Raw genomic sequence first — 230,686 nt, 5'->3', positions numbered from 1 at the left:
TCGTCGTGATCGTCACTCCAAACAATGTCCATTTTGACCCGACAGTCAAGGCTCTCAAAGCTGGATTTCATGTAGCGCTGGACAAGCCTTTGACCCTCAATTACCAAGAAGCCAAAGAGCTTTATCATATTGTCAAAGCGAGCGATCGCCGCTTTTTACTCACCCATACCTACTCCGGCTACCCGATGATCAAGCAGGCCAAGCAAATGATCGAAGAAGGGAAACTCGGAAAAATTCACAAAGTCTATGTAGAATATCCGCAAGGCTGGCTGTACAAGCTCCTCGAGCATGAAGACAACAAGCAGGCCGAGTGGAGAACAGACCCTAAAAGAAATGGCCTTGCAGGTTGCATGGGGGACATTGGCACGCATGCTTTCCATCTGGCAGAGTATGTATCTGGCCTCAAAATGGAAAAGCTCTGCGCTGATCTTTACATCAAAGTAGACGGAAGACCCATCGATGACGACGGAGTGGTACTGATGCGATTTGAGAATGGAGCCTCTGGTGTGTTGATGGCCTCACAGACTGACACTGGACTGGAAAACAACCTCAAAATCAGAGTCTTTGGAGACAAAGGAGGACTGGAATGGCAGCAGGAAGACAACAACAGTCTCATCGTCCGCTACCCGGAGCAACCAGCTCAGATATTTCGTGCAGGCTCTGGCTATTTAGGTTCGTTGGCCAATGAAAACACCCGAACTCCTGCCGGACATCCGGAAGGCTACGTGGAAGCCTTCGCCAATCTGTATAGAAACTTTGCCAGATGCATCTATGCAGAAAGAGCCGGAGAAACTCCCAAAGCTGAATGGGAAGATTATCCAGGCATCGAGGATGGGATTCGAGGCATGGCTTTCATCGACCACGTCCTATCCAGCACTCAATCGGAAGTCAAATGGACTCCATTCGTAGTAGAAAAATAATCTCAAACCAATAAAATAACCATTCAAAAAAATGAAAACGATCAAAGGACCTGCTATTTTCTTAGCTCAATTTGCTGATGACCAAGCCCCCTTCAACAGTCTCAAAAGCATCTGCGAATACATGGCAGACTTGGGATACAAAGGAGTACAGATCCCAAGTTGGGATTCCCGTCTGATTGATTTGCAAAAGGCAGCAGAAAGTAAAACCTACGCTGACGAGATTGCCGGAATAGTCGCGGACACCGGAATGCAAATCACAGAACTCTCCACGCACCTACAAGGACAATTGGTAGCTGTGCACCCAGCATACAACGAACTATTTGATGGATTTGCACCAGCAAACCTCAAAGGAGACCTCAAAGGAAAAACAGAATGGGCTACCCAGCAGCTGAAATATGCAGCAAAAGCTTCAGCCAATTTCGGACTAAAATCCCACGCGACCTTCTCCGGGGCCCTGATGTGGCATACCGTCTATCCTTGGCCACAAAGACCAGCCGGACTAGTGGAGACTGGCTTCACAGAGCTTGCCAAAAGATGGACGCCAATTTTGGATGAGTTTGACACCTACGGCGTCGACGTCTGCTATGAGCTACACCCTGGTGAGGATTTGCATGATGGAGTGACATTTGAAATGTTTCTAGATAAGGTCAACGGACACAAAAGAGCAAACATTCTCTACGATCCGAGTCACTTCGTATTGCAATGCCTTGACTACCTTCAATTCATTGATTTTTACCACGATAGAATCAAAGCATTCCACGTAAAAGATGCTGAGTTCAACCCTACCGGCAAGCAGGGAGTTTATGGCGGATTCCAAGGCTGGGTCGAGCGCGCTGGTCGATTCAGATCTTTGGGAGATGGTCAAGTTGATTTTAGTGGAATTTTTAGCAAACTTTCCCAGTACGATTTTGATGGATGGGCTGTCTTGGAGTGGGAATGTGCCATCAAGCATCCTGAGCAAGGCGCTGCAGAAGGAGCTCCTTTTATCGACTCACACATCATCCGTGTGACAGAGAAAGCATTCGATGATTTCGCAGGCACGGGAGCAGACGAGTCTTTCAACAAAAAAGTACTAGGAATCTAAGAAACCGATTAATCCAACATAGTTCAAATGAAAACTAAAAATCTATTAAACCTGGGCCTTGTAGCCCTCGCAGGCATGGCCTATGCTTGTGGTGGAGGAGAATCTTCTTCCGAAAGTACCAGTGCTAGCCCTGCTGCTGCTTCCCCTGAACCAGCTAAAGAGATCAGCCTGGAAGAGAAGTACAAAGATGACCCCATCTACATCAAAGGCTTAGAAAAAATCAAAGGATCCGATTGCCAAACCTGCCACATGGTAGAGCGGAAAATCGTAGGTCCTGCTTATGCTGATGTGGCAGACAAATACGAATCCACAGAAGAAAATGTGGAAACACTCGCTAAGAAGGTAATTCAAGGAGGAGTAGGTGTTTGGGGCGAAGTAGCCATGACTCCACATCCTGGAGTAAGCGAAGAAGACGCCAAGGACATGGTGAGATATATTTTGCTATTGAAAAAATAAGATGAAAAAGAGTTATTTAATAATGACTATGGCAGCCGGTCTCATGATCGGCTGTTCTGGTCAAAAAACTGAAGAAACCGCAGTAGAAGAAACTCCGACGACCGAGACCCCGGCAGAGGAATGGATCCAGTTGTTTGATGGCAAATCCCTCGCGGGATGGCACAAATACGGCGGCGGAGAAGTAGGCAAAGCCTGGAAAGTAGAAAACGGCGAGCTATACCTAGATGCTGCCAACAAAGATGGCTGGCAGACCGGAGACGGTGGTGACATCGTCAGTGACGAGGAATTTGAAAATTTCCATTTGAAGTATGAATGGAAAATTGCAAAAAATGGCAATAGCGGAGTGATCTTCTATGTGCATGAGTCACCAGAATACCAGTATTGCTGGCAAACAGGCCCTGAGATGCAGGTCTTGGATAACGACGGCCATCCAGATGCCAAAATCATCTCCCATAGAGCCGGAGACCTTTATGATCTCATCGTAAGCAGTGAAGAAACCGTGAAGCCTGTAGGCGAATGGAATCAAGCTGAAATCATCTCAGACAACGGCAACCTCACTCTAGTACTCAATGGAGTCAATGTAGTAGAGACTACCATGTGGACGCCTGAGTGGGAAGCACTGATCGCTGATAGCAAGTTCAAAGACATGAAAGGCTTTGGCACCTATAAAAAGGGGAAAATCGCTCTCCAAGATCACGGAGACGAAGTTCACTTCAGAAATGTGCTAGTCAAAAAGCTCTAATGCAAAAGCCCCTCGATCTGAATCGAGGGGCTTTTTTGATTACAAGCGAGTGATGTGATCTTTTTTGATATACGCTATTTTATTTTTCCACTCTATCTCGTACCAGATATCTTTCCCAGATTTGATCTTGATACGATGACCCGGCTCTACCCGATCGACTAGCTCACCGCCCGCTGAAGGCTTAGAGACAATGAATGTGGGACTGTGCGTGATGAGACCTGTTCTAGGCCCTTGAAGAAAGTTATTTGCAAGAAAAATCAGCAATATCAGCAAAACTGTAGGCCAATAAGAAGCGGACTTATCCATCTTCTTCCCTACCCACCAGTTGGAAATCAGAGAAAGCAGTAAAAACAAAGTCAAGAGTCCCACAATAATTTCTTTGTACTCTACCAGAAAGAGAACAAATCTTCCTCCATCACTTACTTCATACCCATAAAGAGTACTTTGCCCCGTAAGAGTCTTGATCTTGGATATCGTTTGCGTATTGGGATTGAGATCGTAATACTTGCTCAGGTAAAGTGTCGCCTGCTCTTTGTCTCCGGTACCCTCGGCGATGAAGGCCATTTTGAGGAGCATCGAGGGAGAGTAGAGCCCCTTTTGATAGTTTGGAGCATAGATTTCCATGGCTTCTTTGTAGCTTCTTTGGTCAAACAAAGAATCTGCTTTTTTTAGCTCATTTATATTTGCCTGACAATGAATACTTTGTAGAACAAATGAGAAAAATAATAAAAGTTTTGCGAGAAAGATTGATTTGGTGTTTGGCATTTAGAAATCAGAGTCATAAATTTGCAGTCCAATTACGGCAATGATCTGACAAAAAGCAAGGTCAGGGAGTCACTTTGAAAGGATAAAATTTCAGGAAAAGACGTTAAAAAACGTCAATTCCGAGTATCAATGATTCTTTACTTAGTCCGATTACCATCGGGATGTAAAGCATCGACACACCAACAGGAGGTTGGTGATATTAGACATGATTCCGTAGCTCAGCTGGTAGAGCATAACACTTTTAATGTTAGGGTCCTGGGTTCGAGCCCCAGCGGGATCACATAGAATTTAACTTGCAAGGAGTTAAAAAAGAGTACGAGTTTAAAGTCATCGGGGTGTAGCGTAGCCCGGTATCGCGCCACATTTGGGATGTGGAGGTCGTAGGTTCGAATCCTGCCACCCCGACTTTATTTATTCAGGTCCGCTAGCTCAGCTGGATAGAGCAACTGCCTTCTAAGCAGTAGGTCTTAGGTTCGAATCCTAAGCGGATCACTATCAAAGAGCGGAATTCTTTTCCGCTTTTTCTTTGATTCTTTACTCATCTCGATTTGTTCGGGAGCCAGAGTATGAAACTACCGACAGCAGGTTGGTAAAAAACATGATTCCGTAGCTCAGCTGGTAGAGCATAACACTTTTAATGTTAGGGTCCTGGGTTCGAGCCCCAGCGGGATCACAAAAGCAGACTAAAAATGGTCTGCTTTTTTATTTTTACAGGAATCCAAAGCGAAGAGACAACCCTAAACCCTAGACTCAGGCTAATTCCAGCACTTCAAATAGATCCCTTTTATAAGATCTCCCGATCGGTATGGAGTGACTTCCTACTATGATCTGATTGTGCTGGACAGTCTTGATGCGATCCAAAGCAACCAAATAGGATTTATGGACTCTGACCAGCTTTTTATCACCAAGCAAATCACCCGCATTTTTCAGTGAGCCTTTTACGATGATCTGTTCATCGTCGGTGAAAACAATCGAATAATCTTTTAGTCCTTTGACATGGGTAATCGCATCCAAATCCGTCATCACCTGCTTGGTCCCTGTTTTCAAGAATATCCGTCGCTCTTGCTCACCCTGATCCTCAGCATTGTCAGACACCTCCGTTTTCTGACTGGACATGAATCTATCCAAGCCGTATTTGAGAGCAGTACTCAAAGCCAAATACCAAAGTGTGGTGATAAAATTATAGGGAAAAGCGCTCCAAAAATCCCTGCTTTTGACATCTCCGATCACAAAGCCATAGAGGTAGATATCATAGAGATTTTGCAAGCTGACATATACCAGAAGCGAAGCCAGGAGAAAAACCACATATCGGATGATCTTCCCAGTTTTATAAAAATGGGGAATCAGAACATTCAAGTGGAAATAAACCAGAGAGATGAGCAAAAGCATCCTAACCAGCACACAGGCTACAAAGTGCTCAGTCAGCTGAAATTTCAGAATCAGGTATCTCCTGTCATAAATAAAAATCAGAGTGATCACTGTCCAAAACAAAAGATGGAAAACCTTAGTAGAAATTGATTTTTTCACGGAGGAGTTTAGATACATTATTCAAAATGGGTTAGCTCTAATCAATTACGGACAATTAGCATCAACGCATACCAAGAATAGACCAACAGCAGATAATCTAGACCAACGGACACAATCCTGAAATCTTCCGAATGTCTAAAAGCTTTGTTATTGATCTACTAATCCATCCTCCCCTTTTCCTTTTGGATTTCATAGCCGTAAATCTGAGAAAGAATTCTTCGCAGGTCAAACGCGCTTGGCCAAGGCAAAGACGGCAGAAGGATCTCTTACAAGTTAAAAAATACCTAATACAATTTTCACTAAAACAAAAACACCATGAAAACAATGAATGTAAAATCCGCTTTGCAAGGCATCCTATTACTTCTTGTCATAGGATTCTCTACGACAGCATTTGCCCCTGATTATGGGTTGGACAGTTACGAGATTCATTTGAATGAAAAGCTGATCATGAAGCAATTTGTCAATCAGCCCCTGAACCTCAGAACCCTCCAACTGGAAAAAGCCGAAGCCCAAGATATGCTTTGGGTCAAATACACCCACTGCACACTAAAAGGAGCCGGAAGCAACAGAGCCATCGTATTGAAAGATGATCAGGGGCATGAACTCACGCAATGGACCTTTGCTGATTCACGGGATGAAAACAAAGCAATGAAGATCTCTGTCGCTGAGCTCCGCAAATTTGAGGAAGCCCACAAAAATCATCAAGTAAGCCTCTATTACAAATCAAGTGAATTACCCGGAGCAGAACTGCTGGCATACCTCAAGTAAAGTTCTGAAATAAAGTCAAAAAAAATGCAGCCTAAAATGGGCTGCATTTTCCATTCTCCCACCAAACTCATTCATCCAAAAAGCTTTGGTAATTGCATCAAGAATGCTGATTCTTGACACATGAAAAACCTCCTCCTGATTTTCGGCCTTTTACTATTTGTTTTTTCTTGCAAATCACCTGTTGCTGACCAGCATTTTTACGATCCCGGGATTTCTATCGAATTGGCTGATTTCAGGAAAGAACAAATTTCAGACATCCATTATAAATTAGATTTCTCAATTCCCAACAAACTGGAAGATCCGATTTCTTCTTATTTGACTTTGGAGCTTTCTCTTTCTAGGATAGATCAGCCCCTCATTCTGGATTTCAATGAAGAGAGTTCTCACCTACTTTCTTTAAAAGTCAATGGAGAGGCTGCCGATATCCGCCATGAGCAAGAGCATCTGATCATATCGCCTGAGTTTTTGGAAGAAGGACCAAACGAAATCTCAATTGAATTCCTCGCTGGCGAGTTATCACTCAATAGAAACGAGGAGTTCCTTTATACGCTTTTGGTTCCGGACAGAGCCAGCACACTTTTCCCTTGTTTTGACCAGCCAAATTTGAAAGCAAACTATTCCTTGACCATTACCGCTCCAAAAGGCTGGAAAGTCCTGGCAGGAGGCCCTGAAATTGACCAAGAAAACAAAGGAGAATTCACCAAACATACTTTTGGCAAATCGGACCTGATGAGTACTTACCTTTTCTCATTTGTTGCCGGGAAATTTGAAGAAGCTAGCAATACCGAAATACTAGCTCAAAAAGTTCTCTACCGCGAAACAAAGCAAGAAAAAATCGACGCCAGTATTCCCGAGCAGTTCAAGCTACATCAGCAGGCGGTACGTTTTCTAGAATCATATACTGACTACCCATTTCCTTTTCAAAAAATGGACTTCGCCACCATCCCAATCTTCCAATACGGAGGCATGGAGCATGTCGGAGCGATTCAATATAGAGAGAGTGCGCTTTTCTATGACCAAAATGCCACCGAATCAGAACTGCTGAGCCGGGCCAAATTGATCGGTCATGAGACGGCTCACATGTGGTTTGGAGATTTGGTGACCATGAGATGGTTCAATGACGTCTGGATGAAAGAGGTCTTTGCCAATTTTATGGCAGGAAAAATCGTCAACCCTAACTTCCCGTCTATCAACCATGATTTGCTCTTTTTGACTAGTAATTATCCAGCAGCTTATGCCGAGGACAGGACCTGGGGAACCAATCCGATCCGTCAGGATTTGGCCAATCTGAAAAACGCAGGTTCTCTGTACGGAAACATCATATACAGCAAGGCTCCGATCATGATGCGTCAGTTGGAAGCTAACATTGGCGAAAAGGCCTTTCAAAAGGGAATTCAAGAGTATATCCGAGACTTTGCCAACTCCAATGCTGACTGGAATGACTTGGTGACAAGACTGGACAAACAAAGCGAAATAGACCTTAAAAAATGGTCAGAGGTCTGGGTGAACCAATCCAGCAGACCGATTTTCGAAGAAAGTCTGGAAATCGATGAAAATGGCAAAATCAAAGCCTTTTCCATCAGTCAATCCGCTGAGGATGGAAGCGACAAACTCTGGCCGCAGCTATTTGAAATCACCTTCCTTTATTCGGATGGAAATAAACCTTTCGATGTAAATATCCAGGAAAAAAGTCTAGCCATTACAGAAGCGATAGGTTTGGATCAGCCGGATGCAATCTTCTACAACAGTGATGGGATGGGCTATGGGGTATTTCCAATCCAAGAAGAAAGCATGGACCTGCTCACAAAATTCGATGAGGAAGTCGGACGAGCCCAGACCTTTATCAATATTTATGAAAACACCTTAGCGGGTAAATTAAGCCCAAAAATCGCTCTCCATAGCTTTTTGCCAGCATTGGAATCCGAAGAAAATGAAATCCTTTTTCGCTTGGTTTCTGGCTATTCCTCTTCCATTTTTTGGGATTTCCTGAATATTCAGGAAAGAGAAGCAATTCTTCCTGAATTGGAAAAAGCGATTTGGAATCAGCTTCAAAGCACCAGATCTGCAAATATCAAAAAGGGGTTGTATTCACTCTACTCCGGCATTGCGTATAAGTCAACGGGAGTGCAAAAACTCTATCAAATCTGGGATTCTCAATTGACCATTCCCAACTTGAAATTGAATCAGGATGACTTCACCAGTCTAGCAATGAAACTGGCACTTTATGGACATCCAGAGTCAGAAACCATTTTGGAAAAAGAAAGAGCCAGACTGGAAAACCCAGACAAAATCAAGCGATTTGACTTTCTTGTGCCTTCCCTTTCGCAGGATGCGTCCGTTCGTGATTCTCTTTTTGTCTCATTCAAAGATGCCAAAAACCGCGAAAAAGAATCCTGGGTACTTGCAGCATGTGACTTCATCCATCATCCTTTGAGACAGGCCGAAAGCATCAAACACGTGTCACTTGCCTTGGAATTGATTCAGGAGATTCAATTGACCGGAGACATATTTTTCCCTAAAAGATGGGCCGTTTCAACATTTGGTCAATATCAAGATCCGCGAGCTTGGCAGGAAGTTCAGAGCTATTTGGAAAGCCATCCTGAACTGGACAAAAACCTAAAAAATAAAATCCTGCAAGCCAGTGACAACCTGAGAAGAGCTCAAGAAATCACCAAGTAGGCCACTAGGAGCTACAAACAAAAAAGGTCGTCCAGTAAATTGAACGACCCTTTTTATGCTTTAAGAGTGACTTATTTCTTAGCGATGTAAGTCAATAGGTCAACAACTTTGTTGGAATAACCCCACTCGTTGTCATACCAAGAAACAACTTTCACGAAAGTATCGGAAAGCTGGATACCAGCTCCTGCATCAAAGATGGAAGTACGAGCGTCGCCGATGAAATCATTGGAAACAACAGCGTCTTCAGTGTATCCTAAGACTCCTTTCATAGTAGTCTCAGATACTTCTTTCATTTTAGCACAGATTTCTTCGTAAGTAGCAGCTTTTTTCAATCTTACGGTCAAGTCAACTACAGATACATCTGGAGTAGGCACTCGGAACGCCATACCAGTCAATTTACCATTCAATTCAGGAATTACTTTTCCTACTGCCTTCGCAGCACCTGTAGAGGAAGGGATGATGTTTTGACCTGCACCACGTCCACCTCTCCAGTCTTTTGCAGAAGGACCGTCGACAGTCTTCTGAGTAGCGGTAGTAGCGTGAACAGTAGTCATCAATCCTTCTTCGATACCCCAGTTGTCATTCAAGACTTTGGCGATAGGAGCCAGACAGTTGGTAGTACAAGAAGCATTGGAAACAAATACCATATCATCTGTGTAGTTGTCCTCATTGACTCCCATTACAAACATCGGAGTATCATCCTTAGAAGGAGCAGACATGATCACCTTTTTGGCACCGGCGTCGATATGTCCCTGAGCTTTTTCTTTGGTCAAGAAGATCCCGGTAGACTCGATCACGTAGTCAGCACCGATTGCACCCCAGTTGAGGTCGGCTGGATTCTTTTCGGAAGTGACGCGGATTGCATTTCCATTGACTACCAATTGACCGTCTTTTACTTCCACAGTGCCTTTGAAAGGTCCGTGAGTAGAATCATACTTCAGCATGTAGGCCATGTAGTCTACATCGATCAGGTCATTGATTCCTACTACTTGAATATCCTCACGCTCTTGGGCTACTCTGAAAGCCAAGCGTCCGATTCTTCCGAATCCATTGATTCCAACTTTAATCTTGCTCATAATTATTTTGATTATTGTATATAGGTTTGGATCTAAAAACGTCCCCTAAAATCGACCTCATTTGGCCAAAAATCATCGGGCTCGGCTAAGTTATTACAATTTTTCCGCTAGCCAAAGCTCTCCAATGGGCTTTCTTCCATCTTCTGTTTTTCAAACGATTTCGGGAAATAAAAATTTCTAAAAATCCGAAAATCCAGACCATTTGAGCATTGAATGGTTAATTTGACTGAAAATTAAGCACGCATGTTTGTCAAAGCTATTGAGGAAGTTTCCGGCTATACCCGGGCCGTCCACTCTATTTCCAGAAATTTCGGGAACCCACAAATCCAACGAGGTTCGGCCACCTTATTTTTTGTAAACCAAGAAGGCTGGGCTTTGACCTGCAAGCATGTCGCTCAATGGATCACCCATGCAGACAAGGTGAATAAGCAAATGGCTACGTTTCAGCAACAAAGCCAAGGCATGAATGGCAAGCAGCAAAACAACCTTGCAAAATCACTAGGCTTAACTCCGCAAAGCACTGCTGAAATGCGAATCACTTTCGTGGATTGCGTTGATCGAATGAACAATATCAAGTTTATCGCCCATCCAGAATATGATCTTGCTCTGATCCAGTTCAGTGGCTTTGAGAAACTGCTTATCAATTCTATTCCCAGGTTTTTGGATGATGATCAAGCTGTTCAGCCCGGTGCGATGCTTTGCAGGCTTGGATTCCCTTTTCCTGAATTTTCAAATTTCCGGTTCAACCCTGACAAACAAGTACTCGAATGGACTCAGGAAGGAGCAGCTAGATCTCCACGGTTTCCAATAGAAGGCATGGTCACCCGGTTTTTGGGAGGGAAGGGAGGCAAAGTGTATGGAATCGAGATGAGTACTCCCGGCTTGAGAGGTCAAAGCGGAGGACCACTTTTTGATACCGAAGGTCGAATCATCGGCATGCAAAGCCGCACGAAACATCTTCACCTGGGATTTGACATGGAAGACAAGGAAATCATAGCTCATGGAAAAAGTAAAAAGATCAATGACTATGCTTTTATCCACTTGGGAGAATGCATCCATGTCGGCGTGATCAAGGAATTCTTGACTGAGCATGGAGTTGCTTTTGAAAGGGCATAAAAAAACGGATCTTTTATCACCCCGAAAAAGACCCGTTTAAAAAACTAATACTTTATTTGATTACAATCTAAAAGTTCACAAGTATAGAATCTTAAACTTTTAGAATATCTGGAAATAAACAGCTGTGTCAAATTAGTAGATAACTGTAGCAATCTGCCCTCCCAGCGCTATCACTTTTCTATCGATTGCTGCTTTTGCTTTTTGTATGGCAGAACGGAGTAGGTTTAGATCAACCAAATTAGCAGTCAATAGACGAGGATCTTCCAACCACAATTCTGGGCTCTTCTTTCCCTTTGATTGATTGATACTTCGAAGAGTCACCGCGATATTCTCAGGAACATTGACGATCTCTGCGATCTCTAGATCCGAAAACTGATCCTTATACAAAGAATGAACCATCTCTGAGGGATAGATATGATCGTAATCATAAGGGTCCCCTCCCCAGAGCTGTGCTCCGGTATAAGAGTCAAGATAGGAAGCTCTTCCTCCACCTTTTAACACCGCTTGAGCGTGAAGTTCTGCTTTGACTTTTTCGAAGGCTTTGTTGATTTCTCCTCTATGGTAGGGTCTGGACATAATTTTATTTAAAGTGCTGGGGAGTGAAATCCATGGCTATGTCCATTAGGATGATGGGGACATTTCATGGATGTGAGATTGATAAGACTTGGATTTGTGATCCCACAAAATTTACAGGTATAGCTCTGCATCTGGCCTCCTTCATATAGCTTATGCTTCCCTTGATGAGCTCCCCTAGGATGCCGAGGACAAGTCATGCTGGTCAGCATGGTGATGGAAGGCGATGGAGTGCCGCAGTATTCGCAGAGGTGGGTGGGCATATATTTTTTAAAATTGAATTTTGATGTCCAAATCAATGTGTTCTAAAAAAAACACATTCGCATCCAATCCTATGTTAGTTCCAAGATTAAGTTTCTTAACCATAGCATTTAAATGTGCGGCATATGTTATAGCAAAATTTAACTCGGTGCTCAAGCTTGTAGAAATAGTTTGAGATGTTAGTAAACTTGGATTCTCAGGGTTTCGGGAATTGACGAAATCCATCATTTCCTCATCTTTATCTAAGCCTGTCTGACGAGCATAATCAATTGCCTTATTAAAGGCAGGAGTATCGATCTCTGAGTAAGTGTTTTTTAATTTATATTTTTTTTCTCTTTCAAAAGTAAACTCAGCTCCTGCGTTTTCTCCAGCTGAGAATTTAAAGGTTTCTATTTTTGCATTTCCATTAATCTTAAACCCGAATTTCTTGTAAGAGGAAATTTTTGATTGAAATGATTTAGCACCAAGATGTCCAGCTAGTTGACTAAATTTTTGCATTTTCATTCTTTGGATTTTATCTCTATCAAAAGAGATAGGGTAGTAGGAGTTAGGTGAAAAAGGGTGAAGGATATAGGTTTGATTTACTTCTACTCCTCCAGGGAATTTCATTTTTCCCGGCATCCTCTCAATGGATAAAAATTCATTCTTATCATCTCCGGTAAAACTTGGATTGTATTTTAGAGAACGATGGTCTAAATCATTCAATATAATTATTGATTGAGGAGAGTCTTTCAACATTGTTATTTGAAAATTAAGTATGCAGTGATTGCGAGTGCCGAGGTGACGACCATAGTCTTCACGAGAGTGAATCTTTGGATCCCATCCTGTATTTGCAATAAGCTAATAGGATTGATGGTTTTGTTAATCTGAGAGAGACAATGAATTATGTATTTTTCAAACTCATTTTTTGAACCTGAAAAAGAACAGCTAAACATCATTGTCCTACCAATTTCATCTTTTTCATTTAAGCAACCGGTGATGATGAAACTTCCAAAAAGGGTCCTTTTCACCGTTGTTTTCGGGTGCTTTATTTTTTTTAATTTGGCGTTAAAACCACTAGGTGAAAATCTTTCTTTCAAATTAATTGTACTGGCCTTGCTTTTAGAAAGAAGTTCTTCATTTAAAAAAATATAAGACGACCCTGAGAGCTTTTCATGCTGAATAAAAACTATATTCTCCATCATTTAAACAGTTTTTCCACTAATTTTTCAATCTCTTCTTTTTTTGTCAGATCAAGGAAAATAAAAGCATCTGCTTTCAACTCGAAATTCTTATTATTTTCTTTGATGGATTGTTTTAGAAGACCCATTATTTCTTTTTGATTTTGCGCTCTTTTAGGTAGTAGATCTGCATGAGTTCCAACAAAAAACATTCTCTTAGAACTATCGATACTCGGGATTACAATTTTGGTGAAATAGCTAAAAACCTCGTTCCTTGGGTGATCCTTCTCAATCAAAAAATCATTTGCATTAAATAGGCAGAAGACAACGTCTGATTTTTCGATTTCTTCTGTCGTGTAACTACGCAGCATGGCTGGATCGCCTGAAATATCGTTACCCTTTTTTATTGTAATAGAATTCTCTCCTCTTTTTAGAATTACCTCGTCTAACTCATCAGTGGAAATAGTCAGGTATTTTTCAGGGGCAATGTTCCTTATTGCAAGTTGTAGTATTGTTTTTCCGCTACCTCTAAGGCCAAGGGTGGTAATATAAATTGTGTTCTTCTCTTTAAAAAAGTGATACCCTCCGGTTGCTACGCCTATTAAGGCTATTGCTGCTGCTATTAATGGAATCATTCTTTTTATTTAAAAATATGGATTCGAACAGGTTGACTTATGGATGTTTAACAACTGCCTCAAAACTCTGAATAAGCGTCAATTTTTTACCCACAAAAAACAATCACCCGCACTTCACACCCATTAGAACTGGAGTGAATCGTGAGGCTTTTGGGTGAGTAGCCGGGCAGGAGGCTGAGCTTTTCACGAATCATTTGGATGCCTTTGGATTCATGAGCCCTATCCGAATGCCCCATCCCTGTACCATTGTCCTTGACTATACAGAGTAGACGATGGTCGGGCAAGAAATCATACGTGATCGTCAGTTTGGGATCAGGATGCTCGATTGCAAAGGCATGATTGAATACATTCTCCACTAAAGGCTGAATCAGCATGGGCGGTAGTAGGACATCATCTTTCTTATCCAGCGCATTCCCCTGAATTTCCCACCGAACTCGATTATCCATCCGGATATTTTCCACCTCGATGTACTTGGTCAGATAGGCGATTTCCTCCTTCAAAGTTACCTGACTCTTACTACTCTGCTCCAGTGTACTCCGGATCAATCGGCTGAATTTACCCAAGTATTCCAAGGCTTGAGAAGTGTCTTTTTTCAGGATATAATATTGAATGCTATTGATCGCATTGAAAATAAAATGCGGGTTCATCTGGGATTGCAATGCTTCCAGTTTGAGCTCAGTCAATCTTTCCTTAAGCTGAGATCTATTTTTTACCTGCTTCATCCTTATTTGGTAAATCAAGAAAAACAAGCTTACCAAGCCCAATCCCACCAAAATCAAAAACCAGGCTTGCAAAAAATAAGGCCGCGCAATTGAGAAACTGAGCAACTCGGATTTTGAAATTTTCCCAGAAAACAAATCGTGAGTTTCCACCTCCACTTTATATTTTCCGGATGGCAAAAAGGTCAATTCAATGAGCGGCTCATCACCAAACTCTGTCCAATCTGCATCAGGCTTGATACGATAGCGGTAGCGAAGTTTGCTTTCATTCAAGTTTCCTTTCGGCTGAAAACGAAGCGCCAGAGAATTTTCTTGGGCGTCCAGATTCATCGATCCTCCCTGATAGACAAACCAACGAAATTCAGAGGACGAAACAGGTTTCGCGTTGACCTTGAGCTCAGATATTGCCAGTTGAATTGGAGCATATTCCTTTGATATCAGGCCCGGAATATCCAAGACATAAAAACCCTTATCCAGCCCGATGTACAATTTGTCCTCAATCCGCTTAGCATTTTTGTACACCCGGTCAAAATCCCCTCCACCTTGAGACCAAAATCGAATCTCATCTCCCTTCAAAATATGAAGACCGAGTTCGGTTCCGATAAGAAACACATCTTGAAAGGATTCGATAAAAAGAATTGAAGTCCCCAGCAACTCTTCTTTCGGCCATTTTCTCAAGATTTCGAATTCCGGCTCGACTTGAATCTGATAAAGATCTCCAAACTCTGTCCCTACTAGCAGCTTCCCGTCTCCCAAATCATGTAAGGTTTTAAACTTCAATTCATCCCAGATCTCGGCTTTTTTGTAGGACAAAAAATTCTGATGCTCATACTGATACAACCCATGAAAGACGGAGGCTAAAAAAGTCCGATTTTGGGAAGTAATCACCTGCACTATTTGCAAAGGCGTATGAGGATGATCTGGCTGATGATAGCTGTATTCCATCTTGGCAGGATCTGAATAAATCCGAACCCCGGCATAAGGACTTGTCTCCAAGAGTTCGCCTGACGGAGTGAAGCCTATACTATAGGCATGTACGGGGAGATAGTTCTGCAGCTTCCCATCCAGACTCAGCTGAAAAATGCCAATATTCGAATTTGCCCAAAAAGATCCCTCCTGCTTGTGTAGCTCGTAAAACTCAATCTCCTCAGCAGGTATATTCGGGTCCAATTCAAAAAACCCATCACTATGTTGGGGGATTTTGGAAGGATAAAATCGGTAATATTCTGCTTGTTTTTGCTTCAAGTCTACTGCTTTGGCGAAATTCACATCGCCTTTTGCATCACGTATTTCTAGCCCTTCGTTCGTCAAAATCCCGTGTTTCACGCTGTCACCTGCGATCCCCTTCACCTCCAATTGATCCAGTTGCTCATAGATAATCGCATCATCCAGCCTAACCTGATAAAGACCTTTGGTTTGAGAGCCAAGAAAAAGCAACTTCCGATCTCTGTCAATAGCCCCAGCCTGAATAAACTTTGACTCGACACCAAACCAAGCATTGAGGTTTTCCAAAGTTCCATCACGATAGCAAAACACCCCGCCATCTTTGGAAAATGTACTGGCAGCAATCAGAAAACTTTCTCCTTGGAGACCTTCTAGCTCTTGCCATACAATTGACTGCCCGAAGCTTTCAGAAGGCTTTTCTCCATTCAAAAAATCAGAAAGCCGTACTTTTTTGATAGACCCTTTGTCCGCCAAAAATAAATCTTCTCCTTTCTGAAATATCGAATAAATAGGAAGCCATTCATTTACAAGAGAAACTTTGGGACTATCTCCAGAGAGATCCAGCTCATAAGTTCCGCTCCGATATGTGGTAAAAAACAAATGGTCTCCATTTTCAAAAAAGCCAGTGGTATAATTGAGATCATTTTCCTTTTGAGTGGCGGGAATAGGATGAATGTCAAAAGTGTGAATATCCGCAACGCTGACTCCATCTTCGGTACCAATCAGCATTTGGTCCTTATAAGCATAAAATCGCCTGATCCTATTGTCAGTCAATCCATCTTCTTCCGTAAAAACATGAAATTCACTTCCATCAAAAACTGCCCCCCCCCCTCCATAGCTTCCAAACCATAGATTTCCATTCTTGTCTTCGGCTATAGCCCAACAGCTATTAAAACCCAATCCATCTTCCTCATAGAAGTTTTGAAAAACACCGTTTTCAAATTTAGATAGTCCATTTTCAGTACCAATCCACAAAATCCCCCTAGAATCTACCAATAGTGATCTAATAGCATTATTGGGAAGTCCATCGGCCGTGGTAAAATTATGAGATGGAACTTGCTGAGAATGAGCTGAACTCACGAGGACCAAAAAGATCCAAAAAAGAAAAAGCAGCTTCTTAATAAAACCCATCTTTCAGATTTGCACTCTTTCTGACAGAAACAGAGATTTTGTCGCCGTTCTTCAGGATCATCATTCCCTCTTTCTTCTCATAGCGATGCATTTTGGTACAATTCACCAAGATCTTATCATGGACTCGAGTAAAAAGGTTGCTGGATTTTAAGCGCTTTTCATAGTGGAGCAAAAGCTTGGTGACGGTTAGTTTTTCTCCACTTTCCAAATGAAAAACTGTGTAGTTGCCAGAAGCTTCCAGGTAAAGAATCTCATCTAGTGAGACAAAATCATCGTGCGTTTGGGATTTCAGCCTGATCATTTGATTTCCTCGAAGCTGGCTCTCCAATTTGGCTTCGGCATCCTCTTTAGACTTAAGTTTGTTCAGATACCGAGAAACAGTCTTATTCAGCTCGACGATATCGATAGGTTTTAGCAGATAATCAAAGGCCTCATTTTTGATCGCTTCTATTCCATACTCCTGATGAGCTGTAGTGAAAATCACCTCAAACTCCCGAAATGGAAGACTCTCCAGCAAGGAAAATCCATTTTGCTGTGGCATCTGGATATCCAAAAAAACAAGGTCGGGATCAAATTTTTGTATAGCAGGCAAGGCTTGCGCTACAGAACTACACTTGGCAAGAATTTGAAACTTGCCCGGAAAATTCAATTCTAAAAGAATCTCCAATGATTCAAGCGCATGCTTTTCATCATCCACAAGAATTGCTCTGATCATTTCACTTCGTATGGTCTAAAAATTAATATGGAAAAATAAATCCAAAACAGACGCGCAATTACATGAGCGCTGGATTTTGATCTATAAGTGACGAAAATACAGTTCTTCACCAATAAAAAGCAAAAAACCGGGACAATATCCCGGTTTTCATTGCTTATGCTAGTTGAGCTAAAATCTCATTGAGCGTGGCGCTTGGCCTCATCGCTGTAGAAGCCAAGGATTCATCAGGCCTGTAGTAGCCTCCAATGGCTACTGGCACACCTTGCGCCCCATTTAGCTCTGCTTCGATTTGAGCAGCCTTTTCTCCTAAGGCTTGCGCAATCGGAGCAAACTTTGCCTGAAGGGCCGCATCTTTATTTTGAGCAGCCAGCGCCTCAGCCCAGTAAAGAGCCAAATAGAAATGACTACCTCTATTATCCAGTTTGCCTACGACTCTGGCAGGTGATTTATCATTTTCCAACCATTTGCCGGTAGCGGCATCCAATGTTGCCGCCAAAAGCAAGGCTTTTTCATTATGGAAAGTCTGTCCCAAGTGCTCTAAGGAAACAGCCAAGGCTAAAAATTCACCCAAAGAATCCCATCTCAAATGGCCTTCGGAAGTGAACTGCTCCACATGCTTAGGAGCTGATCCACCAGCACCGGTTTCAAACAAACCTCCCCCATTCATCAAAGGAACGATAGATAGCATTTTGGCACTGGTACCCAATTCCAAAATCGGGAACAAGTCAGTCAAATAATCCCTTAATACGTTTCCGGTCACAGAGATGGTATCCATCCCTTCTTTGATTCTGGCCAAAGAGAAATTGGTAGCTTCTATAGGAGACAAAATGTGAATTTCCAATCCATCTGTGTCGTGCTCAGGAAGGTATGCGTTCACTTTTTTGATCAATTCTGCATCGTGTGCACGCTGCGGATCCAACCAGAATACGGCAGGAGTATTGGAAAGTCTTGCACGAGTCACAGCCAATTTTACCCAGTCCTGAATCGGAGCATCCTTGGTCTGGCACATTCTCCAGATATCGCCTTTCTCTACAGAATGACTCAACAAAACTGAACCATCTTCTGCCTTCACCTCAACAGTTCCGTCAAAAGGGATTTCAAAAGTCTTGTCATGAGAGCCATACTCTTCTGCCTTCTGGGCCATCAAGCCTACATTGGGTACTGAACCCATCGTAGAAGGATCGAAAGCCCCATGTCTTTTACAGAAATCAATGGTCGCTTGATAGACGCCTGCATAACTTCTATCTGGAATCACCGCCACAGTATCTTGTAGCTTACCTGCTTTGTTCCACATCTGACCAGAGCTTCTGATCATCGCTGGCATAGATGCATCGATAATCACATCTGATGGCACATGAAGGTTGGTAATTCCTTTGTCAGAATTCACCATCGCCAAGTCCGGACTATCTGCATAGCAAGCGTCGATATCCGCTAGGATTGCTGTTTTTTGATCAGCTGGAAGCTTCTCGATGCTCGCCAACAAATCTCCAAAACCATTATTCACATCCACTCCCGCCGCTTCTAGAGCAGCAGCATGCTTGGCAAACACGGGCTCAAAAAACACTTTCACAGCATGACCGAAGATGATCGGGTCAGATACCTTCATCATGGTTGCTTTCATATGCAAGGAAAAAAGAATACCTGCTGCTTTCGCTTCAGCCTTTACTTTTTTCAAGAATGACTTCAATGCAGCAATGCTCATAGTCGAGGCATCGATCACCTCTCCTTTTTGAAGTTTCAATCCAGATTTAAGGATTACTTTTTGACTATCCGCTCCGGTCAATTCGATTACCACAGAGGTTGCCTCCGCCAAAGTGGTAGACTGCTCACTTCCGTAGAAATCTCCTTCGCTCATGCTCGCTACATGTGATTTGGACTCAGGAGACCATTTCCCCATGGAGTGAGGATGCTTTTTGGCATAAGCTTTTACTGCTTGAGGAGCTCTTCGATCTGAGTTGCCCTCTCTCAACACTGGGTTTACAGCAGATCCTTTGATTTTATCATATTTTGCTTTGACGGTCTTCTCCTCGTCGGTTTTTGGTTCCTCGGGATAGTCTGGCAAAGCATACCCTTTAGCTTGCAATTCTTTGATCGCTGCTTTCAGCTGAGGCACTGAAGCGGAAATATTAGGAAGCTTGACAATGTTTGCTTCTGGAGTTTTGGCGATTTCACCCAACTCAGCCAATGCATCACCGATTTGCTGCTCCGGCTTGAGAAACTCTGGGAAATTGGCAATAATCCTTCCTGAAAGTGAAATATCTCTGGTCTCTACCAATACATCAGCAGATTTGGTAAAAGCCTGCACGATAGGAAGTAAGGAATAAGTGGCTAAGGCGGGAGCCTCATCCGTCAATGTGTAAAGAATTTTTGGGGTCTGATTGCTCATGATTAGAACTATACGAAATAGGTATTAAAATGTCATTTTTCTCTTACTCGTGCTAGATCCGATCGATCCGTAGCCCGAGATTTCAACAGAAAAAGGAGAAAAAGAGCTAGAAAATTGCGGGGCTAAAATACGGAAAATATCCTGGTATCAAATTCCATTAATGGAATACCAAAACCAAAGTCAGTTTCTATTCCTGATCTCAAAATCGTCGGCATCCATCCAGGCAGGAAACTTCTCCCTATAGGCCAAAAGCTCCTCTTTGTGAAGCGTGATGAGGCCGATTGATTCGTCTTCTCCCAAGTGAATAGCGGCATTGCCTTTGAAATCATACACGGCAGAATGACCTACATATGGGATTTGATTGCCGTCTATCCCCACCCGATTGACCCCTATGGCATAAGCGAGATTTTCTACCGCTCTCGCTGGCAACAAAATATCCCACGCCGAAGCTCTTGGTGCGGGCCAGGATGCTATATAAAGCATGAGGTCAAATGCCATCCCCTCATCACTATGCTGATTTCTGGACCAAATGGGAAACCTCAGATCATAACAAACCTGCGGAAGGATCTTCCACCCTTTCCATTCAAAAACAGGTTGGGATTGTCCGGCCGAAAAGTGATCATGCTCCTCAGCCATTCGAAACAAATGACGTTTGTCGTAAAATTGAATTTCGCCAGAAGGCTGCGCCCACAAAAAACGGTTGAAATATTCTCCTCCAGCCACGACGATCGCGCTGCCACATACGACTGCTTTTTTCTGGGAAGCCATTTGCTTCATCCATTTGCAGACAGTCAGATTCATAGGTTCGGCCAGCTCCTCAGCATCCATGCTAAATCCAGTTGGGAACATCTCAGGTAGCACAATCAAATCGACTTCTTCCTCAATTCCCCAGATCTTCTCTTCCAGCATGGCCAGATTGGCCACTTTGTCTTTCCAATAAAGATCCGTTTGGATCATCGCTATGTGTAGCGAGGTATTCATTTACTTGACCGGGTAGACCATTCTGTAATCCGTGGACACTTTCCCTTTGCTCACTTCGATGAGTTTGGACTGCACGAGTCTTTTCTTTAGGCCCTTGAGGTAATCCACGAAAAGAACCCCTTCAAGATGGTCATATTCATGCTGGATCACTCGGGCGGTCATTCCCGAAAACTCCTCTTCTTTCAGGTTCCAGTTTTCGTCAAAATACTCGATCGTCAATGTCTCAGGACGGATAATTTCTGCTCTCACATCCGGAATACTCAAACATCCCTCTTCAAAAGAGAATTTATTGCCATATTCATCCAAAATAATGGGATTGATAAATGCGCGGCGAATGCCTGTCTCTTCGTCTTCCTCATCCAGCATCAAGGTACTGTCGATGACAAAAAGCCTCACTCCCTGATTGATCTGGGGCGCAGCAAGACCTACACCACTGGCATGATCCATGGTGGCATACATGTCCTCGATTAATTTATTCAGGTCTGTTCCTTCTTTTATTTCCTCTGCTTCCCGCTTCAATATCGGGTTTCCGTAAGCTACGATCGGATATATCATTTTCTATCTAAATACGACTGTAAGATGATGGCGGCACTGACCTTGTCCAGATTCCCGGACTTTTCTCGTCGGTCTTTCTTTTTGCTGCCCATGGCAATCATCGACTGCATGGCCATTTTGGAGGTAAAGCGCTCGTCCACCAATTCTATTTTTAAATTTGGAAAAGCCTGAACTAGCGTCTCCTTCATCGCCAACACCTTTGGAGTCATTTCCGTTTCTTCTCCATTCAATTTTCGGGGATACCCTAGCACGATCGCCTCTACCTCTTCCCGCTGGATGTATTTTTTCAAGTAATCCAGCAACGTGGATGTCTCGATCGTTTCCAAGGGATTGGCCAGCATCTGCAATGGATCGGTCACTGCCAATCCTGTGCGTTTGGTCCCCAGATCAATGGCTAAAACTCTGGGCATTAGTTGATTTTTATTTTGTTGGTGATTTTTCTGATGGCTTCCTTTTCCAGCTCTATCGCCTTAGGAAAAAGCAGTTCATCCTCGATTTGGGCATGGATGATCAGCTCTTGTTCAAAATTTTGAAGCTCATGGTACAAGACCCGCATGGTCAGAGGAGCATCTTCTGCGAGTGTGTAGTCCGAAGTCAGCTTCCTGATTCCTTCCATTTCATCATCGTGGATTTCATGCTCATCTGCCAAAGATTTGACAGGATCTCTCTGCAAAATAATCAGGGCATCGTGCAGTGAAAAGTTGCCGTCTTCAATATCCTGAAGCAATTCGATTCTTTTAAAGAGTCGGCTTTCCTCCTCATGGATGTGATGGATGAAGTCTTCTACAAAAAGTGGAAACAAAATCCTCAGGTCATTCATCAATCCCTGAAATTCTTTTTCCGGACTAATACCAGAAATCAAATTGGATAAAAAGGGAAGTTCTTGACGAACAAAGTAATAGTGTTTCTTTTTGAGATAGGCGACCAGCACCTCTATGGGATTCAGATAAAGCTCTTCTGTACTAGGCTCTTTTCGTGCCGCCCAAGCTTCCAGTTCTGAGATCAACTGACCCGGTTTTACCTTATGTTTTTTGCACACCTGCTCCAGCGATTGAGTAGGATATTGGTAAAAGCTGATTCCAAAATAATGCAGCACAGAGGCAAAAACATAGTTTTCGGATACAAGATCCCCCACTAAAACTTTATTGAAATTTTGCTCTGTCCGCATTTCACAAAAATAATTTATTTTAATAGAAAACTGGGGATTTTATCCGACCTTTATCTGATCCCGTCGTATAAACTTTTACCAAGTTTATCACAAACCTCTTTGAAACACTCCTTTTTGGCAGTAGTTTTTGATAAGAAAATAACCAACGAAAGTTTAAAATCGTGAGCGAGACTAAGAATTCAAAAGCGCAAATCAGGCTTCCTATTATTTTGGCTTTGGCTATTTCAGCCGGCATCTGGATCGGAGCCACTTTTGCAGAACCTAAAAGTAATCAAAATGACCTGAGAGCGGCCCTTTACAAGCTCCAGGAAATCATGACTTATATCAATAGGGACTATGTAGACAGTGTCAACACCAATGAACTGGTGGAATTCGGCATCACCAAGATGCTGGAAAACCTAGATCCTCACTCCAGCTATATTCCTGCTAGGGATGCTTCCCTGGCCCAATCCCAACTAGACGGGGAGTTTGACGGAATCGGAGTGGAATTTGGCATCATCCGAGACACGATCTACGTGGTAGCTCCTCTGACTGGTGGACCTTCCGAAGCACTCGGCATCCAATCTGGCGACCAGATCATCAAAGTCGATGGTAAAACTGTAGCCGGTACAGGCGTCACCAACCGGGATGTATTTGATCTCTTGAGAGGCCCAAAGGGTTCGCAAGTCGTAGTCGATATCAAGCGTAAAAATCAACCTGAACTGATCACTTTTGATATCACCCGGGACAAAATCCCTCAATACAGCATCAATGCTTCCTACATGGTCAATAAGGAAATCGGCTATGTCAAAATCACGCGATTTGCTGCGACTACTTATGATGAATTCAAAGAGTCTGTCAATGAGCTGAAAGCGCAGGGCATGCAGAAGTTGATCATTGACCTTCAGGGCAACCCAGGAGGCTATATGGGAGCTGCTATCAATATCGCCGATGAAATCCTAGGCGAAAAAGCACTGATCGTATCACAAGAAGGGAAAGTAGACCAATACAGTCAAAAAGCTTACGCGTTCAGACCCGGCATCTTCGAGCAAGGATCTGTAATCGTGCTAGTGAATGAAGGCTCAGCTTCCGCATCAGAAATTCTTGCCGGCGCTATTCAGGACAATGACCGAGGCTTGATCGTCGGAAGAAGATCATTTGGAAAAGGGCTGGTACAAATGCCAATCGATCTTTCGGATGGTGCGGAACTTCGATTGACAATTGCGCGATACTATACTCCTTCTGGCAGATCTATTCAAAAACCTTATGAAGCCAATCATGAGGAGTATGAAAAAGACTTTATCCAGCGCTATGAGCATGGGGAGTTTTTCTCTGCTGACAGCATCAAGTTCAATGACAGTCTGAAATACGAAACTTCTAAAGGACGGATCGTCTATGGCGGCGGCGGCATCATGCCGGATTATTTCGTTCCTCTTGACACGACCCTTAGCTCTATGTATGTCAATCGTCTATTCAATTCAGACTCTCCGAGAGAATTTGTATTGGAGTACGCCGAGGACAATAAGAGCAAGTTTGCAGATATGAGTGTTCAGGAATATTACAATGAGTTCACATTCTCTGACGCCATGCTTCAAGAAGTCATCAAGGTAGGCGAAAAGAACAAGGTCAAATTTGACGCTGAAGACTACAAAAAGTCCAAGGAATATCTGAGAACTTTGATGAAAGCACACTTGGGCAGACAGCTCTATGATGATGACGCATTCTACATGGTGGTCAATGACATCAATGAAGTCTATCTTCAGGCACTGAAGCTTTTTGACGAAGCAGAAAGAATCGCAATGGCCTCAGACCTGAGCAGTGCTGCAATGCAAGAAGAAGAAGAAGAGTAAATTCTCATTTTATAGAAAAAATCAAGAGGCTGTCCAACGGGCAGCCTTTTTTGTCTAATATTATTTCTCGACTTATAGTTTTTAAATCTATTAGACGGCCAGAAAAAAGTATCGAAGTTCCGTTTAAGCAAACTTCGGTCATCCGTCACCGGTCACCCGGCCATATCAAGTAAAGGAAATTAGGTTTGTGGTGCAAAAGCGGATACACACATTAATTAATCCTTGCCTCAGCTTTTCAAAAACACTTTCTTTAAGACCCTATCCAAAAAAATCAGTCCATGAAAAAATTCCTTTTTACCCTATTCCTCGCAGCTGTAACTCAAGTCTCCATAGCGCAGATCAAAACAAACCACATCGCTGTCCATGTCTCAGACTTGAAAGAAAGCATGGAATTCTACTCCTCAATCCTGAAGCTGCAAGAAATCGAGGAGCCATTCAAAGATGGAATTCATGCCTGGTATGACATCGGTGGTGGAACAGCCCTGCACCTCATAGAGCGCGAGAACACTCCCACAGAAATATCCAAAACCAATCACCTTTGCTTTAGCATGGCTGATATGGATAGCTTCATAGAAAGATTAAGAGAGACCAATTACCCCTTTGAAGACTGGCCGGGAGAAAAAGGAAAGATCACCACTAGAGTAGATGGAATCCGACAGATCTACATTCAAGATCCGGATGGTTATTGGCTTGAGATCAATGATGATTACTGAAACCAATGAATAGCTCCTTTTGCATTATTATTTAGTTTTCTTTGGGTTATTGGCTTGATGACAGATGTCCGCTGCCCGATGTATGTAGCACTCGATCCTCTGTTCATCTTTTTTGCCACCCAAATCATAATTTCGAATCAAAAAAAAACCCGATCACACTGATCGGGTTTTTGATGTTTTAATCCTCATAAACTTTTTGAGGCCAAGAGTCATTGGAAAAGTTGACATCCGGTAGAATCTTATCAGGATCTACAGTCACGGATTTCACCTTTTTCTCAGACTCGATCATATGCGCCCATTCTTTGCCTCGCTGCCAGATTTCGACAGGAAGCATTTTACGCTCTTTGGTACCGTCTTCAAATTCGATCTCCATTAGAACTGGCATCGGAATATCGCCTTCATTGGATAAGACCACTAGAGAGTTGCCCGCATAAGGGAATACTCCTGATACACCCAAATCCACATTTCCATTGCCATAAAACCAGCCACTCCAGAACCAAGAAAGGTTTTCTCCTGCTACATTTTCCATATGATTGAAAAAGTCAGAAGGCTGCGGATGCTTGTAAGCCCAAGTTTTGATATAGGACTTGAAAGCATTGTCAAATCTCTCCTCACCTAAGACATACTCACGCAAGACGATCAATCCGATAGCAGGTTTTCTGTACGCAATCATTCCGAGATTACTGATATCCACTACATCAGGATAAGTATCGATTCCTTCACGTGTTTCGCTTAGGAAATAAGTATTTGATCTTCTCGTCTGATTCAGAGATGAAGGATACTCTCCATTATTGAATGCCAAAGTAGAGTAGTGATTGATAAAGGTATTGAAGCCTTCATCCATCCAAGCATAGCGTCTTTCGTTGTTTCCGACGATCATCGGGAACCAGTTGTGACCAAACTCATGATCCGTCACTCCCCAAAGTCCACGACCCTTGGAGGTATAGCGACAGAAGTTCAAGCCTGGGTATTCCATTCCTCCGATATCAGCAGCGACATTGGTAGCAGTTGCATACGGGAACTCAAACCACATCTCAGAATAATGCTCGATAGAAGCTTTGGAGTATTCCGTAGATCTAGACCAGGCTTCTTCGCCATGAGACTCTTTTGGATAGACAGATTGTGCCAAAATCGTTTTGCCACTTGGCAAGTTGATTTTCGCAGCATCCCAAATAAACGTCTTGGACGTCGCAAATGCGATATCTCTGGAGTTTTCGATCTGAAAATGCCAAGTCACTGTACCATCCTGCTTCGGACGAGTCACTTCCGTATTTTGGATTTCATCCAATCCGATCAGAGTCACTGTCTCATCACTTTCCTGCGCTTGCGCATAGCGATTTTGAAGCTCTTTGGAAAGCACTTCTTTTGGATTCATCAATTTACCGGAGCCCACCACGATGTGATCGTACGGCACGGTCACTTTGTAATCAAAGTTGCCATACTCCAAATAAAACTCGCCAGCACCCAAGTAAGGCTCTACATTCCATCCTTCTATGTCATCATAGACGGCCATTTTAGGATACCATTGCGCAAAGGCATAGATCCATCCATCTTCCACTTCCAGACGCCCCATTCTGTCCATTCCTTTGACAGGTACTTTGAATGAAAAATCCATAGAAATAGTCGCTTCGCCGCCTTTGGCAGGAATCGGCTGATCAAACCAAACTTGCATACGGGTATCCGTAATCAGGTGCTTGCTAGAGACAGACCCTTTGGAGCCCACTTTCGCAGCCACATTGCTGATGTCAAATCCACCATCCGTATCGCCATTGTATCTGTTGCCCTGCACAGGGGTGGTCAGAGTTCCTCTGGAATCGGCAGTGAATCGGTTTTGCTCCAGTTGCAACCATACAAAGTCCAAAGGCTCGGGGCTGTTATTGGTATAAGCAATGCTGATTTTCCCAGACAAAACATGAGCATCTTCATCCAATGCTACCTCGATTTGGTAGTCGGCCTGATTTTGCCAGTAGTTTTCGCTAGGCACTCCAGAAGCAGTACGGGTATAGGTACCCTTCCTGTTCATAAACTCTCCGAAGATAGCCTGATTGTTTTCTTTGCCTTGCTGCGCAAAAGCTACATTGCCCGCCAGCAAACCTGAAAACATCAAGCCTGTGATAATTCTTTTGATCATAGGTATCATTTTTTGCAAAGCCCAAAATTAAGGGCTTCTTCAAATTCACCAAGAACCTTTTTCACAAGCGGTTTGGGGCAGGGATATTTTTGCCCTAGCCTAAAAATTGGATTTTGACTTTTATCAATTCATTTTTGCCCCGCAAAAATTACTATCTATCGAATGAGAAAAATGTTTTATGCGGCTGCTATCTGCCTGATCAGTCTTCAGGCGAACGCCCAAAACGACACCACAGCTCAAAATCTGGAAGAGATTATCATTCAGGAAAATCGGATTCAGATTCCATTTTCCAAGCAGAGCAGAAACATCTCCGTCATCACCAAACCACAGCTGGAAACCACCCCTGCACGCAGTCTTCAGGAAGTACTTTCTTTTGTGCCTGGGGTCGATGTGCGACAGCGGGGAGTGACAGGCGTCCAAGCCGACATCGGCATCCGCGGAGGCTCATTTAATCAGACTCTGATGCTTTTGAACGGCATCAAGCTGACCGATCCGCAGTCTGGACATCACATGATGAATATCCCCGTACCTATGATCAATATCGATCGGGTGGAAGTTTTGAAAGGGCCTGGCTCCAGAATCTTCGGACAAAATGCCTATGCCGGCGCTGTCAATGTGATCACTGAGCTGTCCGATCGCCGAAGCTTACGCCTGCAAGGCTATGCGGGAGATTTTGGGATGAAAGGAATCAATTTTGCCGGTTCTCTGCCTGCCGGAAGCTTCAAGCAAAATTTGGCTATCTCCTATGATGAATCCAATGGACATTGGTACAATTCCGATTACCAAGTGAGCAATATTTTCTATGAAAACGGGATTGACCTGAATGAAAAGCACTCCCTGAGAGGAATGATCGCCTATACAGACCGAGATTTCGGCGCTAATGGGTTTTATGCCAGTACCTATCCCGATCAGTGGGAAAGTATCCAAACGACCGTCGGGGCGCTGAGCCACACCTTTTCGGATGAAAGATTTCACCTCAATACACGGGCTTACTGGAGAAAAAATGCAGACGAATACCTGCTAAGACGAAACGAGCCGGAGTTTTACAGAAACCTCCACACCTCCAATACCTATGCGCTGGAGACCAACGGGACTTACGAAAGTAAATTGGGAACAACGGGACTTGGTCTGGAAATCCGTGAGGAGAAAATCGAAAGCACCAATCTGGGAAATCATGACAGGATGCTCGCAGGCATCTTTTTGGAGCAGTTGGTCAACCTGACTGGAGGCTTTGACATTCGGGCTGGGATTTATAGCAATTATTACAACGACTATGGCTGGAAGCATTTTCCAGGAATGGAACTAGGATTTCAAGCCACCGAAAAACTGAGATTTTATACCGGACTGGGCAAAAGCTTTAGAATCCCTACCTATACCGACTTGTACTATCAGGGACCTACCAACATCGGGAATCCAGATTTGAAACCAGAGCAAGCCCAAAACTTTGAAATCGGAGCCAAATGGAATCAGGCTGGCCTTTTTGCTGAATTGGTCTATTTCAACAGAAACACGGATGATCTGATCGAGTGGACACGTCCAGACGAGGAGACCCCATGGCAGCCTCAAAACTTCAACGAAGTGAAGTTCCACGGAATCGAGGCTTCTCTTGCCTATCGATTTGCCTCTTCACCTGCTTTGATTCGGGTCAAAGAGCTGCAATTTTCCTACAACTACATCGATGCCAATTTGATCAATCAACCGGGGATCGAGACGCGCTATGCCTTGACTGCTTTGAAAAACCAAGTGATCGGCGGAGCACTGATCGGAATCGGCCAAAAGCTGGAATGGAACACCAAAATGCGCTATGTAGAACGAATCAGTCAGGACCCGTATTTCCTTTTGGACATGCGAGTGGATTACAATCGAATCGGAAAAATCGGATTCTTTGCCGAAGCATCCAATATCACTGATACTGACTACATCGAGTCAGGCACGGTACAGATGCCTGGCCGATGGTTTAGAGCAGGATTTATGTTGAATTTGGAGTAGAAACTCAAAGTCAAAAAAGGCCTCGAAGATTTTTTCTTTGAGGCCTTTTTTTTCTCTTAAACAGAAAAGCCCCAGATTTCTCTGAGGCTAATGTGGGAGTTGATCCCGATCGAATATCGCCCCACCGACCCTCCCGATGGTATCGGGATGATCTGAACAAACTGAGCTGACTCTTATTTTCAATTAATTATCCAGATGCCCTCTCAGGATTTGACTTCACACTCTGTTACTATACTTCACTTTGAAAAAAAAGCCAACAATTGGCTTTACCAGTATGACCACAATAATATGTGTTTATGATCTCATTTAAATGAGGCACCAAAGGTCTTCCCAATGAAAAATCCATCAATCTGAAGAGGATAAAATATATAAATGCGAGTAGCTTAAAAACAGAAAAGCCCCAGATTTCTCTGAGGCTAATGTGGGAGTTGAGGGATTCGAACCCCCGACCCTCTGCTTGTAAGGCAGATGCTCTGAACCAACTGAGCTAAACTCCCAAAATGGATTTTCATTGAAAGAATGGAGTGGGAGTTGAGGGATTCGAACCCCCGACCCTCTGCTTGTAAGGCAGATGCTCTGAACCAACTGAGCTAAACTCCCATTCTTTTTACCACTTTCCTTCCGAAAGGGAATGCAAAGGTAGTTTCAATTTTGAATTAGGCAAATACTCACCTAAACAAAAATCATAAACAACTGAAAATGAGGTCAAATATTTTAAACAAAAGGGCCAGTCATTGTTCTAACTAGCCCTTCTATATCAAATATCAAACTTAATCCCCTGCGCCAAAGGCAAAGCAGTGGAATAATTAATTGTATTGGTTTGCCGTCTCATATAGGCCTTCCAGGCGTCAGAGCCAGACTCTCTTCCTCCCCCGGTTTCTTTCTCACCTCCAAAAGCCCCTCCGATTTCAGCACCTGAAGTACCGATATTGACATTGGCGATCCCACAGTCCGAACCAGCCACAGAAAGGAAGGCTTCCGCCTCACGCATATTTGTCGTCATGATCGCAGATGAAAGCCCCTGAGGCACTCCATTCTGAATCGCGATAGCTTCGGCGATGGTTTTATACTTGATCAAATAAAGAATCGGCGCAAAAGTCTCATGCTGCACGATTTCATAATGATTTTCTGCTTCATAGATCGCAGGCTTCACATAGCAGCCAGATTCAAAGCCTTCGCCGGACAAAACCCCTCCTGGCACTACTTCTGTTCCACCCTCGGCTTTCACTTTCTCGATGGCATCTTCATACATTTTCACAGCATCTTGATCGATTACCGGCCCTACATGATTCTTCTCATCCAGAGGATTGCCGATCACCAATTTGGAATAGGCGGAAGCCAGTCTCTTTGCTACCTCATCAAAAACCTCCTCTTGGATAATTAATCGACGCGTAGAGGTACATCTTTGCCCTGCTGTCCCAACAGCTCCAAACAAAGCTCCCCGAATGGCCATGTCCATATCCGCATCCTTTGTGATGATGATGGCGTTATTTCCTCCCAACTCAAGCAAGGACCTCCCCAATCGTTCTCCAACAGCTTTGCCTACTAATTTTCCCATTCGGGTAGATCCAGTAGCTGAAACCAAAGGAACTCTAGTATCATGCGAAAGCATCTCTCCCACTTGATAATCTCCGACAATCAAGGAAGAAATTCCATCTGGCAAATCATGCTTTTTGAAAATCTGACTTACGATATGCTGACAAGCGATACCTGATAAAGGTGCTTTTTCGGAAGGTTTCCATACACAGACATCTCCGCAAACCCAGGCCAAGGCAGTATTCCAAGACCAAACAGCCACAGGGAAATTGAAAGCGGAAATAATTCCGACAATCCCCAGCGGATGCCACTGCTCGTACATTCTATGCCCAGGACGCTCAGAGTGCATCGTGAGACCATACAACTGACGGGAAAGCCCCACTGCGAAATCACAGATATCGATCATCTCCTGCACCTCTCCCAAGCCCTCCTGATAGGATTTGCCCATCTCATAGGAAACCAATTTTCCCAAATCCGCCTTTTTCTCACGAAGTGCATTTCCGATTTCTCGCACGATCTCACCTCTTTGAGGAGCGGGAATCAAGCGCCACTTTTCAAAAGCGATCTGAGCAGACGTCACCACTTGCTCATAGGTCTCCGCATTGGCCACCTGTACTTTTGCGATGAGTTTTCCATCGGCTGGCGAAATAGACGAGATATAGGACTCACCAGAGTCAAACCATTTTTGACCGGTAGATACACCCAAGTTTTCGGCTTGGATTCCAAGATTTTTCAGGGATTCAGCAATTCCAAATCTATCATTCATGCTATTCGTATTTTGGATTAGGATCAAAACTAAAGGAAATGCCCATTCCAGACCAAATCTATAGATCTTTATCTATTAGCCGGACAGGATTCACTTTTCTAAATTTATTTCTAAACTTCTCACTCACATTCAGCTTGTACACGAGGTTGATCCGATAATTACCCGTATTCACAGCCTGCTCAAAGGGACCTCCTCTCACAAGCTCCAAATTCTTGAGAATATAATTGGCATTGACTGAAAAACGACGTGAATTGTAGCCGGCAAAGCCCCTGAGGAAAAAAGTAGGAATCACCCCTACTTTTCTGAAAATCCGGACATCATTTTCCCATTCGGCCAAGCCCAAGCTCAGATTTGCCGAAGCCACGCCAGTCAGAAAAAATCCCTTCCCAAAAATCCATGTACCCGCCAGCCCAGCATTTGGTCCGGCTTGCAGATATCTTGCTTTGATAAAATTAAAATTCGACTGCGCTTCAAAACTTGGAATCACTAAGGAATCCCCTTTCATATTACCACCATAAATCTCAAATCCCAGAAAAGGTGAAAAAGCTGATCGCTTTTGGATCATCGATTGATTAAACGAAGCCTGGAGCGATATTTTCTCTCCAAAAAAGAGGTAATTAAAATTCACTCCATACTGCCGGAGCTTCAAATCTTCCCGCAAATAATCTTCATCGGAGTTTTCCAGCTGATCCGAGCTAAGCGTATACCCCTCATAAAATTGCCCAAAAAGATCAATTATCATCTTTTTGGGATAAATGTGAGACTGCAAATCCAGATAGAAAGGCCAATCTTTTTGCCGTGATTGATTGAGGAATGGAACTGGAAAAGCGACATTCAAAGTGAATTTTTGGTGGGTAAAACCAAGTCCCAGGTTATTGCCAGAGTTGGGTCGATAGACATACTTCCTGTCTTCCTTGGGGACATAGACTACCAAGTCCGTGTACTTTTTAGAAAAATATAAGCGCAAACCCAAAACTTCAGGCTGCTCCTCCACATAAGCTGAGTCAAAGTTGGATTTTTGACTCCAGGCCAAATCACCCCATACCAAAAATATACCTAGCAAGAATAGAAAACGAAGACGGACGGGCATTGAAGAATTTTGATTTGCACTAATTTCTAAAAATAAAACCAAAAAAAAATCCGGGTTGCTCACCCGGATTTCTTAGAAAACTATTAGAGTTCGAAAATTGAGGGTTTAAAACCTCGAGATTTAAAAAGAATAGTTTACAAAAGTTGTTTAATCACCAAAGTAAAATTACGAACAGCATTTAATTTTCCAAATTTTTTATTGGATTTTTCTATAATCTAGAATGATAATAGTTAAGGAATTCAACTTTCAATCTAAAGATCCCATGTCCTTGGAAGTTGGTTCGCTCCGAACTTTAAATTAGCTTGCACCTCATGAACAGCAATTCCCCCCTGGTCTCAATTATCACCCCTTGCTACAATCAAGCTCCTTACCTGAAAGAGACTATTCTTTCTGCCCTACAATCTGAATATTCCAACATTGAACTCATCGTAGTCAATGACGGTTCGACAGACCACAGCCTGCAAATTGCGCTTGATCTTGCCGCTAAAAACAACCAAATCACAGTCATCGACAAGGAGAATGAAGGGGTGACCAAAGCCAGAAATACGGGAATCAAAGCCAGTAACGGCAAATATATCCTTCCTTTGGACGGGGACGACCTGATATCTCCCCGCTATATCTCAGAGGCTGTCAATGCACTTGAGGCAGATGCAAAAGTCAAAGTCGTGTATTGCCAGGCAAAGAAATTTACTGAAGCCGGGGAGAAAGACTGGGATCTAAAAAGCTTTAGTAGAGCTGCTCTTGCCCGTGACAATATGATATTTGTCTCCGCACTCTTTCGCAGATCCGACTGGGAGGAGGTCGGCGGCTTTTCAGAAGACATGACGATGGGGAGAGAGGACTGGGAGTTTTGGATCAAAATGCTAAAAAACGGAGGTGAAGTCATCCGCCTTCCCTTTGTAGGCTTCTACTATCGACTGACTCCATCCAGCAAAAGAAAAAAAACAGGAACAGCTCAAAAGAAACAGGAAAGAATTGATTACCTCAACTCCAAGCATCGAGATTTTTTTGAAAGAGAACTCAATGGCCCCTTGCGCTTCCAAAGATCCTGGAGCAAGCCTTACAATACGTTATTGAAATTATTGGGCAGACTCTGATCAGATTTTATCCAGACCTTTCCAGTATTTTAAGAAATAGTATTTCAGCGGGTTCTTATACTTCATCTGCTTCCAAGGGCGACTTCCATGCGGCCGGTGCCATACCGGAGCATCCATGAGTACATAATTTTCAAATCCGCAATCCAACGCTTTCGTAGAAATAAAAGTGTCATACCAGTCTTTGGCATCATCAAGCCCCGTGAAATCATAGGCTTTCAAAAATTCTTGAGAGAAAAGCGTACAGCAAAAGCTCAGACTTCTCTTTGTATTGATTTCTGACTCTTTCCTTCCTTTGAACTTTAGGTAAGGAAAATTGACAACCCCGGATTCATCCACCGTCACAGAGCCCGTGAGCCCAGAAGACGGATGAGACTGCTGATGAGCCAAAAGTTTACTGATTGTATCTTTCTTCACCACCACATCCGATTCGATTACCAAAAGTGGCAAGCCCAACTCCAAGGCTTTCTTTTGAGAAACCTGAAGGACCAGTTTATAATTCGGCGAAGGATGATCCGTAATATCTTCCAGATGGACCAATTCGTACCCGATTTCAGCTTTCTTCTTTTCCAATTCGGCTTTGGTCTCGGTAGTACTGAAATCATTGAAAATGATATGATGTACTTTCACGTCAGATGCTGCGATTGCTTTGGCAGTATCCAAGGTAGTTTCAATGGAGTTTTTGACAGGGGTGATGACGAGAACTGCTGACATAGTAAAAATTTCTCCAAAAATAAGCCTTTCTGTACGGGCAAAAAAATAACCCCAGTCTTGCGACCGGGGTTTTTATAGGATTAGGCTAGTTCGCCCAATGCTTTTTTGATTCGCTTCAAGGCTTCCACCAATTCCTCTTCTGAGGCTGCATAGCTCAATCTCACACAATTTGGAGCTCCGAAGGCTGCACCAGTCACAAGAGACACATTGGCAATATCCAAGAGATACAGGCAAAGATCATCTGCATCTTTCACAGTATGCCCCTGAGCTGATTTACCAAAGAAAGCAGTCACATCCGGGAAGAAATAAAATGCGCCTTCTGGGATATGAGTCTTGATACCGGGAATATCCTGAAGTAGCTCCAAAACAATCCCTCTTCTTTTGAAATATGCATCCGCCATGTCTTTGGAAGACTGCTGATCACCGGCGATCCCAGCAAGAGCAGCTCTTTGAGCGATCCCTGTACCACCTGAGGTAAACTGTCCCTGAATTTTCTCCACAGCTTTTGCAATCGCCAGAGGAGCGCAGATGTACCCTACCCTCCATCCTGTCATGGCATATCCTTTGGAGAAACCATTCACGGTGATCGTTCTTTCAAACATTCCTGGAAGAGAAGCAATGCTGAAGTTTTTACCAGTATAGTTGATCAACTCATAGATCTCATCAGCGATCACTACCAGGTTTTCTCTCTTTTTCACTACCTCAGCGATAGCTTCCAGCTCAGCTTGGCTGAAAACAGATCCTGTCGGATTACAAGGAGAGGAATAGATTATTGCTTTTGTCTTATCAGTCAAAGCAGCTTCCAATTGGGATGCAGTCGCTTTGAAGTTGTTTTCCAAAGTACCCTCGATCAAAACTGGAACACCTCCAGCTAACTTGATGATCTCAGCATAGCTCACCCAATAAGGAGAAAAAATCACTACCTCATCGCCTTCGTTGATCAGGCACATGAAGGTATTGGCGATGGAGTGCTTGGCACCTGTTGATACGACGATATTCTCCGCTTTCGCTTCAGAGATGTTGTTTTCTTCTCTGAGTTTCTTTGCAATCGCTTCTCTCAGATCCTGATATCCGGCCACAGGAGGATATGAGAAATACTTTTCTTCGTCGATAGCAGCCTTGGCAGCTTCCTGAATATGCTTTGGAGTTTTAAAATCCGGCTCACCCAAACTAAGTCCGATGATGTCGATTCCTTGAGATTTCAGTTCTCTAGCCTTTTTAGCCATAGCCAGAGTAGCTGATTCCTCCATATTCAAGATGCGATCTGATAGAATAGAATTCATTATTTTCTAGTGTTTTTTACAAATTCCCCAAAAATAGACAGAAGATTATAAATTTTAAACAAAGCGAGGCATTTGATGCCGAAATGTTATTTTTGAATAAAATGAACCGAACGGAATTCCGTTTTTTTCTATATGAAGCGAATTTACTTACTCTTTCTTCTCCTATTTTTTTGTAGTCACTTTCTGGCGGCCCAAAATGGGGATACCAGCAGTGATCCGGATTCATCGGGAATCGTCAGCTCGGTGCTCTTGCCTACTACCATGCCTTTGCTGCTATTTGACGAGGAGGCAGAGAAAGAAGCGAAAAAGGAGAAAAAGAAAAAAGCACGCAAAAACATCTGGTTTGGAATCAAAACTCAGCGGGGCTTCATCCGCAATGATATCCGGGGACAAAGCATCTACGAGTATTTCAATTACACAGATGTCGGTAGAAATCCCGACCCCTATATTCGGGATGTATACTGGTTTGACCCCAAAGAAAGAGCCATCCTCTCGGAAGGCTACACCAAAGGGACAGGATACCTGCTCCATGGGCCATATGAAAGAAGAGTCAATGATGTGGTAGTAGAAAGCGGCATGTATTTCTATGGTACCAAGCACAAAACATGGATGCTTTTTGACTCCAAAAATGTCCTTCAGGACAAAAATCACTACGAAGAAGGCTGGCCAAGAGAATCCCGTATCAGCTACTACAATCGCTCCTCCAACACACTGGAAGAGATCACTCCCATTCAATATGGATTGGAAGAAGGAAACTACTTTTACTTCTATGAAGACAAGCAGATCGCAGTGACTGGCGAATTCCAGTATGGTGAGAAAGTTGGGCTTTGGACAGAATATTGGGACACCAACAATACCCGGGCGATACGAAAAAGGGAAATCCAATATTCGGATTCCCCTTTTGAAGATAATTTCAGACCTTATATCCGGGCCGAGTGGGACAAGGATGGCAACCTCATCTATAAAAACCCTAGAGCGGATTAATTATCCCGAAACTTAAACTGCTGTCCGCCGACAGAGGCCTCGTACATCAGCCCTCCTTTGGTCCGGGTGAATACCGCTACTCCATCCACATATTTTGCATTGGCAGATGCTCCAGAGGCTGCGGCTACCGCAGATACCTGAGCCGCCATCTCTACTTTCCCTTCTTTGAATCGGTCCCAGGAATCTTTGTCTTCAAAAAACACAACCTCACTGTAGGACTGCCCGCCTGCCTGAAAACCTATCGTCACCTGGGTCATTCTAGCATAACCTATCATGGATCCTTGCTCAAAAGCGACTCCATTACCGGCAGCTCCACCTACTCCCAAGCCACCTTTGCCCACATTGGGCAGGATGATATAGCCATATGCATCAGCGAAGAACTCACTCATCCCTTCATCATCTTCTAAAAATTTAGCTTTGGCTTCCTGTGCATCTTCCTCGATTCGCTGGTCTTTTTTATCCGACTGGGCATACAGTGCACCCATTAGAAAAAAGGAAAGTAGAAGCAAATTCAATCGTTTCATAAACTGTTTTTTGTTTGGTTTAGTAAAAGGCATCTTCGAAATGCCTGAAATTGATAGTTCCATAGCGGTCTTTGTAAACGCCCACAATGTCAAACCTGATATCCTGATGCCAATCAATCTCGTAGATATAGGCATCCGCAGCTTTGACGAGAAGCTTCTTTTTGGTGGCGTCCACAAACTCCTCTGCATAGCCAAAACCTGTACCAGATCGATATTTGACCTCCACAAAAATCAACAATCCGCGGTATTTCATAATCAGGTCGATTTCCGCGTGCTTGAATCGGTAGTTTTGAGTCAGCAGCTCATAGCCTTTTTCCATGAGCCACTGCGCCGCCAGCATTTCTGCCTGATTGCCTTTGTCATTATGCTCAGCCATTCAAATATTACTTAATTTTGAAAACTCAAAAGAACGAATCGATGAGTTTGGGAGTTAAACTGACACCCACCCATCCCAATGCAGATGAATGAAATTATCAATAAAAAAGTAGAATTCCGAGATCTGGGAAACATGGACTATCAGGAGGCCTGGGACTATCAGGAAGCTCTTTTTGCGGAAATAGTGGCCCTGAAAATCCAGAACCGAAAAAATCCATCCGAAGACCAAACCCCTACTCCCAACTACCTGCTATTTGTCGAGCATCCTCACGTCTACACCTTGGGCAAAAGTGGCAAAGAAGAAAACTTACTGGTAGACGAGCAGGGACTACAAGCTATTCATGCGAGCTACTACAAGATCAACCGTGGCGGAGATATCACCTATCATGGACCAGGACAACTGGTCGGCTACCCGCTGTTGGATCTGGACAATTTTTTCACCGACATCCACAAGTACCTTCGCTTTCTTGAAGAAGCGATCATCTTGACTTTGAAAGACTATGGTATTGAAGCAGGAAGAATAGAAGGACTGACCGGCGTCTGGTTGGATCATATTTCTCAAAAAAATCCGAGAAAAATCTGCGCCATGGGAGTCAAATCATCCCGCTGGGTGACCATGCACGGCTTTGCCTTCAATGTCAACTCCGACCTCACCTATTTCAATCAGATCGTACCTTGCGGGATAGACGACAAAGCTGTCACTTCCCTAGAAAAAGAATTGGGTAGAAAAATGGACTTGGCAGAAGTGAAAGAAAAAGTGAAAAAACATCTCGCCAGCCTATTTGAAATGGAATTAATCGAATCATGAAAAAAGACATCGACTTCTCCCCTGTCACGGGAGTAAAACTGGCGATTGCCAAAGAAGAAACCACTACCGGTATCGAATGGGGAGTATACATCATCAATCTCAACCTGATAGAGCTGCAGACAGTCATGATCACGTCCAAAGGCTATGGAGAAATGGATGGAGAGCAACGAAAGACTTCCACGCTGAGACATATGATCGAAGAGCTAGGCCCGCAAAGCATCGCCAAAGTAGAACCGATTGATCCCGCAGTTTTCAGCTTGACTAATGAGTTTTGGGTGAGCTACTACATCCTTGACCAGATATTTGACAAAAAGTTTATCTTTACTCCAGGCAGTTTTGACCCCTCGCTGCAGCAGATGATTCCCGAATTAGGTCTGGAAGGGGTTTTACACGGATAATCTACCACTATGACTGACTTTTTGGAGCAACTTGGATCTATCTTATTTTTGGACATCGAAACCGCATCCCTGACGGAAAAATTTGATAAACTCCCCCCAAGACTCCAAGAGGAATGGATCAAAAAGGAAAAACTCATCAAAAACGCTGAAGAAGGCAAAGTCGAACCCGGTTCATTGTATTTTGACAGAGCAGGGATCCATGCCGAATTTGGACGGGTCGTATGTGTGGGAGTAGGATTTTTCCAGTGGAAAAAAGACGAAGAAAAACTGATCTTCCGTTCCAAAGTTTTTGCTCAAGAAGATGAAAAGGAACTTTTGAGGGACTTTTCTGATTTACTGGGAAAGAAAAAGTGGATACTATGTGCCCACAATGGCAAAGAGTTTGACTTTCCTTATCTCTGCCGAAGAATGCTCATCCGGAGTATTCCGCTACCCGAGCCATTGCAGCTTTCCGGCAAAAAGCCCTGGGAAGTCCGCCACTTGGACACCATGGAGCTCTGGAAATTTGGAGATTACAAACACTACACCCGCCTAGAGTTGCTCGCCTCCATTTTTGATGTACCGAGTTCCAAAGACGATCTCGACGGCAGTCAAGTCAATCATACTTTTCATCTGGAAGGAGATCTTGACAAAATCAAAAAATACTGCCTGAAAGATGTAGAGGTTACAGCTCGCGTATACCTCGCCATGAATCCCCAACCAGGCATGGAGCAGATGGAAATCGTCCACCTGGATGAATAAGGGGAAATGAAATTTTTATTTAATCACCTAACCACACCCAAATCATGGGAAGAAAACCAAGAAAACACAACCCAAAACATAAAGGAGGCAAAAGCACGGATGCAGCATCTTTAGCGAAGCGCATCTTAAACTTTCTTGACTCCAACTATGGGCAGGAATTCACTGCCAAACAAATCATCAAAAAACTGGAAATCCGAGACTCCCTGACCAAAGGCGGAGTAGAGCCGGTATTATACAAACTGGTCGAAAGCGGCTCGGTCTCCAAAAGTCCCAGAAATTACTTTTCATCGACTCAGGACCCTGACTTTATCATCGGCACGGTTGACTTTGTCAATCCGCGATTTGCCTTTGTCATCCCTGAAGATCCCAGCCACAGCGGTGGAGATATTTTGGTCAAAGAAGCGGACCTCAAGCAGGCGCTTGACGGGGATAAAGTACGCGTGATGGTCTATCCTTTGAAAGGAAAAACAGGACGGATCGAAGGAAAAGTTCTGGAGGTGCTAGAGCGAGAGCGAGATGAATTTGTAGGAAGAGTAGAGATCTCACCACGATTTGCTTTTGTGGTTCCGGATTTCAAAAAGATGCACAAGGACATCTTTGTGCACCGGGGAGACCTCAAAGGAGCTCAGCACAATGAAAAAGTCATTGTCAAACTCACCGAATGGAGGGAAGAAGACAAAAACCCTACAGGCGAGGTCATCCGAGTACTGGGCAAAGCAGGAGTTCACGAAGTGGAAATCCACTCAATAATGGCCGAGTTTGGATTGCCATTTGAGTATCCTCAGGAGCCCGATGCAGAAGCAAATGCCATCTCAGACAAAATCACCGCGAAAGAAATCAAATCGCGAAAAGACTTCCGGGACATCACTACTTTCACGATAGACCCGGTAGATGCCAAAGACTTTGACGATGCCATCTCCTATCGTGTCTTGGACAATGGCAATCTGGAAGTTGGGGTGCATATCGCCGATGTCACACACTATGTCAAGCCTAATACGGCGCTGGAAAAAGAAGCCTATGATCGGGCCACCTCTGTCTACTTGGTGGACCGGACGATCCCGATGCTCCCTGAGAGATTGAGTAACGGACTATGCTCCCTTCGCCCCAATGAAGACAAATTAACCTTTGCCTGTGTCTTTGAAATGGACTCTTCTGCCAAGGTGATCAACCATTGGATCGGTAGAACAGTCATCCACTCGGATCGAAGATTTGCCTACGAGGAGGCTCAAGAAAACATCGACAACCAATCGGGAGACTTTTTCCAAGAGTTGACCACGCTCAATGAGCTGGCCAAAAAAGTCCGCAAAAAACGATTCCAAAACGGAGCTGTCAATTTCGAAACCGTCGAGGTCAAATTCAAATTGGATGAAAAAGGAACTCCTCTTGGCCTGATGGTCAAAGAGCGAAAGGACATTCACAAAATGATTGAGGAGTTTATGCTTTTGGCCAATAAATATGTGGCTGAATTCATTTACAAAAAGCATAACGGTACAGACACTTTTGTGTATCGGACGCACGATTCACCAGATATGGAAAAGCTGGAGACTTTCTCAGGCTTTGCAAAACGATTTGGACACCAAGTCGATTTGGAAGGAGAACGAAAAATCTCCACCGCTCTCAATAAACTGATGGATGAGATTCAAGGGAAACCCGAACAAAATGTGCTGGAGCAGCTTGCCATCCGTAGCATGGCCAAAGCCAAGTACACCACCGAGCCCAAAGGCCATTTTGGACTGGCATTTCCTCATTATTCCCACTTCACCTCTCCTATCCGAAGGTATCCCGACATGATGGTTCATCGTCTGCTGGAGCACTATCTGGATGGAGGAAAGTCTCCCGACCCCGAATCATGGGAGGTCAAGTGCGTGCATTCTTCCGAAAGAGAAAAGCGGGCTGCAGATGCAGAGCGTGCCTCGATCAAATACAAACAAGTCGAGTTTATGGCATTGGCAGAGGAGAAAGACTACGAAGGAATCATCTCCGGCGTGACCGAGTGGGGAGTCTTCGTGGAGATCACCGAAACCAAGTGCGAAGGTATGATTCGCGTTCAAGACATGGAGGATGATTTTTATGAATTTGACCAGAAAAACATGCGTCTCATTGGGACGAGAACAAAAAAAATGATCACTTTGGGTGACAAAGTACTGGTCCGGGTAGTTAATACCGATATAGACAGAAGAACGATCGATTTGGAATTTGCAAACAATGACGAAAGAAAGCCACGCCCACGCGCTTTTAGATAAATTAGAAACCTACCTTCGAAACCAGAAATTCGGAGAGAATCCCCAAGAACTGTACGAACCCATCACCTACATTCTCAGTCTGGGTGGCAAAAGAGTCCGCCCTCTGCTGAGCTTGCTGGCTTATGGCATGTATGAAAAAAGTCCCGAGACTATTCTCAGCCAGGCTTCTGCAGTGGAGGTATTTCACAATTTCACCCTCATGCATGACGACATCATGGACAATGCTCCATTGAGAAGAGGAAAGAAAACTGTGCATGAGCAATGGAATAACAATGTAGCGATCCTTTCAGGGGATGTGATGCTCGTGAGAGCTTATGACTTTCTCTTACCTACGACTCCTACCTTGCTCCCCAAAGTACTCGGCCTTTTCAATGAAACCGCAGCAGGAGTATGTGAGGGACAGCAGATGGACATGAATTTTGAGACAAGAGAGGAAGTGCATGAAGATGAGTACATCACTATGATTCGCCTCAAAACTGCCGTCTTGCTTGGTTATGCATTGCAAATGGGTGGGATTTTAGCGGGAGCTCCTGAGGAGGACTGTCAAAAACTTTATGACTTTGGAGTGAATGTCGGAGTAGGGTTCCAGCTGAAAGATGATCTTTTGGACGTCTATGCTGATCAGGCAAAGTTTGGAAAGCAAGTAGGTGGAGACATCATTTCCAATAAAAAAACGTATCTCCTGATCAAAGCGCTTGAGCTTGCTACAGGAGAAGACCAAAAATCCTTGGAATATTGGGTCAGTCAAGAATCCTTTGACAAAACCGAGAAAGTCCGCGCCGTAAAGGAGATCTACGAAAACTTGGGCATTCGCCAGATGGCTGAAAACAAAATGAACCAGTTTTTTGCAATCGGACTTGAGCAGCTGGACTCTATCCACTACAAAAACGAAAGCTACTTCCAAGAGCTTCGGCAGCTGACCGAAGATTTGATTCATAGAGAAAAATAAAGCATGAACCTTTCTATTACCGTCATTTTGATCATCCTCACGGTGATCAGCAGTTTCTATGGATTCAATAATCTGAGCTTTATTGAGCGATGGATGTTTATCCCTTACAAAATCAAAAACAGAAAGCAGTGGGATAGGTTTATCCTCTCTGGATTCATTCACAAAGACTACATCCATTTACTCTTCAACATGTTCACATTCTACTTCTTTGGTAGAGTGGTCGAGCAGTTCTTGCTGTTTCAATACGGGACTGTAGCGGGAGGAGTGGTCTTTGTGTTGTTTTACCTTTTGGGAATCATCATCGCGGATATCCCGACCTACCTCAAACATCAAAACGATTCGTATTACCGAGCACTAGGAGCATCTGGCGGCACAGCGGCTGCCGTTTTTGCCAGCATCATCATCCTGCCTTTGGCTGATATCTGTCTATTTGGGATTCTTTGCCTTCCAGGATTTATCCTTGGAGCTTTGTTTTTGATCTATTCCTATGTCAAAGGCAAGCAAGACAGTGACGGCATCAATCATGATGCACACCTTTATGGAGCCTTGTTTGGGATTATCTTCATCCTTGTCATTTCGCCGGGCAGTGCTTTGGACTTTGTGGATCAAATCAAAAACTGGAGGATTTTCTAAATCTTCCTTTTCCTATCATATTCACACGCTAAAAAAAATGCCTCTCAGATTTGAGAGGCATTTTTCATTTATTTTTTGATATCGAGTTTTGTTTTCATTTCCTCGATGTTGAGAATCTTCGATATTTCTTCCTGTTCTAGCTTTTTGAATCTCGCCAATTGCACATCAATCTGCTCAGTGAGTTCTGCTCTCACTTCTTCCGATTGATCAGTCGGCGGATAGTCTCCATTTCCAACTACATTGTTGAGATGCGCCAATTTATTATTGAGGCGAATCGGGAAGTTGAGAGGATCTTGGTTACTCTGATTTTTAGTCTGATAGAGTGTTTCCTCGATCTCTTTCATCTGAGATTTGATCTCCTCGATATTCGAGGGCTGAGTTTCCATACTATCCAACTCGGCTCTGTACTGGCGGATCAGTTTGATCGTTTGATGGGTTTCTGTCAGTTTTTGATTGACATTCATCAAAAAGGCAAACTGCTTCTCTAGATCTGCCTGCGTACTTTCGTAGCGAGGATCTGCCAGCACTTTGAAACCCTCCACCTGGCTTTTGCCATCCAAAGTCATTCTCACTTTGTAATCACCCGGCACCACTTTAGGCCCTCTTAAATTGGCTGACCACATAATCAAGCCTTCAAACCCCTCGGCATCTTCCACACGGAGATTCCAATTGTAAGACTGACTTCCTGGCTTCACCTTCAGCGTATCACCATTGATTCCTTTGGTAGAAAGGGTTTTCAAAATAGTGTTATTGGCATCCAAGAACTCTATTTTCAACTCCTCTTTCGGATCTTCTTTCAGGAAATAATAGACCAAAACACCTCCTGCTCTGTTCGTTCCTTCAAAGTTTGATTTGCGAGCAGCTCCATCGATTCGATAAGAATCCTGAGGCTTGAATAGGTGAAGGGCTTCATTTTCCATACCTGGTGCCGCCTGATGCAAGACCGTCAAATCATCAATCATCCAGAAAGCTCTGCCTTGGGTCGCAGCTATCAGACTGTTTTCCTTGATTGTCAAATCCGTGATCGGCACGATAGGAAGGTTCATCTGTAAAGTATGCCAAGAAGCTCCATCATCTTTAGAATAATACATGCCTGTCTCTGTACCGGCATAGAGCATCCCTTTCTTTACTGGGTCAGCTCGAACTACCCGGGTAAAATGTTCAGGGTCGATCCCAGAAGTGATTTTCGTCCAGGTTTTACCGTAGTCTTTTGTCTTATATAAGTAGGGCTCATAGTTTCCGCTCTTGTATCCTGTAGCTGCGAAATAGGCTTCTGCAGGATCATAAGGACTCGCTTCGATACTATTGATCTGAAGCCACTCTGGCATATCCGCAGGAGTCACGTCCGTCCAATTCGCCCCGTTGTCTGTGGTCACATGTACCAATCCATCATCTGAACCAGCCCAGATTATTCCTTTTTTCACAGGAGATTCGGCTCCGGTAAAAATCGTCGCATAGTATTCTACCGAAGTATTATCCTTGGTAATCGGACCACCTGATGAGCCCAGTTTACTTCGGTCATTTCTCGTCAAATCCGGAGAAAAAACTTCCCAACTTTGTCCCTCATTGGTAGATCTGTGAAATCTATTACTGGTCGTGTAGAGCATATTAGGATCATGAGGAGAAAAGAAAATCGGGAAGTTCCACTGAAAACGATACTTCATATCTTCGGCTCCATGTCCCATTGGGTTATCCGGCCATACATTGACAGTGCGGCTGATACCTTTCTCATGATCTTCTCGGGTCAATAGACCGCCATAAGATCCACCATAGACTACGTCGTTGTTTTCAGGATCAGGTGCGATCCACCCAGACTCTCCTCCAGCAGTAGGCTCCCAGTCAGATTCGGAAATCCCTCCACGCCCGTCAATTCTATGACGGATTCTTACCGTTGAGTTATCCTGCTGAGCACCGTAGATTCTATAAGGGAATGAATTATCCGTGGTCACTCTATAAAATTGAGAAGTCGGCTGATTCATGTAAGTGGACCAATCTGTCCCGCCATTTTCTGAAATCTGTGCACCTCCATCATCGGCTATTGCCATTCTTTGATTGTCATCAGCTGCTATCCAAAGATCATGGTGGTCTCCGTGTGGAGCATTGGACCCTTTGAACGTCTTACCTCCATCGGTTGATTTGTGGTAGCTCACATTCAGGACATAGACAGTTTCTTCTTCCTGCGTATCAGCATAGATTCTGGAATAGTACCATGCTCTTTGTCTTAAGCTGCGGTCTTCATTGGTTTTCTCCCAAGTTTCTCCTGCATCTGCGGAAGTAAAGACTCCTCCATTTTCATTTTCGATGATGGCATAGAGCCGATCGGAATTAAGTGGAGAAACTGTGATGCCCATGATTCCGAGTAAACCATCTGGGAAACCTTCCTTGTCAGTCAAGTCTTCCCAAGTTTTGCCACCATCTGTGGATTTAAACATTTTGGAACCTGGCCCTCCACTTTCTAAAGAATAAGGGGTTCTTTTGATTTCCCAAGTAGTCGTGTAGAGTGTTTCTGGATCATTGGGATCGAGGATCAAGTCCACCGCTCCAGCTATGTCGGAGACGTAAAGCACTTTTTCCCAATTGGCTCCGCCGTCTGTGGTTTTATAGACACCGCGGGTTTCGTCTGGCTTGAAAATATCTCCCATCACAGCCGCATAAACTACATCGGGATTTGTCGGGTGAATTCTCAAACGGGCTACAAACCGGCTTTTGTCAAGACCAGCTCTTTCCCAGGTTTTACCGGCATCTTTACTTTTCCAGATTCCGTAGCCAAAAGAAACATTTCCCCGGACGGTTTTCTCACCGCCTCCGGCATAGACCACTGCAGTATCACTAAGCGATACAGCTACGGATCCAATCGAACCTCCGAAGTAGCCATCTGAGACCGACTTCCAGGTAGAACCTGAGTCCACAGTCTTCCAGACTCCCCCTCCAGTAGATCCAAAATAATAAGTATGGTCGGACCCCGCCACACCTGTCACGGCATCGGAGCGTCCGCCTCTGAATGGCCCGACAAGTCTCCACTCCAATGCCTTGTAGACATCCGGATTGGGAACATTCTGAGCCTTGCTGGGACTGATCTGTGAGAAAATACAAATCAGCAATCCCAATAAAATTGATGAGTGCTTTATCTTCATAAGGATTTAATTTGGTGGTTGCCTTGAAGATAAAAATTTAACAAAAGACTTTATTGCCGTCCACAAAAAATAAGCAGGCTCATCCCTTTGGGTATAGACATAAAAAAAGCCCTATCTTCCGACAGGGCTTCATTTTTTTTCCGTAGGTCTTATGCCTCAGCAGGAAGAACACTCACGTAAGACTTACCGTCTGATTTCTTTCTGAAAGAAACTTTTCCGTCAGTCAAAGCAAACAAAGTATGGTCTTTTCCAACACCCACGTTGTTACCTGGATGATGTTTTGTACCTCTTTGTCTTACGATGATGTTACCGGCGATAACTGCTTCGCCGCCAAATTTCTTCACACCCAATCTTTTGGAATGTGACTCTCTACCGTTTTTGGAACTACCTACACCTTTCTTGTGTGCCATGGTTATATACGTTTATGGTTTTCTGAAAAAAGAAAACTTAGAGTGTAATATTTTCAATCAATACTTTGGTGAAGTCTTGTCTGTGACCGTTCTTCTTCTTGTAGCCTTTTCTACGCTTCTTTTTGAAGACGATGACTTTATCACCTTTTACGTGATCTAGCACCTTGCCAGATACCTTAGCGCCCTCAAGTAAAGGAGCACCTACAGACACATTCCCGTCAGCTTCTGCCAACAGTACTTGGTCAAATTCCACGGAAGCGCCAGTTTCTGCGTCTAGCTTAGGAGCGTAGACAAACTGATCTTTTGTTACTTTGAACTGCTTACCAGCGATGTTTACAATTGCGTACATGTCGTTAATTAATGATTCTTTATCGAAATCGGAGTGCAAATATAAGGAAGACTATTTGAACAAAAAAACCAGCCTATAAAATTATTCACCTCTTAACCTCTACCAACTCAAGCCTTTAAACCAACAATGACTGGATAGTCCGAAATATTCCTCTTCCATTTGTCCTGAAATATCCCAAAATTTGGGACTCAATCGGAGTTAAAGTCGACGAAAATGCTCAGCTAAATCGCTCCACTGATCTTTACAAAACAGCCAGGTTAAGTTTCATTTTCGACGCCCGTCACCATTTCAAAGGCTCTTGAATTTTCAAGCTTTCACCTGATTTTCAATTCATTAATCTATTTCCAGACAATCTATAAAAATTGAACTCAGTTCAAAAACACCCTTGAATTGAGGTAAACAATTTTTTTTCAGCAAAGTGAAAAAAACTTTACACCGCCCAAAATGGCTATTTCAGCTAATCAATAGCTTGATATTAAAAGTATTAAGCAGTTAATATATTGTAAGTTAAACAACTTTTGACCATTATTCAAAAAACAGCTTTAAGCGCCTCTTCAGGGGTTTTATTTCTGGATTTTGGTTCACATATTTGTTCATGGGCTGTTCTGAAAAGGCAGCCTTTTCTATCCCCAGCCGCCATTACGAAGGCATTATCCGGCTGATCTTTAAAGAATTAAACCGTTACCAAATAAAACCACAGAGTACGATGCAAGAAGAACCGATATTATTAGAGAACAAGGATCGCTTTGTAATTTTTCCAATCCAGCACAACGACATCTGGCAGTTTTACAAAAAGGCAGAGGCGAGCTTTTGGACCGCAGAAGAAATCGACTTGGGCCAGGACATGAGAGACTGGAAAAACCTGAACGATGGAGAGCGTCACTTTATCTCACATGTATTGGCATTCTTTGCAGCCAGTGACGGTATCGTCAATGAAAATCTGGCAGAGCACTTCGTCTCTGAGGTACAGTATACCGAAGCAAAATTCTTCTATGGCTTTCAGATTGCGATGGAAAACATCCATTCGGAGACCTATAGCTTGCTGATCGATACTTATATCAAAGATGCTGTCGAGCGCGACAGACTACTACATGCCATCGAGCACATCGATTGCGTCAAGAAAAAAGCCGACTGGGCACTTCGCTGGATAGACAATGGTAGCTTTCAAGAGCGACTGATTGCTTTTGCTGCAGTCGAAGGCATTTTCTTCTCAGGATCATTCTGCTCCATCTTCTGGCTGAAGAAAAGAGGCTTGATGCCGGGACTGACTTTCTCCAATGAATTGATCTCCCGTGACGAAGGTTTGCACTGTGACTTTGCCTGCCACTTGTACACCAAGCACGTCGTCAATCCACTTCCAAAAGAAACTGTCAAAGAAATCATCTTGGATGCAGTAGAGATTGAAAAGGAATTTGTCACAGATGCACTTCCTGTAAGACTTATCGGCATGAACGCAGATCTGATGTGCCAATACATCGAGTTTGTCGCAGACAGATTGCTCGTAGAGCTAGGCTGCGAAAAAGTATGGAACAGCACCAATCCATTTGATTTCATGGACATGATTTCCCTTCAAGGCAAAACGAACTTCTTTGAAAAGAGAGTCGGTGACTACCAAAAAGCCGGAGTCATGAAATCTACCGATAATGGCAACGAATCCTCACGCTTCTCCCTTGGAGAGGACTTTTAATATATCCCAATTATCCAACCTTATAATCTCATCGACATATGCTAGTAATAAAAAGAGACGGAAGACGCGAATCGGTTCGCTTTGACAAGATCACTACTCGGATCGAAAATCTTTGCTATGAATTGGATCCCAAATTCATTCAGCCTATTGAAGTTGCCAAGAAGGTAATCGACGGATTGTATGACGGGGTGACTACCTCTGAGCTGGACAATCTAGCTGCAGAAGTCTGTGCATCTTTGACGGTGAAACATCCGGACTATGCTATTCTAGCAGCAAGAATCGCTATCTCCAATCTTCACAAAACTACTAGCCAGTCCTTCTCCAATACGATGAAGAGACTATACACTTACGTCAACCCAATCACAGGTGAGAATGCGGCGTTGATCGACCCAGAGGTGTATGGCATCATCAAGAGAAATGCAGCAAAGCTAGATGCTACTGTAGATTATAAGAGAGATTTTGGATACGACTACTTCGGATATAAAACATTAGAGAGATCCTACTTGATCCGTCTGGACGGCAAAGTGGTAGAAAGACCTCAACACATGTTGATGCGTGTATCCATCGGGATTCACAAAGAGGATATCGAGGCAGCTATTGAGACATACAACCTACTTTCCGAAAAGTGGTTTACACACGCTACTCCTACCCTATTCAATGCAGGGACTCCGAAGCCACAGCTTTCTTCCTGCTTCCTATTGACTATGAAGGACGATAGCATCGACGGGATTTATGATACATTGAAGCAATGTGCTAAAATCTCTCAATCTGCTGGTGGTATCGGACTTTCTATCCATCATGTGAGAGCGAAAGGCTCCTATATCAAAGGTACCAATGGCGTATCCAATGGTATCGTACCGATGTTGAGAAACTTTGACATGACTGCCAGATATGTCGATCAGGGTGGAGGAAAAAGAAAAGGATCCTTTGCCATCTACCTAGAGCCTTGGCATGCAGACATCAAAGACTTCTTGGAACTGAAGAGAAACCACGGAAAAGAAGAGATGAGAGCAAGAGATTTGTTCTATGCGCTTTGGATTCCGGATTTGTTCATGAAGCGTGTCGAGCAAAATGAGACTTGGTCTCTATTCTGCCCGAATGAAGCTCCAGGACTTTCTGACTGCCATGGAGAAGAATTCGAAAGACTTTACGAAAAGTATGAGCGTGAAGGATTGGCAAGAGAAACTGTCAAAGCACAGGAACTATGGTTTGAAGTATTGGAATCCCAAATCGAGACCGGTACTCCTTACATGCTTTACAAGGATGCTGCAAATGGCAAATCCAACCAGAAAAACCTGGGTACAATCAAGTCATCCAACCTATGTACCGAAATCATCGAGTACACCTCTCCGGATGAAGTAGCCGTTTGTAACCTGGCTTCTTTGGCCCTGCCAAAATTTGTAAAAACAGGTCCTGATGGAAAGGCTTATTTCGATCATCAGAAACTCTATGAAATCACCAAGGTGGCTACTCGCAACCTGAACAAAGTAATCGATGTCAACTACTATCCGGTAGAAGAAGCGAAAAGATCCAATTTCCGCCACAGACCGATTGGTTTGGGCGTGCAAGGCTTGGCAGATACATTCATCATGCTGAGAATGCCTTTCGATTCTCCTGAAGCAAAAGGCCTGAATGAGGACATCTTCGAAACTATCTACTTTGCAGCGGTGGAGACTTCCATGGAGCTAGCAAAAGTTCAAGGAACCTACGAAACCTACGAAGGATCTCCAGCTTCCAAAGGTGAGCTTCAGTTTGACATGTGGGGCGTGACTCCAAAGTCAAACAGATGGAACTGGACCGAAGTAAAAGAGCAAGTGAAAAAGCATGGCCTGAGAAACTCTTTGCTAGTAGCTCCTATGCCAACAGCTTCCACTTCTCAAATCTTGGGTAACAACGAATGCTTTGAGCCTTACACTTCAAATATCTACACCCGAAGAACACTGTCCGGTGAGTTTATCGTAGTGAACAAGCATTTGATGAAAGACTTGATCAAGCTTGGTCTCTGGAATGACACCATGAGAAACCGACTGATCGCTACTAACGGATCTGTACAAGACGTGCCGGGGATTCCTCAAAACATCAAGGACATCTATAAAACCGTATGGGAAATCTCCCAAAGGACCATCATTGATATGGCGGCGGACAGAGGCGCTTATATCTGTCAGTCTCAAAGTATGAACGTGTTCTTGCAGGATCCAAACTTCGGGAAGTTGACCTCTATGCACTTCTATGCTTGGAAGAAAGGATTGAAAACTGGCATGTACTACTTGAGATCTCAAGCAGCTGCAGCAGCGATCAAATTCACCCTAGACAAGTCTGCTTTGGTAGACCAAACGGAAGAAAAAGCGCCGGTAGAAGCTGGCAAAACACATAAACAAGAAGCTGTACAATGCTCTCTGGACAATCCGGATGATTGCGAAATGTGCGGCAGTTAAATCATTTTAGAGTTCGTTAATTGGAAAAAGCATCTGGGAATCTCAGATGCTTTTTTTGTATTTTTCCAAAAACAGCTTTTGTGAGTGTCTTCACTCGCATGAATAGAAATCTCTAAATCCTAGGTGGATTTAGAATCCAATGATAGAAGTTCAGGATTGCAAATCCTGAACAACAACACATAACCCCAATTTCCATGACCAGCTCCTTAATCGACTCCAGACTCAAAAAGCTAAAGGAGGATACTCCCGCCAAGTTTGGGATCATGACTCCACAGCACATGGTCGAGCATTTGACCATAACCCTGAAAATCAGTTCGGGAAGAATCAGATTGCCGGAATTTGAACCCAGTGAAAAAGTACTCCATTTCAAAGAGCTATTGCTCCACACCGAAATGGATTTTCCCCAGGGGATCAAAGCTCCCATGAGTCAAGAGGGGCCTCCTCCCCTGAGATTTCCTGACTTGGACATGGCCAAACAGAAACTATTGGAGAGCATAGATGAGTATAAAAAGACCTTTGAACAAAACCCGGATCTTCTCACAGTACACCCGAGATTCAATCTACTGGACAAAAAAGAATGGGATCTGTTTCACCAAAAACATTTCAAGCACCACTTTACCCAATTCGGAATTTGGGAATAAAAAAAGCCGTGAGATCTTCAATCTCACGGCTTTTCAATTATTCCTGATTGGCATTAAGCCATTTCTTCTTCGCTAGCGTATGCATCCACCGGGATACAGCTACACATCAAGTTTCTGTCACCGAAAGCAGAATCAATTCTACGAACAGAAGGCCAGAATTTATTCTCTTTCACATATTCCAAAGGATAAACAGCTTTCTCTCTAGAGTATGGAAGATCCCACTCACCTACCAATACCATTTGAGAGGTGTGAGGAGCATTTTTCAAGACATTGTTTTCCTTGTCCGCTTTGCCCTCTTCGATTTCTTTGATCTCAGCTCTGATAGACACCAAAGCATCACAGAATTTATCCAATTCAGCTTTAGTCTCAGATTCAGTTGGCTCGATCATCAAAGTTCCAGCCACAGGGAAAGAAACTGTAGGAGCGTGGAAACCATAATCCATCAATCGCTTAGCGATATCTTCTACCTCAACTCCAACTTCCTTGAAGCCTCTGCAGTCCACGATCATTTCGTGAGCCGCTCTTCCTTGAGTTCCGGTATAAAGGATTGGGAAATGACCGTCCAATCTTTCTTTGATATAGTTTGCATTCAGGATCGCCATTTTGGTTGCGTTGGTCAGGCCATCACCACCCATCATCGCGATGTATGCATAGGAAATCGGAAGGATACTTGCACTTCCGTAAGGCGCAGCAGAGACAGAAGATACTGCTTTAGTACCACCTGTTTTCACGATTGGGTTACCTGGAAGGAATGGTGCCAAATGTGCTGCCACGCAAATCGGCCCCATGCCTGGTCCACCACCACCGTGAGGGATACAGAAGGTTTTGTGCAAGTTCAAGTGACAAACGTCAGCTCCGATTCTACCTGGAGATGTCAAACCAACTTGAGCATTCATGTTTGCTCCATCCATATACACCTGTCCACCATTGTCATGGATGATTTGACAGATCTCTTGGATACCCACTTCAAATACACCGTGAGTAGATGGATAAGTCACCATCAAGCAAGAAAGATCCTGAGAATGGGCCTGAGCTTTTTCTCTCAAATCTTCGATATCGATATTTCCTTTTTCATCACATTTGACCAAAACCACTTTCATACCTGCCATGACAGCAGATGCAGGGTTGGTTCCGTGAGCGGAAGTAGGAATCAAAGCTACATTTCTATGTCCTTCACCATTATTTTGGTGGAAAGCACGGATGACCATCAATCCAGCATATTCACCTTGAGCACCTGAGTTTGGCTGCAAAGAAGTATCCGCAAAACCAGTGATCTCAGTCAACCAAGTCCTCAAGTTGGTAAACAACTCCTGATAACCCAACGCTTGATCCATAGGAGCAAAAGGGTGAATCTGACCAAATTCTGGCCAAGTCACAGGAATCATCTCAGCAGTTGCATTCAGTTTCATCGTACAAGAACCCAAAGAAATCATGGAGTGAACCAGTGAAAGATCTTTGTTTTCTAGACGCTTGATATAGCGAAGCATTTCATGCTCTGCATGAAAGCTATTGAATACTGGGTGAGTCAAATATTCTGAAGTCCTAGCCAAACCTTCTGGAAGCTCCAGCTCAAGGCCTGCTACCAACTCGTCTAGATTCAAGGTATGCTTGCCTTCTTCAGTAGCAAAGATGGAGACGATTTTCTTCACGTCTTCCAAAGTCTTAGTTTCGTCAAAAGAGATGAAAATAGACCCTTCTTCGTATCGGAAGTTCATTTTAGCTCCCAAAGCAAGGCCTCTTACTCGCTCCATGGCAACCTCATTCATTTTGACCTGAATGGTGTCAAAGAAAGCCTGATCTCCGATTTCCAAACCAACTTGCTGCAATGCCTGAGCGGTCAATTTAGCCAAGCCGTGAGTTCTCAAAGCGATATCTTTCAATCCTTTTGGACCGTGATATACGGCGTAGAAACTTGCCATCACACCCAAAAGAACCTGAGCAGTACAGATATTGGAAGTAGCTTTCTCACGTTTGATATGCTGCTCTCTGGTTTGCAAAGCCATTCTGTAAGCTTTGTTTCCAGCTCTATCTACAGACACCCCGATGATTCGACCTGGGATTTGTCTTTTATAATCTTCTTTGGTCGCAAAAAATCCTGCGTGAGGTCCACCATAGCCCATCGGCACACCGAATCTCTGAGAAGACCCAACTACCACATCAGCTCCCATTTCGCCAGGAGAAGTCAATAGCGTCAAAGCCAACAAGTCTGATGCAAATGCAGTCATGACATTGTTTTCTTTCGCAGCGGCCACGATGGAAGAATAGTCTCTTACAGCTCCCTCAGCATCTGGGTATTGGAACATCACCCCGTACAATTCCGGATCTGTCAGGTCCAAAGAATCAATTGAGCCAAACACCAAATCAATTCCTATTGGCTCCGCTCTCGTTTCCAAAACAGCTTTGGTCTGAGCGAATACCTTTTCGTCAACAAAAAACTTGTTGGCAGTCTTTTTAGCTCTTGGCTTGACAGCATGCAGCATGGTCATCGCTTCGGCAGCCGCAGTTCCTTCATCTAGAAGAGACGCATTCGCCAGCTCCATTCCTGTCAATTCCATCACTACAGTCTGGAAGTTGATCAAGGCTTCTAACCTACCTTGGGCGATCTCAGCTTGATAAGGAGTGTAGGCTGTGTACCATCCCGGATTCTCCAGCACATTTCTCAAGATCACACCTGGAACGATGGTATCATAATAGCCCATACCGATGAAGGACTTGAACACCTTGTTTTTGGAAGCCAGCTTTTTGAAATCTGCCAAAAACTCAGACTCCAATTTGGCCTGAGGCAAATCCAATGGTTTTTGGGACCGGATAGCATCCGGAACAGTCTGGCTGATCAGTTCCTCAAGGGACGAGGCGCCGATTTTCCCCAACATTTCTGCGATTTCGGCCTCAGTAGGGCCATTGTGTCTGCTCTCAAATTTGACAGCATTCGAAAGATTGATCTTCATTTGATTTGTATGGAAGCTGTATAGAATATTTGGGTCAAAAGCCTTTGGCTTTCTGGCCGCAAAGGTACGATTAATTAAAAGATAATCTTCTCTTAACCAAGAGAAATTCAACCTCTCCCTATTCCATTCTTGTAATCCTTTGATGGCTGCCTGAAAAAATTGTCTAGCTTAGGGGCCAAATTCAAAATATCAGCTATGAAAAAACAATTAGCATTGACCGGAGCCTTGGCCTTGGGACTTTCCCTAGGGACCATGGCGCAAAATCCGGTTCAGGTCAAATATGCCAATACCATCACGGCAGAAGACTTGACAGAATACCTGACTTTCTTGGCATCCGATGAGATGAAAGGAAGAGATACAGGTTCACCCGAAGGCCTTATCGCAGCGAATTATCTGGCGGATTTCTACAAGGATCTAGGCCTTACTGGCCCTGTAGACGGAAAATATTTTCAGGCTGTCCCATTGGTTAGCACCAAGTTTGAAAATGTAAGCCTGCAGGTAGGCAAAAACAAACTGGTAGAAAACGAAGATTATGTCTTCATCGGAGATGGCAACCTGAAAAAAGCTGCTAAATCTGAATTGGTTTTCTTAGGATTGGCCAACGACGAAAATCTAGCAAAAGTAGATGTCACTGGCAAACTAGTAGGTATCTGGGCAGTAGGCGAGAGAAGCAACGGTCTTGTGAGCAAAGTGATGGATGCGGGTGCAGCCGGTATCGTCATCGTAAGCATGGAAGGTCAAGCCAACTTTGACCGAATCGCCAACAGATACAAGACGCTATCTGGCAAAGGCCGTATCGGTTTCGAAAAAGAAGTGGAACAAAGACCGATCTTCATGGTCAGCTCTGACAAAATGGGCGAGCTTTTCGAAACTTCCGTCGAGGAATTGAAAGAAGCTGCAAAAAGCAATCCTGAAGCTATCGCTTCTCAAAAAGTAAAATATCAGGTAGAAAAATCCTCTACTCCAGTGGAAGCTTACAATGTGCTGGGCTTTTTGGAAGGTACTGACAAGAAAGAAGAAGTACTCGTGATTTCTTCCCACTATGACCACGTAGGTGTGAGCTCTACCGGTGAAGTTTTCAATGGCGCTGATGATGACGGTTCCGGTACTGTTTCCGTCATGGAAATCGCTCAGGCATTCGCTACGGCTGCCAAAGAAGGTCACAAGCCGAGAAGATCCATTCTTTTCTTGAATGTAACTGGTGAAGAAAAAGGTCTTTTGGGATCTCAGTATTACTCTGAAAACCCAATCTTCCCTATCGCAAACACTGTCAACAATATCAACATCGACATGGTTGGTCGTATCGACTACGAATACCAAGATGCTGAGAACAAGGATTATGTATATGTGATCGGTTCTGAGATGCTATCCACTGATTTGAAAAAAATCAATGAATACAACAACATCACTTATACGGATTTGATCCTGGACTACAGATATGATGCGGAAGATGATCCCAACAGGTTCTACTACAGATCTGATCACTACAACTTCGCCAAATTTGACATCCCTGTGATCTTTTTCTTCAATGGCGTACATGACGACTACCATCAGGTGACTGACACGGTGGACAAAATCGAATTCCCATTGATGACCAAAAGAGCCCAGTTGATTTTCCACACTGCTTGGGACTTGGCAAACAGAGAAAATAGAACTCGCGTTGACGGGACAAATACCAGAGGCGAGAGATAAATAAATATTTCTTATGGATAAAAGACATCCAGTCAACTTCTCCTTGATTCTTTGGACAGGAAGCTGGATGTTGGATGTCCGATGATGTATCAAAACTCATAAAAAAGGCTAGCTCATTGATTTGAGCTAGCCTTTTCTCTATCAAAACATTTTTGGTATTGGAAACTTTCGATTATCAGATTTTTTATAAATCAAATGCTGATATTCCAAATCTGAATAGACTTTTACTTTTTTGTCAAACCCATCGGAAATAAATGCATTAATTAAATCTGAGGTTAATCCCGAAGATTGCAGTCGAGCAAAGGAATGGGCATCATTCAACAGAATCAACGTTCGATTTGGAAAAAACTCCGCCAGAACATCATATGATTTTTGAGACACTAGCAAATCAAATGCTGAGCCGATGATTGTCAACTTACCGCTATAATCCAATCCACTGTCATAATTGATTCCAAACACTGAAAAAGAGCTTCTGTTGTACTCATCCCAAAAAGCCCCGCTCTCTTGTAGCAATGCATTAAAAATAGGCGACTCACTGGTTGAAAATTGAGATTTGATACCAAAACTCAACTCAAATGCCCGTACCTGAAAAGCTAAGTTCAATTCATTTGCTTCTGGAACGGGGTAAAATGGCTTTTTCTTCATGAAATCAAGACATGCTAATTCCATTAACTTTCTGCTCTCTTGACTAGCAAATCCCTCAAAATCATAAGATGAATACCATGCAAAATCGCGAATAAATTTCGAGCTGTATTCCTGATTCAGTTTATCTATTTGATTGGTATAAGTCCAAAAACTCAAATTATTCTGAACCTCGAAAAGTAAAGGACTAAAAACCAAAATTGATCTCACTTGATCCGGAAACATCGTCGCATACCTCAGCATGGTGAGCCCTGAGGCAGAATACCCTAAAAGATGAACCTGCTGATCCCCTACTAGTCTTTTCTTTACCACCTCAATATCCCGCACTACCTGATCTTGGTTCAATAAAGAGTACGCCTCAGCATAATTGACATCTCCATTTCTTCCAAGCCATTTCGACAGTTCTTTCGAAGATTTTCTACCTCTAATAAGTACAAAATTGAAAGATCCAGAGAGCCTGTCAGTAATCTCCACTCCTCTGAAAGCTAGATCAAATGCATCTTCAATTAGAAACACCGTTTCCTTCCTAGCGTCAAAAGAAGTCAAATACTCCACTTCTATCGTAATGCTTTTTGAATCTGAAAGATGATGGTTCAGCGGAACAGAGACTTCATCAAAACTCTCTTGAAGTACCATTCCAGTATAAAGGAAGAAGAAGTATAACAAGGCTAAAGACATTGTACCGCTAGTGAATTCTCCAAAAAAAACTTGAGTTCGAAAAGTATCTTTAAAAGCTAAGACTCTGACAATTTTTCAACTCTTTTAACTAATGAAAAAGGGACTCTAGTCAGAGTCCCTTTTTCATTAAATTCAGTTGCCTTCTATTTTTTCCGATTCTTTGTCTTCAGCTGATTCCGGTTCTTTTTGCTTCCGGACTTTTTGGCTTTGACTTTTTCTCCTTTTCCGATGTTCTTCTTTGGTCTGGCTTTTTTGTCATGAAAAGCTCCCTTGTAGTCAGGATTTTCTTTCTGCTTCAGCTTATCCAATTCACGGGCGTAGATTTGCTTCTCAGCAAAGGGAGTTTCCGTCACTGTGACAGGCTGTGGGATTTGATATTCTGGCACTTCCATCCGGATCAGTCCTTCGATTCTTTCAAAGTGCCAAGCTTCTGCAGGATTGATAAATGTCACTGCCTTCCCTACATTTTCAGCACGTCCCGTCCTGCCTATTCTATGAACATAGTCCTCATAGATCAAAGGTACATCGAAATTGACCACATGGGAAACCATCGATACGTCCAGCCCTCTTGATGCGACATCAGTCGCCACCAAAATCCGGACATCCCCCGCCTTGAAATCATCCATCGAGTTGATCCGGGTATTTTGACCTTTATTGGCATGTATCACACGAACCTCTCCGAACTTGGATCTCGAAAGAAACTGATAGACTTCTTCTGCATTTTTACGACTTCGGGTAAAAATAATCGCCCGAGTGACATCTTCCAGCAACAGCAAATGCTCCAACAGATACAGCTTCGTCCGAATATTTGGAACAAAGTATTTGACCTGAGCAATGGTCTCTGCCGTGGTGGCAGAAGGCGTCACCTCCACCCTCTCTGGAAACTCCAAAAACTCAGCCGCAAGCCCTTCGACACGCGGAGCAAAGGTGGCAGAAAACAAAAGATTTTGCCTTTTCACTGGAATCACTTCCAGAATCGACCGAATCTGAGGCATAAAACCCATATCCATCATTTTATCCGCCTCATCCAACACCATGGTTTTAAGCTCCTTGGTCAGTATGATCCCTTTCTTGTACAAATCCATAAACCGACCAGGAGTAGCGATGATGATGTCCACACCTGCTTCGATCTGTTCAATTTGGGTTTTGGGTCCGATCCCTCCATAGAGACACACCACCCTTAAGCCTGTGTATTTCCCCAAATCGCTGCAGACTTCTTCGATCTGCATCACCAGCTCACGGGTAGGCGCTAGAACCAAGGCTCTAGGCAAAGTCCCCTGCGCATATTTGGTTTTCATTAGGATCGGCAATACATAGGCAGCAGTCTTTCCTGTGCCTGTTTGGGCGATCCCCAGCACATCATGACCTGCCAAAGCCAAAGGAATTGCTTTTTCCTGAATAGCGGTAGGAGCAGTATAGCCTGCCTCCTCGATCGCATTGAGCAATTGCCTATTGAGTTTAAAAGCCTCAAATCCTACTGCCTCATTGGTCATGATTCCTTATTTTTGGGAGAAATTTTAAAACGAAATGATGAAAAGTATTCTGATCAACGGTGCAAATATAGTCAATGAGGGGCGGATCTTTCGTGGAGATGTTTTGGTAGAAGGAGGAAGGATCGTCAAAATCGGAGAAAATCTCGCAGGAACTACTGCTGACAAAACAATCAACGCAGAAGGGAAATACCTCCTTCCTGGAGTCATCGACGATCAAGTACACTTTAGAGAGCCAGGACTGACGCATAAAGGAGAAATCTATACCGAAGCCAAAGCTGGGGTAGCTGGAGGGACGACTTCTTTCATGGAAATGCCCAACACAGTACCTCAAGCCGTGACTATTCCACTTTTGGAAGAAAAATATGCGAGAGCAAAGGAGGTTTCCTTGGCCAATTATTCTTTCTTTTTTGGCGCAACAAATAACAATCTGGAAGAAATCCTCAAAGTAGACCCCAAAAATATCTGTGGCATCAAGGTGTTCCAAGGTTCTTCTACAGGGAATATGTTGGTTGACAATCTGGAAGTCTTGGAAGGGATTTTCAAAGAATGCAAGATGCTGATCGCCATCCATTCGGAAAACGACAACATCATCAAGGCAAATCTGGAATCCTTTCAGGAAATATACGGGGATGACATCCCTGTCAAGTACCACCCGAAAATCAGATCAGAAGAAGCTTGCTACGACGCGTCCAGTAGAGCTGTAGCCATGGCCAAGAAATACGGAACTCGCTTGCATATCCTTCACATCAGCACTGCCAAGGAGCTCGAGCTATTTGACAATACCATTCCACTGGAAGAGAAAAATGTAACTGCGGAAGCCTGCATCCACCACATGTGGTTTTCTGAAAAAGATTACGACACCAAAGGCACCTTGATCAAATGGAATCCAGCTGTCAAAACGGCAGATGATGCCAAAGGGATTTTTGAAGGAGTACTTGCTGACAAAATCGATGTGATCGCTACCGATCATGCACCTCATACACTGGAAGAGAAAGATCAGGTATACACCAAAGCTCCATCGGGAGGACCATTGATTCAGCATAGCTTGGTAGCGATGTTGGATTTTTATCACCAAGGCAAAATCAGTCTTGAAAAAATCGTTGAAAAAATGAGTCACAATGTCGCCAAACTCTTCCGTATCGAAGAGCGTGGTTACATCCGGGAAGGCTATCATGCAGATTTGGTCCTGGTAGATCTCAACGATCCTTGGACAGTCAGCAAAGAAAATATCCTCGCCAAATGCGGCTGGTCGCCGTTTGAAGGGCATACTTTCCAGTCCAAAGTGAGTCACACGATCGTTTCTGGACATTTAGTCTATGAAAACGGCCAGTTTGACGAGAGCAAAAAAGGAGAAAGATTAAATTTTATCATAAAATAAAGCCTCAGTTCTTGCTCCGATAAAGCAAACTATTTACCTTTGCCAACCGATTGAGAAAGGAGTTCTCAAGAGAATTAAAATGGTGATTGTAGCTCAGCTGGTTAGAGCGCTGGTTTGTGGCACCAGAGGTCGCCGGTTCGAACCCGGTCTTTCACCCAAAACCCCTCCTATCGAGGGGTTTTTTGTTTTAATAGGGGTGCGATTGGCACAACATTTGACAAAATTTGCTCAAACTAAACCAACTTGAGATGTTTACTTTGTTTAAATCCTCACCGAAATTCCCGGTAGTCAAACCCGTGGATATCCCAACTGTAAAAAGTTACGTGGTGAAATTCGAAGAATCTCTCCGCAATTTGGATGAGATCCAAAAAGAAGCTGTACACTCTTAATCTGACAAGAGCAAGCAAATAAAGGTTATGGAAACATAACCTTTATTTTTTTGCAATTGATTTTTTCTCTGGATACAAAACTCTATTTTAATGGGCTACAATCTAGGCCCTATGAGTTATATCCATTTTGACAAAACGCAGTTAATTAATCTGAATTACTCTTTAGATAGAGAGACGATTCGGACCAATCGCTCCGGTACTTACACCAGCACTACCATCATCGGGTGCAACACCAGAAAGTACCATGGCCTGCTGGTCGCTCCACAGCCTCAGATAGACTCCCAAAACCACGTATTCCTCTCGACAGTCCACGAAACGGTCATCCAGCACGGCTCCAAATTTAATCTGGGCATTAGCAAATTCCCCGGAAACTACTCCCCTAGAGGCCACAAATACCTGGAAGACTACGACTCAGAACCCATCCCCAAATTGACCTATCGGGTCGGAGGTGTCTTGATTCAAAAAGAATTGATCCTAGACACCAATAGAGATCGCGTGATGATCCGCTACACCTTGCTAGAAGCACACTCTCCTACCAAGTTGCGTATAGCTCCTTTCTTGGCATTCAGAGGCTACCATACACTGTGCAAAGAAAACTCTGATATTCAGAAGGAATTTGAAGTCGTAGACTGTGGAGTCAAATTTCGTCTCTACCCGATCTACGACCCGCTGTACATGCAGCTTTCCAAACCAAACGAGTTCATTTCTGATCCAGCTTGGTATCACAATGTGGAGTATATCCTAGAAAGGGAAAGAGGCTACGACTATCAAGAAGATTTGTTTGTACCGGGCTACTTCGAATTTGACATCGCAAAAGGCGAATCGGTCATTTTTTCAGCCGGACTGACAGATGCAGATCCTCAGACCAGACAGCGAGCCTTCGACAAAGAAATCTCTCGAAGAATCCCCAGAAGCAACTTCGAAAACTGCCTCAAAAACTCTGCAAGCCAATTTATCCGCAAAAGAAATGGTGACACTCGAGTCATCGCCGGCTACCCTTGGTTTGGGTGGTGGGGAAGAGACACCTTTATTGCAGCACCAGGATTGACATTGGCAGTGGGTGATAAGGATACATTTCTGGACATCATGGACACCATGGCCCAAGACCTCCATGGTCCTCTATTCCCAAATGTCGGCAGTGGCACTTTCACCAATATGAACTCAATGGATGCGCCACTATGGTTTTTTTGGGCACTGCAGCAATACATATTTTTCACAGGAGATAGTAATACAGTCAAGAATAGGTATCTTGATAAACTCAAAGGCATCATAGAAGGCTATCAAAACGGAACGGACTTCAACATCCACATGCTCGACAATGGACTGATCTATGGTGGCGAGGAATCAATCGCGCTGACATGGATGGATGCAGTCACCCCAGATGGCCCTGTGACAGCACGAGTTGGCTGTCCAGTAGAGATCCAAGCCTTGTGGTACAATGCACTTTGCTTTTATCACGAGCTCAGCGGGGACGAAAGTGTTCTTGAATTGGCAGAGAAAGTAAACGCCTCCTTTGTCAAAGAATTTTGGAGTAAAGAAAAAGGATATCTGGCAGACGTCGTCGGAGCCGACTTCAAAGACTGGGCTATCCGCCCAAACATGGTGTTTGCGACATCCCTTCCCTACACCATGCTGAATGAATCCCAAAATGACCAGATTTTAGAACTGGCAAAATCCACCCTATTAACCACCCGAGGTCTGCGAACCCTTTCTCCTGAAGACCCAGCTTACAAAGGCTACTATTTCGGAGATCAGATCAGCCGGGATCAAGCATATCACAATGGCACCGTATGGGTATGGCCATTGGGGCATTTTGTAGAAGGATACATCAAGCTTCATGGCAAATCGGCAAAGGGATTTATTGAAAAAATCCTCAAGGGATTTGATGGAGTCATGACTCAATACGGAGTAGGAACAGTCGCTGAAATTTTTGACGGCGATCCACCTCACAGACCCAAGGGAGCCGTTTCCCAAGCATGGAGTATTGCCGAATTGTTGAGAATTATGGAATTGGTCAAAAGAATATAAGAACCACTTTTTTTATGAAGGTATTGATGTTTGGCTGGGAGTTCCCGCCGCATATTTCTGGAGGATTAGGCACAGCCTGCTATGGGCTCGTGAAAGGTCTTGCCCATCACAATCAAGACATCATTTTTGTGGTGCCAAAATTATGGGGAGATGAGGAACCCCTCGCTGACTTTGTCAATGGGAGCGATGTATCGATCGACTATCGCGAAAAACGCTTCAAAAAAATCTGGAAAAACCTTACATATCTGGAAGTGAGCAGTTTCTTGGTCCCATATCTTGGACCGGAAGAATACAAAAAATTCACGGACTACGCCTTGCATGACCGCATGGATCTGGATGACAGTATCTTTTCTACCAAATACCAGTTTAGCGGAAAATATGGCAAAAACCTGATGGAAGAAGTCAGTCGCTACGCTCTCACGGGAGCCCAAATAGCTAGAGACCGCACAGATTTCGACATCATCCATGCTCATGATTGGCTTTCTTTTCCTGCGGGGATTGCCGCCAAAGAAATATCTGGCAAACCACTGGTAGCCCACGTCCATGCGACAGAGTTTGACCGATCTGGACAGTCAGTCAACCAACCCGTCTATGACATCGAACGAGCAGGAATGCATTCCGCCGATCACGTAGTAGCCGTCAGTCAATTGACCAAAAACACCATTATCACCAAATATGGAGTGCCTGCCGAAAAAGTCAGTGTTTTGCACAATGCGGTACTAGATGCCAGCATCATCAAATCCCGATACAATAAGAAGGTGCCTGAAAAAATCGTCACTTTTCTCGGGAGAATCACTTTCCAAAAAGGACCGGAATACTTTGTCGAAGCAGCCAAAAAAGTTTTGGACAGGGATCCAAACGTACGCTTCGTCATGGCCGGCTCAGGTGACCTGCTAAATAGAATGATTGATCGGGTAGCCGAACTCCGAATAGCCAATAAATTTCACTTTACGGGATTTTTGAAAGGAGATGATGTAGACCACATGTATGCGATATCAGACGTCTACGTGATGCCGTCGGTATCGGAGCCTTTTGGAATATCTCCTCTGGAGGCCGTCCGACACAATACCCCCGTCATCATCTCCAAGCAATCTGGCGTCGCAGAAGTCCTGACCAATGCTATCAAAATCGACTTCTGGGATATAGACTCTATGGCCGACTCGATCTTTGCGCTCTTGCATTACCAAGGGATCTCCCGGATGTTCAAAGAAATGGGAAGTCAGGAACTGAAAAAATTAAAATGGGAACATGTCGCTGCCAAACTGGTGACTGTATACGAGAAAACTTTATCCACTAGACCATGAGAAAGATCTGCTTTTATTTTCAGGTTCACCAGCCTTACCGGCTCAAGCCTTTTCGCTTTTTTGACATCGGAGATGACCACTACTATTGGGATGATTTTCTCAATAGAAGCGTTCTCCGCAAAATTGCTTACAAATGCTATCTCCCCATGAACTCCCTTCTGCTCGACCTGATCCAGCAATATCCGGGACAGTTCAAGGTGACTTTTTCTTTCTCTGGCACTTTTATGGATCAGCTGGAAACATATGCCCCAGATGTGCTTGAGAGCTTTCAGAAACTAGTACAAACAGGCAGTGTAGAATTACTTAGCGAAACCTTCAGCCATAGCCTTGCATCACTCAAAAGCAAAGATGAGTTTGGAGCCATAGTCGGGCAGCATCGGGATAAAATTCAGCAGCTATTCGACGGCTATACACCTCAGGTCTTTAGAAATACGGAGCTCATTTATTCAGACAAAATTGGTGAAATGGTCTCCGAAATGGGCTTTAAAGGTATTTTGACCGAAGGAGCCAAGCACGTATTGGGATGGAAAAGCCCTAACTACGTCTATCATAACTCCATCAACCCTGATCTAAAAGTATTGCTAAAAAACTTCAGACTTTCGGACGACATCGCCTTCCGTTTTAGCAATAAAACCTGGGAAGACTACCCTCTGACTGTAGATAAGTTTATCAATTGGATCAATGCCATACCCAAAAACGAACAAGTACTTAATCTATTCATGGATTACGAGACTTTTGGAGAACACCAATGGGCTGAGACAGGCATTTTTGATTTTATGAGAGCACTGCCTGAAGCAGTCTTCAAACAAACCGATTTTGGATTTGCCACTCCTTCAGAAATATTGGAACATGTGCCCGCTATCAGTGCCATCCACGTGCCTACGCCGATCTCCTGGGCTGATGAGGAGCGTGATCTGACTGCATGGCTGGGAAATGACCTCCAGGACGAGGCATTTGACAGACTCTATGAACTCGAGCATTTGGTCAAGAAAACCAATGACCCGGATATCCTCAGAGACTGGAACTACCTACAAACCTCGGATCACTTTTACTATATGTGTACCAAGTTCTTTTCAGACGGAGATATCCATTCCTACTTTAGTCCCTACGACACTCCCTATGATGCATTTATCAACTACATGAATGTGCTGAGTGACTTTGTCCTTCGTGTCAAAGAGAAGTCAAAACAAGAAATGATCGCATAAAAAAAAGGAGCTTCAAGCTCCTTTTTTCTTTAATAACTTTCCGAATCATTGGGAAAATCCTTGCTTTTGACATCTCGAATATAGCCTTTGAAAGCATCCGCCATCACCTGCTGCAAATCGGCATATTGTCTCAAAAATCGCGGTTTAAACTCTTGTGTGATCCCCAATAAATCATGGATCACCAACACCTGCCCGTCGACATGGCCTCCTGCCCCGATACCAATCACCGGAATAGACACAGATTCAGATACTTTCCTCGCAAGTTTTGCAGGTATCTTTTCCAATACTACCGCAAAGCACCCTACTTCTTCCAGCATCTTGGCATCTTCTAGCAGCTTTTCCGCCTCCGCCTCTTCTTTAGCCCGCACGGTATAGGTACCAAACTTATAAATCGACTGAGGAGTCAAACCCAAGTGCCCCATCACAGGCACTCCAGCACTCAATATCCGGATCACCGACTCTTTGATCTCTGCACCACCTTCTACTTTGACTGCATGCGCTCCTGATTCCTTCATTATCCGGATCGCAGATCTCAGCGCTTCCGAGCTATTTCCCTGATAGCTTCCAAATGGAATGTCAACTACCACAAATGAACGCTTGACTGCCCTCACTACCGAGCTCGCATGATAAATCATTTGATCCAAAGTAATCGGCAATGTAGTCTCATGACCTGCCATCACATTGGAAGCGGAATCTCCGACCAAGATGATATCCATCCCCGCCTCATCGACGATTTTGGCCATGGAATAATCATAGGCTGTCAACATGGAGATCTTCTCTCCTCTGTCTTTCATTTCCTGTAGGATATGTGTAGTAATCCTTTTGGCCGACGCTGATTGATGAACTGACATAGTATTTTTTAATGAAGGTGTACCGAATAGTTTTCTCCACTGAAATCCACCTTGATATGTTCATTGAGGGTGGTAGACAGTTCGTAACCTGTATAATCGGGCCTGAAAGGGAACAATCCGTGAGCACGATTGACCAATACTGCCAATTCCATCTTGTTGATATCCTCTTTCAAAAATGGCTTCATTGCAAATGCCAAAGTTCTTCCGGTATTCAGGACATCATCTACCAGCACGAGTGTTTTGCCACTCAGGCTAATCGGGGCCGAGAGTTTCACTTCAGATTTGGAGACATCCTTTTTATCTAAAATCACCTCCACTTCTTCTATTGCAATGCTTGAAATAGCTGTAAGCTCTTTGGCCAATAGATGGGAAAGAGTAGTCCCCATGCCTGTAATCCCAGCTAGGACGACTCCTCCAGAGTAGATGTTTCTTTCGTAGATTTCAAAGGCCATCCGGGTGATTTTTTTCCGGATTTGTTCGTGATTGAGTACTTCGCTCATGGTCTGTTTCAAAGGTGAAAATTAGGCCAAAATAGCCTGCTTTCAAAATATTTCTTAGCGATGGGAATCTTCTTCGTTGAGGATATTCAGATAGCTCTGGTAGCGATATGGGTGAATATAACCCTCTTCCACTTTTTGCACAATCACACAGCCCGGCTCATGGGTATGCTTGCAGTTGTTGTACTTGCACTCTCCCAGGTATGCTCTCATCTCCGGAAAATAATGGGAAAGCTCAGTTTCTTCCACTTCCAGAATCCCAAATTCCTTGATCCCCGGAGTATCGATCAGATCCCCTCCTTCGTTGAGGAAAAACATCTCGGCAAACGTCGTGGTATGCACTCCTTTGCTGCTATACCCAGAAATCTCTTGTGTATCCTGTCTAGCGTCCGGCACGAGCCTATTGAGCAAAGTAGACTTGCCCACCCCGGAGTGACCGGATATCAAACTGGATTTGCCCTGAAGCAGTGCACTCATTTTATCAGAAAGATCTGAGTCGTTCAATGCAGAAACTTCCAACACAGGATAGCCAAGAGGCTCGTAGATCTCATGCAAGTCTTGCAGCCATTCCGCTGCATCTTCTCCTGCTAGAAGGTCCACTTTGTTGACAATCAGTATCGCAGGAAGTCGAAAACTCTCCGTACTCACCAAAAAACGATCTATAAAACCCAGAGAAGTTCGGGGATTCTTCATCGTCACCACCAAAATCGCCTGATCAAGATTGCTGGCAATGATATGAGAAAAATGTTGCTTCCGAGTAGACTTCCGGATCACATAATTTTCTCTGGGAAGAATACTTCTGATTATCGCAGTCTCCTGCCCCGGCTCCATCTCGATCTCCACCCAGTCACCCACCGCTATCGGATTGGTCAGCTTCAGGTTTCCCTGCTTAAATTTCCCCTTCAGTCGGGTCTGGATATAGCGCCCCTCGGACAAGACTGTATACCAACTTCCGGTCGATTTGATCACTCTTCCTTTCATAGTTCAGGATGTTTTTCTTTGACAAAATCAAGAATCCTCTGAGCCGCACCTACTTGCGAATTCACCCATTCATGGGCATGTTTCACTGCATTTTGATGATTCTCCCCCTTCATCAATCTCTCAAACACTTGATTCAACTCCTTCTCATCAGAGACAGAAAAACCACACTGTCGCTGCACAGCTTCATCTGCTTCGGGAAACTTACTTGCTTTTTTTACTTTTCCAAAGATCACTGGCACACCAAAGCCCAAAGGCTCCAGAATATTGTGAAGCCCTTCGCCGAATGCACCACCGACATAGGCAACTTGCGCAAATTGATACAAGGAACTCAACATACCAATATTGTCAATCAACAGCACACGACTATCCTCCAACTGGTCCCATTGGGAATAAAAAATACTTTTTTGAGATAGCTGCTCAGACCACTCACGAAGGTGCGGAGAGCGGATATCATGGGGGGCTATGATCCATTTATAGGCTGCGTGAGACTCGATCAAAGGAATCAACAAATCCATATCTTCCTGCCAGACTGAACCCAGTACAATGACTGGTTCTTGCCCGGCCCAGGTCTGAATTTGAGGAAAAGACTTTCGATGCATTGCATTTTGCTGCACCCTATCAAAGCGGGTATCCCCGGCTAAACTATGAGCGGAATACTGGATCCCCTGTAGCAGATCTCTTGTCTTTTGGTTGGATGTGAAAATTTGATCAAAACGAAAGATCATGTCTCTAAAAAAACCTGGTCTTCGAAAGTAAATCTGATCCGGTCTAAAGGAAGCTGCAATAAGATACAAAGGAATATTTCGCGTTTTGATCTCTTTCAAATAATGATACCACAGGTCGTACTTGACAAAAAAGACGAGCTGAGGAGAAAGAATGTCCAGCATTTTCTTAGCATTGTGAGCACTATCCAACGGCAGATAACAAACATAATCCACGTGCTCTTGGGCCTTTTTCGTGGCGGGAACATAGCCAGATGGACTAAAAAAACTGACAACTATCAAGGAGTCTGGATAGGTACTTTTTAGCAGGGCTATGACAGGCTTAGCTTGCTCATATTCACCTAGTGAAGCGACATGAAACCAAATGAGTTTTCCCGGGTTCTGACTACGAAAATTTAAAAGTCTTTGAAAAAGATCCTTTCGCCCTTCCCAAAAAAGCCTCATTTTTGAAAAAAATATAGCCAGTACCGGTAGCAAAATCTGGATCAGACCTATCCCAAAACTATAAATCCACTTCATAGTCCAAAATTAGGTTTTCCATCAACATTCTCTTTCTTTTTGCTGCCAAATGCAAGGCTATATTCCAGAAATAAAATTCTAAAATTGAATCAACCAAGGTGAATTAACCCTAAAAATTGACTATTTTCAAAGCTATTGTTGATTCCGGCACCTATTTGTAGCGTAATTTTCTAATGATTAAAGTTTTATTTGTCTGTCTAGGTAATATTTGTAGGTCTCCTCTTGCGGAGGCTATTTTTGATCAAAAAATAAAAAACTTGGGGATCAGCACCTATTTGAAGTCAGATAGTGCCGGCACCTCGGATTTTCACATCGGCGAACTCCCCGATGAGAGAACCATCAAATGTGCTCAGGCTCATAGCATCCCTGTCAATCACCGTGGAAGACAGGTAAACAGAACGGACTTTAGGGACTTTGACTACATCATCGCCATGGACGACTCCAATCTGCGAAACCTCAACAATCTCAAAGTTCGCTATGGCTTCCCAGAAAAGGAGATTTTTTTGATGCGAGATTTTGCCATGGGTGAGCAAGGCCTATCTGTTCCTGACCCCTACTATGGCGGAGAAGATGGCTTTTTAGAAATCTACAGAATATTGGATGATGCCATCGATCACTTTCTTAACAAAGTGAAGGAGAATCACCAAATCTATGCATGAACTCCGGGGACTGTATGAGCAAGTACTCCAACAAAACCTTGGCCCTTTTGCCGAATTCAAATCAGCCTCTGTAGTAGCCGCCGGCAATCACAATCAGGGCATCCGCCTAGAAACTAACGAAGGCACTTTTTTCTTAAAATTGAATTTTGAGCATGAAAAGGCCATTTTGCAGCAAGAAGCTTCCGGCCTCCAAAGACTCAGAAAAGCGACCTTCCTAAAAGTACCAGAAGTCTATGGTTGCGGCAGGATAGGAGACTACAACTATTTGCTTTCCGAGTTCATTCATTCCGAACGCTTTCAACTCGACTATTGGGAAAATTTGGGACTAGGACTCGCTCATCTTCACTTGAGTCATCGATCTAGCTTCGGACTTGAAGAGGATAATTTCATCGCCTCGCTCCCACAAAAAAACATGGATTCCAGCTCCTGGCTCGACTTTTTTGTGGAGCAACGCTTGGAACCACTTCTTGGAAAAGCATATTTTGACCGATTGATTCCCTTGGATTTTCTTAAAAAGTTTCAGGAAATCTACCCCAAGCTTCAATCCATTTTCCCCGAGGAGAAACCATCACTCGTGCACGGGGATCTTTGGTCAGGCAATGTCATCAGCACCGTGGAAGGACAACCCTGCCTGATAGATCCTGCTATTTATTTTGGTCATCGGGAAATGGACCTGGCTTTTAGCAGACTTTTCGGAGGTTTTGATGCACGATTTTATGAAAGTTACGAATCCGTATTACCTCTCGAGCCAGACTTTGAATCCCGAATGGGAATCTACAACCTCTATCCCTTATTGGTTCATTTGAATCTTTTTGGTAGCGCCTATCTCCCCGGCATCGAAAAGATCCTGAGAAGATTTCAGTAAGCAGGAATGGATGCTCAAACCGAAATCGCCACTTTACCGCCAGTCTTCACCGCTTCAAAAATCGCATCGATAATCACCATGTCTTTCAAGCCTTCCCTCCCATCAACTGGAATTGGAGGCTCCGCCCCATCCAAAATAATCCCGGCCATTTGATCCATTTGGACAGTCTGATGCATGATATGTGGCTCATCGAGCGCCCCTTGATGAGTCCGCCCTTTGATCGGCCCATATCCTGTAGATGGCTGCATCTCCGCAAAACCCTTCGTGCCATTTAAGAAAAACTTATCCAGATTGTTTTGACTATAAGTAGAGAGGCAAGAAGCTACTACTCCTGAAGGAAATCCAAGCTGAAACGTAATAGTTTCATCTATCCCCTCTTTGAATTTGACCGGGTCGGTTTTGACTTCTTGGGCCGTCACCCAGATAGGCTCCTCTCCGACCATATAGCGGGCACCATTGATCGAATAGATCCCGATGTCCATCATCGCTCCACCTCCAGAAAGAGCCGGATCGAGTCGCCACTGCGTCGGATCTCCGATCATAAAACCACTCAGACCCTGAAAAAACTTAATGTCACCAAAGTCTCCAGCCTTTCTCATATTGACAACCTTGAGCGTATTGGCTTCAAAATGCAAGCGATATCCAATCAACAACTTGACACCGGCTTCTTCACAAGCTGTGACCATTTCCTTGGCTTCCGCGGCATTGATTGCCATCGGCTTTTCACAAATCACATGTTTTCCAGCTTTTGCTACCCGGATGGATTGCTCTTTATGCAAAGCATTGGGAGTGATCACGTAGACAGCATCTATGTCAGGGTTGTCTTTGATGGCATCAAAATTTTCATAATTGTAGCAGTTCTTGTCCGGAATGCCATATTTCTTCTTCCAGTTTTCGACCTTGGAAGGGGTGCCGCTGATGACTCCTACTACCTTAGCTCTTTTTGAACTTTCCATCGCTTGGGCCACACGTGTGCCATAGCTTCCAAGTCCCATGATCGCAACACGCAAGACTCCTTCTTGATCATTGCGGGACGACATGGCTTCGGCAAAATTCGGTAATGAGGGAATAGTCATAGCTAATGCGGATAAACTTGCTTGGTGGAGAAAAATTCTTCTGGAGCTCATTAAGAAATAGGTTAAAATGGTTTGATTCTCAAATTACAGAATTTCAACCATTCTCTGCTTCTTTGACAGGGTTCAAATTTCGGGTCACAATCTGAATGGTATTTCTTGTCCTTTGCTCGAGTAAAATCTCCAATCCATCCGTCAAATGACCCCATCCTCCTTCTTCGTAATTGAGAATCGTCAGCAGGTCCAGGTTTTCATTATAACGGATAGAAAAGACCTTATCTAAAGAAGAAATAAGCTTTTGCAATTTGAAAAGCTGGTGATCTACGATAATAGTGACCCCGACAGGCGAAGTCTGAAGCATATTCACCCGCAAGCTCAGTCCATCTAGCTGACCATAGATCTGGTGGATGTGTCGCTCTTCGATAAATGTAAAATCTGTCACCCGAAATGAAATCATCGCCTGCTTCCGCTTCAAAATAATGGAAGGAAGGGGATTTTTCTGACCAGTGGCATGAATCTTTGTACCTGGAGCATCTGGCTCCAAAAACGATTTAACAAAGAGAGGAATCTTCAGGTTAGCCAAAGGCTTGATTGTTTTGGGATGAATCACAGACGCTCCATAATAGGTCATCTGGGCAGCCTGCAAGTAATCTAACTCCTCATAAAGCTTTGCTCCGCTAAAAACTTTCGGATCCACATGTAGCACACCTGGCACATCTTTCCAAATCGTCACTGCCTTTGCCTTCAGGCTACTAGCAAGAATTGCCGCTGTAAAATCAGACCCTTCCCTTCCCAAAGTCGTCGTCCGGCCTTTGCCATCAGCACCTATAAAACCCTGCGTGACAATAGGAAATTGCTCTAATTTAGGCCGAAGCATTTGCTCACAATTACGCTTAGTTTTCTCCCAATTGACCGCGGCAAAGCGATAATCACTGGATGTCATAATCAGCTCTCGGGCATCCTGCCACAGACAAACCATCCCCTGATCACACAGGTACTCCATGACAATGCGGCTACTGATCAGCTCTCCAAAGGAAACGATCTGATCGTAAGATTCATCATAATTCTGCGGCGTCACATCAGCATCCAACATTTTGTCCAATTGGATGAAATAGTTTTCTACTTGGGAAAATATCCGATGACCTGACTCAAACAATCCTTTACATATCTCGATGTGAAAGGATTTTATAATTGAACTATTTTCAGAAATATCTTGATTTGAAACACGCAGTTCCAAGATTTTCTCCAAAGCATTGGTGGTTTTACCCATCGCAGAAACTACAATTAGCATATTTTTTCGCAATCGATTACGCAAAATAATAGCCATGTTTTTGACTGATTCAGCATCTTTGACAGAAGCTCCCCCAAATTTGTATATTTCTATTTTTGTCATCCGTTTTTATTTCTATTTTCGAAGATAAGAAACTCTATAAATTGTATTTTTCTAAGAAATGAAAATTAACCCCTACCAACCTGATCAATCCGGAATGGCTTACTCTGTAGGTACTACCCTGGACCGATTTATCAAACTCAAGCAAAGTGACTTCCCTTTTGCTTCTGGAGAGCTTTCTCAGCTGCTCCGAGACATCGCTCTGGCTGCCAAAATTGTCAATCGTGAAACCAACCGTGCCGGCCTGGCAAATATCGGAGGTGCTTTTGGACAAACCAATATCCAAGGAGAAGAGCAGCAAAAACTTGACGTCATCGCCAACATCCGATTTATTCGAGCACTCAGCAAAGGAGGCGAAGTCTGTGCCATTGTTTCCGAAGAGGAAGATTCTGTCATCGATTTACAAAATGGCTCCGGCAAATATGTGGTGGCGATCGATCCTCTAGACGGCAGCAGCAACATCGATGTCAACATTAGCATAGGAACTATTTTTTCCATTTACCGCAGAAAAACACCTGTTGGAAGCCCTATCCAGCTGGAAGACATCATGCAGCCAGGTTCAGAGCAGGTAGCAGCGGGGTATGTACTCTACGGCTCTTCTACCATGCTGGTGTACACTACAGGTTTTGGAGTCAATGGATTCACCTATGAAGCATCCCTAGGAGAGTTCTTTCTCTCTCACCCTGATATTCAAGCACCCAAAGACGGGAAAATCTATTCCATCAATGAGGGCTCTGAGCTGGAATGGAGCCAAGAAATCAAAGAATATATTCTCAGCTGCAAACAACAGGGATATTCTGCGAGATACATCGGTTCATTGGTCGCAGATTTCCACAGAAACTTGCTCAAAGGAGGAATCTACCTGTATCCAGCCACCGTCAAAAATCCAAGCGGAAAGCTAAGACTCCTCTATGAAGCTAACGCACTTGCTCTCATTGCAGAGCAAGCTGGGGCTCAGGCCACTGATGGCAATCAGCGCATTTTGGACATCCAGCCAGAATCTCTGCACCAGCGTACTCCTCTGATCATCGGATCATCGAGAATGGTGCAGGAGGCAAGTACTAAAATAAAGTCATCCACTCTTCAAAAATCCTGATAATCTAGAGACGGAGGTTTTTGGTTAGAAGAAAGGACGTATCTTCGAAAATCAATAACTAAGTCTTATGAAATCATCTCATACTATTTTAGGAATAGCTGCTCTCTCTGGAGCCATATTTCTCAACGCCTGTGACACCAAAAACGAGGAAGAAATTATCATCGAGGAACTCATTGATGACACCTATGCAGTCCAAACTGAGAAATTACTCGTCAATATAGACACCCTTCACACAGAACTGGAGCATCCTTGGGGAATGACCTGGTTGAGTGAAAACAAGCTATTGATCACTGAGCGTGAAGGCGATATTTTGATTTTTGAAAACGACAGTTTCACCGGCCAAAAAATAGAAGGTCTTCCCGTAGTGAGATCCTCTGGACAAGGCGGCATGATGGATATCCAAGCACACCCAGCTTATGCTGAAAATGGCTGGATCTACATTTCTATTGCCAAAGACAAGGAGGATGATAAAAGCACCACGGCGATCCTACGGTTCAAACTGGAAGGCAACCAAGCAGTTCAACTAGAGGAGCTTTGGGAAGCGACTCCAGCTTGGAAAGGAGGCAACCATTATGGTTCGAGAATTATTTTCGACAAAGACAATTACATGTTTTTCTCCAGTGGGGACCGCTTTGACACGCCTGAAAACGCCCAGTCAATCACTAATGCTCATGGTAAAATCCACCGTCTTCATGATGACGGAACAGTTCCGACTGACAATCCTTTTGTCAACGAACCAAATGCAGTAACGTCTATTTGGTCTTTTGGCAGCAGAAACCCTCAGGGTTTAGTGTATGATTCTGAAAACAACCGCGTATGGGAATCTGAGCACGGACCACAGGGAGGTGACGAACTCAATCTCATCGAAAAAGGGAAAAACTATGGCTGGCCAGTGATCACTTATGGCATCAATTACGATGGGTCGACGATCACAGAAATCACAGAAAAAGAAGGAATGGAGCAGCCTGCCACCTATTATGTCCCTTCCATTGCGACAGCAGGCATGACACTTGTGACTTCAGACAGATATCCCCAGTGGCAAGGCGACATTCTGATCGGTGCATTGGCTAAAATGCACATCAACCGAGTAGACATGGACGGAACCCAGGCACTTTCTCAAGAGGTGATGTTCCAAGATTTGGGCCGAGTGCGACAAGTATCTCAAAGTCCTGACGGATACCTCTACGCCATTACAGAGGGTACAGGACTTCTGGTCAAGTTGATCCCAGTGAAATAAGAGAAGCAACTCTAACAGCAAACAAAAAGCGAAGCCATCCCGGTCAATTGACTGACGATGGCTTCGCTTCTTTTTAGTACTTTTTATTGCGAGTTAACTCAACTTGCTTAGACAAAGTCCACGTCCACGCTGAAAGGAAATTTCATCAAAAACTGCAAGGCTTCCTCTATCTCAAAGTCCTCAAATAGGACCCGATGAAGATTTTCAGTAATCGGAGCCCTCAGATCAGTCGTTTCCAAAAATGCCTTGATGATTTTCACCGTATTGATCCCTTCCGCTACTTCTTCCATATCTGCAAGGATCTGATCGAGCTTTTCACCTTTAGCCAGACGATATCCAACTGTGAAATTTCTGGAATCCACCGAATTACAAGTGGCCACTAGATCTCCGATTCCAGCCAACCCAATTACCGATTGGACTCCTCCACCCAATGCAGTACTCAAATGAACCATCTCCACCATGCCTCTGGAGATCAATAAGCCTTTGGCATTTTCTCCAAGACCGAGCCCAGCCAGCGCACCTGAAGCTATAGCGATAATATTTTTAAGCACACCACTGAGTTCTACTCCGATAATATCCGAATTGCCATACACCTGAAATCTATCAGACCGAAGCAAGCGCTGTCCTTCAAGAATCACCTCATTGTACTTACTCGCAATGACCGTAGCGGCCGGCTGACCTTTGATGAGCTCTTTAGAAAGATTTGGCCCAGCTAAGCACCCAACTCTCACGGCTACCGTCTCGCGCTGGATCACTTCACTCATGGTCAAGATCTGACTTCGCTTAATCTTCTGGACAGTCTTTAGATCTTGCCCGGCAGGAAGATCCAGACACAATCCTTTGGTCCCATGAATAATCAGATGATATGGATGAAGGTATGGCGCAAAATTCCTGGTAACCTCCTGAAATCCACTGGAAGGAACCATAAAAAATAATATTTCACACTGGGCACAAATCTCCTGCGGATTGTTAGTCGCACGGATGGCGGGATTAAGGTTTCTACCCTGAGTCTGATGAAGCGAGTTAATCTCATCTACCACCTCTGACTTTCGGGCATAGACGATCACAGCGCTTTTTTCGGCTAGCATATTTGCGATGGCTGTGCCAAAGCTCCCAACTCCCACCACGCCTATTTTTTTGACTTTAGAAGAGTTTTTCGAGTCCATAGCCATGCAGTCTATTGTGATAAAAATATAATAAGCTCATATCCTCGGTGACGATAGCGCCAGACTTATCACGGATCAGAGGCCTTTTGGCATGATACATCCCCACATTATCCAAGCCATGCTGGATGATCTCATCCATGGAGCGCTTCATATGAGGAGCGACATTGATCTGCTTTTCTTTTTTCAGTTCCAAAATCCTATCGTATACCTTTTGGCACGCAGCTTTGAAATCGTCGTACGGAATAGAAATCTCCTCCTCTGGAAGACGTATCAAATCAAACAAATCCAACTTTTGATTCTGCTCCTTGATCATCTCAAAGGCTGTAAAAGCCACGAGATGGGAAGAGAAAACACGATTGATTTTGTGAAACTCCTCGACAATTCTTTTCCCCAGCAGAAAGGTGTACTCCTCTTCTCGCTGCTGATCTACCGTGATCTCCCCATTGGAAATAAAATAGTCCTGGGTATCGATTCTTCTTCCATTTTTATCCAGACTCTCCCCATGTTCATCGACATAGTTCCCCAGTACATCCATGGCCTTGCCCACAGACACAGAAATATCGGAACCTTTGGTAAAGAACTTCACTAAGAATTTAGAAATCTTATAAGAAGATGAAAACTCATCATTTTCCTTGTAGTAGCGCTCTTGCCCAGTGATGCTCAGGTATTCCCGAATAAGGCTGGGCGCTTCCAACACAAAATGATAATTGATAGTCACCGGCACGATGAATACCTTGCCTGAAATGTCCTTGAACCCTTTTTGGTAGTTAGTCCTTTGAGCTTCAATCGCGGTACTGAGCAAGCCCAGCTTGAGCTTAGACTCAATCATACCACTGCGGCTACGGGTTCCCCCTGGGAAAAATAGGGAATGACAACCAAACTGAATCGCCTCTTTGGAGTAGGTTTTCAAAGTCTCCAGATACATGAGGTTTTTCTTTCTCCTATCGACCTTGTATGCCCCCAAGGCATCCATGAAATATGCAAAAATTGAAATATTGAAAAGATTGAGACCTGCACCATAGATAAATGGAGGCAAGCCCAAGACCGAAATCGTCCAACCAATCAGGATACTATCCAGGTTGGAAAAATGAGTGGGCACCATGACGACCGTCCCTTTGGTCGCAAGATCTCTCAGCTGATCGGTCTGACCAGTGATTTGAATTTTGTCCTGAAGCGTATACTGATTGCTGAAAATGGAGCGAAAACCTTTGACTCTCGCTGCATTGAGCAACCGGGCAAAGCCATAAGTGACTACACTGCGCGTAAACTTATAATGATGGTGTTTGAAATTACTGGCGATTTCCTCCGAATAACGAGTGGTGATTCGCTGCAAAATCTCGCGATAAGCCTCCAATCGCTGCGACTTGGACAATTTCGTTTCCGAATTGACCTGCAAGAGCGCGTCTTTTACCTTGTTCCAAAAGTCAAGATCATCGTCCGGATCTACCACCCAAGGGTTTTGCTTGATTCTTAGCTTCTCGCGATACAGCGTAGTTTCCAGCTCTTCTTTGAGGATGTCAGGGTTTTGACTGGTTAGCCTCAAAATCCTATCTTGAGACTTTTCTGACACTTTTTTGACAAACTCCTTCCGCTCTCTCGCCAGTTTCACCACCGGCCATTCATCCTTGCTGGGGAGAATGGGTTCGTATCGATGTTTGATGTATTTTTCCTCCAAGTGGATTGCTGGTTTTGCTTCGATGAAAGACCAAAGATAAGGAATATGAATTTCCTGAAGGCTAAAATTACAAGACTGAACTGATTCTTTATTTAGCTTTGGACTTCACAAAAACTGCCACAACCAGAGAGGTCACAATCCCCATGACCAGTGCACCAATGACAGATTGAACCAGATAGCTTTTCAGGTTGAAATACGCCTCAGCATCTTCCTGAGTCATCTGACCAGAAGACACCGCATAGTTGATCACGTTGGGAAAATACTCCGGTGTGATCATCGTAGTGGTGATGTATTGTGCCAATGGACTAAGCACCGTCACAATCACAGTCAAGATCAAGCCAGAAAGAAACGCCTGCTTGTAGGTCATTACTCCGGAGTAGAAATTTTTCTTTTTATCCAGCAGAGCCAATACATAAATGAGGATAGCGGGAATCGCAAAGAAATTGGTATAGGTCGCATGGTCCGCAACTTTCTCATCATGCCATCCCATTGTTTTCTCAAAATACATCCAAGCCAGCATGGCCACGCAAAAGATCAGCGCCCATTTGATTTCAATTTTTATACTTTTCATCAGTTGAAGGTGGGTTTAGGTGAAAATCAACTAAACAAAATACAAAATTTCTGAAACGATAAGAGAATTCCATTGTTTATTGAACAAGCCCTACCAATATTCCTTGCCCATCAAGCAAAGGGTATTATTTTTACGCCAGCAAAGCCTGATGAAACCAGACCTCAAAAAAATACAAGTCCCGATAGAGTCCGAAATGCATGTTTTCGAACAGAAGTTTCGGGATTTTATGAAAAGCAAAGTCAAGCTTCTTGACCATATCACCAATTATATAGTCAAGAGAAAGGGGAAGCAGATGCGCCCCATGTTTGTTTTTTTGAGCGCGGGTATTTTTGGAAAGATCAACGACTCCACCCATCGCGGAGCCGCCCTGATAGAATTGCTCCACACCGCCAGCTTGGTTCACGATGATGTAGTCGATGACGCGAATTATCGTCGCGGCTTTTTCTCTGTCAATGCACTCTGGAAAAACAAAATCGCCGTTTTGGTCGGAGATTATCTATTAGCCAGAGGCCTACTACTCAGTGTGGACCATGGTGATTTTCACCTATTACGGATTGTCTCCAATGCTGTAAAAGAGATGTCAGAAGGGGAACTTCTACAGAGCTATAAAGCCAGAAAATTGGATGTGGATGAGGAAATCTATTACGAGATCATCCGACAAAAAACCGCAAGCCTCATCGCCTCTTGCTGCGCTGTAGGAGCTTCGAGTGTCCAAACCGACGAAGCCATCGTGGAGAGAATGCGGACTTTTGGCGAAAAAGTAGGAATGGCTTTTCAGATCAAAGATGATCTTTTTGACTATGGAGATGAAGAGATCGGCAAACCCGTCGGCATAGACATCAAGGAAAAGAAAATGACTTTACCATTGATCTACGCACTTCGCAATGCAGATTGGCTGGAAAAGAAACAGATCATCCACCTCATCCGTAACAAATCCAACAACAAGAAAGCCGTCAATCAAGTCATTGCTTTTGTGAAGAAAAGCGGCGGACTGGAATACGCCAAGGAAAAGATGAATGAGTTTTACCAAGATGCCTTGGGTATTTTGAAGGAATTCCCGGAGTCCGAGTATAGAAATTCACTTTCAGCTTTAGTGAGTTACTCGATCGAGAGGAAGAAGTAGCACTCTTTTATCAGACTACTTTTGTGGTCATCGCTTTATTTTCCAGTAGGCTTTCGCCATTTTCCGAAATGGAAAACAATAACCCCTACAGAGTCTTAAAGACGACGCGATTTTTAAGTTGCGTACTGCTGGTTTTAGGATTTCAAGCAAGTACTTTTTCTCAGCAATACGAAATCCCCGAACAAACGAAAAAGATTGTTTTTTTAGGAAATAGCATCACTTACCAAGGGAGCTTCATTCATTGTATCGATGCCTTTTTGGAGCTAAAATCTCCCGAGAGCAAGTACGAAATTATCAATCTTGGCCTACCTAGTGAAACTGTTTCCGGCCTATCCGAACCCAATCATGCTAACGGCGAATTCCCAAGACCAGATCTTCATGAGCGGCTTCAGCGAGCGCTTGATCAAACTAAGCCTGACTTGGTCATCGCCAACTATGGGATGAATGACGGGATTTATCTACCCTTTGATGAGGGACGTTTTGGAAAATTCAAAGAAGGCATGATCTGGCTTCACGAATCAGTGGAAAAATCTGGAGCCAAAATCATCCATGTGACGCCTCCAGTTTTTGATGAGAGAAAAGATCCAGCTTATGCCAATGTACTGGACATTTATAGTTCGTGGTTAGTCAGCATGCGATATACACATGATTGGGAGGTGATTGATTTGCATTGGCCGATGAGAAAGGCTCTTGAAGATCATCGCAAAGAAAATCCCGAATTTGCCTTTGCTGAGGATGGGGTCCATCCCAATGCTGATGGTCATTTTCTGATGGCAAAAGAAATTTTGATAGGCTTGGGAATGAATGAAATCGAAGAAAAGGAACATAGTTCCCAACTTTTGAATCATAAAAACGGAGAAGAAATTCTGAATTTAATCAGCCAGCGTCAGACAATCCTGCGAGACGCCTGGCTAAGATCGACTGGCCATAATCGTCCCGGACTGACTACAGGACTTCCAATGGAAGAAGCGCAGAAAAAAGTCAATCAACTCAATCAGGAGATTGAGTTGATGATAAACGAGATTAAAAGCTCTTTAACTGATAGTATCAAATAATACTATCAGGACAGTTTTTCTAAAAACCCCTTAAACTCCTCATATCCTTTTCCCATCGGGATCACATCCTTTTCCCCTTCCAGAAAAGCAGCCAATCTCTCCGGCAATTCCAATTCCTCACCCAAAGCCTCTTCCACCACATCTCGGAACTTACCTGGATGAGCTGTCTCCAAAAAGACACCTACAAAGCCTGGATTTTCATCCATAAAATCCTTCAAGCCCAAATAACCGACCGCCCCATGAGGATCGAGTGTATATCCTTTGGGCTGTACAGTTTGTATTGCATTCACTGTCTCTGTATCATCATAAAAATAACCTTTGACACGCTCTCTGAACAGACTTTCATCGTTTCTATACAAAGCCTGAAGTCTCGGGAAATTACTTGGATTCCCCACATCCATCGAGTTGGAAAGTGTCTGGATGGATGGCTTTGCCATAAACTCCTCGCCTTTCAAATAGTCTGGCACCACTTTATTGACATTGGTTGCAGCTACAAATTGATCGATCGGCAAGCCCATTCTTTGCGCCAAAATCCCAGCTCCAATATTTCCAAAATTCCCACTTGGAACAGAGAAAACCACCTTTTTCCCATTCTTTGGTAAGCGGGAATAGGCATAGAAATAATACAAACACTGTGGTATCCACCTCGCAATATTGATGGAATTGGCTGATGTCAACAATAATTTTTTGTTCAACTCAGGATCCAAGAAAGCCTGCTTCACCAGCGCTTGACAATCGTCAAAAACCCCATCTACTTCTAAAGCAATGATATTTTCACCTAGTGTAGTAAACTGCTTTTCCTGAAGCTGACTCACTTTCCCTTTTGGGAACAGAATAATCACCTCCACACCATCAACACCCAAAAAACCATTGGCGACGGCACTGCCGGTATCTCCGGATGTTGCCACCAAAACTCTCACTGTCTGCTCAGACTTGGTCAGCAGCAAACTCATCAATTTGGAGCAAAACCGAGCTCCAAAATCCTTGAATGCCAATGTCGGCCCATGGAACAACTCCAGACTATACACATTTTCTTCGACCTCCACCAATGGCGCGTCAAAACTCAAGGTATGATCTACCAGCTCCTTGATCTGAGATTCCGAAAGGTCCTCTAAAAACAGCTTCCCAATGACCAAATAGCCAATTTCCCGAAAACTCATGGAAGGAAGATTGTCCACCTCACCCAATGAAAGCAATGGAATACTTCCCGGCATATAGAGCCCATTATCAGGTGCGAGTCCTTTGATCACTGCCTCTGCCAGCGAAACTTCATGATTGGAATTTTGGGTACTGTAATATTTCATGGCTATTTAATCTATCACATAGCCACCGAGAGTATTGATGGCTGAGAAAAACACGTCAACTCCTAAACCTATACTTTGGTACACTTCCTTGGCTGCATCTGCGATTGCCTGAGCTTTCTCTTCTCCTTTGGAGAGACAGAAAAGAGTGGGACCACTACCCGATATGCCCATTCCCAAAGCGCCTGTGGCTTTCACGGCCTCTCTCACTTCATTGAAACCTGGAATCAAAATCGAACGGTATGGCTCTGCAATCACATCCCGAAGAGATCTGGAAATCAAATCGAAGTCCTCCTCATACAATCCTGCAACCAATCCAGCTACATTACCAGATTGAATCGTCGAATGTTTCAAAGGAATAGAATCTCTCAAAACGGACCTGGAATCTGCTGTTTTCAGTTCAAAATGCGGATGCAATAGCGTGCAATACAAACCTTTCGGCACGTGTAATTTGATCACATCCAAGGGATGATAATCACGGATCAAAACAAAACCACCAAGCAAACTCGGCGCAACATTATCCGCATGTCCCGCTCCGCAAGCTGCTTTTTCTGCTGCGATTGCAAAGGGAAGCAACTCTTTCTTTTCAAGTGGATTTCCCAGAAACTCATTGGCTGCAACTAATGCGGCAGCTGCACTTGCCGCACTTGAACCCATGCCCGAGCCTAACGGAAGACCTTTTTCCAAATGGATGGCCATACCGATTTCGACATTCAAGTGATCCAGCATAGCTTGGATGGCTACCGAACAGGTATTTTTCGCTACATCTTTGGGAAGTTTCCCTTCGTCCCCAGTAATAGAAACAACTTCTAAGCCCGGACTATCTTTTTCTTCCAATCGCACCCAGTCCCCCATGCCTTCGATGGCAAATCCTAGGATATCAAACCCACAGGAAACATTGGCGACAGTGGCTGGAGCAAAAGCTTTAACAGAGCGCATTATTCACGGGTATAATTACCGATACGAATCACATCAGCAAATACACCGGCAGCAGTCACATCTGCTCCCGCACCAGGCCCTCTGATGATCATAGGGCGGTCCAAATAACGCTCTGTAGTCAGCAAAATCATATTGTCACTTCCACTCAAACTACTGAATGGATGTGCATTTGGAAGGGAATTCAATCCCACTTTCGCTTTCCCGTTTTCTAGAGTTGCCATGAAGCGCAACTTCTCCCCTTTGGCTTCTGCAGCTTTCAGCAGGTCCGAAAACTCAATATCATGCGCCTTCAGCTTCTGGAAAAATTCATCTACAGTCGCAGCATCCTGACAGTCTTCCGGCACCATGCTTTGGATAGTGATATCATCAAATTCCAATTTCTGCTCGGCTTCTCTTCCCAAAATCAAGATCTTTCTCGCCACGTCCATTCCACTCAAATCATCTCTCGGGTCTGGTTCAGTGAATCCTTTTTCCTTGGCCACTCTAACTACCTCGGAGAATGGATCTCCCTTTTCCAATTCGGAGAAAATAAAGTTCATCGAACCACTCAAAACCGCCTCAATTCGGATCACATTGTCTCCGGAAAGCATCAAATCCTGAAGGGTATTAATCACAGGAAGACCTGCCGCCACATTGGTTTCATACAGAAACTTGACACCACGCTTTTTAGCGAGCTTTCTCAAGTAGCCATATTCTTCCATGGAACCAGAATTCGCTTTCTTATTCGGCGTCACGATCGCGACCTTCGCCTCCAATATACGAGAATAGGCATCTGACACACTCTGGCTGGCAGTACAATCGACAAAAACTGAATTGGAGAAGTTCATCTCTTCCATCGTCTTGATGAATTTTTCTAAATCCATCTTATCGTCAGATTCGCTCAATTCATAAGGGTTTTTCAGGTCAAACCCATCCTCGTGGAAGGCCATGTATCTGCTATTGGCAAGTCCATGTATCTGAATATCCAACTCACTATTATCCCGAAGTTTCACCTGTTGGTTAGCAATCATCTTGATCAGGGCTTTACCTATCAAACCAACACCTACCAAGAACACGTGAAGCACCTTATTTTCTGACAAGAAGAATGCCTCATGCAAGGCGTTCAATGCCTTTTGCAAATCCGCTTGAGGGATCACAGCAGAAATATTCAGTTCGGAACTTCCCTGTGCGATCGCCGCTACGTTGATATTATTTCGACCCAATGCCCGGAACATCCGTCCAGAAGCACCCGGATTTTGCTTCATATTTTCTCCTACCACAGCGATGGTAGCAAATCCATGCATCAGGGAGACTTCATCCATTTCTCCTGATTTGATTTCGTAGAAAAATTCTTTTTCCACTACTTCTTTAGCCAAATAAGCTTCGGCAGTTTTGATGGCAAGACAGATGCTATGCTCAGAGGATGCCTGAGAAATCAAGACGATATTGACTTTGGCTTCCGAAAGTGCTTTGAACACACGGCTTCCCGCAGTACCATCCAACAAAGCCGCTCCTTGTACAGTCACAATAGATATATTGGACATGGAAGAAATCCCTTTGATCAGCGCGCCATTGGTGACCTCACCATTGATCATCGTACCGGGGTTTTCCGGTTCAAAGGTATTCTTGATATAGATCGGAATACTCTTCTTCATCGCCGGCTGCATGGTGGCAGGGAAAATCACTTTGGCACCAAAGTGAGAAAGCTCCATCGCCTCATTGTAGCTCAATTGAGGAATGGTAAATGCGGTATATACCAACTTCGGATCTGAGGTCAAAACCCCAGACACATCGGTCCAAATCTCCAAATCATCCGCTCCCAAGGCTCCTGCCAAAATAGCCGCGGTATAGTCCGAACCAGATCTGCCCAAGGTAGTCGTTTCTCCCTTGACAGTGGATGCGATAAAGCCAGTGATCACTTTGATCCCATCATGTTGCAAGAAATAGTCCTTCACCAATTGATTGGTTACTTCAAAATCCACTCTTGCCTGACCAAATCGATCGTTGGTTCGGATCACATCTCTTGCGTCCAAAAACTGAGTTTTCAATCCTTTGGCAGCTAAAGCTTCTGCCAGGATGAACGTAGAAAGTCTCTCACCGAAGCTAACTACATAATCCAGCGTCCGGGCAGAGTTTTCTTTGATAAGATAAATCCCATGAAAGAGGTCTTCCAATTCGTTGAATCGCACCTTGACAAAGGTCATCACGGTGGATTGATTTTGCACTGCGATCAGCTGGCGCACCATATCCAGGTGCTTTTCCTCCAAGGTCTGCAGCATATCCCTATAGACTTGATCGCCTTCTCTCGCCAGTCTTGCGATCGTCAGCAGGCTTTCCGTGACACCCCCAAAGGCGGAAAATACCACAGCGACTTCCTGCTGCTTCAATTTGTCTTGAATGATTGCAAAAACCTTTCGGATGTTGTCTGGGTTCGCTACGGAAGAACCTCCAAACTTGATAATTTTCATGAGAAACGGGTCTAATGAGTTGATTTAATATGCCTAAATAGGCCAAAGGGCGGGTACTAATGGATTAAAACGGGATTACCCCGTAATGGTGGTCATTCGGGTATACATGGTAAAAAAAGCAGTATTGCCAACACATTGAAAATGTGAGGCCGAGGGGTAAAAAATATGTCTAGCTGCAACAACCATGATCTTGGAATTGACTGCACAATCTTACTGAGGAATTTCCTTTATGCCAAATTATCCCCAGTAGATTTTACAGATTTGCACCAAATGGATAGAGAAAATAAAAATTCGACAATTCGCCAAGATTCCTAATCCAAACTATTATTCCACAAACTAGAAATATTCAGAATTTTATTTCTTAAATTATAAGCAAGATGATCACTAAACCCAATTTCCTATGAAACGACTGAAATTTATTTTGCCAGTACTTTTCTTACTTATTTTCAATAGTTGTGGAAGTGTTTCCTCCATCAATCCATTGAATCTCCTGACTAAAAACCCATGGGTACTCTCATCATTGATGGGCTCCGGGCTCGACCTCAATCAATTTGCCGGAGGTCTTCCTTCTCTCAACTTTCTAGATGGCGGCAAATTGGCAGGCTTTTCTGGTTGTAATGATTTCTCTGGTTCTTTCCTCTTGGAGCAATCTGGCATAGCGCTAGACCCAGGGGCTATCACCAAAAAAGCCTGCCCTGGTAATGGAGAGCAGACTTTTCTCAATGCCCTATCCAAAGTGAGTGATTTGAAAGTAGACAAAGACAAACTCACCCTACTTCAGGGAGCAAATGAAGTGATGACACTGGTTCCAAAAAAGGAATAAGATCCTCAAAGAATGGAATGAATGACTTGAGGCTTTCCTCTGAAAGGGACAGCCTCATCCACCCGTTTGCCGAGCAACAATTGACCTAATGGAGAATTCTTGCTTAAAAGGAAATACTTCTTCCCATCCATTTCCAACTGGCCGAGACTGACCGAAATCAAAAACCAATCCGTCCCCAAATTGACCAACGAACCTTCTTGAATCATTCCAGCGCTGGATTTGATCGCTTGGATACGATAAAGCTCATCCAGGTCCGTCTGATTTTTTTCCAATTGCATCTCAACTTGCTTGAGGTCTTGGGTAAGCATCTCTCTACTGGTCTCAAATTTATCACCAGCACTACTTTTGGTATCCTCCAAAATTCCTTCTGAGATTGCCTTTCTTTCTTCTTTGAGTAGTTGTATTGTTTCTTTCACCTTGGCAATCGCCAACTGAAAGAGCTGTTCTTTGTCCTGCTGCATAAAAACTTAACACCCCACTCGTCTTCGGGTATCGATGATATAGACGATCTTCCAGCCCTCCGGCAGCTTGACCACCTGAAAACTATTCACTCCACAATGACTAAATTGATCATTGACATAAAACTCATAGGGAGTCCAGACAGTCGCCAAATCCCCATCCACATTGATCTGATAGTCCAAAATTTTCTCATCCAAGAGGACACCTTTCTTGGATGCTGCGATGCTTTTTGCAAAATCCGCCACTGAATTGCTTCCGATGCGAGTACCACGCTCATCAGAGATGACAGTTTGCATTCGGGCATCTGGAATAAATGCTGCTTTAATCTGTGTAGAGTCTTTGGCACGCATCCCCTCAAATAATGATTCGATGACTGCTTTTACTTCCTCTTTTGAAATAGACTGAGCGGTCCCAAAGTGACTCATCAAGGTCATAAAAATGACCAAAAGACTAACTTTCTTCATAAATCAAGCTTCCCCGTAAAGTTTGAATGTCATGTTTCTAAGAGCAGAATTATTGACCGCATAGTGCATGGATTCGGCGATTTCTGCAGGAGAAACCCACTTCGTGAAATCCGCATCCGGCATCGCTTCTCTATTTTGAGGAGTATCGATGATACTCGGCACAAAAACATGGGACCGGATGGCCGTCTCCTGCGTTTCGGTAGCGATGACTTCCGCCAAAGAGATGACTAGGTTTTTACTCATCGCATAGGCGAGTGTCCCGGCCGCATCTTCCAACTGTAGTGCCGGTCTTGCTCCCACAAAAAGAAGCGTTCCTTTTTCCTGCTTTTTCAAAAAGGGCAAAAATCCCCTGACTAGGTGATATGCACTGAAAAAATTCAGAGAAAACATTTTTTCCAAGTCCGCCTGAGCAGTCTTTTCTATTCCTCCCATTGCAAAACCACCCACTAAGAGCGCCATCGCATCAAGATCTGTGTATTGGAGTTGATACTCTTTCACGAAATCAGCCACTTGCTTTTCATCCGTAACGTCCACCTCATAGCAATCATCCGCCTCTTCGACTTCCTCATCCGCACCGGGATGCAGCAAAGCGATCACATGATATCCTTCCCTTTTGAACTTTTCTACAACAGCCGAACCTAGATTTCCTGCGGCTCCAGTCACGATGATATTTCTCCTCATATGCTTAAAACACGGTTGATTATTGCTAAAATTAGCCTTTATTTTCCGATAAACTCATGAATCAGTTAAAAACCAGCATTCGAAGCAAAGAGAACAAGAGACGACTCAATTTTGCCATCAAGCTCATTCTCTTGGTTTTACTGGAGTATTTTTCAGAGGCTGACACCTTTCTGAAAACAATTTTGGAAAATCACCCTGTGCTTGCGAATATCGTTCGAGCACTGATTTTTTTACTGAGTGCCAATTTGATCATTTCTCTAGGCAGGATTATCACCTTGAGGCTTTACCTTCAAAAAACTGCAGAAACAAAGGTTTTACCCAATTTTGTCTTGGGCATCGGAAGGATTTCTGTGATCCTCACGGCTTTGGCATTTTTGGTATCCCTGATGCTTGCCTTTGGGATCAAGCCACTAGAATTCCTGACTTCCATCACCATCGTAGCTGCCGCGATAGCGCTCTTGACCAAAGACTATATCACGAGTATCGTCAACGGGCTAATCATCATGTTTTCGGAGCAGCTGGAGATCGGTGACAAAATCACCATCGGCAAACATACTGGATTCATCCGAGACATCACCTTGATCAATACGATCCTCAAGAGCGAAACAGGGGAGATCATCATCATACCCAATGCCATGGTGTTTGCAACTGACGTGGTCAATTATTCCAAAAACAATACGCATCAAGTTGTTTTTGATGCTGAGATGGCTTATTCGACAGACTTGCAATTGAATCACTTAGAGCAAAGCCTAGCCAAAGTATTGGAAGAATTCAAAGAATATATCCTGATCGAAGGAGCTCAACTCAATGTCTTAGAAAGAAAATCTGAAAATGTCCTGATTCGCTATCAATTCCCAATACGTTCTGGGGAAAAACAAGTAGAAGCACAGGTACGCAAAGCTATCAATCAAGCCTTTTTGAACTGGACCAATGAACACCGAAAAGCCTAATTATTTTGACCTTGTCTACCAAGTCGTACGGGAAATCCCTGCTGGAAGAGTATGCTCCTATGGTATCATCGCCAACTACCTAGGTCTCAAAAGTGGAGCTCGAATGGTGGGCTATGCCATGAATGCTGCGCATACACTACCAGACGTTCCCGCCCATCGAGTAGTCAATAGAAAAGGACTTTTGACTGGTAAAAACCACTTCGAAAGTCCTACCAAAATGCAAGAACTCTTGGAATCAGAAGGTGTCCGAGTAGAAAACGACCAGGTTCAGGATTTTGAAAAGCTATTTTGGGATCCAGAAAAGGAATTGGGGATTTAATCTTTCTGCCTAAACAGATAAAGCCCCAAGAACATCAACAACCCATTCAGGATCAAAGCCTCAAAGCCAAACTTATACCCCCAGAGCAATTTTTCGGAATTGGAAGCGATGGTAAAAGTAATCAGTGGCGCAGCGACCGCCACATATGGCACAAACCTGTCCCGAACTTTCATTTTGGTGAACAAGCCAAATGCATACAGCCCCAGCAGCGGCCCATATGTATACCCTGCTATGATGAATACTGAATTGATCACGCTCTGATCGTTGATCCAATGGAAAATCAGTATCGCAAAAAACATGATAGCCGTAAATGCCAAATGGACTTTTTTACGGATCGGAACTCGTTTTTCAGCCGGATATTTTCTTTCAAGCTCCAAGAAATCAATACAAAAAGAGGTAGTCAAAGCCGTCAATGTAGAATCTGCACTAGAGTAAGCCGCTGCCGTGATACCCAGAACAAAGATAATCCCGGCAAAAGCTGAAAAGTGCTCTGTCGCCAGCATAGGAAACAACTCATCCGTTTTGGCAGGAATGCTGATCCCGGTAGTTTCTGCATAGAGATAAAGCATCACTCCTAATCCCAAAAACAAGAGATTGACGATTACCAAAATGATGGTAAACCAAAACATATTCTTTTGAGCCTCACCGATATTTTTGCAGGTGAGATTTTTCTGCATCATATCCTGATCCAGTCCTGTCATCACGATCGTAATAAAAGCACCAGATATAAATTGCTTGAAAAAGTTAGTGCCGGCTTTCCAGTCCCAATTGAAAATACGGGATCGGCTGTCATTAGCTACGGATGAGAAATAGTCACCAATTCCCTCAAAACTTAATTCATCGCCTACTAATTTAATACAAACCACTACCGCAAGTAGCATAAAGAAGGTCTGAAGCGTATCGGTCCAAACGACCGTTTTGATTCCTCCTCGATGAGTATAAAGCCATATCAAGCCTACTGTGATCAAAACAGAAACCCAAAAAGGAATTCCCAGAGAATCAAAAAGGATCAACTGAAGAACTGAAGCGACTAAAAAAACCCTCAGTGAGGAGCCCAGTGTTCTGGATAGGATGAAAAAGAATGCGCCGGTTTTGTAGGACCAAAATCCAAAGCGGTCCTCCAGATAGGAATAAATCGACACCAAATTGAGTCGGTAATATAGTGGCAATAGCACTTTGGCAATGGTAAAATAGCCTAATGTATAGCCAAGAACCACTTGGAAATAGTAGAAATTTGAATTCCCAACTTCTCCAGGCACAGAGATAAATGTGACCCCAGACAGAGAAGCACCGATCATCCCAAATGCCACCAAAAACCATGGAGACTGTCGATCTCCGGTGAAAAACGTGTCAGCGGTGACTTTCCTGGAGGTAAACCAAGAAATCAGGAAAAGCACTAAAAAATAACAGGAGATGACAAAGAGAACGAGTTGGGGATTCATAATCAAAGCTTGGTGTTCGCCAAAATTGTTCAATATTCTTAATTTTGCAAAATGATTGAAATGAGTACACCATTCCCTCAGATAGAAGAAGCAGACATCGCCCTAGAGGAATTGTTGGACCTCGAATCACATGACCTGATCGTATTCAATGACGATGTCAACACTTTTGACCATGTGGCAAACATCTTGGTCAAAGTCTGCAAACACACCAGAGAACAAGCCGAGCAATGTACCTTGATCATTCACTACAAGGGAAAATGTGCTGTAAAAAAAGGCAGTCAAGAAGAGCTTAAACCCATGTGTGAAGCTATATTAGAGGCAGGAATTCAGGCCACCATCGTTTAACATCCCCATTTGTGAATTTCCCTTCCAAACTGATCGAAGATGCGGTCACCGAGATATCCAGGCTACCTGGAATAGGAAAAAAAACAGCACTTCGACTTGCACTTCATCTCCTCAAACAAAACGAAGCTCACACGGAAGCTTTGACATTGGCACTTTCGCGCATGCGGTCTGAGATCAAATATTGTAAAGTTTGTCACAATATCGCAGATGAGGACGAATGCAGCATTTGCAAAAGCCACAGAAGAGACGCTTCTATCATCTGCGTAGTGGAAGACATGAGAGATGTATTGGCCATCGAGAACACCAATCAGTATACCGGAAAATACCATGTGCTGGGAGGAGTGATCTCCCCTATTCAAGGGATCGGACCAGAGGAATTGAAGATTGACTCCCTGCTGGATAGAATCGAAAAAAATCTGGAAAAGGAGCCCGTAAGGGAGATTATTTTAGCCTTGAGTGCCACGATGGAAGGCGATACTACTTCGTTTTATTTGGCGAAGAGATTGAAGGAAAAAGGAGTGGCTGTCAGCACCATTGCCCGAGGCATCCCAGTAGGGGGCGAATTGGAATTTACGGACGAGGTGACGCTGGGACGTAGTATTATGACTCGAATAAATTACAATACCGATTAATTTTTATTTGTTGGTTTGATTTGCTGTTCTATATTTGCACTCCGTTTGGGGGATTAGCTCAGCTGGCTAGAGCGCTACACTGGCAGTGTAGAGGTCATCGGTTCGACTCCGTTATCCTCCACTTCAAAGCTTCACAGAGATGTGGAGCTTTTTTTGTTTCTAGACTTTTAGTAATAACGAAAACTTCTTGCTCAGCCCACTAGAGCGTCCCGACACCTACCGGGAAGGTCATTGGTTCGGCGCTGTTATCATCCACTTCAAAGAGATAATTCCTTCATGTAAAAATACCTCTCACAATTCCCAAAAGATACAAACTAATACCTCTACTTAGTCATAGATTCTAGCTCAGCAATAAATTCTGAAGCTTTTGCAGGCATATCTCCTGTATGATTGACTGACGTGTTTGGCCCAAATTGGCCTCCAAAACCTTCACACTCTATCATCGTATATCCATGACTCTCGCCATTTCCAGAAAGTGATTGTCTATAGAAACCTTCATGTTTAAATTTTTTTGCCCATAAAGTGATCTCTCTGTGGTTGTACGAAAGGTGACCCACGGGGTCAGACGAAAGCACCTCTCCATCTCCAAACTTACTATCTGGATAAGTCCTAAAATCATAATTCGCTTTGTAGATTAAAAAGGCATCTACTTCTTCTCCATTGTTTAAGGACTCCCCAATAGACCTAACTTCAAACTCATGAAATCCTGAACTGACGGGCAATGGTTTGTCAAGCTTTAAGCACATCGCATATTGTCTATCTGGACCTCCATCCATCCATTCCGTCACATAAGTCCTGTTTTTTTCGATCACCTTACTAGTAACTCCACCAAAAGTAAGGGTATCCCCTGCATGGATCTCTACGTCTTTGCTATAAACACTGGATTCATCTTTCACAAGAAGTTTCGCCTTTCCGTCCACAAAAGGTCTAACTCTAAACTGGCAAGCATTTATTACAGCTGTTTTCCCATCTATTACAAATGTAAAGCGTCCAAGATGTAAAATATGGCATACGTTCCCTTCCCCAAAATCATAACTGTAAATTTGATAAATAGTATGCCCAGAGGTGATTGTGAAAATGTTATCTTTCAGATGTCCCCTTACTTGGACACGTGGACTTGCAAATTCCTCTTCCCTTTTAAAGTTTGTTTGGATATTTTCAAATACGGCATAAAGTCCGCCTCCAAAATTCGCTTTAAAATCCATAAATCCAGGGCCGCGATGTTTAATATTTTTACCAATAACATAGTTCCCTGGGACGCTTGAATACAAGAAGCCATATCCAAAGCCAATTTGATTTGCATTCTTATCAGCAGCATCAACTTCGACAGTGGTATCCATATTCACCACTCCAATTTTTGCTTCTTGATCTCGATTTGGAGTCGATCGAAATAGGCTTGAATAAAACAATTGTGCAGATTTGACACGTCTATGTGGAGGGATAAAATTAACATTGACAAATCCAATTTTCACTGAATTCCCACCGAAATCAAAAAGAAAACCAGCTTGTTTAATAGTTTGCTGCTCAGACCAAGAAAAGTAGTCCTCCCATCCAATCTTTAAATTAGCTCCCGTTTGTGAAATCATGAAAAAATCATGAGTCAACTCAACCTTTGAAAACTGGGGTATGACATAAGTTTTCTCACTCTGCAGCTCTAGAGTTCTATGTGGAGATCGCTTAGCTGCCTCGACCGCTGACTGATAAGCAAGAGAATTATCATGAAAAATATAAGCACTTCCACTGGTCTGATTAAATCTGAAATTGACCTTTATTTGCCGTGGTGAGATATATTCTGTGACCAAAGCATACCTACTTCCCACTATTCCCGGGTAATAGTTATCCTTGTCAGGCTGTAGCGGATTTTGATGAGCATAGAGCCCGCAAAAAGATTTACCAACGTCTTGACTTGTAAAAACATCCTTATTTGATTCGATAACATCACCATCAAACCGCAACCCATCGGAGATCAATTTATAGTATCCCTCTCCACCAAACTGCTCCAAAGTCATAAATCTGGATTGAAAGGGAGCATCCACAATTTTCTTATTCTTCTCTCCATCGGAGCCTATTGCTATCGTTGCTGCCACCGCCTCCTTCTCTTCATTATTCGTCTTCTGTAGTTCGAGATCTCTAACAATTCCACTGTCTAAATTTTCCCTCTGCCCATCGATCACACCTGATACTTTAAATCTATCTCCGGGCTTTAATACAATCTCTTCATTAGTTTCCACCTCAAAAAAACCCTCAAACTTAAATCTTAGCTTAGCCATAACAATTTGAATATTAATGAATACCAAAAAAAACAATTTAAATCTACCAATAATGCAGAATTAAAAAAACACTGATTAACCAGTCTTCTTTCCAAAGTGAAATACTTCTAAGTAAAATATACATTTGTCGCATTTAACATCTCAAAATCGTCTCCAGATAAAAACTTGCAGGAAAATGAAACAACATCTTCTCCCTTTATTTTTTCTTACGTTGTTGTCGTGCCAAAATGAAGAACCCTGCAAGACTTTTGAACTGGAGAAGCCTGTTGAGATCGCCTTTCAAGAAACGCTAACACACTGTACTGAGTCTATTTCAGTCTCTTTTCTAGATATCATCCATGACTCTAGGTGTCCAGAGGATGTCGTCTGCATTTGGCAGGGTTTTGTAGAAGTCAAGGTCACTTTCAGCGTAAAAGGCTTGGAAAAAACTGCCTATCTAAGTTCTTCTCCCAGTGCCACTGACTCCCCTTCTGAAATCAGCGTCAATGGATACACCTTGAAAATGATGGATGTCACTCCCTACCCCAACACCTCTGCGAAATTCAGGGAAGAAGACTACCGACTACTCTATCAAGTTGAAAAGACTGCGGACTAATCGTATCTTTCTACAAAAATCCACTAATGCAACGCCCTAAACTCTCTCTTCTGATTTGTTCCGTAGTTTTAATTGCTACAATCAGCTCCTGCTCGTGCAACCCAGAGAAAATCGCTTCTCTAGCCTTGCGGGGAATGGAAACGATGATGGGCGATGGATTTATGCCTTCTGATGAAATCAGGCATTTGGGTGAGTTTCAGCACGTCAGCGTCAATCTTAGCAAATCCACCACTGAAGACTCCGAGTCAGGCACTATTTTTCTAAAACTCCAAGACGGAGACCCGCTGCTGCTCGGAAATCAACCGGAAATATTGGCCAGAAAATGTGCTGAGATTTACGTCAGGGATTTTGAAAACTCTTCAGATTATCAGCAAATTACAGTTCAGTTTATACAAACAGATCCTCAAAACCCAGACAATTTTGCGATGCAAGAATATGAGTTTCAGGTGGAGGATCTGACCACCACTTAAGTCTTAGACCATGAACATGCCCGAGGAATTCCAAAAACCACCCCTCTCCCTTGGAGATTGGGTCATCAATATTATCATCACCAAAATCCCGCTAATCGGCTTCATCATGCTCATCGTATGGGCCGTGGATACCAATACCGAAAAAAACAAAGCCAATTGGGCCAAAGCTGAATTGATCTCCAAATTGATCGGACTTGGGATCGTTCTATTGATTATTTCGATTATAGGTTTTGGCGTATTTGCTAACTTCGCCGATGAAATCGAATGGTCCCAATACGACTGATGAAATACAAAGCTATTTGTTCTGATATAGACGGAACACTCCTCAACTCCGAAAGAGATCTCTCGGTAAGACTTAAAAAATTCATTGCAGAACTTCCGGAGACATTTCCCATCATCCTAGCCAGCTCACGAATGCCAGACGCGATGAGACATCTCCTCGTGGATCTTGGAAGACATTCTGAGCCATTGATTGCCTACAATGGAGGATTTGTCATCGATCAGAATGGACAGGTACTGGATTCGGTAGAGATCCCTCTGGAGCTTGTCCAAAAAATCATTGACCTGACTCAGCAAACAGCCATTCATATCAGTTTGTACCAAGGTGAAAAATGGTTTGAAGAAAAAGAGGACTACTGGTCCAAAAGAGAAATCGCCAACACCAAAGTCAACCCTACTTGGCAAAATCATCAGGACACCATGCATAGCTGGTCCGGCTCGGGATCTGGTGCTCACAAGGTTATGGCAATGGGAGACAGCAATGAAATCAGCTGGCTTTTTGGCGAGCTCCATCTCGCCTACAGCGATCAGTTGCATCTCTACCGTTCCAAAGACACCTATATAGAAATCGCCCCCAAGAAAATCTCTAAGGCTACTGGTTTGCAATTGCTTCTAAATCACCTCTACGATTTCGGAATGGACGATGTTATCGCTTTTGGGGACAATTACAACGACATTGACTTGATCCAATCTGTAGGCTGGGGAGTAGCGGTAGCCAATGCCAGACCTGAAGTCAAATCCGTAGCAAAAGAAATCACCCTACATCACAAAGAAGATGGTGTGGTAGATACACTGGAAAGAATCAAGGCTTTGCATTCACACTAAAGAATATCCCCACCACCTTCGACATCTTCAATTGCCTGAGCCAAAAAGTCATTGAAAGGCTTCATTTTCCGGAACCCTTCCATGGCCAAATTGATGTAATTTCCTGAATCCACATCTCTGTCAGCAATGGGCTTGGTCACCGTAAAACTTTTCAATTTCAGGTATTCGATATAGGGATGATCCGCATCATAATCACGGGGACTGGTTTTGAGCTTTTCCCCACTGATTTCTCCAAATAGCTTCTGAAATTCAGGTTCAGTCTCTATTTTCTCAAGTTCAGCTCCAGAATAATCAATCTCCTTTCTTATTTTTTTCAAAACATCCGAGGCAGGCATCCATATTCCACCACCGAAAAATGAATTGCCAGGCTGGACTTGGACATAATATCCCGGACCATCTGATTTTTTCCCTCCTGGAGAAAAATAGGCTCCAAAATTCAATTTGTATGGCGCCTTATTGGCTGAAAAACGAATATCCCTATTTTGCCGAAACACACATTCTTTAGGCTTGAAAGTCGAGAATTCTGGTTCTAGCTCGGACAATTGTTTCAAAAAAACCTCCACATCTTCTAAGAATTCAGCTCGTGTATCCTGATACCATTTCTTATTGGCATCCATCCATTCTTTGGAGTTTTTCTCGGCTAATTGGGATAAAAATTTCAGGTAAGATCTCATCGAATAGTTTTGTAAGAGTAACTGAGAGTTGATTTGAAAAGTTTATATAAAATCCACCAATCCCTCAAGCTTCATTCCTCGGCTTCCTTTGATCAGTATCAGATAATCTTCCAATTGACTATCCTGCAGCCAGTTTCTGAAAGAGAATGGATCTGGGAAATAAAGGGCTTTCGGGGCCTTTTCCAAAGCCGAAACCACCAACTTCCCAGTAAAGCAGACTTTGTCAATCGGATACTCACTGACGATTTCCCCGAGTCTTCTATGCTCTGCCTCAGCATGCTCTCCCAGCTCAAACATGTCTCCCAGAATGATCATTTTATGCTTTTTGCCAGTCATTTCCCCAAAAGTCCGGATCGCGACTTCCATACTGGATGGGTTGGCATTGTAAGCATCCAAGATGATCAGGTTATTGCGCTTCTCGATCAACTGAGAGCGCATATTGGATGGTTTATATTCGACCACCGCTTTCACAGCATTTTCCATCGGCACATCAAAGAACTTCCCGATAGTCAGAGCATTGGCAATATTGCCAAAATTATAAGCTCCGATCAGCGAAGTCAGATGCTCTCCTTCTACTTCCTCTACCGAAAATTTCACAAATGGATTGGCTTCAATGAAGCTGACTTCGCAAAAATCTCCTTTGGCAGGATATAAAATCGGCTTTTCAAATCGCTTGATCATATTGGCCAAAATCGGGTCCTGGGAATTGATAAAAACAGTACCGTTACTGGCTCGTAAGTGCTGATAAAGTTCTGTTTTAGTTTTGAGCACTCCCTCTGGACCGCCCATTCCTTCCAGATGCGCTCTACCGATATTGGTAATGAAGCCATGCGTTGGTTCGGCGATTTCACAAAGCTCCTGAATATCTCCAGGCTTATTGGCTCCCATTTCCACGATGGCGATCTCCGCATCTTTTGGAATCTCCAAAAGTGTCAAAGGCACCCCGATATGATTATTCAAATTCCCCCTAGTAGCTGAGGTTTTATATTTTGTTTTCAGTACCGCATGCAGCAGCTCTTTGGAAGTAGTTTTTCCATTACTGCCCGTGAGACCTATTATCGGAATATCTAATTGATGGCGATGATGATTGGCCAATTGCTGCAAAGTGCTCAAGACATCCTGACAAATAAAATACCGCTCATCATCCTCCACAAAGTGGCTAATCTCATCGATCACCACAAGTGAAGCCCCCATCTCCAAAGCCTTTGGCGCAAATTCATTTGCATTGAAATTGGGTCCTTTTAGGGCGAAAAAAATATTACCTGGTTCTATTTTCCGGGTATCGGTACTGACGCCTGTACTTTTCAAAAAAAGCTGATATAAGATTGAGATATTCATCAAAGATTCATTTTTCCCCAAAATAAACGAATGATCACATCTTTGGACTGATGATTCCGTATTAATTTTAGAATTCGGAATCCACCCTATCCATGCGAATATTTCTTGTAGGTATTTTATTTTTTGTCTGCTCATCTGCTTTTTCTCAAAAGTCATTCACCCTTGAATCTTCCGCAACTATCCAAATCGAAGGAGTACAACTTCCCTCTCCTTTTTCAGGAGGCATCAATTCCGCTCAGATCCAAACGATAGATTTGAATGGAGACGACCAAGACGAATGGATCATCTGGGACATTAACTCTCGGCAACTGACTGTCTTTGAAAAAATCGAGGAAAACTGGGTCGCCAAACCGGAATGGGCTTATCTATTCCCTACAGATATCAGCGGTTTTTTGGTGCTTGCCGACTACGATGGAGATGGCAAAAAAGATCTATTTACCTCCACCGCCCTTGGGATCAAAGTCTATCAAAACACTTCCGAATCTGGGAATATTTCCTGGGCACTAGTCCATAACTTCCTTCCATTGGATAATGGATCAAACATTCAGGCAAACAATCTGGACACACCTTTGATTCGTGATTTGGATGGGGATGGAGATCTGGATTTGGTCGTTTTCAATTTTGCTTCAGGCGACTATCTGGAATATTACCTCAACACATCCGTAGAAAGAAACGGGACTCCAAGCCTGGACGGATTTGCATTTCCCATCACTCATTGGGGCAATTTTGAGTTTTGTGACTGCAATGACCTCTCTTTTGGCCAAACTTGCTCAGGCCTGGACTTGAGAATAGCTCCAGATCAAAATGACAAAATCCAACATGCCGGAGGACATTCTATTCTCTACCGGGACTTCACAGGAGATGGGATCGCAGACTTGGTCTTGGGAAGAGATGAATGTGACATCTTGTATTTCCTACCCAATGAGGGAAGCGATACAAACCCTATTTTCACTCAATTTTCGAATGAACTTCCTGGCGTAGGCACCTTTCCAAGCTTCCCGATATTTCACAACCCCAACTGGATTGATGAGCAGTTTATCATTTCGGTCAATTCCAATGAAGCAGCCTCCACTTATGGCATTGACTATGAAGCTTCCATTTTCACTTTCGACGGGAGCTTAGCCCCCATTCTACAAAATCAGACTTTGGATTTGGGAGAAAACACACGGCCTTTTTTCTTGGGAAATCGAAATGGTGGCCAGCTCTATGTAACTTCCAATGTCACTCGGGATGGCAGTGTGCTTGGGGAAATTGCCGAGTTTTCTTTCTCACAAAACAACTTCACGCTTATCCAAAGAAATCAAGAGATTAGAAATCTAGCACTTACCGACATCCAATACTTGGCACCGTTGGATAACGATGGCAATCTCTATCCAGTCCTGACTGGGCAAAAATGGTCTCAAGGCATTCCTACTCAGTCATTTTTCTATCAAATCAATGGCGAATGGCAAGAGAGGGAAATCACAGGCTACAGAGCGGCACTTGGAGATTATATCCAGTTTTTCAAGTATCAAAGTCAAGACTACCTCTTGGTAGCAGGACAAAATGGGGCCCTGGATCTGTATGAAATGGATTTTTCTGTTTTGGCAGCCAATCTGGTAGAGGAAGACTTTTTGGGTTTTGTGGACAACCCCGCCAACAGGAATTTAAGCATCGCTGTGATAGAAGGCGAAAACCCAGACCTCTATGCAGTAGACCAAAGAGGAACACTCGTTTTCATCGAAAACTTCATGGAAAATACGCAGAGAGAAGAGGTAAATATTGAAATTGACAATATAGCGTATACTAGTCGGTTAGGAAGAAATACCTGGATAACACCAATCCCCTCTGTTTTGGGAGAAATGCATGATTTAGTCCTGGGAACGCGCGGTGGAGGTTTGCTATACCTCTCAGCGGCTTCTTCAACAACATCTCCTACAGAAGGCCTTCAAATGATACTTTTCCCGAACCCAACCGATGGCCCGATCAAAGTAATTTCCAATCAAAGTGGCATCGGCCGTCTGATTTCCGCCATGGGGCAAGTGATTTTGGACGACATACGAGTCCATGCAGGCGTGGAACTTGAGATCCAAGCGGGATTTCTTTCTCCGGGACTATACATTTTCCAATTGGAAACTCAGGGACAGAGACTTTCCAAAAAAATCTGGATTCGCTAATTTTTGGATGGTTTTGTAGCTATTCTGTAAACTCGTAGCTTTCGATACAGAATCTTGCAAACCATGAAACATCTTTACCTCGTCGCAATTTTAGGAGTTATTCTCCTTTCTTGCTCACCCCAACCTGACAATCCCGCAGACACAGTCTATCTCAACGGGACTATCTATACCGTTGACGATTCCAACCCCAAAGTAGAGGCGATCGCTGTCAAAGACGGCCTCATCCTAGCATTGGGAAATAGCAGCGACATGGACCAGTATATCGGCCAATCTACCCAAGTGGTGGACTTGCTGGGCATGACCATGACCCCTGGACTGATCGAATCACATGCTCACCTGATGGGTATCGGCTACAATAAGCTCGAACTCGACCTCATGTATGTCAAAACCTACGATGAACTGGTAGAAAAAGTAGCTGAAGCGGTAGCCAAAGCCAAGCCGGGCGACTGGATCACCGGAAGAGGCTGGCATCAGGACAAATGGATCGAAAAACCAGAGAAACTAGTCAATGGATTCCAAACCAATGATCAGCTCAATGAAGTCTCTCCAGACAACCCCGTCTATCTCAGCCACGCCTCTGGTCATGCATCTTTTGTCAATGGCAAAGCCCTTGAATTAGCAGGTATTGCCAATCTGAAAGGTGAAAGACCTGTGGAAATAGAGGGAGGAGAAATTATCGTTGATGAATTGGGTAATCCAACAGGAATCCTATCAGAAAGAGCTTCTGGACTGGTTTCGAGACTGATCCCAAATGAAACTCCAGAAAGAGCAGCCGAGGCCTTGACTTTGGCGCTACAAGAGCTGGCGGAGAAAGGAATCACTTCTTTTCATGATGCTGGTTCGGGACAAGATGTAATCGATCTCGTCGATCAATTTAAAAAGGAAGGAAAACTGACCTCCAGAATGTATATCATGCTCACAGGCCGTCAGCCAGAGCTTTTGGAAGAATGGTATAAAAAAGGCCCTATGATCGATGAGGACCACCTTTTGACTGTCCGTTCCATCAAGTTGAATTGCGATGGGGCATTGGGAAATCGTGGTGCTTGGCTCTTGGAGGATTATTCTGACAGACCGGGTCACAGAGGTCATGAGACACTGCCGATGTCAGTGGTCACGGAGGTATCCGAGAAAGCTCTTCCATTGGGTTTTCAGGTTTGCTCGCATGCTATCGGGGATCGAGCCAATCAGGAAGTGCTGGATCGCTACGAAGCTGCATTTGCAAAAAATCCAGAGATAAAAGATCATAGATTCAGGATCGAACATGCCCAGCACATCGACTTAGAGGACATTCCTAGATTTGGAGAAATGGGCGTTATCGCAGCCATGCAGGCGATTCATTTGAGTTCGGATAGGCCATGGGCAATCGACCGATTGGGTGAGCAGAGAATCGTTGATGGCGCTTATGTCTGGCAAAAACTGATGCAAAGCGGCGCTGTGGTGACCAATGGCACCGATGCACCTGTAGAACCAGTAGATCCGATTCCATCTTTTTACGCTTCGGTCACCCGAAAAACCTTAGCAGGAACTCCTACTGAAGGATACGAAGCCACCCAAAAAATGACTCGCGAAGAGGCTTTGAGATCCTATACCCTGGATGGCGCTTTTGCAGAGTTTGAAGAAGAATTCAAAGGTTCCTTAGAAGTAGGCAAAGCTGCCGACTTCACAGTGTTTGACAAAAACATCATGGAAATCCCCGAGGAGGAAATTTTGGATACGAAGGTAGCTATGACCGTGGTGGGTGGGAAAATCGTATTCTCAAAAGAATAGTCGCCCAAACATAGCAATCAAAAAGCACTCAGGCTCCCTGTCAAATAAAACAGGGAGCCTTTCTATTTTTTCCCTATTTTGAATGTCTAAATCAAAAAAACTACAGATGAGAAAAATTTTATCCCTCACGGGTATCTTGATCCTCTTGGTTTTGGGTGTACAGGCACAGGATGCCAAGCCCATCACCTGGCAAGACATCCCCACTTGGAAATATATGCCCGGCTCGGCATTCCGACTTTCCAATGACGGTCAGTGGGTAGCTTATGGTCTGATTGAGCAGGAAGGGGATGGAGAGATCATCCTACAAAAAGTAGGTGTGGACTCCACCAAACAAACCTTCAAAATCGGTTCTACCAACTATCCTTCGATGCAATTCAGCGAAGACGGTAAATGGTTTGTCTATACGGAATACCCTACTTTTTCGGAGAAAAAAGCCAATGATAAGAAAAAAGGAAAGCCACTTAAAAACAAGGCCATCCTGATCAAACTGGGAGAAAAAGAGAAAATAGAATTTGAAAATGTCTCCAGCTACTCTTTCAATAGAGACGCTTCTTCCGTTTTGGCACTCAATCTTTCCAAAGATGGCAACGGGGGCGGCAGAGGATCAGATCTCCTGATCTATCATCTAGCCACAGAGAAAAGCCAAAACCTTGGAAACGTTGCTGACTTTTCCTTCAACAAAGCCGGAAACTACCTTGCCTACACGGTAGATGCAGCCAATCAGTCTGGGAATGGCATATACCTCATGAACGTCGCAGCAAACAGCACCCAAATTTTGGACTCGGACAAAGCCTCTTACAAGTCTCTCAACTGGACAGAAAAAGGGGATGCTTTTGCAGCACTCAAGATGGTAGAGGACAAAAAGTATAAGAAGGACAAAGGACAAGTGATCGGTGTCAAAAACCTGGCATCTCCCCAAGTCACAATCTACAATCCAGAAAAAGATTCGATTCATTTTGACAAAGCCTATACGATCTCAGGTAATAGAAGACCGGGATGGTCAGATGACTTGACAAGACTATTCTATGGCATCCATCCTCAGGAATTGGCCAAGAAAGAAGAAGTCAAAAAGGAATTGGACAAGGACTCAGTGGCTCAGGCAGAATCCGAAGCAATGAAAAGAATCATGGCTGATACCACTATCAAATCTATCTCAGATTTGCAGAAAGCCATATCCAAACTCGACACTACCAAAACCAAAGGCAAAAAAGAAAATGACGCTGACCAGCCAGACATGACCATTTGGCACTGGAACGACGCCCGTCTTCAGTCCCGCCAGCAGGTAATGGAGAATCAGGATAAAAACTTCAGTTTTTGGTCCATGTATGATGTATCAGCAGGCAAGCATATTCAGTTGCAAGACAGCAGTATGAAAGACCTAACCATCCTGGACAAGCAACAGTATGCTTTGGGCTCCGACTATACTGCGTATGAATTAGATGGAAATCTCGATGGCCAAAGCTACCGAGATTACTACATCATAGACTTGAAAACTGGCGCTAAAAAAGAGCTTTTCAACAAGTTTTACTTGCCAAATTATGCATCTTACCCAAGAGAATCTCCTGATGGGACCAAACTGATCTATGCCGAAGATGGACATTTTTACATCTATGACATTGCAGCTGGTCAAAGCACCAATATCACCGAAAACATCCCCACCACCTTTGTCAATACCGAAGACGATCACAATGTGATTAAGCCAATGAACAGTCCATTGGGATGGAGCTCTGACAGCAAATATGTGCTACTACGAGATGGCTGGGACATTTGGCAGGTACCTGTAGGCAATAGCAGAGAAGAAGCTAAGAACCTGACTCTAAATGGCAAAACAGATCAGATCCGTTATCAATACAGATTTAGCTTGGATCCGGAAGAAAAAGGACTGGACCTCAGCAAGCCAGCATACATTCGCACGTATGGGGAATGGACCAAGAAAAGCGGGATTGCTAAGCTTTCTCCTGCCAAAAAAGGAGGCTTGACTCCAGGTGCAGAGGTGCTACTTTGGGAGGATGCTTATGTGGGCAGCTTGGGCAAAGCAAAGAATGCTGACATCTATTATTACTCACAGGGGACTTTCAATGAAGCTCCAGAAATGTACTTGACAGATGCATCTCTTTCCAACCCAACTCAAGTGACTGACGGTACTCCTGATGCTGACAAATACGCCTGGTCTGCTGGCACCAGATTGGTGGACTACACCTCTGACAAAGGAGCAAAACTCCAAGGAACCTTATTCTTGCCAGCTGGCTATGAGGAAGGCAAAAAATACCCAACAGTAGTTTACTATTACGAGAAGCTCTCTCAAACCCGTCACAATTGGTCCAATCCAGGCTATAGCGGCACGGGATGGAATCCGAATGTTTATACTTCCAATGGTTTCGCAGTCTTCATTCCAGATATCGTTTACACCATGGATGATCCAGGAATGTCGGCAGTCTGGTGTGTGATCCCGGCTGTAAAAGAAGCCATCAAAACAGGCGTCATTGATGAAAACAACATCGGTATCCATGGTCACTCCTGGGGCGGCTATCAGACTGCTTTCTTGATCACTCAGACGGATATGTTCAAAGCTGCTGCGGCAGGCGCTCCATTGACCAATATGATCTCTATGTACGACTTAATCTACTGGAATTCGGGTGGTGGAAACATGTCCATCTTTGAAGCTTCCCAAGGAAGATTTACCGGTGGTCCTTGGGAAAACTGGGATTCTTATGAAAGAAATAGCCCAGTTTATCATGTGAAAAATGTCAACACTCCTCTCCTAATGTTGCACAATGACAAAGACGGAGCGGTAGACTTCACGCAGGGGATCGAGTACTATTCTGCCTTGAGAAGACTGAAAAAGCCAGTTGTGCTGGTTCAATACAAGGGCGAAAATCACGGTTTGAGCAAACTTGAAAACAGAAAAGATTATTCTGTCCGTATGATGGAATTTTTCAACCATCACCTCAAAGGTGAAGCCGCTCCTGACTGGTTGGACAAAGGAATCAACAAGCTGGATCTGGAGGAACATCTCAAAGAGAGAGCTTTTTGAAAAAGCTAAAGTCTTAAGTTTGAAATTTGAAAATCCCCTGATAGTTCAATGTATCAGGGGATTTTTTTTTGAATCTCTTTAATATGCTTTTAAGGTTTAGATCAGCCCTTTTGTTTTAAGTTGTTCTTCTAACTTTCTATAGCTTCTCAGTAACATCTCATTGTTGAACGATTCATCAAATTGCACTTCTTTTACCGGAATTGAAGCCTTTCCTTCATTTTCTACCAATTTGATCTTGATTTCTTTGTTGACTTTCTCTCCAAAATATCGATCAACATAATACTCTAACTGTTTATCCTCATCCTTATCATATCCTGAAAACACGAGACTTACTTGCTCTTCATCCTTAGAGTGTCTAATCATAAGACTCAAAGACAATGAATAATTATTAGAATCAATTATCCCAGTGATGATTGATTGATCAATCTCTAAATTTATCCCTTTCATTCTTTATCGATTTAAAAGTGTATAGCCTTGCCCAAAAAGTAAGCATTTTAACCTTAGGCTTATCCATGAATCAATTTAAAAACCGCAAAATCAAGGGCTTAAAAGTTTGATTTCTTTAGCCATCTCCTAAATGCATAGATATACACCATGCTGGTTGGACAAAGGAATCAATAAGTTGGATCTAGACGAGCACCTGAAAGAAAGAGCTTTTTGAGAAAGCTAAAGTCTTATGTTTGAAATCTAAAAATCCCCGGTATGAATCGGGGATTTTTTTTATCAAAAGCAAATTCTGAAAACCATATCCCACTATTCGTCAGGGATTTCGCTCCTTTGATCACTATTTGACTGCATTTTAGATTTTTTCCAAATATCTTACAGGTATGGCTTGAATCACACCAAAGCTCAAACCCAAAAACCTACAACCTAAATGCAACAATTTTTACCAAAATTCAGGCTTGGACTGGCTCTACTCCTTATGTGCTGGAGTCTCACATCCTACTCGCAGCAGTCCACCGCCAAACTCACTGGAACAATCCTTGAAAAATCCTCGACCAACCCGCTTGGGTTTGCCAGTGTCGCTATTTATTCTCCAGCCGACAGTCTGGTAGCCGGTGGCATTTCGGAGGAGAATGGTAAATTTTCTATCGACGTGCCTTTTGGAGAGTTTTATGCACTTATAGAATTTATGGGTTTCGAATCCCATCAAACAGAAATTATCCGCTTTTCTAGAGAAAAAAATCGGGTCGATTTGGGCAATATTTCTTTGGAAAGCAGCGCTGAAAATCTAGACGAAGTGGTCGTTCAAGGAGAAAAAACGCTGATGGAGCTTTCTCTGGATAAAAGAATCTTCAACGTGGGAAAAGACCTAGCCAATGCCGGAGGCACAGCTACCGATATCTTGATGAACCTCCCATCGGTATCGGTAGATCCCGAGGGAAATGTGATGCTGAGAGGCTCATCCAATGTCAGGATCTTGATCGATGGAAAGCCTTCTGGACTGGTGAGCTTCAAAGGATCAGCCGGACTTCGACAGCTACAGGCCAACATGGTCGAACGGGTGGAAGTCATCACCAATCCCTCCGCTCGATATGAGGCAGAAGGCATGGCCGGTGTGATCAATATTGTGCTGAAGAAGGACAATCAACAAGGGCTCAATGGTTCCTTCGAACTGATCGGAGGCACTCCCCTTAATCTAGGAGCATCCGCCAACCTCAACTACCGACACAAAAGAATCAATTGGTTTATCAATTACAGCTATGCAAGAAGACATCAACCTTATGTGAGTGAGCTCTACCAAGAAGTCTATGAAGATGGGGAAACTCAGATCCTCCTCCAAAACAACTCCGGAAAGGTAAAAGGAAACAATAACAATATCCGGGGAGGATTGGATTACTATTTCAACGAGCAAAGCATCCTCACGCTCTCCTATCTTTGGCGCCGAAGTGATGCACATCGCATCACCAATATCCGATACGAGGATTACCTGAATAGCACAGATAATTTCCTGGGATATAGCCTTCGAAAACAAGACGAAACTGAGCAGGAGCCAAATTCTGAAATAGCGGTTAACTACAAAAAAACTTTTGGAGAAAAGGGCCATGAGCTCACCGCTGCCTTCACCTATCTCAACTATTGGGAAAATTCAGATCAGCTTTTTACGGAGCAAAGCTATGATCCAAACGGCACAGCTATCCCAGGTGGCTCTCTGACCCAAACTTCACTCAATGATGAGTACGAAAATCAATACCTCTTCCAACTTGACTTTGTCAGACCATCGGGCAATGATGGAAAGCTGGAAACCGGACTGAGAACTAGTTTTCGGGACATGAAAAATGATTTTATAGTTTCTGAAGCTGACGAGAGTGGACAACTCAGTCCGATCCCCGGCCTGGACAATATCTTCCTCTACAATGAAAACATCTTGGCCGCCTATGGAATCTACGGCAACAAAGCCGGAGCTTGGACCTATCAAGCCGGGCTTCGGGCCGAATACACAGATGTGGAAACTATCTTGGAAGAGACAAACGAAGAGAATCCGCGAGAATACACCAATCTTTTCCCGAGCGCTCATGTCACCTACAATGTTACCGAAGAGAATGCATTTCAGTTGAGCTACTCCAGACGGGTGCAGCGGCCCGTTTACAATGATTTAAGTCCTTACGTCACCTTCTCAGATCAGCGAAATTTCTTCAGCGGAAACCCAGATTTAAACCCAGAATTCACCGATGCTTTTGAATTGGGACATATCAAGTACTTCGAAAAAGGCACACTCTTTAGCACGGCATACTACAGAAATACCACAGACAAAATCGAGCGGATCAGAACAGTCAATGAAGAAGGAAATTCCGTCACTCAACCTTATAATCTGACTGGTGAGCAGTCTTTTGGATTGGAACTCAGTGCGGATTATCGTCCCAAAACCTGGTGGAAGGTAGATCTCAATTTGAATTTTTTCCATGCCGATATCGACGGGAGCAATATCCAGTCCGACTATGAAGCAAAAACCACCTCTTTTTTGGCGAGACAAACTTCCAGGTTTACGCTAGAGGGAGGCTGGGACCTTCAGCTTCGGGCCAACTACGACGCACGCCAAAAAACAGCACAGGGAGTGCGAAAGGGAATTTTCTTCATGGATTTTTCAGCGAGCAAAGTGATTCTGGAAGATCGCGGACGGCTGATCCTTACTGCCAATGACATCCTCAATTCCCGTCGAAACCGATACATCACCGAGGGCTACAATTTCTACACAGAAGGCAACTCCCAGTATATGAGACGGCAGATCAACTTGACATTTAGCTATCGATTGAAACCTTAAGATCCACCCAAAACCTTTTCAAATCCCTATACTTGGAAATAAATCTATCTCATGCGCTCCATCATTGCCCTTCTTGGTATGTTTTTCATATTGGGATCCTCTTCCTACGCCCAAAAAATAAACGCTGCTTACCGCTTACCAATTAAAAAAGCAAGTTCTGAAATCCATATCGATGGAGTTTTGAATGAAAAAGCATGGCAAGAAGCTGATGTTGCTACAGATTTTTTCATGATCACTCCGATGGACACCAGTTTTGCTGAAGTCCAAACAGATGTTCGAATGACTTACGATGATCATAATCTCTACATTATTGTCGTAAATCATCACCTGATCGATGGACCTTACATGGTCGAATCCCTAAGAAGAGATTTCTCCTTTGGGAAAAACGATAACTTCCTGCTTTTCATGGACCCTTTTGATGATCAGACCAATGGCTTTTCCTTTGGTGCCAATGCCGCCGGAGCTCAGTGGGACGGAATCATGTACAATGGTGGAAGCGTAGATTTGAGTTGGGATAATAAGTGGACCTCCAAAGTCAAAAACTACGAAGATAAATGGATCTTCGAAGCCGCGATTCCTTTCAAATCCATACGCTACAAAAAAGGGATTACCGAATGGGGAATCAATTTCTCCAGATTGGATCTCAAGGCTACCGAGAAATCAGGTTGGGCCCCAGTCCCAAGACAGTTCCCATCTGCTTCTTTGGCTTACACCGGTATTTTAGCATGGGACAATCCTCCACCTCAAGCAGGAGCCAATGTCTCTGTGATTCCTTATGCTCTCGGAGGAATTTCCAAGGATTTTGACAATGGAGGGGAAAATGTTTACAGAAAAGAAATAGGTCTGGATGCCAAAATCGGATTGACCTCTTCCTTGAATTTGGACTTGACGGTCAACCCTGATTTCTCCCAAGTAGAAGTCGATCGACAAGTCACCAATCTGGATCGGTTTGAGTTGTTTTTTCCAGAAAGAAGGCAATTCTTCCTAGAAAATGGAGACTTGTTTGCCAACTTTGGCTACACTTCCATCCGGCCATTTTTCTCTCGGAGAATCGGCTTAAATGCACCGATTCAGTTTGGAGCCAGACTGAGCGGTAAGATCAACAAAGATTGGAGGATTGGCGCCATGAATATGCAAACAGGAACAGTGGAGGAGGACGCGCTGCCCTCGCAAAACTTCACTGTGTTGGCACTGCAAAGACAGGTCGGAGCCAGAAGTAATGTTACTGGGATTTTCATCAACAAACAGTCTCTCAATTACAATCCAGATGAAAATTCCGAGCAGCCTATTTACTCTCAGTTCAATCGAAATGTAGGCTTGGAGTATAATTTGGCTTCCTCCAACAATCTGTGGACAGGTAAAGTAATGGCGCTTCAAAGTTTTGGCCCTGACAATGTAGGGAATGGATTTGTCCATGCTGCCAACTTGAAATACACGTCTGGAAACTTGACCTGGAACTGGCAGCATGAGTATGTTTCTGAAAATTATACCGCTGAGGTTGGCTATGTTCCCAGAAGGGGCTATTTCAAAATCGATCCGGAAATCGGCTATCGTTGGTTTCCACAAAGTGAAAAAATCTTGAGTCACGGGCCTGATTTTGGAACCCGCTTTTTCTTCAATAAAGAAGGAGAACAAACTGACAACACTACCTTCCTAGCCTACAACCTAAAGTGGAGAAGCCAAAGCACATTCATGCTCTGGATAGCGAAAGATTTCATCCAGCTCCAAAGACCATTTGACCCGACCAATTACAGTGGTGAAACATTAGATGCTGGCACCGATCATTCCTGGTTTGCTTGGGGTACAGAGTATATTTCAAAGCCCCAGAGCTTGTTTACTTATTCATTTTCCACACGAATGGGAGGCTACTATGCCGATGGAGAAAGATACAATGTGAGTACGGAATTGGGGTATCGATTCCAGCCCTACGTGAGTATCGCTATGACCACAAATTACAATCGGATCAACCTTCCCGAACCATGGGGAGACACGCGATTTTGGCTGGTAGGACCTCGGGTAGATTTGACTCTGACCAACACCTTATTCTTCACGACTTTTGTCCAATACAATGAGCAGGTCGAAAACATTAATTTGAATACCCGATTCCAGTGGAGATTCAAGCCAGCTTCTGATTTGTTTATCGTGTACACAGACAATTACCTTCCGGCACCATTCTACACCAAGAATAGATCTTTGGTCATCAAGTTTACCTACTGGTGGAATGCATAGAGCCTTGGGCTTTTTTAACATGTTGTTTTTGAGAAAATGATAGAATTTTAGTTAATTGAATAAAAACAATAAACTCATGTCTACCAATCAATTACAAAACTAACCAAGTCGTTATATGAAAGCTTCAATACTTTCATTTTTACTAGTTGCTTTCTGCACTATTTATTCATCCAATTTGGTCATGGGCCAGGAGATGGAAAGACCTCCTACAAAGCCAATAGTCAAAGGACAGGTAATTGATGAGCAAGAGAAGGCTATTCCTGGAGCAACTGTCATCGTAAAAGGAACCACAGTAGGAACCGTTTCTGATATCAACGGATTTTTCTCTTTGGATTTGAGCAAATTCAACGAAGATCAAATCTTAGTCATTTCTTATATCAATCGCTCCCAAGAGGAAGTAAAGGTTGAATTGAATAAAATCCCCAAAGATTTTGGGCAAATTCAGTTGAAGCAGTCAGCTAAAAATGATTAGAATACCAAGCCCATGTTCAGAAAACCCCTCCAATTTTACCCCAACGGGTAAAGGAGGTTTCTGTACCTCTTGCCAAAAAGAAGTACTTGACTTCAGAGAAATGAGTAATACAGAAGTCCATGATTTCTTACGAAAGACCTCTGGAAAAACCTGTGGGATTTTTAGACCTAGCCAATTGGAAGTCCAAGAGGTCCCTACCAGAAAAGTCAGTTTTCCGGGATTATGGGCATTTGGATTTTTAGGGTTTTTGGGATTGGCAATTCCTGCTGATGCCCAAAACTCCACTACCATTAAAATGGAGCAAGAGCTATTGCAAACTGGCCAAAACGCTAAACCAGTTAATTCAACTCCTCCCAAGAAATCAATTAGAGGACAAGTAATCAGCTTTTACTTTAATGATAAACAGGACTTACCCGGTGCCCTAGTCCAATTAAAAGGTCAAAAAATTGGAGTCTCCACTGACCTTGACGGATATTTTGAGCTAGAGATTCCTGACTCTTTAATACGTCAAAAAAATTCCTTAATAATCTCCTTTATTGGGTTTAAAGTAAAAGAAGTTACCTTTTATGACACCCAATTACCTCTTCAACTAGGAGAAATTGAATTACAAGAGGATGAAAGTATTCTTTTAGGAGAAGTCATTTATATCAGACCGACTCTTTGGCAAAAAGCCAAAGGCATTTTTAGAAAAAAAGAAAAAGCAAGTTGTGGAGATAAATCTCACCAGCATGGTTAAACCAAAAAAAGCCCTTGAAGAAAACTCTCCAAGGGCTATAATCTATTTCTGATTAGACTTCGATAGAAGCATCTACATTTTTGAAATATACCTGCTTGTCGGCATCCAAATCAACCAATACAGCAGAATCATTTTTGATATATCCCGCCAAGATTTCTTTGGAAAGCTCATTCAGAATCAAACGTTGCATAGTCCGCTTTAAAGGTCTAGCTCCAAACTGTGGATCAAATCCCACCTCAGCCAAGTAATCCAAGACTTCGGTAGTTGCCTCGATCTCAATGTTGGATTCAGACAAACGTTTCTGAATTTCTCTCCATTGGATATCGACGATTTTACGAATGATCTGCTTATTCAAAGGCTCAAACATGATAGTCTCATCGATACGATTGAGAAACTCAGGTCTTACTGACTTTTTCAGCAAGTCAAATACTTCTGCTTTCGTTTTATCAAGCACTTCGTCCTTATTCCACTCTTCCATCTCAGCAAATCGCTCCTGGATCAAGTGAGAGCCGATATTGGTCGTCAAGATGATGATGGTATTCTTGAAGTTGGCAATTCGACCTTTGTTATCAGTCAATCGACCATCGTCCAATACTTGCAATAGGATATTGAACACATCCGGATGGGCTTTTTCAATCTCATCCAACAAAATCACTGAGTAAGGCTTTCTCCTTACCGCCTCAGTCAATTGACCGCCTTCATCATATCCTACATATCCCGGAGGCGCTCCTACCAATCTGCTGACCGCATGTCTTTCTTGGTATTCAGACATATCGATTCGAACCATGGCATTCTCATCATTGAAGAGGTATTCTGCCAAAGCTTTCGCCAATTCAGTCTTACCGACACCTGTAGTACCCATAAAGATAAAGCTACCAATTGGACGTTTTGGATCTTGAAGTCCTGCTCGGCTTCTTCGGACTGCATCAGAAAGAGCCGCAATCGCTTCTTTCTGACCTGCCACTCTTCTACCCAATTCATCCTCCAAGTGGAGTAGTTTCTCTCGCTCCGACTGAATCATTTTATTCATCGGGATTCCTGTCCACTTGGAAACAACAGCTGCGATATCTTCCGCATCTACTTCTTCCTTCAGCAAAGGAGATCCCGCCTGCATTTCGGCCAATTGAGATTTGAAAGATTCCAGTTTTTGCTCAGCCTCGCCGATTTTACCGTATCGGATCTCGGCAACTTTGCCAAAATCTCCGGCTCTTTCAGCTTGCTCTGCTTCCAGCTTGAACTTATCGATATTCTCTTTTTCCCTTCTGATGCCCATGATGACAGCCTTTTCAGACTCCCACTTGGCTTTGACACTGTCTCGCTTCTCAGCCAGTTCGGCCAACTCTTTACTCAGAACGGTTTCTTTGTCTTTATTCTTTTCCCTGCGGATCGCCTCACGCTCGATTTCCAGCTGCATGATCCGACGGTTCAGCTCATCCAATTCCTGAGGCAAAGAATCAATCTCCATCCTCAATTTGGCTGCGGCCTCATCCATCAAGTCAATGGCCTTATCCGGTAGGAATCTATCAGAAATGTAACGTTGAGAAAGCTCTACGGACGCAATGACAGCATCGTCTTTGATCCGAACCCCGTGGTGCAATTCGTATTTATCCTTTATACCTCTGAGGATAGAAATCGCATCAGCAGCATCTGGCTCGTCGACAATCACTGCCTGAAATCTTCGCTCCAATGCTTTATCCTTCTCGATATACTTTTGGTATTCCTTCAAAGTAGTGGCACCAATCGCATGCAACTCCCCTCGAGCCAAAGCTGGTTTCAGCAAGTTTGCAGCATCCATGGCTCCTTCTCCTCCACCTCCGGCACCTATCAAGGTGTGAATCTCATCAATGAAAAGAATGATCTCTCCATCCGAATCCGTCACCTCTTTGATGACCGCTTTCAATCGCTCCTCAAACTCTCCTTTGTATTTCGCACCGGCTACCAGCAAGCCCATATCCAAGGAGATCAAAGTCTTGGATTTTAAGTTTTCGGGCACGTCACCAGACACAATTCTTTGAGCCAATCCTTCTACGATGGCGGTCTTACCCACACCCGGCTCACCTAAAAGAATCGGGTTATTTTTGGTTCTTCTGGCTAAAATTTGAAGCACCCTTCTGATCTCTTCATCTCTACCGATGACGGGATCGATCTTACCTTTTTTGGCAAGATCATTTAGATTTTTGGAGTATTTCTCCAAAGCTCTGTATTTGCTTTCTGCGTTTGGATCGGTCACTTTATTGCCTTTTCTAAGTTCTTTTATTGCTTCGATCAGGGGCTTTTCTGCAAGACCCTGATCTTTCAACAATTGCGCGGTCGCATCAGATCCTGCCAAAATCGCCAAAATCAAATGCTCGATCGCTACATATTCATCCCCAAATGTTTTGAGATAATCTTTTGCCTTAATCAAGGCTTGGTTGGCGGCATTGGATAAATGAGGCTGTTGATTTCCCCCAGATACCTTTGGTTGTTTCGCCAACTGATCTTCCACCTTTTGGGAAACCAATTGCTTGTTGACACCGAGCTTTTTAAATAAAAAGTCAGTGACATTCTCGTCTTCTGAGAAAATCCCCTGTAGCAAATGTGCCGGCTCGATCGCAGGTTGCCCCGCACTCATCGCCAACTCAGCTGCCTTCTGGATAGCCTCCTGAGATTTGATTGTAAATTGTTTGAAATCCATGTATTGTTAGTCGTTTTTTATCTGTGTTTGATAGCAGTTGATCAAAACTACGACCAAGCAAGATTTTCGGTCAAAATGACTGAATTATTGCAAGAAGAATGGATTTATCGGAATTTTTGACAGAAAAACACTTGAAACAGGAAAGCCACGAGCGTAACTTAAGAATTAGTGTCTTAGAAGGAAATTCGCTATTTTAACATTGAATTTTTCATTAGATCCAAAATCAATTTTTCAAAAATATGGACAGCAATAAACCAGAAGAAAATATTCTTCAACTCATCCATAAAATCAGAAATCAAAAGGTTATGGTAGATTCTGATTTGGCTGAAATGTATGGCGTTCAAACTAAAGTTCTGAACCAAGCCGTAAAAAGAAACCTTGACCGCTTCCCTGAGGATTTTATGTTTCAACTGAATGAAGAAGAATGGAAAAACTTGAAGTCACAAAATGTGACCTCAAGATGGGGAGGCAGGAGAACTACACCTTTTGTTTTTACCGAACAGGGTGTTGCCATGCTCTCATCAGTCATCAATAGCCCACAGGCCATTCAGGTCAATATTTCAATCATGAGGACTTTTGTCAAAATCCGCGAATGGGCACTCAGCTACTCAGATCTTCAAGAAAAAATCCACCAACTTCAACAATCCGAGTCCGAGCAAAACCATCACATTTCACGGATTTATCAAATACTAGAAGAACTGCTATCTCCAAGTCCACAAGAGCGGAAAACTATCGGTTTCAAAAAATAAACCCTGACTTTTGAGGCCAGGGTTTTAATAGTTTTTTTTTAGCTCTGACTAGCTGCATAATCCTCCACAGCCTGCCATACTCTAAACACGTTTTTATAGCAGATTTTGGCAATATCCTCTTCCGAGTAGCCTCTCTTCAATAGCTCTGCGATCAGATTCGGAAACATGGAAACGTCCTTCAATCCAGTAGGTAAGGAATCCCCCACACCGTCGAAATCAGACCCGAAACCCACATGGTCAATCCCAACCAAACTCACGACATGGTCGATATGATCAGCCACTCTTTGGACAGTTGGGAAAGGGTTGTTCGCAGCGGTATATTCAGCCGCATACGCTTGAAAAGCCGAATCTCTACGACTAAGGTTGTTTTCTGCCATATAATTCACCAAATGCTCACGAACTTTGGATGAGCCTGCAGCATAGGCAGAATCGATGAAAGTTCCTCCGAAATTGATCATCATCACACCACAGTTTTCCGCCATTGCCTTGATCAGTTCATCACTCATGTTTCTCTCAAATCCAGGGGTAAACTTTCTAGCAGAAGAGTGAGAAGCTATCACCGGAACTTTGGTAATTGCCAAGGCATCTTTGAACGTATCATCCGAAACGTGGCTCAAATCCACCATAATCCCAACACGGTTCATTTCCTTGACGACTTGCTCGCCAAATTCACTCAATCCATTGTATAATCTCACTGTATCGTAACTGGAGTCGCCGATCAGGTTTGCTTTACCATGTGTCAAAGTGATATATCGGATCCCACGATCTGCGAAATATTCTACATTAGACAGGTCATCTTCGATTCCCGCCCCATTTTCCATCCCCATTGGCAATGAGATCAATCCTTTTGCAAAATTAGCTTCTACATCAGACGGACTATAAGCCATGGCGAACTTATCAGGAAAAGTCTCCGCCAAACGCTCCGTCATCATGATCAGAGAATCCGCTAGAGCTTTGGACGCTCCGGGAGTTTGCTGATTACCGGCTGGAATATAGATGGACATAAATGGAGCATCCAAACCACCTTCTTTGGAACGTGGGAAGTCGAAATTACCGTCAGGAGTACGGACAGAAACATCCAAAATCTCTCTCTGCAGGGTAAACCCTCCGACTTTCATTCGATAGGGAAGGTCCACGTGACCATCCACCATGATCGTGTTATGGGCGATTTCTTTTGCTGCTTCCAATCGCTCTGCATCGGACATAGTCGTGTAATCGACTGTTTCTTCAGCAGGTGGCTGACAGGCAAATCCGACAGCAGCCAAGGCTAATAAGTTTAGGTATTTTTTCATAGTACAAGGTTGGTTTCAGTTAGGGAAGTTAAGAGCTTTTGAATCATGCATGAAAAAAAATCCACCAATGGTCACTTTTTCATAAAAATCTAAATTCGAGGGACTGCTGCGCATCACTTTGGGTAATTTTCACTCAGAAATAAGATCTCAAGTCCATATTCTAGAGTATAAACAAAGCATTTCTTTTGGTGGAATCTTTGCAACAACTACAAATAGATGAGTATTGGCAGAATTGCCAATATTCCGATAAATTTATACTCAGTTTTTCAACCTAAATCCACATCATATGAAACTACGCATCCCAACCAGCATTCTCGGATTAGCAACAATTGCTTTTGCGAGCTGTAGCTCAGAGAAGTCAGTCGAAACTGTACAAGAAGAGCCTATCGTCTTGGAAGAAACTAAAACTCCAAGCCTCACCTTATTGTGGGAAACCCCAGCGACGCTGGAAACAGTTGAGTCTGTCCTTTTTGACTCACAGTCCGGCAAAATCTACACTTCCAACATCATCGGGCAAAACCCAACCGAAAAAGACGGCAAAGGCAGTATTTCTATCATTGATACGGAGGGAAATATCGTGACACAGGATTTTGTAACAGGTCTAAATGCGCCCAAAGGAATGGGAATCGCCAATGGTAAGCTTTATGTCACCGATATAGATGAGCTCGTAGAGATAGATCTGGAATCCGGCGAAATCACTCAAAAATACCCTATCGATGGCGGCCAATTTCTCAATGATATTGCTACCGAAGATGACAAAGTCTTTTTCACCGACATGAATACAGGCACCGTCTATATCCTAGCTGATGGCCAAATCCAAAAGGTTTCCGAAGGCAATGAATCTATCAATGGCCTGGAAGTAAGTGCTGACGGAGTTCTTTATGGTCTGGATGCTTCAGGTTTGAAAAAAATCAATGAAGATGGCAGTTCTGAAGTCCTAAATGATGTAGTAACGGGTGGAGATGGACTGATCTCCTTGGGAGATGGCAAATTTGTGGCTTCAAGATGGGCCGGTGAAATCTATTTTGTGGATCAAAATGGAGAAACCCTTCTTCTTGACACCAAAGCCGAGGAATCAAATACAGCTGATATCGGCTACAACCCATCTACCAAAATTGTCTATGTCCCTACGTTTTTCAAAAACAAAGTAGCCGCTTACCAATTGGAATATTGAGTCACAGCTTTTAGACAAAATAGATTCACATCTTAAAATCAGATAACTCCCATCCATGGAAACTGAGATTAGGATTCTGGTTTTCTGACATCTAATCTCCAAGATTGTCCGTACCTTTACATAGTAGGAATCGGACATTGCTTGGAAGGTTCCTTTTAAATACGATGAATATGAGTTCAAAACCGATCAATTACGAGCTGGAAAAGAATATGGAGGTGATTTCTCAGCTAGATGGCCTTGTAGGTCACGCTGTAGATAATGTGCTCGTAGATCCTGACACCTGCTGGCAGCCTTCTGACTTCTTGCCTGACATGTCTAATCCAGAATCCCTGGAAGACATCAAGCTACTCCAAAAAAGAGCTGAAGGAATCCCTGACACAGTTCTGACTTCCTTGGTAGGTAATATGATCACTGAGGAGGCCCTGCCATCCTACCAGACATATTTCAATTTGCTTGAGGGAATCAACGATGAGAGAAGTTTGCTCTCTCCATCAGGCTGGGTGAGATGGTCCAAGGCTTGGACAGCAGAAGAGAATCGTCATGGAGATCTGCTCAATAAATATCTCTACCTCACAGGAAGAGTAGATATGGGTGCGGTAGAAAGGACTATTCATAGGCTTATCAGCAACGGCTTTGATCCAAAGTCAGATTCTGATCCCTATCAGGCGATGATCTATACTTCATTCCAGGAAAGAGCCACCAAAATCTCTCATGTCAATACCGGCAAGTTGGCGGATAAGGCTGGAGATCATGTTCTTTCTCGCATATGCAAAACAATTGCTGGAGATGAAGCCAGGCATGAAAAGGCGTATAAAACCTTTATGTCTGAGATTTTCAAAATCGATCCAAGTGGTGCCATGGTAGCATTTGAAAAGATGATGAGAAAGCAAATCGTGATGCCTGCAGTATTGATGGGTGAGGGAGGCAAAAGAGAGTCTCTTTATAAGGATTTTTCAGAAATCACTCAAAAAGTCGGTATTTATACCGGTTGGGACTATGCTAGAATCATCGAACATTTGGTCAGCTTCTGGAAAATCGAAGCTGTCACTGGTCTCAATGACATCGCTTCCAAGGCTCAAGATTATCTTTCTGGTTTGGCTGATAGATACATGAGATTAGCTGATCGCATGAAAGCTCCAGATGAAGTAAAACTAGCTTGGCTTAAGTAAGCCTCCACAAAGGCTCAATATATCAAGTCCTGTCTCATGGCAGGACTTTTTTTGTTTCTGAGATTAATACCTGTCGATCTCCTTGAAATGAAAACTTACCCCGCCACAGACTCCAAGTGGATTTTCTAATTATCAACGTGCCTGCAGTAAAAAACTAAGTACATACTAAACTTTTTCCTACGAAAAAGCATTTACATGTATATACACGAATTATTATGGGAAAGATCAAAAAAATACACTCCGCAGAATATAGACCCATCGCAGACCTGATCACTTACAGCCCTATGCCGACGAGAAGTCTGCAAATGATTGATCCGTTCCTATTTTTAAATCATCATGGGTTCCAAACCTATCCGGCTCATAATAATGGATTGCCCTTTGGTCCGCATCCACACAGAGGGATGGAAACGGTGACTTTTATTGTAGAAGGGGATATCATGCACAAGGACTCGTCTGGTCATGAATCCGTGATTGGCCCTGGAGGTGTTCAATATATGACTGCCGGAAAAGGACTTATCCATGCAGAAGTGTCCAGCTCTGAATTCAAAAACAAAGGAGGTGATTTGGAGATTCTTCAGCTTTGGCTAAACCTGCCTGCTTCCAAAAAGATGATGGATCCAAATTACGTTGGACTTCAAAAAGATGAAATTCCAGCTTTTGAGCTTGATGAAGGAAACATTCAAGTCCAACAGCTTTTTGGTGAATGGAATGGAGTCAAAGGCGCTTTTGAGGACACGTTCCCGATCACGATGAGCACGGTATATCTGCAAGAAGGCGCTGAGTTTTCCAAAGAAATTCAGCAGGATGAAAATATTTTCTTCTACGTCGTCCGAGGAAAACTGGATGTAAACGATAGTCCAGTTCCTTTCAGAAATCTGGTTGAATTCGAAAATTCAGGCTCAACCGTAACTATCAAAGCATTGGAGGATTCCATCTTGATTTTGGGTCATGCTTTGCCATTCAATGAACCTGTCGTGGCTCAGGGGCCTTTTGTCATGAATACGCAGGAACAGATCTATGAAGCCTACCAAGACTATCAAGAAGGGAAATTCGGCAACTGGAAGGATTAAGAATCGATGATATCCTGTGAAACCAGACGGTAAATTTCTGCCACCTGTTCATTGTAATTGAGAAATCGATAGTGGCCTTCCATCACCTCAAAATCTTCACGAATAGCAGGACCAGTTTGGGCCTTTTTGGCACCGATCTGGAGGCTTTTGGAAATGGTCTCTATGATCAGAGGTTTGATCATCTCAAAATCCAAGCCTTGTCTTCTCATGATTTCTTCAGCTATCCGAATCATGTGATTAGAAAAATTGCTAGCGAAAACTGCCGCGATATGCACGGCCTTTCGATCTTTGGAACGGACAGAATAGACATGATTGGAAAGGCTTTTTGCTAATTTTTTCAATCGTGAAAGCACCTCCTGATCATCTGACTCCAGTAGAAATGGGACATCCGATAGATCCATTTTTTGGCCCATTGTAAAGGATTGCAAGGGATAAAAAATCCCTGTATAACTAGCCGAACTGTAACCTAACACATCCAAAGGGACGGATCCTGAAGTATGAATCAAAATACTTCCTTCCGGCAGAATCACCGAGTCAGCCACTTCCGGAATCGCATCATCTTTCACCGCTATGATAAAAATTCGCGCCTGGCTGTCTGTAAAATCCAATTCGTCTGTGGGCTCAGCTGAATAAACTCGCTCTGTGATTACCGAAGCCCGCCGTATATCTCTGGCATATATTTCTGTGATTTGATGCCCAGCTTCTTCCAAAGCCGGAGCCAGATGCCATGCAACATTCCCTGCTCCGAGGATTGCGATTTTAAAGTTCATACAGGAAATAACAGATTTTTCTTGAAAAAGAAAAAGCCATTTCTCTTTGCTGAGAAATGGCTTTCTGAATTCCTGTTCTATTTATTAAATGTGTAAAGCTCTATTGTCAGTTGCTGCCAAGCAAGCTTCCTTGAAAGCTTCTGTATAAGTAGGGTGCGCATGGGACATTCTCGCAATATCTTCTGCAGAGGCACGATATTCCATCGCTACCACAGCTTCTGCGATCATATCAGCCGTTCTCGGACCGATCATATGAACACCCAGGATCTCGTCAGTTTCAGCATCTGCCAACACTTTCACCAAGCCATCTGTATCCATAGATGCTCTCGCACGGCCAGAAGCCATAAATGGGAATTTACCGGCTTTGTACTTGATGCCTTTTTCTTTCAGTTGCTCTTCGGTATAACCAACTGCAGCAACTTCAGGCCAAGTATAAACAACACCCGGGATCAGATTGTAATTAATATGTGGCTTTTGTCCAACTAAGGCTTCGGCCACAAACACACCTTCTTCCTCCGCTTTGTGGGCAAGCATCGCACCTTTGACCACATCGCCGATTGCGTAGATATTTGGCACATTGGTTTGCAAGTGATCATTCACCTTGATCTGCCCTCTATCTGTCAATTTCACTCCGGCAGCTTCAGCATTCAGCCCATCTGTATAGGGTCTTCTACCTATAGAAACCAACACATAATCTCCTTTGATTTCTACAGTTTCACCTTTTGCATTGTCTGCTTTGACGGTAACTTCTTTGCCTTTTTTCTCAACAGAAGTCACTTTATGCTTCAAAAAGAATTCGAAACCGATCTTCTTCAAAGATTTCTGGAGCTCCTTACCCATGGTTTTGTCCATCGTTGGGATCAAAGAATCCATGAATTCGATCACTGAAACTTTGGCACCCAATCTTGCATAGACTGAGCCTAGTTCCAAACCAATTACTCCACCACCAATCACTACCAAATGCTTTGGAATTTCTTTCAAATTCAAAGCTTCTGTAGAAGTGATCACGCGATCCTTGTCCAACTGGATAAAAGGAAGTGAAGACGGCTTCGAGCCTGTCGCAATGATGATATTTTTCCCTTGAATATCTGATGAAGAACCATCCTCCTTGGTCACTTTGACCGTAGTCTTGTCCACAAAGGAACCTACGCCTTGGTGCACATCGATTTTGTTCTTTTTCATCAGGTAATCTATCCCATCGGTATTTTGCTTGACCACGTCATTTTTACGGGTGATCATCTGCTTGAGGTCTACCTTAAGATTACTTAGGTTGATCCCATGGGTTTTGAAGGTATGCTCAGCATTGTGATAATGCTCCGAGGAGTCCAACAAAGCTTTGGAAGGAATACAGCCCACATTTAGGCAAGTACCTCCAAGGGTAGGATATTTTTCTACTATGGCGGTCTTCATCCCTAGCTGTGCACAGCGAATCGCTGCCACATATCCACCAGGACCAGAACCGATAACTATGACGTCGTACATTTTTTTGTCTTTGTACCAGGTACCAAGTACAAAGTACCAGGTAGCCGGAAATTAAACATTTAGACTCTTTTTCAACTTGGCAATCATATTTTGGATATGCTCAAGCTGTGATTCAATATTTTGATACTCTTGGTTTGAGATAAAATTTAGACGATTTGAAATAATCAATTGCGTATCCAGCTCAAACGAAGATCCTTGGGCGATTCCCAAGAAATTATTAAACTCCTTGCTGGTATTTCTGCCAGCCCCTTCTGCGATGTTGGAAGGAATAGAAACAACACATCTGTTAATTTGACTAATCAAGCCAAAACGCTCCTCTTTTGGAAGCTTTTCAGTGACCTGATAAACATCAACAGCTAAATCAATGGCCTTTTGCCAGACGAGTAATTCTTTAAAACGATTCATGATATTGGAATTTAGATTAAAAACTATCTGAATTTAACCTAAACCCCTGTATATCAAAACACAATATTTCGCTCTTTGTACATTGTACTTGGTACTTTGTACAATTATCAAACGCCGAACAACAACCTAGTCGGATCTTCCAACAACTCCTTCACTCTTACCAAGAAGCTAACAGACTCACGGCCATCGATGATTCTGTGATCATAAGATAGTGCCACATACATCATTGGAAGGATTTTCACCTCACCATTTACAGCCATTGGTCTCTGCACGATATTGTGCATACCCAAAATAGCGGACTGAGGGGCGTTGATAATCGGAGTCGACATCATGGAGCCAAACACACCACCGTTGGTGATAGTGAAAGTACCTCCAGTCATCTCCTCGATAGATAATTTATTGTCTCTGGCTTTGGTCGCCAAACGCACAACTTCTTTCTCTACTCCGTCAAAAGACAAAGCTTCTGCATTTCTGATCACTGGTACTACCAATCCTTTCGGAGCGGATACGGCAATCGAAATATCACAGAAATCATTATAAACGATTTCATTTCCGTCAATTTTGGCATTCACAGCAGGCCATTCCTGAAGAGCGACGCAAACAGCCTTGGTAAAGAAGGACATAAAGCCCAATCCTACTCCATGCTTTTCTTTGAATTGCTCTTTGAATTTAGATCTCAAGTCCATGATTGGCTTCATGTTGACCTCGTTGAAAGTCGTCAACATCGCTGTTTCGTTTTTCACAGCTACCAATCTTCTGGAAACAGTCTTTCTCAATGAAGACATTTTCTCTCTGCGTTCATTTCTGGATCCAGCCACTGGAGCTGGAGCAGATTCCTGAGCTGGCTTGCTTTCAGCCTTCGCAGTAGCAGGAGCCGCTTTTTGAGCTGCTTGAGCATCTTCTTTAGTGATTCTCCCATCTTTACCTGTTCCCTTTACCTCGCTAGAATCAATTCCTTTTTCGGAAAGGATCTTAGCAGCAGCCGGAGAAGCATGCCCAGTAGCATAGCTATCCTTGCTAGGTGCAGACGAAGAGGCTGGGGCAGATGAAGCAGCTGCTGAACTCGCCTCAGCTACAGGCTCACCATCCATCACTTCGATTTTACAGATCATCCCTCCTATTTCCAAGGTATCTCCTTCTTGAGCCACATGTCTCAATATCCCGGTAGCCTCAGCTGGCAGTTCAAAAGTAGCCTTATCAGAATCCACCTCAGCGATAATCTCATCCAGCTTGACAAAATCACCGTCCGCTTTGATCCAATTGGCCAAAGTCACCTCTGTAATAGACTCTCCAACTGTCGGCACAACCATATCCTTGATTTCACCAGTAGTTTTGGCAGAAGTTTCTTTTTCGGCAGGTTTTGATGAGGATTCACCACTTGGGGCAGCTGCTACACCTGAACCCGCTTCTTCTATTTCACAAATTACTGCTCCGATTTCAATCGTATCTCCTTCTTCTGCTTTGATTCTCAATACTCCAGCAGCTTCGGCAGGTAGTTCAAAGGTAGCTTTATCTGATTCCAGTTCGCATAGAACCTCATCCATCTGAACGGTATCTCCGTCCTTCTTAAACCACTGGCCAATGGTCACCTCGGTGATAGATTCTCCTACAGCCGGGACTTTAATTACTTTGCTCATGTGTTTTGTTGTTGGTTTTCACCATGAAATGGCAAAAGGATAAAATGATTATTCTGGATTTTATTAAAATTTCAAAGCTTTGGACACGATGGCTTTTTGCTCTTCCACGTGCACTTTATTATATCCCGTGGCTGGTGAAGCGCTGACTTTTCGTGCGATCACTTCCATTGGTAGTTCTTTATAAAGCAATCTCAAAATATAGGTCCAATATCCCATATTTTCTGGCTCTTCCTGTACCCAAACTACTTCAGCACCTTCGTAGGTTTTCAAAAGTTCCAAAATCTGCTTCTTAGGAAGCGGATGCAACTGCTCGATACGAACGATGGCTACATTCTTGATTTTTTCTTTTTCTCTTGCTTCTTCTAGGTCATAATAAACCTTGCCGGTACAAAGCACCACTCTTTTGACATCTTTTGCCTCCACTGTGGTATCCGGAAGGACCTCTCTAAATCTACCTTGCGTAAACTCCTCTACAGGCGACATGACTTTTGGATGTCTCAATAGAGACTTCGGAGACATGACGATACATGGTTTTCTGAATTCCCAAGCCAACTGTCTTCTCAGCATGTGGAAGAAGTTGGATGGCTCAGTGATATTGGCCACTATGACATTGTACTCTGCAGAAAGCTGCAAGAAACGCTCAGGACGGGCATTGGAGTGCTCAGGTCCCTGACCTTCATAGCCATGAGGGAGTAGCATCACCAAACCGTTTTGTCTCTGCCACTTAGACTCTCCTGAGGTAATAAACTGGTCAATCATCGTCTGCGCGCCGTTGGCAAAATCACCAAACTGTGCTTCCCAAAGTGTCAATGAATGTGGATTTGCCATGCCGTAGCCATACTCAAATCCCAAAACTGCATATTCTGAAAGCAGGGAATTATAGATATGGAATTGGCCTTTTCTGCCTTTCATCTCTTTCAAAGAGTTGTAAGGCTCATTGGTATTGGCATCATGCAATACAGCGTGTCTGTGTGAGAAAGTACCTCTTTGCACATCCTGACCAGTCAAACGCACTGTTTTTCCTTCCAAAAGAATGGATCCGTAAGCAAGCAATTCAGCAGACGCCCAGTTCAAGGACTTGGACTTGAAGAACATGTCCTTCCGTTGCTTCATCTGCACTTCGATCTGCTTGATTGGCTTAAAGCCTTTTGGCAATGTCGTCAATGCTTCAGCCACTTCTTTGATTGCTTCTTCGGAGATGCCTGTTTCTGGAGAAAGATCAAAATCCTCCGGAGAAGATCTTCTCAGGTTTGCCCACTCTCTTTCAAACTTAGTTGCTTGGTAAGGAAGAGGCTTTTCTTTGACCATGTTGAGACGATCCTGAAGCAACTGACGGAATTCTTCGTCCATCTGAGACGCAATTTTGGCATCGATATCTCCACGCTCGGTCAATTTCTTCACATACACCTCTCTTGGGTTTGGATGCTTAGAAATGATATTATAAAGTTCCGGTTGGGTAAATTTAGGCTCGTCAGACTCATTGTGCCCATGACGTCTGTAGCAGACCATGTCCACGAAGATGTCACGACCAAACTTCTGCCTGAATTCTGCCGCCAATTTCGCAGCGAAAACTACCGCTTCTGCATCGTCTCCATTGACGTGGATGACAGGTGCGTCAATGATTTTGGCTACATCGGTACAGTAGATGGAAGATCTCGCATCGTCAAAATCAGTGGTAAAACCTACCTGGTTATTGATCACAAAGTGGATGGTTCCACCTGTATTATATCCTTTCAAAGCAGCCATCTGAGTCACCTCATAGACGATGCCCTGACCTGCTACTGCCGCATCCCCATGAATCAGGATCGGCAAAGCCTTGGTTTTTTCACCTTGATACTCAGAGTCAATTTTGGCACGAAGAAAACCTTCTACCACTGGATTAACCGCTTCTAGGTGAGATGGGTTTGGAGCTAGTTTGAGGTGAACCTTCTTATCTCCAGGAGTGACAATATCAGATGAATAGCCCATGTGATATTTCACATCGCCATCACCCATAGTCAAGTCAGGCTTCGCAGTTCCTTCGAATTCAGAGAAAATCTGCTCGTAGGTTTTACCCATGATATTTGCCAGCACATTGAGACGACCTCTGTGAGCCATCCCGATCATCACTTCTTCTACCCCACCCAAAGCGCCAGTATTGATCACCGCATCTAAAAATGCAATAGTACTTTCCCCTCCTTCTAGGGAGAATCTCTTTTGACCTAAATACTTGGTATGCAGGAAGTTTTCAAAAACTACCGCTTGATTCAGCTTAAACAATATTCTCTTTTTCTCATCTACGGATGGATTGAAAGCCAAAGCTTCTTTTTCTACCTTGGTTTTGAACCAATCCAACATTTCAGGATCTCTAATATAGAGATACTCAAATCCCATGGATCCTTCATAGATGGTCTTCAAAGCTTCTATGATAGAGGATAATTTCGACTTACCGATTCCGATCTCATTGCCAGCTTGGAATTCAGTATTCATATCCTCTTGACCCAATCCAAAATCCTGAGGATCGATCAAGGCTTTTCTATCTCTTCTTTCCCTTACCGGATTGGTGGTAGACCTCAAGTGCGCTCTTGACCGATGTGCATGGATCAATGCTCTGACCTTAATCTCCTTTGGTAACTGCTCCATGTCCATGATAGTGCCTGGAGTAGCCAAAGCGCCATTTTTGGCTGGAGCAGAAGATGAAGTGGTAGATCCAGCTCCATTTTCACCTTCTCCATAGTTGGTCAATGCAAAATCAAAACCGTCGAAAAATTCTTTCCAACTTGGATCTATGGCTTCTGGGTCTTGTTTGTAGGAATTATAAAGCTCATCGATATAGGAAACGTGAGCATTAGCGATGTAGGAAAATTTATCCATGATTTTTTGTTGAGAATGACACAAAGCTAAGGGCAATTGAGAAGATAAAAAAACCGCATATTTGCTTTAGCAAATATATGTTTTTAAAAATAAAAGGACCTTAAAGCCCTTTTCATAAAACGATCTATTCCCATCTGCTATTTTCATTATTTTTATTTGGAAAACCCTCTCTGATTGAGCTCTTTCCCAAACAATCACCTTTTAGTTTCAAGGCGTCCAATCCGCTGGAGGATTTTCTTGAGCACCTACTACTACACGACAATCATCAGCGATTAGGCTCAGCGGCTGACGATATTCCAACTCATCCCCATGAAGGTAAATTCTTCTGTTTGACTCACCGGCAGCCATAAAATATCCCAGCACCACTTCATCTGGATCGTCCAAACTGATCATGTTCCCCCGAATATTAGCTGGAGGTGGATCAAATACCGATCCACTCAACTCGGTCTGCTGCTTAACCAATCTCAAAAACCTGTAAGCTTCCGAAGAAACAGTCAACTGCCTCAAGTCCATGCGGAATGTCGTAATAAACCGCAAGCCATCATCCGGAATAAACATGGCAGGAATACGAGAAGTCAAGCCATTGAAATCATCATCTGTAGCTATAAACATGGATCTATTCCCAATATTCTCTCCCAGATAGCAAACAGCACAGCAATCTTTGGGAGCAGGCTGCCTTGTCTCTCGATCCATATATAGCTCCGGACTTGCATTTAATTCAAACATGACGTTTTCAGTCTTCCAATAGTAGAAGTTGTTTATATTACCAGGATCCTCAACATCCACGACAAATCGAACTCCCGAATCTGGCTCTAACTCACCCTCTACAGGAAAAGTCACAGAATAGTAGTCTATTTCTCCTAGAGGAACAGGTTCTGCCACAACTTCAGGCAAGGAGCTGTACGTTTTCCCATTCTGCAACTGAATCAGCAGGGTGTAAGCCCTCCCTGCTATTGCCGCAAACCCCTCCGGAGTTAGGTAATTCCCCTTCACCTCGGAATCTTCCTCCAAATAAGTCACTTTGCCGGTATCATCTCTCACCACCACAGTAGCGAGGGACACAGGCCTGACCAACCCCTCAAACACAGACCCATAAGTATCAGATCGTGTCAGCTGAATACTATGTCTCCCTGGATCCGTAGTAATCATCCCTTCTACTGTCAAAAGCTGTACGCCATCGCCTACCTCTACTTCGTATGGATCCACACATGCAGACATCAAAGCCACTGCACCTAGTCCCACTATTTTTCGAAAAATTCTACTCATCAAAATTGGATTGAATAACTCAAACTAGGAAGTGGTACGCCCAATACCGCTAATCTAAGGGCTTGAGGGGGTGAGCCTTCTTGATCTACAAAAAAGAGCGAGAAAGGATTTTTACGCCCATAGACATTCAGCACAGAGAAAGTCCAGTCTCCCTCAAAGAATTTGCCTTGACCTTTCAATTTGAAATTCACCGCCAAATCCAAGCGATGAAAATCAGGCAATCGCTGTTCATTCCTTCTGTCAAAATAGGCCAGACTATTTCCCGAATAATCAAATTTGGCCTCAGGGTAAGTCACTGGTCTTCCCGTGCTATAGCCAAATGTAGCAGAAACAGACGTATTGCTGCTCACTTTGTAATTCCCGATTAAAGTCAAATCATGAGGCTTGTCATAGTTGGACGAATACCACTCGCCATCATTGATCATCTCCTCTTCGTATGGAGTGATGACTCTTCGCAAACTTCTGGAGTAGGTATAAGAAACCCAGCCTGTCAGCCTCCCGAGGTTCTTTTTCACATATAATTCAATGCCATAAGCTTGCCCTTCGGCCGGCACCAATTCAGTTTCAAGGTGATTTTGTAGAATCAGATTTGCTCCGTCTTTGTATTCCACCACATTTTGGACATCCTTGTAATAGACCTCTATTGAAGTTTCGAAGATATTCCCCTTGAAATTGTTGTAAAATCCCAAGGAATACTGATCTACAATCTGGGGCTCCAAGAACTGATCACTCAATTTCCACACATCAGTCGGAGCAATCGTAGCCGTATTGGATATCAGATGGATAAACTGGTACATTTTATTGTATCCAGCTTTGATGGAGCTGGCCTTCGAAAGTGAATAGCGTACCGAGGCTCTTGGCCCCAAGCCATCGTAGGAAGTGATTTTCTCACCATCCCCATAGCTTGTCTCCCCGATAGCACTACCGTCAGAAATCGGTTGATTCTCGGCATATTCCCGCACAGTCCTCGGACCAAAATACTGGTACATATCATAGCGAAGACCATAGGAAACACCCAACTTTTCGCCTAGCTCAAACTCATGCTGGAAGTGCACTCCAGACTCACGCCCAAATTCATCCTGGACTTTTTTGGGCAAAATACCGGACTCTTGCTCATTGACTGGGGCTAATTCCCCAGGCTGCAAAGTCACATCTTTGAATTCCCCACCAAAAGTCACCTTATTTGTTTCCGAGAATTGATACATTGCAAATACCTTCGCTCCGAAATCAACTATCCCAGAATTCAGATCAAAATCATTGATGCCGGATCGATTAAAAATCCCGTAATCATACTGGGTATAATATCCCAAGGCGCTAAGACTCAATTTATCATTCAGCGCACTTTTCCACTCTAAAGAGTGAGAATTGTTCTTCCAGGAAATCGTCGTATCAGAGGCAAATGCAAAATCATCATAGGAGGTATAGAAGCTATACGTGAATTCATTTTTCTCCGAAACGGGAGCCGAAATCACCAAATTTCCATCGTAGAAATTAGCACGGGAAGTATTCAGGTCAGGATTGCTCAAAGCCCCCAAAAACCAATTGATATAAGAGCCGCGAAAGCCTCCACGGATAGAAACCTTTTCTTTCACCAAAGGCCCATTAATCCCAACCTTTCCGGAATAATTACTTACCATCAAATCTCCACCCCAGCGATCTACACTTCCTGCCTTTGGCAAGATGTCCAAAATGGAAGATCCTCTGCCCCCGTATCTACTTGGAATCACGGATTTGTAAAGCGTGACATCATTCACCACATCTGCATTGAAAGAGGTAAACAAGCCAAAAAGGTGAGTTGGATTATAGATCGGTGCACCAGCAAACTGAATCAGGTTTTGATCAGCTCCACCTCCGCGGACATTGAGTCCGGCAGCTGCTTCTCCCACTTGTGACACCCCTGGCAAAGTAGCCATAGAGCGAATGATATCAACTTCTCCCAAAAATGGCGGGAGTTCTTTGATCGAATTCATGGAAAGTGTAATCGCTCCCATATCGGTAGACCTGATATTTTTCTCAGGATCTCGGCCAAAGATCACGACATCATCCAATTGAAAATCCTCTTGGAGCATTTTGATAGAAAGCCTTCCATCCCCCACCGCAGTAATCGGCTTGAGAATCGTCTCATAGCCGACATAGCGAAATTCCAAGGTATATTCTGCCCGATCCAAGGTCAACTCAAAAGCGCCATTGGAGTCGGTGATTCGAGTCACATTGATCTCAGGGACAGTCACAGTCGCACCTACCAGAGCTTCCCCTGTGATTTCATCCAAAAGCCGACCTGATATTTTGATATTTTTCAGCTGACCGATATCTCTTCCCACCACTTCTCTTTTGACTTGGGATTGAGCCAGGGAAAAAAGCGGAATCATGAAAACGAATGCAAGTAGTAGTCTTTTCATATTTTCAAATTAAATCCCTTCCGGGTCAAACCTGTATAAATCCATAGGGTAAGTCCCTGGTAAAGTAAACTCCGGAATTCTCATGATATAAAGAACTTCTCCCTTGACAAAATGCCCCACCACAATACTCTGCGGATATCCAGGCATGGGATTTTTTGATTTCCATGACAATGTCTTCATGTCCAACTCCCACATTTCGTTGCTTCGCCGAAACAGGCCTACGTACACCTTATCTCCCACGACTTTTGCCATACCATACCCCTGCCCCATACTGCCGGGATAAACTGAAATCATCTCCCAAGACTCCAATACGGGATCAAAGCGCCAGATCGATTGATCCAAGGCAATCAAATAGATCATCCCTTGATAAGTAAATGATGCAGCTTCAGCATCGAAATCAGCCGGAGGAGAAGACAATTGAGACCAATGACCTGATCCGGGTTCATATTTCCAAAGAGAGGGTCCATCCAATTGTTTACTTCCAAAAACATATAGTGCTTGGTTTATTTCCAATGCCAAAGACTCTCTACTTTCGAAAGGAAGATCAGTCAAGCGCTGAAAACCCGAATCGGTAATTCTCCAAAATGAGTTATTGATGACAATGGGATTGCTTCCCAAAACAGCAGTCCCGCCACCTATATAATTATCTGTAAAAAATGCATAAGACCGAGATGATCCCGGGAAATCAATTTTCGCCCATGTATCGGACTCTACATCATATCGTTGAAAGTAAGTAAGAAATTGCTGCTTATTGGAGGTACCAAGACCAAAATACAAACCGCTTCCCTTTTGAAAAAACACATTATCATACAGCTTTATTTCCTCTGGAAAAGTAGATATTACACTATACCTACCCGCTTGATACTCAAACCTCTGGTCAAACTCATAACTTTCTCCTTCGATCACAATCTTAATCGGGACTATTGCCTGATCAACAGGAGCAGGAATCACGACAGTCAGCCGGCTTTCGAATTCAATACTTTTAACCTGTGCCTCTTGATCACCGAAAAAAACCTGAGTTTCTTCCGTGAAATTACCGCCTACGATTACTAAGTCTGCCCCCCCACTCCCAAAGGATGGGGAATAAGAATCGATGAAAGCTTCCAAGGTTTCCAGCTCCATTACGTCTCCAAAAGACAGCTCTCCTCCTCTTTCAATGAAGGATTTTAAAAAATAGATTTGCCCTGATTCTAGAGAATTTGCCTCCCCCACAAATCTACCAGGACCGCTTTTTTCTCCCAATGAAACCACAATGGGATTCTGAAAACCAGAATCGGTAGCCAAATAAAAGCCATGATCAGTTACAGCAATCTGCTGATTACTGATTATCCTCCCCATCATCCTGATTTGATCTCCGCTTAAATGGAGAATCTCTTCGGTAACAACAAATGTATTTTCAGCTTCATCTTCTGCGCATGACCAGTTTAGGCAGAGTAAGATCAAGACGCAAAGAGCAAGAATTCTACGCATCACTTCAATGAATTAATTAAGAAAAAGGAAGCATGACTCATCTAAAAATCGTCAAACAAAGAGAAAAGGCAGTGCATGGTGCACTGCCTTTTAAAATTATAAAGCAAGATTTATCTTAAGCCGGTCGGCCAAGGCTTACCCTCATTTGCCATCACAGTTACAATACCTGTTTCATCGTAAGTATTGAACCACTGGAAGACTAGATTTTCAGAGTCTGCGCTAATCACAGTCATAGTGTAAGCCCCTCCATATTTATCTGCACCTGACATGGTCAATTTACCGCAAGCATCAGAAATCCTTACGCTACCACTGCCCCAAGAATCACCATAGCAATCGAAGAAACCAAAAGTTCCATCACTCACGGTATATGAAGTAGCTGTGGCCGAAGTCCAAGTAGTAGTACCAGAAATGGTACCATCGCAAGATCCATAAGGAGAATCCATATCAGACTGAGTGAAGTTGTAGGTACCTGCCAAATCAGACGGACATACTACACTCACAAAGTACTGGAAAGGAGAATCATAGAATGGTGCACCAGCAATGTTTCCGGATACGTTTTCTCTATTAAAGGTACGACCGTACTTGTCGTGCAATTCCACACTAAATTCAAACACGTCTCCTCCTTCGATATCAGCCTCTGTCAAACCTACAGCTGCCAAAGCTTCAGCAGCAGTGATCACAAAAGATGTTCTCAGGAATCTAGAATCAGCATTAGGCGCAAAATCAGACGCAGAAATAGTTTTCACGGTCACAGGTCCCGCAGCCGGAGTATATTCCAGCCCGACACCAGTAATCAATCTTCTGTGCTGCACATTGATATCTACTGTTTCTACGGAAGCTCCATCTTCAGAATCGACTGCCTCTAGAGTCAGCGCGAAGGTAGAACTTGCCATATCAAAGTAATTAAAGGTTGTGCTGGTTCTATCGATAGTTCTCAAATATGCTCCTGTATCAAAATCACTATACGGGATATTTGGATCTACGAAGTCTCGACAAGAACTAAGGAACACAAGAGCTCCAAGCATCAAACCAAAGGTATATTTTAACATTTTCATAGTGTCTCTAATTTATTTGGTTTAGTATACCCAAGCGTTACCTGCTGGATTATTGTCCCAGAATACCTGTGCGTCCAACCCTGATTTTTGGGTTGCGTTGGTATTCGTTACCATGTATGTGTTAGGATACAAGAAGGATCTCGGGAAGTTCCCTGGATCTTCTTCCAAACCAGGCTGCATTCTGCTAGGAGTTCCAGTTCTTCGGTACAAGTTGTAAGATTCTACTCCGTTTCCGAAAAGTGCCAACCAGTATTCACGGCCGATAACGTCCATTTTGCTACTAGCTCCATCATATTCAGCACCTACGAAAGCGATATAAGCATCGATATCTTCTTCCAAAGTGGTCGCCTGATCTGCATACCAAGAAGTAATATTACCTGCATCTTGAGAAGCCAAAGCGTAATCAGTCACAAAATCCATGTGCTTCTGGATACCAGAAAGCATATAGGTCTTTGCAGCAGCAGCATCTCCGTCGATTTCCAATGCAGCTTCAGCTAGCATAAAATCTACATTTGAAGCAGTCATGATTGGATAAAGTCCTGCTCCTTGAGCTCCCAAAGAAGGATTATTAGTCGGAGTAGCAGAATCATTGTCAAATCGACCTCCTGCAGGATAAACACCCCACATGGTTCTCTTCAACCCATCTGGTGGAACCCCATCTGGATCTAGGTGATCACGACCCCAATATCCTCTTTCACCTGGAAGACAGTAGATAAATCCACCTGCCAAGTAGTGAGGCGGAGCGATCTGAGATATACACTCGATTTCATCCACATTAGTAGAGTTTACCAATACTTGACGATACCAGTAGAATCTTGCTCGAGGATCATCAAATCCTTTTTCTTCAGTCATATGCCACATGTAATAAGTAGAGTGGTAAGTACCACCACCAGAGGTATAAGAACCTGAGAAGTTAGGGTGTCTTGAATCCGGGTTTGCATTGGAAGTACCAAATCTGAACACAAAATCATCTCCTGCCTTGAGCATATTATCACCAGCTACCAAAGCAGAAATACCTGCATCAGATCCTGCCTCATCAACCAATCTCAAATTGAGAAAATATCTCAATTTCAATGTATTGACAAGTCTAACCCATTTGGTATAGTCTCTTCCATAGAAGTAATCATTAGGAGTACCAGAAGAACCAGTCGCTACAAAATGCGCTGCTGCTTCGTCCAAAAGTCCATATGCAGCATCATAAATAGAAGCTCCTGAATCTACCACTGGGAAGAAATTAGAAGCATCCAATGCTTCAGAGTAAGGCACGTCTCCGTACACATCTACCAAGTTGAAAAGCACCATGGCCTTGATCGTCTTAGCAATACCCAAGTGTCTCTCCAAACCACCTTCCACAGCCAAAGGCTCCAAAAAGGCAATATCGGCTAGGATATTGGCGTACGAATTACTCCACCATCCATTGGTAGATGAAGTAGTGTAGGCACTTTCGTAGTTTGCACTACCTTGATTGACCATTCTAGTCAAGGACATTCCCGTATTGCTAATGCCTTGATAGAAATCTTTATAATCCAATTGGATCTTGTTGAGCAGATAATCCGGCGATGCAGTATCAGCCGTTACAGCATTTGGATCGTCCAGTAGATCGAGATCACAGGAAGAAGCAAATAGCATCGTACTTGCACACAACAAGCTATATAGTAATTTTTTCATAGTAATTCAGTTTTGGGATTAGAATGCAAGTGTTACAGTTCCACCAAATCTTTTAGAGCTAGGACCGGTTACAAAGTCAAAGCCCAATCCGTTGCCAACACCCGTCCCCAATACATCCACATCGAAGTTCATGTTTGGAGGGAAGTTCAGAGCAAGGAACCAAAGGTTCGTTCCGCTCAATGCCACAGAAGCTCTTTTGAATGGAGTTTTTGCCAAAAGGGTAGTTGGCAACTCATAACCCAAGGAGACCTCTCTTAATCTGATCATAGATCCGTCGAATACGTTAGGTGCATCCGTTCTACCTTGATACCCACCAAAGAAGTAATCAGATGCTGAAATCTGAATATCATTCTGGATATAGTTTGGAGTACCATCGGCGTTTGTACCATCTTGTCTTACACCTGGCATAATGAACGTCATCTCTCTGTCAGCTACTGGATCTTTGGTCACACCACGAGCCAAGGTAGCAGTCACAGTATTGGAGAATACCGCACCTTTGTGTCTGTATTCCAACATTGCGTTCAAGGTAAATCCTTTCCATGTGAAAGTATTGATCCATGATCCACTCCATCTTGGGTTTGGATCGCCCAAGATTTTCAATTCCGGATCAGCAGCATAAAGTCCGTCAGAAAGGACAATCGGATTGCCATCATCATCTCTCAAGAAGTCGGTACCTTTGATCACGTTGAATGGCTCACCAGGAATCGCGAAGTTACCCAAGGTAGTGAAGCCTGCTACTACGATCTCATCTAGTCCAGCACCCAACTCAGTAGTCACAGATCTGTACATACTCCAGTTGACAGTAGAGTTCCAAGTAAATCCAGAAGCTGTAGACACAGGAGTTACATTTGCCTGAAGTTCAACACCTCTTGTTCTGATGTTACCGATATTGATCGCCGTGGAAGTAAAACCTGTAGCTGGATCAATTGGAGAATCTGTAATCAAGTCATTCGTGTTTTTCTCAAACATGGAGAGATCCAATCTCAACTTATTGTTGAACATTACCGCTTCGACACCAAACTCCAATTCTTGGATCAATTCTGGCTTCAAATTAGGGTTACCCAAAGCATTGGACACAGAGTGAGTCTGAGTCAAATTACCATCTCTTGAGAATGCAATTGCATTCTGAGATAAGGTATTTCTGGTGCTATATGGACTTGGGAAACCTGCGGAAGTACCATAACCCAATCTCAATTTCAAATCATTGATGGTAGAAGAGTTCCAGTCAAATGCAGTACTAGGTATAAAGGAAACGGAAGCTCCTGGATACAGGATTCTTCTGTTTTCTTCCTCTACTGTAGATGTCCAGTCATTTCTAGCTGACAAGTTGAAGTACAAGTAGTTAGAGTAATCCAAAGTCACATTGGCGTAAACCCCCATTCTTCTTTCTTCCTGGGTTCTATTCAAACCTCCATGAGAAGCTGAAGTGAAGTTAGAATGTCTGAAAAGACCAAAAGCCAATTGACCCTGAGATTCGATACCATCTCTGATGAATGAATCATATCTGGAGTTACCTCCAAGCAAAGCACTCATCCCAAACTTGTCTGAGAATTCCTTTTTCCAGTTCAAGATCAAATCTTGGTTCCAGATAGTATTGACAATATTGGCAGTGGTGTACATCCCAGATTGGATAGCAGCACTACCTGATCCAGCACCTTTATTATATTTCTTTTCTTGCTTCTCAGTATAAGTATCCAAACCGATTCTGTAAGTCACAGAGAAATTGTCGCTGAAGTCATATACTAAGGAAGTAGAATTGAAGAAACGCTGTACGTCAGAGGTATTGGTGTAATATTTTGCCAACCATCTTGGGTTTACAATATCATTACCGCCTCTATAATAGACAGAGCTGTTGTCTACTGGGTTCTCAAATGGCAAACCTGCCAAATCTACAGAACGCGGAGTATACAACACGTGAGCAAATACAGAAGGAACACCACCAGCAGGACCGGATCCATAAGCCGCGTTCACAGGAGGAGACTGAAGATCAGTAATCGCAAAAGTGAAGGATGAATTCACGGAGAACTTATCAGAAATGGCAGAGTTCACTCCCAAACCGAAGTTATACTTTTTCAATTCGTTACCTGGAGTAAATCCTTCATCATCTGTATACCCAAAGCTTGCATTGAAACCAGTTCGGTCAGATCCACCAGAAATCTGAACAGATGTGTTAGTTACGATACCTGTTCTGAAGAAAGCAGTAGAAGGGTCTTCGTAAGCCTTGTACTCATACTGAACAGGAGTACCACCTACGATACCATCCACCCAAAACTCTGGGAATGCCTCTCTTACGGAAGCTACAGAAGAAGTAGCATAAGGGTGATTTACTGTCAGGCCAAGATCCATTCTAGGTCCAAAGTTGGAGAAGAAGAATCCTGGTGCTTGCTGGAAACCGTTACCATAAGTATAACCATAAGTAGGCAAAGAAGCCGCTTTGTTGGAGAATACAGATTGATTTACAGTCACTTCAGCAGCTCTTCTTTTAGAAGCACCTGATTTGGTAGTGATCAAGATCACCCCGTTTCTACCTTGATCTCCATACAATACTGTAGCAGATAGACCTTTCAATACTGACATGGTCTCGATGTTATTTGGATCTATATCCAAGAAACGAGAAGAAGTCGTAGCACCCCCAGTGGTAAATCCATTGGTATTGTTGGTACTAGTGTTGAATGGCACACCATCTACTACGAATAATGGCTGGTTAGATCCGGTAGCGGATGAGTAACCCCTGATGACCATGTTGGTACCAGAACCGGACATCCCGTTGGTAGAAGTGATATTGACACCCGGTACTTTTCCTTGCAAAACGCGGGCAACGTCTTGCTCAGGGCGATTTTCGAGCTGCTCGTCACCCACAGTGGTAACGGCATAGCCCAAGGCTTTCTTTTCCCTTTCGATACCGATCGCTGTGACTACCACTTCGGATAGTTGAGCAGCATCAGTCGTCAAGGTCACATCAATGACGGTCCGATTACCGATCACCTCTTCCTTGGTCTCAAGACCTACGAAAGAATAAATCAGCACATCTGAACCCGCCGGTACGTTAATGGAGTAGTTACCATCCAAATCGGTGGTTGTACCCACTGTCGTACCTTTCACGAGGACGGTTGCACCCGGCAAGCCTAGTCCATCTTCATCGGAAATTACCGTACCGGTAATTACCCGTTGCTGCGCCGACACCTCATAGCTGAGGGTCATGGTGAAAAGCGCAACAACAAAGAGTAAAGCTTTTCTCATAAGGTATTTAGTTTAGTTGATTCGTAAATAAAATTCCTTTCAAGCTAAATTCAAAATACCCACAAACAGGAAAAAATATTGATATATTGCAATTTCAAATTCGTTTTAGACAAAAAAAGAAACAAATATTTTTTATATTATCATATTTATTTGAATAGTTCTAATTACAAGCATTTATCCAAAACCAACGGTGAATATTTTGTATGAGTGGCTCTAAAAAACGATTATTTGGTAAAGCGGCCGATATTAACAATAATTAACAATATGTTCTGATTTTGTTAACTCAAACAGAATTTTATTTCGCTTCGTTGATCCAGTGAAGAAACTTTAAAAAAAATATTTTCTCGATTTTAAACCATTTTCAATAAATAATAATTCTCAAATCAGCATTGATAAAATTTTCAAACTAAAATGAGTGATTTAAAAATCAAATATTTGGACCGTCAATATAAGGAGCTATTTGAGATCTATTTTTTTCAAAAAATTATGATGACTAGGGTCTAATTATCTTATCAAGAGCATCATTTTTTGTCAATATTTCAAAAACAGGTTTAAAAATTTAGCAAATCAACTTTTCTTAAAACGAATATCTCAATGTAAAGGCTGCCTCATCCTCCCAAAGCCTCGTGAATTCAGCAAAATTATATGCGGGTTTCCAGTATCCTCCCAGATAAAAATTGCTTCTGTTGATATTGTACTCTAAACCCACGATCGCATCGACCCCAAAAACATTGTAATCCTGATCTATCTTGTATACCCAAGGCGGCTCACCTTTCCCATCTTTCCACATTCCGAAGTGCCCACCAGCACCTACATACCACTCCAAACCGTAAAATTCACGAATATCCCAATGATGCTCGTACAATAGCGCTCCTACCCAACCTTTCCACCTGTTGTAAACCAACAAATCCACTGCACCTGTCTCACTGACAAATTGCTTGACAGTACCGCCGATGTTGGTACCTCCTACCACACCTACCATTGTATTGTAGCCTCCCATTTGGGCATGAGACAACATGGGCAGAACACCTAGAACTACCGTTAAGAGTATTGCCAAAAGTGATTTTTTCATAGATGAGTGATTACTCTCAAAAAGTAAGAACTTTTATAGGAGTAATGCAAAAGTCTAACGGGATATCGTGCGATTCGGCAGGTAGCCGCCCTTCCGGCTCAAAAAAGCTCATCCCCACCTTGACAGGAAGGTTTTGCAAGGAAGAAAAAAAGCGATCGTAATATCCTTTTCCAAAACCAATTCTCATTCCATAAAGGTCATAAGCCAGCAAAGGCACAAAAATCAACTCTAGTTCTTCAGGATTTTTATTCTCAAATATGGACGGAATCGGAATCCCCCAGGAATCATAGTGAAATGTGACACCGGCAGGAACAGAAACCGTCTTAAGATCCCCCGATGCTGGATCCACCAGAGAAGTAGAGACATCATAGCCATTGGCCCACAGAAAATCTAACAGCGGAAATGTATCAACTTCTCTTTGTGAGGCTATCGGAAGAAAAATATGAATTCGCTTCAGCTCATTCCTATCTTCCAAAAAGGACTTAGCACGCTCACAAACTTGCTGTGACAACCTTGCAGCTTCCTCATCAGAAAGTTGCCTGCGCCTTTTTTTATACTCTTGCCTGATCTGATCTTTGACTGATGTCATGGCTCCAGTACCATCATTCTAAAATCCAGCGGATCAAACAACTCATAGAGCTGCTCCACAAAACTCTGATCTTGAAGATAAAACTGCATCATATTCACTACTCGCTCTTGTGGACTCCCACCTGGAGCGATCCAGTCCTTCACAGCGTCAGCCCTGGCCAGATCGACATGCTGGCGTCGCTCCTCGGCTTTTCGTAGCTTATCACTCATCTGATCCAAAATCTTCAATGCCCTGGTCTTGGCGGACGCAAAAGAATCCTGAAGACTCTTCTCTAGCGCTGCTGCAGACTCACCTCTTTGATCAAATAGCTGGGCCAGCTGTTCCTTTTCTGCTTTCAGCTCAATATCTTCTTGCGCATGCTCTGCTACATGCTCTTTTTTCCATTGTTCGATATCACCAAATAATTCTGCAGGCTCCCATCCGAGTTGTCTCATCTTTTGTTGGGTCAACTTATCTAGAACCAAAGCAAAATTCCTTGGAAGTAAGATTGGAAAAGCTTGGTCAAAATGATCAAAAACTCCCTTCAATTGAAGCCAATAAACAACCTCTGCCGGACCTCCAAAATAAGCCAGATTGGGGAGAATCATTTCTTGATACAAAGGACGCAACACAACATTGGGGCTAAATTTCTCCGGGCTTTGCTCTATCAAAGCTTCCATTTCCGCTTGTGAAAAACTCAACTCAGTATTCAAAACTACAAATCGATCACCCTGTCGTTCTATTCTTTCTCGAATCCCAGCTTCTAAATAGAATAAATTGATTTCCCTTGGGAAAATCTGCCCGCCGTAACCCAAAGACTCCAGCGATTCAGTTTTAAGAGTTGCCTCCTTATGTGGTGTATGCTCAAAAAGATCCTCCCTGATTACGTGCTTGAAAACTGTCTTCAAGGCCGCATCATGTCCATCAACGATAAGCAACCCTTTTTTTCCAAAAAGATCGTGCACATATTTTCGTACAGCTTCCTTGAGGGTTTTGCTACTGGAGTAGGCGGACTTGAATACTTCTGGAATAAAACCAAGAGTTTTCAAATACTCCCTAAACCCTTCATCCAACACAAAATCGCCTACAGCTCCATGTTGATCTGAGTTCCATTGATACTTTTTGCCATCTAGCTTGAAGTAGTTGATCTCATCAAAATCATGATCCTCCGTCGCCATCCAATAGACTGGCACAAATCGATAAGCAGGATAAGCTGCATTTAACTGCTCTGCCAGTCGAATCGTGGAAACTATTTTATAAATAAAGTAAAGTGGTCCGGTAAATAAATTCAGTTGATGCCCGGTGGTGACTGTGAATGTCTTCTCGTCTGAAAGCTGACTCAAACTCGATTTTTCCTCTTCAAAAAGTTCTATCCCCTCGTACTGATTCTGCAAGCTTTGACAGAGAATCTTTCTTGTCTCTGGCGAAAAACTCTTATTCTCAATGGCCTTGGGAAAGCTTTCTAACGCTGGAAGATGACTATAAAAGGGCCGAAGCTCAGCTTTACCAGCTATATAATCCAAAAAAAATGAAGAAAACTGTCCTGTTTCATGGAGATCAATACAATGTTTTTTCATGGATGAGGGGATATGACTATCGTATGCAAACTGGATGAGGGATTCCAAAGTTCGATTTTTCGGCACAAAATACGACTGACTTACAGGAACGGGCTTGATCGCCTGGCTGAAATTTTCAGTTTTTGGAACATTCTCAGGCAATTTAGCTTTTCTTAGATTAATATCAGGTTAATCAAAAAAGATTAGCTTTGCCCCACAAATGATGCTTTCCTACGAACGGTTTTTTCTGGATAACGGACTTGAGGTGATCGTCCACGAAGATCAAAGCAGCAAAATGGCTGTTTTCAATCTACTCTATAAAGTAGGATCTCGAAATGAAATACCTGGCAAAACTGGTCTTGCTCATTTTTTTGAGCATTTGATGTTTGGCAGCTCTGCCAATGTACCGGTTTTTGACAGAGAACTGGAGCGTGTCGGAGGCAACTGTAATGCCTTCACCAGCCCGGACATCACCAACTACTATATGAACCTGCCAGCTGCCAATATAGAAACGGCGTTTTGGCTCGAATCAGACAGGATGCTCCAGCTGACCCTCACGGAAAAAACCATAGAGACACAGCGCAAAGTAGTCTTAGAAGAATACAAGCAGCGCTACCTCAACCAACCCTACGGAGAGGTCTGGCATCACCTCCGAGAGCTTGCCTATGAGACCCACCCCTATCGCTGGCCTACTATAGGTCAAACACCAGCGGACATCGAGGGCTACACCAGAGAAGACGTATGGGACTTTTACAAAAAACACTACGCACCTAACAATGCTATTTTGGTCATTGGTGGCGCAGTGAGTGCGGATCAGGTCAAGAAGCTCGCCGAAAAATGGTTTGGCCCTATCCCTCCCGCAATAAAAGAAACGCAACTAATCCCTATTGAAGGCCGCCAGCAATCCAAAAGAGAAAAAACCGTCAACTATCCAGTACCCACCGACGCGCTCTATAAAGCCTACAAAATGCCAGCGAAAGGCCAAAATGGTTTTATTGAAGCAGATTTGATATCGGATTTTCTTGGCTTCGGCAAATCTTCCATCCTAGAACAAAGGCTTGTTAAAAACGGAAAACTATTCGCCTCCGCTGGAGCCTATATCTTAGGTTCTTTAGATCCAGGATTATTGGTTTTCTCCGGAAAAATGGAAAAAGGTGTCTCTGCTCAAGAGGCAGTTCAGGCTTTGGATGAAGTGATCGCTGACTTCATGATTCAGGAATTGCCAGAGAGAGAGTTTCAAAAAGTAAAAAATCAAGGCAGAGCCATGAAAACCTATGAATCGATTCAATTGATCAATCGGGTGATGAATTTGGCTTTTTATGCCAATCTCGGTCATCCCGACTTATACTGGGATGAATATGAAAAAAAATCGCTGATTGGGCCTGATCATCTGAAATCTTGGTCTACCCAGATTCTGGATGAGTCCCAAGCATCTGTCCTATATTATCAAAGTAAGTAATATGAACGCATTTAGAATCGGATTTGGATACGATGTCCACCAGCTCCAGCCCGACTATGACTTTTGGCTAGGAGGCATCAAACTGGAGCATGAAAAAGGAGCTGTAGGACACTCGGATGCCGATGTGCTCATCCATGTCATCTGTGACGCCTTGCTTGGCGCAGCCAATATGCGAGATATCGGTTATCATTTTTCTGACAAAGACCCCAAATACAAAGGTATAGACAGCAAGCTCTTGCTGGCGGAAGTCATGAAACTCCTCCGGGAAGCTGGCTATGAGATAGGCAATTTGGATACGACCATTTGCCTGCAAAACCCAAAAGTCAATCCCCATATTCCCGCCATGAAATCCTGCTTGGCGGAAGTCATGAATATTCCGGAATCTTCTATTTCTATCAAAGCTACTACGACCGAATGGCTGGGTTTTGTGGGAAGAGAAGAAGGGGTATCTGCCTACTGTGTAGCCCTGATCTATCAAGTATGAGCAAGCCCATCAAAATCATCACCACGGAGGACGGGTCCCACTCCCTTTACCATGAAGAGCTGAAAGAAACTTATCATAGTTTTCACGGAGCCTATCGGGAATCCATTCACGTATTTATGCTCTATGGTCTCGATAGTTGGCTTGCCAAAAACCCCATGAAATATCCAATCCGGGTTTTTGAGGTGGGCTTTGGTACCGGACTCAATGCCTGGCTGACCTTGGTATGGGCGGAGCAAAATCAAATTCCTGTTTTATATCACAGCATAGAGCCTTTTCCACTAAGTGAGGAAATCTATTCACAGCTCAACTACATTGATCAAAACGACGGTATTTGGCACTATCACAAATATTTCGAAGCGCTACACAAACTACCTTGGAATGAAGGTGGGCCAGTTTCGGAATATTTCAATTTCAAAAAAGACCAAACGACGCTCCAGGATGCGCAGCTCTATCCGGCGGACATTGTGTTTTTTGACGCCTTTGCACCGAGCAAACAGCCTGAATTATGGGCTTTTGAGCAATTGAAGAAAGTTTCGGAAGCGATGAAATCCGGAGGACTGTTCACGACTTATTCAGCCTCAGGCCAGCTTAAGCGAGATTTAAAATCTTTGGGATTATTGGTAGAAAATCCTCCCGGCCCTCCCGGCAAAAAGGAAATGACGCAAGGCTGGAAAGAATAAGTTGTATTTGGTACAAGGATTGGAAATAATCCGGCAACCAACCTTTTACAACCGTGAAAACTGCCCTATTCTTTTGGATGCTTTTATTGCCACTTTCGATCAAAGCCAGTGAGGCTTTGGATCAGCTATTAGAGAAAAGACAACGCCTGCATCACGAGCTCAAAAATCAGGCACCTCAAGAGCTCTTTGGAATTCAGCTGGTCAACCAGGCTTCTGAGATCGCGATTCTACATCAGATCATGGATATAGACCATGCCATTATCCAAAAACTGAAGTTGAGAAACTCCATGGAAGATTCGCAGGTTTATTCCGATGCCAAGAAATACAAACAGATCGTGCTCTCTCAAGAAAAAGACATTCAGGCTCTGAAAGCAGCTCTTTCGAGAAAAAACCAGGAATACAACCAAGCGGGATTTGATATCAGAAAATACCAGCATGGCACATGGATATTCTTCCTGGGAATGCTTTTATTTTGCGGGCTCTATCTCAAGGACAAATTACACTTCAAAATAAGAAAAGGGGGAGTTCTTTCGTTGATCCCTTTTGAACCCCGATAAGCCATGACAATCTTAGTATTCCTTTTTTTAAGCTTTTTCTCCCCTCAATCTGACCAGCAAAATTCCGCCAAATTGGAGCATTTGGTCAATGAGAGACAGTCCCTTCACCAGCAATGGCAAGACTCTGAATCCAAAAAATCAGGGATTTTTGGCAACCGAACCAAAAAAGACATGAAGGAGACCAATGATTGGCTGGCGAGAATCATTGCCAAAGACAATCAAATCATCGAAGAACTGAAGCTGAGCGGAAAAATCGAAACCGCGGTGATCGGACAGGAAAAAGACGACTACAAAACCATCACACTCAGCCTGGAGCAAGATGTCCAAGCACTCAAAAGAGCTCTTGCCAAGCGAGACAAAAGCATAGAAACAATGAAGTCCACCCGAAGAACTTTCGAATGGACTACTTTGATTTTTTTCCTTACCACTTTGGGTTTGGGATATGGAATCTATCGGATGAAAAAAGGGGCTAAATAATCCAGCCCCCTAATTTTATCCTTTCAGTCTCGCAATCGGAGTCCTACCTCCTTTGGTCACCTGATCCATACCTACCAAAATCTCTGCATCGAGTGGAAGATACAAATCTACGCGGGACCCGAATTTGATAAACCCAAACTCACCGTTTTGCTCCAATTGATCTCCCTCGCCTACATACCACTTGATTCTCCGTGCCAAAGCTCCGGCAATCTGTCTCACCATGATCTGCGTTCCATTTTTCATCTGTAAAACCATGGAAGTTCGCTCATTTTCTGTACTGGACTTGGGATGCCAAGCCACTAGGTATTTCCCGGGGTGATATTTGAAAAAAGCCACCTTGCCAGCTACTGGAGAGCGATTGACATGGACATTGATGGGAGACATAAAAATAGAAACCTGCTTTCTTTTTTCTTTGAGAAACTCATCCTCCAAGGCCTCCTCAATCACTACCACTTTGCCATCTGCAGGGGCATAGACCAATGAATCGTCTTTGGGAAGCTGAAAGATGGGATTTCTGAAAAACTGAAGAATGATCAAATACAGGCCAATGCTGAGTAGCATACTGACATTCAGCCAAAATCTGGCATCAGGCAGAAAATAGTACAAAGCATAATTGGCTGCTACCAAAATGATCAGCAACCAAAATAATAAAACCCGTCCTTCGCGATGTATGGTCATAGTATAAAGATAAGAGGCGTAGAATTATTCCACGCCTCAAAGATAAGTGATTCTAGTTATTGACAAGAATTAGAAACCGCCACGATAGGTGTATGTTTTGGCCACTTTGTCGATTGCCACGATATAGGCAGCGATTCTCATCGGCACTTCATATTTGATGGATGCCTGATAGACATTTTCAAAAGCATCTTTCATGATTCGATCAGAGCGTCTATTCACCCGATCAGCCGTCCATTTGTATCCCAGTCGGTTTTGTACCCATTCGAAATATGAAACGGTTACCCCTCCTGCATTGGCCAAAATATCAGGCACAGCCATGATTCCTTTTTCATTGATGATGGCATCTGCTTTGGCTGAAGTCGGGCCATTGGCTCCTTCTACGATCAATTTAGCCTTGATGTCATCCACGTTTTTGGCAGTGATCACATCTTCTACTGCAGCTGGCACGAGCACATCTACGTCCAGAGTAAGTAGGTCTGCCGGATCTGTCATTTTATCTCCGCCGGTAAAGCCTTCCAGATGACCGCCATTGCCGTCTCTGAATTCGATTGCTTTGACGATATCTATACCTTTCTCATTGTAAAATGCTCCTGTATGATCAGAGATAGCTACGATTTTTAGACCTCTTTCTTCCAAAAGTCTTGCAGCCCATGAACCTACGTTTCCAAATCCCTGAACAGCACAAGTCGCTTGGAAAGGATTGATTTTCAACTTTTGCATCGCTGCCAAAGCTGAAACCATCACACCACGTCCGGTAGCTTCTGTTCTTCCCAGAGATCCTCCCAAAACGAGAGGCTTCCCAGTGACCACAGAGTTGACAGTCATCCCATGAGCTTTGGAATATTCATCCATGAGCCAGGCCATCTCTCTAGGGCCGGTTCCCATATCAGGAGCTGGAATATCCTTATCTGGGCCAAACACGTCGATCATAGACATGGTATAGGCACGCATCAGACGCTCGATTTCTCCCTTGGACATTTCACGCGGATTGCAGCGCACGCCGCCTTTACCACCTCCATAAGGAATGTCCACTACGGCACATTTCCAGGTCATCCATGCGGCTAGTGCTCGCACTTCGTCGATATGCACATCTGGCGCAAATCGGATACCGCCTTTGGCAGGACCTAGGATATTGGAATGAACCACTCGGATCCCTTCAAATACCTGAATCTTCCCATTGTCCATCGTGATGGGCAGGGAAACAATCACTTGACGGGCCGGGTTTTTCAATACGTTGTAAACCTCATCAGACAATCCCAGCTTTTCTGCTGCGATGTTGAATCGTTCCATCATTGACTCCAAAGGATTCTCTTTATCCTTGATCGGAGCCGGTTCAATGTAAGCCATATTGGGTCTTTATTAGTATGGTGAAATACGTTGCAATATTAAGTAGAATTTCAATTTTGCCTGCCGCTTATTAGAAGATTTTCAAAAAGGCCGTGATAAATGGGGCGGATAATAACAATCCGTCAAAACGGTCCATAAATCCTCCATGTCCTGGCAGCCCTGTTCCTGAGTCTTTGATTTCAATCGAGCGCTTGAAAAGAGACTCAATCAAGTCTCCGTAAGTGCCTGCGATAATGATGATCCCTGCTATCACCAGCCACTTCCAATCCTGAATCGAATGGAAATATCTAGCGATCAAAAAGGATACCGCAATCGCAGAAAAGGCGCCACCCAAAAATCCTTCCCAGGACTTCTTAGGAGATACTCTTTCAAACAATTTGGTCTTCCCAAACTTCGTCCCTGCGAAATAGGCTCCCGTGTCACTGGCCCATAGGATCAGCAGACAGCCTAAGATGATCTCATAATGGTAGACTTTGTCGACAGAAAATACTGCCAAGTTTAGCAGAGAAAACGGAACTGCCACATAAAAGATTCCCAAATAGGTAAATGCTACACCTGTAAAAGGCTTTTTATCTGTTTTCTTATAGAGCTTGATAAAAAAGGTCAACGAAACGATCGGAAAGATCAGCATCATGTATTCATTGGGAAACTGCTCCTTCTCGATCAGGAAGGTCAATGTAAACGTCAGCAAGCCTAAAAATGTCCCAAAGCTTTTCAAAGGAAGCATACCATCCAGGCCACAGAGTTTGTAGAATTCCATTTGAGCAAAACCCAAAATAGCTGCAAAAACAAGGAAATAGGTCCAGTCCGAATAGACGATCGCTGAGATCACCACCACTGCTCCCAAAGCTGCCGTAATGGCTCTTTGTCCCAGGTTACTGTAATTATTGATATTAAAACGTGATCTCATTCTGAATTAGATTGGTAGCCTGCAGGAGGTTTTCGCGGCTCACATGAACTTCATACGTTCCAAATACCTGATAGACCGTCTCCTTTTTGTTCAGCACTACTGCGGGGATATCATTTTCTTCCAAAATACCTTTGACGATCTCGGCACGGACTTGCATCTCACTTTCAAATACCTTAATCCAGTTCTCCATCAGCTAGGGGTTTTGTTTTTTTAAGATAAAAGATTCCAGCCATAAGCACCAAAAACCCGGCAATTGCCAAAGGGTAAGATATCGCATCCGTCGACTCTATGTCAAAATCTATCATGCCTTGATTGGCAAAGTAAACCATCAAAACAGTGAAAGTGTTATTGAAAATATGGGCCAAAATAGGATAAACCAAGCTTCCCGTATAGAAATACATGTAGCCAAACATCGCCCCTAGAAACATCCTCGGGAGAAAGCCATAAAACTGAACGTGTATAGCAGAGAAAATAAATGCGGTGATCCAGATTCCCCAATGCACCGAACCAGTATAGAGGTGCATTTTGGGCTGAAGGACGCCTCTGAAAAACATCTCCTCACCGATACCTGCAAAAACCCCAATGACCAATATCCCTACCAATAGCTCAGGAATAGACTGGAAATCGGTCAGAAACTTGGTCATTTCCATCAGCTGATCCTCCATGGATTTCATCCAGACCTCTATTTCAGACAAGGCCTCTGGCAAAACCAGTTGGGAGTTCCAGTAGACTAGAAGAGAATTGAAAAACATCCCCCCGACTGTCAGCAGAACTACTACCCAGAACTTTTTCCTGTCAAAGCGGGCAAGCTGCACATCCCAGCGCAAATTTGCTTTGTCTATCCAATGGATAATCATCCAGGAGGTCAGCCAGAAGCCAATTCCTGAACCCAATCCTTGAATAAAAAGCATGGCCATACGTCCATTGGGTACCGAAGAATCTCCTGACATCAAGGCCATGATCTCTTCTAAAGTGATGTGAAATAGTGGAACTGCCAAAGCCAAAGCAATCGCCTGCAATAAAATCAGGGCTCCCAATGACACTAAAACAATGACTACCAGCGACAAAAGCCAGCTCTTTCTTTTGGCTATTTCTGTGTGAGTTTCGTAAATCTCCATATTTGGACGTAAATTTACGCCAAATTTAGAATAAGCAGTGGTAAAGATAGGAAACTTAGAGTTGGGAGACTTCCCCTTGTTGCTGGCACCTATGGAGGATGTGAGTGATCCACCCTTCCGGGCAGTGTGCAAGCAAAACGGGGCTGATTTGATGTATACCGAATTTATCAGTTCGGAAGGGCTGATCCGTGATGCTGCCAAAAGCGTGCAAAAACTGGATATTTTCGATTACGAAAAACCTATTGGGATTCAGATTTTTGGCAATGAGATCCAGTCCATGCGGGAGGCAGCGGCCATCGTAGAGGAGGCGCAACCGGATATTTTGGATATCAACTACGGCTGCCCCGTCAACAAAGTCGCCTGCAAAGGGGCCGGAGCCGGAATCCTACTTGACATTGACAAAATGGTCTCCATGACTGCGGAAATCGTCAAAGCTGTCAAAATCCCCGTGACTGTGAAAACCCGTTTGGGATGGGACAATGATACCATTCGGATCGTGGAAGTGGCCGAAAGACTGCAAGACGTAGGCATACAAGCCATCAGTATCCATGCCCGCACCAGAAAGCAGATGTACAAAGGTGAAGCTGACTGGTCTTACCTCAACTTGGTGAAAGACAATCCAAGACTGCATATACCGGTCTTTGGCAATGGCGATATCGACACCCCAGAAAGAGCTGCCGAATACAAGGCCAAATACAATGTAGACGGCATGATGATCGGGAGAGCATCTATCGGTTACCCATGGATATTCAATGAAATCAAGCATTTTTTGGAAACTGGCGAAAAACTGGCACCTCCTACCTTGGATGAGCGGATAGCCGTCGCTAAAAAACACCTAGACTTCTCTGTGGAATGGAAAGGTGAAAAGCTTGGAATCCTGGAAATGAGGAGGCATTACACGAATTATTTCCGAGGGATGCCCAACTTCAAGCAATACCGTACTGAAATGGTCACCACGGAAAGCTATGAGCAAGTCTGTGAAATTCTCGACGAGGTGGCACGCACCTATGCCGATTATGAATTTTCGCTATAAATCAAATGGCCTTGGAAAAATTTCCAAGGCCATCATTTTTTTGGAACATTTCTAATCCGAATTTGCTTCTTTTGCCTAAGACCTAAACTCTTTTGGAATGGCGAATGCAAATTCTGAAAACAGCCTCACTAACTGGACCTACCTCCTCATCCTCGCTTTGATCTGGGGAAGTTCCTTTATTTTGATCAAAAGAGGCTTGGTTATCTTTTCCCCCGGAGAACTTGGCGCCTATCGAATCGTGGCCGCGGCTACCTTCCTTTTGCCGCTTTCCCTTCCCAAGGTCAAAAAACTAACGAGTATTCAAATCCAAAACCTCATTTTGGTGGGATTAGTGGGAAGCTTTATTCCTGCATTTCTTTTTGCAAAAGCTCAAACTCAGCTTTCCAGTTCCTTGACCGGGGTCTTGAATGCACTCACTCCACTATTTGTGGTCTTGGTGGGTTGGATTTTCTTTGGATCAAAGATCACCCGACAAAACGCCTTCGGTTTGGCCATTGCATTTTTGGGAGTCAGCGTTTTGGTTTTGGTCAAAGACGGAGTCAATATCGGCTCTCTACAAGGCTTCAATGCTTATGCTCTTTTTGTGATTTTAGCATGCACCTGCTATGGATTCAACCTCAACCTGATTAAGTATCGATTCGTCGAACTCAAACCGGTGGAAATAACCGCCATTTCCCTCTTGATGGTATTGCCTCTTGCTCTGATCTACTTGATGGCAGGCACTCAGTTTGCCTATAAACTCGCCAATGTGCCCGGCGCTTGGCAAGCCTTTGGCTACGTGAGTCTTTTGGGGATCTTGGGCACTGCCTTGGCATTGATTTTATTCAACATGCTAGTCAAGACAGCCAGTCCGATTTTCGCCAGTTCGGTGACTTATTTGATTCCGATAGTTGCGATTCTCTGGGGTGTTTGGGACGGAGAAGTTCTCCTATGGAGTCATTATTTAGGTTTTGCTGCAGTCATCTTCGGTGTCTGGGTAGGCAATCGTAAAAAACCCACAATAAAATCCTAGGTATTATTTCATCTGATAATCTCCGTTGGCATATGAGGCTACAATACTACTATTCGGTGTTTTGCAATTATCTGGAAAATCATAAAACACAATGCAATCAGGTAGTCCATTTTTAAAAATTACACGAGCCCAACCCTGACTATTTCCCATAAAACCAGAAAACTTATAATCTGCCTGAATAGCTGTAGGTCTTCCCTGATTATCATTTCCCTGAACTCTTACTCCACTTATACTTCCTTTTTCATACCTATTGAATGCCCAAGTTCTAGCTTGATCCGCTACAAGCTCATCCAACAACCTTTTAAAATCCTGGGGGCCCGTAGGCCCGCCATCCTTCTTCATTTGTTGGTATTTGCTGATTGTTTCCAGTCGCTCAGGAGCCCTCCCCGATGCAAAACTTCTCAGATTAGTTGCAAACCTCTCCAAAGCGGAAGCATTACATGGGTTAAGGTTAAAGAAAACATTCATATCCCCTACTAGACCTTTTGCCTGATGCACTTTATCCAGTGAGTTACCGATGGAGTTAGGATTGGTCATTTCCTCCAAGGTGGTTGAAAAAATATTCATCGCATGCTCCTTTTCCATTTGGAGCTGAGTCTGATACATCTCTGGGTCAGCAAATATCCCACTTCCTACAGCCTCATATTCCACACAAACTCTGCTCACTTCCATGCCATTTTCAGTGGTCACTTCTTCCCTCACGCAAATCAGATCCATAATTTCCACCTTATTATCCGGCAAGTTTGTAGGACATGCAGCACCAAATGTCCTAAGGTATTTGGAATAAATCATGAGAAAAATCTGACTATCCTTGGCAAGCTCGACATGTTCAAAGTGCCCACGATAGATGTAATCATAAAATTCAGCAAAGTATAACCCATCGGTATTCAGCTCATCTTCTTTCAGATCTCTCTTAGAAGACACATCCTCACTCGGAGGTTTTGGGGAATCCACAGCCTGCGTACAAAGGAATAGAAAAACACAAGTCGAAAACTTTGAAATCAGTGAAAGCATGATAAATAAAGTTTGAGATTTCAGGATTTAAAAAAAGAACTTGAATTACTGACTAACTGTATCGTCAAGTTTCAAACAAAAGGCTCACTCATCTCCCCCACCGACCACCTAGCTTAAAATCAACAACTTAAACCTAAGACATTGAAAGTTTTAAGTTTCAAAAAAATGTCGTTAACACCAAGGTCTAATCCCTTTATATTTAAAAAATCAGTGGCCGCCCATCCTTTGACGCCAAGCATATGCCAACTTGGGCAGCTGCTGATAGCTGTTGATTCCAGCTTTGACTCCCTGTGTTTTTAAGAAAAGATCATTTGTCTTCCGGCTCAACTCGATCGAAAAAGCCTGATATTTTTCACTTTCTTCCTGAATAGACCGAATATCGTTGAGAACCCCCGGCTCCAAGGTTTTCAGCCAAATCTTGTAGCGATCTGGATCCATCCGGTAATAATCCCGTATCTGATACAATAGCAACCTCAAGTGAGCTGAGTACCGCAGCAATGGGTCTTCGGAATTGGAACAAATCACCCAAGCAATGAAATTCGCCTCTCCCTCATCAGTCACTCCATAACTGTGCGCCATCTCATGCGCCACTGTGAACGGCTGCTCCAGAGGATGAAGAGAGGGATCTATATAACTTTCCCCTGTGTATGGGAAATATATCCCCAAAATCCCCATTCGCCTCATAAAACCCGGTGGCGGAAATTGTTTCGTTCTCGGCTTCCCTGTAAAGTTAAGCCCCAGCATATCCAGGTTTTCGCCCATATTAGATCTCACTACTCTTTCGAGATCTTGATAAGAAATAATCCCAACAATAGCAGACGTATCTTGTGAAATCAAGCTGCGGGACTGAACCAATAAGCGCTGGGTGATCAAAATCTCCGATTCTACCTGCTCTAGATTCAGTGCTACGGGAGTCAGAGACAACTGCTGAAAAATTGGAGTTCGCTGATAATTGAATCCCCACAAAACCAAAAAAAAGAATACTAAGGCTCCGGCAGCATTCAACAAAGACCGTAAGGTAAAAAACAGTTTGGGCTTCCAACCATGTTTTTTTAAAAATCTCCTGATAAAAAGCCCCAATAGCAGCAATACGGACAGGATAAAAATATAAACGCTAGGGAATGGAAGATTCCCTAGCGTCATGTCGATTACATTCCGGATGACCGGAAAGAATTTTCTGGAATAAATCTCATCTGTAGCCTCTGGGTGATCAGACGCAATCCAACGAATACCTAGGACCAACAGCCCTAAAATCGTCCACGACCAGTCCTTTTTACCCATAGAAAATCAAATGCCTTCTGCCTCTACTTCCTTCACTTCAGGAAGCATACGGGTGAGTAGGTTTTGGATTCCGGCCTTCAGAGTGATCGTACTGGATGGGCATCCTGAGCAGGAGCCTTGAAGCAATACTTTCACAATTCCGTCCTTGAATGAATGAAAAACAATTGCCCCTCCGTCTTGCTCAACGGCTGGCCGAATGTACTCATCCAAGATTCCTTTGATTTTTTTGACCGTCTCCGAATCGTTTTCATCAAAAAGAGGATCCTTGTCAAAGCTAGCCTGAACTGGGCTCTTGCCTGCCTCAAGATAGCCTTTGATATGATCTCGGATGACACTTTGTATTTCAGGCCATTCTACCTCTTCCGACTTGGTCACTGTCACAAAGTTAGAAGCGATAAACACCCGCTGAACAGCCGCAAAATTGAACAATTCTTTAGCCAAAGGACTGTTTTCAGTGCTTTTCTCATCTGGATAGTCAAAGCTCAATCCATCCTCGACGAGCATGAAATTGGCTACAAACTTCAGTGAATTGGGATTGGGATTTGCCTCCATGTAGAGGTGAACCGGTTTCGCTTGTGCTTTTAGCATCAGTCTGTACGTTTTTTGAATTAAACCCTAAGCAGGCGTAATAGTTCCTGCAAAGGTAAAATCCTTTTTGGATTAATTCATGGGCTCACCGGTAGCGGCATACCAAATGCCCCCATTCAGATGCTTCATAAAATCAGCATCCTGGAATGCAGACTCCACATGTCCCAGCGCGGTATAGAAGACACGACCACCGTCAAACTCATGGTACCAAGCCATCGGATGGTTTTCTCCATTCCCTTTGGCTGGCTTGTAGGTGCTTTCATCAGCTTTGATCAGCACATTGATATCAGGGTTGATATCTCTGAACTCATACAGCTCATCGTACCACATCCAGTTTTTAGGCAGGTGCCAGGTAGCCGGGTGGTTTTGATCCACTACTTCTAGGCGCAAGGTCTGCTGGGCCGGATGGGTCAGGAAGTATGCTCCGATCATTTTATTGTACCAAGGCCATTCGTATTCCGTATCTGTAGCAGAGTGGATCCCTACCACTCCTTTTCCACTTTGCACAAATCTTTGAAAAGCAGCCTTCTGCTCCTCATTAAGGATCGTCCCAGTAGTAGAGGCCAAAATGACCACATCGTATTTTTCAAGATTTTCGTCGGTAAAAGCCCCAGCATCTTCCGTAGCATAGACACCAAATCCCTGCGCTCTTCCTAGACTTTTGAGTGCAGAAACCATCTCAGGGATGGATTGGTGACGAAATCCCGCAGTCTTGCTGAATACAAGTGCACGAAACTGCTGAGCCGAAGCCATGAAGGTCAAGCTAAAGAACAGGATAAATCCAGAAAGGATAATTTTCAATTTCATAGGTTTTGGGTTAGAACTAGTGAATCCCGAAAATACAAAAACTCAGGAGCTGAGAACCACTTTTTTTATAATCGGATAGTAGGAGGAAATTTATACGGCTGACCGACTCATATTCTGGCTAAAAGCTCCTGAATCACTCGGGCCATTACCGGTTCTGCGACAGCAGATGCTCGGAGCACGTCTGCTATGTCTATTTTCTTGATTTTACCTTCTACTCCCAAGTCAGTGATTGCAGACAGTCCAAAGACTTCCATTCCTGCCTGATTGGCTACAATGACCTCAGGCACTGTGCTCATCCCTACCGCATCTGCTCCAATGATCCGCAAGTACTTGTATTCAGCTTTTGTCTCCAAGTTAGGCCCAGTCACTCCTGCATATACTCCAGTATGTAGCTTTACTCCCATTTGCTCTCCTATCTCAAGCGCCAACTCGATCAATCTGGAAGAATATGCCTCACTCATATCGGGAAACCTCGGCCCAAATTCTTCCGGATGAACGCCTCGAAGGGGATTTTCTGGAAATAAATCAATATGATCTGATATCAGCATCACATCGCCGACTTCCTGAGCAGGATTGAGTCCTCCGCAAGCATTGGAAACAATCAGCCGTTTGGCACCAAGAGCTCGCATGACTCTGACTGGAAATGTCACCTGCTTCATGCTGTAGCCCTCATAATAATGAAAGCGTCCTTTCATGGCGACTACCTTTTTGCCAGACAGCGTACCAAAGATCAATTTGCCGGAGTGACTCTCTACCGTAGAGATAGGGAAATGAGGAATTTCGGCATAGTCGACCTCGAACTCGATCTGAATATGATCTCCCAATTTCCCGAGTCCTGTCCCCAAGATGATGAGGTTTTCAGGACTTCCAGAATAGAGATTTTTCAGAAATTGGGCTGCTTCGGTGATTTGAGTAAGATAATTCATAGAGTAAAAATGCTTTCAAACAAAGATATTAATATTGCTCTATCTTAGAACTTTCGTGTACAGGAAGGGTTCCCTTTCTCCAAAAATATTCAAATGATCAAGATCATCGTCGGCACCAACCGTCCCAATTCCGTCTCCAAAATACTAGCTGAAACCTATCAGGAAATTCTCCTTAGCAAAGGAGCTGAGTCAGAAATATTGGAGTTGGAGGATTTGCCTGGAGACTTTATCCATACGGCGCTTTATGACAACAATGGGAAAAACGAAAGCTACAATGCTTTTCACAAGCGAATTGCCTCCGGAAAAAAGTTTGTCTTCATCGTACCGGAATATAATGGCTCTTTCCCGGGAGTATTGAAAACTTTTATCGACGGGATGACCTACCCCAATACGTTTAAAAATAAAAAGGCCGCACTAGTCGGCCTTTCATCTGGTATCGGCGGAGGTGGCATCGCTTTGAGCCACCTCACCGACATATTCCATTACCTGGGCATGCATGTTCTTGCTCTCAAGCCAAAACTGGCTAAAATAGAGCAGAATATGTCAGATAACCTGCTCACCAACAGGTTGTATTCAGAACTACTACATACCCAAGCAGAGATGTTGCTTGACTTTTAGGACTTAGTCCACATTGTCATGCAAAAATCTGTTGTTTCCTAGGATTTCATTGTCATCACTGACATTGAACTTGCTGATGTTGTTTTCAGAACTATGCGCAGGCTCATTGAGCGTGATGTTTTTTCTCATGTAAGCTGGCACTTCCATCTTTTCTTTCAACTCTTCCGGAGTCGGATTGAATGAACGTGTTCCTTTTAGCTTTTGAAATCTCTCATGAGCTCTCTGAATCGCCTTTTGCTTCATCTGCTCATAGTAGTCATTGGCATAAGCTGGTTTTACCGGCTCCTGCTCTGCTACTGGCTCAGGTGCTTTTTGCTCTTCTGGCTCCTCTTCATATAGGTCATGCACGATCTTCTCCGGCTGTGATGGCTTTACCTCTTGCTTCTTCTCAGCGCGATTGGTAAAATCAAACGTGAACGTTTCCTGTCTTGGCTTTTCTACTTCTTGCTCCGGCTCTTGCTTTGCAGGAGTAGGCTCAGGATTCACCGCTTCAGGCTGTGGAGCAGCTGGCTGAACTGGCGCTTTTGGAGTCGGGGTGCTGAAAACAAATGTTGTTCCATTACTGATCGGCTCTTCTTTCACTTTCTCAGACTTACCTGAGTCCAAGTTGATCACCGTTTTGACTTCCTCTTCGGGAGCTGGAGCAGGCTTCACTGCTTCAACAGGTGCGGCCACGGGCTGAGGTGCTGCTTGCACTTCAGGCTTGGTATTGGCACCCGCCAATTTATCCATTTCAAAACCTGTAGCGATGACAGTTACACGGATCGCAGAGCCTAGTTCCTGATCAATTCCTTGGCCAAAGATCACTTCCGCATTGTCACCCGCTTTCTCTTGGATGTATTCAGTGATCTCGCTCAACTCATCCATAGACAGTTCTTCGTCCTCGCCTGACATGATGGAAAGAAGAATTTTCTGAGCGCCTTTGATATCGACATTGTTTAGCAAAGGAGAAGAAATAGCCGCTCCGGCAGCGCGGATCGCACGTCCTTCGCCTTCTTCTGTAGAAGAGCCCATCACTGCAGCTCCGGCGTCTTTCATGACTGTCTTTACATCCTCAAAATCAACGTTGACATCCTGATGGATTGTGATGATCTCTGCGATTGACTTCGCAGCTGTTGTCAAGATATCATCAGCCTTACCAAAGGCTGTTCTGATGGCCAAGTTGCCATAGATCTCTCTCAACTTGTCATTCAGAATCACCAAGACAGTATCACAGCTTTCACGCAAAGCTTCGATCCCGTTTTGAGCCACGGTCATCTTTTTTCTACCCTCAAACATAAATGGAGCAGTCACGATACCCACGGTCAGGATATTGAGTTCTTTGGCGATTTTGGCGATGATCGGTGCTGCACCGGTACCGGTTCCGCCACCCATTCCAGCTGTGATAAATACCATTTTGGTGTTGTCTGCCAAAAGCTCTCTGATCTCGTCCTGAGACTCAATCGCAGCATTTTTTCCTTGCTCAGGATTGGCTCCTGCACCTAGGCCTTCGGTTAAGTTGGCACCCAACTGAAGTCTAAGTGGTACTGGACTGGATTTCAAAGCTTGAGCGTCGGTATTGACTACCACAAACTCCACGTCTTTGATCCCTTGGCTAAACATGTGGTTGACGGCATTGGAGCCACCACCACCTACGCCAATTACTTTGATAATTGACTTTTGATTCTTCGGAAGGTCGAATCTGTAATCTTTCATGTTATCTGACATATTTATTTATTTGGTGAACTAGTTTTCTGTTTTTGAGTAAAGGGGAAAATCAGGGAAATAAGTAGCAAGGCCAATTATCTCCCCCAATCATAAGCCCTAGTAATTAGTATCGTCTCCTATATCATCGTGGATGATGCTTTTCAGCCGGTCCCCGATATTTCGGAAAATGTCTTTTGGATTAAATTCTTTTCTTGGCTGGCTGATCTGTACTCCAGAGTTGGCCACTCGGTTATTGTAGATGTTATCCCTATCATCCAAAGCTTTGAAGCCTGCCAACACCAAACCTACTGAGGTGGCATACATTGGACTTTTGACTTCTTCGATTACTGATTTGCCCAAGTGCTCATTTGGATAGCCGATGCGGGTATCCAAGCCTGTCATGTATTCGAATAGCTGAGAAATAAATTGCAACTGAGACCCACCACCGGTGATCACAATTCCCCCAGCCAGCTTTTTGTAATGACCGCTTTGCATGATTTCGTTTTGGACGATCTCGATGATCTCCTCCATTCTCGCCTGAATAATTGAAGCAAGATTTCTGATTGAGATTTCTTTCGGAGGTCTATTTCTCAAACCAGGAATAGATACGATTTCGTTAGGGTTAGCTTCTTCAGCGATTGCTTTTCCAAATCTGGTTTTCAGCAATTCAGCTTGGTTTTGCATCACCATACAGCCTTCTTTGATGTCTTTGGTGATGATATTTCCTCCCAAAGGAATCACAGCGGTATGACGGATAATATTTTCGTAGAAAATCGCAATGTCGGTCGTACCGCCACCGATATCCACGAGGCAAACACCTGCTTCTTTTTCTTCATCACTGAGTACGGAAAGCGAACTGGCCAAAGGCTCTAAAATCAACTGCTTGGAAGTCAATTCTGCTCTTCTGACACATCGATTGATGTTATTGATCGCGGTAGTCTGGGCGGTGATGATATGGAAATCAGCTTCCAATCGCTGTCCAGACATGCCTACAGGATCCTTGATTCCACCTTCATAGTCAACGGTGTAGTCCTGAGGCATCACGTGAATGATTCTGTTACCGGGAGGAACCAAGATATTTTCCATCTCTGAGGAAAGCCTTCTCACATCCTCCACCGTGATCTCATCATCGGTAGGAGAGCGCATGATACTTCCACTCTGAATCTTGCTTTGGATATGCTGTCCCGCTATGCCGACGATCACCTCACCAATCTCCACCTCTGCCATATCGGAAGCGTCTTCCACTGCTTTTTGGATCGCATGAACTGTCTTGTCAATGTTGGTCACCACTCCACGGTCTACTCCGTCTGAGACAGCCTTACCCATCCCGAGAACTTCTAGTTTTCCGTATTCATTTTTGCGACCCACAATGGCACAAATCTTTGTAGTCCCGATATCCAGTCCTACGATTAGTTTTTCATTTTCCATATCCAAGCTATTATTCACAAACAATCTGATCCTTAAATTTCACACTCACCCTGCTGTAGGCATCCCATCCTTTGCGGGGTAATATTTCTTTATAAAAGATCTGGATCCGCTCAAACTTGTCTTCCAAGTCCATCGCATTTCCAAATTCTATAATTTGATTTCCCACCTGCTGATACATGTTGATATCATTTGGTGAGTTCACTTCTAATTCTGTAATCTGAGCATTCCAAAACTCATCTTCGGTGATGTATTGGATCAGATTCATTAATTCGGGCATCTCCATCATGACATCCCCTTTCTCCATCAGTTTCTCCGCCTGTCTCCCCTCCAAAATCAACACCCTGCTGGTATAAGACTGGGACGTAGGGATCACCTTGCCTTCCGTGGTGATGTATCCATCGGCAGCCATCGGCCTAGCTATTCTGGCGATCGGCTGATGCTGGGATATTGTCAAGTTCAGGATTCCCTTTTGCCCTATGGTCGCCTCTACAGACTTGACAAATGGATGTCCCGCTATTCTATTTTCGATCTCTTTCAAAGGCACTTCCTCCAAAACCAATCCGGCCTTTAGATTAGGAAAAGCAGCTTTGAGTATTTGCTCGATCTCTTGGTCTTCGACAAAGTAGACTCCAGACACACCATTGATGGCCACTTCCATCCCTTGGTAAGTCTTGTAGGATTTCTGCTTTTCTACAAAGCCGATAAAGCCTACCAGCACCAAGGAAAGCACGACAAAAGCCAAGGTCTTTTTCCAGTTCACCTGCTTCATGCTTCCGTTGGGTTTAAGCGTGAACGAGTCCATTTGGCAATACCCGGCACAAATCGATCTATATCTCCAGCACCCAAGGTCACCAATACCTCCGGCTGATTTTGCTCCAGATAATCCATCAGGCGATCTTTAGAAACCACCTGCTTAGAGCCCGAACCAATATCCTCCAAAAGCATAGCCGAGCTCACTCCCTCAATAGGAAGCTCCCGAGCTGGATAGATATCCAGTAAAACCACCTCATCAGCAAGGGACAAACTTTCGGAAAATCCTGCGGCAAAATCCCGTGTCCGAGTATATAAATGCGGCTGGAACACTACCGTCAATTTTCGGCCTGGAAACATCGCTATGACAGAGCTCAGACATGCCCGGATTTCTTCCGGATGATGTGCGTAGTCGTCGATGAATACCAAATCACCTTCATTGACATGTATTTCAAATCTTCTTTTCACTCCTTTGAAGGACTTGACTCCTGCACGGATTTCATTTTCAGTAAATCGATGATCCAAGCAAACCGCAATGGCAGCAAGCGCATTTTCGACATTGTGAAAACCGGGAATAAACAATTCCAATCCTTTGATTTCCTTATCTCCGTCCACATAGTCAAACTGGAAAGAACCTGGACGAGCTTGAATATTCTCCGCTTTGATTCCTTCGGATCGCAATCCATAGAATCTGGTCTTATCCATTGGCAAAGCCTTTTCTCCTAGCCTATAAGCGGCATTTGTCTGGATGTAGAGTTTGCCTTTTTTACCCAATAGACCGATGAACTCCCGGAAACCTTCCAAAATGGAATCTTCTGTTCCATAGATGTCCAAGTGATCGGGATCAGCACTGGTGACCACCGCCTCATTGGGGTGAAGTCGAAGGAATGACCGATCAAATTCATCCGCCTCCACGACCACTACAGGTTCTCCCTTTTGAGTATTGAGGATCAGATTGCTTTGATAGTTTTGCGTGATGCCACCCAAGAAAGCAGCAACAGGCTTTCCTGCCGATTTAAATAAATGAGCGATCATGGAAGAAGTGGTAGTCTTGCCATGTGTCCCAGCCACAGCGATGCTATGGTGTGAGGATGTCAAAACACCCAGTACTTCAGATCTCTTTTTCATTTCGAATCCGTTTGACTCGAAAAAGTTGAGCAACACAGAGGTTTTGGGAATGGCAGGTGTCCATACAATCAAGACTTTGGATAAGTCCTCCTTGTAAATGGGGGAAACCGACTCCAAATTATCTTCAAAGCTGATTTCAATCCCTTCTTGAGAAAGCTCATCAGTCAGTGGAGATGGGGTCTTATCATATCCAGCCACTGCATATCCCTCATGGTGAAACCATCGGGCCAAGGCACTCATGCCTATGCCGCCGATTCCGAGGAAATACACGCTATTTATCCCTTTGAAACTCATGCAATCAGTTGCTCTATTTCATTCACTATGGCTTCGGCCGCCAGGGGCTTCGCCAATTCTTTTATATTTTTTCCGAGGCTTTCCATCTTTTCAGGATTGTCAAACACCTCATCTGTTTTTTCTTTCAATCTCCCTACAGCTTCCTGATCTCTCAACAGGACAGCAGCCTCGTGAGCGACATAAGCCATGGCATTTTTGGTCTGATGATCTTCGGCCACATTTGGCGAGGGAATGAAAATCACCGGCTTTCCGACCAAGGAAAGTTCGGACACTGACAAGGCTCCGGCTCTGGAAATGATAAGATCAGCTGCTGCATAAGCCAAATCCATTTCCTTGATAAACTCTCGCAAGTGAATATGCTTTAACTGAGCCTTTTGGGTTGCTTCCAGCATATCTTTGAAGTAGAACTTCCCTGACTGCCAAAGCACCTGATACCCATCCCGATCAAAAGCCTTCATATCTTTCAAGACGCCTTGATTGAGCGTTCTCGCTCCCAATGAGCCACCCAAAACCAAAACTGTCTTACGCTCTGGATCCAGTCCAAAGTGCTCGACGGCCTTTTCTCTTTTTCCAGCCAGCTGAAGAATGTCCTTTCTCACTGGATTTCCGGTGTAGGCAATTCTATGCTCAGGGAAGAATTGATGCATATCCGGATAGGCAACACATATTTTCTTGGCCCGTTTAGCCAAAATTTTATTAGTCAATCCCGCATAGGAATTTTGCTCCTGCACGAGAGTTGGAATCTTTTTTCCCTGAGCTGCATAAAGCACTGGCCCGCTTGCATAGCCCCCTACTCCGATCACGACATCAGGTTTGAAATCCTTGACGATCTCAGAAGCTTGAGACAAGCTTTTCATCAGTTTGAAAGGAAATGCCAAATTGGACCAAGTCAATTTTCTCTGAAGTCCTGCGACAGGCAAGCCAACTATTTTGTAGCCAGCCTCCGGCACTTTTTGCATCTCCATTTTGCCCAAAGCCCCTACAAATAGCACCTCGCTATCCGGATGCTTTTCCATCCAGGTATTGGCTATGGCAATCGCCGGATAGATATGCCCGCCGGTACCACCACCACTGATTAAAATGCGATATGTAGCCTGCTGTACTATGATACTGCTGGTTTAAGTTTAGGTCGGTTCATAGCCGAACCTGTTTGAATTTCGTCCTGATGATCTCCACGACTTACACTGAGAATAATCCCCAATGAGATTCCAGTGAAAACCAAAGAAGTTCCTCCCATGCTTAGCAATGGAAGAGGTAAGCCCGTGATCGGTCCCAAGCCAACGGCAACAGACATATTGACTAAGGCCTGTATCACCAAGGCAAAGCTGAGTCCTGCGGATAGCAGGCCCCCGAATGCTTTATTGGAGTTGGCGACAATCCTCATCCCTCTATAAAGCAGTGCCAAATAGAGAAACAACACTGTGACTCCTCCCACCATGCCATATTCCTCAATGATGATCGCATAGATGAAATCAGAATACGGGTGAGGCAATGAGTTTCTTTGTTCAGAATTCCCCGGACCTTTGCCTGTCACTCCTCCCGTGGCTATGGCGATATAAGATTGCTCCGCTTGGAAAGGGATTTCATCTTTATCCATAAAGGATTCGATTCTGGATCTAAAGGTCCCACCTCGTTGTCCCAAGAATACAGCAGAGGTCAGTCCCAAAACACCTACCATCACCACGATCACCAGATATTTCATCGGCACTCGACCGATAAACATGATCAACAGGCAAGTAGAAAGCAGAAGGATAGCCGTAGACATATTGGCCAATGCAATCAATAAGCTGATAATTCCAATGGCGATAATGATCGGCAAAAAGGTGCTCTTAAAATCTTTGATGTTGTTTTGTCGTCTAGCAAGCATGGCTGCCAATGCTGCGATCAAGGCAAGCTTGGCCAAATCAGATGGCTGAAATGCCTGATTGATCACAGGGATGGTCAACCAACGATTCGCTTCATTGATATTGGAGCCAAACAGGTAAGTCACCAACAACAAAGGCATGCTGATATACATCGCCAAACGGGCGTAGAGCGCATAGTTTTTATATGGAACTTTATGTGCCAGCCACATCACGAATAGTGACACAAATACCAAGGAAGCATGACGGATCAAGTAGAGCTCCGTATTTCCTCCGGCATATTTATAGGCCAATGAGCCGGTCGCGGAATACACCACCAGGATACTGAAAAGAGAAAGCAAGATCACGATGCCCCAAATAATCGGGTCACCCTTGAAATGCTCATCGATCCATGTTTTGAACTGACTCATGCGTTTACTTCTAATTTTAATTCCTGAACTGCGGATCTAAATTGATTTCCACGGTCCTCATAGTTTTTGAACAAGTCGAAACTTGCACAGGCCGGCGAAAGCAAAACCGTATCTCCTTCCAGACCCAGATCCAAACCCCAGCGAACAGCCTCTGCGATATTCTGTGTCTCTCTGATCTCCGGAATAGAGCCAGAAAAAGCTTTTTTCAACTTCTCATTTTCTTTACCCAGACAGATCAAGGCCTTTACTTTTCCATTGACCTGAGGCAAAAGGACTGAATAATCATTGCCCTTGTCTACTCCTCCAGCGATCCATATCAAAGGACTCTGAAAGCTCCCCAATGCGTAATAAGTCGCCTCTACATTGGTTCCTTTGCTATCATTGATGAAATTAACCCCATTGATTTCGCCTACTGGCTCCATTCGATGAGGGGCATTTTTGAAAGTCTTCAAACCCTCCACCAGCTGATCTTCTCGGACCCCCGCCAATCCCGCAGTAGTAATGGCAAAAAGAGCATTGAGTACATTATGCTCCCCATGGATCGGAAGTGCTTCCACTGGGATAGTAAAGGACTTGTCTTCCAAAGAGACTTGAAGAGAATCGCCTTCTTGATATGCTCCAGGAAATGGTTTTCCAGATAGAGATATCCCTAGTTTTTTGGACTGGGGGTTTTTAGTTTGAAAACCTTGAAGACTAAGCTTGTCTTCCAGATGATATATAGCAAAGTCCTTTTCCGTCTGGTTTTGGAACAGCCTCATCTTGGAGTCCAAGTAATTTTCAACCTTGTAGTCATAGCGGTCCAAGTGATCCGGTGTCACATTGGTCAGCATACCGATAGTCGGATGAAACTCCTTCATGCCATCAATCTGAAAACTGCTACACTCCAACACCCACCAGAGATGATCTTGCTCGACTAACTGTCCAGCCCAACTTTGACCGACATTGCCTGCTAGGCCCACATCCAAACCTGCTTCCTTCATCAAGTGATAAGTCAGCAAGGTGGTAGTGGTTTTTCCGTTGGTTCCAGTGATGGCGATCACTTTTCCCTGAGCAAACTGAGCCGCAAACTCCAATTCATCAATGATGTTGATTCCCTTTTGGATAGCCGCTTGGATCAAAGGAGCTTTTTCCGGAATCCCAGGGCTTTTGATGATAAAATCAGCCTCAAGGATCTTTTCTTCCGAATGCTTCCCTTCTTCAAATTCAATTCCTTCAGACTCCAGACGGCTCTTTCTAGCCTCTGAAATCATCCCAGCATCTGTTACAAAAACTGCATAGCCTTCCTTCTTTGCGAGCAATGCTGCTCCCAATCCACTTTCTCCAGCTCCTATGATGGCTACGCGCTTCATTTTATCTCAACTTCAGGGTTGCTAGGGTGATGACTGCCAATAGAATTCCCACGATCCAAAAACGAGTGACGATTTTAGCCTCAGGAATATTCTTCTTTTGATAATGATGATGGAGTGGGGACATCAAGAAAATCCTTCTGCCCTCTCCATATTTTTTCTTCGTGTATTTGAAATAGCTGACCTGCAGCACCACGCTTAGATTTTCGATCACGAAAATCCCACACATGATTGGAATCAATAGCTCTTTGCGAAGCGTCAAAGCCAAAACGGCAATCACTCCTCCAAGCATCAATGATCCGGTATCCCCCATGAAAACTTGGGCTGGATAGGCATTGTACCACAAGAAACCGATACAAGCGCCTATGAAAGCGGATGCGAAAATCACCAGCTCTCCAGAGCCAGGGATATACATGATGTTCAGATATTGGGAGAAAATCGCATTACCGCTGAGATAAGCGAAGATCGCTATCGTCAACCCAATAATGGCTGAGGTTCCGGCGGCCAAACCATCGATTCCATCGGTGATATTGGCTCCATTCGAAACTGCAGTGATAATAAAAATCACCACAAAAATGTACAGCACTGGAGTCATGGCTTCTCCCATGAAACCCAAGATGGTCTCATAGTTCAGCTCATTGTTTTTGACAAAAGGAATGGTCGTCTTGGCAACTTTCACATCCTGGTATGCTGGAGTTTCGATGACGCCTTCTTCGATAGAAACAGGATTTTGAAACTCACGAATCACCACATCCTCATGGAAATAAAGAGTCGCCCCTACGATCACACCGATACCGATCTGACCAATGATTTTAAATCGACCAGCTAGGCCTTCTTTGTTTTTTCTGAAAACCTTGATGTAATCATCCAAAAAGCCGATCCCACCCAACCAAACAGTTGTCACTAGCAACAGGATGATGTAAATATTGTCCAGATCTCCAAAAAGGAGCGTCGGAATCAATATCGCAGCAATGATCATCAAACCACCCATGGTCGGAGTGCCTTTCTTTTGAGTCTGGCCTTCCAAACCCAAATCACGGACAGTCTCACCGATCTGCTTGTTTCTGATCCAGGCAATGATTTTGTGCCCGAAAGTGATCGTGATGATCAAGGACAGAACCGCGGCCATCCCAGCTCGGAACGAAATGTATTTGAACACCCCCGCTCCAGGGATATCCAACACTCCGTCTAAGTAGTCAAAAATGGGGTACAACATTCTAGCTTTGGTTCAATTCTGTTAAAAACTCAGTCACTACTTCGGCATCGTCGAAATGATGCTTTACTCCTTTGATTTCTTGATAATCTTCATGGCCCTTGCCAGCGATCAGGATGATGTCTCCAGGCTGGGAAAGCATACATGCTGTTCGTATGGCTTCTTTTCGATCCACAATAGTCAAAGTCTTTCTTCGCTCAGTCGGCCCGACGCCGGCTTGCATATCTTTTAGGATTTCCTCCGGGTCCTCAAATCGAGGATTGTCCGAAGTCAAAATCGCTTTATCGCTTTCCTGCACAGCCATTTTGGCCATGATCGGACGCTTGGTTGTATCTCTATTTCCACCGCATCCTACTACAGTGATCAATTGCTCCCCTCCGGTTCTCACTCCGTTGATGGTTTTCAACACATTGTCCAGCGCATCAGGAGTATGTGCATAATCCACGATAGCGGTAATGCCTCCGATGGAGATTCTGTCAAACCTTCCTTTTGCTCCTCGAATGCTGGAAAGCGTCGTCAACACTTCCTCCTCATCTTCACCCAAAAGAGTGGCTGTTCCCAATACTCCCAAAAGGTTATAAGCATTGAATGCACCGATCAGACGGAACCAAACCAATTTGCCATTGATATCCAGTTCCAATCCTTCCAGCGTATTGGAAATGATTTTTGCTTTGAAATCAGCCGGTGACTTTAAGGCGAAAGTCTGCTGCTTGGCTTTGCAGTTTTGAAGCATCACCATTCCTCTTTTGTCATCTGAGTTCACTAGTGCAAAAGCATCCTTTGGTAGCTCATCAAATAGCTTTTTCTTAGCCTTGATGTATTCATCAAAAGTCTTGTGATAGTCTAGATGATCATGAGAAATATTGGTGAAAACGGCTCCAGCAAGCTTCAACCCCGCAATTCTTTCCTGCACTATCGCATGGGAGCTAGCCTCCATAAAGCAATGCGTGCATCCTCCATCCACCATTTTGCGAAGCAAAGCCTGAACACTTACAGCATCAGGAGTGGTATGGGTCGCTGGAATTACCTCCTCATTGATTTTATTCTCTACCGTAGAAAGCAAGCCCGTGCTATAGCCCATCGCAATGAACAACTGGTGCAAAAGTGTCGCTGTCGTTGTCTTCCCATTGGTACCTGTTATTGCTACAACTTGGATTTCATCAGATGGATTTCCATAATAATTGGAAGCCATGATGCCCAAAGCTTTGGCAGAGTCTCCTACCTGCACCCAGGTGATTCCTTCTGTCAAGTTTTCTGGGAGATCTTCACAGATGATCGCCTTCGCGCCTTTTTCTAAAGCAGCAGCTATATAGTCATGCCCATTTACCTGCGTACCGGCAATGGCCACAAAAGCAGAACCGTCCTCTACTTTGCGGCTATCGAAGACGATGTTTTTCACATCGACTTCCATATCCCCAGAGGTCGAGATCAAGGATACTTTATACAATATGTCCTTCAGCACTTTCATCACCCTAGCACAAGATTTATAGTTGTATTGGAAGAAAGTTTGGTCCCAGGATTAATTGACTGTTCTTTGACCAAACCCTTTCCACGGTAATTCACTTTTATTCCTTTGTTCTCCAAAATGAACAATGCATCTCTCAGCGGAAGACCAGACACATCCGGTACTGTGGGTGGATCCATGTCATTTTCCTTCCAAGTGATTTTGTCTTCACTGGCCAATGCTTTCACCCATTCCTCTGCTTGGGTAGGGTTGGCTTTGACACCCAGCTCTTCCAAGATTTGATGGATTTCTTCAGCTTTACCTGCTTTCACATAAGGCAGCTGGGATTTGGCTGTTTCAGCGCGTAAGATCTGACCTTGACTTGTTGGGTTCAGTTCGATGTCCAAAGCGTAGATTCTATCAGCTATTTCTTTGAACACCGGTGCAGAGACATCTCCTCCGTAAGCAGCATAGCCATTAGGACTATCGATCACGACTATCATCGAATACTTCGGTCTGTCCGCAGGAAAATACCCTGCAAAACTGGTGTAGTACTTCTGCGTATAGCGTCCATTCACAAGCTTTTGAGCCGTGCCGGTTTTTCCTGCTATCTTATAATCTGCATCTGCGATATTTCTTGCCGTACCTTGATCCACTACGCCAACCAAGAGCTCCTGAAGGTTTTTGATTGTCTTATCCGAAGCAATACTTCTTCGAAGCACCTCTGGCTCATAGGATTGCTCTATACTTTTTCCTTTTGCCACCGCCTTGACGATATAAGGCTTCATCATCTGGCCATCATTTGCGACTGCATTGTAAAGCGCCAGAGTATGCAGTGGGTTAAGCTTGATCTCATAACCTATCGAAATCCAAGGCAAAGAAGTCCCATACCATTCTTTGGTCCCGGGCTTTTTGAAATACGGCTTGCCTTCACCTGCCAACTGGAATCCAAAAGGCTCATTCAAACCTACCTTTTCCACATAGGCCATGAATTTGGAAGGACTCGAGCCGAAATTCTCATCAACCAATTTGGAAATGGCCACATTTGAAGATTTTTCGAAGGCTTCACGGATAGTGATCGTTCCAAAACCACCACGCTTGGCATCTCTCATCGTCCTATCATAGAACTTGTGAGAACCAGTACCCGTCTCGATTTTTTGCTCTAGACTGATTTTATTTTCTTCCAAAAGTGCCAGCATGGACAGTAACTTGAAAGTAGATCCAGGCTCAGTATTTCCTTGATCACCGATCGCGAAATTGTAGTTTTCGCCATAGCCACGTCCACTTTTGTTTCGCTGCAAATTGGCGATTGCCTTGATCTGGCCTGTTTTCACCTCCATCACGATTACGGAGCCAAATTCAGCCTCTCTACTTTCCAATTGGTGCAGCAAGGCAGTTTCTGCTACATCTTGGATGTTTACATCTAGCGTAGTCACCACATCATAGCCATCTTCAGGCTTTACGTCCTCAGCATCAAATACTGGTTTCCAGCTTCCTCCAGCTAATCTTTGAAATAATGCTTTTCCATCTTGCCCCTGGAGATATTCATTGAAACTGTATTCAATTCCAGCTCCGTATTCATTTTCGTTCAAAAAGCCTACAGTGCGGCTAGCCAATGAATTGAACGGACGATAGCGTTTTTCCACTTTTTCAAAAAGAACACCTCCACCCAAGCGGCCATCTCTGAAGATGGGCCAGTTGGACATTTGCTGCATGTCCTGATAGCCGATCTGCTTTCTATTCAACACCAAATACCGCTTGCTATCTCGTCTAGCATCGGTAATCATTCTTTTGTAAGCGGTAGCAGATTTATCTTTGTAAAAACCGGAAAGTAAACGAGCCAAAGAATCAATCCCCGCATTGTACTTTTCAGACTTGGCAATCATCGGATCCATCGCTACCCGGTAGAAAGGCAAGCTGGTCGCCAACAAACTTCCATCTCCCGCATAGATATTCCCGCGCGTAGCAGGCACTTCACGGTACTGGAAATTGACGGTCTCAGCTTTTGCGCGCCATTTATCCCCTTCTTCGAATTGGATTTTGGCAATACGAAGCGGTATCGCTGCTGTCGCAAGCGCAATCAGGATAAAAACTATCCTTACTCTCAGCACTATGGAACGCTTGATATTCACTCGTCTATTTCTATTTTAATAGGTGGCTCATTCAATTCAATGATGCCTTGATCTGCTACTTTTTTTGCCAATTCGGACTGCATGGAGCTTAGCATATACTCAGCCTCCAGTGTAGTCACATCCGCTCTCAGGTCTTCTACCTCCTGCTGCGCTTTTTCTATTTTCCGGACCATATTCTCAGCCCGATGATTACTCCATATATATATGAGCCCCAGCAAGACGATAAATCCCACCGGAGGCACGAGCTGCACTGGCACTCCTTCACCCAATACTTTGGTGATATCCAACTTCTCTTCAATCCAAGAAAAAATCGTCTTTCTAGGCCCAGTACTTTTGGACTTGTTGCCCGACTTCAGCTTTTTCTTAAATGTATTCTGACTCATTTCCCTGCTCTCTTTGCCACTCTCAACTTTGCACTTCTTGCTCTCGGATTTGCCGCGATCTCCTCAGCATCTGCCACAATCGCACCACGGCTGACCGGCTCCAAAGGACGAATTGGATTTCCGTAAAAATCCTTCTCCAACTCCCCTTGAAACTTTCCTTTTTGGATCAGGTTTTTCACCAGACGATCCTCCAGACTGTGATAGCTCATCACTACCAATCTGCCCTCAGGCTTCAATAATTCTACAGCTCCCAGAAGCATTTCTTCCAGCGCTGCCATTTCATCATTCACTTCGATTCTCAAAGCCTGAAAGACCTGAGCGAAATATTTAAACTCCTTACCACGAGGAGCATACTTTTTCAGAAAAGCCGTAAATCCTTCCGTCGTCTCAAACTGCTGCACCGCTCTCTCTGAGACTATTGCTTGCGCCAAAGTCTTCGCATTTTTTACCTCGCCATAGATTCCTAAAATCTTATGAAGCTTTCCTTCCTCATAAGTATTCAGTACTTCTTTGGCAGAAACCTCAGCAGATTGATTCATTCTCATATCGAGATCCCCACTGAATCTGGTCGAAAAACCACGAGCCGGCTCATCAATCTGATGGGAAGAAATCCCCAAATCGGCGAGAATACCATCTACTTTTTTGACCCCGTAAAGGCGCAGGTATTTTTTGATATCCCGGAAATTGGCCGCCACGAAAGTGAAATTGGCACTCTCTGGAATATTTGCCTCAGCATCCTGATCCTGATCAAAACCATACAGATGCCCTTGATCCAAATGCTTCAGGATCTCCTTGGAATGACCACCACCACCAAACGTCACATCGACATAGACCCCATTAGGGTCTATAGCCAAGCCGTCAGTGCATTGGGTGAGCATCACTGGGATATGGTAAACAGACTCTGCCATGACTTAAGAGAGATATTTTTCCATGAGAGCAGAAGTATCTTCCGGCTCCAGACTGACATACTTGGAGAAGTTTTCAGGAGTCCAAATTTCCATTCGACCACCATTACCCGACACCACTACTTCCTTATCCAGGCCGGCATAGGCCTGATAGTTTTTGGGAATCAATATTCGCCCAGCACTATCCATTTCTACCTCTACTACCGAATTGAAAAACGCACGCTGTAAAGCACGCTGTTCGGGATTGTGGATATTCAGAGCCTTGATTTTATTCTCCAGCTTCTTGTACTCTACCATCGGATAGATAGCCAGACAGCGATCTTCAGCCATACGCAGCATCAAAGATTCCCCATTCGCCTCCGGTATTGCCCCCTTTAGTTTGGAAGGCAATGCCAGGCGCCCTTTGGGATCTAGCTTGCATGTGTAGTTACTGTTGAACATTTCGTATCGGCTCGATGAAATAGAATATCTAGCAAAAACAAAAGTAATAAAAAGTCTCCCACTTTATGACACTTTTTACCACTTTTCCCCACTTTCTCTTAAAAGTAGACAAAAGAATCAACGAAGCCAATACTTCTTAAATTTTTATAGAAGAATTTTTTACTGAGATTCAAGCAATTACAAGCTCATCAGGATTCCCCACCAAAGCACCCATTTATCTCATTTTTGAGCCACTTTTAGAAGGTTTCAAAGTCCAAAAAATCTCAAAACTCCAAGCTAGCCGACAACGCACAAAATTCATGCTGCGACATCACCGCGATCAAAAAATCCCAATCCATAATCATCAAAACACCAGCCCCAATTCACGCATAAAACCCCACAACAAGCATAAGATTTCGCTTGTCCCCTTTTTCACTTTTCATATATTTGGTATTGCCCCGCTAACAAATGCAAAAATTTTACGCGATTCTTCTGCTTTTTTGCTTTTCCCTGCATCAGCTGGGCTATTTGGCAGCCAATTACCTCATCCCAAAATGGATTGACGCCCATTGGGAACAACAAATCTGGAATTCCGACTTGGGTCACGAAGGCGAATTGATTAGAATTCCTTTTCCCATGCCTTACGGGCAGGATCAAGAGGATTTTCAACCTGTCAACCTTTCTATGGAAGTAGATGGGGAATGGAAACGAGTGATCAGACAGCGGTATTTTCAAGATCACTTGGAAGTGATTGTCATCACCGATTCACTCGAAGAGAAATGGTCCAGCCAATTTCAAAAATGGATATCAACGTATCAGATGGATTCCAATCAAGACGAAATTCCTCCCTTGGAAAAACTGCTTCTCAAGTCATTTTCTAAAAATTTCATCTTCGAAAATCAATCACCCACTATCTCACCCCTCACTCCAACTGACTTTTCCTCAGTGCAGGATCATTACAAACCGCCCCACTCCGAATATCATCCGGACCTCCAATCCCCTCCACCTAAGAATTGAATCTTTTCATTACTCAAAGAGGCTAAACCTCTGATTTCAGATTCAAATCTTACAAAACATGAAACACAAGTTTATTATAATCTTGCTGTGTGGAATGGGTATGTCCTTTGCAAGCCGTGCCCAACAAGACAGCGTCAAAACCATGGATCTTAAAGAGGTCCAAATTAGAAATTTCAGGATTCAAAATCCGATTGACCATTTGCCAAACATCCAAAATCTCCAACTGATTGGAGGCAGAAAGTCTGAGGTTGTTTCCGTCCGGCAATTGGCAGCTAATCTCTCTGAAAAGACAGGAAGGACGATTTTCGCTAAAATTCCATCTGCATTTGTCTATGACATGGACGGCAGTGGTAATCAGATCAATCTATCTGTAAGGGGCCTTGATGGTCATCGGAGCTGGGAATTCAATGTGCGTCAAAATGGCGTCATGATCAATACCGATATCTACGGCTATCCGGCCAGCCATTATTCTATGCCAATGGAAGCCGTAGAACGAATCGAGCTAGTGCGTGGTACCGCCTCCCTGCAGTACGGTCAGCAGTTTGGAGGAATGCTGAATTATGTCTTGAAAAAACCCAGTAATACCCAAAAAATCTCTCTTGAAAACATCAGCACACTAGGCTCTTTTGGACTACTTTCTAATTTCACTTCCATTGGAGGCACAGCCGGCAAATGGAGCTATTATGCATACTATCAAAAGAGAAGTTCCCACGGCTACCGAGATGGCGCTGTATCAGAATCAGATGCGCAGCACGCTGAGATTTCCTATACTTTCTCCCCCACCTTAAAGGCCAAAGCAGAGCTATCCCGAAGTACTTATCTCTACAGCATACCCGGCCAGTTGACCGATGAGCAGTTTGCTGAAGACCCTATGCAAGCAACTAGAACCAGGAATTATTACAGCCCAGAAATCTATATTCCAGCAATAAGCCTACAAGCAAAACTGGGTAAAAACACGGATTTCAGCCTGGTAGGCAGTGGAGTTTTTGGACAAAGAAGCTCAGTGACTTTCGATGGACTGGCCAATGTACCCGACCTGATCAAGCCCGAAACCAATGACTATGCAAATCGGAATGTAGACATCGACAACTACCACACGAGAACAGTCGAAGGCAGAATTCTCCATCACTATACTTGGGGAAGCATCAAAAACAACCTGTCTTTTTCCAGTAGATATTTCAACAACTCATTTGATCGCAGACAACGAGGCCAAGGCACAACAGGCAGCGACTATGACCTCAGCGTTGAAGGTGATTTTCCCCGAGACATGAACCTCAAAAGTCAAAGCATCGCTTTCGCTTTGGAAAATCAATTTCAATTCTCGGACAAATTCTCCCTATCTCCCGGCATCCGAATCCAAAGAGGTAGTTCGGAGATGACTGGAACCATCTCCTACATTGAAGCGTCTCAGGTCCCCAAAGAAATTAACTACGATTTTGTCACGCTGGGCCTCAATGCCAACTATCAAATAGATGTCGACAACAGAATCTATGCTGGCTTTTCACAAGCCAATCGCCCTGTTCTCTTTCAGGACATCATCCCTGGCTCCCCTCTCAACCTGATCAGCTCAGACCTAGAAGATAGTTTTGGATACAATTCTGAAATAGGCTGGGAAAACAACCCCAGCGAGACTTTGCACTTCAACCTTACACTTTTCAACACCTTCTACGGAAATCGCTCGGGCAACCTTCTAGTAGAAAAAGACGGCACCACCTATCTCCAGAAAAGCAACATAGGCGATAGCAGAATGAGCGGCCTCGAGCTGCTCTGGGACTGGGAGTTTTACAGAGGAGAGACATTTTCACTTTCCTTTTACACCTCTTCAAGCTGGATGAATGCGGAATATGTGAAAGGAGAAATATCGAATGGAGAAGAGAATGTATCCATCGTAGGCAATAAAGTCGAAGCCGCTCCGGAGTGGATCAGTAGAAATGGACTCAACTATTCTTCCGGATTACTTCAGCTTTCACTCCAGCATCAGTTTGTAGGTGAAAGCTTTGCAGATGCGCTCAACACCAACATCCCTCCTGCCTCAGGAGCAGTAGGCATGGTCCCTAGCTATCATGTTTTTGACTTGCAAGGAATCTATCATTATCGAAATCTGACATTCCGAGCCAGCCTGCTCAACCTGCTGGACAAATCCTATTTCACCAAGAGACCACAGATGTATCCAGGACCTGGAATATGGCCATCCGATGGCAGAAGTTTGGTCTTCTCCATCGGCTTCCAAATTTAAGACACATAAAAAAGCTCCGGCCAAAGACCGGAGCTTTTTTGAAGGCATCAACACACAATTAATTATTCGTTTGATTCTTATTTTTCTGGAGCTCTGACTCCAGTCTTTGACGAAACTCATCCAGTTTTTGGGAATTTTCTTTCTGCCAAACCTCCATCCTTCGCTGAAACTCCTCTATTCTGGGCTGCTGAGAATCTTGCCATGCTTTCATTTTAGCTTCAAATTCTTTCATCTTTGGCTCCTGCGCTTCTTGCCAAGCCTTCATCTTATCTTCCCACTCTTTCATGCGAGGGCCATTCTCTTTTTCCCAAGCCTTCATCTTATCTTCGAAAGCTTTCATTTTAGGTTCATTGGACTTTTCCCAAGCTTTCATTTGAGCCTCAAATTCCTTCATTCTAGGCTCATTTTGCTTTTCCCATTCCTTCATTTTAGCCTCAAACTCTTTCATTTTCGGCTCGAAGTTTTTCTTCCACTCTTCGGCTCTTTTCTCAATCTCCACCTCTCTCTCCTTCATCTCCTTCTTCCACTTTTCCTTCTCTGCTTTGGTCATCCCCACAGTATCCTTGTGAAACTCACTCCAATCCAAATCACCAAATTCCCAAAAGCCCTCAATTCCTTCAAACTCCATTGGAGGCATTGGCGCCATTACAAATTCCATATCAGGCATCGGGGCCATTTCAAAATCCATCTCGGGCATGGGAGCCATTTCAAACTCCATCTCAGGGGCTTCCATAAAAAAGACCATCTCCGGAGCCTCTGCCAATTCCAAAGTAGGCATGCTACCAAAATCCAAGTCTGGCCCATTTCTAAACACAAAAGCTGACTTTCCTTTGAGTATCACCGTGTCTTTTCCGGAAATCAAAGTATCACCTTTGATCTGGTAAATCATTTTCCCTTTTTGACCACCCTTGATCACAAAGGTCTCCCCATCTTCTGAGGACCAAAATTCCGGCTGACTACCATCGATTCGGATGACCTGTTTTTCTTTCTCTACAGTATCAGAACTGACAAAGGACAGCGGCGATCCGGAGGCGGGAAAAGGCTCAAGATATCCCAGATCGGGATTTTCCAGGTATACATCCGGAATGATAGCAGCTTCTGCGATTGGCGCATCCTGCTGAGCGCTAGCCATCAGACCAGCACTGAATAGAAGTGTAAGTAGCATAGGGATAGAAATAATAGGGTTTTGTGGATATGTCTGGGCAGGCATGCCCATGATTCTTTTGATTCGATTTAATGTTGGGTTTCTCTTTTTACCAGCTGCTAGAGCCAGTTCAGGTGGAGTTTGTTGCGCAAAATTCAACACCTCCGCCAGGCTATAGGCCAGAACTTTAGGCTCTACTCCCGCACTCACCGCAAGATCATCTGCGGCATTTTCACGCAATTCTTTAACGGTCTGATTGATCCACCAAAAACATGGGTGGTAAAAAAACATAACCTCTAAGGAAGACTGAAATAGATTTACCAAATAGTCATTTCGCTTGACATGCGCTAGTTCATGAGCGATAATCGCCTCAAGTTGCGATGCACTGAGATGAAATATCAAACCAGCAGGAATCAGGATAACAGGCTTCAAAAACCCGAATGTGACCGGGGACAATCCTCTATCCGAAACTCGCAAATCCACCGCCTTATCGATTCCTAATTTTTGACTTAGAGATGCTAGCCGGCTGCACAACACACCGTCCTCACAAACTCTACTGGTCGATCTCAGCCCTCTGATTTCGGTCAACGAATTGAAAAGGCGAAACAGGAATAAAACTGCCCCCACAAACCAAAAGTTGACTAAAACCGGCAACTGAACTTCAATCCAAGCAATCAAAGACTCCACGAAACCGAGTGTTTCGGTCGGCCCCTCGGCCAACACCGGAGGACAACAGCCCGCGACCGTAGCGATGACATTTTCGCCATTTGGCAAAATCGCAACCTCATAGACCAGCGTACCGATAGCTGAAAGGAGACTAAGTCCCAGAGCCGAAATAGAAAGATTGTATTTGAAATCCGGGCTTTTTCGAGCAAAAAGCTTTAGGCCAAGCCAAAGCAAAGCCGCTACAATTACTAGCTGCCAAACACTATGCACCAAAGTCCAGCCTAGGGCCTGAAGCAAATTTTCGGGAATCCAATCATTCAAAAGGTTCATGACTGTTTATGTTCTAGTTTGTCTAAAAAAGCACGGATTTCATCCAATTCTTCCTTGGATGGATTGTCTTGTCCCAGAGCCTGCATCACAAGAGACTTGGAAGATCCCCCAAAAGCCGTAGTCATGAGGTTTTTGATCAATGACTTTTGCGTATCATTCTGCTTCACGGCAGGACGATAGATGTGAGTCCTACTCTGCTCATCCCGATCCAGCATTCCTTTGGCATGCATGATCTGCATGATTTTCAAGGTGGTGGTATATCCCGTTTCTTTGGTTTGGGCCAGTTTCTCATGGATCTGGCGCACACTGGCACTTTTCAGCTCCCAGAGTAGGGAAAGTATTTCCAGTTCAGCTTCGGTAGGTTTGCTCATGGCGGATTATACGATTTCTTTCGTACAAAGTTTACGAAGTCTGTCGTACTATCCAAATGATCTACGAAAATAATCGTATTAAAAAGTGTTAAACACCAGATTATGAGGCAGAATATTCAATTCCTGAAATTGATTTTTTGCATTCTTAGTGGTTTGGATATATGGAAAACCAAAAAAACCAATTGATAAACCTTATTGAAAGAAGATGGCGAGACAATCGTCACTCGTCTTCGTAGCCCTGACTTCTTGGCTCTTAGATCTAAAATCTTGGCTCCCACTATGTATATTGAACCCTTTCCATTCAATCCCAGTTATCCCCATCTATGTGTTTGGTAGCATTTTCCTGGAAAAATCACAAGGAGTATCCTTTGGTCATCTCAGCCAATCGGGATGAGTTTTTTGAGCGTCCCACCGCTCCCCTACATCAATGGGACAATGAAATCATCGCGGGCAAAGACCTAAGAGGAGGAGGCACTTGGATGGGTTTCCATCCCAATCGCCGCTGGTCTTTACTGACCAATTTCCGGGATTTCAAAAAGATGGGCCATGGAAAAATATCCAGAGGAAAACTGGTTCAGGATTTTTTGGAAGACTCCATTTCCCCGCTGGATTATTTGAAAGAAATAGAAAAAAATCAAGACTGGTACGAGGGATTCAATCTCTTGGTCTCAGACGGAGAACAGGTTTTTTATTTCAGCAATTTTGGCAAAGGAATAGAAGAAATTCAGCCCGGCATACATGCACTCAGCAACGGCCTGCTCAATGAGCCCTGGCCAAAAACCAGTTTAGCGAAACAACAACTCCAAGAGATTCTCGATCAAGAAATCACTCACTCCAGCCTCCTACAAATTCTCAAGTCCAAGGAAACCTATCCTTTGGAGCAACTCCCAACTACTGGCGTGCCCGAGGAATTGGAAGTGGCTCTTTCGGCACAATTGATCCGCACCAACGGGAACTATGGCACCCGTTCTGCGAGTTCGGTTCTGTGGTACAATGCTGATTTGGTTTCGATCAGAGAAAGAACGTTTGATTGGGACGAACGAATATTTAAAGAAAGCTCAGTAGAAATTCAGACCTATTAATCATATGAACAAAATTTTTGATGTCATCATCGTAGGAGGTGGACCGATAGGCTTGGCCTGCGGAGTAGAAGCCCAAAAGCAAGGCCTAGACTACCTCATTTTAGAAAAGGGCGCCTTGACCAACTCCATTTTCAACTACCCGGTAAATATGAGGTTCTTCTCGACTTCCGAGCGATTGGAGATGGCCGGCATCCCATTTATGTCTGTAGAAAACAAACCTACCCGAACAGAAGCGCTGGAATATTACCGGAGGATTTACTCCCATTTCCAGCTCAAAGTCAATTTGTACGAGGGTGTTCAAACCTTGAAAAAAATCGATGGGCAGTTTGAAATCACCACTACCAAAACCCAGTACCAAACCAAAAAAATCGTATTGGCTACGGGTTTTTATGACTTACCCAATCTGATGAATGTCCCTGGCGAAGAACTGCCCAAAGTCATGCATTATTACAAAGAGCCTTGGCCATTTATTTCCCAAAAAGTACTGGTCGTAGGCGGAGCAAACTCTGCAGTAGATGCTGCTTTGGAAACATGGAGAAAAGGAGCTGAAGTGAGTATGGTGCTGTTAGATGAGGAGGTAGACCAAAACGTCAAATACTGGGTACGCCCTGATATCATGAATCGAATCAAGGAAGGATCCATTCAAGCCTACACCAAATCCAAGATTAAGGAAATTCGAGAAAAAGAGGTCGTGATCAGTACACCGGATGGAGATGTGACGATCGCAAACGACTGGGTGCTCGCTATGACAGGCTACAAACCTAATTTCGCTCTTTTGGATCAACTGGGAGTAGAATTAAGCTTGGATGAAAAACGGCAGCCATGCTACGATCAGGCCAATCAGGAGTCCAATGTACCTGGAGTCTACCTAGCGGGAGTAGTCTGTGGCGGATTAAATACACGTGAATTCTTTATCGAAAACAGCATCGTTCACGCAGACTCTATCATGAAGGATATTCGGGGAAAATTGAATTGAAGGGGAACTACTCCACCTTCAATTCTCCCCAGTAAACCGTAAAATTCTCAGCTTCCTCATCCGGATTTGGCTTTTTCATCCAGTGAATTTCCCCCTCTATGATCTGAAAACTTTGGTAATGCATCTCAGGAAAATCAACGGGAAAAACCTGCCCTGATTCATTGACAAATACAGTTTTCAGCTTCGACTCTGTATTCAGCTTCCTCTTCTGCTCTATGGAAATGTTATTTTCCTTCAGCAAGGAATAGAGATTTTTGCTTGATGGCTTAGAGCTGTAACTAACCAAAAACCCTCCCGACACTTGAGTCAATGCTTGAATTCTTGCCGGAATTGGCTCTACTTTTTGATCACTGATTTGACCCAGTTCCAAACTACCCGACACCCAACTTTCATTCTCTTCAAAATCAGGAAAATTCACCTCCAAACTTTTCAACAGTTCGGGATTGCCCTGATTCCAATCATAGATGTATAAGACAGGTTCATTTTGAAACATTAAATACAACTTGTTTTCTTTTTCACTTAGAAAAAATCTTGGTCTAAAATCCTCAAAAGGATAAATGCCGCCTGCTACAAATTTAGACTCTTGGGGAAATTCAAGAATAAGGCGACTCTCATTGGTTTTGAGGTTTGAAAGAATGAGATTCTTTCTAGCCTTTAAAAAATCAGCATTAAACTCCGTTGCAGATTCGATCAGATCCAAGGAATACAGCAAATATTCTTGCCCATCCAGAGATACTACTTGAGCATCTTGGAAAAGATTGACCCTCCCTCCAAAACTGATTTGCGGCATTACGGGACTTCCAGAATAAACCAACTCCCCATCCTTTTGAAAAACACGCAGGCCAGATAGATAATCCAGCACCACAATTTCACCCTTTTCGGATAAAACCAAAGGCTTGACCATATTTCCAAATGCTCCCGGCACATCACCCTTCTTATCCCATTGGTATTCAATATCCCCTGAATTTTTATTGACCACATATACTTCTGATTCCAAAAAATCTTTGAAGACTACATGCTCTTGATCAGCTGTTTGAAACAAAAATAGTTTAGCCAATACTCCTTTCACCGTCACTGAATCTATCGAGGTGATAGAGACTTTTACACTCTCCTTCTTCACTTCATCTTGCCTCTCAGCTTTTTCACATGACAAAAGCCACAAAAAAGAGCAATAAAAAAGAACCTTTCTCATAGTAATAAAAATTAAAGTCAGGTTCAAAATAACAAGAACTAACAATTGCTCCAACCTCTATAAGGATTAAAAATTCTATCAAGCGCAGAAATTGGCTACCTTTGCAATTCTATGAAAAAGAAGCCATTCAACGTCGTTTACGAGGACAATCACCTATTGATCGTCAATAAAGCTGCAGGAGTCTTGGTGCAGGGTGACAAAACAGGTGATAAAACCTTAACTGATTATTGTAAGGAATACATTGCAAACAAATACAATAAGCCGGGAGCGGTATTCCTTCATCCCATCCACCGATTGGACAGACCTGTCAGTGGCTTGGTGGCTTTTGCCCGCACCAGCAAAGGGCTGGAGCGAATGATGGAGCTTTTTCGCAAAAGAGATATTCATAAAGTCTACTGGGCTATCGTCAAAAAAAGACCGAAGGATGAGCAAGGCAAACTGACCCATTGGCTGACCAAGGACGAACAGAGAAATGTAGTCACCGCACACGAAAGAGAGGTTCCAGGCTCCCAAAAGGCTGAATTGAATTACAAGACGTTAGGAAAGCTGAACGACCACTGGCTGATCGAAGTCCGCCCTATTTCAGGCCGCCCTCATCAGATCCGCGTTCAATTGGCATCTATGGGCTGCCCTATCCGAGGTGATTTGAAATATGGTTTTGTCAAGGCCAATCCTGATGCGAGCATCAACTTACATGCTTTCAATTTGGTGTTTGTACACCCAATCAAAAAGGAAAAAATGTATTTGAGAGCCGCCTTGCCTGAAAGCGAATTCTGGGAGCAATTCTACGAGTTTGAAGAATTAAAGGCTAAAGATCAGCACCTGGACAATAGTTATTCGGGTTAATCTCATGTAGGTTGCTGCTGCTTGACTTTTAAGCCAGCGAGCAACTATCTTGGTTTATTCCTATCTTAGTTTTCCATGAAAAATCTACTTCTCGCCTTTATCGTTTCACTCTTATTCTTTTCTTGCACTGAGAAAGAAAATTCTCGAGTGATCTACATCGTGCGGCATGCAGAAAAAGAAGCCGTGCAAGACCCTGATCCAGAATTAAGCCCAGAAGGAGAAGAAAGAGCTGCTAAACTTGCTCAAATCCTAAAAGAGCAAGACATCCAAGCCATCTACAGCACAGACTATAAACGCACCCAACTGACCGCTCAGCCTACCGCCGCTCAAGTAGGTATTGGGATCGAATCTTACGACCCCAGAAATCATGACGCTCTGGTGGAACTGTTAAAGAAATCTGAAGGTAACTCTCTGGTGGTCGGACACAGCAACACTGTCAGTCGATTAGCCAATTACTTTGTGGGAGAAGGAGAAAACTTTGAAGATCTTCAGGATAGTGAGTATGATTTTATCTATGAAGTTCATCTGCACTCAGAGGGCAATACCGTCCTCAGAAAAGTGTATGCAGACTATTAGACGATCACTAGTTCTATCCCCTTTTCCTCCAGTTTTGCCCGGTAGAGTTCTGGAATCCCTGCATCAGTAATGATCACATCTACATCCTCCAGATCAGAGATTTTTCCGAAACTTTTCTTTCCAAACTTCCTACTATCGGCCAGCACGATAGTCTTCTGAACTGAAGCTATCATACGGGCATTCAGATGAGCTTCCATCATATTGGACGTAGTCAAGCCATGATCCAGACTGACACCATCCACACTTAGAAATAGTTTATTGCAAGCAAAACCCTGCAGCATCTCCTCTGCAAAATGCCCCACAGCAGATCCACTACTTTTTCTCACCACTCCTCCCAGCTGCACCAGCTCCACCTCTTGACAAGCCAATAGCGCCAGCGAGACATTCATAGCAGCAGTCAAGACTGTCAATCGCTTGGATTTTGGAATAGCCTGAGCAAAAGCCAGCACTGTAGTACCCGAACCGATGATGATCGCTTCCTGATCCTCCAAATAATCTAGCGCTTTCAAGGCTATGGCCGTTTTCTCCTCCACTTGCTCCAGCTCTTTTACATGGACCGACCGATCTGACACATAGGGTGAAACAGTAGTCGCGCTTCCATGAGAGCGATACAGCAATCCTTTTTCTTCCAAAAGCCGCAAATCCTTCCTGACAGTCACCATCGTGACGTCAAGCGATTTGGACAGATCTGATACCGTCACAAACCCTGACTTACCCAACTCATCTAAGATATATCGATGTCTTTCCGCTTGCGTCATTTCTTTTTAATTGAATTTAAAATTACGAAAAGAAAGAATAATTCATAACAATAGTTTTCTTTTGTTTCTTTTTATATCCTTTTTCTCTTACTTTTAGAATGAAATGAATAGAAAGGAAAACTTAAAACAAATCTCAGATTCTTCTAAAATTTGGGATATCGCTGTGATCGGAGGCGGATCATCTGGCCTAGGCGTAGCACTGGACGCCATCTCCAGAGGCTTGACAGTCGTCTTGCTGGAGAAGGCAGATTTTGCCAAAGGCACATCAAGCAGAAGCACCAAGTTAGTTCACGGCGGAGTACGATACTTGGCCCAAGGGGACGTCGGGTTGGTCTTAGAAGCCCTGAAGGAGCGTGGAAAACTTCTCCAAAACGCTCCTCATCTAACGCAGAATCAGGCCTTCATCATCCCCGTTTATACCTGGATGGATCGCATCACGTATAGCGCTGGGCTAAAGCTCTATGACTGGATGGCCGGCAAATTGAGCCTGGGAAGTAGCTCATTCATTTCCAAAGAAGAAACAGTGCGTAGAATGCCTACCGTCAAAAAAGATGGACTCAAAGGCGGAATCGTTTACCACGATGGGCAGTTTGACGATGCGCGGCTTGCGCTGGCTATCGCTAAAACTGCCGATGATGCGGGAGCGTGTATCCTCAATTACGCATCTGTCAAAGACCTCATCAAAAGTGATAAAGGCAAACTATTGGGGCTAAAAGTCCGAGATGAATTGAGCGGAGAAAAGTACACCATCCACGCCAATATGGTCGTCAATGCTACCGGAGTATTTGCGGATAAAATCCTACAAATGGATCAGCCGGGATCGGCCAAGATGATTCAGCCCAGCCAAGGAATTCATTTGGTATTAGACAGAAAGTTCTTGGGAGGAAATGACGCCTTGATGATCCCGAAGACACGAGACGGAAGAGTCTTATTCGCGGTACCCTGGCAAGACAAACTGGTAGTCGGCACAACAGATACCCTGAGAGAAAAGCCCAAACTGGAGCCTAGTCCGCTTCAAAGTGAGATTGACTTTATTCTGGAAACAGCGGCCAGTTACTTGACACAAGCGCCTACAAGAGAGGATGTACTTTCAGTTTTTGCGGGCTTAAGGCCCTTGGCCAGACCCAAAGAGGAAGGAGCCAAAACAAAAGAAATTTCCAGATCTCATAAAGTGATCGTATCCCCATCCAATCTGGTCACTCTGACTGGAGGCAAATGGACCACCTTTCGCAAAATGGGCGAGGATACCGTAGAATATTTCACCCAGATCACAAGAGAAATCATCACACCAAGTCAGTCGATGAACATGCTACTTTCAGGCTACACCAAAACGCCCCCCGCTGGTCACTGGTCCGTCTATGGTGCAGAAGCCTCTAAAATCCAACAAATCGCCAGTTCAAATCCTCTTTTAGCAGAAAAAATCCATCCTGCCTACCCGTATATCATGGCTGAAATCTATTGGGCCATCCATCAAGAAATGGCGGTCAAATTGGAAGATGTGCTCGCAAGACGTATCCGCTTGTTGTTTCTCGATGCACAGGCAGCCATTGACTGCTCCGAAAAAGCAGTGAAGCTCATGGCAAAAGAACTCAATAAAGATGAAGCTTGGGCAAGCAAAGAACTCGAAGACTTTCAGAATGTGGCCAAAAAGTATTTAATTAAAGCTTAGTAGTAAACCGACTCTTTCCTTTTTTTATTACAATCAACCCAAAGCAATGACCCAAACCAAAAAATACATCATGGCCCTGGACCAAGGCACGACCAGTTCCAGAGCGATTATTTTTGACAAAAAAGGGCAAATCATATCCGTAGCCCAAAAGGAATTTCAACAGCACTTTCCCGACCACGGCTGGGTGGAGCATGATCCGCACGAGATATGGACATCCCAATCATCCGTGATGATCGAGTCTCTGGTCAATCAGGAGATCGCCGTGGAGGAAATTGCCGCCATAGGCATCACCAACCAACGAGAAACCACCATCGTATGGGACCGAAAATCAGGTCAGCCACTCTACAACGCCATCGTGTGGCAAGATCGACGGACATCCTCCTACTGTGACCAACTCAAAAAACAAGGGCACACCGAGCTGGTAGCCTCGAAAACCGGCCTAATCATCGACTCCTATTTTTCCGCTACGAAGATCCGCTGGATTTTGGAAAATGTAGAAGGAGCTAGAGAAAAAGCAGAGTCTGGAGAATTGGCCTTTGGCACAGTAGACTCTTGGCTCATCTGGAAACTGACCCGAGGTGCAGAGCACATTACCGACATCACCAATGCCAGCAGGTCCATGCTTTTCAACATTCACACCCAAGAATGGGACGAGGAACTGCTGGAGCTTTTTGAAATTCCCAAAGCTATGCTCCCTGAGGTCAAATCCTGTTCTGAAGTATATTGTGAGACAGCTGGAGATGTGTTGCGCAGCAAAATCCCAATTGCAGGTATTGCCGGAGATCAGCAAGCTGCACTTTTTGGTCAACTCTGCATCGAACCGGGCATGGCTAAAACCACCTACGGAACAGGCTGTTTCCTTGTGATGAATACAGGCAAAGACCCCGTCAAATCGCAAAATCAGCTTTTGACAACCGTCGCTTGGAAAATCGGAGATGAAATCAACTATGCCCTAGAAGGATCGGTATTCATTGGCGGTGCGGCAGTGCAGTGGCTTCGAGATGGCATGGAGCTTTTTGACCATGCCAAAGAAACCGAAAAGCTTGCCATGAGCTTGCCAGATAATGAAGGAGTTTATTTCGTGCCGGCTTTGGCGGGTCTTGGAGCTCCTCATTGGGATCAAAATGCAAGAGGCGCTTTTTTTGGAATCACACGAGGCACGACGATCGCCCATTTTAGCCGGGCTACACTGGAGGCTATCGCTTACCAAGTCCACGATGTGATCAAGGCGATGGAAAAAGATGCGGGCGAAAAAACCAAAGAATTGCGCGTGGATGGAGGGGCTACGGCAAACAACTTCCTGATGCAGTTTCAGGCAGACATGCTGGACTGCGAAATCAAAAGACCTCAAATCATCGAGACCACCGCTATCGGTGCAGCCTTTCTGGCAGGTCTGGCTATCGGTTTTTGGACCAAGGAAGAAATCCATGCTCTCTGGAATTCGGATAAAAGCTTCAAGCCCAAAATGGAGGATGCCAAGCGGGAAAATCTGCTTCACTTCTGGAAGAAAGCCGTCGAAAGATCAAAAAACTGGGTAGAATAAAATGAACATTTACATCGCAGAATTTATCGGAACGGCGCTCTTGATCCTATTGGGGTCAGGAGTGGTAGCAAATGTTGTTTTGCCCAAAACCAAAGGAAATGATTCCGGGTGGATCGTCATTACCACCGCTTGGGCTTTGGCGGTCTTTGTAGGAGTTGTGGTCGCTGGCCCCTATAGTGGAGCTCACCTCAATCCTGCCGTCACAGTTGGTTTGGCTTTGGCGGGGAAATTTGACTGGGCACTCGCTCCAGGATATATTTTGGCACAAATTGCCGGCGCTGCAATAGGTGCTTTCCTCTCTTGGCTCGTGCATATAGACCACTTCAAAGCCACCCAAGACCCTGGCGAAATCGCCGCCCCTTTTGCCACGAGTCCTGCAATCCGAAATCTTAAAAACAACTTTATCTCTGAAGTGATCGGGACATTCGTTTTGATTTTTGTCATCCTCTATATCACTGGAGCAGAGATCGCCGATGAAAGCAAAACGCCAATCGGCCTAGGGTCTGTTGGAGCTATTCCTGTCGCATTTTTGGTCTGGGTAATCGGAATGAGCCTAGGAGGCACGACCGGATATGCTATCAATCCAGCGCGTGACCTCGGCCCTCGTATCGTCCACCAACTTCTTCCTATTCGAGGAAAAGGCAGTTCGGATTGGAGCTATGCTTGGGTCCCTATTTTGGGGCCGATTGTAGGAGCAGCTCTGGCAGCAGGACTTTATGCCATGGTGGGTTTTTAAACATGTAAAATGAAAGGCAGCTTCAAAAGTTTTTCGTCCTTCCCTTCCATCACAGTGGATCGGAAGGATGAAAATATTAACTTTTGAAACTGCCTTATTTAAGTCAAACTCTTACTGAAGAGTTTATTTTTTATACATCGTGAACATCCACATTCTTTTCTCAAGATCCGCTACGAATGTAGTGAGCATGTCCTCCGTGGAAATATCCCCAGCTTCTCCGGCCAATTCAGCGGCTTTTCTCTGAGAGCTGATCAACATTCCCAGTCCATTGATCACTTGATCGACAGTCTCTTCCTCACTGCTCACATCCGTCACTTCTTTGTGAATGGTATGAGACAGGTAGTCGGAATATGAATGTAGTGGCTGATAACCAATTGTCACTATTCGCTCCGCCAATTCATCTATATTTTGATAGAGTCTGGTGTAGAGCTCTTCAAATTTTTCGTGAAGAACAAAGAAATCATTGCCTTTTACATTCCAGTGAAAACCTCTCACATTTTGGTAGAAGACATGATAATCCGAAAGGATATCGTTCAATTGTCCATGCAATTTCTTCATTTGCTTCTCATCGAGATTCAAATGATTGGAAAGAGTTGCTCGTTTCATGTTTGTGGTTGACATAGTTTTAATTTTTGGTTAGTTGTATCTTATAGTCCAAAGCCCTCTCCAAACTAGCCCTCAAAAACAAGATTTTAGTCCAAATGTGATTTTCAAAATTTTCATTTGAAAATCGATTGACTTCAAAATAAAAATTCAACCTGTCCTTCTGCCGATCAAAAAAGGGTGTGAAATCATCTCCACACCCTGTAGAACATTCCTCCTCACGCAGCCCTGAATTTAGGATGCCTCATCGGAATGATCCTCTTCCTCTTGCTGTGCCAGTAGCATTTGAGACAGATTCTCTCCTCCTTTGATCCCAAAATCCAACGTACGAATCGGGAAAGGAATCGTAATATCCTGCTCATCAAAGGCATTTTTGATGACTTTTATTGCCTTACTTTTCATAGCAAGATAGCCCGGCTCTCCAGGATATTCGATCCAAAATCTTGTATTGAAATTGATCGAACTACCACCAAATTCCTCGTAGTCAAATATGATCTCGTCCTTTCTGATGATTCCATCCATGCTCCCGATCGCTTTGCGGACGATTTCTTCCACTTGTTCTAAATCCTCAGCATAGGACACCCCTGACTCTATTATAATCTGACGATGAGAGAGGGATGAATAATTGATGATATTTCCCTGCAGCAGCTCCTTGTTTGGAATATACACTTCCTGTCCCTGAAAAGTCTCCAAAACAGTTACGCGTAGATTCGTTCGCAATACTTTCCCCATAATATCATCTACTTCTATTACATCCCCGATCCGATAGGGTTTTCTGAAAGCGAGAATGACACCTGAGACGAAATTGGCCGCGATATCCTGAAATGCAAATCCTAAAGCCAGACCAACTACTCCTATCCCCGCCAGCAACGAGGTAACTGCTTTTTCCAGTCCCAAAATCCCCAAAATGATAAAAATCCCCAAGCCCAAAATCATCCAGTGGACTACAGTGGAAAGAAGATTTTTGAGAGCGACATTGGAAGAAGTTTTTGAAAAAATCCGCACTGCCAGACGTGTACCGTATTTGGCCAAGAGTAAAAAGAAAATAAATACCAATACGGCTACGACCATATTGGGAATCATAGAGATAAAAGCGTCTATCCAGCCTTCAAGCTTGGCGACGACTGTATCTACAGGTTTTTCTATAGCTAATTTCATTTTTTAGATTGTACTTTTTCTACTTTGACATTTTTCACCTCCACTGCTGTGTCCACAGGCTCGATCTTTCCCGAGGTGCGCTTGGTATAGATATAGGTGATTTTTGCTCCAAAAAGGAAAATAAGAGAAGCGTAGTAAGTCCATACCAATAAGACGACTAAGGATCCACTGGCCCCGTACAAACTCGTCAGAGAACTTGCCCCGAGGTATATTCCGATGAGCAATTTGCCCACTACAAAGAGTCCTGTAGTGATAAGTCCTCCGACCCAGACATCCCGCCATTTGAGCTTCGCATCGGGTAGCACCTTATACATCAGGGAAAAAATCAACACAATGATTCCGAAGGAAACGATCTCAGATCCGACTTCCATCACGATTTGCGACAGAAAACTATTGAACTGTCGGAGATAGCCTCTGAAGAGCACCAAAACAGCCTCAATCACCAACGAAACCAACAAAATAAAGCCTATCCCCAACACCATGGCAAAGGACAGTAAGCGGTTGATTGCATATTTGACCAGCCCTTTTTCAGGCTTGGCCTCGATGTTCCAGATTTTATTGATAGCGAGTTGCAATGAAACAAATACTGAGGTGGAACTGAAAATCAATGCTCCAGCCCCAATGATTTTGGCCCAAAAAGTACTGTCCTCATCAATGGCGGCTTTGGACAAGATGATCTCGATCTGCTCGGAGGTATTGTAGCCTATCAGTGAAGATATTTGTGAGATGAGCTCTTCCTGGATTCTATTTTCCCCATAGAGAGTAGCACCCACTGATACGACGATCAGTACTACCGCAGGAAGAGAAAGCATGGTATAAAAAGAAATCGAAGCCGAATAAGTAAATGCATCCTCCTTGAGAAATGTGGAGAAAGCTTCTTTCAGAATATGCCAGATTCGTTTGACCATGATGGGGAGTGAGTTAAGAAAAAAAGCAGGATCGGTAGATACCAACCCTGCTTTTATTGGGTTCTAAGCAACTTATTATTTGTTGTCACCGTCGAAGGTTTCGTCTACTTCAGCTTTGAAGTTTTTCCACTCTTTCTCAATATCTCTGGTGGTTTTATTCACTGAAGTTTTGATGTCTTTCCAGGTGTTTTCTGATGCTTTTTCGATGTCAGCCAAAGCTTTCTCGATTTCTGTTTTCTCTTCTTTAAGCTCTACTTCCATCTCTTCGATTTCAGCTTTCATCTCGGCGTTAGCTTCATTTTTCTTAGCTTCCAATTCATTGATCTTTTGATCAATTTCGGACTCTAGTTCTTGAAGCTCCGCTCTCATTTCTGCTTTTTCTTCTTCGAGATTTACTTTGACTTCCATCAGTTCTTTCTCTTGCTTTTGAGTTTGATTTTCTGAGCAGGACATTGCAGTCAATCCCATTGCTACACATCCTATTGCTAGTGCTACTTTCGTTTTCATGATGTTATTGATTTATTGGTCAGTTTTTTAATTCGTTTTATTAAAGTTTAATTAAAGACTATTGATTTCTTCCTTGATGTCATCAATCGTCTTACCTAGCTTGCGCTGAAGTCTACCTAGTAGCTCCTCTTCTTGACCCTCTTCGTAAAGAAGATCGTCGTCTGTCAATGAAGCATACTTCTGTTTCAACTTCCCTTTGATCTCAGTCCAAGATCCTTCAATTCTCATTTTAGTGTCAGTTTTCATAATTGTGGTTTTTTGGTTGTTTTTCTTATGCCTCAATAGTTTCAATCGAAGTGCCAATGCCAAAAAACACCTCAAAAGGCTGAAAACAGCCATTTCTCACAGATGACATGGGGAATCATTTTCATTTTTGTGTAGAGATTTCCACAAAGAGAGCCAGTGATCAAGCTAAAAATGGCCAAAAACCGATATATGGGCCTTGGCATCTTTTTTTCACTTAGGAGTGAACAAAAGATTTATTCACTAAACACTACTAATATGTTACGTTGGGCCTTAGGATTCTTAATTGTAGCGATAATCGCTGCGATATTCGGATTTGGAGGAATAGCCGCAGGTGCTGCCTCCATTGCAAAAATTTTATTCTTTGTATTTATAGTCATATTTCTCCTTACACTCATCTTCGGAGGAAGGGTATTCGGAAAGTGACAGGATATCTCAGAAAGAATTAAGGCTATTTCAAATTTGAAATAGCCTTTTTTTATTACATCTCAGGAAGGGGAAACTCGATCTCAAACGTAGTCCCTTTTCCGACTTTACTTTTGACCTGAATGCCAGCATTGTGACTGGACAGGATATTAAGCGTCGAGGTGAGCCCGAGTCCCGTGCCGTTGGACTTATTGGTATAGAACGGATCAAAAATCTTTTTCAGGTCTTCTTTTTCGATCCCTGCGCCATTGTCCTGGATAACCACAAAAATAGAATTGTCCTGAATCTTTGTTTCTACCCCCAGCACTCCTTGCTCGTGCAGGATCGCTTCTATCCCATTGATCAGGATATTGACCAGAGCAATGGAAAGCTTTTCTCGATCGACAAAAATTCTAGGAAGTGATTCGGCCAACTTTTGATCGATTTTGATTCCTTTTAGATTTGCCCGGTCTTTCACTAGCTCCAGGACATCTCCCAAAATATCGTTTACGGACACCAGTTCCAGCTGAAGTTCTTTCGGCTTGGAAGAGCTCAACAAATCTCCTATGAGCGTCTCTATCCTATTGGAGCTTCTCTGTATAATCTGGGTGTAGGTGTTTAGACTTTCATTTTCCGGATCTACTTCATCCTTCAAACTATCCAAAGCTAGGTTGAGATTGGTCAATGGATTTCGGATTTCATGCGCAATAGTCCTGGCAAGTTTCCCTGTCATGGATAGCTTTTCGGCTACCATCATATCCAATTCTGCCTTTTTCCAAAGCGTCAGATCTCTGATGATCCCTTGATAACAGCAATAATTATCAGCCTGATCAGCGATGAAAATACAATTGAAAAGACATATTTTGACCTCTTGATCTTTAGTTTTCAAGGTCACTTCAAAATCCTTGACGACTTCTTTCTCACGAAGCTGCTGGATCACATATTCGTAATCTTCCTGATCGGCAAATATCGAACTCAAGGGCAAGTTTTCGACTTCGTCTTCTTGGTACCCAAAAAAATCCAGAAGCGACTGGTTCACCTCTAGAAGGTCAAACTCTTCACTTGCTAAAAAAATCCCATCGAATGATCGCTCAAATAGCGACCTGTAGCGTTTCTCTTTTTCATCCAGTTCGCGGATGATATTCCCTTGCCTGACAGTATATCTGATAGATCTCTCCAGCGTATCGGGAGTCAATTCTCCTTTGACCAAATAGTCAAAAGCACCAGCCCGACTGGCATCGATATCTACCTGAGAGTCATTTCTACCTGTGAGCAAGATCGCCGGAGTGAAGATCCCCTGCTTCTGAATGAAATCTATCAATGCCAAACCAGTCTCCTCGCCCAGATAGAAGTCGATCAAAAACAAGTCATACTCTCCGTGTAAAATTTTTTCTTTCCCGACCTTGGGATTAGGCTCCCAGTCCAGTGAAAAACGAAAATTCTTGATATCTGTAAGATACTCCCTGATCAAGAACGCATCGTCTTCATCATCCTCGATCAGGAGTATTTTGGCATCTTTAAAAGGCATTCAACTTAATTTTCCGGCAGGGATACAGTTCCCAACCAATAATTGCTGATTTCACGTGTCACCTCCACCAGGTCATGAAAATTCACCGGTTTGGAGATAAAGGAATTCACTCCCAAGTCATAGCATTCGAGAATGTCATTGTCTGCTCTGGATGTGGTGAGCACGATGATCGGGATTTTTTTGAGAATTGGATCTGCTTTCAACAGCTTCAAAGCTTGCCGCCCGTCCATTTTTGGCATATTGAGGTCTAGCAAGATGAGGCCAGGATTGATGTGTTCCTTTCCTTCAAATTTTCCTTTTTTGGTTAGAAACTCGATCAACTCCTCACCATTTTCCACGAAAAAGACGGAATTGGGAATGTTGTTTTCGCGAAGAGCCTCCTGCAAAAGAATCTGATCATCCGGATCATCATCCGCCATCAGGATTGTCACTTTACTGTTTATTTTAGCATTCATAGGGTAGTGAGATTGATTAGCTACTTGCTGGTAAGATAACTATAAATTCTGACCCTTTTCCTTCTTTACTTTTCGCGAGTATCTCCCCTCCATGATGAGTGGCGATTTTCTTACATATCGCCAGTCCTATTCCTGTCCCTTCAAATTCATTTTTGCCATGAAGACGCTGAAAAACGTTGAAAATTTGCTCACTGTAGCGTTCATTGAAGCCGATCCCATTATCTGCGACAGTCACTTCGATATACGTCTCATACTTGGGTTTGAAAGCATATTTTTCTGAAACAGCCATTGCATCTAGCTTTTTGCCGGTTATCCGGATCAAAGGCAACTCATCTGGCTTAGAAAATTTAATGGCATTGCTCACCAGATTTTGGAACATACGCTGAATCTGACTTTTCACACCCAAAACGGCAGGGATCTTTTCGACTTCCACTGTAGCCTCTTTGCGAGATATCTGATCAAACAGATCTTCTTGGATTTCATCAAACACCTTGTGCAAATCTACTTTGCCCGGGAGCTCACTACTCCTGGTAATTCTGGAAAATGCCAGCAAATCTTCGATCAAATTCTGCATTCGCTGTGCAGCCACCTGCATCCGGTCGATATAGTTTTGACCCATATCATCGAGATCATCCCGGTACTTGGTCAAAAGCCGATCTCCAAAAGAGCGGATTTTGCGCAAAGGTTCCTGCAAATCATGAGATGCCACATAGGCAAACTGCTCCAAATCCTCATTGGACCGCTTGAGCTCTTGGGTATAATTGGCCAGCTTGATACCGGTTTCCTTTTCCTTGGTGATATCAGAAAATGTCACCACAAATCCGTCCTCAAACTTTGTCGCCAAGACTTTAAACCAAGTCAATTTCCCATCCAAGTCATATTCAATCTCGGACTGAAAATCCCGACCTTTCTGGGTAACTTTCTTATACTCATTGAATAAGAATCCTTTATTGCCAGGAAACACCTCCAACAGCCTTTTGCCGACAAGCTGCTCCGCATCTCTTTTGGTCATGAATGTCGAAGACTCATTGACTAGAATGTATTCAAAATCCTGGATTGCTCCCTGCTCATCCCTGATCGCTTTCAGCGCCATAATACCGTCTCTGGAGCTATCGAGCACATTTCTCAGCAAATTGCTAACCTGCTTGTTTTGCTGTGTCGCCTCTTCCAAATGATCCATGGCTTTAGCGAGATTTTTAGATTTTTTATCCCGCTCTTCCAAGAGCTGTACAGCACGGCTGAACAATAACAAAACCCCTCCAAAAGCGATCAGCGCTATCACCAATAGATTGATAGGTGTCAGTTTTTTGAAACTCCCCTCATCCTGTAGCTCTTCCAATGTCAGCGATCGATCGATCTCAGTAATATCCTCTGCCAGTCTTCTGATCTGGTCCATATTATCCTTCCCCGAGGCCAAAAGGGTCAATTCTTCGGGCTGAAGAATAGGCGTCTCTCTTTTGACAGCACCCAAAATCTGCTCGATGATCTCCATTTGTCCTTCGACCAGATCTCTGAATCGATCTACTTTTTCGGCGATCGCCTCCTGCCCGGAGGTAATACTGTCCAGAAGATTAAGATGTGGTGGGATCTGACTTTTAGCTTCAAAATAAGGCTCCAGATATGACTCCTCATCACTTAGCTGGTAGCCACGATGGCCTGTTTCGGCATCCTTGATCAAAGATAGAATCTCTGTCAGCGTCTGGGTCGTAAGATTGGATTCCCTGACTTTTTCTACAGATTTGACGTAGTTATTGAGGTTCCAGTATGTCCAGATACACAATACAATCAGTCCTCCTATGATCAGGGAAAAAAGGATCCTGAGACTTTTTAAATTCATAATATTCGGATGGCGTAGGATATTAATAATCCTGGATGTTATACTGTTTCAGCTTATTGTAAAGTGTCTTTCGGTCGATCTCCAGCAGTTCCGCTGCTTTGGACTTATTGTAGCGACTGGCTTCCAAAGCATGAAGAATCGCTTCTTTTTCCGCTTCCTCCGACGCTGCTTTCAGAGTCTGATTGCCATCTTTTTCTTCTTGAATAGCCACTGTTTGAGTCAGCCTCGGACGGGTAATTTCGTCCGGCAAGGCACTCTCTTCCACAAAATCTCCTTGAGTAAGCAGGACAGCTCGCTTGACGACGTTATTGAGCTCACGCAGATTGCCGTACCATTGATAATTGAGAAAATGATGTAAAACCTCGTCGGAAAAGCCCTTGACAGATTTTTTCAAAGCTGTATTTGCCAGTTCCAAAAAGTGTTCTGCAAATAGTGTGATGTCGTTTTTGCGCTCACGCAAGGGAAGAAGAGTGATTTTGAATTCATTGATCCGATGATAGAGATCCTCTCTAAATTCCCCATTTTTGATCGCCTCATTCAGGTTTTCATTTGTGGCTGCAATGATCCTCACATCGATGGAAATATCTTTTTGACCGCCGATCCGCTTGATTTTTCTCTCCTGAATGACCCGCAACAGCTTCACCTGATTCTCATAGCTTAGATTTCCTATTTCATCCAAGAAAATCGTTCCTCCATTGGCAAGCTCAAAACTACCCGGCTTATCGGAAATAGCTCCTGTGAAAGAACCTTTCATATGACCAAAGAGCTCCGACCCTGCCAATTCTTTAGGCAAAGCGCCACAATCAATGGCTATAAAGGGCTTACCGGCTCGATCACTTTTGTTGTGGATCGAGTTGGACACAAACTCCTTTCCTGTCCCCGTCTCTCCGATCACCAACACAGACATATCAGTAGGCCCGATGAGATCAATATGCTCCTGTACTGTTTTGGAAGCCTTGCTCGATCCAAAAATAAACTTCTTTGAATCTCCAGTTACGGATTTCTTTTCCGTCTTTGGTGGGGCCTCTCCAGATCTGATGCTGTTTTTCTCCTGATTTTTCTGGATGGTTTCTTTGACTGTCACCAATAATTCATCCGGATAAAGAGGTTTGGTCACATAGTCATTGGCTCCATATCGAAACGTCTCTACAGCAGTCTGTACATCACTATATCCTGTGATAATGATGACTGCGGCCTCTGGGCAGAGCACTTTGATCCGCTGAAGCGCCTCGACACCTGTCATATCCGGCAAGCGATAATCGCACAGAATCAAATCAAAAGATTCGTTTCGAAGCAGCTTGAGGCCATCTTCTGCCTTGTAGACCACCTCTACATCGTAGGAGGATTTTTTTAAAAAGTTAGAAAGAACCTTGCATAGGTCCTGATCATCATCTATTACTAAGATTTTTTGATTCATAGCTGGGGGCTTAATAAGAGTAAGTTAAAGAGCTTGGATGAGCTCTGCTATTTTTTTCTTGCTGAATGGTTTGGGTAAGAAATGGTCGGCTCCATGCTCCAGCACCTTTTTTCGCTCAGAATCATAGGCGCTGATCACAATCACCGTTTGGTTTTTTGGAAAGGTTTTAATGTAATCCAACATTTCAAACCCGCTTCCATCAGTAAGGTTTAAATCAAGGAATATTAATTGGTATGTATTTCCGCTAAATTTCTTCTTGGCATCTTTGATTGTGTTCACAAATTCATTGGGAATCCCCAAAGAGATCAATTGAAATGAAAGCAGCCGGCACAAGTCCTCTTCATCATCTATAATCAGTGCATTCATTAAGTTCGGTCTATTATCGTATTATGCCCATTTATAATGAATTTCATGCCATCCTGATAGCGAGTCAGAAGACCACTTTTTTACCAAAAGTGTAGAAATTAATCCCCGACTTAGTGTGGAAAAATTTCCACACATCTCAATCCCTCAGTCTAAAAATCAGAAGCAAACTCTACAGACTCCAGGTCTTTCCGACGTCTGAAAGTGGAATACAGCCTTGATACGGCCCAGGAATCGGATCGTAGTTCAATACGTTTTCGCCGACCTCTTCTGAACTGAAATATGCCCATAGCACCATCGATTTCATCCCCCGATAAAATCCTACTGGCTCACTGGGCCCTACGGATGTACCCCAGACATTTTTGGGGAATTTTGGTGATGCTGCTTCATGGGCTGCAAAACAGGAAGCTTTGTCCTCTGCACTCAGCTTTGCAAAAACATCTCCATAGTTGGACTTGCACTCCGTATTGAATTTTTCGATTTCCTGTACGACTCCTTTTTGAGCCTCTTCACTATATGTCCTTGCATACATCCGGTCTATAAAAATGTCCGCTTTGACATCCAATCCTCCTGGAGTTTCGGTTTTGGGCAGGAGAAAATCTACAAAAGAAGATATAAAATTAGCCTGCTCCTCATTGAGAAACTCCGGGCTCCATGACAAGCGATCCTCTTGAGCGCATGACTGAAGGATCCCTAGCATCGCTGGTGCTCCTACGGCAGCCCCAAGTCCTAAAACTGATCTTTTAAGTGCTTCTCTTCTATTCATGGCTTAGAGATTTTGTTTTTTAAGTTCGGATACGGCATGATTGGCAGCCCGGGCAGTGAGCGCCATGTATGTCAGGGAAGGGTTGACACAAGAGGACGATGTCATGCAGGCTCCATCTGTCACGAATACATTCTTGCAGGAGTGCACCTGATTGGTCCCATTTAATACCGAGGTCTTAGGATCTTTGCCCATCCTCGCTGTCCCCATTTCATGGATTCCATAGCCCATTTCGTGCTTATTATCAAAGTCTATGATATCCTTCAATCCTGATTTTTCCAGCATCTCTCTAGCGTCGATACGGATTTGTTCGTTAAGAGCAAGTTCATTTGGTCCCCACTCTGCATCGATACTCAAGGTAGGTTGTCCCCATTTGTCCAACACATCATGATTCAGATAGACTTTGTTTTGATGACTTGGGAGACATTCTGCAAATCCAGTGATGAAAAACTCCCAAGCCCCTGGAGTCATCAATCCATCCTTGAAGTCACCACCAAAACCTTCTTGGTTGCTTCCAGCTCCCCATCCATGACGATAGCCTCCTCCTTGAAATCCGTAACCTCTCACAAACTTGTCGCTTTGCGGGCCATCTTTGAGATTGACATAGCGGGGAATGTAGATACCGTTGGGTCTGCGACCTTTGTAGTATTGATCTTCAAATCCCTCTACCGTACCCATCGCACCGATTCGATAGGTATGATCCATTAAGTTGTGTCCCAACTCGCCGGAATCATTACCCAGTCCATCCGGAAATCTATTAGACGTAGAATTGAGCAAAATCTGAGTGGTACTCAATGTAGATGCATTTACAAAGACAATCTTTGCTTTGTACTCAATGTCTTCTCCGGTCTCCGAATCGATGATCCGTAATCCAGAAGCTTTCCCTTTTTGCTCATCATATAGAATGGATTGAACGATAGAATAGGGTCTAATCGTCAAATTTCCGGTGGCATTCGCCGCAGGCAGCGTCACTGCATTGCTTGAAAAATAAGCTCCATAAGGACATCCTCTGTCACATCTATTTCGGGATTGGCACTGTCCACGACCATTCAGCGGCTGCGTCAAATGTGCCACTCTTCCGATGATCATATTTCTGCCCGGAAAATCTTTCTCAATTCGGGACTTCACTTGTTTTTCGACACAATTCAGCTCCATTGGAGGCAAAAAATGTGAGTCTGGCAATTGGGGAAGACCGAGTGCTTCACCACTGATACCGGCAAACTTCTCCACATGTGTATACCACGGCTCAATATCCTGATATCTAATCGGCCAATCGACGCCATGGCCATCTTTTGCATTTGCTTCAAAATCCAAGTCTGACCAGCGATAAGTCTGCTTGCCCCAGAGCAGGGAGCGACCACCCATCTGATGAGCTCTCACCCACATAAAGGGCTTCACTTCCGTGTAGGGATTCTCCAGATCATTGGCATGAAAATGCTCATTAAATGCGCCGATAAAACCTGATCTTCCTCCTTGTGGATGCTTGGCTTTTTGCTCAGGTGTCAATCCCCCCCTCAACTCATGATCCCAGGGGTCCAGATTCATCGTGGGATAATCCACCACATGCTCCACAATTCTGCCCCGCTCAAGCACCAGCGTTTTAAATCCTGCTTCGCAAAGCTCCTTGGCAGCCCATCCTCCGCTGATCCCGGATCCGATCACAATCGCATCATAGGTCAGGTTTTTATCTGCATCAATATTAAAATTGGCCATTTGTAATAGGTTTATTAGAACCTTAATATTAGGGATTTTTCCGAGCATTCAGCCCTCATTCCTCTGAAAGAAACCGAATTAAAGTCTCATCGGATTTTATTTTTTTGAAAGATCCATCTCATTAAATGCTCTTCATCTGCCGAATCAGTGGATGGAGTAAGAACACAAATGCCCCCAGTTCATGCTGCTGAAGATTTATCCCACTTTGACCTTGCCATCAGCCATTTTTTCACCTATTTTCCTTCTATGAAAAAAACCTACCTATTGCTAGTCTTTTCATGGATTTGCAGCGTCTCTTCCGCACAGCAACAGCTCAGCGATACTGAGAAAAAACTCCTGGAACTAGTCGACAAAAACTATCAGGAAACAATCGCTCTTTTAGAAGAAGTGATCAACATCAACTCGGGTTCTCTCAATAAAGAAGGCGTGCGAAAAGTGGGCGACGTTTTTGCTCGGGAATTTCAAAAAATTGGATTTGAGACGGAATGGGTCGATGTACCCGAAGAAGTAAACAGAGCAGGTCATTTAGTCGCCAGTAGAAAAGGAACCCAAGGCAAGAAAATATTCATCATCGGCCATCTGGATACGGTTTTCGAAAAGGACATGCCCTTCACGCCATTCACTTGGCTCAATGACTCCACCGCGACCGGACAAGGTGCTAATGACATGAAAGGTGGAGATGTTTTGGCTTTAGCCAGTCTCAAAGCACTTCATCAATTGGGCCTTTTGGACGATCAAACTATCACCGTTTATTTCAACGGAGACGAGGAAAGCTCCGGTGATGTAGGACTCTCCCGCAAAGACTTCATTGCCCGTGCCAAAACTCATGATATCGCTTTGGCCTACGAAACAGCTCAGGGTTTCAGCACCGTCACCGTAGCAAGAAGAGGAGCGAGTGGCTGGACTTTGAAAACATCAGGCAAGCAGTCTCACTCCAGTGATGTCTTTAGGGAAAATGTAGGTTTTGGAGCTATCTATGAAGCAGCCAGAATTTTGGATGAATTCAGGGAAGAGTTGGCAGGCGAACAATACCTCACTTTCAATCCCGGCCAGTTTATCGGCGGGTCCGATATCTCCTTTGATGAAGTCTCAGGAAAAGGGGAAGCTCTCGGCAAAACCAACATAGTGGCCCGGGAAGCCTTCGTCACTGGGGATCTAAGGTTTTTGGGAGAAGCTCAAAAAGAAAACGCCAGAGCAAAAATGAAAGAAATTGTAGCCAATCACCTCAACCAAACTGAAGCAGAGATCACCTTCAAAGACGGACTCCCATCGATGGAGCCCTCTGAAGGAAACTACGAGTTGGCAAAGATCCTCAACCAAGTCAGTTTAGAAATGGGACTGGGGGAAGTCCAAACTGGAGATCCGGGCAGTAGAGGAGCGGGAGATATTTCTTTTGTAGCCCAATACCTAGACTGCTTGGATGGCCTGGGCGCTTCTGGGTCTGGAGCCCATGCCCCTGGTGAAACGATCAATATGAAGCAATTTCCCGATTTGATCAAAAGAAACACCATTCTGCTATACCGACTCACTCGCTAGAGCCTCATATCCCCCAATACCAACTCTTATTTCATTTAGCATTACAACTCCATGCTGACTACCAAAGCTATCATCTATCAGGTTTTCACCCGACTCTTTGGCAACACAAATACGACCAACAGACCTTGGGGAACCAAAGAAGAAAATGGAGTAGGCAAATTCGCTGACTTTACGGACCTAGCACTTGAGGAAATCCGAAAACTAGGCATCACCCACATCTGGTATACTGGTGTACCTCATCATGGTGTCATCGGGGATTTTCCTGAGATCGAAATTGAATCAGATGATCCCGATGTAATCAAGGGAAGAGCAGGATCTCCCTACGCTGTGCGCGACTATTATCAAGTCAACCCTGATCTGGCTGTCGATGTGACCAAGAGGATGGAAGAGTTTGAAGATTTGATCCAGAGAACTCATCGAAAAGGGATGAAAGTCATCATTGACATAGTGCCCAATCACATCTCCAGACACTACCTTGGCAAAAACAACCCGGAGGGCGTGGAAGATTTTGGAGCTCAGGACGACAAATCTGTAGCTTATTCCAAGCATAATAATTTCTACTATATCCCAGAAGAGGCATTTGAAGTACCAACTCCAAAAAACAACTATCGCCCACTGGGAGGAGAAAAACATGCCCTTTCAGATGGAAAATTCGACGAGTTCCCCGCCAAATGGACCGGAAACGGTTCCCGACTAGCTCGTCCTGACTTCGACGACTGGTTTGAAACTGTAAAAATCAACTATGGCATCCGGCCCGATGGAAGCAAAGATTTTGACGAGCTGCCAGAAACTTCTGATTCCTGGGATTGGAAGACTCATTTGGATTTTTGGCAAGGAAAAGATGTCCCAGACTCGTGGGTGAAATTCCGAGACATCGCTCTCTTTTGGTTGGAAAAACAACTAGACGGCTTCCGCTTCGACATGGTGGAGATGGTCCCAGTAGAGTTTTGGTCCTACCTCAACTCTCATATCAAAAACAAAAAGCCAGATGCTTTTCTGATGGCAGAAGTGTACAAGCCCGCACTTTACAGAGACTATATTTTCAAAGGAAAAATGGATTACCTCTATGACAAGGTAGAGCTTTATGACACGTTGAAATATATCCTCCAAGGTCATGGCTCGACAGATGTACTTCCTTCTCTGCTGGATTCTCAAAGAGACATCGAGCATCATTTGCTTCGTTTTTTGGAAAACCACGACGAGCAACGGATTGCCAGTCCTGATTTTGCTGGGAATCCGTGGAAGGCACTTCCTGCCATGGTGGTTTCGGCGACAGTTTCCACCTCTCCCGTGATGATTTACTTTGGGCAAGAGGTAGCTGAACCTGCGGCTGAAAAGGCCGGATTTGGAGATCCCAGTCGCACTTCGATATTTGACTATATCGGCGTGCCACAACATCAAAAATGGATGAATGAGGGTAAATTTGACGGAGGTAGGCTGTCAGACAATGAGAAGGCACTGCGAAACTACTATTCCGAAATACTCAATTTCACCTTAAACCACGAAGCTTTGATGGGAGAGTATGCTGATCTGCATGCTTTCAACCGAGCTTCCAGCCCTGGCTATAGCCACAGGCAGTTTTCATTTGCCAGATGGACCCAGTCCGAAAAACTCGTCATCTGCACCAATTTCGATGAATATCAGCGCATCAGCACTACCTTGAAGCTTCCTCCAGACTTGCTCGATGCCTGGCATTTACCATTGGGAGAAAGAGAAATCCGCGAGGTCATGTTTGGCAAAAAAAACACCCTATTGAAAGTATGGGAGTCTGGCGCAGAACTGAACCTGGAATTGGGCCCTTGGGAATCTGCAGCATTTCTAATCTCCTGAATAGGCTCCTAGACCGCCTTTTGCTCTGAGAAGTCTACCTTTATGAAAGCTCCGCAAAGAGAGACCAAGGCCGTGATCACGAAAAAGATCATACTGAAAGCCACTGCTGCCGCCTCATCAATACCTGCATAAGTATGGGCGTAAACGAAAACCAACTCCCGAGCACCTACCCCTCCGATCGTCAGAGGAAGAATGGAAACAATCGATGAGAGTAAAAACACCAATTGATAGGCCATGATCTGCTGCTCTATCCCCAGTGCCAAAAGGATAAACCACACGCAAAAAAGCTGTGCGATCTGTCCGGCAAAAGACCATAGCATGGCCGGCCAGAAAGAAGGCATAAAGTCTTTGAACATCAGTTTTTGCATCAGCCAAAAGGCAGGAAAAGTCAAGACGATCCCAGCCACCATGAGTCCATTCCACCAGTTGCTTTCCATCCAAGGAATGGCGATGTCCACCAGCAGAAAAAACCCGAACATCAGAAAAACAATGGAAATCAAGCCTCCTAACCTATCCAATAAGGCTGCCTGAATCAGTTTTTTGACAGGAGTCTGATATTCTTTGTGTAGCAGATACACCTTGTAACCGTCCCCTCCGATCCCTCCAGGAAGAAAGAGATTGTAAAACATACCGATCAGGTACAGCTTCCAGTTTTGCAGCTCAGATATGACCAAGCCGATATTTCTGAAATACAGGTTAAGGCGAAAAGCCGTAGCTACTTTGCTGAAGACAAACAGAAGAATGGCAGGAACAAACCAGATAAAATTGGCTGCTTTAAGCAGCTCAAGCAGTTCTCCTGTATCAATTTTTCGAAATACGAGATACAACGCCAGACCTGTCAAGACCAGCTTGAGTAATGTCTGGATTTTCTTTTTCAAACCGCCTTGCTTTTCAGCCACTACGCTTTCATCAGAGATTCGATATCTACTTTTTCAGGAACCACCGCTGGGTCAAGCGTCCCTGTGAAAACAGACCTCAGGGTATAGGTCTTCTTGTCTTGGGATTCAAAATATGTACGGACAATAATCTCCGCAATGATTCCAGTAGTAATGAGTTGAATCCCTCCGAGCACCAGCATAAACCCTAAAATCAGGATAGGTCTGCCCCAAATATCTTCTCCCATAAGCTTAAGAATCAACAAATAAAAATTAATCAGCACACCTATCAAGAAGGAGATCAAACCGATACCGCCAAAAAGGTGAATCGGTCGCTGAAAATACTTCTGAAAAAACAGCATCAGGATCAAATCGGACATCACCTTGAATGTGCGGCTCAATCCATACTTGGACTCTCCGTGAATCCGAGCGTGATGCTTCACATCCACTTCCGTCATTCTCGCACCTTGCTGCTTGGCCAATACCGGGATAAATCGATGCAACTCCCCGTACAAGCCCATGTTTTGGGCGATCTCGGCTTTATACACTCGGAGCGTACAGCCATAATCATTCAGGTAAACTTTGGTAGAGTTACGGATGATCCAGTTCGCAATTTTGGAAGGGATCTTTCGAAGCACAAAGCCATCTTGTCTATTGGCACGCCTTCCTGCTACTACATCCCAGTCCTCATCGATAGCTTTGCGGAGCATCACCGGGATATCGCTTGGGTCATTCTGCAGATCCCCATCCATGGTAGCGATGTACTCCCCCTGAGCATGATCTATTCCCGCAGCCAAAGCCGTGGTTTGTCCATGATTTCTGTTAAAAATCAACAGCTTGGTTCTGGAATTGGCGTACTTTTTCACCTCAGCGACAGTGCCATCCGTAGAGCCATCTTCGATCAAGATCACCTCATAATCCAAGCCGTCCAGAGCGGAATAGCTTGCCTGAAGTAGCGGTTGGATATTTTTTTCTTCATTGTAAATGGTAATGACTACGGAAATCAGCGGCTTGCTCATGGGATAAAATTTGGTCAAAAATACGCCAAATAAATTCTAGGGGCAAAAGTCCCCATTTGATATAGCTCATACAACAGAATATTTGGCTGCCAGTTCCCAAATCAGTTTATCTTTGTGCATGATTTTTTCCAAATCACCCAGCCTTCAGATCAATCCTTGGGTACTAATGGGCATTTTTTGCCTTTTGATAGGACCTTTTGCTTTGAGTTTCCACATGAACTATCCCGATGAAATGTACTATCGGGATGCCGCTGTGGAAATGATGAGAAATGGCGACTATCTCACAACCTATCTGGGATCTGGAGAGCTGCGTTTCAAAAAACCGATTTTGACATATTGGGCAGTTTTGGCTGGATTCAAACTCTTTGGGGTCAATGCCTTTGCCTCTCGGTTTTTCTTTTTGCTGGCCGGAGCTGCCACAGTGGGATTGACTTTTCGTCTTTCGAAGGTTTTATTCAACTCTGAAAAAATAGCCGGGGTATCCGCTTTGATCATGGCCGCCAATCCTGTTTTGATTCTTTCCTCTGGTCGATCTATCCCGGATGTGCTATTGGTGTTGACGATGACTATCAGTGCTCTGGGTTTTGCCACTTATTTGAATACTGAAAAAACTCCTCCAAAATGGGCCCCATGGGCCTTGTATGGTGGCCTGGCATTGGCATTTGAAGTAAAAGGACTACCCGCTGCAGCTTTGGGAGGCATCGGGATTTTCTATTTGCTCATCAATCCTTGGCACAAAACTTCTCTCAAAACTCTCATTCATATCCCGGCCATATTGGTCAGTCTATTCATTGCCTTGTTTTGGTTTGTGGCCATGTGGAAGATCCACGGACCGACTTACCTAGACAGCTTCTTGGGAGATCAGGTCGGAGTTCGAGTTGCTTCCAAAAGCTTTTTGGTTTTCAAGCACGGCTTGATCGCCACCGGAGTACTTCTAGCCATGTTTATTCCATGGGTATTGTTGGCATTGCCACAGCTAAAGAGCACCCTCAGAAAGACCTGGAAATCTAATCCCCAGTTCACGGGGTTTGTTATTCTGTGGACTTTGGCCATTCTGGGAATGAGCGCGATGACCTCAGTATTTTACGAGCGATATTTATTACCTGTAGCTCCAGTCTTGGCTGTTTATTTGGGCTGGATCTTAGTAGAAGGTAATTTCGAGTCTAGAAAGTTGGGACTAAAAATCTCAGCGTGGATCTTTTATACTCTGAATCTTATTCTCTTGTTGGCAGGTTTATACTTGGGGACCAAAGGACACATTGCTTGGTTTAGGCTCCTTCTGATCGGCCTGTCGTTGGCCTACCTTGGCAGACTCCTCTTGTCCGGACAAAAGCTTCCCAAAGTCATCAGCTATTCTTGGCTCTTAATCTTTCTGGGATATTCACTCTTCACCTCTTTGATATCCTTCCCTCATCCCGGACAGCAGCTTGCTCGTTACTTTGCGACTCAAGACGACCTAGCTCCCAAGGAAATGGCCTTCAAAGGAAACGACCATATCAGCTCAAAGATCAGAATTTCTCTTTATCCGAAAACAACATTGGTCAACTTAGAAAAAACAGGCTGGAGGGAACGATTAGACTCATTTGACCACCTGATCATCGAGGATAGATTTTATGACTCCCTGGATCAAAAGCACTTTCTTGAAGATTTTCATACTGTCAATTGGAGCTCTAGAGCCATCCCAGAACTGATCGATGCACTCGGCAAAACCGAATTTGACAGTTTGCTGGAAGCCAAAGGAAAGAAGTACTATTATCTCCGCAGGATTTCTGCTCAATAAGAATCGATCACGACAGGATCATAAGATTGGAGTCGGGACCAAAATTGGATTTTGGCATTTCTCACAAAGACATCTCTGAAATAAATCGGGAACTCCTCCTCATAAACTAGATTTTCAAAGGTCGTCACTGCTTCGGGAGAATCCTGATGGAGACTTACAAAGACCCCAACTTTATCCCGCCCTACCTCATTTTCCAATCCTTCCCATAGATCAAACTGATTGCGACGAGAACCCATCTCTGCCTGATACGGTTGAGGATGATCCGGGAGATAAAAAGCCAATTCTGAGGCGACATGATAGCTTTCTGAAAAGTAAAAAGGCTGCTCAACTCCCAAACTATCTTTTAGGTATTCGACCCGATGAGCGATATCCTCATAGCCCGTCATCCTTCTAAAAACAGCCACCTCAGCGAGCTCCAGTCGCGTCGCCTTTTTCCATCCAAATGCTTCAGGCAGTAGCAGCAAGACTGGCAGGCCTAGTCCAATTGCAATTCCCCAGTTTCGTACTTTTCGCCATTTTTCCGACTGCTGATCTGCTACAAAAGCAAGCACAATCGCCAGCGGAGGATAGCAGAAAGCCGGCCAGTTGGCCAACACCTCAGTCAGCAGACTCATAGCCCCAAAGAGTAGCAAAGTCACTAGGATAGGAAGAGTCAATAAAAGCACCGAAGGCATGCGTTGGATAGCTTTTGTTTTTAGCCCAATCCAAAGAAGTGGAAGAAGGAAAAGAGATACTATCCCCAGCTGACTTCCTACAAATGTCAAGAAGTCAATCACAACCTCTAGAAAGCTCCGAGTGGCCTCCTCCTCTCCTTGCACCCCACCCAACGTGGCAATATGCTTAAATGTCTGAAAGTCATTTTGAACATTCCAGATCAGGCTAGGCAAAAAGCCCAACAACAACACTCCAGTAAATACCAAGCCTTTAGAAAAGAAAGTTTTCAGCTGTCCTTTTAGAAGCAGATACAATCCCAAAGCCGGAAGCACCAGAATCATGATCGGCTTGGAGGCCAATCCAAATGCAGCTGCCAACCCCGCAAAAAGCCACCACTTCCATTCCTGAGATTGCAGTGCCTTGGCAAGGAAAAACCATGTCAGAACCCAGAAAAACATCAGTTCCGAATCTGTCATGTGAAATGTCGTAAACAGCAAGAAAAACGGCATGGAAGCCAAAATCAAACTAGCCCAAAATGCGATCTTTTGGGAGCGAACTAGAAGAAAGGCCAACTGAAAAATCAGCCAAGAACTTCCCAGCCCAAACAGAATCGGTACTAGCCGCACCGAAAGCTCTGAAACCCCGAAAAGAGAGGTAGATAAATAGTTGAAAACAGCCACCATAGGCGGCTTGGAGTAATAATGCCAAGCTAGATTTTGGGACCAAAGCCAATACTGAGCCTCCTCGGTAAAAAGATCGATTTCTGGTCGAAGGGTAAAGGCAATCTTGATCAGAACCAACAAGCCCTGCGACAACCAAAAGAGGGCTTGGTAATTTTTGAAAAGCTTCATATGGGCAAGTTAACCCAAAAAAAGCCCCCTGAGTTTCTCAGGGGGCCAAAAGATGAAAATTTAAATTTTTATTGTTTTGCCAGCACTACTTTTTCTTTGTGCTTTTTGATCTGCCTTCTCAATCCTTCGATAGCTTCATCTGCCGCTCCTTCGAAAGAGTCTGTTTGGTGTTTGGCAAAAAACTGTTTGCCGGGCACGTTGAGTTTGATTTCTACTATTTTATTCTCGTTTCTTTCATTTTTGTCCAAACGCATAAAGACCTCACCGTCGATGATTCGGTCATAGTAGGTATCCAATTTGTCGGCTTTCTTCTGAATAAAATCGATCAATTTACGATCGGCATCAAAGTGGATAGAGTGCATCTGCAGTTTCATATTGATTTGCATTTAGGGTTGAACAATTAATTAAATTATGCTTTAGGATGTGCCTGTTCAAACACAGCCTTCAGTTTTTCCATGGAGTTGTGGGTGTAGACTTGCGTGGCAGCAAGATTGGCATGACCGAGTAGGTCTTTGACAGCATTCAGGTCTGCACCTTTATTGAGCAGATGGGTCGCAAAAGTATGTCTCAGCACGTGGGGACTGCGCTTGCTGGTCTGCGCGAAAAGGTCCAAATACTTTCTGACAATGCGATACACCATCATAGGGTAGCTTTTTTTTCCTGAATTACTCACAATAAAATAGTGACTTTGTCCTGCTTTCGGAAATGTTTCCTCAAATACTTTTTGATATGAAATAATATTCTGCCGGAGCCCTTTTGTGATGGGAATTATTCGTTCTTTTTTTCGTTTCCCCAGCACCTTGACTTGATCTTGATTCAGTTCGATGTCTTCCCATCTCAGCACAATCAATTCCGATAGCCGGACCCCAGTGAGATACAAAAACTCCATAACCATCCGGTCTCGTTTGCCTCTGAAATCATCTTCATATACGCTCTCTTCTAATACGGAAGCAATGCTCTTTTCTTGTACAAACTCGGGGAGTTTTTTGGGGTTTTTAAGGGATTTTAACTTATAGGTAGGATCCTGTATGATTTCTCCTCTTCGTAGTAAAAACTTGTAATATGACCTCAGAGTGGCGATTTTTCGATTGACTGACGTACTACTCAGCCCCTGCTCCACCAGATCAATCACCCAGGCTCTCAGCTCTTTAGGATCAGCCTGAGCGAGCTCCTCTTTTTCAAAAGAGAGCTCCAAAAACTCGGACAGTTGAGTCAAGTCACGTTCGTACGCTTCGACAGTATGTGGACTGCTTCTTTTCTCGTATTGGAGGTAGGTGACGAAGGATTCGATCATAAATAAGTGTTCTGACATCAATATAGAAAATCAGGCAGACTTCCGCTGAATAAAACTGGAAAACCAATTTGAATGTGATTGCGTGTCAGTCCGAGCGGAGTCGAGCATTTCTTCCAATAATCCTCCGACCCCACCCAGGGTGACATAGGGCCGAAACAAAAAATCCGAGGCGTAACCCTACGATTTACAATGGCCACAAAAAAACCGGCAAGCCTTTCGGATTGCCGGTTTCTATTTTGATTCATCAAAGCAAATTATTTGTTTGCTTCCTCCTGCATTCTCTGCTTGTAAGCAGCTTTGATGACTTGATCTCTCTTCTTAATGGAAGGTTTGGTGAAGGCTTGTCTTGCTCTCAATTCTCTGACAGCGCCAGTTTTGTCAAACTTCTTCTTGAAACGCTTAAGCGCTTTTTCGATAGATTCGTTTTCTTTTACGTTTACTATGATCATGTTTTTACACCTCCTTTCGCGGGTGCAAATGTAGGGAAATATTATAACAAAAAGAAAGTAAGCAGATTTATATTTGGATTACTTAGTGCAAAGGCCCTATTTTCGAGAAAATTAATTAGCCCTATGAAAAAAAATACCCTGTTTATCTTATTGACTTTTTTAATCTGCATCACAAAATTTTCTGCCAGCCATGCCCAAGAAGCCGATTCAAAAATGGACTGGTTTCAGCAAGCCAAATTGGGAATATTCATCCACTGGGGGATTTACTCTGTGAATGGAATCGATGAATCTTGGTCTTTCTTCAATGATTACATCAGCTATGAAGACTACATGAAGCAAGCGGAAGGCTTCACTGCCTCCAACTACGATCCTGAGAAGTGGGCTAAACTCATCAAAGAAAGTGGCGCCAAATACGCTGTACTCACGGCCAAGCACCATGATGGGATGGCTCTTTGGGACACGCAGGCCTCCGATCTTTCGGTAGTCCAGAAAACACCGGCCAAAAAGGATCTGGTCACACCATTTATGGATGCTTTGGAAAAAGAAGGCATCAAGAAAGGGATTTACTTTTCTGTTTTGGACTGGTCTCATCCCGACTATGACCGACAGACCCGTAGCACCTACCGCTACAAAAATGATCCGGAAAGATTCCGGAAATTCACCGATTTCAATTTCGAACAGCTGGAAGAACTTTCTACCCAGTTCAATCCCGATCTCTATTGGTTTGACGGAGACTGGGAGCATAAGCCGGAAGAATGGAGAAGTGCTGAGCTCAAAAAGAAACTATTAAGTCACAATCCCAACTTGATCATCAACTCAAGACTAGGTCCTGGCTTTGGCGACTATGCGACACCAGAGCAGGGTGTCCCTGTGGCTAGACCTCAAAGTGAGTTTTGGGAGCTCTGTATGACTATGAACAACAGTTGGGGATATCAGGGCAATGATCACGCTTATAAATCCCCAAGTGAGCTCCTAAGGATCTTTGTGGATTGCCTCCACATGGGAGGAAATCTTTTGATGGATTTCGGCCCTAAGCCTGACGGAAGCATCCCAGAAGAAGCCGAGCATATTTTGAAAGAATTTGGCCGCTGGACTTCCAAGCATGAATCAGCCATTTACAATACCCAAGCCGGCATCCCAGATGGTCACGTTTATGCCCCGACGACCTTATCTCCTGACAAAACCATTCTTTATATCTACCTCGACTACAAAGTCAATGAGTCTTTGGCTATAAAAGGCCTTAAAAATAAGATCCAGCGAGTCTGGGTAGTCGGCAATGGCACCAAGCTCCAAGCCAGAGAGGTGGGCAAGATGTACTGGAGTGCCGTTCCGGGCATGAAATACATCGATATTCCTGACAATGTCTATGACAAGGACATCACTGTGATCGCAGTATTACTAGATGGCCCTGTGGATCTGTACAGAGAGCATGGACAGGTGATTGAAAGCAATTAAGAGGTCGAGAAGTAAGGAAGTTGGAGGTTTGATTAAGCAGTCTCTTGATCAGTGATCAGAAAAAGCTAAAGGCTAAGGTTTGAAAGCTGAACTTGAATCTTTGAATTACGACCTTTAAAACAGATTATAACTAACACCAGATTCACTAAAAATCCCCACTTCTAATAGAGTGGGGATTTTTTTTGGTGCACACCATAAAACAAAAAAAGTCCAAGCTTTCGCCTGGACTTTTTTCTATCTAAACATAGCAGCTTAGCCGATTACTTTTTCGGCTAGAACCACGATGACATTGTTTTTCACTTCTACCACACCTCCATCTACGATCAGGGACTGCTTGCCTTCCTTGGTTGTGAAAGACACCGCACCTTTTGCCAAAGCAGATACGATCGGAGCGTGATTGTTCAACACCTGAAAAGCACCAGAAGCTCCCGGAAAGCTTGCCTCAGACACTTCTCCTTCGAAAACCTTCTTATCCGGTGTGACGATTTCTAATTGCATATCTTGATTGCTTAGGAATGTATCGGAAAAAGAAACCGGTGAAAGCTCTGCTCTTCACCGATTTACTTTATCCATTTACCAATTTCTTATTTCGTTTCGGCCAACAATTTCTCTCCCTTAGCGATGGCATCTTCGATGCTACCTACCAAGTTGAAAGCTGCTTCAGGAAGATGATCCAACTCACCGTCCATGATCATGTTGAAGCCTTTGATGGTATCCTTGATGTCTACCAATACACCTTTCAATCCTGTAAACTGCTCCGCTACGTGGAAAGGCTGAGACAAGAAACGCTGTACACGACGAGCTCTGTGAACAACCTGCTTATCTTCTTCAGAAAGTTCTTCCATACCCAAGATCGCAATTATATCCTGCAATTCTTTGTATCTCTGAAGAGTTTCTTTTACTCGTTGAGCACAGTTGTAATGGTCATCACCCAAGATATCTGGAGAAAGGATTCTAGAAGTAGAGTCCAAAGGATCCACCGCTGGATAGATACCTAGTTCGGCAATTTTACGGGAAAGTACGGTAGTAGCATCCAAGTGAGCGAAAGTCGTCGCTGGAGCCGGGTCAGTCAAGTCATCCGCAGGTACATATACCGCCTGTACGGAAGTAATGGAACCATTCTTTGTAGATGTAATTCTTTCCTGCATCGCACCCATTTCCGTAGCCAAAGTAGGCTGGTAACCTACCGCTGATGGCATCCGACCTAGCAAAGCGGATACTTCAGAACCTGCCTGAGTGAATCGGAAGATGTTATCGATGAAGAATAGGATATCCTTACCAGCACCGTCACCTTCACCGTCACGGTAGTATTCAGCCAAAGTCAAACCAGTCAAGGCAACTCGAGCACGAGCCCCAGGAGGTTCGTTCATCTGACCAAATACAAAGGTTGCTTTAGAATCTTCCAACTTCTTCAAGTCCACTTTGGAAAGATCCCAACCACCTTGCTCTTCTAGTGTATGTACAAAGTCTTCACCGTAAGTCACGATGCCAGACTCGATCATTTCTCTCAACAAGTCATTTCCTTCACGAGTTCTTTCACCTACACCAGCAAATACGGACAAACCAGAATATGCTTTCGCGATGTTGTTGATCAACTCCTGAATCAATACGGTTTTACCTACACCGGCACCACCGAACAATCCAATTTTACCACCTTTTGCATAAGGCTCGATCAAATCAATCACTTTGATACCTGTGAAAAGTACCTCCGTAGATGTAGAAAGATCTTCAAACTTAGGAGCTTGTCTGTGGATCGGAAGACGCTTACCAGCAGGAACCTGTGGCAAACCATCAATCGCTTCACCTACTACATTGAAAAGACGACCTTTGATTGCATCTCCAGTAGGAACAGAGATAGGTTGCCCCATGTCTCTCACTTCCATACCACGAACCATCCCTTCGGAAGAGTCCATTGCGATAGTTCTTACTCGGTCTTCTCCTAGGTGCTGCTGTACCTCCATCACGACTACTTGGCCGTTTTCTTTGGTCACTTCTAGCGCGTCAAGGATGTTTGGCAGCTTACCGCCTTCGAAGGAAACGTCCACTACGGGACCAATTACCTGCGTTATCTTTCCAATGTTTGCCATTTGATTGAATGAAATGTAAAAAGGATATGCTTTTTGAATTCGAGCGCAAAATTAATCATTAAAGCCTAATACCAAAGGATATTTGGAAAATATATCGAGACAATCTCAAATTCAAAACTCAGTCATTCAGTGAGTTTTTTGTAGTTGATGAGACATCCATTCCTGAGAAAAAGGATTGCTTTTCCCTCTTTTTACCCACTCATCCCAGCGCAATACCTCAAGCAAAAATATCAAGTTCTTTAATTTGGATTGAGTCCAAATACACGTAGATTTGCGGAATATTTTAAATCAATCTAAATAAATGAAAGGTTTTCCTATATATATAAGCATCCTGTTTCTACTGGCGATGAGCTCTTGTTCCAAGTCTCAGAATGAGAACTCTGAAAGCACAGAAACATCTCCCCTTCCAGCGAAAGTCATTACTGCCGGCGGGACGATCACAGAGACTCTCTATGCATTAGGCGTCTCGGATTTGATCATCGCTACAGACCGTACTTCGACTTTCCCTGCCGAAATGCAGGCATTGCCTAGCATCGGTTATAGAAATCAAATCAAAGCAGAAGGCATCTTGAGCCTAGGAGCTGATTTGGTTTTGATCGAAGAAGGATATCTGAATGAAGAAGTTGTCACCCAACTGAAATCCTCGGGACAGGCAATCGAAATAATACTAAAACCTAGCTCGGTAGAAGAAACCAAGCAGGTGATCACCAAACTTGGCGATCTATTTGACCTAGAAGATAAAGCAGCTAACCTCAATAAGCAGATTGATCAGGATCTTGCCGATCTGAATGCTTATTTAGAAACTAGCGAATCTCAGCCATCAGCAGCTTTTGTCATGGCTCGTGGACCTGAGACACTATTTATTGCCGGTGAAAAAACCTTTGCCGAATCCATGTTTGAGCTGGCAGGCATCACTTCTGTGGCCTCAGGCTTTGAGGAGTTTGTTCCACTTACTCCTGAGTCACTAGTCAGCATCAATCCGGACTACTTGGTCTTTTTCGACTCTGGCATCCAGAGTTTGGGTGACAAAAATGGCCTCGCCAATGTGCAGGGAATCAAAGAAACTAAGGCTTTCCAAGAAGATCATATCATCTCCATGGATGGTCATTACCTATCTAGCTTTGGACCTCGAGTAGGTCAGGCTGCACTCGAACTAGCCAAAGCTGTCAGAGAATAACAAACAATGTTTACCCCTGCTTTGAACATATCGAAGCTTACTTTGAGAGGCACCATCCTGGGTGGCATGGGATTGTTTTTGCTGATTGTGGGAGTTTTCTCACTTTCCAAAGGCGCCTTTTCCATTCCCTTAAGTCAAAGTCTAGCCATCCTGCTGGATCAGGTCGGGATCAAGACCGGTGACTTTACCCAGCAGCAAGCCAACGTACTCCTCCAGATTCGACTACCCCGAATCCTCCTCGCTACTCTTGTGGGCGGTGGGCTAGGCGTAGCAGGAGCAGCACTCCAGGGGATGTTTAGAAATCCACTGGTAGAGCCGGGCCTGATCGGAGTCAGCAGCGGTAGCGCTCTCTTTGCCGTCATCTATTTGGTTTTGGTTCCCAGCATGAGTTCCTTGCTTTGGCTGCAGCAAATAGGCCTTCCCCTATTTGCCTTCGTCGGTGGATTTATACACGTAATGGCGGTGTATTTTCTGGGCCAAAGTTCTGGCAAGTCCAATACCACAAATCTGATCCTAGCCGGAGTAGCTATCAATGCACTTGCTGGCGCTTTGATCGGCTTGACCTTATTCTACTCCGATGATGCGGCCATGAGAAGTTTCACATTCTGGAGCTTGGGAGATCTGGGAGGTGCCACTTGGCAAAAAATCCCGCTTGCAGGTATCTTGATCGCACTCCCGACTATCTTACTTTTCACCGAAAGTAAAAACCTCAATGCCATCTCCCTAGGAGAACAAGAAGCGTATCACATGGGAGTCAATGTCCCTTCTTTACGTATCAAACTTCTCCTTCTCACAGCCTTGATGGTCGGTGTCGCTGTCTCTTTGACAGGGATGATCGGTTTTGTAGGCTTGGTAGTACCACATCTGATCCGAATCAGCTTTGGGGCAGATCATCGACTACTCCTGCCTGCCTCATTTCTGCTAGGCGCTATTTTGCTCAATATCGCAGACCTCATGGCCAGAACGATCGCAATTCCCGCGGAACTACCGATAGGAGTGATTACAGCATTGCTCGGTGCTCCTTTCTTCATTTATCTGATTTCCACTTTCAACCAATCCAAAAACTGATGCTCTGCGCCAAAAACATCCATTTTTGTATCAAACAGAGACCGATCGTGGATCAGGCAAGCTTGTCACTGGAAGCTGGAGAAGTTTTGGCGATTTTGGGCCCAAATGGAGCCGGTAAATCCACACTCTTTAAAATCCTAAGTGGTGAACTAGGCTGCAACCGTGGCTCCGTCGGATACAATGGATGCCCTGTACAAAAGCTCAAATCCAAGCAACTGGCGGAGATCCGATCTGTTATGCCGCAGCATAGCCAGGTGAATTTCCCCTTTACCGCCCAAGAAGTAGTAGAGCTTGGCCTAGTAGCATGCAAATCTTCCAAGCCCAAACAACTGGTACAGGAAGTGATGGAGGCTACCAATACGCTTTCTCTTAAAAATCAAGTATTCAACCAACTCTCCGGAGGGGAGCGACAGCGCGTCCAGCTCGCCAGAGTTTTGGTACAGATCTGGGAGCAAAAGCCCTTTCCGCGCTATCTCCTCCTAGACGAGCCCACCTCTGCGCTCGATATCGCGCAGCAGCATGCCGTGCTCAAGATTCTTCAGGACCTGAAACATAGAAATATAGGAGTCTTGATCATCCTGCATGATCTCAATCTCGCCTCTTTGTATGCCGACAAAGTGGCCCTGCTCAAAAATGGCATGATTGCCGGATTTGGGCAGACCAATGACATCTTGGAAGAAAGACTCCTTTCCAAGGTTTTTGACCACCCTGTGTCAATCCTAACTCATCCAATTACGGGTAGCAAGCTGATCAGTACAGACCGCTATTTGACCAGATCTACCCAAAACTTTAAACATGCCTAATATGGAAACCGTATTCGAATCCACTTCCCAACTCAAGGCCGCTTGGGAAAAACTAAAAGTAGAATCTCCCAAACTCAGAATCAGAGACGCTGCACAAAAACTTGGTGTCACTGAAATGGAGCTCCTTGCAACAGGCATCGGAGAAAATGTCATCCGCCTTAGCAATGATTTCATCGCCCAGGTACAAGAGTTCCCAAAACTCAAAAGAGTCATGGCCCTCACACGCAACGAAGGATGCGTACTGGAGCATAAAGGCACATTCCAAAAAATCGAAATCCATCAGGCTGGACCTCATCAGATCGCCACTGTGATCGGACCGATCGAGCAGCGTCTATTTTTCAAAACCTGGAAATATGCCTTCTGCGTGACCAATGAAACTCCTCGTGGCACGATGATCAGCCTTCAGTATTTTGATCAGGCAGGAGAGGCCGTCCTCAAAGTCTATTTGCAGGATGAGTCAGACTATGATGCTGCCGAAGCTTTGGTACAGGCGCATATAGCTGCTGAGCAAAACGAAAAGCTGGAAGTCACTCCTCTGGAAGCGGCCGCTACTGTCAGCCGTGACGAGCTGGACTTCGAAGGATTTAGCTCTGACTGGGAAAACATGAAGGACACGCATGACTTCTTTGGCATGCTGCGCAAATACAAACTCAACAGACTAAATGCTGTCGAGTGGATCGATGACAAGTGGGCTTATGAAGTAGATAAACTGTCGACTAGAAAAGTCCTAGAGTCCGCTTCCGAAACGCAGCTTCCGATCATGATTTTCGCAGGAAACTCAGGAAATATCCAGATCCACCAAGGAAAAGTAAAAACTGTCCGTCAACTGGATCAGTGGCTCAATGTCTTGGACCCAGACTTCAACATGCACCTCAATGAAGATCAAGTGGACCGGGCATTTGTAGTTCACAAAAACACAACTGAAGGTTTGGTCTCAGCTCTTGAGCTATTTGACACCAAAGGCGAAATGGTCGCTCAGTTCTTCGGATTGAGAAAACCGGGTATTCCTCAGAAAACTGAGTGGAAAGCCCTTTTGGACAGCTTAAACTAATCAATTCAGCGGAGAGAGATCTCCGCTAAATTTTAAACTTATGTTTAGAATTAATCCAGTTAAAACCCAACTGCTCTTCATCGCATTCCTGATGACTGCCAGCCTTCAGGCTCAGGAAGTCATTCAGGTGATCTCGCCTAAGGGAGAACCTGTGCCTTTTGCAACTTTCCTTCCGGAAAAGGGAAAAGGGATGGTTGCCGATGCTAGCGGAAAAAGCAGCCTTACCAAATCAGACTGGGGCAAAATCCGCATCAGTGCTGTAGGCTACGAAAGCTTTTGGTTTGAGCCGACAGGCAAGGACACCATCTATCAGATTCGATTGAAAGAATCACTTCAGGAAATGGACGAAGTAGTGGTCACGGGCAATTTTGAACCTCAATCTGCCCGCAACTCCGTCTATCAGGTCAGAGCTTTGGATCAGAAAGAAATCGAGCAAAGAGCTCCCATCGTCTTGCAGGACGTGCTCAATACGCAAGTGGGTATCCGCTTTTCCCAAGATAATGCAATCGGATCCAGCAACATGGAGCTGCTCGGCATGTCTGGGCAAAATGTAAAAATCCTGATCGATGGCGTGCCTATGGTCGGTCGTCAAGGCACTTCCAATGAAATCAACATCAATCAAATCGACGTCAACCAGATTGAACGGATAGAGATCGTCGAAGGGCCCATGTCGGTAGTTTATGGAGCAGACGCTCTCGCTGGTGTGATCAATATCATCACCAAAAAAGGCACTGAAAATAAATGGACTGCGACTGCCAAAATTCAGGAGGAAACAGTCGGAGACTCCTATGAACCTATCACCGGACATGGAAATCACCAGCGAAGCATCTCCGCCTCCGGAGCTGTCAAAGCATGGAATTTTGGACTGGGTTTTTCCCAAAATGAATTTGGAGGATGGAAAGGCGACTACACGGGAAGACAATATCAATGGCTCCCGCGAGATCAAAATTTTGTCAATGGAAAAATTGGCTGGGCCGGAGACAGACTTTCTCTGGATTATCAATTGGACTACCTCAATGAAACCATCATTTCCTATGGAGCAGAGGCTCCTTTGGAGATTTTGGATCAGCATTTTGTGACAGATCGCTGGATGCACCGACTCTTGGGTCAGTGGGAAATATCCGATCAATGGGCGCTCAACTGGCAAGGAGGACTGACGGACTATTCACGTGACAGCGAAACCTGGGTCACCAATGTCCGCACAGGCGAGCATTACCTTTCTTCTGCTGCAGGAGCCCAATCCAGCATCTCCTATCAGGGGTATAGCTGGAGAACAATGGCCAACTGGAACATTTCTCCAAAATTCAAATTGCAACCTGGAGTAGATCTCAATATCGAAAAGGGAAGCGGAGAAAGAATCAGCGACAACGACGGCATGCAAGATTTCGCAGTGTTCTTGACGGGTGAATGGAGCCCATCTGCAGCTATTCAGGTCCGTCCTGGGCTACGCAAAGCCTCCAACTCTCTCTACGATGCACCTGGAATCATCCCTTCCTTGAATACAAAATTCCGACTGAGCGAGCACCTGGATTTGAGACTGGCTTATGCCAAAGGATTCAGAGCTCCATCGATCCGAGAATTGTATTTTGATTTCTTTGATGCAAGTCATTCGATTCAGGGAAATCCTGATCTGAAAGCTGAAACTTCGGATAGTTTCAACGGTTCCTTCAATTGGTTTCCGCAGCTCAAAGGCGAGCTACAGACCAGTTCGGTTTTGGGTTTCTTCTACAATGATGTGCAAGACCGAATCGCATACGGTCAAGATCCAGAAAACATTCAGATCACGACTCTATTCAATGTAGAAAATTACCGGACCACAGGTCTGACACTCAATCAGACATTTCGATTCAAATCCTTGGAATCCTCTCTGGGCTTCTCCTACATCGGAAGATACAATCAAATTTCTGAGCAGATCGAAGAGACCCTGAGTATGGTCTGGACTCCTGAGATCACCTCCAACAGCAGTTATCAGGTACAGCCTTGGGGACTCAGCGTCAATCTCTTTTACAAATACACCGGAGCTTTGCCAGGCTATCAGACAGTCGTCGATGGGGAAAACATCAGTGCGCAGGAAGTCAAGCTTGACGGCTATCACTGGATGGATTTCACTCTGGGCAAAACAGTCTGGAAAAATCTCCAGATCAATGTCGGAGTCAAAAACCTATTGAACATCACTCAAATCAACTCCACCGCTACCGGTGGAGACGCCCATGGAGGCGGAAGCAGTCGTCCGATCGGATATGGCCGCTCCTATTTCTTGGGACTTACCTATCAATTCAAAAAATAATTTTAACCAAAATCACAATGAAGAAGAACCATTTCTTTCGTCTTGGCCTCGTAGCCTTTTCTTTTGGAGCGCTTGTCTCCTGTAGCGATGATGATCCAGATCCGGTAGTCATCCCACCTAATGAATCTGGATTCTTGGAAGTAGATGGAGGAGGAGCAACCTACCCAAATACAGTTTATATCAACCTACGCGCAACAGAGCAGACCCCAGTAGCAAGAGATTCTTGGGACTTGGCCTTTGCCACAGGTTCAGAATTTAAAGTTTTGATCAATGGAACTACAGGAGCTATGGCTTCTGCTACTGGCAAAACTGACATCAATGAAGTAGGAGCAGGTGAGATTGCAGATGTAGAAGCATCTGGCGAATTGGTCCTTTCTTTCACTAATCTGGAAGGGATCCTCCACGTGGATGATCCATCTAATCCTCTTAGCAAGCCGGTCATTGAGGCCATTTCTGCCACCGAAGCGGAAAACGAGGTATATCTTCTTTCCAGAGGAGCAAGTGGTGTAGATGCCAAAGCTTTGAAAAAAATCAGAATCATCAGAAACGGAGAAGGCTACACTCTTCAGCATGCAAATGCTGATGCCACTACTTTCACTTCAGTGGACATTGCAAAAGATACAGACTTCAACTTGGTCTATTTCAGCTTTGAAGATGGTATTGTATCTGTAGAGCCGGAAAAAGATCAATGGGATCTAGCATGGACAGCTGGTACATCTTCGACTCCTTACCCGCAGGCAGCAAACGGAATTTTGGCTTATTTCTTCCAAGATTTGGTTTACCATAACACTACTTCCAATGTAGGCGTAGCTGAAGTACTAGAAGCTGATCTAGCTTATGCTGACTTTGCAGAAGAAGATGTAATGGGCTTGAGCTTCAATACCAGCGATCGATTGACTATCGGATCCAACTGGAGAGGCGGAGGAGGTCCCAACTCATCTCCTGAGGTAAAAACCGACAGATATTACATCGTCAAAGACACTGAATCAAACGTGTACAAAGTAAGATTCCTTTCTTTGACCAAAGATGGTGAAAGAGGCAAACCAAGCTTCGAATATGAATTAGTGGTAGAAGGATAATCCATCTTCTCCCTCTCTGAAGACCAAGGACACTACGTTCTTGGTCTTTTTTTTTATTCCAATATCCTTCGGCCAAAAAGAAAGGCCTTGTTCCAGTAGCGATTGCTCAAAAAATCCTCCGTGACTCCTAGAGAAGTCGAAGCATGGATAAACCGGATATCATCCCGATGCACTTCGGTCACGATACCCGCGTGAGTCACTCGATTTCTTCTTTTCCCTGTCGCAAAAAACAACAAATCCCCTTCCTTGAGGTCTCTGGTCGGGACTTTTTTACCCTGATTCGCCTGATCTGCGGATATTCTTGGCATCGTCACTCCCACTGAATAGTAGGCATGATAGACCAAAGCTGAGCAATCCATTCCCGCCCTGGTGGTTCCTCCATATTTGTAGGGAGTACCGCGATAGGATTTGGCTGTAGAGATGACCGTAAAAACTGGATCATTCTTACTGACTTTTTTGGATTTACAAGAGGAAAAAAAAACTCCGCACATCATCACAAGTGCCAGAAGAAAAAATGGAAATCGAAAATTGGAGGAGGATTGAATCATGAAATCAATTTTACAGCCCAAAGCCATCAAATCCAAGAATGAAAGCTGAATAAATCATTCCCATGCTTAAAAAACACTCCGGCGGAAATTATTTCTTTCCGGATACGTTTTAGAGTCTCCGCCCATTTTTGATTAACTTTAAATGAAGCCGTGACAGCCCATGAGTAAAGATGAATTCCGACAGTTGCCTTTCCACCAGAAAATCAATACCCTCTACATGGAGGCTACTTTTGTCGTGGCTATTCGCTATTACCGTCACAAAGTCAATCTCTACCTGCTGGACAATGAATACATTGAGGTCTTCTACAATCACAAAGAGGATAAAATCGATAAGATTGACTTTTTGCCTCGAGATCATAGCAGAATGAAATTTTACCTCGACCAGATTAAACTGGATTAAAGGTCATCGCCAAAAAACCCTCTAAGGGTTTCTGCGAAGGATTCACTTTGAACATAAGCGGAAATTCAACTATTTCGCACTGTCAATTTTTCCATGCTATGAAAAAGAAAATCGCCCTAGTCACTGGAGGCTTTACCGGAGAGTCAGTCATCTCTCTTAAAAGTGCCGCCGTCGTAGAAAAAACCATCAACAAAGACCTCTACGACGTCTATAAAATCTTGATTTATCCCGGCGATTGGCATTTTTTGGCTGCCTCCGGAGAGAAAATCCCTGTCGATCTCAATGATTTTTCCATCTCTATCGGGGACGAAAAAATCACCTTTGATGGAGTTTTCAATATTCTCCATGGTTCTCCCGGTGAGGACGGAAAGTTGGCGGGCTATTTCGATATGCTAAATATCCCCTACACCACCTGTGATCAGCTGACCTCAGCCATCACGATGAACAAAGGCTACACCAAGGCCATCGTGCAGAACATTCCCGAGCTCTACGTTGCTCAATCACTTCAGCTTTTTGAAAACTCAGAAAAGAACCTCAATAAAGTCGAAACTGAGCTCAAACTCCCACTATTTATCAAGCCAAACAATGGTGGTAGTTCCATTGGCATGAGCAAAGTAAAAACCTGGGAAGAATTGCCTGAAGCCCTGAACAAAGCTTTCGCAGAAGACAAGCAAGTCTTGGTAGAGGAGTTTGTTTCTGGTCGTGAGTTTTCCATTGGCGTTTTTCGTGGCAAGGGGGAAATCACTGTTTTACCGGCTACCGAGATTGTAAGTAGCAAAGAGTTTTTTGACTACGAAGCCAAATATGTGGCAGGTGTCACTGAGGAAATCACTCCTGGAAGAATGAATCAGGAGGAAATCGATCGGGTGGGCAGAATTGTGACTAAGGTCTATGAAAAGCTAAACTGCAAAGGAGCTGTCAGAATCGATTATTTCCTGGAGCATGAAACCGGAAAAGTATATTTTATAGAGATTAATACCGTACCCGGACAAACAGAAACCAGCTTAATCTCCCAACAAGTCCGAGCCATCGGAATGGAGGTAAGAGATTTTTACACCCAGCTGATTGAGGAAATGTTTCAGTAAAAGCTGGAAGAAAAAAGCTCAAAGCTGAAAGCTAAAATTATATTTTGTGTATATCCGCTTTTGCACCACAATCCTAGGTCCCTTTGCTTATCATGGCCGGATGACCGATGACGGATGACCGAAGTTTGCTAGACTGGTACTTCAAAGTTTCTTTTTAGCCAATCCCTGATTAAACTGGCAAGATTGCGGACAATCACATTATAATTGAATGGGTGAAATACTTGATACTTTGTACCCAAATCAAACCTAATCACCGTTGACTGTGGTCCGTGGTCTGTGGACCGATCACTGAATACTGCCACTTCCATACCTAATTAATCTCAATTTTCCCCGATATCCCTTCTCCAATGAAACGGATTAGTTAACTTTGCCGGCAGGTAACAAACCCTTAATTCCATGAACGAGCGCTATATGCAGCGCGGTGTTTCCGCCTCCAAAGAAGATGTCCACAATGCAATCTCCAAGCTGGACAAAGGACTTTTCCCCAAAGCATTTTGCAAAATCGTAGAAGATACACTCGGAGCTGATCCGGACTATTGCAATATCATGCACGCCGATGGAGCCGGCACCAAATCTTCCCTGGCTTACCTTTATTGGAAAGAAACCGGTGATTTGAGTGTGTGGAAAGGGATCGCCCAGGATGCCATCATCATGAACACGGATGATTTGCTTTGTGTAGGGGCTATCAACAACATCTTGGTTTCTTCTACCATCGGAAGAAACAAAAACCTGGTTCCTGGCGAAGTGATTTCAGCGATTATCGAAGGAACTGAGGAAGTACTTCAGATGCTCAGAGACAATGGCGTCAACGCCGTCTTGACAGGTGGCGAAACTGCCGATGTCGGGGATCTCGTGAGAACTATCATCGTGGACAGTACCGTGACTTGCCGTATGCGCAGAGATGAGGTCATTTCCAATGATAAAATCCAAGCCGGAGACGTGATCGTAGGATTGGCCTCTCATGGACAAGCCAACTACGAGACCAGCTACAATGGTGGCATGGGAAGCAATGGCTTGACCTCAGCCAGACACGATGTCTTCAACAAAGTCTTAAAAACTAAATATCCAGAATCCTTTGACCCTGCTGTACCGGGAGACTTGGTTTACTCTGGCAAATACAACTTGACCGATGCCGCTCCTGGTGCCCCAGTGGATATGGGCAAATTGGTACTCTCCCCTACCCGTACCTATGCTCCTATCATGGTGGATGTCTTGAATTACCTGAGACCTCATATCCACGGATTGGTTCATTGCAGCGGTGGAGCACAGACCAAAGTCCTTCACTTTGTGGACAATGTCCATGTCGTGAAAGACAACCTATTTGAAACTCCTCCTTTGTTCAAGATCATCCAGGAAGAAAGCGGTACGGACTGGAAAGAGATGTACAAAGTCTTCAACATGGGGCACAGAATGGAGGTTTATCTTGACGAAAGATATGCTGATGAGATCATCGACATCGCTGAATCTTACGGAGTAGAAGCCCAGATCATCGGTAGAGTAGAACCTCATGAAGGCAAAAAAGTGACCATTCAGAGTCCTTACGGCACATACGAATATTGAGCATGAATCTAAAACCTGCTTTTATATTATTTGGAAAGATCCTCTTGGGGATCTTTCTGTTTTTTATGCTGATTGGGATTTTGACCATTACGTCGGTGGACAGAAGCCCGATCGAGGACCAGGATTTTTACAAAAAAACTCTTTCCGAAGCACAAAGCCTCGAGCTAAACAGCACGCAGGGCGTGACCTGGCTGGCTGGCTGGGGAAAAGCCAATATGACACCGTCGCAGGCAGCAGAATTGGTGGGGTATTCCCCCCGAGGCACCTATGAGTTTGTCGAGGATAGCAGCTACGTCAAAAGTATCGTGCTTAGCAATGGCCAATCTCAAATCGCCTGGATCAATTACGAGCTGCTGATCGTGCATCCCTATCTGGCTGAGAAAGTCGAGAAAACAATTAAAGCTGCATTCCCCGAACTCGATCAGCTGATCTTCACTGCTACGCATACTCATTCAGGGCTGGGAGGATATATGCCAGGTCCTTTGGGAGAAGTTGCTTTCGGTGGATTGGATGAAAACATCGTCCGCCTGATTGCCGATCAAAGTCTTCACTCCATCCAAACAGCCTATTCTAGCTTGGATACCGCGACTCTTTCTTTCCGAAAAGCCGATGTATCGGAATTGGTAGCCAACAGATTTATCAAGGACGGGCCGATTGATCCATTTACAAGGCAATTGATTTTTACAAAAAAGACAGGGCAAAAAGCTTCCATTCTCACCTATTCAGCACATGCGACATGCCTAAGTTCCGATTTCATGGGCTTATCTGGCGATTATCCATTTTACCTGATGCAAGAAATGGAAAGCTCGGACTATGACTTTGCCATCTATGCCGCTGGAACCGTCGGCTCCCACATGCCACTTCGCTGGGGCAAAGATCCCGAAAGTACAGCCGGCTATGCGGCAAAGCTGGACTCTATCAATCGACTGAAGATGACGCAATTTGGCACCATCCGAAACCCACTTTTAGCAAATGGCAGATTGGACCTGAAGCTTCGAGATCCTCACTTGCGCATTACAGATAATCTAAGATTGAGACCTTGGCTTTTCAAGTATTTGATGGGAGACACCAATGCCCATTTGGACATCACACGCATCGGCACTATTCTCTGGATCGCTTCCAGCGGTGAGATTTCGGGAGTTTTCTATGAAAAATGGGATCAACTTGCCAAAGAACAAGGCTTGACTCTGATCATCTCCACGTTCAACGGAGGCTATATCGGCTACATCACTCCAGATGAGCTGTATGACGAGCACTACCACGAAGTCCGAGAAATGAACTGGTACGGGCCCGGCAACGGAACCTACTTTGATGCCTTGATCCAGTCTCAAATAGAAAAACAGGCATTCTGAATTGTCCTAGGAAAGGTATTTTTTGTCCTGTTCCCGGCCGCACATCAGCGCTTACTTTTGTGAAAAGATCAGATATGAAATTCTGGAATCAAGAATCTACCCTCAAGAGTATTTCGCAGTGCAAATGCCCCCGCTGCCACACGGGAGACATGTTTGAAAATGGCACCCTTAGCAGACCGTATAGCCTCTTCAAGATGAAAGCAAAATGCGATAACTGCCATCAACCATTCGAACCTGAGCCGGGTTTCTATTTTGGAGCTATGTTTATCAGCTATGCCTTCAATACTGCGCTGTTCATTACCGTTTGGGTGCTCATGAATATGCTGCATCCGGAGTATTCGCTTTTGACATTGTTGATCACGATCGGCATTGCGGCGATTCTTGCCTTGCCCTTGATTTTCAGATGGAGCCGATCGATTTGGATTGCCATCTTTATCCCCTTCGAAAAAGGAATCAGAGCCTCCAAGCATTAGCAGGCGGGACACTTAGGTTTTGGGCAAATAAAATGAGAAATTCAATCATGCCTAAAAACATACTCCCCACCTATCATATCCCCGATTTTGAAAAAGTCTCCATCGATCCACAGGAGTTTTACTACTCCAGACTTGAAAAACATCTGGAAACGCACCTCTTCATCCAAAAACCCCACAAGCATGATTTTTACATTCTAGTCTTGTTTAGCGAAGGGGAAGGCACCCATATCATCGATTTCAAATCTTACCCTGTTTCTCCTCAAACGATGTTTTTTCTGGCGCCTGGCCAAGTGCATTCTTGGTCCCTTTCTCCAGACACCCGGGGGCATATTCTTTTCTTCAGCCCGGCTTTTTATACAGCTGCATTTTCCCTCGCCAAGCTGAACAGCTTTATCTTTTTCAATTCCAATCTGAATATCCCCGTTCTCAATCTGGATACAGATCAGATGAAGGACTTTGTGTCAAATTTCGAAAAGATAGAAACAGAGATCGCCAGCCCCGGATGGTCGAGTCTGGATCTGGTAAAAAGCTACACCAATATCCTCCTGACTCATTCTTATCGCTTCTATGTGGCACAAAACTCCAATCTCCAGACACAAACTCCCGCCCTCGATCAATATCAGCAATTGGAAACTATCATCGAGCAATCCTTTATTGCGCATCGAGATGTGGACTACTACGCTTTGCAAATGAACATGAGTTTGAAACAGCTCAATCTCCTCTCCCAGAAAAAAGTCGGAAGACCGATTTCCCAACTCATTTTGGAAAGAGTGCTGTTGGAAGCCAAGCGCCTGCTGGTGCATTCGGATTTGAGTATTTCCGAAATTGCTTTCCGTCTCCATTTTGAAGACCCCAGCTATTTCAGCAGGTTGTTTAAAAAGAAAGTAGGCAGCAATCCCGAAAAATTCAGATCCCAAGCCCAAGATTCAGTCACGTGATCTGCTCCCATATCTGCGCCTTGATCCAGCCCTTTTGCCAACTTTTCTCCAAGACTAGCTGAAAACCAGCTCGATCAAAATAACTCGAATAATCCGGCAAATCTTTGCGCACATGCCCCGTCACCAATCGGAATACGCGAATGATAAAAGTCATCCCTGCTTTTTGCCAAGCAGAATCTGTCTGATGAAAATCCGATAGATAAACCTTTCCTCCAGCTTTCAATTTGCCTCCCAAGCCCTCAAAAAATGCATCCAACTCCTGATCCGAAAAAGTATCCAACACGAAGGGAAGTAGAATCGCATCATACTTTTTAGCTGGAGCCGGCTCACCCAAGATGAAATTCAACGCGGCTCCTTGTAGATTTCGTTTGGCCAAATGGAGCATAGAGGCTGATTTTTCCACAAAATCTCCCTGCAAACGCTGCCGATACTTGCTATAATCCTTCCCATCTCCACCGCCTAGGATTAAGATCGTTTTGTTTGGTATATTGGAAAGAAAACAAGTTTTGGCTTCTTCGAGCTGCCTCCCAAATACCCAGCGGGAAAGGGAGGAATAGACAGGAGCCATCCAACGATAATTGTCTTTCATCAAACCCAAATTAGGCAATCCCTCGTTTCTTTTTCATACAATCACCAAAACACGGCATAAACCCAACCATATTCCATGAAAAACCTTTTTAAAAATCTATCCGGCCTGCGCCAACTTCTTCAATCCGTAGATCTAGAGCAGATCTCCAAACTCTCCCAAAAAGTCGATCTCCCCAAAATGGTCGGGCTGGTCTCTCAAATGAGCGAATCTGACCTCTCCAAAATGATGGGAATGCTCAAAGGCGGAAGCAAACCCAAAGAAATCCCTCCGATCAATGGAGACTTTTACGAACTGGGACAAAGCCTCCCGCATCACGAGCGAGAAATCCAGCTCCGAGTCAGAGAATTTATGCAAAAGGAAATCAAACCCATCGCCAATGACTATTGGAATCGAGGTGAATTCCCCATGCACATCATCCCCAAAATGGCCGAACTGGACATTGCCGGACTGACCTATCAGGGCTACGGCTGCCCGGGACATTCCGCATTGCTTGAGGGATTTATAGCCATGGAAATGGCTCGGGTTGACACCTCCATGTCCACCTTTTTCGGAGTCCAAAGTGGCCTAGCCATGGGATCTATCTACCTCTGTGGCTCAGAAGAACAGAAAAAAGAGTGGATTCCGTCCATGCAAAAGTTGGAGAAAATCGGAGCTTTTGGCCTGACCGAACCGGAAGTCGGCTCTGGAGCTGCCGGAGGACTGACCACTACTTGCAAGCGAGAAGGAGACAACTGGATCATCAATGGACAGAAGAAATGGATCGGCAATGCGACCTTCTCTGACATTACCATTATCTGGGCCAGAGACCTGGACGACAATCAGGTCAAAGGTTTTATCGTCAAAAAAGACAATCCGGGATTTGTCGCCGAAAAACTGGAAGATAAAATGGCCCTCCGCACCGTCCAAAATGCCCTGATCACCCTGACCAATTGTGAGGTGCCCGAGTCGGATCGCCTCCAAAATGCGAATTCATTCAGAGACACGGCAAAAGTCCTGCGTATGACAAGAGCCGGAGTGGCTTGGCAAGCTGTGGGATGCGCGCGAGGAGCTTACGAACTGGCCTTGGCTTATACCAATGAGCGAAAGCAGTTTGGCAGACCGATCGCTTCCTTTCAGCTAGTTCAGGATCTGCTTGTGACCATGCTGGGCGACTTGACAGCCATGCAGACGATGGTTTATCGACTTTCTCAGATGCAGGATCAAGGCGAGCTCCTAGACGAGCATGCATCTTTGGCGAAGGTATTTTGTACCCTGCGAATGCGCTCCATTGTGGATCATTCCCGAGAGTTATTCGGAGGCAACGGAATCTTGCTAAGACATGATATCGCCCGGTTTGTGGCAGATGCAGAAGCGGTCTATAGCTACGAGGGTACCAAAGAAATCAACTCTCTGATCGTGGGAAGAGCGATTACTGGGCATAGTGCTTTTGTGTAAAAACAATCCCTGTTTCAAATGATCTGTGAGGGCACGGTTCTGGGCGATAAGGAAAAAATAGGATCATCTTACTTTTTTATTTCGCTCGTCGAAAAATTATGAAAGCTGAAATCTAAAAGCTGAAAAAGAAAGTCGTTAGCGAATAGTTCATTGGAATCTTTGACTCTTCGTTCTTGATACTTAACTCTTGATACTTGGTTCTCTACCACAGCGAGTGTCTTCCTTCACTTGTTATTTCTTCGGAAGGATCCGTGAGGACACGGATCAGGGCGGTTTAGACCAACACCAAAATCCACGGAAGCAGAAATACTGCTTCCGTTCTTCTTCTGACCTGTTCTGGTTCCAGTCTTTTGTCAAAGAAAATCACATAATGCAGCAAAAGCATCCCCAGCAACAAGCTGGCAAACACCCTGTAAAAAGAAGGCAAAAGCAGGAGTACCAGCACACTGAGGACAATCAATACGATCGTCAACTGGCGAATTTTCAAGGTCAGTTTGTCTGGCTGGAGAAGCAGCGCAGCCGAGGGGAATCCAGCCTGCTTGTCCTGCTCCCGATCCAGGCAGGACAGCATCAGCAGATTGACAAAGGCGAGCGAAACAAACAAGCCAACTAGCAGCCCATACTTCCAGTTCAGATCCAAGGCATGCGCCCGAAGCATCGGAATCCAGCTGACCCCAAGGCCATAATAAATCGCCGTACTCAGTTCTTTCCAGCCGTTCATTTTCTCCCCTCCCCAGCGGATCAGCACCATGCTGCCCGCTATCAGGAGCGTCAGTCCGATGCTCCAATACAATTCCTGAGACCATCCCAAAATCTGAATAGCACCCAGCAAGCCGAAGGCCATGGCAAGGAGAACGATGGCTCCCAGTGTCTTGAAATTCCGGGCATGAAACTGATGCCTGGGACTGAGATCAAGCTCCGCTTTCCCTTTGGAATCCAGCAAATGATCTGCAGTATAGATCACCCACACGCTCAAGCCCAGCAAAAGATCCATCTTCCAGTCCAAACTCACATGGAGCAATCTGGAAAAAAATAGCATGCCCGCCATCGCTCCCAAGACGACGTCCAGAGAGAGCCAATTGATCCAGAGCATGATTTTTTTGAGCCAAAGCATTTGGTAAAAATAGGTGTCCAATCGCAAGATTCAAGGACATATAACTAAACAAAATTTCCTATTTTGCTTCCTTAGACCATTCAAAACAAGAACCCTATGAAAACCTTTTATGCGGCTTTACTTCTGCTGATCGTATCGATTCCTGCTTTTTCTCAGACTCCTATCAAGATCGCCTGCGTGGGCAACTCCATCACCCAAGGCCCCGGCCGTGACAATCCAGAAAGCTATCCCTTGCAGCTACAGGCCATACTGGGCGAAACATACGAGGTGAAAAACTTCGGAGTCAGTGGACGTACCCTTCTCCGAAAGGGAGATTATCCCTACTGGAATGAGCCGCAGTTTCAGCAAGTGAAGGACTTTGCGCCGGATATCCTGGTGATCATGCTGGGCACGAATGACTCCAAGCCTCAAAACTGGGCGCACAAGGCTGATTTCAGAAAAGACTACCTGGATATGATCGCCGAGTTCCAAGCGTACATGCCGGCCGATGGCAAAGTCTATGTGATCATGCCGGTGCCGGTGACCAAGGACAATTTTGGGATCACAGCCGATGTGATGAACAATGAGCAGCGCATGATGATCATGGACATCGCGCAGTCCAGCGGATCCAGACTGGTGGATCTCTATACGCCCCTGATGGATCGAGCGGATTTG

Annotated in this window: 202 protein-coding genes and 8 tRNA genes (2 of these 210 only partly in view); 95 read left to right on the top strand and 115 right to left on the bottom strand. The window is 44.0% G+C overall.

From position 1 onward, the window contains the following. The 4 genes in view from G460_RS0111040 to G460_RS0111025 are tightly spaced (at most 31 nt apart) and all read left to right on the top strand, a layout consistent with a single transcriptional unit that may run on beyond the window. Positions 1-920, top strand: the 3' portion of a protein-coding gene (locus tag G460_RS0111040) for a Gfo/Idh/MocA family protein (protein ID WP_026955402.1). Its footprint begins 250 nt before the window's first position; the window shows 920 of its 1,170 coding nt (coding positions 251-1,170); its start codon lies off the left edge, out of view; it ends in the stop codon at positions 918-920. A 31-nt stretch (positions 921-951) separates the two neighbouring features. After that, on the top strand, positions 952-2,004 hold the full coding sequence (locus G460_RS0111035) for a sugar phosphate isomerase/epimerase family protein (RefSeq protein WP_026955401.1): 1,053 nt from the start codon (positions 952-954) through the stop codon (positions 2,002-2,004). A 27-nt stretch (positions 2,005-2,031) separates the two neighbouring features. Further along, positions 2,032-2,460, top strand: coding sequence for a c-type cytochrome (locus tag G460_RS0111030; RefSeq protein ID WP_026955400.1), 429 nt, complete (start codon positions 2,032-2,034; stop codon positions 2,458-2,460). A 28-nt stretch (positions 2,461-2,488) separates the two neighbouring features. After that, positions 2,489-3,202, top strand: coding sequence for a 3-keto-disaccharide hydrolase (locus tag G460_RS0111025; protein ID WP_245578725.1), 714 nt, complete (start codon positions 2,489-2,491; stop codon positions 3,200-3,202). 39 nt (positions 3,203-3,241) lie between these two features. Here G460_RS0111025 and G460_RS0111020 read toward each other — a convergent pair whose 3' ends face one another. Further along, complete coding sequence (locus G460_RS0111020) at positions 3,242-3,856, bottom strand: SH3 domain-containing protein (protein WP_245578724.1); 615 nt, start codon at positions 3,854-3,856, stop codon at positions 3,242-3,244. A gap of 318 nt (positions 3,857-4,174) precedes the next feature. Here G460_RS0111020 and G460_RS0111015 point away from each other — a divergent pair. From G460_RS0111015 to G460_RS0111000, 4 genes are all read left to right on the top strand, one after another. Further along, positions 4,175-4,247: transfer RNA gene (locus G460_RS0111015), tRNA-Lys, on the top strand. Between the two features lie 51 nt (positions 4,248-4,298). Beyond that, positions 4,299-4,372, top strand: a tRNA-Pro gene (locus G460_RS0111010). 13 nt (positions 4,373-4,385) lie between these two features. Further along, a tRNA-Arg gene (locus G460_RS0111005) sits at positions 4,386-4,459 on the top strand. 108 nt (positions 4,460-4,567) lie between these two features. Beyond that, a tRNA-Lys gene (locus G460_RS0111000) sits at positions 4,568-4,640 on the top strand. A 77-nt stretch (positions 4,641-4,717) separates the two neighbouring features. On the opposite strand, the gene G460_RS22665 is transcribed toward G460_RS0111000, so the two are convergent. After that, positions 4,718-5,494 (bottom strand): LytR/AlgR family response regulator transcription factor, encoded by a 777-nt coding sequence (locus G460_RS22665; protein WP_169817512.1) that lies wholly within the window; start codon positions 5,492-5,494, stop codon positions 4,718-4,720. Between the two features lie 315 nt (positions 5,495-5,809). Between G460_RS22665 and G460_RS0110990 the strand changes: the two genes are divergently transcribed. Both G460_RS0110990 and G460_RS0110980 read left to right on the top strand, forming a co-directional pair. Then, the gene (locus tag G460_RS0110990; protein ID WP_157366914.1) at positions 5,810-6,262 is read left to right on the top strand and encodes a hypothetical protein; all 453 of its coding nucleotides are present in this window, start codon (positions 5,810-5,812) and stop codon (positions 6,260-6,262) included. Positions 6,263-6,382: 120 nt separating this feature from the next. Continuing rightward, positions 6,383-8,941 (top strand): M1 family metallopeptidase, encoded by a 2,559-nt coding sequence (locus G460_RS0110980; RefSeq protein ID WP_026955396.1) that lies wholly within the window; start codon positions 6,383-6,385, stop codon positions 8,939-8,941. A gap of 71 nt (positions 8,942-9,012) precedes the next feature. On the opposite strand, the gene gap is transcribed toward G460_RS0110980, so the two are convergent. Next, positions 9,013-10,017 (bottom strand): type I glyceraldehyde-3-phosphate dehydrogenase, encoded by a 1,005-nt coding sequence (gene gap / locus G460_RS0110975; RefSeq protein ID WP_026955395.1) that lies wholly within the window; start codon positions 10,015-10,017, stop codon positions 9,013-9,015. A gap of 243 nt (positions 10,018-10,260) precedes the next feature. Here gap and G460_RS0110965 point away from each other — a divergent pair, with 243 nt between their 5' ends. Continuing rightward, complete coding sequence (locus tag G460_RS0110965) at positions 10,261-11,133, top strand: S1 family peptidase (RefSeq protein WP_026955394.1); 873 nt, start codon at positions 10,261-10,263, stop codon at positions 11,131-11,133. 132 nt (positions 11,134-11,265) lie between these two features. Here the strand turns inward: G460_RS0110965 and G460_RS21790 are convergent, their stop codons facing one another. The 11 genes from G460_RS21790 to G460_RS0110910 form a co-directional block, all read right to left on the bottom strand. Continuing rightward, positions 11,266-11,709 carry a hypothetical protein gene (locus G460_RS21790; RefSeq protein ID WP_051316011.1) on the bottom strand — a complete coding sequence of 148 codons (444 nt, stop codon included), beginning with the start codon at positions 11,707-11,709 and terminating at the stop codon, positions 11,266-11,268. Between the two features lie 267 nt (positions 11,710-11,976). Beyond that, positions 11,977-12,705 carry a hypothetical protein gene (locus tag G460_RS0110955; protein WP_026955393.1) on the bottom strand — a complete coding sequence of 243 codons (729 nt, stop codon included), beginning with the start codon at positions 12,703-12,705 and terminating at the stop codon, positions 11,977-11,979. A gap of 2 nt (positions 12,706-12,707) precedes the next feature. Continuing rightward, positions 12,708-13,151: a hypothetical protein gene (locus tag G460_RS0110950; RefSeq protein WP_026955392.1), complete on the bottom strand. Its 444-nt coding sequence runs from the start codon at positions 13,149-13,151 to the stop codon at positions 12,708-12,710. Further along, on the bottom strand, positions 13,148-13,762 hold the full coding sequence (locus G460_RS0110945) for a GTPase domain-containing protein (RefSeq protein ID WP_026955391.1): 615 nt from the start codon (positions 13,760-13,762) through the stop codon (positions 13,148-13,150). Before G460_RS0110945 ends, G460_RS0110950 begins: the two co-directional genes overlap by 4 nt. Before the next feature lie 86 nt (positions 13,763-13,848). Then, positions 13,849-16,836, bottom strand: a complete 2,988-nt coding sequence (locus tag G460_RS0110940) for a histidine kinase (protein ID WP_026955390.1) — start codon at positions 16,834-16,836, stop codon at positions 13,849-13,851. After that, positions 16,823-17,551, bottom strand: a complete 729-nt coding sequence (locus G460_RS0110935; RefSeq protein WP_026955389.1) for a LytR/AlgR family response regulator transcription factor — start codon at positions 17,549-17,551, stop codon at positions 16,823-16,825. Before G460_RS0110935 ends, G460_RS0110940 begins: the two co-directional genes overlap by 14 nt. 154 nt (positions 17,552-17,705) lie before the next feature. Further along, on the bottom strand, positions 17,706-19,937 hold the full coding sequence (locus G460_RS0110930; RefSeq protein WP_026955388.1) for an NADP-dependent isocitrate dehydrogenase: 2,232 nt from the start codon (positions 19,935-19,937) through the stop codon (positions 17,706-17,708). A 180-nt stretch (positions 19,938-20,117) separates the two neighbouring features. After that, the gene (locus G460_RS0110925; RefSeq protein WP_026955387.1) at positions 20,118-20,918 is read right to left on the bottom strand and encodes an amidohydrolase; all 801 of its coding nucleotides are present in this window, start codon (positions 20,916-20,918) and stop codon (positions 20,118-20,120) included. Next, positions 20,919-21,473, bottom strand: a complete 555-nt coding sequence (gene def, locus G460_RS0110920; RefSeq protein WP_026955386.1) for a peptide deformylase — start codon at positions 21,471-21,473, stop codon at positions 20,919-20,921. Next, positions 21,470-21,883, bottom strand: coding sequence for a Holliday junction resolvase RuvX (gene ruvX, locus G460_RS0110915; RefSeq protein ID WP_026955385.1), 414 nt, complete (start codon positions 21,881-21,883; stop codon positions 21,470-21,472). The genes def and ruvX overlap by 4 nt, the downstream gene beginning before the upstream one ends. Beyond that, complete coding sequence (locus tag G460_RS0110910; RefSeq protein WP_026955384.1) at positions 21,883-22,641, bottom strand: hemerythrin domain-containing protein; 759 nt, start codon at positions 22,639-22,641, stop codon at positions 21,883-21,885. Before G460_RS0110910 ends, ruvX begins: the two co-directional genes overlap by 1 nt. 161 nt (positions 22,642-22,802) lie before the next feature. Here G460_RS0110910 and G460_RS0110905 point away from each other — a divergent pair, with 161 nt between their 5' ends. Together G460_RS0110905 and G460_RS0110900 are read left to right on the top strand one after the other, a co-directional pair. Further along, positions 22,803-24,470 (top strand): S41 family peptidase, encoded by a 1,668-nt coding sequence (locus G460_RS0110905; protein ID WP_035464308.1) that lies wholly within the window; start codon positions 22,803-22,805, stop codon positions 24,468-24,470. A gap of 278 nt (positions 24,471-24,748) precedes the next feature. Next, the gene (locus G460_RS0110900; protein ID WP_026955382.1) at positions 24,749-25,183 is read left to right on the top strand and encodes a VOC family protein; all 435 of its coding nucleotides are present in this window, start codon (positions 24,749-24,751) and stop codon (positions 25,181-25,183) included. A 178-nt stretch (positions 25,184-25,361) separates the two neighbouring features. On the opposite strand, the gene G460_RS0110890 is transcribed toward G460_RS0110900, so the two are convergent. Beyond that, entirely contained in the window at positions 25,362-27,314 is a 1,953-nt protein-coding gene (locus G460_RS0110890) for a M1 family metallopeptidase (RefSeq protein ID WP_035464307.1), read from the bottom strand. 162 nt (positions 27,315-27,476) lie between these two features. On the opposite strand from G460_RS0110890, the gene G460_RS0110885 reads away from it, so the two are divergent. Beyond that, positions 27,477-29,303 carry a TonB-dependent receptor gene (locus tag G460_RS0110885; RefSeq protein ID WP_026955380.1) on the top strand — a complete coding sequence of 609 codons (1,827 nt, stop codon included), beginning with the start codon at positions 27,477-27,479 and terminating at the stop codon, positions 29,301-29,303. 422 nt (positions 29,304-29,725) lie between these two features. Here G460_RS0110885 and G460_RS0110880 read toward each other — a convergent pair. The 4 genes from G460_RS0110880 to G460_RS21785 form a co-directional block, all read right to left on the bottom strand. Beyond that, positions 29,726-29,800 (bottom strand) — tRNA-Val (locus tag G460_RS0110880). Positions 29,801-29,828: 28 nt separating this feature from the next. Beyond that, positions 29,829-29,903, bottom strand: a tRNA-Val gene (locus G460_RS0110875). Between the two features lie 157 nt (positions 29,904-30,060). Then, positions 30,061-31,605 (bottom strand): L-piperidine-6-carboxylate dehydrogenase, encoded by a 1,545-nt coding sequence (gene amaB / locus G460_RS0110870; protein WP_026955379.1) that lies wholly within the window; start codon positions 31,603-31,605, stop codon positions 30,061-30,063. Between the two features lie 58 nt (positions 31,606-31,663). After that, positions 31,664-32,695 carry a DUF4421 domain-containing protein gene (locus G460_RS21785; RefSeq protein WP_157366913.1) on the bottom strand — a complete coding sequence of 344 codons (1,032 nt, stop codon included), beginning with the start codon at positions 32,693-32,695 and terminating at the stop codon, positions 31,664-31,666. A 311-nt stretch (positions 32,696-33,006) separates the two neighbouring features. On the opposite strand from G460_RS21785, the gene G460_RS0110860 reads away from it, so the two are divergent. After that, positions 33,007-33,792 carry a glycosyltransferase family 2 protein gene (locus tag G460_RS0110860; RefSeq protein WP_026955378.1) on the top strand — a complete coding sequence of 262 codons (786 nt, stop codon included), beginning with the start codon at positions 33,007-33,009 and terminating at the stop codon, positions 33,790-33,792. Here G460_RS0110860 and G460_RS0110855 read toward each other — a convergent pair whose 3' ends face one another. Together G460_RS0110855 and G460_RS0110850 are read right to left on the bottom strand one after the other, a co-directional pair. Next, positions 33,793-34,503 carry a glycosyltransferase family A protein gene (locus G460_RS0110855; RefSeq protein ID WP_026955377.1) on the bottom strand — a complete coding sequence of 237 codons (711 nt, stop codon included), beginning with the start codon at positions 34,501-34,503 and terminating at the stop codon, positions 33,793-33,795. A gap of 80 nt (positions 34,504-34,583) precedes the next feature. Continuing rightward, positions 34,584-35,786 (bottom strand): pyridoxal phosphate-dependent aminotransferase, encoded by a 1,203-nt coding sequence (locus tag G460_RS0110850; protein WP_026955376.1) that lies wholly within the window; start codon positions 35,784-35,786, stop codon positions 34,584-34,586. A 132-nt stretch (positions 35,787-35,918) separates the two neighbouring features. Between G460_RS0110850 and G460_RS0110845 the strand changes: the two genes are divergently transcribed. Then, positions 35,919-36,770 carry a toxin-antitoxin system YwqK family antitoxin gene (locus G460_RS0110845; protein ID WP_026955375.1) on the top strand — a complete coding sequence of 284 codons (852 nt, stop codon included), beginning with the start codon at positions 35,919-35,921 and terminating at the stop codon, positions 36,768-36,770. On the opposite strand, the gene G460_RS0110840 is transcribed toward G460_RS0110845, so the two are convergent. Beyond that, entirely contained in the window at positions 36,767-37,294 is a 528-nt protein-coding gene (locus G460_RS0110840) for a YSC84-related protein (RefSeq protein ID WP_026955374.1), read from the bottom strand. The two genes, G460_RS0110845 and G460_RS0110840, sit on opposite strands and share 4 nt — an antisense overlap. A 19-nt stretch (positions 37,295-37,313) precedes the next feature. Then, complete coding sequence (locus G460_RS0110835; protein ID WP_026955373.1) at positions 37,314-37,670, bottom strand: YraN family protein; 357 nt, start codon at positions 37,668-37,670, stop codon at positions 37,314-37,316. Positions 37,671-37,754: 84 nt separating this feature from the next. On the opposite strand from G460_RS0110835, the gene lipB reads away from it, so the two are divergent. Genes lipB through G460_RS0110805 form a run of 6 tightly spaced genes read left to right on the top strand, consistent with a single transcriptional unit; the run spans position 37,755 to position 43,441 of the window. After that, positions 37,755-38,477: a lipoyl(octanoyl) transferase LipB gene (gene lipB, locus G460_RS0110830; RefSeq protein ID WP_026955372.1), complete on the top strand. Its 723-nt coding sequence runs from the start codon at positions 37,755-37,757 to the stop codon at positions 38,475-38,477. Then, complete coding sequence (locus G460_RS0110825; RefSeq protein ID WP_026955371.1) at positions 38,474-38,875, top strand: hypothetical protein; 402 nt, start codon at positions 38,474-38,476, stop codon at positions 38,873-38,875. The genes lipB and G460_RS0110825 overlap by 4 nt, the downstream gene beginning before the upstream one ends. Before the next feature lie 9 nt (positions 38,876-38,884). Further along, on the top strand, positions 38,885-39,616 hold the full coding sequence (locus G460_RS0110820; protein ID WP_026955370.1) for a 3'-5' exonuclease: 732 nt from the start codon (positions 38,885-38,887) through the stop codon (positions 39,614-39,616). 44 nt (positions 39,617-39,660) lie between these two features. Then, positions 39,661-41,859 (top strand): ribonuclease R, encoded by a 2,199-nt coding sequence (rnr, locus tag G460_RS0110815; protein ID WP_026955369.1) that lies wholly within the window; start codon positions 39,661-39,663, stop codon positions 41,857-41,859. Continuing rightward, entirely contained in the window at positions 41,822-42,808 is a 987-nt protein-coding gene (locus G460_RS0110810; RefSeq protein ID WP_026955368.1) for a polyprenyl synthetase family protein, read from the top strand. The genes rnr and G460_RS0110810 overlap by 38 nt, the downstream gene beginning before the upstream one ends. Before the next feature lie 3 nt (positions 42,809-42,811). Continuing rightward, positions 42,812-43,441 (top strand): rhomboid family intramembrane serine protease, encoded by a 630-nt coding sequence (locus G460_RS0110805; RefSeq protein ID WP_026955367.1) that lies wholly within the window; start codon positions 42,812-42,814, stop codon positions 43,439-43,441. A gap of 68 nt (positions 43,442-43,509) precedes the next feature. On the opposite strand, the gene G460_RS0110800 is transcribed toward G460_RS0110805, so the two are convergent. The 3 genes from G460_RS0110800 to rplU form a co-directional block, all read right to left on the bottom strand. Then, positions 43,510-46,575 carry a WD40/YVTN/BNR-like repeat-containing protein gene (locus G460_RS0110800; protein ID WP_035464305.1) on the bottom strand — a complete coding sequence of 1,022 codons (3,066 nt, stop codon included), beginning with the start codon at positions 46,573-46,575 and terminating at the stop codon, positions 43,510-43,512. A gap of 149 nt (positions 46,576-46,724) precedes the next feature. After that, entirely contained in the window at positions 46,725-46,985 is a 261-nt protein-coding gene (gene rpmA, locus G460_RS0110795; protein ID WP_026955365.1) for a 50S ribosomal protein L27, read from the bottom strand. A gap of 37 nt (positions 46,986-47,022) precedes the next feature. Then, positions 47,023-47,334, bottom strand: coding sequence for a 50S ribosomal protein L21 (gene rplU, locus G460_RS0110790; protein WP_026955364.1), 312 nt, complete (start codon positions 47,332-47,334; stop codon positions 47,023-47,025). 706 nt (positions 47,335-48,040) lie between these two features. Between rplU and G460_RS0110785 the strand changes: the two genes are divergently transcribed. The 3 genes from G460_RS0110785 (at position 48,041) to G460_RS0110770 (ending at position 52,097) form a co-directional block, all read left to right on the top strand. Next, entirely contained in the window at positions 48,041-49,021 is a 981-nt protein-coding gene (locus G460_RS0110785) for a ribonucleoside-diphosphate reductase small subunit (RefSeq protein WP_026955363.1), read from the top strand. A gap of 38 nt (positions 49,022-49,059) precedes the next feature. After that, positions 49,060-51,456, top strand: coding sequence for a ribonucleoside-diphosphate reductase subunit alpha (locus G460_RS0110780; RefSeq protein ID WP_026955362.1), 2,397 nt, complete (start codon positions 49,060-49,062; stop codon positions 51,454-51,456). 194 nt (positions 51,457-51,650) lie between these two features. Then, positions 51,651-52,097, top strand: coding sequence for a DUF1569 domain-containing protein (locus tag G460_RS0110770; RefSeq protein WP_026955361.1), 447 nt, complete (start codon positions 51,651-51,653; stop codon positions 52,095-52,097). 53 nt (positions 52,098-52,150) lie between these two features. Here the strand turns inward: G460_RS0110770 and gcvP are convergent, their stop codons facing one another. Continuing rightward, positions 52,151-55,045 carry an aminomethyl-transferring glycine dehydrogenase gene (gene gcvP, locus G460_RS0110765; protein ID WP_026955360.1) on the bottom strand — a complete coding sequence of 965 codons (2,895 nt, stop codon included), beginning with the start codon at positions 55,043-55,045 and terminating at the stop codon, positions 52,151-52,153. A gap of 195 nt (positions 55,046-55,240) precedes the next feature. On the opposite strand from gcvP, the gene G460_RS0110760 reads away from it, so the two are divergent. Next, positions 55,241-56,737: a M28 family metallopeptidase gene (locus G460_RS0110760; protein WP_026955359.1), complete on the top strand. Its 1,497-nt coding sequence runs from the start codon at positions 55,241-55,243 to the stop codon at positions 56,735-56,737. A 141-nt stretch (positions 56,738-56,878) separates the two neighbouring features. Here G460_RS0110760 and G460_RS0110755 read toward each other — a convergent pair whose 3' ends face one another. Both G460_RS0110755 and G460_RS0110750 read right to left on the bottom strand, forming a co-directional pair. Beyond that, the gene (locus G460_RS0110755) at positions 56,879-58,057 is read right to left on the bottom strand and encodes an alpha/beta fold hydrolase (protein WP_026955358.1); all 1,179 of its coding nucleotides are present in this window, start codon (positions 58,055-58,057) and stop codon (positions 56,879-56,881) included. Positions 58,058-58,200: 143 nt separating this feature from the next. Continuing rightward, a complete protein-coding gene (locus G460_RS0110750) occupies positions 58,201-59,550 on the bottom strand; it encodes a DEAD/DEAH box helicase (protein ID WP_026955357.1) in 1,350 nt (449 codons plus the stop codon). A gap of 37 nt (positions 59,551-59,587) precedes the next feature. Here G460_RS0110750 and G460_RS0110745 point away from each other — a divergent pair, with 37 nt between their 5' ends. From G460_RS0110745 to G460_RS0110720, 6 genes are all read left to right on the top strand, one after another. Further along, positions 59,588-60,928: a dihydroorotase gene (locus tag G460_RS0110745; RefSeq protein ID WP_026955356.1), complete on the top strand. Its 1,341-nt coding sequence runs from the start codon at positions 59,588-59,590 to the stop codon at positions 60,926-60,928. An 81-nt stretch (positions 60,929-61,009) separates the two neighbouring features. Next, a tRNA-His gene (locus G460_RS0110740) sits at positions 61,010-61,085 on the top strand. A 91-nt stretch (positions 61,086-61,176) separates the two neighbouring features. After that, positions 61,177-61,317, top strand: coding sequence for a hypothetical protein (locus tag G460_RS23325; protein WP_169817511.1), 141 nt, complete (start codon positions 61,177-61,179; stop codon positions 61,315-61,317). A gap of 111 nt (positions 61,318-61,428) precedes the next feature. Beyond that, positions 61,429-63,345, top strand: coding sequence for an amylo-alpha-1,6-glucosidase (locus G460_RS0110730; RefSeq protein WP_026955355.1), 1,917 nt, complete (start codon positions 61,429-61,431; stop codon positions 63,343-63,345). A 14-nt stretch (positions 63,346-63,359) separates the two neighbouring features. After that, complete coding sequence (locus G460_RS0110725) at positions 63,360-64,649, top strand: glycosyltransferase family 4 protein (RefSeq protein WP_026955354.1); 1,290 nt, start codon at positions 63,360-63,362, stop codon at positions 64,647-64,649. Beyond that, complete coding sequence (locus tag G460_RS0110720) at positions 64,646-65,854, top strand: glycoside hydrolase family 57 protein (protein ID WP_026955353.1); 1,209 nt, start codon at positions 64,646-64,648, stop codon at positions 65,852-65,854. Before G460_RS0110725 ends, G460_RS0110720 begins: the two co-directional genes overlap by 4 nt. A gap of 29 nt (positions 65,855-65,883) precedes the next feature. Here G460_RS0110720 and panB read toward each other — a convergent pair whose 3' ends face one another. From panB to G460_RS0110700, 4 genes are read right to left on the bottom strand one after another with little or no spacing between them, the layout of a single operon-like run. Beyond that, complete coding sequence (panB, locus tag G460_RS0110715) at positions 65,884-66,705, bottom strand: 3-methyl-2-oxobutanoate hydroxymethyltransferase (protein ID WP_026955352.1); 822 nt, start codon at positions 66,703-66,705, stop codon at positions 65,884-65,886. An 8-nt stretch (positions 66,706-66,713) separates the two neighbouring features. Continuing rightward, a complete protein-coding gene (locus G460_RS0110710) occupies positions 66,714-67,205 on the bottom strand; it encodes a phosphoribosyltransferase family protein (protein WP_245578723.1) in 492 nt (163 codons plus the stop codon). A 54-nt stretch (positions 67,206-67,259) separates the two neighbouring features. Further along, entirely contained in the window at positions 67,260-68,183 is a 924-nt protein-coding gene (rsgA, locus tag G460_RS0110705; RefSeq protein ID WP_026955350.1) for a ribosome small subunit-dependent GTPase A, read from the bottom strand. After that, positions 68,180-69,424 (bottom strand): 3-deoxy-D-manno-octulosonic acid transferase, encoded by a 1,245-nt coding sequence (locus tag G460_RS0110700; protein WP_026955349.1) that lies wholly within the window; start codon positions 69,422-69,424, stop codon positions 68,180-68,182. The genes rsgA and G460_RS0110700 overlap by 4 nt, the downstream gene beginning before the upstream one ends. A 173-nt stretch (positions 69,425-69,597) precedes the next feature. Here G460_RS0110700 and G460_RS0110690 point away from each other — a divergent pair, with 173 nt between their 5' ends. Next, positions 69,598-70,083 (top strand): low molecular weight protein-tyrosine-phosphatase, encoded by a 486-nt coding sequence (locus G460_RS0110690; protein ID WP_026955348.1) that lies wholly within the window; start codon positions 69,598-69,600, stop codon positions 70,081-70,083. Beyond that, complete coding sequence (locus G460_RS0110685; RefSeq protein WP_026955347.1) at positions 70,076-70,948, top strand: fructosamine kinase family protein; 873 nt, start codon at positions 70,076-70,078, stop codon at positions 70,946-70,948. Before G460_RS0110690 ends, G460_RS0110685 begins: the two co-directional genes overlap by 8 nt. A 14-nt stretch (positions 70,949-70,962) precedes the next feature. Here G460_RS0110685 and G460_RS0110680 read toward each other — a convergent pair whose 3' ends face one another. Beyond that, the gene (locus tag G460_RS0110680; protein WP_026955346.1) at positions 70,963-72,075 is read right to left on the bottom strand and encodes a Gfo/Idh/MocA family protein; all 1,113 of its coding nucleotides are present in this window, start codon (positions 72,073-72,075) and stop codon (positions 70,963-70,965) included. Between the two features lie 43 nt (positions 72,076-72,118). Further along, positions 72,119-73,414 (bottom strand): aspartate kinase, encoded by a 1,296-nt coding sequence (locus tag G460_RS0110675; RefSeq protein ID WP_026955345.1) that lies wholly within the window; start codon positions 73,412-73,414, stop codon positions 72,119-72,121. 58 nt (positions 73,415-73,472) lie between these two features. On the opposite strand from G460_RS0110675, the gene fbp reads away from it, so the two are divergent. Both fbp and G460_RS0110665 read left to right on the top strand, forming a co-directional pair. Next, positions 73,473-74,507, top strand: coding sequence for a class 1 fructose-bisphosphatase (fbp, locus tag G460_RS0110670; RefSeq protein ID WP_026955344.1), 1,035 nt, complete (start codon positions 73,473-73,475; stop codon positions 74,505-74,507). Positions 74,508-74,574: 67 nt separating this feature from the next. After that, on the top strand, positions 74,575-75,744 hold the full coding sequence (locus G460_RS0110665) for a PQQ-dependent sugar dehydrogenase (RefSeq protein WP_026955343.1): 1,170 nt from the start codon (positions 74,575-74,577) through the stop codon (positions 75,742-75,744). A 107-nt stretch (positions 75,745-75,851) separates the two neighbouring features. On the opposite strand, the gene G460_RS0110660 is transcribed toward G460_RS0110665, so the two are convergent. The 3 genes from G460_RS0110660 to G460_RS0110650 all read right to left on the bottom strand — a co-directional run bounded on the left by G460_RS0110660 (position 75,852) and on the right by G460_RS0110650 (position 79,156). Then, entirely contained in the window at positions 75,852-76,910 is a 1,059-nt protein-coding gene (locus tag G460_RS0110660; protein ID WP_026955342.1) for an NAD(P)H-dependent glycerol-3-phosphate dehydrogenase, read from the bottom strand. Next, positions 76,888-78,585, bottom strand: coding sequence for a 1-acyl-sn-glycerol-3-phosphate acyltransferase (locus G460_RS0110655; RefSeq protein WP_026955341.1), 1,698 nt, complete (start codon positions 78,583-78,585; stop codon positions 76,888-76,890). The genes G460_RS0110660 and G460_RS0110655 overlap by 23 nt, the downstream gene beginning before the upstream one ends. A gap of 88 nt (positions 78,586-78,673) precedes the next feature. Next, positions 78,674-79,156: a DUF4199 domain-containing protein gene (locus G460_RS0110650; protein ID WP_026955340.1), complete on the bottom strand. Its 483-nt coding sequence runs from the start codon at positions 79,154-79,156 to the stop codon at positions 78,674-78,676. Between the two features lie 148 nt (positions 79,157-79,304). On the opposite strand from G460_RS0110650, the gene G460_RS0110645 reads away from it, so the two are divergent. Together G460_RS0110645 and G460_RS21780 are read left to right on the top strand one after the other, a co-directional pair. After that, entirely contained in the window at positions 79,305-80,279 is a 975-nt protein-coding gene (locus tag G460_RS0110645) for a polyprenyl synthetase family protein (protein ID WP_026955339.1), read from the top strand. 68 nt (positions 80,280-80,347) lie between these two features. Beyond that, entirely contained in the window at positions 80,348-81,334 is a 987-nt protein-coding gene (locus G460_RS21780) for an SGNH/GDSL hydrolase family protein (RefSeq protein ID WP_035464302.1), read from the top strand. Positions 81,335-81,339: 5 nt separating this feature from the next. Here the strand turns inward: G460_RS21780 and thrC are convergent, their stop codons facing one another. From thrC to thrA, 3 genes are read right to left on the bottom strand one after another with little or no spacing between them, the layout of a single operon-like run. Continuing rightward, positions 81,340-82,638: a threonine synthase gene (gene thrC / locus G460_RS0110635; RefSeq protein WP_084421257.1), complete on the bottom strand. Its 1,299-nt coding sequence runs from the start codon at positions 82,636-82,638 to the stop codon at positions 81,340-81,342. A 6-nt stretch (positions 82,639-82,644) separates the two neighbouring features. After that, positions 82,645-83,574 (bottom strand): homoserine kinase, encoded by a 930-nt coding sequence (locus tag G460_RS0110630; RefSeq protein WP_026955337.1) that lies wholly within the window; start codon positions 83,572-83,574, stop codon positions 82,645-82,647. Beyond that, a complete protein-coding gene (thrA, locus tag G460_RS0110625) occupies positions 83,574-86,021 on the bottom strand; it encodes a bifunctional aspartate kinase/homoserine dehydrogenase I (RefSeq protein WP_026955336.1) in 2,448 nt (815 codons plus the stop codon). Before thrA ends, G460_RS0110630 begins: the two co-directional genes overlap by 1 nt. A gap of 400 nt (positions 86,022-86,421) precedes the next feature. Between thrA and G460_RS0110620 the strand changes: the two genes are divergently transcribed. Further along, complete coding sequence (locus tag G460_RS0110620; RefSeq protein WP_026955335.1) at positions 86,422-86,844, top strand: META domain-containing protein; 423 nt, start codon at positions 86,422-86,424, stop codon at positions 86,842-86,844. 5 nt (positions 86,845-86,849) lie between these two features. Here the strand turns inward: G460_RS0110620 and G460_RS21775 are convergent, their stop codons facing one another. Genes G460_RS21775 through G460_RS0110605 form a run of 3 tightly spaced genes read right to left on the bottom strand, consistent with a single transcriptional unit; the run spans position 86,850 to position 88,448 of the window. Continuing rightward, positions 86,850-87,305, bottom strand: coding sequence for a hypothetical protein (locus G460_RS21775; protein ID WP_051316009.1), 456 nt, complete (start codon positions 87,303-87,305; stop codon positions 86,850-86,852). A gap of 6 nt (positions 87,306-87,311) precedes the next feature. Continuing rightward, on the bottom strand, positions 87,312-87,767 hold the full coding sequence (locus G460_RS0110610; RefSeq protein WP_026955334.1) for a nuclear transport factor 2 family protein: 456 nt from the start codon (positions 87,765-87,767) through the stop codon (positions 87,312-87,314). 3 nt (positions 87,768-87,770) lie between these two features. Next, entirely contained in the window at positions 87,771-88,448 is a 678-nt protein-coding gene (locus G460_RS0110605) for an SDR family NAD(P)-dependent oxidoreductase (protein WP_026955333.1), read from the bottom strand. A gap of 56 nt (positions 88,449-88,504) precedes the next feature. Between G460_RS0110605 and G460_RS21770 the strand changes: the two genes are divergently transcribed. Both G460_RS21770 and G460_RS0110595 read left to right on the top strand, forming a co-directional pair. After that, positions 88,505-89,398 carry a mechanosensitive ion channel family protein gene (locus G460_RS21770; RefSeq protein ID WP_051316008.1) on the top strand — a complete coding sequence of 298 codons (894 nt, stop codon included), beginning with the start codon at positions 88,505-88,507 and terminating at the stop codon, positions 89,396-89,398. Beyond that, complete coding sequence (locus G460_RS0110595; protein WP_026955332.1) at positions 89,379-89,717, top strand: MGMT family protein; 339 nt, start codon at positions 89,379-89,381, stop codon at positions 89,715-89,717. Before G460_RS21770 ends, G460_RS0110595 begins: the two co-directional genes overlap by 20 nt. Here G460_RS0110595 and G460_RS0110590 read toward each other — a convergent pair. Then, positions 89,714-91,159 carry a sodium:solute symporter gene (locus G460_RS0110590; RefSeq protein WP_026955331.1) on the bottom strand — a complete coding sequence of 482 codons (1,446 nt, stop codon included), beginning with the start codon at positions 91,157-91,159 and terminating at the stop codon, positions 89,714-89,716. The two genes, G460_RS0110595 and G460_RS0110590, sit on opposite strands and share 4 nt — an antisense overlap. A 60-nt stretch (positions 91,160-91,219) precedes the next feature. On the opposite strand from G460_RS0110590, the gene G460_RS0110585 reads away from it, so the two are divergent. The 3 genes from G460_RS0110585 to G460_RS0110575 all read left to right on the top strand — a co-directional run bounded on the left by G460_RS0110585 (position 91,220) and on the right by G460_RS0110575 (position 92,257). Then, positions 91,220-91,504, top strand: a complete 285-nt coding sequence (locus tag G460_RS0110585; RefSeq protein ID WP_157366912.1) for an ATP-dependent Clp protease adaptor ClpS — start codon at positions 91,220-91,222, stop codon at positions 91,502-91,504. A gap of 11 nt (positions 91,505-91,515) precedes the next feature. After that, positions 91,516-92,136, top strand: coding sequence for a recombination mediator RecR (recR, locus tag G460_RS0110580; protein WP_026955329.1), 621 nt, complete (start codon positions 91,516-91,518; stop codon positions 92,134-92,136). A gap of 47 nt (positions 92,137-92,183) precedes the next feature. Continuing rightward, positions 92,184-92,257 (top strand) — tRNA-Ala (locus tag G460_RS0110575). A gap of 202 nt (positions 92,258-92,459) precedes the next feature. Here the strand turns inward: G460_RS0110575 and G460_RS0110570 are convergent. Further along, positions 92,460-94,406 carry a hypothetical protein gene (locus G460_RS0110570; RefSeq protein ID WP_026955328.1) on the bottom strand — a complete coding sequence of 649 codons (1,947 nt, stop codon included), beginning with the start codon at positions 94,404-94,406 and terminating at the stop codon, positions 92,460-92,462. Between the two features lie 175 nt (positions 94,407-94,581). Between G460_RS0110570 and G460_RS0110565 the strand changes: the two genes are divergently transcribed. The 4 genes from G460_RS0110565 to G460_RS0110550 are packed head-to-tail and all read left to right on the top strand — an operon-like array spanning position 94,582 to position 96,575. Next, the gene (locus G460_RS0110565) at positions 94,582-95,001 is read left to right on the top strand and encodes a hypothetical protein (RefSeq protein WP_157366911.1); all 420 of its coding nucleotides are present in this window, start codon (positions 94,582-94,584) and stop codon (positions 94,999-95,001) included. A 26-nt stretch (positions 95,002-95,027) separates the two neighbouring features. After that, entirely contained in the window at positions 95,028-95,471 is a 444-nt protein-coding gene (locus tag G460_RS21765) for a hypothetical protein (protein ID WP_157366910.1), read from the top strand. Between the two features lie 10 nt (positions 95,472-95,481). Further along, a complete protein-coding gene (locus G460_RS0110555) occupies positions 95,482-95,754 on the top strand; it encodes a hypothetical protein (RefSeq protein ID WP_026955326.1) in 273 nt (90 codons plus the stop codon). A 26-nt stretch (positions 95,755-95,780) separates the two neighbouring features. Next, entirely contained in the window at positions 95,781-96,575 is a 795-nt protein-coding gene (locus G460_RS0110550; protein ID WP_425393933.1) for a Cof-type HAD-IIB family hydrolase, read from the top strand. Here G460_RS0110550 and G460_RS0110545 read toward each other — a convergent pair. Continuing rightward, a complete protein-coding gene (locus tag G460_RS0110545) occupies positions 96,572-97,249 on the bottom strand; it encodes a DUF2461 domain-containing protein (protein ID WP_026955324.1) in 678 nt (225 codons plus the stop codon). The two genes, G460_RS0110550 and G460_RS0110545, sit on opposite strands and share 4 nt — an antisense overlap. Positions 97,250-97,291: 42 nt before the next feature. After that, positions 97,292-98,587, bottom strand: a complete 1,296-nt coding sequence (locus G460_RS0110540) for a UDP-N-acetylmuramoyl-tripeptide--D-alanyl-D-alanine ligase (RefSeq protein WP_026955323.1) — start codon at positions 98,585-98,587, stop codon at positions 97,292-97,294. Positions 98,588-98,679: 92 nt separating this feature from the next. On the opposite strand from G460_RS0110540, the gene G460_RS0110535 reads away from it, so the two are divergent. The 3 genes from G460_RS0110535 (at position 98,680) to G460_RS0110525 (ending at position 105,544) form a co-directional block, all read left to right on the top strand. Continuing rightward, on the top strand, positions 98,680-100,743 hold the full coding sequence (locus G460_RS0110535) for a T9SS type A sorting domain-containing protein (RefSeq protein WP_026955322.1): 2,064 nt from the start codon (positions 98,680-98,682) through the stop codon (positions 100,741-100,743). Positions 100,744-100,806: 63 nt separating this feature from the next. Then, positions 100,807-102,510 carry an amidohydrolase gene (locus tag G460_RS0110530; protein WP_026955321.1) on the top strand — a complete coding sequence of 568 codons (1,704 nt, stop codon included), beginning with the start codon at positions 100,807-100,809 and terminating at the stop codon, positions 102,508-102,510. Positions 102,511-102,616: 106 nt separating this feature from the next. Continuing rightward, the gene (locus G460_RS0110525; RefSeq protein WP_026955320.1) at positions 102,617-105,544 is read left to right on the top strand and encodes a S9 family peptidase; all 2,928 of its coding nucleotides are present in this window, start codon (positions 102,617-102,619) and stop codon (positions 105,542-105,544) included. Positions 105,545-105,640: 96 nt separating this feature from the next. On the opposite strand, the gene G460_RS0110520 is transcribed toward G460_RS0110525, so the two are convergent. Continuing rightward, a complete protein-coding gene (locus tag G460_RS0110520) occupies positions 105,641-105,991 on the bottom strand; it encodes a hypothetical protein (RefSeq protein ID WP_026955319.1) in 351 nt (116 codons plus the stop codon). 427 nt (positions 105,992-106,418) lie between these two features. Here G460_RS0110520 and G460_RS0110515 point away from each other — a divergent pair, with 427 nt between their 5' ends. The 4 genes from G460_RS0110515 (at position 106,419) to G460_RS22875 (ending at position 112,243) form a co-directional block, all read left to right on the top strand. Next, positions 106,419-108,806 carry a TonB-dependent receptor gene (locus tag G460_RS0110515; protein WP_035464300.1) on the top strand — a complete coding sequence of 796 codons (2,388 nt, stop codon included), beginning with the start codon at positions 106,419-106,421 and terminating at the stop codon, positions 108,804-108,806. Between the two features lie 51 nt (positions 108,807-108,857). After that, entirely contained in the window at positions 108,858-111,035 is a 2,178-nt protein-coding gene (locus G460_RS0110510) for a DUF5916 domain-containing protein (protein WP_026955317.1), read from the top strand. 115 nt (positions 111,036-111,150) lie between these two features. Beyond that, entirely contained in the window at positions 111,151-111,507 is a 357-nt protein-coding gene (locus tag G460_RS0110505) for a carboxypeptidase-like regulatory domain-containing protein (RefSeq protein WP_084421255.1), read from the top strand. Positions 111,508-111,682: 175 nt separating this feature from the next. Beyond that, on the top strand, positions 111,683-112,243 hold the full coding sequence (locus tag G460_RS22875; protein WP_169817510.1) for a carboxypeptidase-like regulatory domain-containing protein: 561 nt from the start codon (positions 111,683-111,685) through the stop codon (positions 112,241-112,243). A gap of 52 nt (positions 112,244-112,295) precedes the next feature. Here G460_RS22875 and clpB read toward each other — a convergent pair whose 3' ends face one another. Then, entirely contained in the window at positions 112,296-114,917 is a 2,622-nt protein-coding gene (clpB, locus tag G460_RS0110490) for an ATP-dependent chaperone ClpB (protein WP_026955313.1), read from the bottom strand. A 239-nt stretch (positions 114,918-115,156) separates the two neighbouring features. Between clpB and G460_RS0110485 the strand changes: the two genes are divergently transcribed. After that, positions 115,157-115,666: an ORF6N domain-containing protein gene (locus tag G460_RS0110485; protein ID WP_026955312.1), complete on the top strand. Its 510-nt coding sequence runs from the start codon at positions 115,157-115,159 to the stop codon at positions 115,664-115,666. 38 nt (positions 115,667-115,704) lie between these two features. Here G460_RS0110485 and G460_RS0110480 read toward each other — a convergent pair whose 3' ends face one another. After that, positions 115,705-116,958, bottom strand: coding sequence for a dipeptidase (locus G460_RS0110480; protein WP_026955311.1), 1,254 nt, complete (start codon positions 116,956-116,958; stop codon positions 115,705-115,707). A gap of 286 nt (positions 116,959-117,244) precedes the next feature. Here G460_RS0110480 and G460_RS0110475 point away from each other — a divergent pair, with 286 nt between their 5' ends. The 3 genes from G460_RS0110475 to G460_RS0110465 all read left to right on the top strand — a co-directional run bounded on the left by G460_RS0110475 (position 117,245) and on the right by G460_RS0110465 (position 120,371). Beyond that, the gene (locus G460_RS0110475; RefSeq protein WP_026955310.1) at positions 117,245-118,132 is read left to right on the top strand and encodes a PQQ-binding-like beta-propeller repeat protein; all 888 of its coding nucleotides are present in this window, start codon (positions 117,245-117,247) and stop codon (positions 118,130-118,132) included. Positions 118,133-118,302: 170 nt separating this feature from the next. Further along, the gene (locus tag G460_RS0110470) at positions 118,303-119,301 is read left to right on the top strand and encodes an acyl-ACP desaturase (RefSeq protein WP_425393931.1); all 999 of its coding nucleotides are present in this window, start codon (positions 118,303-118,305) and stop codon (positions 119,299-119,301) included. Positions 119,302-119,516: 215 nt separating this feature from the next. Continuing rightward, on the top strand, positions 119,517-120,371 hold the full coding sequence (locus G460_RS0110465; protein WP_026955308.1) for a pirin family protein: 855 nt from the start codon (positions 119,517-119,519) through the stop codon (positions 120,369-120,371). On the opposite strand, the gene G460_RS0110460 is transcribed toward G460_RS0110465, so the two are convergent. The 14 genes from G460_RS0110460 to bshC form a co-directional block, all read right to left on the bottom strand. Next, positions 120,368-121,150 carry a Rossmann-like and DUF2520 domain-containing protein gene (locus tag G460_RS0110460; RefSeq protein ID WP_425393932.1) on the bottom strand — a complete coding sequence of 261 codons (783 nt, stop codon included), beginning with the start codon at positions 121,148-121,150 and terminating at the stop codon, positions 120,368-120,370. The genes G460_RS0110465 and G460_RS0110460 overlap by 4 nt on opposite strands. 75 nt (positions 121,151-121,225) lie before the next feature. Then, on the bottom strand, positions 121,226-122,623 hold the full coding sequence (gene lpdA, locus G460_RS0110455) for a dihydrolipoyl dehydrogenase (RefSeq protein ID WP_026955306.1): 1,398 nt from the start codon (positions 122,621-122,623) through the stop codon (positions 121,226-121,228). Positions 122,624-122,674: 51 nt separating this feature from the next. Beyond that, on the bottom strand, positions 122,675-123,028 hold the full coding sequence (locus G460_RS0110450; protein WP_026955305.1) for a four helix bundle protein: 354 nt from the start codon (positions 123,026-123,028) through the stop codon (positions 122,675-122,677). 107 nt (positions 123,029-123,135) lie between these two features. Continuing rightward, the gene (odhB, locus tag G460_RS0110445) at positions 123,136-124,665 is read right to left on the bottom strand and encodes a 2-oxoglutarate dehydrogenase complex dihydrolipoyllysine-residue succinyltransferase (protein ID WP_026955304.1); all 1,530 of its coding nucleotides are present in this window, start codon (positions 124,663-124,665) and stop codon (positions 123,136-123,138) included. A 63-nt stretch (positions 124,666-124,728) separates the two neighbouring features. Next, complete coding sequence (locus G460_RS0110440) at positions 124,729-127,518, bottom strand: 2-oxoglutarate dehydrogenase E1 component (protein ID WP_026955303.1); 2,790 nt, start codon at positions 127,516-127,518, stop codon at positions 124,729-124,731. Between the two features lie 207 nt (positions 127,519-127,725). Then, on the bottom strand, positions 127,726-128,784 hold the full coding sequence (locus G460_RS0110435) for a DUF4249 domain-containing protein (protein WP_026955302.1): 1,059 nt from the start codon (positions 128,782-128,784) through the stop codon (positions 127,726-127,728). Continuing rightward, positions 128,784-131,183 carry a TonB-dependent receptor gene (locus tag G460_RS0110430; RefSeq protein ID WP_026955301.1) on the bottom strand — a complete coding sequence of 800 codons (2,400 nt, stop codon included), beginning with the start codon at positions 131,181-131,183 and terminating at the stop codon, positions 128,784-128,786. The genes G460_RS0110435 and G460_RS0110430 overlap by 1 nt, the downstream gene beginning before the upstream one ends. Positions 131,184-131,192: 9 nt before the next feature. Next, positions 131,193-132,653 (bottom strand): IPT/TIG domain-containing protein, encoded by a 1,461-nt coding sequence (locus G460_RS0110425; RefSeq protein WP_026955300.1) that lies wholly within the window; start codon positions 132,651-132,653, stop codon positions 131,193-131,195. A 110-nt stretch (positions 132,654-132,763) separates the two neighbouring features. After that, positions 132,764-133,708: a hypothetical protein gene (locus tag G460_RS0110420; protein WP_026955299.1), complete on the bottom strand. Its 945-nt coding sequence runs from the start codon at positions 133,706-133,708 to the stop codon at positions 132,764-132,766. Positions 133,709-133,729: 21 nt separating this feature from the next. Continuing rightward, positions 133,730-135,376: a SusD/RagB family nutrient-binding outer membrane lipoprotein gene (locus G460_RS0110415; RefSeq protein ID WP_026955298.1), complete on the bottom strand. Its 1,647-nt coding sequence runs from the start codon at positions 135,374-135,376 to the stop codon at positions 133,730-133,732. Positions 135,377-135,394: 18 nt separating this feature from the next. Then, a complete protein-coding gene (locus tag G460_RS0110410; protein WP_026955297.1) occupies positions 135,395-138,616 on the bottom strand; it encodes a SusC/RagA family TonB-linked outer membrane protein in 3,222 nt (1,073 codons plus the stop codon). A gap of 577 nt (positions 138,617-139,193) precedes the next feature. Beyond that, entirely contained in the window at positions 139,194-139,688 is a 495-nt protein-coding gene (locus G460_RS21760; protein ID WP_051316006.1) for a hypothetical protein, read from the bottom strand. Between the two features lie 16 nt (positions 139,689-139,704). Next, positions 139,705-140,277 (bottom strand): 5-formyltetrahydrofolate cyclo-ligase, encoded by a 573-nt coding sequence (locus tag G460_RS0110395; RefSeq protein WP_026955296.1) that lies wholly within the window; start codon positions 140,275-140,277, stop codon positions 139,705-139,707. Beyond that, complete coding sequence (gene bshC, locus G460_RS0110390; protein WP_026955295.1) at positions 140,274-141,833, bottom strand: bacillithiol biosynthesis cysteine-adding enzyme BshC; 1,560 nt, start codon at positions 141,831-141,833, stop codon at positions 140,274-140,276. The genes G460_RS0110395 and bshC overlap by 4 nt, the downstream gene beginning before the upstream one ends. A gap of 202 nt (positions 141,834-142,035) precedes the next feature. Between bshC and G460_RS0110385 the strand changes: the two genes are divergently transcribed. Genes G460_RS0110385 through G460_RS0110365 form a run of 5 tightly spaced genes read left to right on the top strand, consistent with a single transcriptional unit; the run spans position 142,036 to position 145,469 of the window. Then, a complete protein-coding gene (locus G460_RS0110385) occupies positions 142,036-143,271 on the top strand; it encodes a M16 family metallopeptidase (protein ID WP_026955294.1) in 1,236 nt (411 codons plus the stop codon). A 1-nt stretch (position 143,272) separates the two neighbouring features. Next, entirely contained in the window at positions 143,273-143,755 is a 483-nt protein-coding gene (ispF, locus tag G460_RS0110380; RefSeq protein ID WP_026955293.1) for a 2-C-methyl-D-erythritol 2,4-cyclodiphosphate synthase, read from the top strand. After that, positions 143,752-144,435 carry a tRNA (5-methylaminomethyl-2-thiouridine)(34)-methyltransferase MnmC2 gene (gene mnmC2, locus G460_RS0110375; protein WP_026955292.1) on the top strand — a complete coding sequence of 228 codons (684 nt, stop codon included), beginning with the start codon at positions 143,752-143,754 and terminating at the stop codon, positions 144,433-144,435. Before ispF ends, mnmC2 begins: the two co-directional genes overlap by 4 nt. 53 nt (positions 144,436-144,488) lie before the next feature. Continuing rightward, positions 144,489-144,992: a hypothetical protein gene (locus G460_RS0110370; RefSeq protein WP_157366909.1), complete on the top strand. Its 504-nt coding sequence runs from the start codon at positions 144,489-144,491 to the stop codon at positions 144,990-144,992. 3 nt (positions 144,993-144,995) lie between these two features. Further along, positions 144,996-145,469 carry a hypothetical protein gene (locus tag G460_RS0110365; RefSeq protein WP_026955290.1) on the top strand — a complete coding sequence of 158 codons (474 nt, stop codon included), beginning with the start codon at positions 144,996-144,998 and terminating at the stop codon, positions 145,467-145,469. Positions 145,470-145,484: 15 nt separating this feature from the next. Here G460_RS0110365 and G460_RS0110360 read toward each other — a convergent pair whose 3' ends face one another. The 5 genes from G460_RS0110360 to G460_RS0110340 form a co-directional block, all read right to left on the bottom strand. Next, the gene (locus G460_RS0110360; RefSeq protein WP_026955289.1) at positions 145,485-146,147 is read right to left on the bottom strand and encodes a phosphatidylserine decarboxylase family protein; all 663 of its coding nucleotides are present in this window, start codon (positions 146,145-146,147) and stop codon (positions 145,485-145,487) included. A gap of 69 nt (positions 146,148-146,216) precedes the next feature. Continuing rightward, positions 146,217-147,494 carry a Glu/Leu/Phe/Val family dehydrogenase gene (locus G460_RS0110355; RefSeq protein WP_026955288.1) on the bottom strand — a complete coding sequence of 426 codons (1,278 nt, stop codon included), beginning with the start codon at positions 147,492-147,494 and terminating at the stop codon, positions 146,217-146,219. A gap of 70 nt (positions 147,495-147,564) precedes the next feature. After that, a complete protein-coding gene (locus tag G460_RS0110350) occupies positions 147,565-148,404 on the bottom strand; it encodes a phosphatidate cytidylyltransferase (protein WP_026955287.1) in 840 nt (279 codons plus the stop codon). Beyond that, complete coding sequence (locus G460_RS0110345) at positions 148,388-148,594, bottom strand: putative signal transducing protein (RefSeq protein WP_026955286.1); 207 nt, start codon at positions 148,592-148,594, stop codon at positions 148,388-148,390. Before G460_RS0110345 ends, G460_RS0110350 begins: the two co-directional genes overlap by 17 nt. Then, a complete protein-coding gene (locus tag G460_RS0110340; protein WP_026955285.1) occupies positions 148,578-149,522 on the bottom strand; it encodes a CPBP family intramembrane glutamic endopeptidase in 945 nt (314 codons plus the stop codon). Before G460_RS0110340 ends, G460_RS0110345 begins: the two co-directional genes overlap by 17 nt. Before the next feature lie 37 nt (positions 149,523-149,559). On the opposite strand from G460_RS0110340, the gene dusB reads away from it, so the two are divergent. Continuing rightward, positions 149,560-150,555: a tRNA dihydrouridine synthase DusB gene (gene dusB, locus G460_RS0110335; protein WP_026955284.1), complete on the top strand. Its 996-nt coding sequence runs from the start codon at positions 149,560-149,562 to the stop codon at positions 150,553-150,555. Positions 150,556-150,652: 97 nt separating this feature from the next. Beyond that, entirely contained in the window at positions 150,653-151,567 is a 915-nt protein-coding gene (locus tag G460_RS0110330; RefSeq protein ID WP_026955283.1) for a DMT family transporter, read from the top strand. Positions 151,568-151,570: 3 nt separating this feature from the next. Here the strand turns inward: G460_RS0110330 and G460_RS21755 are convergent, their stop codons facing one another. The 5 genes from G460_RS21755 to G460_RS0110305 all read right to left on the bottom strand — a co-directional run bounded on the left by G460_RS21755 (position 151,571) and on the right by G460_RS0110305 (position 156,183). Beyond that, positions 151,571-152,581 carry a hypothetical protein gene (locus G460_RS21755; RefSeq protein WP_211226748.1) on the bottom strand — a complete coding sequence of 337 codons (1,011 nt, stop codon included), beginning with the start codon at positions 152,579-152,581 and terminating at the stop codon, positions 151,571-151,573. Between the two features lie 207 nt (positions 152,582-152,788). Further along, on the bottom strand, positions 152,789-153,862 hold the full coding sequence (locus tag G460_RS0110320; RefSeq protein WP_026955282.1) for a DUF3810 domain-containing protein: 1,074 nt from the start codon (positions 153,860-153,862) through the stop codon (positions 152,789-152,791). 6 nt (positions 153,863-153,868) lie between these two features. Then, on the bottom strand, positions 153,869-154,450 hold the full coding sequence (locus tag G460_RS0110315) for a NifU family protein (RefSeq protein ID WP_026955281.1): 582 nt from the start codon (positions 154,448-154,450) through the stop codon (positions 153,869-153,871). A gap of 72 nt (positions 154,451-154,522) precedes the next feature. Next, positions 154,523-155,257, bottom strand: coding sequence for a ThuA domain-containing protein (locus tag G460_RS0110310; protein ID WP_026955280.1), 735 nt, complete (start codon positions 155,255-155,257; stop codon positions 154,523-154,525). A 107-nt stretch (positions 155,258-155,364) separates the two neighbouring features. Beyond that, positions 155,365-156,183 carry a purine-nucleoside phosphorylase gene (locus G460_RS0110305; protein ID WP_026955279.1) on the bottom strand — a complete coding sequence of 273 codons (819 nt, stop codon included), beginning with the start codon at positions 156,181-156,183 and terminating at the stop codon, positions 155,365-155,367. Between the two features lie 93 nt (positions 156,184-156,276). On the opposite strand from G460_RS0110305, the gene G460_RS0110300 reads away from it, so the two are divergent. Further along, a complete protein-coding gene (locus G460_RS0110300) occupies positions 156,277-156,801 on the top strand; it encodes an NADPH-dependent FMN reductase (protein ID WP_026955278.1) in 525 nt (174 codons plus the stop codon). A 3-nt stretch (positions 156,802-156,804) separates the two neighbouring features. Here the strand turns inward: G460_RS0110300 and ftsZ are convergent, their stop codons facing one another. From ftsZ to mraZ, 13 genes are all read right to left on the bottom strand, one after another. After that, the gene (ftsZ, locus tag G460_RS0110295) at positions 156,805-158,496 is read right to left on the bottom strand and encodes a cell division protein FtsZ (RefSeq protein ID WP_026955277.1); all 1,692 of its coding nucleotides are present in this window, start codon (positions 158,494-158,496) and stop codon (positions 156,805-156,807) included. A gap of 108 nt (positions 158,497-158,604) precedes the next feature. Further along, positions 158,605-159,915 (bottom strand): cell division protein FtsA, encoded by a 1,311-nt coding sequence (gene ftsA, locus G460_RS0110290; protein ID WP_026955276.1) that lies wholly within the window; start codon positions 159,913-159,915, stop codon positions 158,605-158,607. A gap of 10 nt (positions 159,916-159,925) precedes the next feature. Then, positions 159,926-160,684, bottom strand: a complete 759-nt coding sequence (locus tag G460_RS0110285) for a cell division protein FtsQ/DivIB (protein ID WP_026955275.1) — start codon at positions 160,682-160,684, stop codon at positions 159,926-159,928. Continuing rightward, positions 160,681-162,087: a UDP-N-acetylmuramate--L-alanine ligase gene (gene murC, locus G460_RS0110280; RefSeq protein ID WP_026955274.1), complete on the bottom strand. Its 1,407-nt coding sequence runs from the start codon at positions 162,085-162,087 to the stop codon at positions 160,681-160,683. The genes G460_RS0110285 and murC overlap by 4 nt, the downstream gene beginning before the upstream one ends. Beyond that, on the bottom strand, positions 162,084-163,193 hold the full coding sequence (gene murG, locus G460_RS0110275) for an undecaprenyldiphospho-muramoylpentapeptide beta-N-acetylglucosaminyltransferase (RefSeq protein ID WP_026955273.1): 1,110 nt from the start codon (positions 163,191-163,193) through the stop codon (positions 162,084-162,086). The genes murC and murG overlap by 4 nt, the downstream gene beginning before the upstream one ends. Then, positions 163,190-164,359, bottom strand: coding sequence for an FtsW/RodA/SpoVE family cell cycle protein (locus G460_RS0110270; RefSeq protein WP_026955272.1), 1,170 nt, complete (start codon positions 164,357-164,359; stop codon positions 163,190-163,192). The genes murG and G460_RS0110270 overlap by 4 nt, the downstream gene beginning before the upstream one ends. Further along, the gene (gene murD, locus G460_RS0110265) at positions 164,356-165,708 is read right to left on the bottom strand and encodes a UDP-N-acetylmuramoyl-L-alanine--D-glutamate ligase (RefSeq protein ID WP_026955271.1); all 1,353 of its coding nucleotides are present in this window, start codon (positions 165,706-165,708) and stop codon (positions 164,356-164,358) included. Before murD ends, G460_RS0110270 begins: the two co-directional genes overlap by 4 nt. A gap of 1 nt (position 165,709) precedes the next feature. After that, positions 165,710-166,921, bottom strand: coding sequence for a phospho-N-acetylmuramoyl-pentapeptide-transferase (gene mraY, locus G460_RS0110260; protein ID WP_026955270.1), 1,212 nt, complete (start codon positions 166,919-166,921; stop codon positions 165,710-165,712). A 1-nt stretch (position 166,922) separates the two neighbouring features. Then, positions 166,923-168,386 carry a UDP-N-acetylmuramoyl-L-alanyl-D-glutamate--2,6-diaminopimelate ligase gene (locus tag G460_RS0110255; RefSeq protein ID WP_026955269.1) on the bottom strand — a complete coding sequence of 488 codons (1,464 nt, stop codon included), beginning with the start codon at positions 168,384-168,386 and terminating at the stop codon, positions 166,923-166,925. After that, entirely contained in the window at positions 168,386-170,494 is a 2,109-nt protein-coding gene (locus G460_RS0110250) for a penicillin-binding protein (RefSeq protein ID WP_026955268.1), read from the bottom strand. Before G460_RS0110250 ends, G460_RS0110255 begins: the two co-directional genes overlap by 1 nt. Next, complete coding sequence (locus G460_RS0110245; RefSeq protein ID WP_026955267.1) at positions 170,491-170,877, bottom strand: FtsL-like putative cell division protein; 387 nt, start codon at positions 170,875-170,877, stop codon at positions 170,491-170,493. The genes G460_RS0110250 and G460_RS0110245 overlap by 4 nt, the downstream gene beginning before the upstream one ends. Continuing rightward, positions 170,874-171,785, bottom strand: a complete 912-nt coding sequence (rsmH, locus tag G460_RS0110240; RefSeq protein WP_026955266.1) for a 16S rRNA (cytosine(1402)-N(4))-methyltransferase RsmH — start codon at positions 171,783-171,785, stop codon at positions 170,874-170,876. Before rsmH ends, G460_RS0110245 begins: the two co-directional genes overlap by 4 nt. A 3-nt stretch (positions 171,786-171,788) precedes the next feature. Next, positions 171,789-172,223 carry a division/cell wall cluster transcriptional repressor MraZ gene (gene mraZ, locus G460_RS0110235; protein WP_026955265.1) on the bottom strand — a complete coding sequence of 145 codons (435 nt, stop codon included), beginning with the start codon at positions 172,221-172,223 and terminating at the stop codon, positions 171,789-171,791. A gap of 447 nt (positions 172,224-172,670) precedes the next feature. Between mraZ and G460_RS0110230 the strand changes: the two genes are divergently transcribed. After that, entirely contained in the window at positions 172,671-173,219 is a 549-nt protein-coding gene (locus G460_RS0110230; protein ID WP_026955264.1) for a hypothetical protein, read from the top strand. A 58-nt stretch (positions 173,220-173,277) separates the two neighbouring features. Continuing rightward, a complete protein-coding gene (locus tag G460_RS0110225) occupies positions 173,278-175,455 on the top strand; it encodes a TonB-dependent receptor family protein (protein WP_026955263.1) in 2,178 nt (725 codons plus the stop codon). 58 nt (positions 175,456-175,513) lie between these two features. Here G460_RS0110225 and G460_RS0110220 read toward each other — a convergent pair whose 3' ends face one another. Further along, complete coding sequence (locus G460_RS0110220; protein WP_026955262.1) at positions 175,514-177,595, bottom strand: M56 family metallopeptidase; 2,082 nt, start codon at positions 177,593-177,595, stop codon at positions 175,514-175,516. After that, positions 177,592-177,966: a BlaI/MecI/CopY family transcriptional regulator gene (locus G460_RS0110215; RefSeq protein ID WP_026955261.1), complete on the bottom strand. Its 375-nt coding sequence runs from the start codon at positions 177,964-177,966 to the stop codon at positions 177,592-177,594. The genes G460_RS0110220 and G460_RS0110215 overlap by 4 nt, the downstream gene beginning before the upstream one ends. A gap of 323 nt (positions 177,967-178,289) precedes the next feature. On the opposite strand from G460_RS0110215, the gene G460_RS0110205 reads away from it, so the two are divergent. After that, a complete protein-coding gene (locus G460_RS0110205; protein WP_026955260.1) occupies positions 178,290-179,048 on the top strand; it encodes an NRDE family protein in 759 nt (252 codons plus the stop codon). A 4-nt stretch (positions 179,049-179,052) separates the two neighbouring features. After that, positions 179,053-180,024, top strand: a complete 972-nt coding sequence (locus tag G460_RS0110200; RefSeq protein WP_026955259.1) for a YpdA family putative bacillithiol disulfide reductase — start codon at positions 179,053-179,055, stop codon at positions 180,022-180,024. Positions 180,025-180,031: 7 nt separating this feature from the next. Here G460_RS0110200 and G460_RS0110195 read toward each other — a convergent pair whose 3' ends face one another. Further along, positions 180,032-181,216, bottom strand: coding sequence for a hypothetical protein (locus tag G460_RS0110195; RefSeq protein ID WP_026955258.1), 1,185 nt, complete (start codon positions 181,214-181,216; stop codon positions 180,032-180,034). Between the two features lie 111 nt (positions 181,217-181,327). Here G460_RS0110195 and G460_RS0110190 point away from each other — a divergent pair, with 111 nt between their 5' ends. Both G460_RS0110190 and G460_RS0110185 read left to right on the top strand, forming a co-directional pair. Next, positions 181,328-182,062 carry an RluA family pseudouridine synthase gene (locus tag G460_RS0110190; RefSeq protein ID WP_026955257.1) on the top strand — a complete coding sequence of 245 codons (735 nt, stop codon included), beginning with the start codon at positions 181,328-181,330 and terminating at the stop codon, positions 182,060-182,062. A gap of 75 nt (positions 182,063-182,137) precedes the next feature. Continuing rightward, positions 182,138-182,638, top strand: a complete 501-nt coding sequence (locus G460_RS0110185) for a SixA phosphatase family protein (protein ID WP_026955256.1) — start codon at positions 182,138-182,140, stop codon at positions 182,636-182,638. Here G460_RS0110185 and G460_RS0110180 read toward each other — a convergent pair. Next, on the bottom strand, positions 182,635-183,396 hold the full coding sequence (locus G460_RS0110180) for a DeoR/GlpR family DNA-binding transcription regulator (protein ID WP_026955255.1): 762 nt from the start codon (positions 183,394-183,396) through the stop codon (positions 182,635-182,637). The genes G460_RS0110185 and G460_RS0110180 overlap by 4 nt on opposite strands. 103 nt (positions 183,397-183,499) lie before the next feature. Between G460_RS0110180 and G460_RS0110175 the strand changes: the two genes are divergently transcribed. From G460_RS0110175 to G460_RS0110165, 3 genes are read left to right on the top strand one after another with little or no spacing between them, the layout of a single operon-like run. Then, entirely contained in the window at positions 183,500-185,065 is a 1,566-nt protein-coding gene (locus G460_RS0110175) for a glycerol-3-phosphate dehydrogenase/oxidase (RefSeq protein WP_026955254.1), read from the top strand. Between the two features lie 46 nt (positions 185,066-185,111). After that, positions 185,112-186,608 carry a glycerol kinase GlpK gene (glpK, locus tag G460_RS0110170; protein WP_026955253.1) on the top strand — a complete coding sequence of 499 codons (1,497 nt, stop codon included), beginning with the start codon at positions 185,112-185,114 and terminating at the stop codon, positions 186,606-186,608. A 1-nt stretch (position 186,609) separates the two neighbouring features. Continuing rightward, positions 186,610-187,344, top strand: coding sequence for an MIP/aquaporin family protein (locus G460_RS0110165; RefSeq protein ID WP_026955252.1), 735 nt, complete (start codon positions 186,610-186,612; stop codon positions 187,342-187,344). 123 nt (positions 187,345-187,467) lie between these two features. Here the strand turns inward: G460_RS0110165 and G460_RS0110160 are convergent, their stop codons facing one another. From G460_RS0110160 to G460_RS0110135, 5 genes are all read right to left on the bottom strand, one after another. Beyond that, on the bottom strand, positions 187,468-187,950 hold the full coding sequence (locus tag G460_RS0110160; protein ID WP_026955251.1) for a Dps family protein: 483 nt from the start codon (positions 187,948-187,950) through the stop codon (positions 187,468-187,470). A gap of 231 nt (positions 187,951-188,181) precedes the next feature. After that, positions 188,182-189,105, bottom strand: a complete 924-nt coding sequence (locus G460_RS0110150; RefSeq protein ID WP_026955250.1) for a mechanosensitive ion channel family protein — start codon at positions 189,103-189,105, stop codon at positions 188,182-188,184. Continuing rightward, entirely contained in the window at positions 189,102-190,013 is a 912-nt protein-coding gene (locus G460_RS0110145) for a YihY/virulence factor BrkB family protein (RefSeq protein WP_026955249.1), read from the bottom strand. The genes G460_RS0110150 and G460_RS0110145 overlap by 4 nt, the downstream gene beginning before the upstream one ends. 75 nt (positions 190,014-190,088) lie before the next feature. After that, entirely contained in the window at positions 190,089-190,520 is a 432-nt protein-coding gene (locus tag G460_RS0110140) for a sll1863 family stress response protein (protein WP_026955248.1), read from the bottom strand. 51 nt (positions 190,521-190,571) lie between these two features. Continuing rightward, positions 190,572-190,766, bottom strand: coding sequence for a CsbD family protein (locus G460_RS0110135; protein WP_035464339.1), 195 nt, complete (start codon positions 190,764-190,766; stop codon positions 190,572-190,574). 171 nt (positions 190,767-190,937) lie between these two features. Here G460_RS0110135 and G460_RS22870 point away from each other — a divergent pair, with 171 nt between their 5' ends. Then, complete coding sequence (locus G460_RS22870) at positions 190,938-191,189, top strand: DUF1328 family protein (protein WP_425393930.1); 252 nt, start codon at positions 190,938-190,940, stop codon at positions 191,187-191,189. 55 nt (positions 191,190-191,244) lie between these two features. Here the strand turns inward: G460_RS22870 and G460_RS0110125 are convergent, their stop codons facing one another. The 7 genes from G460_RS0110125 to G460_RS0110095 all read right to left on the bottom strand — a co-directional run bounded on the left by G460_RS0110125 (position 191,245) and on the right by G460_RS0110095 (position 199,244). Further along, positions 191,245-192,696 (bottom strand): ATP-binding response regulator, encoded by a 1,452-nt coding sequence (locus G460_RS0110125; RefSeq protein WP_026955245.1) that lies wholly within the window; start codon positions 192,694-192,696, stop codon positions 191,245-191,247. Positions 192,697-192,701: 5 nt separating this feature from the next. Beyond that, entirely contained in the window at positions 192,702-193,151 is a 450-nt protein-coding gene (locus G460_RS0110120) for a response regulator (protein WP_026955244.1), read from the bottom strand. 16 nt (positions 193,152-193,167) lie between these two features. After that, complete coding sequence (locus G460_RS21750; protein ID WP_051316002.1) at positions 193,168-194,988, bottom strand: sensor histidine kinase; 1,821 nt, start codon at positions 194,986-194,988, stop codon at positions 193,168-193,170. A 22-nt stretch (positions 194,989-195,010) separates the two neighbouring features. Then, complete coding sequence (locus tag G460_RS0110110; protein WP_035464296.1) at positions 195,011-196,405, bottom strand: sigma-54-dependent transcriptional regulator; 1,395 nt, start codon at positions 196,403-196,405, stop codon at positions 195,011-195,013. A 24-nt stretch (positions 196,406-196,429) separates the two neighbouring features. Continuing rightward, entirely contained in the window at positions 196,430-196,771 is a 342-nt protein-coding gene (locus G460_RS0110105; protein ID WP_026955242.1) for a response regulator transcription factor, read from the bottom strand. 169 nt (positions 196,772-196,940) lie between these two features. Further along, on the bottom strand, positions 196,941-197,534 hold the full coding sequence (locus G460_RS0110100) for a gluconate 2-dehydrogenase subunit 3 family protein (RefSeq protein WP_026955241.1): 594 nt from the start codon (positions 197,532-197,534) through the stop codon (positions 196,941-196,943). Between the two features lie 3 nt (positions 197,535-197,537). Beyond that, the gene (locus G460_RS0110095; RefSeq protein ID WP_026955240.1) at positions 197,538-199,244 is read right to left on the bottom strand and encodes a GMC oxidoreductase; all 1,707 of its coding nucleotides are present in this window, start codon (positions 199,242-199,244) and stop codon (positions 197,538-197,540) included. A 246-nt stretch (positions 199,245-199,490) separates the two neighbouring features. On the opposite strand from G460_RS0110095, the gene G460_RS0110090 reads away from it, so the two are divergent. Then, positions 199,491-200,780, top strand: a complete 1,290-nt coding sequence (locus G460_RS0110090) for a M20/M25/M40 family metallo-hydrolase (protein ID WP_026955239.1) — start codon at positions 199,491-199,493, stop codon at positions 200,778-200,780. A gap of 51 nt (positions 200,781-200,831) precedes the next feature. Continuing rightward, on the top strand, positions 200,832-202,610 hold the full coding sequence (locus G460_RS21745) for an alpha-amylase family protein (protein WP_035464295.1): 1,779 nt from the start codon (positions 200,832-200,834) through the stop codon (positions 202,608-202,610). 8 nt (positions 202,611-202,618) lie between these two features. Here the strand turns inward: G460_RS21745 and G460_RS0110080 are convergent, their stop codons facing one another. Beyond that, positions 202,619-203,488 carry a lysylphosphatidylglycerol synthase transmembrane domain-containing protein gene (locus G460_RS0110080; protein WP_245578722.1) on the bottom strand — a complete coding sequence of 290 codons (870 nt, stop codon included), beginning with the start codon at positions 203,486-203,488 and terminating at the stop codon, positions 202,619-202,621. Between the two features lie 20 nt (positions 203,489-203,508). Further along, positions 203,509-204,504, bottom strand: a complete 996-nt coding sequence (locus tag G460_RS21740) for a glycosyltransferase (protein ID WP_035464291.1) — start codon at positions 204,502-204,504, stop codon at positions 203,509-203,511. Positions 204,505-204,670: 166 nt separating this feature from the next. Between G460_RS21740 and G460_RS0110070 the strand changes: the two genes are divergently transcribed. Then, the gene (locus tag G460_RS0110070) at positions 204,671-206,284 is read left to right on the top strand and encodes an ArnT family glycosyltransferase (protein WP_211226747.1); all 1,614 of its coding nucleotides are present in this window, start codon (positions 204,671-204,673) and stop codon (positions 206,282-206,284) included. Here G460_RS0110070 and G460_RS0110065 read toward each other — a convergent pair. The 4 genes from G460_RS0110065 to rpsU form a co-directional block, all read right to left on the bottom strand. After that, positions 206,278-207,789 (bottom strand): ArnT family glycosyltransferase, encoded by a 1,512-nt coding sequence (locus tag G460_RS0110065; protein ID WP_026955236.1) that lies wholly within the window; start codon positions 207,787-207,789, stop codon positions 206,278-206,280. The two genes, G460_RS0110070 and G460_RS0110065, sit on opposite strands and share 7 nt — an antisense overlap. A gap of 68 nt (positions 207,790-207,857) precedes the next feature. Further along, positions 207,858-208,163, bottom strand: a complete 306-nt coding sequence (gene hpf / locus G460_RS0110060) for a ribosome hibernation-promoting factor, HPF/YfiA family (protein ID WP_026955235.1) — start codon at positions 208,161-208,163, stop codon at positions 207,858-207,860. A 35-nt stretch (positions 208,164-208,198) separates the two neighbouring features. Next, a complete protein-coding gene (locus G460_RS0110055; RefSeq protein ID WP_026955234.1) occupies positions 208,199-209,083 on the bottom strand; it encodes a tyrosine-type recombinase/integrase in 885 nt (294 codons plus the stop codon). Positions 209,084-209,337: 254 nt separating this feature from the next. Further along, entirely contained in the window at positions 209,338-209,532 is a 195-nt protein-coding gene (gene rpsU, locus G460_RS0110050) for a 30S ribosomal protein S21 (protein WP_026955233.1), read from the bottom strand. Positions 209,533-209,655: 123 nt separating this feature from the next. Between rpsU and G460_RS0110045 the strand changes: the two genes are divergently transcribed. Then, positions 209,656-210,987, top strand: coding sequence for an alpha-L-fucosidase (locus tag G460_RS0110045; protein WP_026955232.1), 1,332 nt, complete (start codon positions 209,656-209,658; stop codon positions 210,985-210,987). A 252-nt stretch (positions 210,988-211,239) separates the two neighbouring features. On the opposite strand, the gene atpC is transcribed toward G460_RS0110045, so the two are convergent. Together atpC and atpD are read right to left on the bottom strand one after the other, a co-directional pair. Further along, positions 211,240-211,485 carry an ATP synthase F1 subunit epsilon gene (atpC, locus tag G460_RS0110040; protein WP_026955231.1) on the bottom strand — a complete coding sequence of 82 codons (246 nt, stop codon included), beginning with the start codon at positions 211,483-211,485 and terminating at the stop codon, positions 211,240-211,242. An 86-nt stretch (positions 211,486-211,571) separates the two neighbouring features. Continuing rightward, positions 211,572-213,074, bottom strand: a complete 1,503-nt coding sequence (atpD, locus tag G460_RS0110035) for a F0F1 ATP synthase subunit beta (protein WP_026955230.1) — start codon at positions 213,072-213,074, stop codon at positions 211,572-211,574. A 301-nt stretch (positions 213,075-213,375) separates the two neighbouring features. Between atpD and G460_RS0110025 the strand changes: the two genes are divergently transcribed. From G460_RS0110025 to G460_RS21735, 6 genes are read left to right on the top strand one after another with little or no spacing between them, the layout of a single operon-like run. Next, a complete protein-coding gene (locus G460_RS0110025) occupies positions 213,376-214,251 on the top strand; it encodes a heme/hemin ABC transporter substrate-binding protein (RefSeq protein WP_026955229.1) in 876 nt (291 codons plus the stop codon). Positions 214,252-214,257: 6 nt separating this feature from the next. Then, entirely contained in the window at positions 214,258-215,319 is a 1,062-nt protein-coding gene (locus G460_RS0110020) for a FecCD family ABC transporter permease (protein WP_035464290.1), read from the top strand. Beyond that, positions 215,319-216,122, top strand: a complete 804-nt coding sequence (locus tag G460_RS0110015) for a heme ABC transporter ATP-binding protein (RefSeq protein ID WP_026955227.1) — start codon at positions 215,319-215,321, stop codon at positions 216,120-216,122. Before G460_RS0110020 ends, G460_RS0110015 begins: the two co-directional genes overlap by 1 nt. Then, positions 216,115-217,173: a hemin-degrading factor gene (locus G460_RS0110010; protein WP_342667605.1), complete on the top strand. Its 1,059-nt coding sequence runs from the start codon at positions 216,115-216,117 to the stop codon at positions 217,171-217,173. Before G460_RS0110015 ends, G460_RS0110010 begins: the two co-directional genes overlap by 8 nt. Positions 217,174-217,213: 40 nt before the next feature. After that, the gene (locus G460_RS0110005) at positions 217,214-219,460 is read left to right on the top strand and encodes a TonB-dependent receptor (protein WP_026955225.1); all 2,247 of its coding nucleotides are present in this window, start codon (positions 217,214-217,216) and stop codon (positions 219,458-219,460) included. Positions 219,461-219,477: 17 nt separating this feature from the next. After that, complete coding sequence (locus tag G460_RS21735; RefSeq protein WP_051316001.1) at positions 219,478-220,539, top strand: HmuY family protein; 1,062 nt, start codon at positions 219,478-219,480, stop codon at positions 220,537-220,539. Positions 220,540-220,592: 53 nt separating this feature from the next. On the opposite strand, the gene G460_RS0109995 is transcribed toward G460_RS21735, so the two are convergent. Next, the gene (locus G460_RS0109995) at positions 220,593-221,087 is read right to left on the bottom strand and encodes a C40 family peptidase (RefSeq protein WP_026955224.1); all 495 of its coding nucleotides are present in this window, start codon (positions 221,085-221,087) and stop codon (positions 220,593-220,595) included. A gap of 160 nt (positions 221,088-221,247) precedes the next feature. Here G460_RS0109995 and G460_RS0109990 point away from each other — a divergent pair, with 160 nt between their 5' ends. From G460_RS0109990 to G460_RS0109965, 6 genes are all read left to right on the top strand, one after another. Then, positions 221,248-221,487 carry a hypothetical protein gene (locus G460_RS0109990; protein ID WP_026955223.1) on the top strand — a complete coding sequence of 80 codons (240 nt, stop codon included), beginning with the start codon at positions 221,248-221,250 and terminating at the stop codon, positions 221,485-221,487. Between the two features lie 98 nt (positions 221,488-221,585). Then, the gene (locus tag G460_RS0109985) at positions 221,586-222,572 is read left to right on the top strand and encodes a D-alanine--D-alanine ligase (protein WP_026955222.1); all 987 of its coding nucleotides are present in this window, start codon (positions 221,586-221,588) and stop codon (positions 222,570-222,572) included. Between the two features lie 396 nt (positions 222,573-222,968). Further along, on the top strand, positions 222,969-224,132 hold the full coding sequence (locus tag G460_RS0109980) for an AIR synthase related protein (RefSeq protein ID WP_026955221.1): 1,164 nt from the start codon (positions 222,969-222,971) through the stop codon (positions 224,130-224,132). A 2-nt stretch (positions 224,133-224,134) separates the two neighbouring features. Next, on the top strand, positions 224,135-225,484 hold the full coding sequence (locus tag G460_RS0109975) for a neutral/alkaline non-lysosomal ceramidase N-terminal domain-containing protein (RefSeq protein WP_035464289.1): 1,350 nt from the start codon (positions 224,135-224,137) through the stop codon (positions 225,482-225,484). A 74-nt stretch (positions 225,485-225,558) separates the two neighbouring features. Next, on the top strand, positions 225,559-225,957 hold the full coding sequence (locus G460_RS22865; RefSeq protein WP_084421245.1) for a DUF983 domain-containing protein: 399 nt from the start codon (positions 225,559-225,561) through the stop codon (positions 225,955-225,957). 47 nt (positions 225,958-226,004) lie between these two features. Continuing rightward, positions 226,005-226,895, top strand: coding sequence for an AraC family transcriptional regulator (locus G460_RS0109965; RefSeq protein ID WP_026955218.1), 891 nt, complete (start codon positions 226,005-226,007; stop codon positions 226,893-226,895). Here G460_RS0109965 and G460_RS0109960 read toward each other — a convergent pair. Further along, positions 226,888-227,484 carry a class I SAM-dependent methyltransferase gene (locus G460_RS0109960; RefSeq protein WP_026955217.1) on the bottom strand — a complete coding sequence of 199 codons (597 nt, stop codon included), beginning with the start codon at positions 227,482-227,484 and terminating at the stop codon, positions 226,888-226,890. The genes G460_RS0109965 and G460_RS0109960 overlap by 8 nt on opposite strands. 75 nt (positions 227,485-227,559) lie before the next feature. On the opposite strand from G460_RS0109960, the gene G460_RS0109955 reads away from it, so the two are divergent. After that, positions 227,560-228,918, top strand: coding sequence for an acyl-CoA dehydrogenase family protein (locus tag G460_RS0109955; protein ID WP_026955216.1), 1,359 nt, complete (start codon positions 227,560-227,562; stop codon positions 228,916-228,918). A gap of 274 nt (positions 228,919-229,192) precedes the next feature. On the opposite strand, the gene G460_RS0109950 is transcribed toward G460_RS0109955, so the two are convergent. Then, positions 229,193-230,011, bottom strand: a complete 819-nt coding sequence (locus tag G460_RS0109950; protein WP_157366908.1) for a hypothetical protein — start codon at positions 230,009-230,011, stop codon at positions 229,193-229,195. Between the two features lie 117 nt (positions 230,012-230,128). On the opposite strand from G460_RS0109950, the gene G460_RS0109945 reads away from it, so the two are divergent. Further along, on the top strand, positions 230,129-230,686 hold the 5' portion of the coding sequence (locus G460_RS0109945; RefSeq protein ID WP_026955214.1) for a GDSL-type esterase/lipase family protein. 78 nt of this gene lie beyond the right edge of the window; only the first 558 of its 636 coding nucleotides appear in the window; it begins with the start codon at positions 230,129-230,131; its stop codon lies off the right edge, out of view.

Origin of the sequence: Algoriphagus vanfongensis DSM 17529 (genome assembly GCF_000429465.1) — a bacterium.
Classification (GTDB): Bacteria; Bacteroidota; Bacteroidia; order Cytophagales; family Cyclobacteriaceae; genus Algoriphagus; species Algoriphagus vanfongensis.
The sequence above is the reverse complement of the archived record's forward strand: the minus strand, read 5'-3'. Positions and strand labels throughout refer to the sequence as shown.

Excerpts from the sequence above, each read along its gene's own strand:
- G460_RS0111035 (WP_026955401.1), top strand. The coding sequence starts at position 952 with ATGAAAACGATCAAAGGACCTGCTATTTTCTTAGCTCAATTTGCTGAT.
- G460_RS0111030 (WP_026955400.1), top strand. The coding sequence starts at position 2,032 with ATGAAAACTAAAAATCTATTAAACCTGGGCCTTGTAGCCCTCGCAGGC.
- G460_RS0111025 (WP_245578725.1), top strand. The coding sequence starts at position 2,489 with ATGGCAGCCGGTCTCATGATCGGCTGTTCTGGTCAAAAAACTGAAGAA.
- G460_RS0110990 (WP_157366914.1), top strand. The coding sequence starts at position 5,810 with ATGAAAACAATGAATGTAAAATCCGCTTTGCAAGGCATCCTATTACTT.
- G460_RS0110980 (WP_026955396.1), top strand. The coding sequence starts at position 6,383 with ATGAAAAACCTCCTCCTGATTTTCGGCCTTTTACTATTTGTTTTTTCT.
- gap (WP_026955395.1), bottom strand. The coding sequence starts at position 10,017 with ATGAGCAAGATTAAAGTTGGAATCAATGGATTCGGAAGAATCGGACGC.
- G460_RS0110965 (WP_026955394.1), top strand. The coding sequence starts at position 10,261 with ATGTTTGTCAAAGCTATTGAGGAAGTTTCCGGCTATACCCGGGCCGTC.
- G460_RS21790 (WP_051316011.1), bottom strand. The coding sequence starts at position 11,709 with ATGTCCAGACCCTACCATAGAGGAGAAATCAACAAAGCCTTCGAAAAA.
- G460_RS0110955 (WP_026955393.1), bottom strand. The coding sequence starts at position 12,705 with ATGTTGAAAGACTCTCCTCAATCAATAATTATATTGAATGATTTAGAC.
- G460_RS0110950 (WP_026955392.1), bottom strand. The coding sequence starts at position 13,151 with ATGATGGAGAATATAGTTTTTATTCAGCATGAAAAGCTCTCAGGGTCG.
- G460_RS0110945 (WP_026955391.1), bottom strand. The coding sequence starts at position 13,762 with ATGATTCCATTAATAGCAGCAGCAATAGCCTTAATAGGCGTAGCAACC.
- G460_RS0110940 (WP_026955390.1), bottom strand. The coding sequence starts at position 16,836 with ATGGGTTTTATTAAGAAGCTGCTTTTTCTTTTTTGGATCTTTTTGGTC.
- G460_RS0110935 (WP_026955389.1), bottom strand. The coding sequence starts at position 17,551 with ATGATCAGAGCAATTCTTGTGGATGATGAAAAGCATGCGCTTGAATCA.
- G460_RS0110930 (WP_026955388.1), bottom strand. The coding sequence starts at position 19,937 with ATGAGCAATCAGACCCCAAAAATTCTTTACACATTGACGGATGAGGCT.
- G460_RS0110925 (WP_026955387.1), bottom strand. The coding sequence starts at position 20,918 with ATGAATACCTCGCTACACATAGCGATGATCCAAACGGATCTTTATTGG.
- def (WP_026955386.1), bottom strand. The coding sequence starts at position 21,473 with ATGATATATCCGATCGTAGCTTACGGAAACCCGATATTGAAGCGGGAA.
- ruvX (WP_026955385.1), bottom strand. The coding sequence starts at position 21,883 with ATGCCCAGAGTTTTAGCCATTGATCTGGGGACCAAACGCACAGGATTG.
- G460_RS0110910 (WP_026955384.1), bottom strand. The coding sequence starts at position 22,641 with ATGCGGACAGAGCAAAATTTCAATAAAGTTTTAGTGGGGGATCTTGTA.
- G460_RS0110900 (WP_026955382.1), top strand. The coding sequence starts at position 24,749 with ATGAAAAAATTCCTTTTTACCCTATTCCTCGCAGCTGTAACTCAAGTC.
- G460_RS0110890 (WP_035464307.1), bottom strand. The coding sequence starts at position 27,314 with ATGATCAAAAGAATTATCACAGGCTTGATGTTTTCAGGTTTGCTGGCG.
- G460_RS0110885 (WP_026955380.1), top strand. The coding sequence starts at position 27,477 with ATGAGAAAAATGTTTTATGCGGCTGCTATCTGCCTGATCAGTCTTCAG.
- amaB (WP_026955379.1), bottom strand. The coding sequence starts at position 31,605 with ATGAATGATAGATTTGGAATTGCTGAATCCCTGAAAAATCTTGGAATC.
- G460_RS21785 (WP_157366913.1), bottom strand. The coding sequence starts at position 32,695 with ATGCCCGTCCGTCTTCGTTTTCTATTCTTGCTAGGTATATTTTTGGTA.
- G460_RS0110860 (WP_026955378.1), top strand. The coding sequence starts at position 33,007 with ATGAACAGCAATTCCCCCCTGGTCTCAATTATCACCCCTTGCTACAAT.
- G460_RS0110855 (WP_026955377.1), bottom strand. The coding sequence starts at position 34,503 with ATGTCAGCAGTTCTCGTCATCACCCCTGTCAAAAACTCCATTGAAACT.
- G460_RS0110850 (WP_026955376.1), bottom strand. The coding sequence starts at position 35,786 with ATGAATTCTATTCTATCAGATCGCATCTTGAATATGGAGGAATCAGCT.
- G460_RS0110845 (WP_026955375.1), top strand. The coding sequence starts at position 35,919 with ATGAAGCGAATTTACTTACTCTTTCTTCTCCTATTTTTTTGTAGTCAC.
- G460_RS0110840 (WP_026955374.1), bottom strand. The coding sequence starts at position 37,294 with ATGAAACGATTGAATTTGCTTCTACTTTCCTTTTTTCTAATGGGTGCA.
- G460_RS0110835 (WP_026955373.1), bottom strand. The coding sequence starts at position 37,670 with ATGGCTGAGCATAATGACAAAGGCAATCAGGCAGAAATGCTGGCGGCG.
- lipB (WP_026955372.1), top strand. The coding sequence starts at position 37,755 with ATGAATGAAATTATCAATAAAAAAGTAGAATTCCGAGATCTGGGAAAC.
- G460_RS0110825 (WP_026955371.1), top strand. The coding sequence starts at position 38,474 with ATGAAAAAAGACATCGACTTCTCCCCTGTCACGGGAGTAAAACTGGCG.
- G460_RS0110820 (WP_026955370.1), top strand. The coding sequence starts at position 38,885 with ATGACTGACTTTTTGGAGCAACTTGGATCTATCTTATTTTTGGACATC.
- rnr (WP_026955369.1), top strand. The coding sequence starts at position 39,661 with ATGGGAAGAAAACCAAGAAAACACAACCCAAAACATAAAGGAGGCAAA.
- G460_RS0110810 (WP_026955368.1), top strand. The coding sequence starts at position 41,822 with ATGACGAAAGAAAGCCACGCCCACGCGCTTTTAGATAAATTAGAAACC.
- G460_RS0110805 (WP_026955367.1), top strand. The coding sequence starts at position 42,812 with ATGAACCTTTCTATTACCGTCATTTTGATCATCCTCACGGTGATCAGC.
- G460_RS0110800 (WP_035464305.1), bottom strand. The coding sequence starts at position 46,575 with ATGAAGATAAAGCACTCATCAATTTTATTGGGATTGCTGATTTGTATT.
- rpmA (WP_026955365.1), bottom strand. The coding sequence starts at position 46,985 with ATGGCACACAAGAAAGGTGTAGGTAGTTCCAAAAACGGTAGAGAGTCA.
- rplU (WP_026955364.1), bottom strand. The coding sequence starts at position 47,334 with ATGTACGCAATTGTAAACATCGCTGGTAAGCAGTTCAAAGTAACAAAA.
- G460_RS0110785 (WP_026955363.1), top strand. The coding sequence starts at position 48,041 with ATGCAAGAAGAACCGATATTATTAGAGAACAAGGATCGCTTTGTAATT.
- G460_RS0110780 (WP_026955362.1), top strand. The coding sequence starts at position 49,060 with ATGCTAGTAATAAAAAGAGACGGAAGACGCGAATCGGTTCGCTTTGAC.
- G460_RS0110770 (WP_026955361.1), top strand. The coding sequence starts at position 51,651 with ATGACCAGCTCCTTAATCGACTCCAGACTCAAAAAGCTAAAGGAGGAT.
- gcvP (WP_026955360.1), bottom strand. The coding sequence starts at position 55,045 with ATGAAGATCAATCTTTCGAATGCTGTCAAATTTGAGAGCAGACACAAT.
- G460_RS0110760 (WP_026955359.1), top strand. The coding sequence starts at position 55,241 with ATGAAAAAACAATTAGCATTGACCGGAGCCTTGGCCTTGGGACTTTCC.
- G460_RS0110755 (WP_026955358.1), bottom strand. The coding sequence starts at position 58,057 with ATGTCTTTAGCCTTGTTATACTTCTTCTTCCTTTATACTGGAATGGTA.
- G460_RS0110750 (WP_026955357.1), bottom strand. The coding sequence starts at position 59,550 with ATGACCAATGAGGCAGTAGGATTTGAGGCTTTTAAACTCAATAGGCAA.
- G460_RS0110745 (WP_026955356.1), top strand. The coding sequence starts at position 59,588 with ATGAAAAGTATTCTGATCAACGGTGCAAATATAGTCAATGAGGGGCGG.
- G460_RS23325 (WP_169817511.1), top strand. The coding sequence starts at position 61,177 with ATGTTTACTTTGTTTAAATCCTCACCGAAATTCCCGGTAGTCAAACCC.
- G460_RS0110730 (WP_026955355.1), top strand. The coding sequence starts at position 61,429 with ATGAGTTATATCCATTTTGACAAAACGCAGTTAATTAATCTGAATTAC.
- G460_RS0110725 (WP_026955354.1), top strand. The coding sequence starts at position 63,360 with ATGAAGGTATTGATGTTTGGCTGGGAGTTCCCGCCGCATATTTCTGGA.
- G460_RS0110720 (WP_026955353.1), top strand. The coding sequence starts at position 64,646 with ATGAGAAAGATCTGCTTTTATTTTCAGGTTCACCAGCCTTACCGGCTC.
- panB (WP_026955352.1), bottom strand. The coding sequence starts at position 66,705 with ATGTCAGTTCATCAATCAGCGTCGGCCAAAAGGATTACTACACATATC.
- G460_RS0110710 (WP_245578723.1), bottom strand. The coding sequence starts at position 67,205 with ATGAGCGAAGTACTCAATCACGAACAAATCCGGAAAAAAATCACCCGG.
- rsgA (WP_026955350.1), bottom strand. The coding sequence starts at position 68,183 with ATGAAAGGAAGAGTGATCAAATCGACCGGAAGTTGGTATACAGTCTTG.
- G460_RS0110700 (WP_026955349.1), bottom strand. The coding sequence starts at position 69,424 with ATGAAGTGGATTTATAGTTTTGGGATAGGTCTGATCCAGATTTTGCTA.
- G460_RS0110690 (WP_026955348.1), top strand. The coding sequence starts at position 69,598 with ATGATTAAAGTTTTATTTGTCTGTCTAGGTAATATTTGTAGGTCTCCT.
- G460_RS0110685 (WP_026955347.1), top strand. The coding sequence starts at position 70,076 with ATGCATGAACTCCGGGGACTGTATGAGCAAGTACTCCAACAAAACCTT.
- G460_RS0110680 (WP_026955346.1), bottom strand. The coding sequence starts at position 72,075 with ATGAGCTCCAGAAGAATTTTTCTCCACCAAGCAAGTTTATCCGCATTA.
- G460_RS0110675 (WP_026955345.1), bottom strand. The coding sequence starts at position 73,414 with ATGACAAAAATAGAAATATACAAATTTGGGGGAGCTTCTGTCAAAGAT.
- fbp (WP_026955344.1), top strand. The coding sequence starts at position 73,473 with ATGAAAATTAACCCCTACCAACCTGATCAATCCGGAATGGCTTACTCT.
- G460_RS0110665 (WP_026955343.1), top strand. The coding sequence starts at position 74,575 with ATGAAATCATCTCATACTATTTTAGGAATAGCTGCTCTCTCTGGAGCC.
- G460_RS0110660 (WP_026955342.1), bottom strand. The coding sequence starts at position 76,910 with ATGGACTCGAAAAACTCTTCTAAAGTCAAAAAAATAGGCGTGGTGGGA.
- G460_RS0110650 (WP_026955340.1), bottom strand. The coding sequence starts at position 79,156 with ATGAAAAGTATAAAAATTGAAATCAAATGGGCGCTGATCTTTTGCGTG.
- G460_RS0110645 (WP_026955339.1), top strand. The coding sequence starts at position 79,305 with ATGAAACCAGACCTCAAAAAAATACAAGTCCCGATAGAGTCCGAAATG.
- G460_RS21780 (WP_035464302.1), top strand. The coding sequence starts at position 80,348 with ATGGAAAACAATAACCCCTACAGAGTCTTAAAGACGACGCGATTTTTA.
- thrC (WP_084421257.1), bottom strand. The coding sequence starts at position 82,638 with ATGAAATATTACAGTACCCAAAATTCCAATCATGAAGTTTCGCTGGCA.
- G460_RS0110630 (WP_026955337.1), bottom strand. The coding sequence starts at position 83,574 with ATGCGCTCTGTTAAAGCTTTTGCTCCAGCCACTGTCGCCAATGTTTCC.
- thrA (WP_026955336.1), bottom strand. The coding sequence starts at position 86,021 with ATGAAAATTATCAAGTTTGGAGGTTCTTCCGTAGCGAACCCAGACAAC.
- G460_RS0110620 (WP_026955335.1), top strand. The coding sequence starts at position 86,422 with ATGAAACGACTGAAATTTATTTTGCCAGTACTTTTCTTACTTATTTTC.
- G460_RS21775 (WP_051316009.1), bottom strand. The coding sequence starts at position 87,305 with ATGCAGCAGGACAAAGAACAGCTCTTTCAGTTGGCGATTGCCAAGGTG.
- G460_RS0110610 (WP_026955334.1), bottom strand. The coding sequence starts at position 87,767 with ATGAAGAAAGTTAGTCTTTTGGTCATTTTTATGACCTTGATGAGTCAC.
- G460_RS0110605 (WP_026955333.1), bottom strand. The coding sequence starts at position 88,448 with ATGAGGAGAAATATCATCGTGACTGGAGCCGCAGGAAATCTAGGTTCG.
- G460_RS21770 (WP_051316008.1), top strand. The coding sequence starts at position 88,505 with ATGAATCAGTTAAAAACCAGCATTCGAAGCAAAGAGAACAAGAGACGA.
- G460_RS0110595 (WP_026955332.1), top strand. The coding sequence starts at position 89,379 with ATGAACACCGAAAAGCCTAATTATTTTGACCTTGTCTACCAAGTCGTA.
- G460_RS0110590 (WP_026955331.1), bottom strand. The coding sequence starts at position 91,159 with ATGAATCCCCAACTCGTTCTCTTTGTCATCTCCTGTTATTTTTTAGTG.
- G460_RS0110585 (WP_157366912.1), top strand. The coding sequence starts at position 91,220 with ATGAGTACACCATTCCCTCAGATAGAAGAAGCAGACATCGCCCTAGAG.
- G460_RS0110570 (WP_026955328.1), bottom strand. The coding sequence starts at position 94,406 with ATGGCTAAGCTAAGATTTAAGTTTGAGGGTTTTTTTGAGGTGGAAACT.
- G460_RS0110565 (WP_157366911.1), top strand. The coding sequence starts at position 94,582 with ATGAAACAACATCTTCTCCCTTTATTTTTTCTTACGTTGTTGTCGTGC.
- G460_RS21765 (WP_157366910.1), top strand. The coding sequence starts at position 95,028 with ATGCAACGCCCTAAACTCTCTCTTCTGATTTGTTCCGTAGTTTTAATT.
- G460_RS0110555 (WP_026955326.1), top strand. The coding sequence starts at position 95,482 with ATGAACATGCCCGAGGAATTCCAAAAACCACCCCTCTCCCTTGGAGAT.
- G460_RS0110545 (WP_026955324.1), bottom strand. The coding sequence starts at position 97,249 with ATGAGATCTTACCTGAAATTTTTATCCCAATTAGCCGAGAAAAACTCC.
- G460_RS0110540 (WP_026955323.1), bottom strand. The coding sequence starts at position 98,587 with ATGAATATCTCAATCTTATATCAGCTTTTTTTGAAAAGTACAGGCGTC.
- G460_RS0110535 (WP_026955322.1), top strand. The coding sequence starts at position 98,680 with ATGCGAATATTTCTTGTAGGTATTTTATTTTTTGTCTGCTCATCTGCT.
- G460_RS0110530 (WP_026955321.1), top strand. The coding sequence starts at position 100,807 with ATGAAACATCTTTACCTCGTCGCAATTTTAGGAGTTATTCTCCTTTCT.
- G460_RS0110525 (WP_026955320.1), top strand. The coding sequence starts at position 102,617 with ATGAGAAAAATTTTATCCCTCACGGGTATCTTGATCCTCTTGGTTTTG.
- G460_RS0110520 (WP_026955319.1), bottom strand. The coding sequence starts at position 105,991 with ATGAAAGGGATAAATTTAGAGATTGATCAATCAATCATCACTGGGATA.
- G460_RS0110515 (WP_035464300.1), top strand. The coding sequence starts at position 106,419 with ATGCAACAATTTTTACCAAAATTCAGGCTTGGACTGGCTCTACTCCTT.
- G460_RS0110510 (WP_026955317.1), top strand. The coding sequence starts at position 108,858 with ATGCGCTCCATCATTGCCCTTCTTGGTATGTTTTTCATATTGGGATCC.
- G460_RS0110505 (WP_084421255.1), top strand. The coding sequence starts at position 111,151 with ATGAAAGCTTCAATACTTTCATTTTTACTAGTTGCTTTCTGCACTATT.
- clpB (WP_026955313.1), bottom strand. The coding sequence starts at position 114,917 with ATGGATTTCAAACAATTTACAATCAAATCTCAGGAGGCTATCCAGAAG.
- G460_RS0110485 (WP_026955312.1), top strand. The coding sequence starts at position 115,157 with ATGGACAGCAATAAACCAGAAGAAAATATTCTTCAACTCATCCATAAA.
- G460_RS0110480 (WP_026955311.1), bottom strand. The coding sequence starts at position 116,958 with ATGAAAAAATACCTAAACTTATTAGCCTTGGCTGCTGTCGGATTTGCC.
- G460_RS0110475 (WP_026955310.1), top strand. The coding sequence starts at position 117,245 with ATGAAACTACGCATCCCAACCAGCATTCTCGGATTAGCAACAATTGCT.
- G460_RS0110470 (WP_425393931.1), top strand. The coding sequence starts at position 118,303 with ATGAGTTCAAAACCGATCAATTACGAGCTGGAAAAGAATATGGAGGTG.
- G460_RS0110465 (WP_026955308.1), top strand. The coding sequence starts at position 119,517 with ATGGGAAAGATCAAAAAAATACACTCCGCAGAATATAGACCCATCGCA.
- lpdA (WP_026955306.1), bottom strand. The coding sequence starts at position 122,623 with ATGTACGACGTCATAGTTATCGGTTCTGGTCCTGGTGGATATGTGGCA.
- G460_RS0110450 (WP_026955305.1), bottom strand. The coding sequence starts at position 123,028 with ATGAATCGTTTTAAAGAATTACTCGTCTGGCAAAAGGCCATTGATTTA.
- odhB (WP_026955304.1), bottom strand. The coding sequence starts at position 124,665 with ATGAGCAAAGTAATTAAAGTCCCGGCTGTAGGAGAATCTATCACCGAG.
- G460_RS0110440 (WP_026955303.1), bottom strand. The coding sequence starts at position 127,518 with ATGGATAAATTTTCCTACATCGCTAATGCTCACGTTTCCTATATCGAT.
- G460_RS0110435 (WP_026955302.1), bottom strand. The coding sequence starts at position 128,784 with ATGAGTAGAATTTTTCGAAAAATAGTGGGACTAGGTGCAGTGGCTTTG.
- G460_RS0110430 (WP_026955301.1), bottom strand. The coding sequence starts at position 131,183 with ATGAAAAGACTACTACTTGCATTCGTTTTCATGATTCCGCTTTTTTCC.
- G460_RS0110425 (WP_026955300.1), bottom strand. The coding sequence starts at position 132,653 with ATGCGTAGAATTCTTGCTCTTTGCGTCTTGATCTTACTCTGCCTAAAC.
- G460_RS0110420 (WP_026955299.1), bottom strand. The coding sequence starts at position 133,708 with ATGAAAATGTTAAAATATACCTTTGGTTTGATGCTTGGAGCTCTTGTG.
- G460_RS0110415 (WP_026955298.1), bottom strand. The coding sequence starts at position 135,376 with ATGAAAAAATTACTATATAGCTTGTTGTGTGCAAGTACGATGCTATTT.
- G460_RS0110410 (WP_026955297.1), bottom strand. The coding sequence starts at position 138,616 with ATGAGAAAAGCTTTACTCTTTGTTGTTGCGCTTTTCACCATGACCCTC.
- G460_RS21760 (WP_051316006.1), bottom strand. The coding sequence starts at position 139,688 with ATGAAAAAATCACTTTTGGCAATACTCTTAACGGTAGTTCTAGGTGTT.
- G460_RS0110395 (WP_026955296.1), bottom strand. The coding sequence starts at position 140,277 with ATGACATCAGTCAAAGATCAGATCAGGCAAGAGTATAAAAAAAGGCGC.
- bshC (WP_026955295.1), bottom strand. The coding sequence starts at position 141,833 with ATGAAAAAACATTGTATTGATCTCCATGAAACAGGACAGTTTTCTTCA.
- G460_RS0110385 (WP_026955294.1), top strand. The coding sequence starts at position 142,036 with ATGCTTTCCTACGAACGGTTTTTTCTGGATAACGGACTTGAGGTGATC.
- ispF (WP_026955293.1), top strand. The coding sequence starts at position 143,273 with ATGAACGCATTTAGAATCGGATTTGGATACGATGTCCACCAGCTCCAG.
- mnmC2 (WP_026955292.1), top strand. The coding sequence starts at position 143,752 with ATGAGCAAGCCCATCAAAATCATCACCACGGAGGACGGGTCCCACTCC.
- G460_RS0110365 (WP_026955290.1), top strand. The coding sequence starts at position 144,996 with ATGACAATCTTAGTATTCCTTTTTTTAAGCTTTTTCTCCCCTCAATCT.
- G460_RS0110360 (WP_026955289.1), bottom strand. The coding sequence starts at position 146,147 with ATGACCATACATCGCGAAGGACGGGTTTTATTATTTTGGTTGCTGATC.
- G460_RS0110355 (WP_026955288.1), bottom strand. The coding sequence starts at position 147,494 with ATGGCTTACATTGAACCGGCTCCGATCAAGGATAAAGAGAATCCTTTG.
- G460_RS0110350 (WP_026955287.1), bottom strand. The coding sequence starts at position 148,404 with ATGAGATCACGTTTTAATATCAATAATTACAGTAACCTGGGACAAAGA.
- G460_RS0110345 (WP_026955286.1), bottom strand. The coding sequence starts at position 148,594 with ATGGAGAACTGGATTAAGGTATTTGAAAGTGAGATGCAAGTCCGTGCC.
- G460_RS0110340 (WP_026955285.1), bottom strand. The coding sequence starts at position 149,522 with ATGGAGATTTACGAAACTCACACAGAAATAGCCAAAAGAAAGAGCTGG.
- G460_RS0110330 (WP_026955283.1), top strand. The coding sequence starts at position 150,653 with ATGGCGAATGCAAATTCTGAAAACAGCCTCACTAACTGGACCTACCTC.
- G460_RS21755 (WP_211226748.1), bottom strand. The coding sequence starts at position 152,581 with ATGCTTTCACTGATTTCAAAGTTTTCGACTTGTGTTTTTCTATTCCTT.
- G460_RS0110320 (WP_026955282.1), bottom strand. The coding sequence starts at position 153,862 with ATGGGTAAAAAGGACTGGTCGTGGACGATTTTAGGGCTGTTGGTCCTA.
- G460_RS0110315 (WP_026955281.1), bottom strand. The coding sequence starts at position 154,450 with ATGCTAAAAGCACAAGCGAAACCGGTTCACCTCTACATGGAGGCAAAT.
- G460_RS0110310 (WP_026955280.1), bottom strand. The coding sequence starts at position 155,257 with ATGAAATTGAAAATTATCCTTTCTGGATTTATCCTGTTCTTTAGCTTG.
- G460_RS0110305 (WP_026955279.1), bottom strand. The coding sequence starts at position 156,183 with ATGAATTATCTTACTCAAATCACCGAAGCAGCCCAATTTCTGAAAAAT.
- G460_RS0110300 (WP_026955278.1), top strand. The coding sequence starts at position 156,277 with ATGATCAAGATCATCGTCGGCACCAACCGTCCCAATTCCGTCTCCAAA.
- ftsZ (WP_026955277.1), bottom strand. The coding sequence starts at position 158,496 with ATGAAAGATTACAGATTCGACCTTCCGAAGAATCAAAAGTCAATTATC.
- ftsA (WP_026955276.1), bottom strand. The coding sequence starts at position 159,915 with ATGGAAAATGAAAAACTAATCGTAGGACTGGATATCGGGACTACAAAG.
- G460_RS0110285 (WP_026955275.1), bottom strand. The coding sequence starts at position 160,684 with ATGAAGCAGGTGAACTGGAAAAAGACCTTGGCTTTTGTCGTGCTTTCC.
- murC (WP_026955274.1), bottom strand. The coding sequence starts at position 162,087 with ATGAGTTTCAAAGGGATAAATAGCGTGTATTTCCTCGGAATCGGCGGC.
- G460_RS0110270 (WP_026955272.1), bottom strand. The coding sequence starts at position 164,359 with ATGAGTCAGTTCAAAACATGGATCGATGAGCATTTCAAGGGTGACCCG.
- murD (WP_026955271.1), bottom strand. The coding sequence starts at position 165,708 with ATGAAGCGCGTAGCCATCATAGGAGCTGGAGAAAGTGGATTGGGAGCA.
- mraY (WP_026955270.1), bottom strand. The coding sequence starts at position 166,921 with ATGTTGTACCCCATTTTTGACTACTTAGACGGAGTGTTGGATATCCCT.
- G460_RS0110255 (WP_026955269.1), bottom strand. The coding sequence starts at position 168,386 with ATGAAAGTGCTGAAGGACATATTGTATAAAGTATCCTTGATCTCGACC.
- G460_RS0110245 (WP_026955267.1), bottom strand. The coding sequence starts at position 170,877 with ATGAGTCAGAATACATTTAAGAAAAAGCTGAAGTCGGGCAACAAGTCC.
- rsmH (WP_026955266.1), bottom strand. The coding sequence starts at position 171,785 with ATGGCAGAGTCTGTTTACCATATCCCAGTGATGCTCACCCAATGCACT.
- mraZ (WP_026955265.1), bottom strand. The coding sequence starts at position 172,223 with ATGTTCAACAGTAACTACACATGCAAGCTAGATCCCAAAGGGCGCCTG.
- G460_RS0110230 (WP_026955264.1), top strand. The coding sequence starts at position 172,671 with ATGCAAAAATTTTACGCGATTCTTCTGCTTTTTTGCTTTTCCCTGCAT.
- G460_RS0110225 (WP_026955263.1), top strand. The coding sequence starts at position 173,278 with ATGAAACACAAGTTTATTATAATCTTGCTGTGTGGAATGGGTATGTCC.
- G460_RS0110220 (WP_026955262.1), bottom strand. The coding sequence starts at position 177,595 with ATGAACCTTTTGAATGATTGGATTCCCGAAAATTTGCTTCAGGCCCTA.
- G460_RS0110215 (WP_026955261.1), bottom strand. The coding sequence starts at position 177,966 with ATGAGCAAACCTACCGAAGCTGAACTGGAAATACTTTCCCTACTCTGG.
- G460_RS0110205 (WP_026955260.1), top strand. The coding sequence starts at position 178,290 with ATGTGTTTGGTAGCATTTTCCTGGAAAAATCACAAGGAGTATCCTTTG.
- G460_RS0110200 (WP_026955259.1), top strand. The coding sequence starts at position 179,053 with ATGAACAAAATTTTTGATGTCATCATCGTAGGAGGTGGACCGATAGGC.
- G460_RS0110195 (WP_026955258.1), bottom strand. The coding sequence starts at position 181,216 with ATGAGAAAGGTTCTTTTTTATTGCTCTTTTTTGTGGCTTTTGTCATGT.
- G460_RS0110190 (WP_026955257.1), top strand. The coding sequence starts at position 181,328 with ATGAAAAAGAAGCCATTCAACGTCGTTTACGAGGACAATCACCTATTG.
- G460_RS0110185 (WP_026955256.1), top strand. The coding sequence starts at position 182,138 with ATGAAAAATCTACTTCTCGCCTTTATCGTTTCACTCTTATTCTTTTCT.
- G460_RS0110180 (WP_026955255.1), bottom strand. The coding sequence starts at position 183,396 with ATGACGCAAGCGGAAAGACATCGATATATCTTAGATGAGTTGGGTAAG.
- G460_RS0110175 (WP_026955254.1), top strand. The coding sequence starts at position 183,500 with ATGAATAGAAAGGAAAACTTAAAACAAATCTCAGATTCTTCTAAAATT.
- glpK (WP_026955253.1), top strand. The coding sequence starts at position 185,112 with ATGACCCAAACCAAAAAATACATCATGGCCCTGGACCAAGGCACGACC.
- G460_RS0110165 (WP_026955252.1), top strand. The coding sequence starts at position 186,610 with ATGAACATTTACATCGCAGAATTTATCGGAACGGCGCTCTTGATCCTA.
- G460_RS0110160 (WP_026955251.1), bottom strand. The coding sequence starts at position 187,950 with ATGAAACGAGCAACTCTTTCCAATCATTTGAATCTCGATGAGAAGCAA.
- G460_RS0110150 (WP_026955250.1), bottom strand. The coding sequence starts at position 189,105 with ATGAAATTAGCTATAGAAAAACCTGTAGATACAGTCGTCGCCAAGCTT.
- G460_RS0110145 (WP_026955249.1), bottom strand. The coding sequence starts at position 190,013 with ATGGTCAAACGAATCTGGCATATTCTGAAAGAAGCTTTCTCCACATTT.
- G460_RS0110140 (WP_026955248.1), bottom strand. The coding sequence starts at position 190,520 with ATGAAAACGAAAGTAGCACTAGCAATAGGATGTGTAGCAATGGGATTG.
- G460_RS0110135 (WP_035464339.1), bottom strand. The coding sequence starts at position 190,766 with ATGAAAACTGACACTAAAATGAGAATTGAAGGATCTTGGACTGAGATC.
- G460_RS22870 (WP_425393930.1), top strand. The coding sequence starts at position 190,938 with ATGGCCAAAAACCGATATATGGGCCTTGGCATCTTTTTTTCACTTAGG.
- G460_RS0110125 (WP_026955245.1), bottom strand. The coding sequence starts at position 192,696 with ATGCCTTTTAAAGATGCCAAAATACTCCTGATCGAGGATGATGAAGAC.
- G460_RS0110120 (WP_026955244.1), bottom strand. The coding sequence starts at position 193,151 with ATGAATGCTAAAATAAACAGTAAAGTGACAATCCTGATGGCGGATGAT.
- G460_RS21750 (WP_051316002.1), bottom strand. The coding sequence starts at position 194,988 with ATGAATTTAAAAAGTCTCAGGATCCTTTTTTCCCTGATCATAGGAGGA.
- G460_RS0110110 (WP_035464296.1), bottom strand. The coding sequence starts at position 196,405 with ATGAATCAAAAAATCTTAGTAATAGATGATGATCAGGACCTATGCAAG.
- G460_RS0110105 (WP_026955242.1), bottom strand. The coding sequence starts at position 196,771 with ATGAATGCACTGATTATAGATGATGAAGAGGACTTGTGCCGGCTGCTT.
- G460_RS0110100 (WP_026955241.1), bottom strand. The coding sequence starts at position 197,534 with ATGAATAGAAGAGAAGCACTTAAAAGATCAGTTTTAGGACTTGGGGCT.
- G460_RS0110095 (WP_026955240.1), bottom strand. The coding sequence starts at position 199,244 with ATGGCCAATTTTAATATTGATGCAGATAAAAACCTGACCTATGATGCG.
- G460_RS0110090 (WP_026955239.1), top strand. The coding sequence starts at position 199,491 with ATGAAAAAAACCTACCTATTGCTAGTCTTTTCATGGATTTGCAGCGTC.
- G460_RS21745 (WP_035464295.1), top strand. The coding sequence starts at position 200,832 with ATGCTGACTACCAAAGCTATCATCTATCAGGTTTTCACCCGACTCTTT.
- G460_RS21740 (WP_035464291.1), bottom strand. The coding sequence starts at position 204,504 with ATGAGCAAGCCGCTGATTTCCGTAGTCATTACCATTTACAATGAAGAA.
- G460_RS0110070 (WP_211226747.1), top strand. The coding sequence starts at position 204,671 with ATGGGCATTTTTTGCCTTTTGATAGGACCTTTTGCTTTGAGTTTCCAC.
- G460_RS0110065 (WP_026955236.1), bottom strand. The coding sequence starts at position 207,789 with ATGAAGCTTTTCAAAAATTACCAAGCCCTCTTTTGGTTGTCGCAGGGC.
- hpf (WP_026955235.1), bottom strand. The coding sequence starts at position 208,163 with ATGAAACTGCAGATGCACTCTATCCACTTTGATGCCGATCGTAAATTG.
- G460_RS0110055 (WP_026955234.1), bottom strand. The coding sequence starts at position 209,083 with ATGATCGAATCCTTCGTCACCTACCTCCAATACGAGAAAAGAAGCAGT.
- rpsU (WP_026955233.1), bottom strand. The coding sequence starts at position 209,532 with ATGATCATAGTAAACGTAAAAGAAAACGAATCTATCGAAAAAGCGCTT.
- G460_RS0110045 (WP_026955232.1), top strand. The coding sequence starts at position 209,656 with ATGAAAAAAAATACCCTGTTTATCTTATTGACTTTTTTAATCTGCATC.
- atpC (WP_026955231.1), bottom strand. The coding sequence starts at position 211,485 with ATGCAATTAGAAATCGTCACACCGGATAAGAAGGTTTTCGAAGGAGAA.
- atpD (WP_026955230.1), bottom strand. The coding sequence starts at position 213,074 with ATGGCAAACATTGGAAAGATAACGCAGGTAATTGGTCCCGTAGTGGAC.
- G460_RS0110025 (WP_026955229.1), top strand. The coding sequence starts at position 213,376 with ATGAAAGGTTTTCCTATATATATAAGCATCCTGTTTCTACTGGCGATG.
- G460_RS0110020 (WP_035464290.1), top strand. The coding sequence starts at position 214,258 with ATGTTTACCCCTGCTTTGAACATATCGAAGCTTACTTTGAGAGGCACC.
- G460_RS0110015 (WP_026955227.1), top strand. The coding sequence starts at position 215,319 with ATGCTCTGCGCCAAAAACATCCATTTTTGTATCAAACAGAGACCGATC.
- G460_RS0110010 (WP_342667605.1), top strand. The coding sequence starts at position 216,115 with ATGCCTAATATGGAAACCGTATTCGAATCCACTTCCCAACTCAAGGCC.
- G460_RS0110005 (WP_026955225.1), top strand. The coding sequence starts at position 217,214 with ATGTTTAGAATTAATCCAGTTAAAACCCAACTGCTCTTCATCGCATTC.
- G460_RS21735 (WP_051316001.1), top strand. The coding sequence starts at position 219,478 with ATGAAGAAGAACCATTTCTTTCGTCTTGGCCTCGTAGCCTTTTCTTTT.
- G460_RS0109995 (WP_026955224.1), bottom strand. The coding sequence starts at position 221,087 with ATGATTCAATCCTCCTCCAATTTTCGATTTCCATTTTTTCTTCTGGCA.
- G460_RS0109990 (WP_026955223.1), top strand. The coding sequence starts at position 221,248 with ATGAGTAAAGATGAATTCCGACAGTTGCCTTTCCACCAGAAAATCAAT.
- G460_RS0109985 (WP_026955222.1), top strand. The coding sequence starts at position 221,586 with ATGAAAAAGAAAATCGCCCTAGTCACTGGAGGCTTTACCGGAGAGTCA.
- G460_RS0109980 (WP_026955221.1), top strand. The coding sequence starts at position 222,969 with ATGAACGAGCGCTATATGCAGCGCGGTGTTTCCGCCTCCAAAGAAGAT.
- G460_RS0109975 (WP_035464289.1), top strand. The coding sequence starts at position 224,135 with ATGAATCTAAAACCTGCTTTTATATTATTTGGAAAGATCCTCTTGGGG.
- G460_RS22865 (WP_084421245.1), top strand. The coding sequence starts at position 225,559 with ATGAAATTCTGGAATCAAGAATCTACCCTCAAGAGTATTTCGCAGTGC.
- G460_RS0109965 (WP_026955218.1), top strand. The coding sequence starts at position 226,005 with ATGCCTAAAAACATACTCCCCACCTATCATATCCCCGATTTTGAAAAA.
- G460_RS0109960 (WP_026955217.1), bottom strand. The coding sequence starts at position 227,484 with ATGAAAGACAATTATCGTTGGATGGCTCCTGTCTATTCCTCCCTTTCC.
- G460_RS0109955 (WP_026955216.1), top strand. The coding sequence starts at position 227,560 with ATGAAAAACCTTTTTAAAAATCTATCCGGCCTGCGCCAACTTCTTCAA.
- G460_RS0109950 (WP_157366908.1), bottom strand. The coding sequence starts at position 230,011 with ATGCTCTGGATCAATTGGCTCTCTCTGGACGTCGTCTTGGGAGCGATG.